This window comes from Mycobacterium sp. 2-64, from assembly GCF_035918375.1.
In the GTDB taxonomy this organism is placed as follows: Bacteria; Actinomycetota; Actinomycetes; order Mycobacteriales; family Mycobacteriaceae; genus Mycobacterium; species Mycobacterium intracellulare.
In genome coordinates, this window is record NZ_CP142361.1 from 5064071 (window position 1) to 5292372 (window position 228302).

Genomic DNA, 228302 nt, shown 5'->3' on the forward strand with positions numbered 1-228302 from the left:
CCGAGGAGTATCTGGCCCCGGTGTGGCCGCTGGAGCGGGTGAAGCAGCGGGTCGACGCTTCGGAGGAGGACAGCGGCGTCACCAGCATCGCCGCGACCGTCAAGATCAACGGGGTGGAGACCGAGATCAGTGGGTCCGGCAACGGCCCGCTGGCCGCGTTCGTCCACGCGCTGGGCGATGTCGGATTCGACGTGGCCGTGCTGGATTACTCCGAGCACGCGATGAGTTCCGGTGACGACGCGCAGGCCGCGGCCTACGTGGAGGCGTCGGTGTCGATCGCGAGCGCGGCGGAGCCGGGCGAAGCGGGTCGGCACCCATCGGATCCGGTGTCGATCGCGAGCGCGGCGGAGCCGGGCGAAGCGGGTCGGCACCCATCAGGCCCGGTGTCGATCGCGAGCGCGGCGGAGCCGGGCGAAGCGGGTCGGCACCCATCGGGTCCGGTGGGCGCTCGCACGGTGTGGGGTGTCGGCATCGCGCCGTCGATCACCACAGCGTCGCTGCGTGCGGTCGTGTCGGCGGTCAACCGCGCGGCTCGCGCCTGATCAGACTCGCGCCTGATCAGAAGAGCGCGAGCTGCGGGTCGGAGTTGGTGGTGTCGGCGAATTCATCCATGCTGGTGCCGCCGATGACGGCTCGGACGCAGTCCATGAAGGTCGCGTCGGAGATCACCGGCACCCCCAACTTCCGGGCCAGATAGCCCTTGCCCTGCTCGGGCGCGGGGTCGTTGCAGACCACCAGCGAGGTCTCCCGGTCGACGGCCTCGCTGTAGGCCAGACCGGCGTGCAGGATCCGCTCGACGAGTTCCTCGTGGGTGCGGCCGACCTCGGCGGCCAGCGCCACCCGCATGCCCTGGACGAGGGGCCGCCCGCCCACGTAGGGGCCGGGGTTGAGATACGGGCAGGGCATCCGGGAGGCCAGCACCTTCAGCGGCCGCAGCTCGTCGTGGGTCACCCGGCCGTTCGGCCAGCGGCGCCGGGTCACCGGATGCACCGGCAGCCAGACGTCGCCGTCGCGGGCCAGCTTGAGCGCCGAGGCCAGCACTCCGGTCAGCACCATGGCGTCGTCGAAGGCGTCGTGGGGGCGCTCCTGGGTCACGCTCCAATGCGCCGCCAGCGTCTCCAGCCGCAGGTTGTCGACGCCGAGGTCCAGCCGCCGGGCCAGCTCGACCGTGCACATCACCGAGTCGACGGGAAGTTCGATGTCGGCGAGTTCGGCCTCGGCCGCAAGAAAGGCGTAGTCGAACGCCACGTTGTGGGCCACCAGCGTGCGGCCGCGCAGCACGTCGATCACGTCTGGAGCGATGTCGGCGAACTGCGGTTGGTCTTCCAGCATGGCGGCGGTCAGACCGTGCACGTGAGTGGGCCCCGGATCGACGCCGGGGTTGAGCAGGCTCACCACCGACTGTTCGACCTCGCCGTCGGCGTCCAGACCGAGCACCGCGAGGCTGATGATCCGCGCCTGACCTGGCCGGAAACCCGAGGTTTCGACGTCGATCACGGCCCAGCCCGCGTCCGGCTCGCTGGCAGGCCGCCCCCAGCACACCGCGCTCATGCACTGAGGATGGCACGGCCGACCGACATCATCGGTGTCACGCGGCGCCGTGTCGGGTGGGAAATCGGTGCGGGAATCCAACGCGGGCCGCACACATTTAAACTTCCCGGGTGGTCACCACCCGCGCCCGCCTGGCCCTCGCCGCGGGAGCGAGCGCGCGCTGGGCGTCGCGGGTGACCGGCCGCGGGGCCGGCGCGATGATCGGCGGGCTGATCGCGATGACGCTGGACCGCTCGGTTCTCCGGCAGCTCGCCGCCGGGCGGCGCACGGTCGTCGTTACCGGCACCAACGGCAAATCGACCACCACCCGGATGACGTCGGCCGCGCTGGCGACGCTGGGCCCGGTCGCCACCAACGCCGAGGGCGCCAACATGGACGCCGGCCTGGTGGCGGCGCTGGCCGCCAACCGGCAGGCGTCCCTGGCCGCGCTGGAAGTCGACGAAATGCACGTCCCCCACGTTTCCGACGCCGTCGAGCCCAGCGTCGTCGTGCTGCTCAACCTGTCGCGCGACCAGCTGGACCGGGTCGGCGAGATCAACGTCATCGAACGAACCCTGCGCGCGGGCCTGGCCCGACACCCGAACGCGGTGGTGGTGGCCAACTGCGACGACGTGCTGATGACGTCGGCCGCCTACGACAGCCCCAACGTGGTGTGGGTGGCCGCCGGGGGTTCGTGGTCGAACGACTCGGTGAGCTGCCCGCGCAGCGGCGAGGTCATCGTCCGCGAGCGCGGCCACTGGTTCTCCACCGGCGCCGACTTCAAGCGGCCCAGCCCGCAGTGGTGGTTCGACGATCACACGCTGCACGGCCCGGACGGGTTGTCCCTGCCGATGCGGTTGACGCTGCCGGGCGCGGTGAACCGGGGCAACGCCGCCCAGGCCGTGGCCGCCGCGGTCGCCCTGGGCGCGGATCCGGCGGCGGCGGTCGCGGCCGTCTCGTCCGTCGACGAGGTCGCGGGGCGCTACCGGACCGTCCGCGTCGGCGAGCACGAGGTGCGGATGCTGCTGGCCAAGAATCCGGCAGGCTGGCAGGAGGCGCTGTCGATGGTGGACAAGCGCGCCGCCGGGGTCGTCATCTCCGTCAACGGCCAGGTGCCTGACGGGGAGGACCTGTCGTGGTTGTGGGACGTGCGTTTCGAACACTTCGAGCAGACGGAAGTCGTGGCCGCCGGCGAGCGCGGCACCGACCTCGCGGTGCGCCTCGGCTACGCGGGGGTCGAGCACACCTTGGTGCACGACACCGTCGCCGCGATCGCGTCGTGCCCACCCGGGCGGGTTGAGGTTGTCGCCAATTACACCGCGTTCCTCCAGCTGCAACGAGCGTTGGCGCGCCGTGGCTGACTCGACGGTGCGGATCGGGCTGGTCCTGCCCGACGTGATGGGCACCTACGGCGACGGCGGCAACGCCCTGGTGTTGCGCCAGCGGCTACTGCTGCGCGGCATCCCCGCCGAGATCGTCGAGATCACCCTGGCCGACCCGGTGCCGGAGTCGTTGGACCTCTACACGCTGGGCGGGGCCGAGGATTATGCGCAACGGCTGGCCACCCGTCACCTGATCAAGCACCCGGGCCTGCAGCGCGCCGCGGAACGCGGCGCGCCGGTGCTGGCGATCTGCGCGGCCGTCCAGGTGCTCGGGCACTGGTACGAGACCTCGGCCGGGGAACGCGTGGACGGCGTGGGCATGCTGGACGCGACGACGTCGCCGCAAGCGGCGCGCACCATCGGCGAGCTGGCGACCAGGCCGCTGTTGGCGGGCCTGACCGAGCGCCTCACCGGGTTCGAGAACCACCGCGGGGGCACCGTGCTGGGCCCGTCGGCGTCGCCGCTGGGCGCGGTGGTCAAGGGCGCCGGCAACCGGTCCGGGGACGGATTCGACGGCGCGGTGCAGGGCAGCGTGATCGCGACGTACATGCACGGGCCGTGCCTGGCCCGCAACCCGCAGCTGGCCGACCTGCTGCTGGGTTCGGTGGTCGGTGAGCTGCCGCCGCTGCCGATGCCGGAAGTGGACCTGCTGCGCCGCGAGCGGTTAGCGGCGCGCTAGGGGGTTGCCGAGATGACGAAGATCCGCCCGAGACTGGCCGCCGGTGCCGCACTGGTCGCCGCGTTCGTCGCGTCGTCGGCGCCGTCGCACGCCAGCCCGGAAGTGCTCAACGGCCGGTACAACGTGCTCTACGCGGACAACGACAAGCCGACCGCCTGGCTGTTCGTCCCGTGCGGGTCGGACTGCACCCTGGCGACCTCCCAGGATGGCGGGACGTTCGTCATCAGCTGGGAGTTCCACCTCGCCGACGGGCGGTGGACGCACAGCGGCACGTCCCAGGCGCCGTGCCCGAACGGCGCGTCCGCTCCGGTGACCGTCAACTACAGCTTCGACGCCGTGTCGCTCGCCGGCGAGGGCCAGCAGACGACGACGGACGCGTGCGGCCCGGAGGTGGGCAGGACCTTTACCAGGTCGTTCCAATTGAGCAAGGCCTGACGAACGTCAGACCATGGCCCGGCGGCCGGCCAGCGCGCGGCCGAGCGTCAGCTCGTCGGCGAACTCCAGGTCACCGCCCATCGGCAGCCCGGAGGCGATCCGCGTCACGGTCAGGCCGGGGATGTCACGCAGCATCCGCACCAGGTAGGTGGCCGTCGCCTCGCCCTCGGTGTTCGGGTCGGTGGCGATGATCACCTCGGTGATGTCGACGTCGTCGACCCGCTCCCCGATCCGGCTCAGCAGCTCGCGGATCCGCAGCTGGTCGGGCCCCACCCCGGACAGCGGATCGAGCGCCCCGCCCAGCACGTGATAGCGGCCGCGGAATTCGCGGGTGCGCTCGACGGCCTGCACGTCCTTCGGTTCCTCGACGACGCAAACCTGCGACCCGTCCCGCCGCGGATCGGCGCAGATCCGGCACCGCTCGTTGTCGGAGACGTTGCCGCACACCGCACAGAACCGCACGCCGTCGCGCACCTTGGCCAGCACCGCGGTCAGCCGGTCGATGTCCGGCGGCTCAACCGACAGCAGGTGGAAGGCGATGCGCTGGGCGCTCTTGGGCCCGATACCGGGCAGCTTGCCCAGCTCGTCGATCAAATCCTGAACGGGTCCTTCGAACATGTCAGGGCGGGATCTAAATCCCCGGCGCCGGCGCGGGCGGTTGCCCCGGCGGCGGCCCGAACCCACCGGCCAGCGACCCGAGCCGCTCCTGCGCCATCCGGGTGACCTGCTTGGACGCGTCGGCCATGGCGCCGACGATCAAGTCCTGCAGGGTCTCGACGTCCGACGGGTCGACGACGGAGGGATCGATCTTCACGGCGACCACCTCGCCGCTGCCCTTGACGACGACGCTGACCAAACCCCCACCGGCTTGACCATGCACCTCAGCGTTCGCCAGCTGCTGCTGGGCCTCCATGAGCTTTTGCTGCATCTGCTGCGCCTGGGCCAGCAGCGCCGACATATCGCCTCCGGGTTGCATGACAGTCCCCTCGCATCTTGGTCTCGACTTGATTTCGCTCGTGAGTCTCCGGCGATTCGGAACACCCAGCGTAAACCGCGCGCCGTTACCTTTGCGCCGTGGACCTACGACTGAGCAGACGTGTCGGGATCAAATTGGCGGTCGGCGCGCTCGTTGCCGCCTCGACGGCGACCACCCCGGCCGCGTGGGGGGTTCCCTCCAACATCGCCGGCATGGTGGTTTTCATCGATCCGGGTCACAACGGCTCCAATGACGCGTCGATCAGCCGGCAGGTGCCCACCGGCCGCGGCGGCACCAAGGACTGCCAGGCCAGCGGGACGGCGTCCGCCGCCGGCTATCAGGAGCACACCTTCACCTGGGACACCGCGCTGCGGGTCCGCGCCGAGTTGACCGCGCTGGGAGTGCGGACCGCCCTGGCACGCGCCAACGACACCGGGCTGGGGCCGTGCGTCGACGAGCGCGCCAGCATGGCCAACGCGCTGCACCCCAACGCGATCCTGTCCATCCACGCCGACGGCGGCCCGCCGTCCGGGCGCGGGTTCCACGTCAACTATTCGGCGCCGCCGCTCAACCAGGCGCAGGCCGGGCCCTCGGTGCAGTACGCCCGCATCATGCGCGACCAGATGCAGGCGTCGGGCATCCCGCCGGCCAACTACATCGGGCAGAACGGGCTGTACGGACGCTCGGACCTCGCCGGCCTGAACCTCGCGCAGTACCCGTCGGTTCTGGTCGAGTGCGGCAACATGAAGAACCCCGCGGACTCGGCGCTGATGCAGTCCGCGGAAGGCCGGCAGAAATACGCCGACGCGATGGTCCGCGGCGTCGCGGGTTTCCTGGCCTCGCAGGGCCAGGCGCGCTGATCGCCCGCCCGGCGCTAGCCTTCGAGTTCCTTCTTCAGGTTGGCCAGCACCTCGCCCTGAATCCTCTTCAGCCCCAAGGGCGCAAAGGTCTTTTCGAAGAAGCCCTTGACGCCGCCCGCGCCGGTCCAGGTGGTCTTCACGGTGACGCTGGAGCCCGGCCCGGCGGGCGCCACCGTCCAGTTGATCACCATGGTCGAGTTGGCGTCCTTCTCGATGACGGTGTGCCCGGCCACGTCCACGTTGACCTGCACGTCGCGGACGCGTGATTTGGTGGCCTGCAGCCTCCACTTGGCGACCGTGCCCGCCCCCTGCCCGCCCTGCAGCACCTGGTAGTCGCTGTACTGCGGCGAGAGAATTTTCGGACGCACCGTCTGATAATCCGCGACGGCGGCCAGGGTCGCCGCAGGCTCGGCATTGATCAAGATGGTGCTGTCGGCGCTCACCTGTCCCAAGGCGACCCCTCCTCGTGATGAATTCCCCGGCGCCGCCGCTCGCGGCGGATGCACGGGCTGTTGTCGAAGACTAGGGTATATGTGGTGCCTGTCCTTGGATCTGCACTCTCGGCCCACAAGTCGGGCGTTGACCGGCTGCTGGCAAGCTATCGATCCATTCCCGCAACGTCCGCGGTCCGGCTGGCCAAACCGACGTCAAACCTGTTCCGCGCCCGCACCAAACGTGACGCGCCCGGCTTGGACACCTCGGGGCTGACCGGCGTCCTGAGCGTGGATCCCGAAACCCGCACCGCGGACGTCGCCGGCATGTGCACCTACGCGGACCTGGTGGCCGCAACGCTGCCCTACGGCCTGTCGCCGCTGGTCGTCCCGCAGCTGAAGACCATCACCCTCGGCGGGGCGGTCAGCGGCCTGGGGATCGAGTCGGCGTCGTTTCGCAACGGGCTGCCGCACGAATCGGTGCTGGAGATGGATATCCTCACCGGCGCTGGCGATTTGCTCACCGCATCACGTACCCAGCACCCGGACCTGTTCCGCGCCTTCCCGAATTCCTATGGGACACTGGGGTATTCGACCCGGCTTCGGATCGAGCTGGAACCCGTCGCACCGTTCGTCGCGCTGCGCCACATCCGCTTCCGCTCGCTGCCCGCGCTGATCGCCGCGGCCGAACGCATCGTCGACACCGGCGGGCAGGGCGGAACCCCGGTCGACTACCTCGACGGGGTGGTCTTCAGCGCCGACGAAAGCTACCTGTGCGTGGGCCGGCGGACCACCACCCCCGGCCCGGTCAGCGACTACACCGGCAAGGACATCTACTACCAGTCCATCCGGCACGACGCCCCGGGCCTGGAGGCGACCAAGGATGACCGGCTGACCATGCACGACTACTTCTGGCGCTGGGACACCGATTGGTTCTGGTGCTCGCGCGCGTTCGGCGTGCAGGACCCGCGGGTGCGACGCTTCTGGCCGCGCCGTTATCGGCGCAGCAGCTTCTACTGGAAGCTGATTTCCCTGGACCGGCGCTTCGGGATCTCCGACCGCATCGAGGCGCGCAACGGGCGGCCCCCACGCGAACGGGTGGTGCAAGACATCGAGATTCCAATCGAACGGACCTGCGACTTCCTGGAGTGGTTCCTGGACAACGTGCCAATCACGCCGATCTGGTTGTGCCCGTTGCGCCTTCGCGACCGCGACGGCTGGCCGTTGTACCCGATGCGGCCGGATCACACGTACGTCAACGTCGGCTTCTGGTCGTCGGTGCCGGGGGGCGCGACCGAGGGCGCCGCCAACCGGATGATCGAAGAAAAGGTGAGCGAACTCGACGGGCACAAGTCCCTGTACTCCGATTCCTTCTACTCCCGCGAGGACTTCGACGAGCTGTACGGCGGCGAGACCTACAACACCGTCAAGAAAACCTACGACCCCGATTCTCGTTTACTCGACCTCTACGCAAAGGCGGTGCAACGGCGATGACGACTACCAAGGAACCCCACCGCACGTCGCACGGGAAACTGAGCATGGCCGAGATCCTGGAGGTCTTCGCCGCCACCGGCCGACATCCGCTGAAGTTCACCGCCTACGACGGCAGCATCGCCGGCAACGAGGACGCCGAACTGGGCCTGGACCTTCGCAGCCCCCGCGGCGCCACCTATCTGGCGACCGCCCCCGGCGAACTCGGCCTCGCCCGCGCCTACGTGTCGGGCGACCTGCAGGCCTACGGCGTCCATCCCGGCGACCCGTACCAACTGCTCAAGACGCTCACCGATCGGGTGGAATTCAAGCGGCCCCCGGTGCGGGTGCTGGCCAACGTCGTGCGGTCGCTGGGGTTCGAGCGGTTGCTGCCGGTCGCGCCGCCCCCGCAGGAGGCGCTGCCCCGGTGGCGGCGCATCGCCGACGGGCTGATGCACACGAGGACCCGCGACGCCGAGGCCATCCACCACCACTACGACGTGTCCAACACCTTCTACGAATTGGTGTTGGGGCCGTCGATGACCTACACCTGCGCGGTGTATCCCGATGCCGACGCGACACTCGAACAGGCGCAGGAGAACAAGTACCGGCTGATCTTCGAGAAGCTGCGGCTGAAGGCGGGCGACCGGCTGCTCGACGTCGGCTGCGGCTGGGGCGGCATGGTGCGCTACGCGGCCCGGCGCGGCGTCCGGGCCACCGGCGCCACCCTGTCGGCCGAACAGGCGAAGTGGGCGCAGAAGGCGATCGCCGAGGAAGGCCTTGCGGACCTGGCCGAGGTGCGCCACACCGACTATCGGGACGTGGGCGAGGCGGCGTTCGACGCCGTGTCCTCGATCGGGCTGACCGAGCACATCGGCGTCAAGAATTACCCCGCCTACTTCGGCTTCTTGAAGTCGAAGCTGCGCACCGGCGGCCTGCTGCTCAATCACTGCATCACCCGCCACGACAACACGTCGACGTCGTTCGCGGGCGGATTCACCGATCGCTATGTCTTCCCGGACGGGGAGCTGACCGGCTCGGGCCGCATCACCTGCGACGTCCAGGACTGCGGCTTCGAGGTGCTGCACGCGGAGAACTTCCGCCACCACTACGCGATGACGCTGCGCGACTGGTGCCGCAATCTGGTCGAGAACTGGGACGCCGCGGTCAGCGAGGTCGGCCTACCGACCGCGAAGGTCTGGGGCCTGTACATGGCGGCGTCACGGGTTGCGTTCGAGCAGAACAACCTTCAGCTGCATCACGTGCTGGCGGCCAAGACCGACGCGCGGGGCGACGACGACCTGCCGCTGCGGCCGTGGTGGACGGCCTGACGGTCTGACGCTCAGCCGTTGTCGATGCGGCGCGCGCCGAGCTCGTTCTGGAGCAGTTCGAGCGCGACCTCTTCCGGGTCGCGGCGCGGGCCCGACGGCTGGTCGCGGACGGCCTCGGCGAGCAGGTGTTCTTCCTCGGCCCGCCGGGCCGAATCCGGTTCGGGGGCAGGCTCTTCGGGCTGCGGTGTCAGCGGGTTGGCCGCGGCCTGCGCCGGCGTGCCGGCCTCGCACCGCACCCGCCAGTTGACTCCCAGCGCGTCCTTGAGCGCCTCGGCGATGACGTCGGCGTTGCGCTGTTCGCACAGCCGCTTGGCCAGCGGCGCCGATTCGTGGCTCAGCACCAACGTGTTGTCCTCGATCGCCCGGACGGTGGCGCCGGCCAGCATCACCTCGGTGGTGCGGCTGCGCTGACGGACCTTGTCGCGCACGGTCGACCACATGCTGCGCACCGCTGCGGCGTTGAGTTCGCCGGGCGCAGAGGATGTTTCGGCCGCCGGCGAGGGGGCAGTGGCGGGCGCCGGAGGAGGCTCGGGTGCCGGCGCGGGCTCGGCCTTCGGCTCGGGCTTTGGCTCGGGCTTCGGCTCGAGCTTTGGCTCGGGCTTCGGCTCGGGCTTGGGGGCAGCCGCGGACGGCCGGGTGAAGCGGACCGGCCGGTCGGCGGGCTCGGCCGGCCGGCCCGCGGTGGCCTCCGAGCCGGGAATGGACATGTCCAGCCGGGTCTCGATCCGCTCGACGCGTTGCAGCAGCGCGGCTTCGGTGTCGCTGGCCGAGGGCAACAGCAGCCGCGCGCACACGACCTCGAGCAACAGGCGCGGCGCCGTCGCGCCCCGCATCTCCCCCAGCCCCGCCTGCACCACCTCGGCGTAGCGGGTCAGGGTCGCCGTCCCGAGCCGGGTCGACTGGTCGCGCATCCGCTCCAGCACGTCCTCCGGTCCGTCCACCACGCCGCGGGCCGCCGCGTCCGGGACGGCCTGCAGCAGGATCAGATCGCGGAACCGCTCCAGCAGATCGGTGGCGAAACGCCGGGGGTCGTGGCCCGCGTCGATCACCGACTCCACCGCCCCGAACAGCGCCGCGGCATCGGCGGCGGCCAGTGCGTCCACGGCGTCGTCGATCAACGCCATGTCGGTGGCCCCCAGCAGGCCCAGGGCCCGCTGGTAGGTCACGTGGGCGCCCTCGGCGCCGGCCACCAGCTGGTCGAGCACCGACAGGGTGTCGCGGGGCGAGCCGCCGCCGGCGCGGATCACCAGCGGGTAGACCGCGTCGTCGACGACGACGCCCTCCTGCTCGCAGATCCGGCCGATCAACGCCCGCATGGTCTTCGGCGGCAACAGCCGGAACGGGTAGTGATGGGTGCGCGACCGGATCGTCGGCAGCACCTTCTCCGGCTCGGTGGTGGCGAAGATGAAGATGAGGTGCTCGGGGGGTTCCTCCACGATCTTGAGCAGCGCGTTGAACCCCGCGGTGGTCACCATGTGCGCCTCGTCGACGATGAACACCCGGTAGCGCGACTGCGCCGGCGCGTAGAACGCGCGGTCGCGTAGCTCGCGGGTGTCGTCGACACCGCCGTGGCTGGCGGCGTCGAGCTCGACGACGTCGATGCTGCCGGGCGCGTTGGGCGCCAGGGCCTGGCACGAGTCGCAGACCCCGCAGGGGGTGGCCGTAGGCCCCTGGGCGCAGTTCAGCGACCGGGCGAGGATGCGCGCCGAGGAGGTCTTGCCGCAGCCGCGCGGACCCGAGAACAGGTACGCGTGGTTGATCCGGCCGGCCTCCAGCGCGATCGACAGCGGCTCGGTGACGTGCTCCTGCCCCACCACTTCGGCGAAGGTTGCCGGACGGTACTTGCGGTAGAGGGCCACGGTCAGCAGGCTACCGGCGTCGTCCGACGACGATGCGGGCGCGGCAGGGTCGTCGGTTCACACTCGATCGCGGGCCAGCAACGACTCCGAGGCGGCCAGCAGCGCGCAGGTGGCCAGGCCGTCGACCGCGTCGCGCAGATCCGGAAGCGACGGGAAGGTCGGCGCGATCCGGATGTTCGTGTCGTTCGGATCCTTGCGGTACGGGAACGACGCGCCCGCCTCGGTCACCGCGATCCCCGCGTCCTTGGCCAGCGCGACGGTCCGCTTCGCCGTGCCGGGCAACACGTCGAGGCTGATGAAGTAGCCGCCCTTGGGGTCGGTCCACGAGGCGATCTTGGAATCGCTGAGCCGCTGATCCAGGATCTCGGCCGCCAGCGCGAACTTCGGCGCCAGGATCTGCTGGTGCCGCAGCATGTGTAGGCGCACCCCGTCGGCGTCGCGGAAGAAGCGCAGGTGCCGCAGCTGGTTGATCTTGTCCGGTCCGATCGACTTCTTCCCCGCGTACTGCAGATACCAGGCGATGTTGCCCAGCGATCCGCCCAAAAAGCTGACGCCGGCGCCGGCGAAGGTGATCTTGGACGTCGACGCGAACACGTACGGGCGGTTGGGATTGCCGGCCGCCGCCGCCAGGCCGAGGACGTCGACCTGCCGGACGAAGTCGTGGGTCAGGGTGTGCACGGCGTACGCGTTGTCCCAGAACAACCGGAAATCGGGTGCGGCGGTCCGCATCTGGACGAGCCGCAGCACCGTGTCCCAGGAGTAGGTGACCCCGGTGGGGTTGCCGAACACCGGCACCGTCCACATGCCCTTGATGGCGGGGTCCGCGGCGACCAGTTCCTCGATCAGGTCGACGTCGGGCCCGTCGGACAGCATCGGGACACCGATCATCTCGATGCCCATCGTCTCGGTGATGGCGAAGTGCCGATCATAGCCGGGGACGGGGCATAGGAACTTGACGCCGGCCTCGTCCTTCCAGGGCCGCTGCGAATCCACGCCGCCGTAGAGCATCGAGAACGCGACGAGGTCGTGCATCAGTTCCAGGCTGGAGTTGTTTGCCGCGATCAGGTTCTGCACCGGGATGCCGAGCAGCTCCCCGAAGATGGCTCGCAGCTCCGGCAGGCCGTGCAGGCCGCCGTAGTTGCGGGTGTCGGTGCCCTCGCCGTCGCGGTAGTCGTCGCCGGGCAGGCTCAGCAGCTGGTTGGACAGGTCGAGCTGGGCGGGCGCCGGCTTGCCGCGGGTCAGGTCCAGGGCCAGCTTTTTGGCCTGCAAATCCGCGTAATCCTGCTGGTGGCGAGCGTGTGCGGCGGCAAGCTCGGCAGGGCCGAGGGACTCCAGCGACACCATGGACCCTTTCGCTATCAAGGCGTGGGAGGTGGCGATCGCAAGCGCGGCCAGCCGGGCGCAGCGGGTCGCCACTCAATCTATCCTGTGGCGATCGCAAGCGCGGCGGAGCCGGGCGCAGCGGGTCGGCACCCGTTTAACCTAGGGGACCCCGCGCACCCGACAGAGCCCATTGACCCTTGCTGCCTTCCGGCCCTGGGGGAGTTCACAGGATAGACGCCGCGCGGGGTCCACCGAGAGTCTAGTACCTTCCCCGGAGCAACCGGCGAACGCGGTCTGGCCCTCGGTTACCATGGCCACGGAGGATTCGCCTAGTGGCCTATGGCGCTCGCCTGGAACGCGGGTTGGGTTAACAGCCCTCGCGGGTTCAAATCCCGCATCCTCCGCCATCGGTCCGCCCCGCGGACACGCACAAAGCGGTTTGGTGTCGAGTCGGTCCCCTCAGGCCGGCTCGAACCAACCCAGCATGAGGAGGCTTATGGGGCGCAAGGTCGCCATCCTGTGGCACGCGTCATTCACGATCGCCGCCGGCTTCCTCTACTTCTTCTTCGTCTTGCCCCGCTGGCCTGAGTTGATGGGTGACACCGCGCATTCGCTGGGGACGGCGCTGCGCATCGTGACGGGCGCGCTTGTCGCGCTCGCGGCGCTGCCGGTGGTGTTCACCCTGCTGCGCACCCGCAAGCCGGAATTGGGCACCCCGCAGATGGCGCTGTCCATCCGGGTCGCCTCGATCGTGGCCCACGTGCTGGCCGGTGTGCTCATCGTCGGGACGGCGATCAGCGAGATCTGGCTGAGCCTGGACGTCGCCGGACGGTGGTTGTTCGGGATTTACGGGGCGGCCGCCGCGATCGCGTTGCTCGGTTTCTTTGCCTTCTATCTCTCCTTTGTCGCCGAGTTGCCGCCGCCGCCGCCGAAACCGATCAAGGCGAAAAAGCCCAAGAAGGCCAAGAAGGGGGGCCTCCGCCGCAAGAAGGGCGAGGAGGCCGACGAAGCAGGCGAAGCCGAAGAGGCCGACGCGGCCACAGAGACCGAAGCGAGCGAGCCGGACGAGACGGACGCGGCCACCGAAGCAGCAGCCGAAGCGGCCCCCGACGAGCCCGCCGAGACCGAGGTAGCGCCGGTAGCCGACGCGACCGAGGAGAGCGAAGAGCCGCGGACCAAGTTGCAGAACCGCCGCCCGACGGGCAAGGGGTCGCACCGGATGCGGCGCAGGCGCACTCGGGCCGGCACCGCGGTCGACGACACCGTCGACCAAACCGCCGACGAGGACTAGCGGCCTCGGTCGACCCCACCCTCCCGCGGAAACGTCGGCTGCCGAATCTTCCTATTAGGCCTACTAAGAACCCCCGCGATTCCCTATGCTGAGCGAGTGCCAAACAACTATCGAGTGGTTCAGTGGAACACCGGCAACGTCGGCAAGAGCTCGCTGAAGTCGATCGTCACCAACCCCACGCTGGAATTGGTCGGGTGCTTCGCCTGGTCGAAGGACAAGGTCGGGCGCGATGCCGGTGAGCTCGTCGGGATCGCGCCGGTGGGCGTCGCGGCCACCAACGACGTCGACGAGCTCCTGGCCCTCAAGCCGGACTGCGTGGTCTACAACCCGATGTGGTTCGACGTCGACGAGCTGGTCCGCATCCTGTCCGCGGGCGTCAACGTGGTGACCACCGCGTCGTTCATCACCGGCGGGAACCTCGGCAACGACCGCGAGCGCATCGCGGAGGCCTGCCAGAAGGGCGGCTCCACGATCTTCGGGTCCGGCGTCAGCCCGGGTTTCGCCGAGCTGCTGGCCATCGTGTCGGCGATGGTGTGCAACCGGATCGACAAGGTCACGGTCAACGAGGCCGCCGACACCACGTTCTATGACTCGCCCGAGACAGAGAAGCCGGTGGGCTTCGGCCAGCCGATCGACCATCCGGACCTGCCGGCGATGGCGGCGAAGGGGACGGCGATCTTCGGCGAGGCCGTCCGGCTGGTGGGCGACGCCCTCGGCGTCGAGCTCGACGAGGTGCGCTGCGTCGCCGAGTTCGCCCAGACCACCGAGGACCTCGTGATGGCGTCCTGGACCATCCCCGCGGGACACGTCGCGGGCACGTACATCAGCTGGCAGGGAATCGTCAACGGACAGACCCTGATCGACCTGAACGTGCGGTGGCGCAAGGGGCAGACGCTCGATCCGGACTGGAAGATCGAGCAGGACGGCTGGGTCATCCAGATCGACGGGCAGCCCACGGTGACCACCAAGGTGGGGTTCCTGCCGCCGCCCTACTTCGAAGCCACCACCATCGAAGAGTTCATGGACCTCGGCCACATCATGACCGCGATGCCGGCCATCAACGCGATCCCCGCCGTCGTCGCCGCGGCACCCGGCATCGCCACCTACGCAGACCTCCCGCTGACGCTGCCCCGCGGCAACGCGCACATCGGGTCATAGCGCCGCGCTGCGCCGCCGGGCGGGTTTGGCGTAGCGCGCGCCCAGCGGCGGCACCGCGAGCGGCTCCTGATCGCGGACCGCCTCGATGGCGTTGCGCAGCGGACGCGCAAGGCCCGCAAAGGATCCCATGTCGAACAGCAGCGGCGTCAGCAGCCGGTTGTGCACGAAGCCGAAGGAGCTGCCGGTCTCGGGGTCGGCCCAGCCGAGCGTTCCGCCCAGCCCGACGTGGCCGAAGCCGCGGAGCAGGCCGGGAACCGGCGACTCGTGGTACCCGAGGTGAAAAGGCATGGGCACCACCATGTTTGCGTCGGGCCACTTCCGCCGCGCCTGCCCGGCGAGCCCCCGTGCCAGCTCGTCGGACAGGAACTTCTTGCCGTCGATGCGGCCGTCGTTGGCCAGCGCGGCGAACATCTTGGCCAGTCCCCGCCCGGTCACCACGCCGTTGGCGGCCGGGACCTCGCCGTCCAGGAACGGGGTGTCTCCCTTGATCAGCGAGATGACGCCCGGGAAGTACATCGCGCCGAGCGCCCCGGAGAAGGGCAGGCCGGCCAGTCGCGGCGCGATGAAGTTGAACACCGGGGCACGTAGCCGCCCCTGCGGTATCAGGATTTCGGCGGCCGTCGTCGGTGAACCTTGCGGGGGGCGGCCCAGGTGCAGCCCGTCGGTGTCCAGCGGACGGGCGACCTCCTGGCGGATCAGCTCGCGCATCCCCTTACCGGTCACCGCCCGGGCCAGACCCGACAACAGCCACCCGTAGGTGAGCGCGTGGTAGGCCTGCACACCGCGGAGATGATCGACGGGCGCGGCCGCCAGCCGCTCCTCCATCAGCAGGTGGTCCATCAACTCGGTTTTGGTGACGCCCCGCAGGTGCGACAACCCGGATCGGTGCCGCAAGACGTCGCGGACCGTGATCTCGGCCTTCCCGTTGGCGCCGAACTCGGGCCAGTATTGCGCGACGGGCGCGTCGTAGGACAGCAGGCCGCGGTCGGCGAGCCGGTGTATCACGGTCGACGCGATGCCCTTGGTAGCCGAGAACACCATCGCGCCGGTGTCGGCGGTCCAGCGCTGGGTGCCGGCCCGGTCCGACCACCCGGTCCAGACGTCCACGACGGACACGCCGTCGACATAGACGCTCAGGGCTCCCCCGCCGAACCGGCGGCCGGGGAACAGCTGGGAGAACAGCTTGACGACGTTGGCGAAGCGCGGGTCGGCGGCGCCGGACACACCGCGTGGCAAACCATCGCCGGTGATCAGCAGGGTCGACGGTGTCACTGCGCCGCGACGTCTGGAGCGGTCATCCGAATGAAGCTATCAGTCGGGTTGTCGCGGGGGCTCGGGATTCTCACCGGGGATTTGATCGGGCGGCGCCTCCCTCAGATAGCGGCGCAGCCGCAGCAGCTGATTGACCACCATGCCGATGCCCAGCAACATCAGGCCCGCCACTACTGCCACCACGATCGCGGTGCTCACAGCGTCCATGATGACAGGGCCGGTGTTTCGATATCTGCTGCTCCCGGGTAGCCAGCACGCCATGAGCGCCGAAGACAAGTTGAAGAATAAGATCGAGGACCTCGGCGGCCGCGCCAAGGAAGCCCTCGGCAAAGCCACGGGCGATGCCCAAACCCGGGACGAAGGGCGGGCCGATCAAGCGAAGTCCGCGTTGAAAGACGCCGGCGAAAAGGTGAAGGACGCGTTCAAAAAGTAATGACAATCCGGAATGTGTTGGCCGTCCGGTCGATGCGCCGCCTGCCGCTGCCCTTGTTGGCAGCGGCAGCCGTATTCGGCTCACCGGTCGCGAGCGCGCCCTCGGCGACGGCCGAACCGTGTCCCGACGTCGAGGTGGTGTTCGCCCGGGGATCCGGCGAGCCGCCCGGCATCGGCGGCATCGGCCGGCCGTTCGTGGACGCGCTGCGCTCGGAGATCGGCGCCAAGTCGCTGACGGTGTATGCGGTGAACTACCCCGCCAGCACCGACTTCGACAATCCCGCGTTCCCGGGGACCGTCATCGACGGAATCCGCGACGCCAGTTCGCACATCGAGTCCATGGTGGCGAGTTGCCCCAACACCCGCGAGGTGCTCGGCGGCTACTCGCAGGGCGCCGCGGTGGCGGGCTACACCACCTCGGCCACCGTGCCGCCGGGCGTTCCCGCTGACAAGGTGCCGCCTCCGATGCCGCCGGCCATCGCGCAACACGTCGCCGCCGTCACGCTGTTCGGCACGCCGACGGGGCAGTTCCTGCAGAAGTACAACGCGCCGCCGCTCACCATCGGGCCGCTGTATGCGCCCAAGACGATCCAACTGTGCGCGCCGGGCGATCCGGTCTGTGCCAGCGGCGGCGACGGGGGCCTGGCCGCCCACACCTCCTACCCGGGAAACGGCATGACCAGCCAGGCCGCCGATTTCGTCGCCGGCCGCCTGTAGGCCGGCATGCGGGTCCTCATCACGGGCGGTACGGGCTTTGTCGGCGGGTGGACCGCCAAGGCCGTTTTCGACGCGGGACACTCGGTGCGGTTCCTGGTCCGCAACCCGGCGAAGCTGCAGACCACCGTCGCGAAGCTGGGTGTGGACACCTCGGACTTCGCCGTCGCCGACATCACCGACCGCGTCGCGGTGCGAGACGCGTTGCAGGGATGCGACGCCGTCGTGCACAGCGCCGCCCTGGTGGCCACGGATCCGCGCCAGACGCCGCAGATGCTCGCCACCAACATGCAGGGCGCCCAGAACGTGCTCGGCCAGTCCGTCGAGCTCGGTCTGGATCCGATCGTGCATGTGTCGAGTTTCACCGCGCTGTTCCGTCCGGACCTGGAGACGCTGACGGCGGACCTGCCGGTGGTGGGTGGGGCCGACGGCTACGGAACGTCCAAGGCGCAGGTCGAGATCTATGCCCGCGGCCTGCAGGATGCGGGCGCGCCAGTCAGCATCACCTATCCGGGGATGGTGCTCGGGCCGCCGGTCGGCGACCAGTTCGGTGAGGCCGGCGAGGGCGTGCGAGCGGCCGTGCAGATGCATGCGATCCCGGGGCGCAGCGCGGCATGGCTGATCGTCGACGTCCGCGACCTGGCCGCCCTGCACGCGGCGTTGCTCGAACCCGGGCGCGGGCCGCGGCGCTACACCGCGGGCGGCCACCGGGTGCCCGCCGCGGACCTCGCGAACCTGCTCGGCCAGGTGGCCGGGACGCCGATGGTGGCGGTCCCGATCCCGGACACCGCGCTGCGGGTGGCCGGGGCGGTGCTTGATCGGGCGAATCGCTTCCTGCCCTTCGAGACCCCGTTCACCTCGGCGGGAATGCAGTACTACACCCAGATGCCGGCGTCCGACGATTCCCCGAGCGAACGAGAACTGGGCATCAACTATCGCGATCCGCAGCAAACGGTGGCGGACACGTTCGCGGCGATGCGCGCGGAAAGCGAATAGCCGCAACGCCGTTCAGGGCCGTTCAGGCGGGTGTGATCTCCAGGCCGACGTGCACCTTGTCGATGCCGCCGCGGACGATCGTGTGCGCGTAGAACCACCACGCGTGGTACCAGTACCGCTTGAGGACGGCGTTGTACACGCGCCGCGTCTCGGACTTCGGCAGTACCCGGGCGACGGCCTCGACCTCGTCGCTCTTGGGCTTGCCCAGCGCCGCGCTCTTGGCGATCGTCACCCTAGGCGTGTTGTTGATCCGCTTGGTTTTCCACGAACCGTCGTCGGTGATCACCAACAGCTTGCCGTCGCCGTCGGGCGCCCCCCAGACCGGGGTCGGCTTGGGCCGGCCGTCCTTGGTGAACGTGGTCAACAGCAGGTACTTGGATCGGATGACGTCGCTGAAACTGGGGGCCATGACACCTCCATTGCCCCGTCGCGCCAGTTCCTAATCATGGTCGGCACGACCCTGGGCTAAGCTTTTGGGCGATTGCCCAAAAGGCTACGCATCCCTGCGGGAAAGACGTACACCATGACCGCCCCCCGACGGCCGAAGGCGCGCGACTCCACCACTCGCGACATGCTGATCGACGCGACGATCCAGATCATGGTCGAGGACGGCTACGCCGCGGCCACCTCGCGGCGGGTGGCGAACGAGGCCGGCGTCAAACCCGCGCTGGTCCACTATTACTTCCCCACCATGGACGAGCTGTACCTCGACGTCTTCCGGCGCGGGGCCGCCGCCTATCTGGAGCGCCAAAAGCAGGCGCTGGCCTCCGACCGCCCACTGCATGCCTTCTGGCAAACCCTCATCGAGCCGAAGGACACCCGGCTGCTGTTGGAGTTCATGGGGCTGGCCAACCATCGCAAGGAGATCGGGGCAGAGATCGCGGCGTGGTCGGAGCGATGGCGCGAAACGCAAACCACCGCATTGAATTTCATCGTCCGCGAACACGGATTGGACCGGAGCGAATTTCCGCCCGCGGGGATCGCGGTCATCATCGCGGCGATCGGCCGCATGCTGATCCTGGAACAGGCGCTCGGCACCACGGCGGGCCATGACGAAGCCGTCGCCCTCGTCAACCGGCTCATCGACCGTTTCGAGTTGCCCTCTTAGCGCCCGTTAAGGCAGCACGACCCGCAGCCGCTCCCAGCCGCGCACCGTGGACGTCGACGCCAATTGTGCGGTGTCGTAGTCGATGTCCCATTCCGGCCAACGGTTGAGGATCTCGTCGAGCGCGACGCGGCCTTCCAGGCGGGCCAGGTTGGCGCCCAGGCAGTAGTGCACGCCCTTGCCGAACGTGATGTGCGAGATGTTGTCGCGTCGGATGTTGTAGGTGTCCGGATCGGTGTAGCGGCGGGGGTCGCGGTTGGCGGCGCCGAAGAGCAGCAGCATGGCGCTGCCGGCCGGCACCGTCGTGCCGTAGCACTCGAAATCCCGTGCCATCCAACGGGCGACGTGGGGGCCGGTGGGTTCGAAGCGCAGCGTCTCGTCGACGGTGCGGGTCAACAGGGACCGGTCCCGGTACACCTCGCGGCGCTGATCCGGGTGCTCCGCGAGTACCTTGGCCAGCCAGCCGATCAGCCGGCCGGTCGTCTCGTTACCCGCCCCGGCGACAACCTGGGTGTAATGCAGCACCTCTTTACGGGTCAGCTTGCGGTGCACGCCCTGGTCGTCGTCGAACTCGACGTTGAGCAGCGTCGTCATCAGGTCGTCGGACGGATTCTTCGAACGCCATTCGACGTAGTCGGCGTAGATCCGGCCGTCGGCGATGGAGTCGGCGTTGGCGACCTTCAGGGGGGCGCCGGGCTTGGTGCGCAGGTTGGCGTCGTTGGCGTCGCGCACCGAGACCTGCTCGGATTCCGGGATTCCCAACAGCATCCCGATCACCCGCATCGGCATCATCGATGCCAGCTCGGCGATGATGTCGAATCCCCCGGACCCGACGAGTGGGTCCAGGCACCGAACGCAGTACTGCCGAATCTGGTCCTCGAGGGCGGCCATCCGGCGCGGCGTGAAGACGCGGGACATCAGGCCGCGCAGCCTCGTGTGTTCGGGGGGGTCCTGGAACATCATCACGCCGCCGGGCATCTCGAACTTCGACTGGACCAGCTCGAGGATGTCGCTTCGCTTGTTGGAGAAGGTTTCCCAGTTGGCCAATCCGCGCTCGACGTCGGAATGCCGTGACAGCGCCCAGAAGTCGTACTTTTCGTTGTAGTAGATCGGGGCTTCATCGCGCAGCCGCGCATAGGTCGGATACGGGTCGGCGTTGATGCCCACGTCGTAGGGGTCGTAGTAGACGTCGGTGTCATTGGTGACGGTCATCGATTTCCTCACTTCGGGCAGCCGCCGGCATCCCTGCGCCCGTCGATTTTGGGCGATCGCCCAAAATCGTGGCGCAGGCCATGTCTAGCAGCATCTCCGCGAATCCGTCAAGGTCGCCAAGCCGTGCGCGATGATGATCCGGTGGCATACGACAAGGCGGCGACCGGGCTCCTGGTGATCGACCCCTACAACGACTTCATTTCCCCGGACGGGAAGGTGTGGGACCGGCTGAAAGGCGTCATCGAAGGCAATGGCTGCGTCACCCACATGCAGCAGGTGCTCGACGCGGCGCGCGGCGCGAACCTCCGCGTCTTTTATGCCCTGCATCGCCGTTACCGGCCGGGCGACTACGAAACGTGGAAGTACATCGCGCCGGTGCAGCGGGCCGCCTGGTCGCGCAAGACGTTCGAATACGGCACCTGGGGCGGCGAGATCCGTCCCGGGTTCGAACCGCAACCCGGTGACGTCGTCGCTCACGAGCACTGGTGTTCCAGCGGTTTCGCCAACACCGATTTGGATCTGCAACTCAAGCGCCACGGCATCGAGCAGGTCATCGTCATGGGCTTGATCGCGCATACCTGCGTGGAGGCGACGGTGCGGTTCGCCGCCGAGCTCGGCTACGACGTCACCGTGGTCCGCGACGCCACGGCCGACTATTCGGACACCGAGATGCGCGCCGCCCTCGAGGTCAATCTGCCCAACTACGCCCTCGGCCATCGTGACCGCCGACGAGGCCGTCGCCGCGATCGCCGCTCTCTAGGCCGGGCCCGTGAGGGCGTCGACGTGGTAGCGGCTGGCAGTCCAGGGCGGCGAATCAGCCGCGGGCGTGAGGGTGATGGTCAGCTGCGCTTTGCCCGCGGTGACCGACTGCGGCACCAGGTAGGTGTCGTCCAGCCAGCGGTGAAAGGTGTTGCTGCGCGGCTGAAGCCACGTGCCCGCGGGCACGCCGTCCACCGCGACGTCCGCCGATTGGAAGCCCGTCGCCTGGTCCGACGTGCGGCGCAGCAGGACACCGTGGTTGCCCGGATCAACCTGGACATGGAACGTGATCGCGCCCTGGGTGCTGCGGACCGAGCCGACGAGGGGCAGGGTGTCCTCGGTGCCCTCGTATTCGCTGACCAGCAGCTGATCGGTGGCGTCGGCATCGGTGTAGCCGTGCAGGACGCGATCGACGGGGTCGGCGGGGCGGACGTCGTCGCTGCCGGTGAGGACCGCGTCCGGCTGTGTGTAGAGGAATGCCGTTGAGCTGTAGTCGGGTTGGACCATGTTGCGCTTGCCGTGCTCGATGCCGAAGCGGAGCGCGGAGTGATACCCGATCGCGTCGGCGAGCATGATCCGGTAGACGGCGACGCAGTAGTCCGCGCACCCGCCGGTCGCCGTGCGCTGGTCGGGCTGGCCGTTGAGCGGGTCGCTGAAGTGGGTGCCGTCTTTGAAGTACCAGCCACCCTCGTAGAGGTCCTCGGTGCCGGTGCCGTACCACTGCGGGGATGCGGCGCCGTCGGTGTAGACCCGCTCGGCGCCTTCGAGAAAGTAAGGGGCGCCGTCGCTGAACGCCGTTTTGGTCCGCTGGCCCCGTATGGTGTGGCTGACGCCGACGAATTTGCCGTGGCCCTGTTCGTCGGCGAACACCCAGTCCTGGCCCTGGATGGTCGGGCCGGCATGGGCGCGGGCGGTGAAGTAGCCGGCGCGGCCGCTGGCCAGCGCCGCCGCCCATTGCGCGTCGGGCGTCGTCGTGACGTCGCCGGCGATCCCCGGCACCGTGGCGGCGGTGGTGTTGACGAGGGTGACGCGGGTCGAGTTCGCGAAAGGCATTGGCCACCAATCCCACAAGACCAGCGACCCGTCGGGCTTTGGATCGGCGGCGAACATCAGCGATCGCACGGGGTTGGCGCCGAGTCCCGCGCCGAAGAACTCCCCCAGGGGCGCGTCGACCAAGGTCCGGCCGTCGAATTCGATCCGCAGGCGCAATCCGGCCAGGAGTTGATCCGCCGCGGCGGGCAGCCGCAGCCGCAGCGCCGAGATGCTGCCCGGACCGCTCGCCTCGGCGACGGTTTGTTCGGTCCCGGCAGGGAGATCGATGACCCGATTGCTCTGCGTTGCAGTGCCTGTCGCCGGTTTGGGGTCGGCGGTGCCCGCGGCGCGCAGGGTTTCCAGCACATCGAGCGCGGGATCGGCGGGCGAAAAGGTAGTTATCCCATCGGCATTCGGGAACTGTCGATAGTCGACGTGGTAGTACTCCAGATGGGACGCGACGCTGATCCGCATCGACCGCCGATAGGGCATCGGCACCTTGATATAAACCCCGCCCGGCGACCGGGCGGCGTTGGCCACCAGCGGCCACGCGAACGGGGCGCCCAGTTCGCCGTCGACCAGCGCTTGCAGCGGTGTGTCCACGACGGTCTGCCCATCCAGCTCGATGCGGATGTGCCCGATGGCACGCACATCGCCCCCGTCACGGGTAAACCAGATCGAATCAACTTCCCCGGCACCGTGATCCTCCGCGATGACGCAGCCCGCGCCGCCCGGCGCCAAACACCCGGCGGTGCCGTTGCGGTTACCGGTCGAAATGTCGAAATCGCCGCCGCTGCGATCGAAACTCGACACCTGCAGGGTCTGCGATTCGGCGTCCAGATAGGGCAGCCGATCCAACCGGCGGTAGGTGTCCCAGCCGACCATCTTCTCGCCGAGACCGGCGGCCGGCGGCTCGGCCGCTGCGGGCGCGGTGACGCAGGCGGCGGCCCACAGCATCAGCGCGCAGGCCGCAGTCCACGCCCGAGAAGCCACCGGCATAACAACGGAGCTTACTTTTCTTCGGGCCTGATGCCGTCTTCGCCTCCGCCGCACGAAACACCTTCGCGGTGTTGCCAGTTCGCACCATGCGACCGGCATCAGTGCGGCGGAAACGCGCCATTCCAGTCTAAAAATTGGGCCGCCGCGATGGACTTCAATCAGTTGACGTAAATCGACGCTATTTCACTGAATCCCATGGCATTCCGCATTGTACTCACGTACTATAACGCTTCTCGGGCGTACATTTCTCCTACGGAGGGAGTGGTTATGTCTGGATTGAAGTACAAGGTTGTCCTCGGTCTTCTCCTCACCTTCACCGCACTGACGGCCTCGGGTTGCACGGTTCCGCTGACCATCGACTGTGGACCCGGCCTGACCTGCGTGCCGTAGGCCTACCGACAGGATCGTGATGACGGGCACCCTTTCGCCCCTTTGATGGCATTGGGTGCCAGTTCCCAGCACGGCCGAAGCCGATACCATCCCCTCGCGCATCGGACGACGCCGTGACTACGCCGTCGCGGCAGCTGATCGCGAAAGCGACTGTGTATCAATGCTTTAACGCTGCGCATTGAACGCTGTTTGTCAGCCCTCGGCGCGGCCGGCATCTCAGCGACGCGAGGGCGTGCGCACCCTTCGGGCCGTGCGTACGCCCTCGCGAAATTACTTGCTGCCCGTTGCCCGGGTTCGCGGTAAACTGATCGCCTCAGCGAAACAACGCTCGAAACGGTCGGCCCCGAAGCCCTGGCAGTTCGGGTAGGGGAATTCGTGTGGTTCGGATCCGCATCTCCTAAGCCCCTGGGGCACAGAAGGATCGCTTCCGCTCGTCCACCGCGAGCGCGCAGCCCATCGCCCTCAGGCTGATCGCGCAATGGGTTTCGGGCTACTTCTTCCCGTTCCTGCGATCCGTATCCCGGCTGGGCTGAACGCGTTTGGGCTCCCCGGGCATCTTCGGATAGTTCGGCGGATACGGCATGTCACCCAAGCCACGCTCTTCGTCGGCCTCGGCCATTTCCAGCAGCGACGCGATCGACTGGGCAACATCATCCATTGCGGCCCAAGGGTCTTCCCGGCGCGCGACCAGCTCGGGCACGGTCGCCATGGTGTAGTCGTCCGGCTCGGCACCGGCCAATTCGTCCCAAGTCAGCGGCATCGACACCGTCGCGATCGGCGTGCGTCGCACCGAATAGGCCGACGCCATGGTCCGGTCCCGGGCGTTCTGGTTGAAGTCGACGAAGATGCGCTCGCCCCGTTCTTCCTTCCACCATGCGGTGGTGACGGCGTCGGGCGCACGGCGCTCCACTTCACGGGCCAGCGCGATGCCCGCGCGGCGCACCTCGACGAAATCCCAGTCGGTGGCGATCCGCAGGAAGACGTGGATCCCGCGACCCCCGGATGTCTTCGGGTAGCCCACCAGACCGAGCTCGTCGAGCAGCGGCCGCAACACGTCGACCGCGACGGTGCGCGCCTGTTCGAATGCGACGCCGGGCTGCGGATCCAGATCGATGCGCAGCTCGTCGGGGTGGTCGGTGTCGGGGCAGCGCACCTGCCACGGGTGCAGGGTGATCGTGCCCATCTGCGCCGCCCACACGATCGCGGCGGGATGGGTGACCTTCAGCGCGTCGGCGGTCCGCCCCGACGGGAACGTCACCTGGCACGTCTCCACGTAGTCCGGGTGGTGCTGGGGAATCCGCTTCTGATAAATCTCCTCGCCGTCGATGCCGTCCGGGAACCGCTGCAGGTGGCTGGGCCGGTCGCGCAGCGTGTCGAGCATCGGGCCGCCGGCGACGGCGCGGTAGTACTCGACCAGGTGCCGCTTGGTGCCCTTCGATCCCAGCTTGGGGAAATACACCTTGTCGGGATTGGTCAGGCGGACCGCGACACCGTCGACGTCGATCTCTTCTGCAGCAGCCATACCACCGATTCCAGCACAATCAGGCTATGGACCTCCCTGTCATGCCGCCGGTGTCGCCGATGCTGGCCAAGTCGGTTCGCGCTATCCCGCCCCACGCGTCGTACGAGCCCAAGTGGGACGGATTCAGGTCGATCTGTTTCCGCGACGGCGACGACGTCGAGCTGGGCAGCCGCAACGAGCGGCCGATGACCCGCTACTTTCCGGAGTTGGTCGCCGCGGTCAGGGCCGAGCTGCCGGAGCGCTGCGTGATCGACGGGGAGATCGTCATCGCCACCGACCACGGCCTGGACTTCGAGGCGCTGCAGCAACGCATTCACCCGGCCGACTCGCGGGTGCGGATGCTCGCCGAGGCGACGCCCGCGTCCTTCATCGCGTTCGACCTGCTGGCGCTCGGCGGCGACGACTACACCCGGCGGCCGTTCAGCGAGCGGCGGGCGGCCCTGGTCGATGCGGTGGGCGGATCGGGTCGCTCGATCCATGTCACGCCCGCGACGACCGATCTGGGCACCGCGCAGCGATGGTTCGACGAGTTCGAGGGCGCCGGCCTCGATGGCGTGATCGCCAAGCCCCTGGACGTCACCTACCAGCCGGACAAGCGGGTGATGTTCAAGATCAAGCACGAACGGACCGCGGACTGTGTGGTCGCCGGCTATCGGGTCCACAAGTCCGGCGCCGACGCGATCGGGTCGCTGCTGCTGGGGCTCTACCAGGACGACGGGCAGCTGGCCTCGGTCGGCGTCATCGGCGCCTTCCCGATGGCCGAGCGGCGCCGCCTGTTCGCCGAACTGCAGCCGCTCGTCACCGACTTCGCGGACCATCCGTGGAACTGGGCCGCCCACGAGGCCGGCGAGCGAACGCCCCGCAAAAACGAATACTCGCGGTGGAACGCCGGCAAGGACCTCTCGTTCGTGCCGCTGCGGCCCGAGCGCGTGGTCGAGGTCCGCTACGACCACATGGAGGGTCGGCGCTTTCGTCATACCGCGCAGTTCAATCGGTGGCGTCCGGACCGCGACCCGCGCTCGTGCACCTACGAACAGCTGGAACAGCCGGTGACGTTCAGCCTCGGCGAGATCGTGCCGGGCCTCGGCCCGGGCTGAAAGGGAGGGTTTCTTCCGCGACGCTGCGGCCATCACGACCCGCGATTACCGCGGATCTGAAACGCCTTGCGGCACTGGTTAGTTTGCCTCCGCCGGGCATACCTTCGGACACAAGAGCCAAGTGCCCGGGCGGCTGTTCAACGTCAGTTTGGGGTCAGATCCACACCGTGGTGCCGTCAGACCACTGTCAGTCGTACAAGTGAAAGGTCGCGTTAAGTGGTCACCCCATGTCGATCCTGATAGTCAGGGCCAGGGTCAAGACGGCGACAACCGCGAGCAGAATTGTGTCCGTCCTGCCAAGGCGTGGCACGTCGGCTGTGCGCAGGCGCAATTCGCGCGCGATCAGGAAGAGCGGGAACATCACGCTGACGGCGATGAAGAACGATCCCACAATGTACAGCCAGACGAATCGCAGGTTGTATTTCCTGGCTTCGATCACCATCAGAATGACGGCACTCAGGGCCAGCATCAGGGCGTCGGCTGTGATATTGCGCGAGGCCGCAGTCGTTTTGGTGTCGCGCCAGAAATTAACGAAAAAGTCGGTCGGGCTGTGAACGTACGTGATTGTCTGGCTCCACGTCGCGATGAGCGCGGCGACCGCGATAGCGCCGTAGACGATGCAAAGAATTTTGCGGGACGTAGGGACCGATGATGCTTGGTCCGCTCGGTCGGTTGTAGTCATGCCTCAAGGTAGAACGAACCAAACGGGCGATGGCACAAAATGGCCCATTCACTCGTAGCCCGGAGCCTGCGTTGCCAATGGTGTATGCGGCGCAAGGCAATCGACTCGGCAAAGAAGACTTCGCTCTAGCACGGTGGACATTGCCGATATGCCGATGGTGGCCTTGTCCAAGGGCGTGGTTAATGCTCCATGCCAATTCGGTGATCCTGTCCAAAACACCGGGCTTGATTCGCATTGGTGCGCGCGTCGGCGTGGTCGCGAAAGAACGAATCCGTTGATGCCCCAGTCCCGTAGGAGGATTGATTCCGCCAGCTAGTTGGTTGTCGGTGGTGGTTGGGGTTGGAAGGGGTCATACCACCACCAGTCGGCCCGCTCACCGGTAGGTCCCGGACACGGCGGCACCGCGGGCGGGGGTCGGGTGGGTGGGTGTGCCAGTGATCCCGGGCTCAGGATTTGGCCGGCCTCGTCGGTCACGGTCAGGGCGTCTGCGGGTCCGGTGAGGGTGATAACGCCCCGGTGATGCAACCGGTGGTGATAGGGGCAGACCAGCACCAGGTTGGCCAACTCCGTGGGGCCACCGTCTTCCCAATGCCACAGGTGATGGGCATGCAAACCACGGGTGGCCCCACAACCGGGCACCACACACGCGCGGTCGCGGTACTCCAGCGCGCGGCGCAGCCGCCGATTGATCACCCGCGTGGTCCGGCCCGCCCCAATGACCTCACCCTCGCGTTCAAACCACACCTCACAGGCGGCATCACAGGTCAACAAGCGACGCTCGGCATCCGAGAGCAGCGGACCCAAATGCAGGGTTGCCGCGCGCTGCCCCACATCGAGGTGGGCCACCACCGTGGTGTGCTGCCCATGCGGGCGTCGAGCCGCCTCGACATCCCAACCCGCCTCGACCAGACGCATCAACGCATCGACCGTACTCGGCAACGGCGGCCGCTGACCGGAAACGCCCGCGCCGTTTGCGTGGTCGTGTTTCCACTCGGCGATCAGCGCCTCACGATGAGACGCCAACGCGGCGTCGAACTTCGCGGCATCCAAGTGGCCCAGCATGATCCGATAACAGGCGCCCCACTCATCGCAGGTCTTGGCGAACGAGGGCTCGGGCTCGGGCCGCGGGCCGGGGTCGGGTCGCGGTTCCAGCTTGACCGCGGTACGCAGCTGATTGACCGTTGCCACCGCGGCCAGCTCCGCATAATGCGCATCAGACCCCTCGCCCGCGCGGGCGGCGATCACCCCGACCTGATCGGCCGACAACCGGCCCTCGCGCATGCCCGCCGCGCAACGGGGAAACTCCTCGAGCCGGCCCGCAATCGCGGCCAGCGTGTGCGCGTTGGCCGACGAACACCCCAGCTTCCAGGCCACCAACGCCGGCACCGAGCGCGCCCCGGTCACACCACACAACCCGTCACGATCGATCTCGGCGACGATCTCCACAATGCGCCCATCAATCGCATTGCGCTGGCCCGCCAACTCCGCCAACTCCCCGAACAGCACCTCAAGGCGGTCACTCGCAGTGACCACCACAGCGTCAGCGGACGCGATCGACGACATGACCACATCATCACAACCACCACCGACAAAACGCGGTCACCCAAACAACGCCCGCCCACCCGAAGCTCAACCCAAAAGCCAACCTGTGGAAGAACTTCCAACTGTGGATAACTTCGAATGCACACGTTTAACGCCCGCCGAAGCGGGCACGCGGCCCGTATGTCAGTCACAGCGTTTCAAGACCTGCCGTTGGCCGACCGCGACCGGAAATGGGACGGTGGCGCCGCGGAGAAACGGGTCCGCAAGTGGGCCGGCGCCGAGGAGGCCCCGAACCAGAAGTACCGCGACGCCCACGTCTGGTACGACGGCGACAAAAAGGACAATTTCACCGGTTACAAGCTGCTGATCGCCGACGTCATCGGAGGAACCCTCAAGGCGGTGCCGCGCGGGGTGATGGCCGCCGGCGCGATCATGGACGGCGCGCGCGGCGGCATCGACGTGCCGCACTCCGATGTCGATCGGGTCAAAAGCCACCTGGCGAAGTACTACAGGAAGATGGACGAAAGCCCTCCCTGGGAGCGCTGAACCCTGGGAGCGCCGATCAGATCGCGAGCGTCAGCTGCGACAGTCCGCGCAGCGTGACGTTGGTCTTGTACTGCGGTTCGCCGTCCAACCGTGCGTTCGGGAAACGCGCGGCGACCGCCGCCAGCGCCACGCTGGCCTCCAGCCGGGCCAGCGGCGCGCCCAGGCAGTAATGCGCCCCGCGGCCGAACCCCAAGTGCCGCAGGTTCTTCCGATCCGGATCGAACACATCGGGCCGGTCGTATTCGGCGGGGTCACGGTTGGCGCCGGCGAGCAGCAGCATCATGACATCACCCGCCGGCACCTCGACGCCCCCAATCACCATGTCGGCGAGCGCAATTCGACCAGCCAGCTGCACGGGCGGGTCGTAGCGCAGGGTCTCCTCCACGATCGCGGGCGCTCGGTCGGCGTCGGCGCCCAGGGCTGCCCACTGACCTGGGTTGCGCAGCATGGCCAACACGGCGTTCCCGATGAGGTTCACCGTGGTCTCGTGACCCGCGATGAGCAGCAGGTTGCAGGTCGAGACGATCTCTTCCTCGGTCAGTTGATCCCCCGACTCCTCCACGGCGATCAACCCCGACAGCAGGTCCTCACCGGGTCGTGACCGGCGCTTGTCGATCAGGCCGTGGAAGTAATCACGCAGCCACGTACCGGCCTGTTGTCGCTCATTGGCGACGTCCGCCGGCACGCCGGTGATCGTCGAAAACGGGTCCAGCGCCTGGGCGAGCAACGCCGACGCGCGGCTGAACTGCGGCTCGTCCTCGAGGGGCACACCGAGCAACCGGCAGATGACCGCGACCGGCAGGGGATAGGCGAAATCCTCGACGACTTCGAACTGGCCCTTCTCGGCGACCCGGTCGAGCAATCCGTCGACCAGCGAGCGGATGTCGGGTTGCAGCGCGCTCACCACCCTCGGCGCGAACGCCTTGCTGACCAGCTTGCGCAGCCGGGTGTGATCGGGCGGGTCGAGGAACAAGAATCCCGGCGGGCCCTGCCTGGGCGGCGCGGTGCCGGCCTCGGCCTGCTGCTTCGCGACCGTCGAGTTGGCGTTCTCGCTGCTCGACGACGGGTGCCGCAACACCTCGTCGCAGTCGCGGTAGCTCAAGAAGACCGCCAGGTTGGCGTCGGGCAGCTGCAACGGCCCGCGGTCGCGGAACTGCGCGCACAGCCGATACGGGTCGGCCCGGTTGGCGGGGTCCAGCAGCTGCAGCAATAGCCCCTGGGATTCGGTGGCTTCGGTGGGCGCGGTCGTCATCCTGACATTGTGCCCGCCCCCGATCCGCCGGGCCGCGCCCGTTCAGCGGCGCAGGAACGCCACAATATGGCGGGCCAGTTCTTCGCCGGCGTCCTCCTGCAGGAAATGTCCGGCGCCGCGGATCACCGGGTGGTCGATCCCCTGCGCGCCGCGCATCTCGCGCTGAAAGATCGCGGCCATCGGCCCGGTGATGGGGTCGCTGTCACTGAAGGCGACCAGCATCGGCGTCGTACTCACCGACAGCTTTGCCCACGCGGCCTTGTTGGCCGCCGCGGCGGGATCGTCCGGAGAGGTGGGCACCAGCCCGGGCATGGCCCGGGGGCCCATGCAGTACTCGTCAGCGGGAAACGGCGCGTCGTAGCCCGCGCGTTCGGCATCGCTCATCGGCCGGCGACAGCCGCCCTGCACAAACGCGCCGATGTCGAGCGCCGGCGCCGACGTGATGGCCTCCCGGAAGCGCCACCAGATGTCGGCCATCGGCTGGTCCCCGTTCGGAAGCCCGGTGTTGGCGACGACGATCCGGGCAAACCGCTCGGGATGCTCTGCGGCGAGCCGCAATCCGATCAGCCCGCCCCAGTCCTGACCGACCAGGGTGACGTTGCGGAGGTCGAGGACATCGAACGCCAGCGCGCGCATCCATTCGACGTGGCGCGCATAGCTGTGGTCGTCGAGCCGGGTCGGCTTGTCCGAACGGCCGAAACCCACCAGGTCCGGGCAGACGACGCGGTGACCGTCGGCCACCAGTATCGGAATCATCTTGCGGTACAGGTACGACCACGACGGCTCGCCGTGCAGCATGAGAACCGGATCCGCATCTCCTGGTCCGTCTTCGATCCAGGCCACGCGCAACGCACCGCCGTCATCGTCGGGCAGTTCGCAATACCTTGGCGCATAGGGGAAACCAGGAACCTCGTTGAACCGCTCGTCGGGTGTGCGCAGTGTCTGCATGTCAGGTCCCTTCAGATAGTCCGGCCACAGCAGGATCCGCCATCAAGCGGTCGAGAAAACCGTGCTGGCCCTTCAGCAGCTTGGTGCGCGCCGCCCCCACCGCGAACCAGCCCACCCGATCGACCTCGGGAAACTCCCGCAGCGTGCCCGACCCCTTTGGCCACTCCAGTTCGAACGTGTTGCTGCGCGCGTCGGTGATGTCGAGGTCGCTGTGCACGGCGAAGGCGGTCACCACCTTGGCGCCGGATTGTTTCAGCTGACCGAGGTCGACGCGCGGCCCGGCCGGCACCGGCAACCCCAGCTCCTCGACGAACTCGCGCTGCGCGGCCGCCCAGGGATCCTCCCCGTCGACGTACTCGCCTTTCGGGATCGACCACGCGCCGTCGTCCTTGCGGGCCCAGAACGGCCCACCCGGGTGTGCGAGCAAGACCTCGACGACGCCGTCGCAGGTCCGGTACAGCATCACACCCGCGCTCAGCTTTGCCATCGACTTCTATTCTCCCACAGCGCGTTCCAGATCCTTGAGCGATGATTCCAGATGCGCGAGCAGGCGCTGCAGGTGCGGCACGCTGCGCCGGCACCCCACCAGACCGAAGTCCAGATTGCCGGCGTTGCTGGCCAGGGTGATGTTCAGCGCCTGGCCGTCCAGCGCGATGGACAGCGGATAGTTGCCGTCGAGCCGCGCTCCCCCGTAGTAGATCGGCTGCGTGGGCCCCGGCACGTTCGAAATGATGATGTTGAAAGGCGGCGACGTCGACGCCACCCAGCCGGGCACCGCCGCCAACGCCAGCGCCGACGTGTTGACGGCGGACAGCGCCAGCGCCTGAAGCCGCGGCAACTGCGAGAAGACCTTCTTGTTGCTGCACATCGAATCGCTGATGGTCAGCAGACGCTGCGCGGGATCGTCGGTGTCGGTCGCGAGGTTGCACAGGATGGCTCCGACCATGTTGCCACCGGCGTCGGCCTCTTCCTCGGTGCGCAGGCTCACCGGGACCATCGCGATCAGCGGCGTGTCCGGCAGCGCGTTCTGCTCGAGCAGGTAATAGCGCAGGGCCCCCGAACACATCGCCAAGACGACGTCGTTCACCGTGACGCCGGCGGCCCGCTTCACGCTTTTGATGCGGTCCAGCGACCAGGACTGCGCGGCGCAGCGGCGAGCGCCGCCGATCTTGACGTTCAGCATGGTCTTCGGCGCGCCGAACGGCAACGTCAGCTGCTGCTCGAGTAGCGCGGCGCGCGCCAGTCCTACCGTCGAGGGAGCAAGTGCCGCAACGGATCCCGCCGCACGGGCCAATGAACCCAAGCGAGACGACGGGCTGGATCTGCGCTTGGGTTTGCTCAGGCTCCACGGGGCGCGGATCTCGGGGTCGTCGGGGTCGGTGGACAGCGCGCGCTGCATCAGCTTCTGCGCTGAGACGCCGTCGATCAGTGCATGGTGCACCTTGGTGTAGATGGCGAACCGGCCGTCCTTGAGGCCTTCGACGATGTGCGTCTCCCACAACGGGCGATGACGGTCCAGCAGGGTGCTGTGCCACCGCGACGTCAGCTCGAGCAGTTCGCGGACCCGTTTGGGTGACGGCAGCGCCGAACGCCGGACGTGATAGTCGACATCGATGTCGTCGTCATACGACCACCCCAGGTTCGCGATGCCGCCGACGAACTTCGCGGGATGCTTGCGAAACGTGGGTTGGAACTCCCGCTGAGCGGTCAGTTGCTTGTGCAGCTCACGGGCGAAGCCTCGCCCGGCGCCCGGCGGGGGCTCGAACAACTGCAAGCCTCCGACGTGCATGGGATGTTCGCGAGACTCTCCCAGGAGAAAGATCGCGTCGGTGGGCATCATCAGTTCCATCCACCCATTAGACCGCGACTGACGCCGCTGTGTGCATGTCTGCCCAGATCGGCGACGAGCCGACTCGCCGCCGGTCGGTCGCGGTGACCGCGACCGCGGCAGTGGGGCGGACGGTGATCGCGCGAGTCCCGTTGTCCCAGAAGGGTTCCAGCTACCAGCCGGTCACAACAGGTCGGTGATCGTCTTCAGCCCCGCGTCATAGAGCACACCGGGCAGCATCCCGCCGTCACATTCGATGGTGGTGCCGTTGACGAAGTCGGCCTGCCCGCCCGCGAGAAACACGCACAGCCGCCCCACCTCCGCGGGCTCGCCGGCGCGGCGCAGCGGAACGGCGGCGAAGTACCTCTCGCCGGTCGGATCGTCCTTGGGCAGCACAAACGACCGGAAGTTTTCCGTCATCGTCGGGCCCAACGCCACGCAGTTGACGCGGACCTTCGGCCCCCACTCCTCGGCCAGGGATCGGGTGAGGTGGTTGAGGCCGCTTTTGGCCGCGCCGTAGGAGACCAGCGTCGGCGATCCCGCCGGATGTCCCGCGCCGCTGGAGATGTTGATGATGCAACCGACGCCGTCCTGGGTCTGCATCTGCCGATAGGCGCGGATGGCGAACCACAGCGGGCTGATCAGGTTCATCTGCACCGCAAACGCATGGAACAGGGCGGTGCGCGCGTACTCGTCGTCGCTGGCGGGCGCGCCCTGAATGCGTTGCACCAGTTCGGGAATGCTCTCGACGTGCGGCGCCGGAACGGTGCCGCCGGCGTTGTTCACCAGGATGTCGACCCGGCCGTGGGCGGCCACGACGTCCGCGACGAACGAGTCGATCGACCGATAGTCACCCTGATCGCAGACCCTCTGGAAAGCGCGCGGCGCCCAGTCTTTTTCGATGCCGGGAAGGCCATCGAGCGGCGAACGCGAGCAGCCGATGACCGTCGCGCCCGCCCGCAGCAGCTCGTGGGCGATGCCGACGCCCACGCCGCGGCTGGTGCCGGTCACGATCGCGATCTTCCCGTCGAGGACGCTCATCAACAGACCCTTCCCGAAGTAGGCGATCATTGACAGTCACTGTCAGCAAGTCATAGCCTGCCATTTTGTTCGCCGATGTGTAAAGGTCGCGCACCGCAGTCCGGGAGGTCAATGATGAGTAGCCCGTCCAAACTTCGTGTCATCCAGTGGGCGACCGGCGGTGTGGGTAAGGCGGCGATCCAGTGCGTCCTCAATCACCCACAGCTGGAACTCGTCGGGTGCTGGGTGCACAGCGCGGACAAGAACGGTGTCGACGTCGGGCGGATCATCGGCACCCAGGATCTCGGTGTCACGGCCACCACGAGCGCCGACGAGGTGCTGGCGCTGGACGCCGACTGCGTCATGTACAGCCCGCTGATCCCCAACGACGACGAGGTCATCGCGATCCTGCGATCCGGCAAGAACGTCGTCACACCGGTCGGCTGGGTCTACCCCGACCCGGCCAACCCGCGCCACCGGGCCGTCGCCGACGCCGCGGCGGAAAGCGGTGTCACGCTGCATGGTTCGGGGATCCACCCCGGGGGCATCACGGAGCGATTCCCGCTCATGGTGTCCTCGTTGTCGTCGGCGATCACGCACGTGCGCGCCGAGGAGTTCTCCGACATCCGCACCTACAACGCACCCGACGTGGTCCGCCACATCATGGGATTCGGCGGCACGCCCGAGGAGGCCACCCAGGGGCCGATGGCCGGACTGCTCGACGGGGGCTTCAAGCAGTCGGTGCGGATGATCGCCGATCACATGGGTTTTCGCATCGACCCCAACATCAGGACCATCCAAGATGTCGCCGTGGCGACCGCGGAGATCGACTACGACCCCTTCCCGATCGCCGTCGGCACCGTGGCGGCGCGCCGCTTCCGCTGGCAAGCGCTGGTCGATGGCGAGCCGGTCATCACCGCGGCGGTCAACTGGCTGATGGGCGAGGAAAACCTCGATCCCGCCTGGGATTTCGGTGGGCGCGGCGAACGCTTCGAGGTCGACATCACCGGCGACCCCGACGTGAGCCTCACCTTCAAGGGGCTGCAGCCGGAGACGATCGCCGAAGGGCTGATCAAGAATCCCGGCGTCGTGGTCACTGCCAACCACTGCATCAACGCCGTTCCCGACGTCTGCGCCGCCGAACCGGGCATCAAGACCTACCTCGATCTGCCGTTGTTCGCCGGCCGCCCGGCCCCGAATCTCGCGGCGGGCAGGCCATGACCCTCGACGACGTGTCGTTCTGTCACCTCGTCGTCGGCGTCACCGACATGGACCGCGCACTGGCGTTCTACCGCGACGTCCTGGGCATGGACGTGGTCTTCGAAACGCTCATCTCCGGAGAGCCTTTCGATGCGGTGTTGCACGCGACCCGCAAGCAGGAGGGGCGGGTCGTCGGCGGGCTGCTGGGCGGGTTGATGATCGAGCTGCTGTCGATCGGCAGCAAGCCGACCGAACACAAACCGCGACGGGGCATCACCGGGATCCACAACGTCTCGCTGTCGGTGCCCGACCTCGACGACACCCATCGCCGCATCGTCTCCGCCGGTTACACCCCCGACCAGGATCCCTTCGAGATCGGCGGTGTCCGAATGTTTTTCGTCAAGGATCCGGACGGGACGCCGGTGGAGTTCATCGAACTGCCCAACGGCGCGCGGAGCACCTACGAACTGCACCGGGGCGTGGCGCTACAGATGGGACCCGCCGAATGAGCTACAGCCACCCCGATTCGATGCGCGGGCACGTCGCGATCGTCACCGGCGCCGCCCAGGGCGTCGGCAAGGGCGTGGCCACCGCGTTGCTCGAACGCGGCGCGGCGGTGCTGCTGGTCGACATCCAGGAGGAGGCCCTCGAGGCGACCACCACCGAACTCAGGGCGATCGGACGGGTCGAACGGCTCGTCGCAGACCTGCGCGACCCCGACAGTGCGCCGCGGATCGAGACCGCCGCGATCGACGCCTTCGGTACCGTGCACGGCCTGGTGAACAACGCGATCGCCACCAACGAGCCCAAGGCGTTCGTCGACATCACCACCGAAGACCTCGCGCTCGGCTACGACGTCGGGCCCCGGGCGACCTTCCTGCTCATGCAGGCCGTGCACCCGCTGATGGTCAGGGAGGGCGGCGGGTCGATCGTCAACCTCGGCTCCGGGACGGGTACCGGCGGCGAGCCCAAGTGGGGTGGGTACGCGGCCGCCAAGGAAGGCATCCGCGGACTGTCCAAGGTCGCGGCGCTCGAATGGGGACGCGACAACATCCGCGTCAACGTCATCTGCCCATTCGCCGAGTCGGACGGCGTCAAGTACTGGAAGTCGTTCGCGCCCAAGGAATACGAGAAGGCCGTGGGCCGCGTCCCGATGAAGCGCATCGGCGACGTCCGCACCGACGTGGGCGCGCTGGTGGCGTTCCTGCTCGGCAGTGACGCGACGTTCATCACCGGGCAGACCATCCACGTCGACGGCGGGATCGGCTGCTTCCGGTGACCTCGCCCACCCGACCAGAGTCGCTCCGCGATCGGCAGCGCGCGCAGATCCGCGCCGACATCCGGCGCGCGGCGTTCCGGCTGTTCGTGGAGCGCGGGTATGACGCGGTGACGACGGAGGAAATCGCCACGGCCGCAGGCGTTTCCCCGCGCACCTTCTTCCGCCACGTGCCGGCGAAGGAGGAGCTGCTGCTTGCGCCGGTGCGCTATGGCGGCGCCGCGATAGTCAACCTCCTCGAAGGCCGCCCGGCCGCCGAACCACCCGACATCGCGCTGATCAACGCCATCGTCACCCGCACCCGCTCGTTCGAGCAGGCCGACACCGAGGAATGGCGCGAAGCCCTGCTGGTGGCCCCCGACCTGCTCGACAAGGTCACGGTGCACCGGCCCGCCGACAAGGACCGGGCGACCAAACTCATCGCCGAACGAATGGGCGTCAACGCCGACGCCGATCTGCGTCCGGGCTTGCTGGTCCAACTGGCCTTCGCGGCGGCGGATTTCGCTTTCCAGCAATGGGTACGACAATCGGGAAAGCCGCGGCCGCTCGACCGCTACGTCACCGAGGCTCTCGACGCGGTCAAAAGCCCGCACTGGAAACGGAAGTGAGCGGTCAGCGTCGGTGCAACACCTCGGGATTGGCGATCCGAACGGGCGTCCCGTCCAGCCATGCCACCACTGACTCCACGGTGTCGGAGTAGAAGGCGCCGAGCATCTCGCGGGTGACGTACCCCAGGTGGGGAGACAGCGTCACATTCGGCAGCCGCCGCAAACGGTGATCGCCGGGCAGCGGTTCGACGTCGTACACGTCCAGCCCGGCACCGGCGATGCGCCCCGACTCCAACGCGGCGAGCAGCGCAGCCTCGTCGACGATCGGACCCCGCGACGTGTTGATCAGGTAGGCGTGCGGCTGCATCAAGGCCAGCTCGGACGCGGCGACCAGCCCCCGGGTGCGCTCCGAGAGCACCACATGGATGGAGACCACGTCGGAGGCAGCGAACAGCTCCGACTTCTGCACGCGCCGGGCCCCCACGCTCGCGGCGGTGTCCGCGGTGAGATTTTGGCTCCATGCGATCACGTCCATGCCGAACGCCTTGGCATACTCGGCCATTCGTTTGCCGACCCTGCCCAGACCGAGCAGGCCGAGCGTCTTGCCCGCCAGCGTCATACCCGCGGCGCTCTGCCAGCCGCCGTCGCGCATGTTGCGATGCTCTTCGGCGAGATTGCGCACCGTCGCGATCATCAGGCCCCACGCGAGTTCCGGCGTCGCATCGCGCATTGCCCTGAATCGGGGGTGCGCGAAATCGGAGTGAGCGACCAGGATCCCGTGCTCGGTGGCGGCGGCCAGGTCCAGGTTCGGCAGGCTCTTGCCGACGATGGTGATCAGTTTCAGGTTCGGCAGCCGCGCGATGAGCGTCGACGGAAACGCCATCCGCTCGCGCAGGGTGCACACCACGTCGAACGGCCGCAGCGCTTCGGCGGCCGCGTCCTCGGAGAGGTGGCGATCGAAAACGGTTACCTCCGAGCGTGTCTGCACGGGTGACCAGTCGGCGACCCGCAACGCCACTCCCGCGTAGTCGTCGAGTACCGCGACCTTGGGCATGGCTCACTCGATCATCGCGTTGCCGTGCCCGTCAAGACCGGGCACTGTGGACCCATGGGCGTTGTCGTGATCGGCCAGATCGCACGCGATCTGGTGCTGCGTACCGATGGGCCGCCGACGACCGACGATTCCACCACGGTCGTGCAGCGCAAGGAGCTGCTGGGCGGCAAGGGCGCCAATCAGGCGGTCGGCCTGGCGCAGCTGGGCGTGCCGGTCGCCCTCATCGCGGTGGCCGGTGACGACGACGCGGGGACGTCGGTCCTGGCGCAGGCCCAACGGGACGGCATCGACGTCGGCGGCGTCGCGCGTCGCGGCACCACGGCGCTGTTGATCGATGTGGTCCCAAAACCGCCGGAACGCATGCTCCTCGAAGACGTGCCCGAAAGCTCGCTGATCCAAGTCGCCGACCTCGATCGGTCCGTGTTCGACACCGCCGACACCGTTTCCATTCAGCTGCAGCAGCCGCCGGCCACCGCGTTGGAAGCCGCGCAACGCGCTCGGCGGCGGGGTCTGCGCGTCGTGGCCGACGGCGCGCCCGCCGAGCACATTCGGGCCGACCTGCTCGCGGCGGTCGACGTGATCCGCGCCGACGCCACGGAAGCCTCGCTCATCGCGGGCCGGGAGATCGGCACGGCGGCGCAGGCGCGCGAGCTGGCCGACCGCCTGTTGGCCTGCGGTCCGGGACTGGTCGCCCTCGCGGTTCCGAAGGTCGGTGACCTGGTGGCGTGGGACGGTGGCAGCCGGCTCTTCGAATTCGCCGACGTCGACGTGGTGGATCCGACCGGCGCGGGCGACGCGTTCGTGGCCGGGCTGATCGCCGCGCTGCGTGATGGCGCCGCACCACCGGAGGCCGGCGAGCTTGCGGCCGCGGCCGCCAGCGCTACCGTTCAGCGCCTCGGCGGCCGGCCCGACCTGACCGCGCTCAAGGCGTGATCGCCGGCGGATACGGCAGATCGGTGCTGCTGTGGGGGTCGACGTACACCGGATGGCCGAGGTATGGGAACGCGCGTTGCGGGCACGCGGGCCGGTCGCAGATCTTGCAGCCGGCGCCGATCGGCACGATCGACTCGGCGTCGCCCAAATCGATGCCGACGGAGTAGATCAGCTTCTCCGCGTGCGCGACGTCGCACCCCAGTCCGATGGCGAAACTCTTGTCCGGGCCGAGGTATCGGCTCGGCTCCGTCGTGGTGGTTCGCGCGACCCAGAAGTAGGTGCGCTCGTCGGGCATCTGCGCGACTTGGGTCAGAAACTGGCCGGGCCGCGAGAACGCGTGGTGGACCACCCACAGCGGACAGTTGCCGCCGACGCGTGAGAAGTGAAAAGCGGTGGCGGATTGGCGTTTAGAGATGTTGCCGGCGCTGTCGGTGCGGACGAAGATGAACGGCACGCCCCGCGCGTTCGGGCGCTGCAGGGTGGACAGCCGGTGGCAGATGGTTTCGAATCCCACCTCGAATCGCCTTGCCAGCTGGTCGATGTCGTAGCGGACGTCCTCGGCGGCCTCGAGGAATCTCAGGTAGGGAAGCAGCAGGGCGCCGGCGAAATAGTTGGCCAGCCCGATGCGCGCCACACTGCGGGCGTCGTCGCTGAGCTGGTCGTCGCCGGCGATGATCCCGGTGATCAACTTGGCCTGGGTGAGCAGGGCGATCTGGGTGGCGAGTTGAAAGGCACGCTGGCCCGGATGCAGCCACCGAGCCAGGTACAGGGTTTTCGATTCGGGCGCAAACCGGCGTTTGGAGTTGGGATCCAACACCTGACCGTCGTCGATCACCACCGAGACGCCGAGCTGTTCGGCGAGCAGCTCTGCGAGCTGGCCGTCGAGTCCGCCGATTCGCAAGTGGTTCTTGGTGAACAGCTCTTCGGCCGCGAGATCCAGTTCGCCGATGTAGTTCTTGCGGTCGTAGAAGAAATCGCGAACCTCTTCGAACGGCATCGGCTGCTGGGACAGCGACGACGCGTCCGAGACTTCCGAATTCGCGCGGCTGTGCAGGGCCTCCAGGTCGGCCGTCGTGTCGTGCAGCCGCCTGTGCAGGTTGACCAGGGTCTGACCGATCGCGGGCATGCGGGCGACGAGCTCCTCGACCTGCCCGGCCGTCGCGGGCGCCTCGGCGAGCACCTCCCGCAGGTCGGAGATCAGGCGGGCGTCGGACTCCGGCGCGAAGTACTGACTCGGCAGGTCGAATCGTTCGGTGAGGGTGAGCAGTACCGGAACGGTGATCGGGCGCTGGTCGTTTTCCAGCTGGTTGACGTAGCTGGTCGACAGCCCCAGGACGCGGGCCAGCGCCACCTGGGTCAGCCCCTGTTCCTCGCGCAATCGCCGTAGCCGCGCGCCGGCGAACGTCTTCGCCACGGAACCCACCGTACGCCCAACTCCTTTCACAACATTCGCAAACTGCCGCGGACAAGGACACAAGATTACGCTTTTACAGGGGATTTACGCCGACTTCAGCCCTGCGTACTGTGCGAGTTATGCGCATTCATGATGTTCGGACTCGTCGTAGCGCCGACGACTTCCCCCGCAGTGAACACCTCGCGTGGAAGATCGCCGAGGTCGCGGCCGACCCGGTCGCCGTGCCCGCCGACGTCGAGGCGATGGTGATCAACCGCATCATCGACAACGCCGCCGTCTCGGCCGCCTCGCTGCTCCGCCGGCCGGTGGCGGTCGCGCGGGCTCAGGCGCGGGCGCACCCCGCCGCGGCCAAGGGCGCCAAGGTTTTCGGGATCGAGGGCGACTACTCCCCGGAGTGGGCGGCCTGGGCCAACGGCGTCGCGGTGCGCGAATTGGATTTCCACGACACGTTTCTGGCCGCCGAGTACTCGCATCCCGGTGACAACATTCCCGCCCTGGTGGCGGTGGCGCAGCACCTGGGGATCGGCGGCGCCGACCTGATCCGGGGCATCGCGACCGGCTACGAGATCCAGATCGACCTGGTCAAGGGAATCTGCCTGCACGAGCACAAGATTGACCACGTCGCGCACCTGGGCCCGTCGGTGGCAGCCGGCCTGGGCACGATGTTGGGCCTGGACAAAGAGACCATCTATCAGGCGATCGGCCAGGCGCTGCACCTGACGACGTCGACCCGGCAGTCGCGCAAGGGCCTGATCTCGAGCTGGAAGGCGTACGCGCCCGCCTGGGCGGGCAAGGTCGCCATCGAGGCCGTCGACCGCGCCATGCGCGGTGAGGGCGCGCCGGCCCCGATCTGGGAGGGCGAGGACGGCGTGATCGGCTGGCTGCTTTCGGGGCCCGAGCACACCTATCACGTCCCGCTGCCCGAGCCCGGCGAGCCGAAGCGCGCCATCCTCGACAGCTACACCAAGGAACACTCGGCGGAGTATCAGAGTCAGGCGCTGATCGACCTCGCGCGCCGGATGCGCGAACGGATCGGCGATCTGAACCAGGTCGCGACCATCGTGCTGCACACCAGCCATCACACCCACTACGTGATCGGCACCGGGTCGGGCGATCCGCAGAAGTTCGATCCCGACGCTTCGCGCGAGACGCTGGATCACTCGGTGATGTACATCTTCGCGGTCGCGCTGCAGGACGGCACCTGGCATCACGAGCGCTCGTATGCGCCGCAGCGGGCGCGTCGCCCCGACACCGTCGAGCTGTGGCACAAGATCTCGACGGTCGAGGATCCCGAATGGACCCGGCGCTACCACTCGACCGATCCGGCGGAGAAGGCGTTCGGCGCGCGCGCGGAGGTCACCCTCAAGAACGGCGAGGTCATCGTCGACGAGCTCGCCGTCGCCGACGCTCATCCGCTGGGGGCGCGGCCATTCGAGCGCAAGCAGTACGTCGGGAAGTTCACCGAGCTGGCCGAGGGCGTGGTCGGCGAGGGCGAGCAGCAGCGGTTCCTGTCGGCGGCCGAAGCCCTGGCGGACCTGCAGGCGGGCGCTTTGGGCGCGCTCAACATCACGGTCGCTCCGCTGATTCTCGACAAGGCGCCCGCGATCGGGCCGGGGATTTTCTGATGGGCGGGCTGATCGGCGGGGCCGTTCCGGCGACCGACAAGCGGGCGCGGTTCCGCGACGCGCTGGAAAGCGGTCGGCTGCAACGGTTCCCGGGCGCCTTCTCACCACTGGTGGCCAAGCTCGTCGCCGAGCTCGGGTTCGACGGCGTGTACGTGTCGGGCGCGGCGCTTTCGGCCGACCTCGGCCTGCCCGACATCGGCCTGACCACCCTGACCGAGGTCAGCGGGCGAGGCGCCCAGATCGCGGGGGTGAGCGACCTGCCCACCCTGATCGACGCCGACACCGGCTTCGGTGAGCCGATGAGCGCGGCGCGTACCGTGACGGTGCTCGAGGACGCCGGCCTGGCGGGCTGCCACCTGGAGGACCAGGAAAACCCCAAGCGCTGCGGGCATCTCGACGGCAAGGCCGTGGTGCCGGCCGGCGAGATGATCAAACGGCTGCGGGCCGCCGTCTCCGCGCGCCGCGACCCGAATTTCATCGTCTGCGCCCGCACCGATGCCGCCGGCATCGAGGGGGTGGGGGCGGCGATCGAGCGCGCCAAGGCCTACGCCGACGCGGGTGCGGACCTGATCTTCACCGAAGCCTTGGGCAGCCCAACGGAATTCGAGCGGTTCCGCGCCGCGGTGGACACACCCTTGCTGGCCAACATGACCGAGTTCGGCAAGTCGCCGCTGCTGACCACCCAACAGCTGTCCGACATCGGCTACAACGTGGTGATCTACCCCGTCACCACGCTGCGGCTGGCCATGCACGCCGTCGAGGCGGGCCTTCGCGAAATCGCCGAGACCGGAACACAATCCGGCCTGACCGAGCGGATGCAGCACCGCAGCCGCCTCTACGAACTGCTGCGCTACGCCGATTACACCCAATTCGATTCCGACCTCTACAACTTTTCCGTCCAAGGAGTCGCGCCATGAGCACCGTCGAAGACAACAAGCCCCGCATTTACAAAGGCCTGGCCGGCGTCGTCGTCGACACCACCGCCATCTCCAAGGTCGTCCCGGAGACCAACTCGCTGACCTACCGCGGGTACGCCGTGCAGGACCTCGCGGCCACGTGCAGCTTCGAGCAGGTCGCCTACCTGCTGTGGCACGGCGAGTTGCCCGACGAGCAGCAGCTGGCGCTGTTCACCCAGCGGGAACGAGCGGCGCGTCGGCTGAACCGGTCCCAGTTGTCGCTGCTGACCAAGTTGCCCGACACCTGCCACCCCATGGACGTCGTGCGCACCTTCGTCAGCTCGATGGGCGCCGAAGATCCCGATGAGGACGACAACAGCCCGGGGGCCAACTACGCCAAGGCCTTGCGGATGTTCGCGGTGCTGCCCACCGTCGTCGCGGCCGACATGCGCCGCCGGCGCGGACTGGAACCCATCGCGCCCCACAGCCACATGAGCTACGCCCAGAATTTCTTGCACATGTGCTTCGGCGACGTCCCCGAGCAGGTGATCGTCGACGCGTTCGAACAGTCGATGGTGCTCTACGCCGAGCACAGCTTCAACGCCTCCACCTTCGCCGCGCGCGTGGTCACCTCGACCCAGTCCGACATCTACAGCGCGGTCACGGCCGCCATCGGTGCGCTCAAGGGCTCGCTGCACGGCGGGGCCAACGAAGCGGTCATGCACGACATGATCGAAATCGGAAGCGCCGAACGGGCTTCGGAGTGGTTGTCTGGCAAGCTGGATCGCAAAGACAAGATCATGGGCTTCGGTCACCGCGTCTACAAGAACGGCGACTCCCGGGTGCCGACCATGAAGGCGGCGCTCACGCGCGTCGCCGCGGCGCGCGACGGTCAGAGGTGGCTTGACATCTACGAGGTCCTGGAAAAGGGGATGGCCCAAGCCAATGGCATCAAGCCGAACCTGGACTTTCCCACCGGCCCGGCCTATTACCTGATGGGCTTCGACATCGGGGCTTTCACCCCGATTTTCGTGATGAGCCGGATCACCGGATGGACGGCGCACATCATCGAGCAGACCGCGTCGAACGCGTTGATCCGTCCGCTGAGCGAGTATGTCGGACCGCCGCAACGCGCTCTATCGTAAGTACCGTGTTGACGAAAGTCCTGGTCGCCAATCGCGGTGAGATCGCGATCCGCGCCTTCCGCGCCGCCTACGAACTGGAAATGGCCACCGTGGCGGTCTACCCCTACGAGGACCGCAATTCGGTGCACCGGCTCAAGGCCGACGAGTCGTACCAGATCGGTGAGGAGGGCCACCCGGTCCGCGCCTACCTGTCGGTCGACGACATCGTCGCCACGGCGCAGGCGTGCGGGGCGGACGCCATCTACCCGGGCTACGGGTTCCTGTCCGAGAACCCGGACCTGGCGGCGGCGTGCGCGGCCGCGGGCATCACGTTCGTCGGCCCGAGCGCCGAGGTGCTCGAGCTCACCGGCAACAAAGCGCGCGCGATCGCGGCGGCGCGGGCGGCGGGCCTGCCGGTGCTGGCGTCCTCGGCGCCCTCGACATCGGTGGACGAGCTGGTGACAGCCGCCGAGTCGATGACATTTCCGCTGTTCGTCAAGGCGGTCGCCGGTGGTGGCGGCCGCGGGATGCGCCGGGTCACCGACCCCGCGGCGCTGCCGGAGGCGATCGAGGCGGCCAGCCGGGAGGCCGAATCCGCCTTCGGGGATGCCTCGGTGTTTCTCGAACAGGCGGTGATCAACCCGCGCCACATCGAGGTCCAGATCCTGGCGGACAACCACGGCAACGTGATCCACCTCTACGAACGGGACTGCAGCGTGCAGCGGCGGCACCAGAAGGTGATCGAGATCGCCCCGGCGCCGAACCTGGATCCACAACTGCGCGAACGTATTTGCGCCGACGCGGTGGCGTTCGCGCGAAGCATCGGCTACACCTGCGCGGGCACGGTCGAGTTCTTGCTCGACGAACGCGGCGATCACGTGTTCATCGAGATGAATCCCCGCATCCAGGTGGAGCACACGGTGACCGAGGAGATCACCGACGTCGACCTGGTGTCCGCCCAGCTGCGCATCGCGTCCGGTCAAACGCTGGAAGAGATTGGCCTGCACCAGGGTTCGATCGTCCCGCACGGCGCGGCGCTGCAATGCCGCATCACCACCGAAGACCCGGCGAACGGTTTCCGCCCGGACACCGGCCGCATCACCGCCTACCGCACCCCGGGCGGCGCGGGAATACGACTGGACGGCGGCACCACCCTGGGCGCGGAGATCAGCGCGCATTTCGACTCGATGCTGATCAAGCTCAGTTGCCGGGGCCGCGACTTCCCCACCGCGGTGCGCCGCGCCCGGCGGGCGGTCGCGGAGTTCCGCATCCGCGGTGTGTCGACGAATATCCCCTTCCTGCAAGCGGTCCTGGACGACCCCGACTTCCAGGCCGGGCGCATCACCACGTCGTTCATCGAGGAACGCCCGCAGCTGCTCACCGCGCGCAGCTCGGCCGACCGCGGCACCAAGATCCTCAACTACCTGGCCGACGTCACCGTCAACAAGCCCCACGGTGAGCGCCCGTCAACGGTGTACCCGCACGACAAGCTGCCCGACATCGACCTGTCGACCGACCCACCCGCGGGCTCCAAGCAGCGTCTGACCGAACTCGGACCCCAGCGATTCGCGGCCTGGCTCCGCGAGTCGCGCGGCGTCGCCGTCACGGACACCACGTTCCGCGACGCGCACCAGTCGCTGCTGGCGACCCGCGTCCGCACCAGCGGCCTGATCAAGGTCGCACCCTACCTCGCGCGGACCATGCCGCAACTGTTGTCGGTGGAGTGCTGGGGCGGCGCGACTTACGATGTGGCGCTGCGGTTCTTGAAGGAGGACCCGTGGGAGCGGCTGGCGGCGCTGCGGGAGGCGATGCCCAACATCTGCCTGCAGATGCTGCTGCGCGGACGCAACACCGTCGGCTACACGCCCTATCCGGAGACGGTGACGACGGCGTTCGTCGAGGAGGCGACGGCCACCGGCATCGACATCTTCCGGATCTTCGACGCGTTGAACAACGTCGACTCGATGCGCCCGGCCATCGACGCGGTGCGCGACACCGGGGCGGCGGTGGCCGAGGTGGCGATGTCCTACACCGGGGATCTCAGCGATCCGGCCGAAAAGCTTTACACGCTCGACTATTACCTCAAGTTGGCCGAACAGATCGTCGAAGCGGGCGCGCACGTCCTGGCGATCAAGGACATGGCCGGGTTGTTACGCGCGCCGGCCGCCGCGACGCTGGTCTCGGCGCTCAAATCCCGGTTCGACCTGCCGGTGCACGTGCATACCCACGACACCCCGGGCGGACAACTCGCGAGCTACGTGGCGGCCTGGCACGCGGGGGCCGACGCCGTCGACGGTGCCGCTGCCCCGCTCGCGGGGACCACCAGCCAGCCCGCGCTGTCATCGATCGTGGCCGCCGCCGCCAACACCGACTACGACACCGGGTTGTCGCTGCGGGCGGTGTGCGACCTGGAACCGTACTGGGAGGCGCTGCGGAAGGTGTACGCGCCGTTCGAATCCGGGCTGCCGTCCCCGACGGGCCGCGTCTACCACCACGAGATCCCCGGTGGCCAACTGTCGAACTTGCGCCAGCAGGCCATTGCGCTGGGTCTCGGCGACCGGTTCGAGGACATCGAAAACGCCTACGCCGGCGCCGACGCCATCCTCGGGCACCTCGTCAAGGTCACGCCGTCGAGCAAGGTGGTCGGCGACCTGGCGCTGGCGCTGGTCGGGGCGGGCGTCAGCGCGCAAGACTTCGCCGAAGATCCCGCGCGCTATGACATCCCGGATTCGGTGATCGGGTTCCTGCGCGGCGAACTCGGCGATCCGCCCGGCGGCTGGCCGGAGCCGTTGCGTACCAAGGCGTTAGACGGCCGCGGCCCGGTCAAGCCCGAGCAGCCGCTGACGGCCGACGATGAAAAGGCGTTGGCCACACCGGGCGCCGAACGGCAGGCGGCGCTGAACCGGCTGCTGTTCCCCGGGCCGGCCAAAGAGCTCGAGGACCACCGCGAGGCCTACGGCGACACCTCCGGATTGAGCGCCAACCAGTTCTTCTACGGGCTGCGCCAGGGGGACGAGCATCGCGTGGAGCTGGAGCGCGGTGTGGAGCTGCTGATCGGGTTGGAGGCCATCTCCGACCCCGACGAACGCGGCATGCGCACCGTGATGTGCATCCTCAACGGTCAGCTGCGGCCCGTCGTGGTGCGCGACCGCAGCATCGCCACCGACGTCCCGGCCGCCGAGAAGGCCGACCGCGCCAATCCCGATCACGTCGCCGCCCCCTTTGCGGGCGTCGTCACGGTCACCGCCGAGGTCGGCGAGGAGGTCGAGGCCGGCCAGACGATCGCGACGATCGAGGCCATGAAGATGGAGGCCGCCGTCACCACCCCCAAGGCCGGCAAGGTCGCGCGAATCGCGGTGTCGCGCACCGCACAAGTCGAGGGCGGCGACCTCCTGGTGGTGATCGACTAGCGGCGATCGCAAGCGCGGCCGCGGCGATCGCAAGCGCGGCGTAGCCGGGCGCAGCGGGTCGCCGCTATAGGCCGTAGCCGGGCGCAGCGGGTCGCCGCCATCAAACGTGCCTGGCCTTGATCAGGGCCGCGCGCGCCAGCGTCTGCTCCGCCTGCTTGACGTGGGCGGCGTCGACCAGGACGCCGTTCACCCCGACGGCTCCCCGGCCTTTGGCCTCGGCCTCCCGATAGGCGGCGACGTTGGCTTCGGCGCGGGCGATCTCGTCGGCGGTCGGGGCGTAGACCTCGTTGGCGACCGGAACCTGGTCGGGGTGGATGGCCCACTTCCCGGTGTAGCCGAGCAGCGACGCGCGCCGGGCGTCGCGCTCATACCCGGCGAGGTCGCGGTAGTCGGGGTACGGCGCGTCGATCGCGTCGATGCCCGCGATGCGCGCGGCGACGATCACCTTGTTGCGCGCGTAGGCCCAGAACTCGCCCGGATACTCGCCCAGCGGGACGAAGTTGGTGTCCACCCGCGCGCCCTGTGACAGCGAGAAGTCGCCCACCCCGAAGATCAGGGCGTCGAGGCGATCGCTGGCCGCCGCGATCTCTTCGGCGTTGGCCAAACCTTCGACCTCTTCGATCAGCACCTCGAGCCGGATCCGCTTGTCCAGGTTCAGTTTTGATTCCAGCTGGGTGAGCAGGACGTCCACCCACCACACGTCGCGGGCGGTGCGGGCCTTGGGGATGATGATGGTGTCGAGGTTGCGGCCGGCCCTGGTCACCACCTCGATGACGTCGTCGTGGCACCACCGGGTGTCCAGGCCGTTGATCCGCACCGCCCGCACGGTGCGGCCCCAGTCCAGGTCGTTGAGCGCGCTGATCGCCTTGCCGCGCGATTCCTCCTTGAACGCGGCGGGCGTGGCGTCCTCGAGGTCGAGGAACACCAGGTCGGCACCGCACCCGGCCGCCTTGTCGAACATGTTGTCGCTGCAGGCGGGCACCGCGAGCTCGGAGCGGCGGAGAAGATTCGTCATCGTTTCAATTTCCTTCTGTCACAACACGCCACGGGCGCGCAGGTCGTCGATTTCGTCGTGGCTCATGCCGAGCAGATCCCCGTATACCTCGGTGTTGTGCTCGCCGAGGCGCGGCCCCAGATGCCCGACCGTGCCGGGGGCTGACGAGAACCGCGGCACGGGGGCCTGCACCGTCATGGGTCCGAGTTGTGGGTCGTCGACGGAGATGAACACCCCACGATGCGCCAGCTGTTCGTCGGCGACCAGGTCGCTGATGTCATAGACCGGCGCGGCGGCCACCTCGTGCGCTTCGAAGGCGTCCATCGCCTCCGAAAGTGTTTTGGTGGCAACCCAATCGGCGACCACGGCGTCGACCTCGCGGGCCCGCGCCAACCGTCGCTGCGGGTCGGAGAAGTCGGCGTCGTCCAGCAGATCGTGGCGGCCGATCGCCCGGAACACCCGCAGCGCCAACGCCGGCGAACTGCCGGACATGGCCAGCCACTTGCCGTCCGCGGTGCGATAGGTGTTGCGCGGCGCCGAAATGTCCCACCGGTTGCCGGCCCGCTCGGGCACCAGGCCCAACTGGTCATAGCCCAGCAGCGTCTGTTCCAGCAGCCGGGCCAGCGGGTCGATCAGGTTGACGTCGATCAGTTGTCCGGGCCCGCCGTGCACGTCGCGGTGATACAGCGCCATCATCACCGCGTACGCGGCGTTCAGCGACGCGACGCCGTCGGCCAACATGAACGGCGGCAGCGTCGGCGGCGCGCCGGCCTGACCCGTGATGTGCGCGAACCCGCTCATCGCCTCGCCCAGCGTGCCGAACCCGGGGCGCTCGCTCTTCGGCCCGCTCAGCCCGTACCCGGTGATGTGCAGCATCACGATCCGCTCGTTGACCGCGCGCAGGCTCTCGTAGTCGAGGCCCCACTTGCGCAAGGTCTGGGGGCGGGTGTTGAAGATGGCGACATCGGCGTGCTCCACCAGGCGGCGCACCAGCTCCTGCCCTTCGGCGCACCGCAAGTCGAGCGTGATCGACCGCTTGTTGCGCGCGATCGACTTCCACATCAGGCCGACACCGTCGCGCTGGTTGCCCCAGCCGCGGATCGGGTCGCCGTGGCGCGGTTCTTCGACCTTGATCACGTCGGCGCCGAACTCCCCGAGATAGGTGGCCACCAGCGGCGCGGCGGCCAACGTGGCGAGGTCGAGCACCCGCAGCCCGTCAAGCATGGGCACCGGCGGCCACCCGGCTGTTCGACGGACGCTGCAGCCCGAGATGGCCGCGCAGCGTGGAGGATTCGTATTCCGTGCGGAACAGGCCGCGGCGCTGCAGCTCCGGCACCACCATGCGCACGACGTCCTCGAATGCACCGGGCAGATGCGTTGCGGCCAAGACGAATCCGTCACACGCGCCGCTTTCGAACCAGTCGGCCATCTGATCGGCGACCTGTTCGCCGGTGCCGACGAAGCGCGGCCCCTGCAGCAGTGTGGCGCGATGGTTGGCGAGGTCGCGCAAGGTGACCGTGTCCCCGCCGATATGGGTGCGCAGGTTCTGCACCAGGCCGCGGATGCCGGAGACCGAGGCGAGCAGTTCGTCGGTCACCGGGTCGTCGAGATCGTGTTGCGCGAAGTCGTAGTTCATCAGCTCGGACAGCAGCGTCAGCGACGCCATCGGATGCACGAGGTCGTTGAGGAACATGGCCTCGCGATCCTTGGCGTGGGCCTCGGATTCGCCCACCACCGCGTAGGCCATGGGGCAGATGCGCACGGCGGCCGGATCGCGGCCCGCGTCGGCGATGCGGTCCTTTTGATCGGCGTAGTGGTTGCGTGCGACCTCGATGCCCGGGTCGCCGGTGAAGATCAATTCGGCCCACCGAGAAGCGAATTCGCGGCCGCGGCCCGACGATCCGGCCTGGATGATGACCGGGCGGCCCTGCGGGGTCCGCGGCACCGTCAACGGTCCACGGGCGGAGAAGAACTGGCCGACGTGTCCCAGCTCGTGCACCTTGTTGGGGTCGGCGAACTGCCCGGAAGCCCGGTCGTGCAGGACGGCTTCGTCCTCCCAGGTGTCCCACAGGCCGGTCACCACGTCCATGAATTCGTCGGCGCGGTCGTACCGTTCGTCGTGACCGAGGTGGGCGTCGACCCCGAAGTTCTGCGCCTCGCTGTCGTTGACGGAGGTGACCACGTTCCACGCCGCGCGGCCGCCCGACAGGTGGTCGAGCGAGGCGAACGTGCGCGCCACGTGGAACGGCTGGTAGTAGGTGGTCGAGTAGGTGGCGCCCAGCCCGATCTTCGACGTGGCCTGCGCCAGCACCCCGAGAATCACACTGAGGTCCAGCTTGACCGGGCGGGCGCCGTAATGCACGGCCTCGCCTACCGATCCGCCGTAGACGCCGGGCATGGCCAAGCGGTCGTCGAAGAACATCAGGTCGAAGCAACCCTCTTCGAGCTGGCGGCCGATCTTCGCGTAGTAGGACGCGTCCAGGTACCGGTGTTCGGTCGCGGGGTGCCGCCATGAGCCCGCGTAGACCGAGGTGCTGCCGGCCTGCATGAAGGCCACGAGGGCCATTTTGTCGGTGCGCATGCTTGAAACGTAACATCTGATATTTCAGATATCAAATGCTAGATCTGTCGTTTGGTATTATGCCCAGGTGGCTTCGACCTCAGGGATCGACATCTCCGGGACGGTCCGAGAGCGCGCCGCCCGGGAGCTTCGCGACCGCATTCTGACCGGCGTGCTGCCGGCCGGCTCCCGGGTCGATCTCGACGCCATCACCGAGGAATTCGCGACCAGCCGCACGCCGGTGCGCGAGGCGTTGCTGGAGCTGTCGTTCGAGGGCCTGGTTCAGGTCGCCCCGCGCAGCGGGGTGACGGTGGTCGGCATCAGCCCGGGCGACGTCCTGGACAGCTTCACGATTCTCGGCGTGCTGACCGGGCAGGCCGCGGCGTGGGCCGCCGAGCGGATCGAGCCCGCCGAACTCGCCACGCTCAGGGAACTCGCCGCCGACGTGGTCGCGCGATCCGGTGACGACTCCATCGGAGAGGCCAACTGGCATTTCCATCAGATGATCCATCGCGCGGCGCACTCCCCTCGCCTGCTGAACCAGATCAAGCAGGTCGCGCGCGTGGTGCCGAGCAACTTCCTCACGCTTTTCCCCGAGCACGAAAAGCATTCGCTCGACGAACATCAACAGCTCCTCGATGCGCTGGGCGACAAGGACGCCGAACGCGCCCGTGCGATCGCCGAACGGCACGTCTTGGATGCCGGCCGCTCGCTGGCCGACTGGCTCGAGCAGCGCCGCGACGTCTAGCCCGCCAGCGCGGGCAGCACCTTGTCGGTGAGCAATTGCACCGATTTCCACGCTTCGTCGACCGGCATGCCACCGACCAGGGGGTGCATGACGAGCGGCCCGTAGTTCTGCGCCTCGCGCACCTCCGAGATCAGCTGATCTGGAGTCAGGAAGCGGTATCGCCCCGATGCCCTGACCTGATCCAGGGTCTGCACACCCGGAAGGTGCATGAGCGAGCGTTGATCGGTGGACCATCCGCCGTAAGTGACTGCCTCCCACAGGATGTGGTCGCCCAGTTCCGCCCACGCCCGCTCGGGGTCCTCGTGCAGGTAGATCATTCCGCGGTTGATCGGTCCCGGCATGAGAATGAACGGCGCCATGCCGGCCTCGGCGCACAGCTCGCGGTAGTAGGCGGCGATCTCGGGCAGGTGATCGGCCAGGCTGAGCGGCAGCCGGAACCGGGCGGCGCGGCGCGCGGTGGCACGCGCGCCACCGCCGACGTACAGCGGTGGATGCGGCCGGGTCCACGTGCCAATGTCGGACCACACCGCCAGCATCCGCTCGAGCAGGCCGTCCATCAGCGCGCCACGTCGCGTGAAATCGGCTCCCAGCGCATCGTATTCGACCGTGCGGTATCCCAGGCCCACCGTGGTGTGCAGCCGGCCGCGGCTCATGTTGTCGACGAGCGCGATGTCTTCGGCAAGGCGGACGGGGTTCCACAGCGGGCCCAACGCGCAATCGACGCTGGCGATCAGTGTCGAGGTGCGGGCCAAGAACATCGCCGCGGCCATGATCGGGTTGCAGCTCCACCCGTGCCCGGTCGCGTGATGCTCGTCGACACTGATCGACGTGATGCCGTGCGACTCACCCCACTGCGCCAGTTCGAGCGCTGCGGACAGCAGTTCGCCCTGCACGCGCGGATCCCCCTGCGGCGAGGCGAAATTGAAGCGCAGGACCGTCAGCAACATGCTATGAGTTCCTCGCAATCTGGTTGCGCAGCCACGCGCTTTCCCAGAAGTTCGTGCTGCTTGCGAGAAGCTTTTCATGCGCCTGCCGGAGCACATCGCGAGCCCCCGAATGCTCGGCGGGCACGAGCTGGGCGAGGTGGATGGCGTGCAGTGCCCGATCGGCGGCCAGGTGCGCCCGGGCGCGATCCAGGAGCGCATCGGCGCCGGCCAACTCGACCACGTCGGCCGCGACGGCGTCGAATCCGACCGGGTACAGCTCGGTGGTCGACTCGTGGTGGAACCAGCCCGAGTAGTTCTCCCAGACGGCCCGCACGTCCCAGGCGACCTTCCCATAGCCCTGGCCCACTTCGTATTCCGCGGGCAACGTGATCTCGCGCATCAGGGTGCGGACATCCTTTCCGGCATTCATTCCGGCGACCGTCTGATCGTGGATGTACTGGATGGCGTTGCGCAGCCGGGTCAGCTCGGCGTTGATGCGCTCGGCCCCCGCGACGGGCGCGAAGTGACCCGTCACGAGCAGCTCGGGGTGCAGGTCGCGGACCCGTTCCACCGAGGCAATGGCCGTCAACGCGTCCCGGTAGCGGTCGCCCCGCATGGTGACGAGGTTGGGGATGTGCCCGAACAGGGGGCCGAAGGTGTTTCCGCACAGGCAGATTCGTTCGTCGGGGAGCCAGACCACCAGCGAGTCGGTGGTCTCCCCACCTTGCACCGAGATCAGTTCCATCCGCCGGCCGCCGAGCTCCAGCGTCAGCGTGTCCTCGAAGTCGAGGTCGACGACGGGCACGCTCTGGCCCGCCAGCTGCGCGGTCCCCAGGCGCCGTTGGATGGCTTGGATGCCGTCGGCCAGCGTGTCTTTGAACGCGAACGCGCTGCGGCTGGCGCGGTAGGGGATCAGTCGTTCGTTGTCGTCTCGCCACGCCGTCCAGTTCGCTTGCGCGACAACGGTCGTGTCGGGGTCGCGCACGCTGTCCAGGCCGCCGACATGGTCGACGTGGCCCTGGGTGAAGATGATGTAGCGCACCGGCGAGGAGTCCACGGCGTCGAAGTTGGCGCGATGCACCGGCCCCTCGAAACCCATGCCGGTGTTGACGATCACCCGGCCCTGCGCGGTGGTGAGCAGGTACGAGTTGGACAGCCCGGGCGAGCACCACAATCCCGGGGCGATCTCATCCGCCTTCTCCGCGGACGCCGGGCGCATCGCGTCGGCTCCGGGCCTGCCGCGATAGACGGGTTCGGTCATCGCTGCTGACTCCTTTATTCGGGTCGGACGTCGAACTTGTCGAAATAGAAGCCGAACCGGCCGCGGAGTTCGTCGGCGGAGACGCCGAAGTGCCGTTGCAGTTCGTAATGGATGCGGCCGTGCTTGCCTCGTGGATTGCCGTCCAGGTAGCGCTGGAAGCCGTCGCGCACTTGCTGCGGCAATTCGACACCGCCGCAGTGATACAGCCGCTCGAGCACCGGCATCTCGTTGCCACCCAGCTGATGAAAGTTGACGTCGATGCTGCGTTCGGTGTCCACCAGGTCGCGGTCACGCACGCATGCGCTCAGCAGACGATGCACGCGATCGCTCCAATATTCCAGCAGCCACTGCGGATCAATGCTGTTGCGGCGCAGCCGATCCGAGTAGGCCATCATCGTGATCGCCGATTGGATCACCGCGACCGGGTCGCGGTGCGTGAAAGCCACCGTCGCGTCGGGGAACGTCGCCATCAACGGGCCGAGCTGCTCGCAGTGCTGCGGACTCTTGAGGACCCAGGTGCGCGGACCCCGCAGAAAGGTGAGCGCCTGCAGCACCTTGCGCATGTAGGCATAGTGGCGGGTTTGGTCGAGGCTCAGGTAGTAGTCGCGCCAATCCGGCACCCGCGCATGCCATTCCAGGACATAGGAGGCCAGATCGAGGTCGAGGAGTTCCACCTCCTCCTCGATCGCCTCGGGGAAGCGGTCATGCATGGCGGCCACCACGGGCGCGCTGGCCATCAGCGCTTCGTGTTCTGCTTTGGCTCGCGCGTAACGGGGGTCCACGCCGAACACGTCGGGCCCCTGCCCACGAGCGGGGATGGGATCCTGGCTCTCCCAGTACGGCAGCGCGCGCCTGCGCGGGTCGGCGGCAATGAGATTCACCAGGTGCGTGGTGCCCGACCGCGGCATCCCGACCACGATGAAAGGCCTCTCGATCGGGATGGATTCGATCTCGGGGTACCGCGTGATCAGCTCGGTGAGCGACAACCGGTTACGCAGCAGGCGGACGATCCGCTGCCGCAGCGAACCGCGGGTGAGCTGGCGCAGGCCATCGTCGGCTTCGATCGCCGCGACGTGCGCGCGCAGCCGGTCAGCGAAGCCGTCGGCGTCGTCAAGATCGGCGGCTGCGGTCTTTAGGCCGGTCTGTTCGACGGCCTCCGCGAGCATCCGGTCGACGTCGAGGTCGACGCGCTTGGCCTCGGTGAACTCCAGGATCTGGCGCTGGACGTCGGTCAGCCGGGGCGCGGTCAGGTCGTCGAAGTCGATGTCGTCAACCGCAGAACCCACCGCAACCCCTCTTCGACGCGTCAGGTGAGAAAGATGACACCGAGGCTAGACGCGGCGCTATTCCGTGGTTCACCCACCATCCCGGCCAGCGGTCACCCAGCTACAGGTTGGCCAGATCGTCGGGCACGTCGATCTTGTGCGCCTGCAGCGCCTCCAGGGGGACCACCTCGAGGGTGCTCTCGTGCGTGGATGCCAGCACCACCGGCGCCGCACACCCGTCGTGGTGAGCCCGCAGCCAATTCAGCGCGGTCACGCACCAGCGGTCGCCGGGCAGCAGGCCCGGGAACCGATACTCGGGAACCGGCGTCAACAGGTCGTTGCCAATGGAGCGCTGGTGCTCCAGGAACTCGGCGGTCATCACCGCGCAAATGGTGTGCCGTCCAAGGTCCTGAGGCCCGGTTGAGCAACAGCCGTCGCGGTAGAAACCGGTCAGCGGGTCTGTGCCGCACGGTTCCAGCGGACCGCCCAGCACATTTCGATCAGGCACCCGTCCAGTATTGCTCTCGCGGTGAAGTTTGAAGCAATTTGCCGACTGCGCCCAAGGATTTTCCGCGCCGGCGCCTTGGAGCCCGATGTGGACGGCCGAACGGCGGGCGTGTTAACTCGAATCGATGTCGACGCCGCCCAACCCGCCCGGAAATCCCGCCGATGAACCACCGTGGGGATGGCAGCCGCCCGGTTACGGTCCGCAGCCGAATCCGCAGGGCCCGCCTCCGCCACCGCCGGGGTATCCGTCGCCGCAGGGTTACCCCGGGTACCCGGGCTATCCGGGCTATGGCGGGTACCCGGGCTACGTCGACCCGCAGGCGCCGTTCGGCCGTGATCCCGTTACCGGGCTGCCCCTGTCGGATAAGTCCGCCACCACCGCCGGCTTACTTCAGCTCTTCCTCGGCCTGTTCGGTGTCGGCCGCTTTTACATCGACTCGACTCAGATCGCCGTGGCCCAGCTGTGCGTGGGGCTGTTCGGAATTGTCTTCAGCCTGTTCTGTTTTCTGGGATTCCCGGTCCTGCTCGGCGGGATCATCTGGGCGATCGTCGACGCGATCCTGATCTTCACCGGCAGCGTCAAAGACAACCACGGCCGCAAGCTGCGCTAGGCCCTCCATATAAGAGGGCTATCGGGTTCGGTTGGCCTGCAACGGTTTTGGCGCACAGTCGGGGACATTTTAACCCGGCCGGCATGCACGACGGCCCGGGGCGCGCCGGAGTCGATGGTTACGGATTGGTCACGATGGCGGGTGGGTGCCGACTTTCGGCGACCCCGATTACGGTGCGGGAACAATTGTTATCTCAAGCTCTCGCGACGCGCTGAGCAAATCCCAGGGAAATCGCCCCGGAAACTTATCGTCACATCGTGGAACGACGAACGGCCCTGAAACTCCCTCTGCTGTTGGCGGCGGGCGCCGCAGTTACCCGGGTACCCAGGGCCTCCGCGGAGGAGGCGGGCCGGTGGTCCCCCGATCGCGCCAACCGGTGGTATCAGGCGCAGGGCTGGCTCGTCGGAGCAAACTACATTCCCGCGAGCGCCATCAACCAGTTCGAGATGTTTCAGGCCGATACCTTCGACCCGCGGCGCATCGACACCGAGCTCGGCTGGGCTCAGTTCTATGGCCACAACACCGCGCGGGTCTTCCTCCATGATCAGCTGTGGGCCGCCGACCAGCGCGGGTTCCAAACGCGCCTAGGGCAATTCGTCGACATCGCGGCCCGTCATCACATCAAACCGCTGTTTGTCTTCTTCGACTCCTGCTGGGATCCGCAACCCCGCGCGGGTCGACAGCGCGCGCCGCGCCCCGGTGTGCACAACTCGGGCTGGGCGCAGAGCCCGGGTGCCGAGCGCCTCGGCGACCCCCGCTACGTCCCGGTGATGCGCGACTACGTCACCGCGGTGATGACCCAATTCCGTAACGACAACCGGGTTTTGGGCTGGGACCTCTGGAATGAACCCGACAACCCGGCACGCCAATACCGCAACACCGAAAGAAGCGATAAGGAGCAACTCGTCGCCGACCTGCTCCCCCAGGTGTTTCGGTGGGCGCGCGCGGTGGATCCGAGCCAGCCGCTCACGAGTGGAGTGTGGCGGGGCGACTGGGGACAACCCCAGGGCCGCAGCGCAATCAGCGACATCCAGCTCGCCAACTCCGACGTGGTCACCTTCCATTCCTACGCTGAGCCCGCCGGGTTCGAGTCGCGCATCAACGAGCTGACGCCGATGGGCCGGCCGATCCTGTGCACGGAATACATGGCTCGGCCCCGGGGCAGCACCGTACAGAGCATCCTGCCCGTCGCCAAACGCCTCAACGTCGGCGCGATCAACTGGGGCCTGGTTGCCGGCAAGACCCAGACCTACTTCCCCTGGGAAACGTGGGATCACCCGGCCACGACGGTTCCGAAGGTGTGGTTCCACGACTTGATCCGGCCCGAGGGACGTCCGTTCCAAGACATCGAGGTTTTGACCGTCCGGAAGCTGGCCGGAAGCCAGGCCTGACAAGCAGAGGCGGGCCAACCGGCCCGCCTGGGCTTTGACCATTCAACGATCGCCGTCGCGCTGCCAGTAGTAGCGTTTATGCCAGCTCAGAAGGGGGCGGCGATGATCGTCGGTGTTGGCCATCTGCCCGCGACGCCATGACGCTGGCGAACCTGAGCGAAGCGGAACTGATCGCGTCGGCCGGCGGCGATCCGTGGGCGATCAATCAGAACTTGCAGGCGGGTAGCCCGTTACAGATTTCGCAGTTGGCGGAGGCCTTTCATGGCGCGGGTCGACACACCGCCGAAGCCGACCATGCATTCGAGCAAGCGCGAAAACGGTTCGCCGCCGCCTGGAACCATCAGGATGGTGGCCACCCCATCAACGATTCTGACGAAGTGCAGCGGGTGACCAAAATGCTCGGTGCGCAGTCCGAGCAGCTGCCGAAGATCGGTGCTGAATTGGAAACGATCGCCGCCGCGTTGGCCGACGCGCAGAAACAAGGAGCTCGAGAGATCGCCCTGCTGGACAGTGAGCTCCGAGGCCTCGACAGCCTCATGACCGCGATCAAGAAGGAATTGGCCTCCCATCTGCCCGAGTCGGAACGCCAGAAGCTGTTGAGACTGTACGACGACGCGCACGCCGATGCCGTGGACGACGTCCGCGATGCCGTCAAACAAATGACGTCAATTCGCAACGGGTACTCCGACACTCTCCGTAGAGCCATGGGTGCCCTGCATACCGACGGTTACGACCCACCGAAAGCTGTAGACGAGTGGATCGAAAGCCCGCTGAAACCGGGTGAGGTGAGAGACCTCGGGCCGATCGCCGGTACCGGCGGCATTCCCGGCATCCCGGGTATCGGGGCGGCGGACTTAGGAGAAGTGGTCGAGATCCCCGGACAGCCGGGAAAATATCTCGCGATTTTTGGGGATTCGTTCTCCGGCAACAAAGTCGGTGAGGACGAACACTATCGATCTGTGGCCGTACCGGTGACCTTCGACGCCGACGGACGTCCGCATTTTGGTGCGCCACTAACGGGCCCCGAGAATAGTGGCCGCGAGCTCTTCACAATGCCGTCGGAGGCGGTCAAGGCCGGAATCAGCGACACGTTGCCAGCCGGAACGGTCACCCTGGGCGACAAAACGTACATGATGGTGACCGGCACGACGGGGAACCTTAAGCCGGCGGCTTCGTGGCTGGTCGAAGTCAACGGTGACCCGGGCAAAGGGTGGACAATGGTGCCAGGCTCGTATCGCGCCGCGGGAGAGGCGCCCACCCAGATCAGCGGCTATAAGGGCTCGGACGGCAAAGTCTACATCGCCGCTGATTCCTTCGACCGCAGCCGAGGCATCACCATGTACCGCGCGGATCCTGACAAAGTGTTCAATCGCGGCAGTTGGCAGCCCTGGAACGGAACCGGCTGGGGCCAAGCCGGCGGAGTCGCCACCGCTCCGATAAGCCGCACACCCTTCGGCGAACTCAGTTTCAGGGAGGTCGACGGCAAGGCGGTGCTGTCGGGTTTCAATCAGGGCACTGGAAATGTCGAAGTTCGGGTGGTGGATGAACCCACTAAAGTGTTGAGCGTCGGGCCGACAGTTGTTGCACAGCAGAGCAATCCGCAGGGGCCAAACTTTGTACCCCAGAACTACGGTGGGTATATCCTGCCTGGATCCACGCTGGATAAGCTGAATCTGTTCGTAAGTCAATGGAACACAACGACCAACACCCCGTACAACACTCGGCAATTCCAGGTAAACGCAAACCGCTAATCTACCCGCCGATAGGACCAGAAATGATCAGTAGGACGCTCGCTGTCGCTGCCGGGGTTCTCACCGCGTTTATGACTAGTTGCAACGCTCGCGCCGACGCGCCTGCATTTCCGGACATCAGCGGGTATTCACCCGTGACGGTTGCGGACTACACGATTGGGCTTCCCAACACGGGGCGTGCACCGCTCAACATGGTCTATTTCCTTACCCCGGATGGAATCACGTGCGATTTCTTCTCCGGGGAAGCACAATGCACAGGCAATAATTTTCCCGCGGTCCCGCCAGCCAGCGGGGCCGGCACGGTGAACGCGATTGGGACCGCCTCTGGACTGGCTCAATCCGGCGACCCGATCGCGCCTAACGGCCAGGTCTATGGCCATCCACTCAAGACGTTGCCCCCACTGCATTCCATCACCGTCGACGGCATCATTTGCGGGGTCGATAACTCAGGCACGACCGCATGCAAAGACCCCCAAGGCCGTGGCTTCGTCCTGTCGCCACATGGTTCTGGTTGGCTGCCTCACGTGTGACTGTCAATCAGGCGGTAGGCGACCGCTTCAGCGTCCGACCATGATTCGGAGGAGGTTTCGAATGCCTACCGTCGCACGCCTGACTACTCGATCGTTTGCCTTAATCTTCGTCTTGGTGTCCGTGTCCTGTACGTCGCCGTCGCAACACGCCGTCGCACAGCCGCCCGGCTTCCCTAAGCTCGACGAGTTCACCCCGGTATCAATCGATAACTACATCGAAATTCCGCCGAAAGGATTGCGGTACGCCTACTTTTCGACCCCTTACAACATCCAATGTTGGTTTGAGGCCGGCGAGCCCGTACCGGTGTGGCAATCGCAAGACATCAATTGCCTAGGGGACATGCCGGACGCGAATCCCTGCATGGTCGGCAAAGCAACGGGCGTACGATCAGCACCCACATATGCGATCAGCATGACAGGTAACAAATGTGGTGTGCCGTATACCCACGGGACATTGTTAAACATCGGACAGAAGGTGAACTTCCGCGACGCGACGTGCGTAGTGGGTCCTGACCGCCTCGTCGCCTGCCTGGACACCAGCAGCGGCGAGCACGGATTTGTGCTCAAACCCTCTGGCAGCGTGGCTTTTTAGGGCACAACTAAACCGGTTTGCCCACGGCGGCGATCCGAAACCGCTTGACCCAAAAGGGTTTACGAAGCCGCGAAGTCGCCGACGACGGTCATTTTGTTGCCGTCCCGTGCGGTGGCGAAGCCGCCTGCGTTGAATGCGCAATTCAGGATGATCGCCCGGTGCGGGGGACTTTGCATCCACATGTCCAGGGCCTCACGGGGATTCGCGGCGGATCCGGTGCCCCAGAAGACGATTTCACCCGTGGAGCGGCTCCGATAGCCCGCCTGCGCGATCCGTGCCTGCGGCGACGAGCCGTCCGAGCCGATGTGTCCGCTGACCCCGCTGCGCAGCATGTCGTCGGCATGCCGCTGGGCGGCTTCCGTCAGACGCGGGTCGTCGGTGATCGGTCCGCATCCCTGGCGAAGCTGGTTGACGCCGCTGTACACCGCGCTCCCCGCATCGTCGGCGTGCGCAACGAACCCGTCTGCACCGGAAACAGTAATGAAGGCAGTGCAGATCGAGAAGATTGCGTAGAACGCAACTTTCCTCGTCATGTTTGCCTCGTACCGCATACTGGCTTTATCTGTTTCAGATAACAAAATGTTACCCACTTGCAACCATCGGCGGTCGCGAATAACAGATCCGTTCGGCAGCCGCCGACGGCGAGGCTAAGCCAAAGGCCCTGCTAGTGGCCGGTGTTGTGGGCCAGATCGATGGCGTACTGATTCACGAAGTGGCCCGCCGGCGGATCACCCTTGCCGCACGTCCCGTCGGATTCGCCGGGACGTTTGATCCACAGGTAGGCGTCGGCGTGCGCACCCGCGGTCGAGGCGGTGGGCGGGGTGCCCAACGCTCGGCCGCTGGGATTGCACCAGTTGAGCTCGGAATCAGGCGCCGGTCCGGCACCGTTGCGCGACGTGTCGATCACGTAGTGCGAACCGTTGGTGAGTCCCGAAATCGCTTCGCCGTAACCGATTTCGTCCTCGGTGGTGAAGAAGTTCGCGGTGTTGACGCTGAAGCCCCGCGCGTGACCGACGCCGGCCTGATTCAGCCTGGCGGCCATGTCCTCGGCACTGTGCCAACGCAGGTGACCCGCATCGATGTACACGGCCGCGTTCGGATCCTTCGTCAGCGTGTCGACGGCGTAATGAACCAGATCGAACCGTTCTTGGCGCTGATCACCCGAGAGGCAGTCGGCCATGGCGAGCGCATCGGGCTCGACGATGATCGCCACCCGCGAGGTGCCCACGCCGCCGGCGATCCCATCGATCCAGCTCCGGTAGTCGGCGCCCGACCCCATGCCGCCCGCGGCGAAGCTGCCGCAGTCGCGATGGGGGATTCCGTAGATCGCCAGCACCGGGATGGCGCCGGCGGCGGCCGCGTCGCCGACGTACTTCCCGACCGTTGCTGCGGAACCGCCCGGGACGATCCAGTACGCCTGCGGCGTATTGGCGATCGCGGTCAACTCGGCACTCGGCGGATCGGCGCTCTGGGCGGCGCGCATGGCCGCCGACGTGGGGTTGACGTAGAACGGCGCCCCGTCCAGTGGGTTGCCATCGGAGGCCAAACGCACCGTCGGGGCGGGACGGACCGGCACCGGGTCGCAGACAAGGCCGATGCCGGCGACGGCGGTGATCGTCAGGAACGGGGTGATCCATCGTGCGACTGCACGAGCAGCTGAGAACGTCACCTCAGGAAAATTAGTGGGTCGAACCATCGAGCGCCAACGAGGGTGGCGACCGGTCGGCGCGCGCACGATCGGTGCATCGTGAGAGCACGATCTACCTGCGACGGGGCGCCGGTAGTTTGTGGCGGTGGCGGAGGGATTTGAACCCTCGGACGGTTTTAGCCGTCACACGCTTTCGAGGCGTGCTCCTTAGGCCGCTCGGACACGCCACCGCCGAGCAGCTTACCGAACGGCATGCCTCTCACCCCAATCGCTGGCGGGCGAAGAACGCCTCCAGCGGCGCCGCGCACTCCTGTGCCAGGACACCGCCGCGCACTTCCGGCCGGTGATTGAGCCGCCGGTCGCGGACCACGTCCCACAGCGATCCGACCGCGCCCGTCTTGGGTTCCCAGGCGCCGAACACCAGCCGCCCGATGCGCGACAGCACCAGCGCACCCGCGCACATGGTGCACGGTTCGACAGTCACGGCCAACGTGGCGCCCTCGAGCCGCCACCCGTCGCCGAGCACCTCGGCGGCCGCGCGCAGCGCGAGGATCTCGGCGTGGGCGGTCGGGTCGCCCAGGGCCTCGCGGGCATTCACGGCGCGGGCCAACTCGGTGCCGTCGGCGCTGATCACGACCGCGCCGATGGGCACATCGCGGGGACCCGCCGTCGCGGCGACCGACAGCGCGGAGCGGATCAGCTGTTCGTCAGGAATCACCGACCGATCCTGATGGCGGCGACCCGCTGCGCCCGGCTCCATCAGTGGTGGCGACCCGCTGCGCCCGGCTCCGCCGCGCTTGCGATCACCGACCGAGGCGGTCGATCACCGCCGACAGCTGATCGGCGAAGCCCATCTCGCGGGCGATGCGGCCCAGCTGCTCGTCGGCATACAGGTCGGTCTCGTCGAGGATGACCCCCAAGACCGCCTCGGGCAGCCCGATATCGGACAGCAGCCCCAGGTCGCCTTCTTCGAAGGGATCGGAATCCTCGAGGTCGTCGGGATCGATGTCGGCGTCGAGCTTGTCGAGCACTTCCGCGGCGATGTCGTAGTCCAACGCTGCGGTGGCGTCCGAGAGCAGCAGCCGCGTCCCCGACGGCGCGGGCCGCACGATGACGAAGAATTCGTCATCGACGTCGAGCAGGCCGAAGACAGCCCCGGCGCTGCGCAGTTCACGCAGCTCCGTCTCGGCGGCCGCCAGGCTCGTCAGCGACTTGCGGGCCATTGGAGCACAGCGCCACTGTCCCTCTTCACGCACGACCGCGACGCCGAAGCCGTCCGGCACATCTGCGGACAGGCCCTGGGCGGAGGCCCGTTGTTGTGCTCCCATGGCCGCTTACGGTAGTCCCTGACCAGGCCCCTGACCAGATGGAGCCTGGTAGCGGCGACATCTGACAGCGACCTATCCGAACGGATGTGCCAACCTTGGAATGTGGCAAGCCCTCCTTCTAAGACACCGGTGTGTGTGCTCGGGCTGGGGCTGATCGGTGGCTCGATCATGCGGGCCGCCACGGCGGCGGGCCGTGAAGTCTTCGGCTACAACCGCTCCGTGGAGGGCGCGCAGGCCGCGGCCGCCGACGGCTTTGACGCCTCCACGGAGCTCACCGAGACCCTGACCCGCGCCGCCGGCTCCGGCGCGTTGATCGTGCTCGCCGTACCGATGCCGGCGATGGCGGGCATGCTCGCGCACATCAAGGACACGGCCCCGGCGTGCCCGTTGACCGACGTCACCAGCGTCAAAAAGGCGGTGCTCGACGAGGTCGTCGCGGCGGGTCTGCAGGAACGCTTCGTCGGGGGCCACCCCATGGCGGGCACCGCGCATTCGGGTTGGACCGCCGGCTACGCCGGGTTGTTCGCCGGGGCGCCGTGGGTGGTCAGCGTCGACGACCATGTCGACCCGACGGTCTGGTCGATGGTGATGACGTTGGCGCTGGACTGCGGCGCGGTGGTGGTGCCCGCCAGATCCGACGAACACGACGCCGCCGCGGCCGCCATCTCGCATCTGCCCCACCTGCTCGCCGAGGCGCTGGCGGTCGTCGCCGGGGACGTCCCGTTGGCGTTCGCGCTGGCCGCCGGGTCATTCCGCGACGGGACCCGGGTGGCGGCCAGCGCCCCGGATCTGGTGCGGGCGATGTGCGAGGGCAACTGCGACCAACTGGTGCCCGCGGTCGACCGCGTCATCGAACTGCTGAGTCGCGCCCGCGATTCGCTGGCCCACCACAACTCGGTCGCCGACCTCATCGAAGCCGGCCACGCCGCGCGAACGCGTTACGACAGCTTCCCGCGCAGCGACATCTTCCACGTCGTCGTGGGCGCGGAGAACTGGCGCCAGGAACTGGCCGCCGCGGGCCGCGCGGGCGCGGTGATCAGATCCGCTCTGCCAAGCCTGGATAGTCGACGATGAATCCTTCGTCGTCGACGCTCACCGTGGTGTCGGCGATCGGCGTGTGCACCTTGATCTCGCCGCGACTGCCCGCGCTGCTGTAGCTCACCGTGTCCGCGATGATGGACATCTCGGGCACGTTGACGTAGACGACGGGCAGCGTGACCGACGCCGCCTGCTCGTGCAGGCCGAGCCGCCGGATCGGCAACGCGTTGAAGAAGGGGCTGAACTCCACGTCGACGTCCAGGGCGCCGTTGTAGGCCGCGCGGTGCTCGCCCTGATGGTCGGTGACCAACCACATGTTCTCTTCGTCGCGTGCGAAGGAGAAGACGCGTTCGCGCTCGGCCAGGGTGACGGTCATCCCGAGCCGCTTGGTGGCGCCGGTTTCATCGGTCAACAGGTCGTAGTAGGCGCCGAACGCCGGGTTGGCCTCGGTGGCGGCCGCGACGATGCGGCCGTTGGCCTTGATTCTCTTGCCGGACACCTGGAGTCGTACCGATTCCATCCGGGAGACGTCCTGTGCGCGCCAGGTGAGCATCGCCTGCCAAACGCGGCGAGACGGGTCGGAGGGGGCTGCGTTCACTCATCTACCGTAAGACGTCCCCGCGAACCGCTGCGGAAGTGTCCGGTAAGTGCGTCGCAGGCGGCCGGTGCCCGGCACCGATGCCCACACCAGCAACGCCAGCAGTCCGTCGAGCACCAGCGCCAATGCGGCCACCATCAGCGCCCCGACCAGGGCCAGGTGAAACTCGCGTTCCTTGATCCCATCGATCAGGTATCGCCCCAAACCGCCGAGGCTGGCATAGGCGGCCACCGTTGCGGTGGCGACCACCTGCAGCGTCGCGTTGCGCAGCCCACCGAGCATCAACGGCAGCGCATTGGGCACCTCGACGCGCAGCAGCACCTGGGCCTCGGTCATGCCCATCGCCCGGGCGGCGTCGACGACCGTCGGGTCGACATTGGCGATCCCCGCGTACGTGCCGGCCAGCAGCGCGGGCACACCCAGCAGCATCAGGGCCACCAGCGACGGTCCCAGGCCCAACCCGAACAGCAGCGTCCCGAACAGCAGCACGCCCAGCGTCGGCAGGGAGCGCAGCCCGTTGACGGCGCCCACCACGAACAGGGTGCCGCGGCCGGTGTGCCCGATGACGAGCCCGACGGGAACGGCGATCAGCGCCGAGGCGCCCACCGCGATGGCGGTGTATTCGAGGTGCTCGAGGATGCGGGCCGCGAGTCCGACCGGCCCGGTCCAGTTGTCGACGGTCAACACATACGAGATAGCCCGATCGACGAAGTTCATCGCGCGCCACCCACGACGGGCGCGACGACCGAGCGGCGGCCGGCGGTATCTACGGCGCGGACCCAGGGTGTGGCCAGCCGGCCGGCGCACACGATGAGCACATCGATGACGACCGCCAGCGCGAACAGCGCGATGATGCCCGCCAGGATCTGATCGCTCTTGTCGGTTTGATACCCCTGCGTGAACCAGCTGCCCAGCCCGCCGATCCCGATGACCGAGCCGACCGAGACCATCGCGATGTTGGTCACCACCACTACCCTCAGGCCGGCGATGAGGACCGGAACCGCAAGCGGGAGGTCGACTTTCACGATCCGCGTGATGGGCGGGTAGCCGACCGCGACGGCGGCGTCGCGGGTCTGGGCGGGGACCGCGTCCAGCGCCTCGAGCACCGCGCGCACCAGCAGCGCGGCGGTGTAGGCGGTCAGCGCGACGATCACGTTCGCCTCGTCGAGGATGCGCGTTCCGATGATCATCGGCAACACCACGAACAGCGCCAGCGACGGGATGGTGAACACGACGCTGGCGGCCGCGGTCGTGAGCGTGCGGGCGATCCGCGTGCGCTGCACGGCCAGGCCCAGCGGCAGCGCGATCGCCAACCCGATCACCACCGGCACCAACGACAGCCGCAGGTGCACGATCGTCAGCCACCACGCGTCGTCGAGATGGGTGAGCAGATAGTGCATTACCGGTTCCCCCGTTGGGATTCCACCGCGGCCAGCACGTCGGCGGCCAGCACCCCGCCGATCACCTTGCCGCCGTCGTCGACGGCGATGCCGACCCCCGACGGCGACGACAACGCGGCGTCGAGCGCCTGGCTCAGATTGCCCCGCGGCCGAAACAGCGATCCCGCCCCGCTCATGCAGTCCGACAACGGTGCGCCGTCGCGGTGCCGCCGCGCGCCTTCGGCGTCGATCCAGCCCAGCGGCGCTCCCCCGCCGTCGACCACCACCGCCCAGCCGTCGGAAAGCCCTGCCCCGGAAAGCGTCTCGGGCGTGATCCGCGCGACGTCGTGCAGCGGCAGTCCGGCCGCGTCGAGGCGTTGCAGCCAGCGATAGCCGCGGCCCAGACCGATGAACCTCGACACGAAGTCGTTCGCGGGTCGCGACAGCAGCCGAGCCGGCTCGTCGTACTGCTGTAACGATCCGCCCTTGAACACCGCCACCCGTTCGCCGAGCCGCAGCGCCTCGTCGATGTCGTGCGTGACGAAAACGATCGTCTTGTGCAGATCGCTTTGCAGGCGCAGTATTTCGTTCTGCAGCTCGTGACGTACCACCGGGTCGACCGCGGAGAACGGCTCGTCCATCAGCAGGATCGGCGGGTCGGCGGCCAGGGCACGCGCCACGCCCACCCGTTGCTGTTCACCACCCGAGAGCTGCGCGGGATAGCGGCGGGCGAGCTTGACGTCCAGCCCGACCCGCTCGAGCACCTCGTAGCCGGCTTTGCGGGCGGCGCGGCGGGACTGCCCCCGCAACACCGGAACCGTTGCCACGTTGTCGATCACCCGCTGGTGGGGCATCAGGCCCGCGTGCTGGATGACGTAGCCGATCCCGAGCCGCAGTTTCACCGGGTCTCGGGTGGCGACGTCGACGCCGTCGATCGCGATGGTGCCCGACGTCGGTTCGATCATCCGGTTGATCATGCGCAGGGCCGTCGTCTTGCCGCTGCCGGAGGACCCGACGAACACGGTCAGCTTTCCACTGGGCACCTCCAGGTTGAGGCAGTCCACCGCGGTGGTCCCGTCGCCGAAGACCTTGCTGACCTCATCGAAGGTGATCACGTCATCCGCCGATCGGGTGGTTGAAGCCGTTGTCCCGTATCCAGTTTCGGGCCGCCTCGTCGGGATCGATACCCGAGTTTCCCGACACCGCAGCGTTGAGCCCGGCAACCCCGGAGGTCGTCAGCTTCGCCGACACCGCGTCCAGTACATCTTTGAGCAGGCCGGAGTTCTTTTGCGAATTGACCAGCGGCACAATGTTTCCCGCCACAAAATTGTGCTCCGGGTCGTCGAGCACCACCAGGTGGCCCTGCGGTATGGCCGGTGAGGTGGTGAAAACGTTGGCGGCGTTCACCCTTCCGTCGAGCAAGGCGCGCACGGTGACCGCGCCGCCGCCGTCGTCGATGGCGACGAAGTTGCCCGGCCGGATGTCGAGCCCGTATTTCTGTCGCAGGCCGGGCAGCCCGGCCGGCCTGGTCGCGAACGCCGACGGCGCCCCGAATCGCACCTCGGCCGAATGCGCGGCCAAGTCGGCGATGGTCTTCAGGTTCCACGCGTTCGCCGTTTGACTGGTCACGGTGACGGTGTCGGTGTCGGTCGCGGGCGCGGGCGTCAGGATCGACAAATCGCCCGGGAGGCGGCGGCGGAGCTCCAGCTCGACGACATCGAGAGTGGTCGCCTCCGAGTCCGGGGCGAAATACAGCAGCAGATTTCCGATGTATTCGGGCACCAGATCGATGGAATGGTCCTTGAGCGCAGGGATATACGTCTCCCGGCTGCCGATCCCCATCCGCCTTCCGATGTCAAACCCGTTGGCTTGCAGGGCTTGTGCGTAGATCTCGGCGATGATCTGTGATTCCGGAAAGTCCCCGGAACCGACAACGATGGACGAGGGGCTTTTGACCTGCGCCCCCAGCGGGTCGGAATTGCTGCAGGCCGCTACAACGCACATCGCCGTCAGCAGCGCTGCCGCGCGCACGATCACGCCGTGCGGGCGCGGCGCTAGCGTCATACCGCCGACCCTAACGCCCCAACCGGGCGCACGCTGGCCTGCGAGGATCGGTTGCCCGAATCGGTTTCATTCTGGCCCGGATCGGGCAAAGATGACATTATGAGCAGCCCCAACCCTGCGTCGCCCGGACAGCCGTCCCCCAAGCCCACCCACGGGGACAAGACCGGCGCATCCACCAAGGAACCCGCTATCGGGTTCACTCGCGCCGGTGCGCTGTGGTCGTCGCTGTTCGCCGGCTTCGTGATCCTGATTCTGTTGCTGATTTTCATCACCCAGAACACGGCGCCGACGGACTTTCGGTTCTTGGGCTGGCACTGGACCCTGCCCCTGGGTGTGGCGATCTTGCTGGCCGCCGTCGTCGGCGGTCTGATCACGGTGGCGGTCGGCACCGCTCGGATCTTGCAGCTGCGCCGCGTGGCGAAAAAGCACCACACGGCCCCACCGCGCTAGCCGGGCAGCTTGGCCAGTTCGGCCAGGCCGCGGGAGATCAGCGGCGCCACCACCTCGGGCGTGTGCTCGGCGGCGTCGCCCGCGCCACGAGCCTGATCCGACATCCGGCGCCGGAAGTCGATGCCGGCGGCGATGATCGCGAGTTTGAAATACGCCAGCGCCATGTAGAACTCCCAGTGCGCCAGCGGTAAACCGGCCACCAGCGAATAGCGGTCGGCCAGCTCGTCGGCCGTCGGCAGCAGCGGTGAGGTCCACGCGGCCTGCGCATTGACGATCAGGTCCAGCGCGGGGTCGCGGTACACGCACATCAGGGCCGCGTCGGACAGCGGATCCCCCAGTGTCGAGAGCTCCCAGTCCACCACGGCCCGAACCTTTGTCGGGTCGTCGGCATCCAGGATCGTGTTGTCGATCCGGTAGTCGCCGTGCACGATCGACGTGCGGCTCTGCTGCGGAATCGCCTCGCCCAGACCGGAATGCAGCCGCTGCACATCGGAGTCGCGACGGTCCTCGGGCAGCCGCACCAGATCCCATTGCGAGCCCCACCGCCGCACCTGTCGCTCCAGATACCCGCTGGGCTTGCCGAAGTCGGCAAGGCCGACGGCGTTGGGATCGACATTGTGGAGGTCGACGAGCACCCGGATCAGCGAGTCCACGCAGCCGCCGATGACGGTGTGGCTGAACGACTCGAGTTGGGCGCGGCGGCGCACCACCTGGCCGGCAACGAATTCGACGATCTGGAACGGGGCGCCCAGCACCGAATCGTCTTCGCACAGCCCGATCGTGCGCGCCACCGGAACAGGCGTGTCCTGCAGCGCAGCGACTACCCGGTACTCGCGGGCCATGTCGTGGGCCGACGGCGTCAACCCGTGCAGCGGCGGTCGGCGCACCAGCCAGCTGGTCGCGTCGTCGTAGACGCGGAACGTCAGGTTGGAGCGGCCACCGGAAATGAACTCCGCCCGTAACTCCCCGTCGCGCCCGATCCCGAGTGAACGCAGGTAGGAGTCCAGCGAGGCCAGGTCAAGCCCCTCGAGTTGGTCAGCTGAAGTCACCGAACTTGTCTACCATCGCGGGCCACGACCCGGTTCACCACCTGCGATTTGCCGGCGTCCCGGTCAGGCCGTCCCGCGGTTCGCGTCATCGTCGAGCAGCCGCTGGTTTCGCGGCAACAGATCCCAGACGTGCTCGGTGGTGTTGACCGCGGCGACGGTCGCCTGACCGGACCGGGAGAACAACAGTCGCGTGACCGACGCGTAGTCGACGGGAAAGGACAGCAGTCGCGCCGTCCCGAGGATCTCGTGCAGCAGCACGTTGATCACCCCGCCGTGGCTGAACACCGCGACGGTGTCTTCGGGTTCGGCGCTCGCGACGAGGCCGTCGACCGCGGCGCGCACCCGGGCACGAAACGCATCCTCGTCGACCGCGCTGGGCAAATGCCCCTGGGCCAGGCGCGCCCACTCCTCGGGCATCTCCGCGCGGATCTGCTCGACGGGGATGTACACGGGAAGGTCGCGGTCATACTCGGCGAAGCGGTCGTCGATCTCGACGGTCAGCCCCCGATCCGCCGCGACCGGTTCGGCGGTCTGGATGGCCCGGCGCTGCGGGCTGCTCACCACCCGCGAGATGGGGAACCTGGCGAGCGCCTTGGGCAGTCGCTCGATTTGGGCCAACCCCTCCGCCGACAGGTCCGGATCGGAACCTTGGCCGTGTTCGCTGCGCAGCGGCAGGGCGTGCCGGACCAGAAGCACTTGCATATTTCTTCCTGTCGTTCGAAGGTGGCAGCGCCAGTTTCTCATCGCGTCCGTGCCGCCGATCCCCAGGAGGATTCTTTATGACGCAACCGGATCGGGATTGGGACGCCGCCTACCGGCAGGCGGCGCCGCCCCCGTGGAGCATCGGCCGGCCCCAACCGGAGCTGGCGCGCCTCATCGATCAGGGCCTTGTCCGCAGCGAGGTGCTGGACTCCGGCTGCGGCCATGCCGCACTTTCGCTGGCGCTCGCGGCGCGCGGCTACACCGTCGTCGGCCTCGACGCGAGCGCGACCGCGGTCCAGGCGGCGGCCGCCGCGGCCGCCGAGCAGGGTCTGAGCACCGCGAGCTTCGCACAGGCCGACGTCACCACCTTTCGTGGCTATGACGGCCGCTTCTCCACCATCCTGGACAGCGGCCTTTTCCACGCGCTGGCGCCGGAACGGCGCCAGGATTACGTGCAGTCCATCTTTCGGGCCGCGGCGCCCGGGGCGGCGTTGTACATCCTGGCCTTCGCCGCGGGGGCGTTGGACCAGGCCCACCCGGACCGGCCGGGCCCGCCGGGCTTCACCGAAACCGAATTGCACGACGCCGTCTCGACGCTGTGGCGGGTCGATGACATTCGCGTGGCCAAGGTCTACGGCAAGGACGAGTCTTCGGACGGCTCGCTGGCACATCTCGAACACGACGACGAGGGCCACTTCATGGCGCCCGGCTTCCTGCTGAGCGCTCACAAACCCGGCTGAGCCTTGCCGCCACCGCGGAGAATGCTATTCTCCCTACGGAGATTGGGGTGTGCAGCGATGGCCGAGCGCGTGACTGAATCGGGGCTGGATGCGGACGTCCTCGCCCGCTGGCTGGACGCGAAAGACGCACCCGGTGGTGGCGAACGGCCGCTTCTGACCCAGCTGAAGGGCGGCTCGCAGAACACCCTCTATCTGGTGGAGCGGGGCGGGCAGCGGATGGTGTTGCGGATGCCCGGCGCCCGGGCCGACGCCGCGCGCATCGACGGCCTGCTGCGCGAGATCCGGCTGGTGCGGGCGCTGTCCGGTACCGATGTGCCGCACGCGGCGCTGATCGCCGCCGACGACACCGGCAGCGTGCTCGGCATGCCCTTCTACGTCATGCAGGCGATCGAGGGGTGGAGCCCGATGGACGGCGGCTGGGCCCCGCCGTTCGACACCGATCTCGCCGCCCGTCGCGGCCTGGCGTTCCAACTCGTCGAGGGCGCCGCCAGGTTGGGCCGGGTGGACTGGCGCGCGCAGGGGCTCGAGGGCTTCGGCCGCCCCGACGGATTCCACGAGCGGCAGGTCGATCGCTGGCTGGCGTTCCTCGACGCTTACAAGGTGCGCGAGCTGCCGGGCCTCGACGAGGCCTCGGACTGGTTGCGCCGCAACCGCCCGGCGCATTACCGCGCGGGCATCATGCACGGCGACTACCAGTTCGCCAACGTGATGTTCGCCCACGGTTCGCCGGCCCGCCTGGCGGCGATCGTGGACTGGGAGATGACGACCGTGGGCGACCCGCTGCTCGACCTGGCGTGGTGCCTGCTGGGTTATGACGGTGAAAAGCCGCGCGAGGACGGGTTTTATCTCGACATGCGCGGCATGCCCTCGCGCAGCGAGCTGTTGGAGCGCTACGAAACCGTCAGCGGGTTGTCGACCGAGAACATCGACTACTACCTGGTGCTGGCCAACTGGAAGCTCGGCATCGTGCTAGAGAAGACGTATGCGGCCGGCGTGCGCACCGGGCCCCAAAAAGGAGGGGTCGACCCCAAGATCACCGACGCGTTCGGGCCGATGATCCTTTCGCTCATCGCCACCGCGGCCGACCTCGCCCGATCGCTGACTACCTAGGGGATGCTGAGATGGGTTATGCCGACCAGCTTTTCGATCTGACCGGCCGGGTCGTCCTTATCACCGGTGGCAGCCGCGGGCTGGGACGTGAGATGGCGTTCGGCGCGGCCCGCTGCGGCGCGGACGTGGTGATCGCCAGCCGCAACATCGACAACTGTGTCGCCACGGCCAAGGAGATCGAGGCCGAGACCGGCCGTTCCGCGATGCCGTATCAGGTGCACGTGGGCCGCTGGGACCAGCTCGACGGGTTGGTCGACGCGACCTACGAGCGGTTCGGCAAGGTCGACACGCTGATCAACAACGCGGGCATGTCGCCGCTGTACGACAAGCTCACCGACGTGACCGAGAAGCTGTTCGACGCCGTGGTCAACCTGAATCTCAAGGGCCCATTCCGCTTGTCCGCGTTGGTCGGTGAGCGCATGGTGGCGGCAGGCCGGGGGTCGATCATCAACGTGAGCACGGCCGGATCGCTGCGTCCGACGCCGGACATCATTCCCTACGCCGCGTCCAAGGCCGGGCTCAACGCCATGACCGAGGCGCTGGCGAAGGGTTTCGGCCCGGCGGTGCGGGTCAACACGCTGATGGCCGGGCCGTTTCTCACCGACGTGAGCAAGGCGTGGAATCTCGACCAGGCGACGGAGAAGCCCTTCAGGCATCTCGCGTTGGAGCGCGCCGGCGATCCGCGCGAAATCGTCGGTGCCGCGGTGTTTCTCGCCTCGGACGCCTCGAGCTTCACCACCGGATCGATATTGCGCGCCGACGGCGGCATTCCTTAACACGTGGCGATCACAAGCGCGGCGAGGCCGGGCGCAGTGGGTCGCCACCAATGAACGAGTAGGAGCATTCGATGTCTTGGGACTTTTCCACCGAACCGGAATTCGAAAAGAAGCTGGAGTGGATCCGCGAGTTCGTGCGCGAGGAAGTGGAGCCGCTGGAGGTGTTGTTCCCCGGCTGCGAATTCCTGCCGCTGAACGACGAGCGGCGCAAGATCGTCGACCCGCTCAAGCAGCAGGTCCGCGACAAGGGTCTGTGGGCGCCGCATCTGGGGCCCGAGCTCGGCGGGCAGGGCTTCGGCGCGGTCAAGCTGACGTTGATCAACGAGATCCTAGGCCGCAGCCCGTGGGCCCCGATCGTGTTCGGAACGCAGGCCCCCGACACCGGCAACGCCGAAATCATCGCCCGCTTCGGAACCCAGGAGCAGAAGGACCGCTACCTGTCGGGGCTGCTGTCGGGTGAGATCTTCTCCTGCTTCTCGATGACCGAGCCGCAAGGCGGTGCCGACCCGCGGGTCTTCACCACCCGCGCGGTCCGAGACGGTGACGACTGGGTGATCACCGGCCGGAAGTACTTCTCCTCCAACGCCTCCGTCGCCTCCTTCTTCATCGTCGTCGCGATCACCGATCCCGACGTGCCGGTGCACACCGGCGCATCGACGTTCCTGATCCCGGCCGGCACCGAGGGACTGGTCCTGGAAGCCAACCACCACCTGGTCGGCGCGGATCCGCACGAGCCCGGGCATTCCCTGGTGCACTACAACGACGTGCGCGTGCCCGCCGACGCCCTGCTGGGCGAGCCCGGTCAGGGCGTCCTGATCCTGCAGACCCGGCTGGCCGGCGGGAGGCTGCATCACGCGATGCGGTCCATCGGGATGGCCCAGCGTGCTGTCGAGATCATGTCGCGGCGGGCGAAAAGCCGCTTCACGCAAGGCAGTCTGCTGGCCGACAAGCAACTCGTGCAGGAGTTCGTCGCCGATTCCTACACCGAGTTGATCCCGTTCCGGCTGACGGTGTTGCACGCCGCCTGGCTGATCGACCAGGGCGACGAGCGCGGCGCGCGAGCGGAGATCGCCGCCTGCAAGATCCTGGCCTCCCAGGTGCTCAAATCGATTGCCCTGCGCGCCATCCAGGTGCACGGCGCGCTGGGGCTCACCGACCAGCTGCCCCTGGTCAACGTGTTGCTCGGCGGCATCGCGCTCGGCCTGGCGGACGGCCCTACCGAGGCGCACAAGGTCAACCTGGCGCGGATGCTGCTCAAGGGGTACGAGGCCGAAGAAGGCGACTGGCCCAGCGAGATGCTCGACGTGCGGCGCGCAGCCGCCCGCTCCAAATACGGTGACCTCGTTGACCTCTAACCGGGTCGCCGCGGCCGTCGAGCGGGCGCTGGACGACCGCCAGCGGGAAGCCACCGAGGAGGTGGAACGCATCCTGGCGGCGGCGGTGCGCGTCATGGAACGCGTGGCGCCCGAGCCGCCCCGGGTCAGCGACATCGTCGCCGAGGCGGGTTCGTCGAACAAGGCGTTCTACCGCTATTTCGCCGGCAAGGACGATCTCATCCTGGCCGTCATGGAACGCGGGGTGGCCATCGTCGTGTCTTACCTCGAACATCAGATGGCCAAGGAGTCCGAGCCCCGCGACAAGGTCGCGCGGTGGATCGAGGGCACGCTGGCGCAGGTGGCCGACCCGCATCTGATCAGCATGACCCGAGCGGCGGCCGGACAGATGTCGGCCGGCACGAGTTGGCGCGCGGCCGACCAGGAAATGATGCGGCCGCTTCGCGCGCTGCTCGTCGAACCCGTTGCGGCGCTGGGTAGTAGCGACGTCGAACGCGACGTTGAGGCGGTGTTCAGCTGCACGGCGGCGACCCTGCGCCGCTACGTGGGCTCGGCCGAGGAGCCGGGGCCCGACGACATCGCACATGTGGTGCGGTTCTGTTTGCGTGGACTGGGGGCCAATTGATGCGCGCCGTGATCTGCCGTTCCTACGGCACGCCCGAGGACCTGGTGATCGACGAGGTGCCCGACCCCGCCCCCGGGCCGGGCCAGCTGCTGGTGCGGGTGCGCGCGGCCGCGGTCAACTTCCCCGACGTGCTGTTCATCGCCGGCAAGTACCAGGTGAAGATCCCACCGCCGTTCATCCCCGGCAACGAGATCGCCGGCGAAGTCATCGCCGCCGGAGAGGGTGCGCCGTTCCGTCCGGGACAGCGCGTGTCCGGGACCACCTTCGGGGCGTTCGCCGAGCTGGCGCTACTCGATGCGAGCCAGGCCGAGCCAGTTCCGGACGACGCCGACTTCGCGTCGGCCGCCGCCTTCGGGGTGACCTACCGCACCGCCTATCACGCACTGCGCTCGACCGCCGCTGTCGCGGAAGGAGATTGGGTCGTCGTGCTCGGCGCCGCGGGCGGCGTGGGCCTGGCCGCCGTCGATCTGGCCGTGGCGATGAAGGCGCGGGTGCTGGCCGCGGCGTCGAGTCCGGAAAAGCTGGAGCTGTGCCGGCAGCGCGGCGCCGAGGCGACCGTCGACTACGACCGGGAGGACCTGAAGTCGCGGATCCGTGAACTCACCGGCGACAGCGCGCGGGTCGTCCTGGACCCGGTCGGTGGATCGTATTCGGAACCGGCGCTGCGCGGGCTCGCGCGTGGCGGCACCTTCGTCACGCTGGGATACGCGGCGGGCGCGATCCCGGCCATACCGCTCAATCTCATTCTGCTCAAAGACATCTGCGTGCGGGGCATGGAGATCCGCACCTTCATGAGCGATTACCCCGACAATGCCGTCCGCGACATCAAGGAGCTGTCGCGGATGTTCGCCGCCGGCACGGTCCGGCCCTACATCGGCGCGCGATTCCCGCTGTCCGAGACCGCCGCCGCGCTGCGGCACGTCGCCGACCGCAAGGTGCTGGGCAAGGTGGTGATCGACGTCGGGTGACGCCGTGTCACGGTGTGACGATGTTGAAACTCGGGTCCGGCCCGTCGAGCACATCCACCAAGGCCTGCAGTGCGCCCCGGTTGCCGGATAGCTCCAGACCGGCTGAGGCGAAGTCACCCGTCGCCAGGCTCAGGAGCCGAATCTTGCCCGCCAGCTTGACCGTAACGGATGCCGTCGCGGGGTCGGGCGCCGCCTTGCGGTGGACGAGCACCCCGTTGCGCAGCGCGAGCCGATAGTTGACCGCCGTGTCGGCCAAGGTGACGTCGACGGCGACGTCGAGATCCCAGCTGCGCGGGCCGTTGACCCGGATGGACAGGCTGTCGAAGATCTGCTCCGGGGTCAGCTGGGTCAGCATGGACGACGACGTTGTGGTGGTGGCCGTGCCGACGTTGCCGTCGCGCAGCTCCATCGCCCCGCTCAGGAAGAAATTGCGCCAGGTCGCGTTTTCGGCACCGTAGGCGAGTTGCTCGAGCGTGTCCGAGTACAGCGCACGGGCGCCGGCATGCGCGCTGTCGGTGAAGACCGCATGATCCAACAATGTTGCGGCCCAACGGTAGTCACCGGAGTCGAATGCCTTTTGCGCAAGGTCGACGACCCGGTCGATGCCGCCCATCGCCTCGACATACCGGGGCGCGAGCGCCTCGGGAGGGTGGGGCCACAGCCGGGCCGGGTTGCCGTCGAACCAGCCCATGTAGCGCTGATAGACGGCCCTGACGTTGTGGCTCACCGAACCGTAGTAGCCGTGCGTGTGCCAGGCCCGCTCGAGTGCCGGTGGCATCTGGAACATTTCGGCGATCTCGACGCCGGTGTAACCCTGGTTCAGCAACCTCAGCGTCTGATCGTGCAGATATGCATACAGATCGCGCTGTAAGGACAGGAACTCGACGATGCTGTCGCGCCCCCAGGTCGGCCAGTGGTGGGAGGCGAATACGACGTCGGCGCGGTCGGCGAAGGCGTCGATCGCCTCGGTGAGATAACCGGACCAGGCGTGCGGGTCGCGCACCACCGCGCCGCGCAGGGTCAGCAGGTTGTGCAGGTTGTGGGTCGCGTTCTCGGCCATGCACAGCGCGCGGAAACGCGGGAAATAGAAGTGCATTTCGGCGGGCGCCTCGGTGCCGGGCGCCATCTGGAACTCGATCTCCACGCCGTCGATCGTGTGGGTTTCACCGGTGGTTTCGATGTGGACGGTGGGGACGATGACGGCGACCTCGCCGGTGGACGGCGCCTGGCCGAGCCCGCAGCCGACCTGACCCATTGGCCCGCGCGGCAGCAGGGTGCCGTACATGTAGGTTGCCCGCCGCGTCATTGCCGGTCCGGCGTAGACGTTTTCGGAGACCGCGTGCTCGATGAAGCCTTCCGGCGCCAGCACCGCCACCGTGCCCGCATCCACGTCGGCCTGCGAGGTGACGCCCAGGACGCCGCCGAAGTGATCGACATGGCTGTGGGTGTAGATCACCGCGACGACGGGCCGGGCGCCGCCGCGATGCTCGCGGTACAGCGCCAGTGCCGCCGCGGCGACCTCGGTGGAAATCAGGGGGTCGATGACGATGATGCCGTTGTCGGTTTCCACGAACGTCACGTTGGAGATGTCCAACCCGCGGACCTGGTAGATGCCCGGCACCACTTCGTAGAGGCCTTGTTTGGCGGCCAGCGTCGACTGCCGCCACAGGCTGGGATGCACCGACGTCGGCGCGGGTCCGTCCAGGAAGGCGTAGGCATCGTTGTCCCAGACGATTCGGCCGTCTGCCGCCCGAATCACGCACGGCGACAAGGCCGCAATGAATCCGCGGTCCGCGGCGCGGAAATCGGCGTCGTCCTGGAAAGGCAGGACCTGTCCGCGGTGGGCGGACTCGATGACGGGAGTGGGAGGCTTGTGATCCACCTTCTCCACCTTGCCATTGATGCTGCAGGCCCCGAAAGCATTTCACCGACGAATAATGAATACAGCAACAATTTCTCGGGGTTCTGGATTCTCGGTCCAGTTAACCCGCATACTGCCCAGACGGCCCTCAATGCCGAGGACCGCAACTATCGGGCAAAAAGGAGAACAGGTGAAGCGTCAATTGACGGTCGCGGTGGCCGGGGCGGCGATTCTCGCCGCGGGCATTTCCGGATGTTCGGGTGGTAACAAGTCGGGAACGAGCGCGAGCAGTTCCGCCAGTAGCTCGGGTACGAGCGCGTCGGCTAGCACCGGCGGCGCCGCCGGCACGAAGGTCACGATCGACGGCAAGGACCAGAACGTGTCCGGTTCGGTCGTGTGCACAAATGCGGGTGGCACCATCAACATCGCGATCGGTGGCGCAGCGACCGGCATCGCCGCCGTGCTCAGCGACGGCAACCCCCCGCAGGTGAAATCCGTTGGGCTGGGCAATGTCAACGGCGTGACGCTGGGCTATACCTCGGGCACCGGGCAGGGCAATGCAACCGCCAGCAAGGATGGCAACAGCTACAAGATCAGCGGCACCGCCACCGGGGTGGACATGGCCAACCCCATGCAGCCGGTGAACAAGCCGTTCGAAATCAATGTGACCTGTAACAGCTAGCTAGGCCGATGCGGGCGGTTGCCATCCGTTGGGTGGCAACCGCACCGTGAACTCGGTGCGGCCCGGTGAGCTGTCGACCGCGATCGTCCCGTTGTGCGCCCTCACCACGGCCGAGACGATCGCCAGTCCAAGCCCGGTGCTGCCTCCCTTGCGCGAGCGCGAGGAATCACCGCGGGCGAACCGTTCGAAGACCTCCGACTGCAGCGCCGCCGGAATGCCGGGCCCGTTGTCGATGACCTGTAGCACGGTGTGCGACGGCTCGGTGCTCAACCGCGTCGTCACCACGGTGCCCGCGCCGGTGTGGACGCGGGCGTTGGCAAGCAGATTCGTCAGGACCTGGTGGAGCCGCGCCGCGTCGCCCGTGACGACCACCGGTTCTTCGGGCAGGTCGAGTTCCCACTGATGATCCGGTCCCGCGACGTGCGCGTCGTTGACCGCATCCACCGCCAACCGCGACAGATCGACCGATTCGCGTTCCAGCGGCCGGCCGGAATCCAGCCGGGCCAGCAGCAGCAGGTCCTCGACGAGCCGCGTCATCCGCTCGGTCTCGGACGCCACCCGGCTCATCGCCTGCGCCACCGCCTCGCGGTCGTCGCCCATCCGTTGCGTCAGTTCGGTATAACCGCGGATCGCGGCGAGGGGCGTGCGCAGTTCATGGCTGGCGTCGGCGACGAACTGGCGAACGCGAGTCTCGCTGGCCTGGCGCGCCGACAGCGCTTCCGCGATGTGGTCGAGCATCCGGTTGAGCGAGGCACCGAGCTGTCCCACCTCGGTGGAGGGGTTCGCGTCGGATTCGCGTACGCGCACAGGCAATTCGACCTCGCCGCGCGACAGCGGCAGATCGGCGACCTGGCCCGCGGTTTGGGCGACGCGGCGCAACGGCGCCAGCGCCCGCCGGATGATCACGACCCCGGCGATCGTCGCGGCCGCCAGCGCGACCGCGGTGACGATCCCGAAGATGACGAGCATCCGGATCAGGGTGGCGTCGATGTTGGACATCGACAGGCCGGTGACGATAATGTCGCTGCCGTTTCGGCTCGGCGCCGCGACGACGCGGTAGCGGCCGAGGCCGTCCAGGTTCAGCGTGACCGGCGCGCGGTTGCCGGCGATCTGTTCCAGTTGGGTCTGGGCGGTCGGGGTCAGGTCATCCCTGGTGCCGCTGCTGGTCAGGTAGCCGGCGTCAACCGTCTTGCCGTGGCTGACCACCGCCGCCACCATGCCGGCCGGCTGACCCGGGGCGTCCAGGAACCGCGGGCCGGGGCCCGGCCTCGGATAGTAGGAGTGCTGGTGGTGGTGCCATCCCGGGTGGTTCGGCTCGGGGTACATCAGCGCCGAGCGGAACGAGGTCCCGGCGAGTTGGCCGTCGAGCTGCTTGACCAGGTGATGGTTGAGCGCCAGTTCGGTCACCGCGGTGATGCCGACGCAGACGATCGCCAGGACGACGATCTGGCCGACCAGCAGCCGCAGCCGAAGGGACCAGACCCTTCGCGGGTCAGCGGGCCGGCTTGAGGACATAACCCGCGCCGCGCAGCGTGTGGATCATCGGATCGCGACCGTTGTCGATCTTCTTGCGCAGGTAGGAAATGTAGAGCTCGACGATGTTGGACCGGCCGCCGAAGTCGTAACTCCATACCCTGTCCAGGATCTGGGCCTTGCTCAACACCCGCTTGGAGTTGCGCATCATGAACCGCAACAGCTCAAATTCGGTCGAGGTCAACGAGATTGGCTCCCCGGCGCGGGTGACCTCGTGGCTGTCCTCGTCGAGCACCAGATCCCCGACCACCAGCTGTGCGCCGCTGTCCACGGTCGTCACCCCGGTGCGGCGCAACAGCGCCCGCAACCGCAGCACGACCTCTTCGATGCTGAACGGCTTGGTGACGTAGTCGTCGCCGCCGGCGGTCAGGCCGGCGATGCGATCCTCCACCGCATCCTTGGCCGTCAACAGCAGCACCGGCAGCTGTGGGATCTCCCCGCGCAGTTTGTGCAGGACGTCGAGGCCGCTCATGTCGGGCAGCATCACGTCGAGGACGACGACGTCCGGACGCTGGTTGCGGGCGGCCGCGATGGCCGATTCCCCGTCCCCGGCGGTGGAGATGTTCCAGCCCTCGTACCGCAGCGCCATCGACACCATTTCGGCCAGGACGGGTTCGTCGTCTACGACCAGCACGTTGATGGGGTTGCCGTCCGCTCGGCACATGACAACCCGCTCTACAGAGGCTCGGGGCTGCGTCACAAGCTCCAGTATCCGTCACCGACTGAGCCCAGACTATGACGAACCTATGCGCGCCCTGTGAAACGAAACGCGCGACTGCCGGAGCAGTCGCGCGATCGTGGTGTTCGGCCGTAGCGGTTAATACCAGTAGCGCCGGCCGGCGACCGGACGGCCGATCGAGCCCAGAATCCAGAGGATCGCGCCGATCACCAGCAGCACGATTCCCAGCGTGGTCAGCACGGGTACGTGGAAGAAATACCCGAGAACAAGCAGGACAATTCCTAAGATAACCATTTCGACTTCCTTCGGGTGAGGGTTAGAGGTTGACCGATTGCATTGAACTTGGTTGCGGCAGATGGCAATCCGTGACTTTCGGGTTGACCCCGAAGTAATTCAGGGGTCCGGCGATCACGGTCACCGCAACCGTGCCCGCGGAGGCGCATGTCGTCTGGTCGTTTTTGAAGTAATCCCGTTGCCACGCCGCGAAGGCTCCGATCAGCAACCACACCAAAGCAACCGTTCCGATGATCCCGCTGCCACGCATCGTGACCTCCATTGTGAGCGAGAAGAAGTTTTCTCGTGGTGCTGAAGTTACCCATTCGACTTATGCCTAAACATGCAATGGGTTATGCGGCAGCGCTTGTCGGCACATCCCGGCACGTCAGAGGCGGTCGACGCGGCGGCCGGCGGCCCGCGCTCCCACGGCCGGGAGGGGCGTGCCCGCTGGATTAGCTCAGCTAACTCGAGGACCCGCCCCGATTTGAGGCGTTCCTATCGAAATGGCGTGCCTGAGCCGCTAAATTAGCAGCGGCACTTTCGATCTCGGCGTCCGGTCAGCCCGGCCGCCGCTGTGCGGACACATAGAGGGTGGGCGGCATCGAATCCTCCGCACCCTGCGGGATCGGGCGGTCATACCGGGCCATCAACTCGGCGAACGTCGCGGTCGTGACGTCCCAGCCGCGGCCGCGCAGCCAGCCGTCGACGGGCGTGCGCTCCTCCGGGTACCACAGGTCGTCGAAGTCCGTGATCTCGGCGTTGACCAGCTTGGCTGCCGCCGCCCGCATGCGCCGCATGTCCTCGCGCTGGCGTTGCACACGGTCGGGGTCGGTGAAACCCGATTCGGGCACGTTGGACGCCAGCCAGCTGCCCTCGGCGCTCAGCGAATCGATCCGCTCGAACAGCAAGTCCTGGGCCTGCGCCGGTAGATAGCGAACGAGCCCTTCGGCCGACCACACCGCAGGTCGCGAAGCATCAAACCCCGCTTCCCGCAACGCTTTCGGCCAATCCTGGCGCAGGTCGATCGGCACGTTGACCAGCTGCGCGGTCGGCTCCGCGCCGTGTTCGCGCAGCGTGTTGGATTTGAATTCCAGCACCTTGGGCTGGTCGAGCTCGTAGACGACCGTGCCGTCGGGCCACGGCAGCCGCCAGCTGCGCGCGTCCAGTCCGGCCGCCAGGATCACCACCTGGCGCACGCCGGCGTCGGCCGCGCCCAGGAAGAACTCGTCGAAGAATGCCGTCCGGGTGGCCATGAAGTCGACCATCAGCTGCAGCCGCGCCCGCAGATCGGGCTCGATGTCGGCCGCCTTGGCCAGCAACGCCGGGTTGGCATAGATGCTCCACATCCCCTCGCCCGCGGCGTCGACGAACACCCGCGCGAACGGGTCGTTGATCAGCGGGTTCTCACTCTCGGTCTCCGCGGCGCGAGCTGCGGCGACGCCGAGCGCGGTGGCGCCGACGCTTTGGGTGATTTCCCAGGAATCGTTGTCGGTCCGCGGCATCGCCAGTTCCCTTCCCCAGAAAGTAAGTTATGCACACTATTCTTCCAGCCGCCGCCACCGGCCGCCTCCCGTCGCCCCTGCCCTAGTCTTTTTCCCAGACGGTCCACAGGTTGCAAGGGAGTGCCATGACGCCCACCCCGTCGCGTACGCCGCAGGAAGTGTTCGCCCACCACGGCGCCGCGCTGGCCGCGGGCGACCTTGACGAAATCCTCACCGACTACGCCGAGGACTCCGTGCTGATCACGCCCGCCGGCGTCGCGCGCGGCAGGCAGGCCATCCGCCGGGTCTTCGCGCAACTGCTCGCCGATATCCCGGATGCCAACTGGGACTTGAAGACCCAGCTCTTCGACGGCGATGTGCTGTTCCTGGAATGGGCCGCCGATTCGGCGGCCAGCCGGGTCGACGACGGCGTTGACACCTTCGTGTTCCGCGACGGCGTGATCGCGGCGCAGACCGTCCGATACACGCCACACCCGAAGGGCTGAGCAGTGGACTCCGTGAATCTTCAAGCCGTAGCGGAATGGATGTCCGGGCAGGGGCTCGGCGAGGGCCCGCTGGAAGGCGTCTCCAACGTCACCGGCGGAACGCAGAACGTCATGCTGCGGTTCAGCAGGGCCGGGCGGCCCTATGTGCTGCGGCGCGGGCCCCGGCACCTGCGTCCGCGCAGCAACAGCGTGATCCTGCGGGAAACGAAAGTCCTTGCGGCGCTGGCGGGTTCCGATGTGCCGCATCCGCACCTGATCGCCGTCTGCGAGGACCCCGCCGTGCTGGGCGACGCGGTCTTCTACCTGATGGATCCCGTCGACGGATTCAACGCCGGCGAGGGCCTGCCGCCTTTGCACGCGGGCGACGCGAAGGTGCGCCACGGCATGGGGTTGTCGATGGCCGACGCGTTGGCCAAGCTCGGTGCCGTCGACCATGTCGCCGTCGGCCTCACCGAATTCGGTAAGCCGGAGGGCTTTTTGGAGCGCCAGGTGCCGCGCTGGCTTTCCGAGCTCGAGTCCTACAACGACTACGAGGGTTATCCCGGGCCGCAGATCCCCGGCATCGAGGAGGTGTCGACCTGGTTGGACCGGCACCGGCCGGCGCACTGGACGCCGGGCATCATGCACGGCGACTACCACGCGGCCAACGTGATGTTCTCGCGCACGGGGCCGGAGGTGGTCGCGATCGTCGACTGGGAGATGTGCACGATCGGCGATCCGCTGCTGGACCTGGGCTGGCTGCTGGCCACCTGGCGCCAGCCCGACGGCTCCAGCGTGTTCAGCCACGCCCTGGGCGGCCAGGACGGATTGGCCAGTACCGACGAGCTTTTCCAGCGCTACGCCGCCAACACCACCCGCGACCTGTCACACATCACCTGGTACACCGTGCTGGCCTGCTTCAAGCTCGGGATCGTGATCGAGGGGACGCTGGCCCGGGCCTGCGCGGGAAAGGCGGAGAGGGAGGTAGGCGACCAATTGCACGCCGCCACCGTGCATCTGTTCGAGCGGGCGCTGCGCCTCATCGACAACGAAGGCTGACCTACTAGCATTCGTCTCGTGCCGCCCTATCCCGAGGAACCGGATTACTACTCCGAGCCCACCGCGGCCGCGCGGTACGGCGGCGGCTATTACGACGCCGCGCCGGAGCCGCCCGAGCCCCCGACGCCGTGGTATCGCCGCCCGGCGGCGCTGGTCGCAGCAGGCGCCATAGGGGCGCTCCTGCTCGGCGCGGTCGTCTTCGCGGCGGTCAAGCTCGCGAGCAATTCGCCGGCGCCCAGCCCGGCAACCACGACGACGCCGGCGCCGTCCACCACCGCGCCGGTGACCACCACGACGACGGAGCCACCCCGGCACCACGGCGGCGGCGGTGGCGGCCCGACCGAGACGGTCACCGAGACCGTCCCACCACCGAGCACCGACACTCCCACGACGACCGTCTCGCCCAGCACGGTCACCGTGACGCCGAGCACCGAGACCAGCACCGTCACCCAAACGGTGACCGAGCCGCCCCGTCGGGGGCCGTTCGGCGGACCGTTCGGCGGACGCTAGCGGTCGGCGCGGGTGTGCCCGGGTTCCGTCAAACCCGAGGGCACAACATAATTCGGTCGCTTACAACAAGGTGCAAGTGGTGACACCTGCTGCGCTTGTACTGCAACCGCATGCAGACGTCAGCAGGGCGCTGGAGGCGATTACCAGGGCGGCGAGGATTTTGGTGACACGGGACATGACTCAACTCCGATGTTCGCACGGAACTGAACTGAGGCCCGAGGCCGATGATATTACGCGCAGACCGCGCTGCCTGTGACACGTTTGACGCACGAAATGGCTGAGCGCGCCCGAAGGGATTCGAACCCCTAACCTTCTGATCCGTAGTCAGATGCTCTATCCGTTGAGCTACGGGCGCCTGTTCTTCAGTTGTCGTTCCGTGCTCCGTTCAAGGACCCAGCGGAGGCGAGAGGATTTGAACCTCCGGTCCCCTTTGAGGGGGACAACTCATTAGCAGTGAGCCCCATTCGGCCGCTCTGGCACGCCTCCCTTTTGGACTTTCTGAGGGTACCGACCCCTTTCCGGTCTCGCGGAACCGGCCATACTGTACACAGTTGAGACATAAACTGTCGAAGTGACCGCCCGTCTACGCTCCGAACTGGCCGGACTGCCAGTGTATGTGCCCGGCAAGAACGTGCCGGGCTCGATCAAGCTGGCCAGCAACGAGACCGTTTACGGCCCGCTACCCAGCGTGCACGCGGCGATCGAGCGGGCCATCGCCGTCGTCAACCGCTATCCGGACAACGCCAGCGTGGACCTCAAGGCGGCGCTGGCCATGCACCTGGGTTCCGACGTCGCCCCCGAGCAGATCGCGGTCGGCAGCGGTTCGGTCACCTTGTGCCAGCAGCTCGTTCAGATCACCGCCGCGGCCGGCGACGAGGTGATGATCGGCTGGCGCAGCTTCGAGTGCTACCTGCCCATCATTCAGGTGTCCGGCGCGACGACCGTGCGGGTGCCGCTGACCGATCACACGCATGACCTCGACGCGATGCTCGCGGCGATCACCGACCGCACCCGGCTGATCTTCGTCTGCAACCCCAACAACCCGACGTCCACGGTCGTCGACCCGGACGCGCTGGCCCGTTTCGTGGACGCCGTTCCGTCGCACATCCTCGTCGCCCTCGACGAGGCCTATGTCGAGTACGTCCGCGACGGCATGCTGCCCAACAGCCTCGAGCTGGCCCTCACCCGCAGCAATGTCGTTGTGCTGCGGACCTTTTCGAAGGCGTACGGGTTGGCGGGCCTGCGGGTCGGCTATGCGGTCGCCCACCCCGACCTGATCACCGCCCTGGACAAGGTCGTCATGCCGTTTGCGGTGACGAACGTCGCGCAGGCGGCCGCCATCGCGTCGCTGGACGCCTCGGCCGAGTTGATGGCCCGCACCGACGCACTGGTCGGCGAGCGCACCCGCGTGAGTGACGCCCTGCGCGACGCCGGGTTCGAGCTGCCGCCGTCGCAGTCGAACTTCGTCTGGCTACCACTGGGGTCGCGCACCATGGACTTCACCGAGCAGGCCGCCGAAGCGCACCTGGTGGTGCGGCCGTTCGCGGACGAAGGCGTTCGTGTCACCATTGGTGCTCCGGACGAAAATGACGCTCTGCTGCGTTTCGCCCGCGATTGGATAGCCCGCACCGAATCCTGAGGAGAGCCGTGGACCTCGCCCGAAAGAAGTTCACCGAGTTCAAAGAGCGCAGCGGCGACATCGCGGATTCCGAGCTCGACGAATTCTGGGCCGAGCTTTCGCCCGCGACCCTCGACGGGATGCTCGGCGAGTGGAAGGGCGGCGAGTTCCAGACCGGCCACAAGATGAACGGCCAACTGGAAAAAGCCGGGTGGTACGGCAAGACCTTCAAATCCGTCAGCGACGTGCAGCCGCTCGTCTGCCTGGACGCCGACGGCAACAAGTTCTCGAACGTGGAAATGGGCAAGGGCGAGGCCAGCCTGTGGCTGGAGGACTTCCGCGGGGAGGTCACCGCCACCATGGTCTACGACGGCCAGCCCGTGCACGATCACTTCAAGAAGATCGACGACAACGCCGTGATGGGGATCATGAACGGCAAGGGCGTTCGGGACAACGGCAAGTACTACTACTTCTACCTCGAGCGCGTCTAGCGTCTCGACCTGCGAGCCGTCCAGTGTGAACTGGCGGCTTTGATTGTGCGTCCACGCCGACGACACGCCGCGCGGACCCGACGCGGCTTCACACCCAAAAGCCCAGGCTTCACACTCGACGGGCGAGAGCTGAAGGGCGGGCTATCGCGCCGGGTTGCGGCCGGTGAACGCGACCAGCTGCTCGAGGGCGCCGGCGTCCGCGGGCACGTCGACCGGGTCGTCGAATCCGGCGCCGCCGCGTAGCTCCGGCCTGATGATGTGGCGGGCGAGGCCCAGCACGTATTCGGACAGCGGCTCGGGGGCGTCGACCTCGCGGTTCGTCGCGGCCGCGTAATCCCAGGCGTGCACCAGGAATTCGATCGACAGGACGGCGCACGCGCTCTTGGCGGGCATCTCGCCCTTGCCGAACGGCACCGTCCCGCCCAGCCCGTGCCGGTGCCAGGCGTCCAGCGCCGGCCGCGCCGCGGCCACCACCTGGCGCTCCACCGAATCGCCTTCGGCGGGTTCGGGAACGTCGGCGCCCACCATGCCCCCGAGGGCTTTGATCGAATTCAGCAGGTGCCCGGTCAGTTGCGCGACGTCGAAATCCGCGCAGGGCGTCGGTCGCGACAGGTCGTCGTCGGCGATGGTGTGCAGGACCCGCTGCAGCACCCCCAGGGTGTCCTCGGCGCTGTGCAGCTCGTCGGTCGGCGGTGAATGCGGGCCGGGTCGCAAGTCAGGAGCCATATTCGCCACGCTACGGTCTCGATATGGCGCAAGCATACGAATCCGTCACCGTGGAGAAGAAAGACCACGTCGCGCAGGTGACGCTGATCGGGCCCGGCAAGGGCAATGCGATGGGGCCCGCCTTCTGGTCCGAGCTGCCCGAGCTGTTTCCGGAGTTGGACGCCGACCCCGAGGTGCGGGCCATCGTGCTCACCGGTTCGGGCCGCAACTTCAGCTACGGCCTGGACCTGGCCGCGATGGGCGGGACGCTGTCCGGGGTGCTGGGTGAGGGCGCCTCGGCGCGGCCGCGGGCCGAATTTCACCGAACGGTGCTGCGCATGCAGGGCGCGATCAACGCGGTCGCCGACTGCCGCACCCCCACCATCGCCGCGGTGCACGGCTGGTGCATCGGCGGCGGCGTCGACCTGATCTCGGCGGTGGACATCCGCTACGCCAGCGCCGACGCCAAGTTCTCGGTGCGCGAGGTCAAACTCGCCATCGTCGCCGACGTCGGCAGCCTGGCCCGCCTCCCGCTGATCCTCAGCGACGGGCACCTGCGTGAGCTGGCGCTCACCGGCAAGGACATCGACGCGGCCCGCGCCGAGAAGATCGGGCTGGTCAACGATGTGTACGCCGACGCCGAGGCCACGCTGGCCGCGGCCCACGCCACCGCCACGGAGATCGCCGCCAATCCCCCGCTGACCGTCCACGGCGTCAAGGACGTCCTCGACCAGCAGCGCATCGCGGCGGTCTCCGAAAGCCTGCGGTACGTGGCTGCCTGGAACGCGGCGTTCCTGCCGTCCAAGGACCTGACCGAGGGCATCACGGCGACCTTCGAGAAGCGCCCACCGCAGTTCACCGGGGAGTAGTCCGGCGGCACGTACCCTCGCTGAAGTGACTCCTGACGGCAAGATCCGCGTCCCGGCCGACCTGGACGCGGTGACGACGATCGGTGCGGAAGACCACTCCGAAATCGACAGCGCCGCCATCGACCGGATCTGGCAGGCGGCGCGGCATTGGTACCGGGCCGGGTTCCATCCGGCGATCCAGTTGTGCCTGCGGCAGCACGGGCGCGTGGTGCTCAACCGCGCGATCGGCCACGGCTGGGGCAACGCCCCGAGCGACCCACCGGACGCCGAGCGGATCCCCGTCACGCCCGATACCCCGTTTTGCGTGTACTCGGCGGCCAAGGGGATGGCGGCGACCGTGGTACACATGCTCGCCGAGCGCGGCGTCTTCTCACTCGACGACCGGGTCTGCGACTACATCCCCACCTTCACCAGCCACGGCAAGCACCGGATCACCATCCGGCACGTGATGACGCACAGCGCCGGGCTGCCGTTCCCGACCGGCCCGCGGCCGGACGTCACGCGCGCCGACGACCACGAGTACGCGCAACGCAAGCTCGGCGAATTGCGGCCCCTGTACCGTCCCGGGCTGTTCCACATGTACCACGCGCTGACCTGGGGTCCGCTGGTGCGCGAGATCGTGTATGCGGCCACCGGCAAGGAAATTCGCGAAATCCTGGGCACCGAGATCCTCGACCCGCTCGGCTTCCGCTGGACCAACTTCGGCGTCGCCGAGAAGGACGTGGCGCTGGTGGCGCCGAGCCACGCCACCGGGCGGACGCTACCGCCGGTGGTCGCCCAGATCTTCCGCAAGGCGATCGGCGGAACCGTGCACGAGATCATTCCGTACACGAACTCCAAGTTGTTCTTGACCACCATCATCCCGTCGTCCAACACGGTGTCGAACGCCCAGGAGATGTCGCGGTTCGCCGAGATCTGGCGTCGCGGAGGCGAACTCGACGGTGTGCGGGTGATCAGACCGGAGACCATGTACGGCGCGATAGCCGAATGCCGAAGGCTGCGACCGGATTTCGCGGTCGGGCTGCAACCGGCCCGCTGGGGCACCGGCTACATCCTCGGCACCAACCGGTGGGGACCCTTCGGGCGCAACGCGCCGCACGCCTTCGGCAACCTCGGCCTGGTCAACATCGCGATCTGGGCCGACCCCGCGCGCGGGCTGGCGGCCGGGGTGGTGAGCAGCGGCAAACCCGGGCGGGATCCCGAAGCCCGCCGGTACACGGCCCTGATGGACACGATCGCCGCCGAAATCCCCACCGGTTAACGGCCACGGCAGTGGGAACCCTGCCGGCATGGCTACCTATCGAGTGCTCAATCCGAAAGGCGACGTCGTCGCGACGAAAGACATCGACAGCGCCGACGACGCACACGCATGGTTCGTCGACAACAAGGCCGACAACAGCGAGCTCGGCTGGCGCATGGAAGTCGAGCACGACGGCGATTGGCATTTCTTCGACGACAGCGAGGGCGATCGAAGCTGACGGTGTTTGTGCTCCGGCTCGCGGGGCAACCAACAAGGCATGGACTCGCAACGCTTCCGCAAGCTGCTGGACGCACCGGGGCCGTTCGTTTCGGTGTATTTCGACGACTCGCACGACACCCATGACGCCGAGGCTCAACTCGAGCTCAAGTGGCGGGCGATCAAAGAAGACCTCGAACGCGCACACGCCGACGCCGCGGTGATCGCCGCGATCGAGGACGCGGCCATGAACCTGCGTCCCCCGATCGGCCGAAGTGGACGGGCGGTGATCGCCAGCGCCGACGGTGTGGTGATCAACGAGCACCTGGCTCGCGGCCCCGCCGCGAGCGTGGTCCGGGTGTCCGAATTGCCTTACCTGGTACCGATTCTGGAGCAGAGCTTCGATCACCCGGACTATGTCCTGGTGGTCGTCGACCACAGCGGCGCCGACATCATGACCCACCTCGGCGGGACGCTGCGCACCGAGACGGTCGACGGCGGTGGCTACCCCGTGCACAAGGCCGCGGGGGCCGAGACCGCCGGATACGGCGACCCCCAGCTGCGCACCGACGAGGCCGCCCGCAAGAACGTGCGTGCGGTCGCCGATCGCGTCGCCGAACTCGCCGACGACAAGGCGATCGAGGTGATCTTCGTGGTCGGTGAGGTGCGGTCGCGCTCCGACCTGCTGGCCGCGCTGCCGGAGCGACTGCACGACCGCGCGGTGGCCCTCGAGGTTGGGGCGCGGCACAGCGGGCATGACTTCGGCGAGATCGAGCAGGCCATCGAGGACGAGTTCGTCAAACGCCAGCTGCGCACGATCGACGATGCGGCACAACGGTTTACCGCCGAGATCGGGCGGCAGTCCGGGCTGGCGGCCGAGGGACTCGGTCCGGTGTGCTCGGCGCTGCGCCAGGGCGCGGTGGAGACATTGATCATCGGTGACATCGGCGACGCCACCGTGGTGGCCGACGAGGGCCTGACGACCGTCGCCCCCGATGAGAACGTGTTGTCGGAGCAGGGCGCCGCTCCCGCCAAGACGCTGCGGGCCGACGAGGCGTTGCCGGTATCGGCGATTTCGGTGGGCGCGGCCCTGGTGCGCACCGACGAGCGGATCTCGCCGGCCGACGGGATCGGTGCGGTGCTGCGCTACGCGCCGACGCTGCACCAGAGCGTCGAGTAACTTCAGGGCGGTGGCGGAGGGATTTGAACCCCCGGACGGTTTTAGCCGTCTCTCGCTTTCAAGGCGAGTGCATTAGGCCGCTCTGCCACGCCACCACGGACAAGGGTAACGGGGGCCGGTAGCGTGGCCGCCATGCGAGCCATCGTCGCCGAATCCTCCGGTCAACTGTCCTGGCAAGAAGTGGCCGACGTGTCCGCTCGGCCCGGCGAGGTCGTGGTCAAGGTGGCCGCCGCCGGTGTGAATCGCGCCGACGTGCTGCAGGCCGCCGGCAAGTACCCGCCGCCGCCCGGCGCGAGCGAAATCATCGGCATGGAGGTGTCCGGTGTCATCACCGAAGTCGGCGACGGTGTCACGGAATGGTCTGCGGGGCAAGAGGTTTGCGCGTTGCTGGCGGGCGGGGGGTACGCCGAGTACGTCGCCGTTCCCGCCGGCCAGGTGCTGCCGATTCCGTCCGGTGTGGACCTCGTCGACGCGGCCGGGCTGCCCGAAGTGGCCTGCACGGTGTGGTCGAACGTGGTGCTCATCGCGGGCCTGAGCCGGGGCCAGCTACTGCTCGCGCACGGCGGGGCCAGCGGCATCGGCAGCCACGCGATCCAGATCGCGCGGGCGCTCGGGGCCCGGGTGGCGGTCACCGCCGGCTCGGCGGAGAAGCTCGACTTCTGCCGCGAGCTGGGCGCCGACATCACCATCAACTACCACGACGAAGACTTCGTCGCGCGGCTACAGGAGTCCGGCGGTGCCGACGTGATCCTCGACATCATGGGCGCGGCCTACCTGGATCGCAACATCGACGCCCTGGCCAGCGACGGGCAGCTCGTCATCATCGGCATGCAGGGCGGCGTCAAGGGCGAGCTCAACATCGGCAAACTGCTCGCCAAGCGGGCGCGGGTCATCGGCACCACGCTGCGGGGCCGTCCGGCCACCGGGGCGAACAGCAAAAGCGACATCGTGCAGGCGGTGACGGCCTCGGTGTGGCCCATGGTGGCCGACGGACGGGTGCGGCCGATCATCGGCGCCCGCTTGCCCATTCAGCAGGCCGGCGACGCGCACCAGCGACTGGTGGACGGCAAGGTGACCGGGAAGATCGTCCTGACGGTCTAGCCCAGGGAGGCCAGCGCGCGCACCAACTGGTCGACCTCGGCCGTCGTCGAATAGTGCGCCAGCCCGACGGTGACCGCGCCGCCGATGTCGTTGACGCCCAGCACGTCGAGCGCGCGGGAGCTTTCGTTGGTGACGGCCAGAATCCCGTTGTCCGCCAACCGCTGCACCACTCGTTCGGCGGGCACGCCGTTCAAAACGAAGCTGACCACCGGGATCCGCACCTCCGGGCGGCCGATGACCATCACCAACGGCAACGAGCGCAACGACACCATCAGGTAGTCATAGATCCGATTCAGGTACGAGGTGGCGGACTGCATCGACACCGCCAGGCGTTCGCGCCGGGTGCCGCGGGCGGATTCGTCGAGCGACGCCAGGTACTCGATGCTGGCGACCAGCCCGGCCAGCAGCCCGAACTGGTGCGCACCGATCTCCAGCCGCGCCGCGCCCGTGGCCTTGGGGTCGGCCGAGATGGAATGGAACGAGTTGAGTAGCAGCGGATCGCGGAACACGATCGCGCCGATCGGCGGGCCGCCCCACGCGGCGGCGTTCACCGCCACCACGTCGGCGTCGGTTTCCCTCATGTCGAGCAGCCGGTAGGGCGCCGCGGCGGAATGGTCGACCACCACCAGGCCGCCGACGTCGTGCACCAGCTTGGTCATCGCCCGCAGGTCGGTGACCGTGCCCATCGTCGCGGACGCCGAGGCGACGGCGACCAGCCGAGTCGACTTCCCGATCAGGCCCTCCCACTGCCACGTCGGCAGCTCGCCCGTCTCGATGTCGATCTCGGCCCACTTGACCTTCGCCCCGTACCGGTGCGCCGCCCGCAGCCACGGGGCGATGTTGGCTTCCTCGTCCAGGCGGCTGACGATGACCTCGTAGCCCAGGCCGGCGCGCGACGACGACGCCTCGGCCAGCGCGGACAGCAGGATCGCGCGATCGGCGCCCAGCACGACGCCGGCGGGTTCGACGTTGAACAGATCGGCCACGGCCGCCCGGGCCGCCTCCAAGATGGCGGCGCTGCGCTGCGCCGAGGGGTGCGCCCCCACGGTGGTGGGCGCAGACCTGCGGAAAGCCGTCGACACCGTCGTCGCGACGGAGTCGGGAATCAGCATCCCGGCGGGAGCGTCGAAGTGCACCCACCCGTCACCCAGCGACGGATGCAGTCCGCGCACCCGGGCGACGTCGTATGCCATGTGGGCCACCTTAAAGCTTTCGCGTTTTTGCGAAACTGCGACGGTAGCGGGTGCCTTGAAAGGGTCCAAGCCGTTCCGGCCAGTCGGTGGCCTCCCGAGCCAGGGCACCCGGCCAGCCATACTAGTCGAGTGGGGCTCTGGTTCGGAACGCTCATTGCATTGTTTTTGCTGATAGCGCCCGGGGCGATCATCGCACGTATCAGTCAGTTGTCTTGGCCGGTCGCTGTTGCGGTGGGCCCGGCGCTGACCTACGGCGTGGTTGCGCTCGCCATTATTCCGTTTGGTGCCATCGGAATACCGTGGAACGGCTGGACCGCGCTGGCCGCGTTGGTCGTCATGTGCCTGGTGATGACCGGTTTCCAACTGCTGCTCGGCCGCTACCGCGACCGCGACGCCGAGACCCGCAGGATCGGCCGCTGGCCGGCGATCACGGTGGCGGCCGGGGTGGCGCTGGGGGCCCTGCTCATCATGTGGGCCGCCTACCGCGGCCTGGACGGTCATTGGCAGACCATCCCGAGCACCTGGGATGCGGTGTGGCACGCCAACGAGGTGCGGTTCATCCTCGACACCGGCCAGGCGTCCTCCACCCACATGGGCGAGCTGCGCAACGTCGAGACGCACCACACGCTGTATTACCCGTCGGTGTTCCACGCGCTGACCGCGGTGTTCTGCCAGCTGACCGGGGCGGCGCCGACCACGGGCTACACGTTGAGCTCGGTCGCCGCATCGGTGTGGCTGTTTCCGACCGGCGCGGCGATGCTCACCTGGCGGGTGCTGCGCCCGACCTGGGACGAATGGCGCAGCGCGGGGGCCGCGGCGACCGCAGCCACGCTGGCCGCGTCGTTCACGGCGGTCCCCTATGTCGAGTTCGCCGTCGCCGCGATGCCCAACCTGGCCGCCTACGGCGCCGCGGTGCCGGCGTTCGTGCTGATCACCTCCACGTTGCGGCACCGCGACCGCATCCCCGCGGCCGTGCTGGCGCTGGTGGGTGTCATGTCGGTGCACATCACCGGCGGTGTGATCGTGCTGCTGTTGCTGCTGGCCTGGTGGCTCCTGGATGCGCTGTGGCGTCCCGTGCGCGGCAGGCTGGCCGATGTGGCGGCCCTGGCGTGCGTCGCGGTGGTGTCGGGGTTGATCCTGTTGCCGCAGTTCATCAGCGTGCAGGAACAGGAAGACATCATCGCCGGGCACTCGTTCCTCACCTACCTCAGCAAGAAGCGGGGGCTGTTCGACGCCGTCTTCCAGCACTCCCGCCACCTCAACGACTTCCCGGTCCAATACGGGCTGATCGCGCTGGCCGCCATCGGCGGTGTCATCCTGCTGGTCAAGCGGATCTGGTGGCCGCTGGCCCTGTGGCTGCTGCTGATCGTGGTGAACGTCGACGCAGGAAATCCGATCGGTGGCCCCGTCGGCGCGGTGGCCGGGATGTTCGGCGAGTTCTTCTACAAGGATCCGCGCCGGATCGCGGCCGCCACCACCCTGCTGCTGGAGCCGATGGCCGGCATCGCGTTGTTCGCGATCGTGATCGGCGTCGTGGCCGGGGCCCGACGGCTGTCGGACCGGTTCAAACCGCTGCCCGCCCCGGTCTGGGTGTCGGTCACCGCGGTGCTGCTGGTGGCGACCACGGTGCTCAGCGCGCGCCACTACCTCTATCGGCACCTGTGGTTGTTCGGCGACAAATACGACTCGGTGATGATCGACCAACGCGATCTGATGGCCATGGCGTATCTGGCCAAGCTCCCCGGGGCCCGCGAGACCCTGATCGGCAACGCCAACACCGACGGTACCGCGTGGATGTACGCCGTCGCCGATCTGCACCCGCTCTGGACGCACTACGACTACCCGCAACAGATGGGGCCCGGTCCCAACCGCTACATCTTCTGGACCTCGGCGCGGCGGGGCGATTCCGATCCGAGGGTCCTCGAAGCGATCAAGGCGCTAAATATCCGGTACATCTACACGAGTGCGCCGACTGTCCGGGGGTTCGCCGTACCCGACGGACTAGTGTCATTGGATAAGTCGAAGTCGTGGGCGTTGATCTACGACAATGGCGGCGCCCGAATTTATGAATGGCGACCAAGCGGCACGACGCCACACCCATAGTCCACGAAGGATGGTGAAGTTTTGAGTACCCGCAACGATGACGACGACGTCGAAATCATCGGCGGCGTCGACCCGCGGATGATGGCGATCACCGACGATGACTCCGACGAGCGCTCCCTGACCGATCTGGTCGAGCAGCCGGCAAAGGTGATGCGGATCGGGACCATGATCAAGCAACTGCTCGAGGAAGTGCGCGCAGCGCCGCTGGATGACGCCAGCCGCAACCGGCTGCGTGAGATCCACGCCACCAGCATCCGGGAACTGGAAGAGGGCCTGGCGCCGGAACTGCGTGAGGAACTCGACCGCCTCACCCTGCCCTTCAACGAGGACGCCGCGCCGTCGGACGCCGAATTGCGCATCGCCCAAGCGCAGTTGGTGGGCTGGCTGGAGGGGCTGTTCCACGGCATCCAGACCGCGCTGTTCGCCCAGCAGATGGCCGCCCGCGCCCAGCTGGAAAAGATGCGCCAGGGCGCGCTCCCCCCGGGCGTCGGCAAGGCGGGCGGCGCGCCCGGGCACGGCCAGTACCTGTAAGCGACCTCGAGTAGTTCACGGTGTCGGGTCCTCACATCAAGACGCACAACGCGTGGGTCGAATTTCCCATCTTCGACGCCAAGTCGCGTTCGTTGAAGAAGGCCTTCTTGGGCAAGGCGGGCGGCACGATCGGACGCAACAACTCCAACGTGGTCGTCGTCGAAGCGTTGCGGGACATCACCATGTCCCTCGAGCTGGGCGACCGGGTCGGCCTGGTCGGCCACAATGGAGCGGGGAAATCGACTCTGCTGCGCCTACTTTCGGGCATCTATGAGCCCACCCGGGGCTGGGCGCAGGTCACCGGGCGGGTAGCGCCGATCTTCGATCTCGGCGTCGGGATGGACCCCGAGATCTCCGGCTACGAGAACATCATCATCCGCGGCCTGTTCCTCGGGCAGACCCGAAAGCAGATGCAGTCCAAGGTCGACGAGATCGCCGAGTTCACCGAGCTGGGTGACTACCTGTCGATGCCGCTGCGCACGTATTCCACCGGCATGCGGGTCCGGCTGGCGATGGGCGTGGTCACCAGCATCGATCCCGAGATCCTGTTGCTCGACGAGGGATTGGGCGCGGTGGACGCCGACTTCATGAAGAAGGCGCAGTCGCGGTTGCAGGGGCTGGTGGAGCGGTCCGGAATCCTGGTGTTCGCCAGCCACTCCAACGAATTCCTGGCCCGGCTGTGCAAGACGGCGATGTGGATCGACCACGGTGTGATCCGCATGACCGGCGGCATCGAGGACGTCGTGCGGGCGTACGAGGGGGAGGATGCGGCCCGGCACGTGCGCGAGGTGCTGGCCGAGACGGCCGGACAGCCATGAGCGACACCGTCGTCGCCGTCGTCGTCACCCACCGGCGCCCCGACGAGCTGGCCAAGTCCCTCGATGTGCTGAGCACGCAAACGCGGCTGCCCGACCACCTCATCGTCGTGGACAACGATTTCTCCGGTGACGGCCGTGTCCGCGAACTGGTTGCGGGAAAACCCATTCCGACGACCTATCTGGGATCGCGACGCAACCTCGGCGGAGCCGGCGGTTTCGCGTTGGGCATGCTGCACGCGTTGGCCCTGGGCGCCGATTGGGTGTGGCTGGCCGACGACGACGGGCGCCCGCAGGATTCGCATGTCCTTGCCACCCTGCTGGCGTGCGCGGACAAGCACGGCCTGGCCGAGGTGTCACCCATGGTGTGCAACATGGACGATGCCGAGCGGTTGGCGTTTCCGTTGCGCCGCGGCCTGGTATGGCGCAGGCGCGCAAGCGAATTGCGCACCGAAACTGGGCAGGACCTGTTGCGCGGCATCGCGTCGTTGTTCAACGGCGCGCTGTTCCGGGCGGCCACGCTGGAATCGGTCGGTGTCCCGGATCTGCGGCTGTTCATCCGGGGCGACGAGGTCGAAATACACCGGCGGCTGGTGCGTTCCGGCCTGCCGTTCGGAACCTGCCTGGACGCGGTCTACCTGCACCCGTGCGGATCCGACGAGTTCCGCCCGATTCTCGGCGGCCGGATGCACACCCAATATCCCGACAACCCCACCAAGCGGTTCTTCACCTACCGCAACCGCGGCTACCTGCAGTCACAGCCGGGGCTGCGCAAGCTGGTGGTTCAGGAATGGGTCCGGTTCGGCTGGTTCTTTCTGGTGACCCGTCGCGACCCCCGTGGCCTGGCCGAGTGGATCCGGTTGCGGCGCTTGGGGCGTCGTGAACAGTTCGGGCGGCCTAGTGGGGATCGCGAGCGCGGCGGAGCCGGGCGAAGCGGGTCGCCACCATCCAGACCGGGAGGAGCCCGATGACGTTCCTTGACGCGGCGGCGCAGTCGCGGACATTCACCCGGGCCCGCCGCGACCTGGTCGACGGTTTCCGTCGTCACGAGCTCTGGCTGCATCTGGGCTGGCAGGACATCAAGCAGCGTTACCGGCGCTCGGTGCTGGGGCCGTTCTGGATCACCATCGCGACGGGCACCACCGCCGTGGCCATGGGTGGCCTGTACTCCAAGCTGTTTCACCTCGAGCTGTCCGTGCATCTGCCGTACGTGACGCTGGGCCTGATCATCTGGAACCTGATCAACGCCGCCATCCTGGAGGGCGCCGACGTGTTCGTCGCCAACGAGGGGTTGATCAAGCAGCTGCCCACCCCGCTGAGCGTGCATGTCTACCGACTGGTGTGGCGGCAGGTCATCCTGTTCGCGCACAACATCGTCATCTACGCGGTGATCGCGATGATCTATCCCAAGCCATGGTCGTGGGCCGACCTCGCGGTGCTCCCGGCGCTGGCGCTGATCGTGCTCAATTGCATTTGGGTGTCACTGTGTTTCGGCATCCTCGCGACCCGCTACCGCGACATCGGTCCGCTGCTGTTCTCCGTCGTGCAGTTGCTGTTCTTCATGACGCCGATCATCTGGAACGACGACACCTTGCGCCAGCAGGGCGCCGGGCGGTGGTCCCGCATCGTCGAACTCAACCCGCTGCTGCACTACCTCGACATCGTTCGCGCGCCGCTACTCGGGGCGCACCAGGAGCTGCGGCACTGGGCCGTGGTGCTGGTGTTGACGGCCGTCGGTTGGGTGTTCGCGGCCTTCGCGATGCGCCAGTACCGCGCCCGGGTGCCCTACTGGGTTTAGCGTTTCCCTGACTTGTCACAGGGCGGCGCTATCATCGAACGTATGTTCGAAGCAGTGCCGCGTGACCTGGCGTTTCAGGGCGTCGACGACGCCGGTGTGCTGGACCGCGTCACCGCGGCGGCCCGGGCGCAGAACGCGCACTGCGCGCGCGAGTTGGCGGCGATCGGCGAGCTGTATGCGCGTCGGGCGCCGGACGACGACGCCGACCGTTTCAATTGGGCGGTCGACGGACACGAGAACGTGGTCGCCGAGGTGGCGGCCGCGCTGGGCATCAGTCGGGGCCGCGCGTCCGGGCGCTTGCACTATGCGATCGCGTTGCGCGAGCGGCTGCCCCGGGTCGCTGAGGTCTTCGCCCAGGGCCACATCGATTTCCGGTTGATGGCGGCGGTGGTGTACCGCACCGAGCTGATCGAGGACCCCGAGTTGATCGCCCGGCTAGACGCCGCGGTCGCCCGGCACGCGCCGAAATGGATGCGGCTGTCGGGGCCGAAAATGGCCGAGCGCATTGACATGTGGGTGGCGCGCATCGATCCCGCAGGGGTGCGCGTGCCGGGGATGCGCAGTCAAGATCGCCGTGTCGAGATCGGGCCCATCAGCCCGGGGCTGGCCGAGATCTCGGCGAGGGTGCGTCCCACCGATGCCGCCGCGGTGGACCGCGCGCTCGACGCGTTGGCCGATTCGGTGTGCCGGAACGATTCCCGCACCAAGGCCCAGCGTCGCGCCGATGCGATGGGCGCGATGGCCGCCGGGCAGACGGTCTTGCGCTGCGACTGTGGCTGCCCGGATTGCCCTGCGGCGCAGCGGCCCCCGGGAACCAATGTCGTGGTCCATGTGCTGGCCGAGCCGGCCGCGGTCGGCGGCGAGGCGCGCGCGCCGGCGCTGCTGCCGGGGTTCGGTCCGTTGCCGACGGGCTCGCTGCGCGAGTTGGCTGGTGTCGCGAAGACCAAGCCGCTCTCGCCGCCGCCGGACCGGGCGGAGCCCGGGTACCGGCCGTCGACCGCGCTGGCCGAATTCGTCCGCTTCCGCGACCTGACATGCCGATTCCCCGGCTGCGACGCCCCGGCCGACGTCTGCGACATCGACCACACGGTGCCGTTTCCGCTCGGCCCCACCCATCCGTCCAACCTCAAGCTGCTCTGCCGCCACCATCACCTGCTCAAGACGTTCTATACGGGCCCCGACGGCTGGCGGGATCGCCAGCTGCCCGACGGCACCGTGGTGTGGACGTCGCCGACGGGACATACGTACATCACCAAACCTGGTGGCAGCCTGTACTTTCCGGCGCTGGCGGTCCCGACCGGGACGCTGTCACTGCCGGCCGTCGCGCCCGCACCCTCGCAGAACCGGGGGGTCATGATGCCCGTCCGGCAGCGAACCCGCGCCGAGGATCGCGCCGCCCGGGTCCGCTGGGAGCGCGGCATCAACGAGGCCCGCTTCAGCGCCGAGGCGGCGCGTCACGCCGAGCGGTCGGCGCCCCACAACAACGACCCGCCGCCCTTCTGATGTCCGGTTCTCCCGCAGATGGTGGCGGGTCGCTCATCGTGGTGTCACACTGGTACGCCACCTGAGCACACCGGGCGAAAGGTCCACGGACGTGAGCAAGAAAGCCCCATCGGCAGCGGACGCCGCGCGGAACAACCTCGAAGCCGAGCTGGACCGGCTGCGGCAGCGGCGCGACCGCCTCGAGGCCGAAGTCAAGAACGACCGCGGGATGGTGGGCGATCACGGCGACGCGGCCGAGGCGATCCAGCGCGCCGACGAACTCGTGGTGCTTTCCGACCGGATCAACGAACTGGACCGGCGTCTGCGGGCCGGGCCGCCGGACTCCGACTCCTCGGCGACGCTGCCCGGCGGCACCGAGGTGACACTGCGGTTCGCCGACGGCGAAGTGGTCACCATGCACGTGATCTCGATCGTCGAGGAGACGCCCGTCGGCCGGGAGGCCGAGACGCTGACCGCGCGCAGCCCGCTGGCCCAGGCCCTGGCCGGGCGCAAGCCGGGCGACACGGTGACGTACTCGACGCCCCAGGGCGAGAACCAGGTCGAGTTGATCGCGGTCAAACTGCCCCGCTGACGCTGCCCGCCGGTGCCCGGCGGTCCCGTTAGACTCCCCCAATGCTTCCCCCCGAGTCCCCGGCCGCGCCGGCGCGCCTGAGTCTGACGACACAGGTCACGCGCTTCGTCGTCACCGGCGGCCTGGCGGGGATCGTGGACTTCGGGCTCTACGTGCTGCTGTTCAAAGCGGCGCACGTACAGGTCGACGTGGCCAAGTCCATCAGCTTCATCGTCGGCACCATCACCGCCTACCTGATCAACCGCCGGTGGACCTTCCAGGCGCCCCCCAGCACCGCCCGGTTCGTCGCGGTCATGGTCCTCTACGCCATCACCTTCGCCGTGCAGGTCGGGCTGAACCACCTGTGCCTGGCGTTTCTGCACTACCAAGCGTGGGCGATCCCTGTCGCGTTCGTGATCGCGCAGGGCACCGCGACGGTGATCAACTTCGTCGTGCAGCGGGCCGTGATCTTCCGCATCCACTGAGCCGCCTCCGGCCCAGCCCGGATCGCCCGCCTCCTCAGCGGGGCGCCTGCGTCCCGCATCGCCGCCGGAGCAGGCGGTACCCTCTTTGACGATGTCGAGCACCGATCCCGTGACCAAGCCCACCCGGCTGATGGGCTTTGGGCGCACCGCACCGTCGGTGGCCCAGGTGCTGTCCACCCGTGATCCGGAGGTGATCGCCAAGGCGGTGGCCCGGGCGGCCGGCTCGGGCGGCCGGGGCGTGATCGCCCGCGGGCTGGGCCGCTCCTACGGCGACAACGCGCAAAACGGCGGCGGCCTGGTGATCGACATGACCGCGCTCAACCGCATTCACTCGATCAGCGCCGACACCCGGCTGGTCGATGTCGACGCCGGGGTCAGCCTGGACCAATTGATGAAGGCGGCGCTGCCGTTCGGGCTCTGGGTCCCGGTGCTGCCGGGCACCCGCCAGGTCACCGTCGGCGGGGCGATCGCCTGCGACATCCACGGCAAGAACCATCACAGCGCGGGCAGCTTCGGCAACCACGTGCGGTCGATGGACCTGCTCATGGCCGACGGCTCCGTGCGCACCATCACCCCCGACGGCGACGACGCCGAGCTGTTCTGGGCCACCGTCGGGGGCAACGGCCTGACCGGGATCGTGCTGCGCGCCACCATCGCCATGACGCCCACGGAGACGGCCTATTTCATCGCCGACGGCGTGGCCACCAAGGATCTCGACGAGACGGTGGCCGTGCACCTGGACGGCAGCGAAGCCAACTACACCTACTCCAGCGCGTGGTTCGACCTGATCAGTCCGCCCCCGAAGCTCGGCCGGGCCGCGGTCAGCCGCGGCAGCCTGGCGAAGCTGGACCAATTGCCGAAGAAGCTCGCCAAGAACCCGCTGAAATTCGATGCGCCGCAGCTGCTGACGGTGCCGAACGTGTTTCCGGTGAGCGCGATGAACAAGCTGTCGTTCATGGCCATCGGCGAGACGTATTACCGGCTGGGCGGAACCTACTCGGGCAAGATCCAGAACCTGTCGCAGTTCTACCACATGCTGGATCTGGTCAGCGGCTGGAATAACGCCTACGGCCCAAGGGGTTTCGCCCAGCATCAGTTCCTGGTCCCGCCGAACGCGATGGACGAATTCAAGGACATCATCCGCTGGATCCAAACCACGGGCCACTACTCGGCGCTGAACGTGTTCAAGCTTTTCGGCCCGGGCAACCGCGCACCACTGAGTTTCCCGATGGCCGGTTGGAACGTCGCGATGGACTTCCCCAACAAGCCCGGGATCAACGAGTTCCTCAACGAACTCGACCGGCGCGCACTGGAATTCGGCGGACGGGTCTACACCGCCAAGGACTCCCGTGTCAGCGCAGAAACCTTCCACGCCATGTATCCGCGCATCGACGAATGGATCGCGGTACGCCGCAAGGTCGACCCCTTACGGGTGTTCGCCTCGGACATGGCCCGACGTTTGGAGCTGCTCTAGATGGTGCGCCAATGGTTTTAGACGCCGTGGGGAATCCGCAGACGATCCTGCTGCTCGGCGGCACCTCCGAGATCGGGCTGGCCATTTGCGAGCGCTACCTGCAGAACGCGCACGCGCGAATCGTGCTGGCCGCCATGCCCAACGACCCGGGCCGCGACGCCGCCGTGGCGCAGATGAAGGCCGCCGGTGCGCGGTCGGTGGAGCTGATCGATTTCGAGGCCACCGACCCCGACACCCACCCGAAGATGATCGATCAGGCGTTCGCCAACGGTGATGTCGATGTGGCCATCGTCGCCTTCGGCATCCTCGGTGACGCCGAGGAGCTGTGGCAAAACCAGCACAAGGCCGTGCTGGCCGCCGAAATCAACTACACCGCAGCGGTTTCGGTGGGCGTGCTGTTAGCCGAGAAGATGCGGGCGCAGGGCTTCGGCCAGATCATCGCGATGAGTTCGGCGGCCGGTGAGCGGGTGCGACGGTCCAACTTCGTCTACGGCTCCACCAAGGCGGGCCTGGACGGCTTCTACCTGGGGCTAGGAGAAGCGTTGCGCGAGTTCGGGGTTCGTGTCCTGGTGATTCGCCCCGGCCAGGTGCGTACCCGGATGAGCGCGCACGTCAAGGAAGCGCCGCTGACCGTCGACAAGGAGTACGTCGCCAACCTCGCGGTCACCGCGGCCGCAAAGGGTAAGGAATTGGTTTGGGCACCAGCAGCATTCCGTTACGTGATGATGGTGTTGCGACACGTCCCGCGTCCCATCTTCCGCAAGCTGCCAATCTGATCATGCGCAACGCGCTGGCCACCCTCGGCCAGATGGCCTTGGCGGCGCTGGTTGCGGTGGCCGTCGCGGTGGTGTCGCTGATCGCCATCTCTGGCGTGCAGTGGCCGGCCTTTCCGTCGTCCAACCAACTGCACGCGCTGACCACCGTCGGGCAGGTCGGCTGCCTGGCCGGCCTGGTCGCCACCGGATGGGTGTGGCGGCGCGGGCACCGGCTGATCGCCCAGCTGGGCGGGCTGGTGTTCGTGTCCGCGTTCACTGTCGTCACCCTGGGCATGCCGCTGGGGGCCACCAAGCTGTATCTGTTCGGCATCTCCGTCGACCAGCAGTTCCGCACCGAATACGTCACCCGGCTCGCCGACAGCCCCGCCCTGCGCGACATGACCTACCTTGGGCTGCCGCCGTTCTACCCGCCCGGCTGGTTCTGGATCGGCGGGCGCGCGGCGGCGCTGTCCGGGACGCCGGCGTGGGAGGTCTTCAAACCGTGGGCCATCACCTCGATCGCCGTCGCGGTCGCGGTCGCGCTGGTGCTGTGGTGGCGGATGGTCCGGTTCGAGTACGCGCTGATCGTCACCGCCGCGACGGCCGCGGTCACGCTGGCGTACGGCTCGCCCGAGCCCTACTCGGCAATGATCACCGTGCTGTTGCCGCCGGTGCTGGTGCTGACCTGGTCGGGGCTGCGGGCCGCGGACCGTCCGGACGCGGGCCGGCGCGCGGGCTGGGGCGCGGTGATCGGCGCAGGGATTTTCCTGGGGTGGACGGCCACCTGGTACACGCTGCTGTTCGGGTTCAGCGCGTTCGCGATCGGGCTGATGGCGCTGTGGCTGGCCGGGGTGCGGTGGCACCGGGACGGCGTGAAGGCCGCGCTCGATCCGCTGCGACGCCTGGCGGTCATCGCCGGCATCGCCGTGGTGATCGGCTGCACGACCTGGTTGCCGTTCCTGGTGCGAGCGGCGCGCAGTCCGATCAGCAACACCGGGGGCGCCGCCCACTACCTGCCGGCCGACGGGGCCGAGCTCACCTTCCCGATGCTGCAGTTCACGCTGCTCGGTGTGGTCGCCATGATCGGCACCCTGTGGCTGGTGGTGCGGGCGCGCTCCTCGGTGCGGGCCGGTGCGCTGGCCATCGGCGTGGTGGCGATCTACCTGTGGTCGCTGTTGTCGATGCTCACCACGCTGGCGCGCGTCACTCTGTTGTCGTTCCGGCTGCAGCCGACGCTGAGCGTGCTGCTGGTGGCCGCCGGGGCCTTCGGTTTCCTCGAGGCGACGCTGGCCCTCAAGCCGCGCGGCCGCGCGATCGTCCCGGTGGCCGGCGCCATCGGCCTAACCGCCGCGATCGCGTTCAGCCAGGACATCCCCGACGTGCTACGCCCCGACCTCACCATCGCCTACACCGACACCGACGGCAACGGGCAGCGCGGCGACCGGCGGCCGCCCAGCGCCGAAAAGTTCTATGCGACAATCGATCACGACATCACGCAGGTGACCGGCAAGCCGCGCGACCAGACCGTGGTGATGACGGCCGATTACAGCTTCCTGTCGTTCTACCCCTACTGGGGATTCCAGGGGCTCACCTCGCACTACGCCAACCCGCTCGCGCAATTCGACCTGCGGGCCGCGCAGATCGACAAGTGGTCCAAACTCAAGACCGCCGACGAGCTGATCCACGCCCTGGATGCCTGCCCCTGGCCACCTCCGACGGTCTTTTTGATGCGCCGCGGTGCTAACGGCAACTACACCCTGCGGCTGGCCGAGGACGTCTACCCCAACCAGCCCAACGTGCGCCGCTACACCGTCGATCTGCGCGGCGCCCTGTTCGACAGCCCGCGCTTCGACGTCCGCAGCGTCGGCCCCTTCGTGCTGGCCATCCGCAAACCGGGGGCGTAACCACCGATGAGCACCGAGACCACGCCTCAAACGGGGCCGCACACCGCGGAAGAACTAGCATCTAGCACCGTGTCAGCCACGGAAACCAATCACCGGATCGCCCGGCTGGTTGCTTCCGTCGCCGGGCTGCTCGGCGTGCTGCTGGCGATCGCCACCCCGCTGCTGCCGGTCGACCAGACCACCGCCCAGCTGAACTGGCCACAGAACGGGACCTTCGGCAGCGTCGAGGCGCCCCTGATCGGTTACGTGGCCACCGATTTGAACATCACCGTCCCGTGTCAGGCCGCCGCCGGGCTGACCGGCGGGGGTAACGCCGGCAAGACGGTGTTGCTGTCGACGGTGCCCAAGCAGGCGCCCAAGGCCGTCGACCGGGGCCTGCTGATCGTGCGGGCCAACGACGAGCTGGTGCTGGTGGTGCGCAACGTCCCGGTGGTGAGCGCGCCGCTGAGCCAGGTGCTCGGCCCGGCCTGCCAGCGGCTGACGTTCACCGCGCACGCCGACCGGGTGACCGCCGAGTTCGTCGGGCTGACCCAGGGACGCAATTCCGAGCATCCCGGCTCGCCGCTGCGGGGGGAGAAGAGCGGCTACGACTTCCGGCCGCAGATCGTCGGCGTCTTCACCGATCTCAGCGGGCCGACGCCGCCCGGGCTGAGCTTCGCGGCGACCGTCGACACCCGCTACAGCAGCAGCCCCACCCCGCTGAAGATGGCGGCGATGATCCTGGGGCTGGTGCTGACCGCCGCCTCCCTGGTCGCGCTGCACCGGCTCGACACCGCCGACGGAACCCGGCACCGCCGCTTCCTGCCGGCGCGGTGGTGGTCCATCGGCGCGCTGGACGCCCTGGTGATCGCGGTGCTGGTGTGGTGGCATTTCGTCGGCGCCAACACCTCCGACGACGGCTACATCCTGACCATGGCCCGGGTGTCCGAGCACGCCGGCTACATGGCCAACTACTACCGCTGGTTCGGCACGCCCGAGGCACCGTTCGGCTGGTACTACGACCTGCTGGCGCTGTGGGCCCACGTGAGCACCACCAGCATCTGGATGCGGTTGCCGACCCTGGTGATGGCGCTGACGTGCTGGTGGGTGATCAGCCGGGAGGTCATGCCCCGCCTGGGCCATGCGGTCAAGCAGAACCGCGCGGCGGCCTGGACCGCGGCGGGCACGTTCCTGGCGGTCTGGCTCCCGCTCGACAACGGGCTGCGCCCCGAGCCGATCATCGCCCTGGGCATCCTGCTGACGTGGTGTTCGGTGGAGCGCGCGGTGGCCACCAGCCGGCTGCTGCCGGTGGCGATCGCGTGCATCATCGGCGCGCTGACCCTCTTTTCCGGACCGACGGGCATCGCCTCGATCGGCGCCCTGCTGGTCGCCATCGGGCCGCTGCGCACCATCCTGCACCGCAGGATCACCCGGTTCGGTGCGCTGCCGCTGGTGCTGCCGTTGCTGGCGGCGGTCACCGTCACCGGCATCCTGATCTTCCGCGACCAGACGCTGGCCGGCGAGGTCCAGGCCACCATGCTCAAGCGGGCCGTCGGCCCCAGCCTGAGTTGGTTCGACGAACACATCCGCTACGAGCGGCTGTTCATGGCCAGCCCCGACGGGTCGGTCGCCCGCCGCTTCGCCGTGCTGGCGCTGGTGCTCGCGCTCGGGGTCACGGTCGCAATGTCGTTGCGCAAGGGCCGGATTCCGGGCACCGCCGCCGGGCCGAGCCGCCGCATCGTCGGGATCACCATCATCTCGTTCGTCGCGATGATGTTCACCCCCACCAAGTGGACCCACCACTTCGGCGTGTTCGCCGGGCTCGCCGGGCCGCTGGGCGCGCTCGCCGCGGTCGCGGTGACCGCGGTGGCCATGCGGTCACGGCGCAACCGCACCGTGTACGCCGCCGTGGTGCTGTTCCTGGTGGCGCTGTCGTTCGCCAGCGTCAACGGCTGGTGGTACGTCTCGAATTTCGGTGTGCCCTGGTCGAATGCGTTCCCGGCGTGGCATTACGCGTTCGCCACCGCCCTGCTCGGGCTGACCGTGGTGGTGCTGCTGGCGGCGGCGTGGTTCCACTTCGTCGCCCCCGAGAACGGGCCACCCAAGACCCGTCTGGGCGCACGCGTGGCGGGAATCATCCAGTCCCCGTTGGCAATTGCGACGTGGGTGCTAGTGGTGTTCGAGGTGGCGTCGCTGACCCTGGCGATGACCGACCAGTATCCGGCCTGGTCGGTCGGCCGCTCCAACCTGCAGGCGCTGACCGGCAAGACGTGCGGGCTGGCCGAGGACGTGCTGGTGGAGCAGGACCCGAACGCGGGCATGCTCTCGCCGGTGGGCGCCTCGGCGGCGGACGCCCTCGGCGCCGGCCTGTCGGAAGCCTTCACGCCCAACGGAATTCCCGCCGACGTCCGCGCCGACCCGGTGATGGAACGGCCGGGTGACCGCAGCTTCGTCAACGACGAGGAGAAGACCGGCAGCAACCAGGCGGGAACCGAGGGCGGCACCACCCCCGCGCCGGGGATCAACGGATCGTCGGCCCAGCTGCCCTTCAACCTCGACCCCGCGCGCACACCGGTGCTCGGCAGCTGGCGCTCGGGCATCCAGATTCCCGCGCACCTGCGGTCCGGGTGGTATCGCCTGCCCGCGCGCGACAAGGCGGGACCGCTGCTGGTGGTGAGCGCGGCCGGGCGTTTCGACCCCCGTGAGGTCCAGGTGCAGTGGGCCACCGACGAGCAGGCGGCCGGCGGGCACCCCGGCGGCTCGTTCCAATTCGCCGACGTGGGCGCGTCCCCGGCCTGGCGCAACCTGCGCCTGGCGCTGTCGGCGATCCCCGACTCCGCCACCCAGATTCGGTTGGTCGCCGACGACGAAGACCTGGCGCCGCAGCACTGGATCGCCCTGACACCGCCGCGCATTCCGCGGCTGCGCACCCTGCAGGACGTGGTGGGCTCCGCCGACCCCGTGTTCCTGGACTGGCTCGTCGGGCTGGCCTTCCCGTGTCAGCGACCGTTCGGCCATCAGAACGGCGTCGACGAGACACCGAAGTGGCGCATCCTGCCCGACCGGTTCGGCGCCGAGGCCAACTCGCCCGTGATGGACAACAACGGCGGCGGCCCGTTGGGCGTCACCGAACTCCTGGTGAAAGCCATTACGATGGCCACCTATCTCAAGGACGACTGGTCCCGCGACTGGGGCTCGCTGCAGCGGCTGACGCCGTATTACCCCGGCGCGCAACCCGCCGACCTACTGCTGGGAACGGCGACGCGCAGCGGTCTGTGGAACCCGGCGCCGCTGCGCAAGACGTAGGCGCCGTCGCGGGCCCTTGAACGCGGATATCCGTAAGCCTATGCTTACGGTTCGTGACCACTTACCAAACCGCTGACGCGTGGCTGGCGTTGGCGGACGGGACGCGGCGGGCCATCGTGGAACGGCTCGCGCACGGCCCGTCGGCGGTCGGTGAGTTGGCGCGCGACCTGCCGGTCAGCAGACCCGCCGTGTCGCAACACCTCAAGGTGCTCAAGTCCGCCGGGCTGGTGCGCGACCGGGCCGCGGGAACCCGTCGCGTCTATCAGCTCGACCCCACCGGTCTCGAGGCGCTCCGCGCCGACCTCGACCGGTTCTGGACCCAGGCGCTCGCCGGCTATGCGCGGGCCATCGACGAGACCAACGAAGGATCGACATGACATCCCAGCGGACGCCCAACGTCACCCACCACGTCGTCGTCAACGCCCCCATCGAGCGCGCGTTCACGGTCTTCACGCAGCAGTTCGGCGCGTTCAAGCCGCGCGAGCACAATCTCTTGGCGGTCCCCATCGCCGAGACCGTGTTCGAGCCCCGCGTCGGCGGCCACATCTACGACCGCGGCGTCGACGGAAGCGTGTGCCGGTGGGCGCGGATCCTGGTCTACGAGCCGCCGCATCGCGTGGTGTTCAGCTGGGACATCGGCCCGACGTGGCAGCTGGAAGCCGACCCGGCCAAGACCAGCGAGGTCGACGTCCGCTTCACCGCCCAGGCCGACCGACGCACCCGGGTGGACCTCGAACACCGCCATCTCGACCGCCACGGGCCGGGCTGGCCCTCGGTGGCCGACGGGGTCGACGGCGATGCGGGATGGCCCCTCTACCTGGCCCGCTACGCCGACGTGCTGAGGGGCGGTGACCCGCGATGACCGCCGACCTGATGCCCATGGCCCGCGCCGAACGGGCCGACCTGGCGGACTTTTTGGCCACCCTGGCGCCGCGGGACTGGGAGGCGCCCAGCCTGTGCGCGCGATGGAGCGTGAAAGACGTTGTCGCGCATGTGATCAGCTACGAGGAGCTCGGCGCCCTGGGGCTGGTGAAGCGATTCGCGAAGGGCCTGGTGGTGCGGGCCAACCAGGTGGGCGTCGATGAATTCTCGCACCTGACCCCGCAACAATTGCTGGAGTTTCTGCGCAACCACCTCGAACCACGCGGATTGACAGCGGGTTTCGGGGGAATGATCGCCCTCGTCGACGGCACGATCCATCACCAGGACATCCGCCGCGCGCTGGACCGGCCGCGCGAGATCCCGCCCGACCGCCTGGAGCGGGTCCTCTCCCTGGTGCCCGGCAACCCCAGGATCGGCGCGGGACGGCGGATCAGGGGTCTGCGCCTGCGCGCCACCGACGTCGAGTGGACGCACGGCGACGGGCCCGAGGTGACCGGCCCCGGCGAGGCGCTGCTCATGGCGATGTCCGGGCGCCCGGCCGCGCTCGCCGACCTCGACGGTCCCGGGCACGCGACCCTGGCGGCCCGGCTCGGCGGATAGCAGCGCCCCGCTGCGCGGCCCCGCGTCCAGATGGCACAAAGCCGCGTCGCTTACGATCGAGCCTCGTGCCCCACGACCGTAATGAGCGATCGCAGCGCATCCCACGATCGGTGGCCGCGGTCGCGGGAATCGCGGGGCTGTTGTTGTGCCTCCTCGTCCCGGTGCTTCCGGCGAAACAGACCACGGCGACGGTGCTGTGGCCGCAGGGCACGGTGGACGGGCACGTCAGCCAGATCACCGCGCCCCTGGTGTCGGGGGCGCCCCGCGCGCTGGACATCTCCATTCCCTGCCCGGACATCGCGACCCTGCCCGCCAGCGGGGGTTTGGTGGTCTCGACGCTGCCGCCCGGCGGGATGGACGCCGGGAAGAACGGGCTGTTCGTGCGCGCGAACAAGGACGTCGTCGTCGTGGCGTTCCGCGACACCGTCGCGGCGGTGGCGCAGCGCTCGGCCATCGCCGCCGGGGCCTGCAGCGTGCTGCACGCCTGGGCCGGCGTCGGGGCGGCCGGCGCCGAGTTCGTCGGCATACCCGGCGCCACCGGCGTCCTGCCGGCCGAAAAGAAGCCCCAGGTCGGCGGGATCTTCACCGATCTGAAGGTGCCCGCGGGGCCGGGGCTTTCGGCCCGGGTCGACATCGACACCCGATTCATCACCGCGCCCACCGCGGTCAAGAAGATTGTGATGGCGCTGGGCGTCCTGTCCGTGCTGACGGCCATCGTGGCGCTCGCGGTGCTGGACCGCCGCAGCCGGGGCGGCGGCACGCTGCTCAACTGGCGCTCCCCCATCGCCTGGCTGTCCCGGTACCGGCCCGGCACGCACCTGGCGAACTGGCGGCGCGTCGGGCTGGCGACGTGGATCGCCGACGCCGGGGTGATCGCAACCCTGTTGCTGTGGCACATCATTGGCGCCACCACATCGGACGACGGCTACAACCTGACCGTCGCCCGCGTCGCTCCGCGCGCCGGTTACGTCGCCAACTACTACCGCTACTTCGGTACCACCGACGCCCCCTTCGACTGGTATCTCGGGGTGCTGTCGAAGCTCGCCTCGGTGAGCACGGCGGGCGTCTGGATGCGGCTGCCCGCCACGCTGGCCGGGATCGGCTGCTGGCTGATCATCGGCCATTGGATGCTGCGCCGGCTGGGCCCCGGCAGGGATGGACTGGCGGCCAACCGCGTCGCGGTCTTCACCGCGGGCGCGGTTTTCGTCGCGGCCTGGCTGCCGTTCAACAACGGGCTGCGGCCCGAACCACTGATCGCCCTCGGCGTGCTGGTCACCTGGATGCTGGTGGAACGCGCGATCGCCCTGCGGCGGCTCGCCCCGGCCGCGGTGGCCATCATCGTGGCGCTGCTGAGCGCGACGCTGGCGCCGCAGGGTCTGATCGCCGTGGCCGCGCTGCTGACCGGGGCGCGGGCCGTCGCCCAGACGATCCGGCGCCGCCGGGCGACCGACGGGCTGCTGGCGCCGCTGGCGGTGCTGGGCGCGTCGCTCTCGGTGATCCTCGTGGTGGTGTTCCGCAGCCAGACGCTGGCCACGGTGCTGGAGTCCGCCCGCATCAAATACAAGGTCGGGCCGACGATCGCCTGGTACCAGGACTGGCTGCGCTACTACTTCCTCACGGTCGAGTCCAACCCCGACGGATCGATGGCGCGGCGGTTCGCGGTGCTGATCCTGCTGCTGTGCCTGTTCGGGATGCTCGTCATCCTGCTGCGCCGCGGCCACGTTCCCGGCGTGGCCAGCGGCCCGGCCTGGCGGCTGATCGGCACCACCGCGATCGGCCTGCTGCTCGTCACGTTCACCCCGACGAAGTGGGCGATCCAGTTCGGTGCCTTCGCGGGACTGGCCGGGGCGCTGGGCGCGGTCACCGCGTTCGCCTGCTCGCGGATCGGCCTGCACAACCGCCGCAACCTGACCCTGTACGTCACCGCGCTGCTGTTCGTGCTGGCGTGGGCCACCTCCGGCATCAACGGCTGGTTCTACGTCGGCAACTACGGGGTGCCGTGGTACGACATCCAACCGGTCGTCGCCAGCCACCCGGTGACGTCGATGTTCCTGACGTTGTCGATCATCACCGGACTGCTGGCCGCCTGGCAGCACTTCCGGATGGACTACGCCGGCCACACCGAGGTCAAGGACAACCGGCGCAACCGCGTCCTGGCGTCGACCCCGCTGCTGGTGGTCGCGACCATCATGGTCGTCGGCGAGGTCGCCTCGCTGACCAAGGGCGCGGTGTTCCGCTACCCGCTCTACACCACCGGCAAGGCCAACCTCGCCGCGATCACTTCGGGCCTGTCCGCCACCAGCTGCGCCATGGCCGACGACGTGCTGGCCGAGCCCGACCCCAACGCGGGCATGCTGGCCCCGGCACCGGGCCAGACCTTCGGGCCCGACGGGCCGCTCGGGGGCGTCAATCCGGTGGGCTTCAAACCCGAAGGCGTGGGCGAGGACCTGCAATCCGACCCGGTGGTGACCAAGCCGGGACTGGTCAACTCCGACGCCTCCCCGAACAAGCCGAACGTCGCCTACAGCGACTCGGCGGGCACCGCCGGCGGCAAGGGCCCGGTCGGGGTCAACGGCTCCCACGCGGCGCTGCCGTTCGGGCTGGACCCGGCCCGCACCCCGGTGATGGGCAGCTACGGCGAGAACACGCTGGCCGCCACCGCCACCTCGGCCTGGTACCAGCTGCCCGCGCGCACCCCCGACCGGCCCCTGGTGGTCGTCTCCGCCGCCGGCGCGATCTGGTCCTACAAGGAGGACGGCACCTTCACCTACGGGCAATCGCTGAAGCTGCAATGGGGCGTCACCCGCCCGGACGGCACCACCCAGCCGCTGGCCGAGGTGCAGCCGATCGACATCGGCCCGCAGCCGGCGTGGCGCAACCTGCGTTTCCCGCTGGCGTGGGCGCCGCCGGAGGCGAACGTGGCGCGCATCGTCGCCTACGACCCGAACCTGAGCTCCGAGCAGTGGTTCGCGTTCACGCCGCCGCGGGTGCCGGTGCTGGAAACCCTGCAGCAACTGGTCGGGTCGCAGACGCCGGTGCTGATGGACATCGCGACCGCCGCCAACTTCCCGTGCCAGCGGCCGTTCTCCGAACACCTTGGCGTTGCCGAACTTCCGGGGTACCGCATCCTTCCCGACCGCAAGCAGACGGCGGCGTCGTCGAACCTGTGGCAGTCCAGCGAGGCCGGCGGGCCCTTCCTGTTCGCCCAGGCGCTGCTGCGCACGTCGACGATCTCGACGTATCTGCGCGGCGATTGGTATCGCGACTGGGGATCCGTGGAGCAGTACTTCCGGTTGGTGCCGGCTGATTTGGCGCCGGACGCCGCGATTGAACAGGGTGTGATGACAGTGCACGGCTGGAGCCGGCAGGGACCGATTCGGGCGTTGCCATGAGCGCGCCGAGGATGCGCGACGACGTGCGAACGACGCGTTGGGTGGCGACCATCGCCGGCCTGATCGGGTTCGTGCTGTCCGTCGCCACCCCGCTGCTGCCCGTCGTGCAGACGACCGCGACGCTGAACTGGCCCCAGAACGGACAGCTGAACAGCGTTACGGCACCGTTGATTTCGCTGACCCCGGTCGACATGACCGCCACCGTTCCCTGCTCGCTGGTGCGCGACCTGCCACCGGAGGGCGGGGTGGTGGTCGGCACCGGGCCCAAGAAGGGCAAGGACGCCGCGCTCAACGCGCTGTTCGTCGTCGTCAACGGCAAGCGCGTCGACGTCACCGACCGCAATGTGGTGATCGCCAGCGTGTCCCGGGACCAGGCGATGTCGCCACAGTGCCAGCGCATCGAGATCACCTCGACGAAGGCCGGCACGTTCGCCACCTTTGTCGGGCTCAATGATTCGGCGGGCAAACCGATCGGTGGCGGATTCCCCGACCCGAACCTGCGACCGCAGATCGTCGGTGTGTTCACCGACCTGACCGGTCCGGCCCCGGCCGGCTTGACGCTGTCGGCGACCATCGACACCCGGTTCTCCACCACCCCAACCACTTTGAAACTGGTCGCGATGGTGTTGGCGATCGTGGCGACCATCGTTGCGCTGGTCGCGTTGTGGCGACTCGACCAGCTGGACGGGCGGCGGATGCGCCGGCTCATTCCGGCGAATTGGCGCACGTTCACCCTCGCCGACGTCGCGGTGATCTTCGGGTTCGTGCTCTGGCACGTGATCGGGGCGAACTCGTCCGACGACGGCTACATCCTCGGCATGGCGCGGGTGGCCGATCGCGCCGGCTACATGTCGAACTACTTCCGCTGGTTCGGCAGCCCCGAGGACCCCTTCGGCTGGTACTACAACCTGCTGGCGCTGATGACCCACGTCAGCGACGCCAGCCTGTGGATGCGACTGCCGGACCTGTTCGCCGGAATCGTGTGCTGGCTGTTGCTGTCTCGCGAGGTGCTGCCCCGGCTGGGGCCTGCGGTGGCCGCCAGCAAGCCGGCGAACTGGGCGGCGGGCATGGTGTTGCTGACGGCGTGGATGCCGTTCGACAACGGTCTGCGCCCCGAGCCGATCATCGCGCTCGGTTCGCTAGTCACCTACGTGCTGATCGAACGTTCCATGCGGTACAGCCGGCTGACTCCCGCGGCGCTGGCGGTCATCACCGCCGCGTTCACGCTCGGTGTGCAGCCCACCGGCCTGATCGCCGTGGCCGCCTTGGTCGCCGGTGGCCGTCCGATCCTGCGCATCCTGGTCCGCCGTCATCGCCTGGTGGGCACGTGGCCGCTGGTGGCGCCCATGCTGGCCGCCGGCACGGTCATCCTGACCGTGGTGTTCGCCGACCAGACGCTGCGGGCGGTGTTGGAAGCCACCAGGATTCGGACCGCGATCGGGCCGAGCCAGGCGTGGTACACCGAGAACCTGCGCTACTACTACCTGATCCTGCCCACCGTCGACGGTTCGCTGTCGCGCCGGTTCGGGTTCTTCATCACCGCGCTGTGCCTGTTCACCGCCGTGTTCATCATGTTGCGGCGCAAGCGGGTTCCGGGTGTGGCCCGCGGCCCGGCGTGGCGGCTGATGGGCGTCATCTTCGGCACCATGTTCTTCCTGATGTTCACGCCCACCAAGTGGGTGCACCACTTCGGCCTGTTCGCCGCGGTGGGGGCGGCGATGGCCGCGCTGACCACGGTGCTGGTGTCGCCCGCGGTGCTGCGGTGGTCGCGGAACAGGATGGCGTTCCTGGCGGCGGTGCTGTTCCTGATGGCGCTGTGCTTCGCCACCACCAACGGCTGGTGGTACGTCTCCAGCTACGGCGTCCCGTTCAACAGCACCATGCCGAAGATCGGCGGAATCTCGGTCAGCACAATCTTTTTCGCGCTGTTCGTGCTGGCCGTGCTGTACGCGATCTGGTTGCACTTCGCGTCCCGCGACCGCGGCGAAGGCCGGGTCGCGCGGGCGCTGACGGCCGCACCGGTGCCCATCGCGGCGGGATTCATGGCGCTGGTGTTCATCGCGTCGATGGTGGCCGGCATCGTGCGCCAGTACCCCACCTACTCCAACGCCTGGGACAACCTGCGCGAGTTCAGCGGGGGCTGCGGCCTGGCCGACGACGTGCTCGTCGAGCCGGACAGCAACGTCGGCTACATGGCGCCGCTACCGGGCAACTACGGGCCGCTGGGGCCGCTGGGCGGGGAGCACCCGGTGGGATTCAGTCCCAACGGTGTGCCCGAACACATTGTCGCCGAAGCCATTCGGATCACCCCGAATCAACCCGGAACCGACTACGACTGGGACGCGCCGACCAAGCTGAGCGCGCCGGGCATCAACGGCTCGACGGTGCCGCTGCCCTACGGCCTGGATCCCGATCGGGTTCCGCTGGCCGGCAGCTACACCACCGCGGCGCAGCAGCAGAGCAGGCTCACCTCGGCGTGGTACCGGTTGCCCAAACCCGATGCCGGCCATCCGCTCGTGGTGGTGTCCGCCGCCGGCAAGATCGACGGCAACAGCGTGCTGCACCACCACACCGACGGCCAGAAGGTGGTGCTCGAGTACGGGCGGCCCGGGCCCGCGGGTGACACCGGGGCCGGCATCGTGCCCGCCGGGCGGCTGGTGCCCTACGACCTGAACGGCGAGCAGCCAAAGGCCTGGCGCAACCTGCGTTTCGCCCGCTCCGACATGCCGGCGGACGCGGTCGCCGTGCGGGTGGTGGCCGAGGACCTGTCCCTGACGCCTGAGGACTGGATCGCGGTGACCCCGCCGCGGGTGCCGGAGATGCGTTCGCTGCAGGAGTACGTGGGCTCGACGCAGCCGGTGCTGATGGACTGGGCGGTCGGGTTGGCCTTCCCCTGCCAGCAGCCGATGCTGCACGTCAACGGCGTCACCGAGATCCCCAAATTCCGCATCACCCCGGACTACACGGCCAAGAAGATGGACACCGACACCTGGGAAGACGGAACCAACGGGGGGCTGCTGGGCATCACCGACCTGCTGCTGCGGGCCCACGTGATGTCGACGTACCTGTCCCACGACTGGGGCCGCGACTGGGGGTCGCTGCGCAAATTCGACACCATCGCCGACGCGCATCCCGCGCAGCTCGATCTCGGAACCGCCACCCGCACCGGGTGGTGGTCGCCGGGCCCGATCCGCATCAAGCCGTAACCGCGGCGGAAAAGCGTGAATTATCGGCGTGTCTAAATGGCGTGCCGCGGCCACAATTCCTCCGCGGAATAACGCACCGAATTAACGCCTGAGTAATTGCTGGGCGAGGGTTTGAATCGGCCAATCGCGGGACAATACTCATTCCGATGTGATCCAGTTCACACGACGGGAAGGGGTAGTCCCGATGCGCACGCAGTCACGCCTGAAAACCCCCGCGGCCGCGCTCACGGTGCTGGTTTTGCCGGCCACGACATTCGCCATCGGCACGGCGGGGGCCGAGGGCGCCGGCACCACCGTCGTTTTCGACGCCAAACTTCGGCGTTGCGATTTCAGCCTGGTGAGTTTTGCGGTGCAGATGCCGCACCCCTCGCTGGGGACGGGGTACGCCGTCGTGCGCACGGCAGGGTCGAGGGTGGTCGCGGACGTCCATTTGGTGAACCCGCCGGAGCCCGGCACCCATTTCGACGTGGGACTGATCCAGGTGCCCCGCCCCTCCTCCGCGCCGTGCGGGCCCGGCGACCCCGGGACCGCCTTCGCCGGCCTGGACACCGACGGGGCGGGCAGCGGGAACACGACCGTCCAGGACAGCATCCGGCCCGGCACGACCGGCGTGTGGGTGATCATCGAGCAACCGAACGCCCACGCGCAGAGCCCGGCGGAGTTCTACACCTCCGAGTTCGTCGTGCCGGTGAGGGCGTAGGGCAGATGAGAGGCGAAAGTGTCCGCATCCCAACGGGACACACGACAGCAGCGAATCGCGGCCGATGACGCCACCGGCGACCTGTCCGCGGTCCGGGGCTCCGCGTTGCCTGCGGACGGTGTCCCCGAGGAGATCGACACGTCGTCGGCGGCGGCCGAGGCGGCGGCGCTGGAGCGCGGCTCGGCCATGCTCGTGGTCAAACGGGGACCCAACGTCGGATCGCACTTCGTCCTGAACCAGCCCGTCATGACCGCCGGACGCCACCCGGCCAGCGACATCTATCTCGACGACATCACGGTCAGCCGACGGCATGCCGAATTCCGCAGCGAGAACGGCGAATTCCGCGTCGTCGACCTCGGCAGCCTCAACGGCACCTATCGCAACCGCGAAGCCGTCGACTCCGCGGCGCTGGCCAACGGCGACGTGCTGCAGATCGGCAATTTCCGGCTGGTGTTCCTCGCCGCCCAGACGCCGTGATGCGACGATGTACACCTGCGAATTCCGGCCCGGCCAAACGATCTTCGCCCAGGGCGACCCGGGTGACCGGCTCTATCTGATCGCCGAAGGCACGGTGACGATCAGCCTCCGCGACCCCGCGGGCCGCACCGGCGTGCGGGCCATCCTGGGACCCGCGGACATCTTCGGCGAGCTGGCGGTGTTCGACCCCGCCCCTCGCGCGTGCACCGCCACCGCACTCACCGAGGTGCGAGCCCTGTGGCTGGACCGCGCCTCCCTGCGCGCGTCGATGGCGCGGGATCCGGCGCTCGCCGAACAGCTGCTGCGGGCGCTGACCCGGCGAGTGCGGGCCGCCGAACGACAACTCGTCGAAATGGTTTCCAGCGATGTGAACGCCCGCGTCGCCCGCCAGCTGTTGGCGCTGGGCAGGCGGTTCGGCACCCGCGAGGGCGGCGCGCTGCGGGTCGCGCATGAACTCAGCCAGGACGAGCTGGCCCAGCTGGTGGGCGCCGACCGGGTGTCGGTGAACAAGGCATTGGGCAGCTTCACGACACGCGGCTGGATCTCGTTGAGAGGCAAGACCGTTGTGATCATCAACCCCGACGCGCTGGCAAGACGCGCCGGGGACGTCGGGGGCGCCGACGGCACCCGCTACGCCCTACCCCACGACGATCGGCTCGGCGCGTAGCGTCTGTCCCATGAGCGACTACGCCGTGGAGGCGGTGGACAGGCTGCCGTTCTCCACCGAGGAAAAATCGCAGCGCTACGCGACGGAGAACTACGGCGGGGCCGTCGGTCTCAATTGGTACAGCACCGATCCCACGCTGCAGTTCACCATGGCCTACTACCTGCAGCCCGACGAGCTGAGGCTGGCCGAGCGCCATCTGACGCGCATCGGCGAGCTGATGGGGGGCCCGGTGGCGCGGTGGGCCGAGGAGACCGACCGCAACCCGCCGCGGCTTCAGCGCTACGACCGGTGGGGCCACGACGTCAGCGAGGTGGTCATGCCGACGTCGTTCACCCAGTCCAAGCGGGCCGTCCTGGATGCCCAGCGGGCGCTGCGGACCGAGGCGCACGAGGCGAAGATGAGCTCGTCGCTGACGCTGTTCGCGTCGAATTATCTGCTCAATCAAGCCGATATCGGCATGGGCTGCGCGCTGGGCACCGGCGGCGGCATGGTGCAGTCGCTGGTGGCGGCCTACGCGCCGGCCGACGTGGCCGAACACGTGCTGGCCAAATTCGCCTCCGGCGAGTGGGCCGGGGAGACGGCCCAGCTGCTCACCGAGCGCACCGGCGGCTCCGACCTGGGCGCCCTCGAGACGACCGCCACCCGTCACGGCGACTCGTGGCTGCTGAACGGGTTCAAGTGGTTTGCGTCCAACTGCGCCGGGGAGGCGTTCGTCGTCCTGGCCAAACCCGAAGGCGCACCGGACTCTTCGCGGGGCGTCGCCAATTTCCTGGTGCTGCGCACCCGCCGCGACGGCTCCCGCAACGGGGTGCGGGTCCGGCGCCTGAAGGACAAGCTCGGCACCCGTTCGGTGGCCTCGGGCGAGGTCGAGTTCGTCGACGCCGAGGCGTTCCTGCTGTCGGGCGAACCCACCGCCGAGTCCGGCCCCGCCGACGGCAAGGGGCTGGGCCGCATGATGGAGCTGACCAACGCCGCGCGGCTGGGCATCGCGTTGTTCGGGCTCGGCAATGCGCGGCGCGCCCTGGTGGAGTCGCTGTGCTACGCGCGGCAGCGGCGCGCCTTCGGCGGGGCGCTGATCGACAAGCCGTTGATGCGGCGCAAGCTCGCCGAGATGATCGTCGATGTCGAGGCCGCCCAGGCGCTGGTGTTCGACGGCACCGGCGCCACCAACCATCGCCAGCCGCGCAGCCTGCGACAGCGCATCGCGGTGCCGGTCACCAAGCTGAAGGTGTGCCGGCTGGGGATCACCGCGGCGTCGGACGCGATCGAGATCCACGGCGGCAACGGCTACATCGAGACCTGGCCGGTGGCAAGGCTTTTGCGTGACGCGCAGGTCAACACCATTTGGGAGGGCCCGGACAACATCCTGTGCCTGGACGTGCGCCGCGGGATCGAGCAGACCCGCGCGCACGAGACGCTGCTGGCCCGGCTGCGCGACGCCGTGTCGGTCGCCGACGACGACGAAGCCACTAGGCTGGTCGCCGGCCGGATCGAGGATCTCGACGCGGCGATCACCGCGTGGTCCAAACTTGACCGGGAGCTGGCCGAGGCGCGGCTGTTCGGACTGGCGCAATTCATGGGCGACGTCTACGGCGGCGCGTTGCTCATCGAGCAGGCCGCCTGGGAGCGCGCCACCCGCGGCGGCGGGCGCAAGGCGCTGGTCGCGCGGCTCTACGCGCAGCGGTATCTGGCCGATCGCGGGGCGCTGCGCGGTATCGACGCCGACTCCGACGAGGCGCTGGAGCGCTTCGACGAACTTCTGGACGGTGCGCTGCGGCTCGAGGGCTAGGGGTTTCGGACGGGCCGGTAGACAAGGATCGCCAGGCCGTCACCCACTCTGCGGGTCGCGACGAGGCGCATGTCTTTCTTGCCGCTGGTGGCGCCGAAGAGGCGATCGCCGGCGCCGAGCACGAACGGGAAGACCATCATCCGCAACTCGTCGACGAGGTCGTGTTCTACCAGCGTGTGCACCAACCGGGAGCTCCCGTAGACGACTATGCGCCCGTTGACCTTTCGGCGCAAAGTGGTTATCTCGCGTACTACATCTCCCGCCAGTACAGTCGTGTTGTTCCAATCCGGGTCGTGCAGGGTCGTCGATACCACGTACTTGGGCAAGCTGTTCAATCGGTCCGCCCACCGGCCGCTGCGGAACGGCCACCGGGCCGCGAAGAATTCGTAGGTCCGCCGCCCCAGCAGCAGGGCCTCCGCGCCCAGCGCCTCGTCGAGCCCGACCGCCGCCCAATCTTCATGGTCCCTAGTCCCTATCTGGCCGAACCAGCCACCGACCCTGAACCCCTCGTCCCCGGTCGGGTCCTGCACGACTCCGTCGAGCGAGACATTCTCGCTGATAATGATCGTTCCCATCCGTGCTCTCCTTACGGTGGCGTTGTCAGCACCTACCACTAATGGAGACACCGCCCCGTGTGCCCATGGGCCGGTGTCCATACGGGAAGGAGGTGACGAGGGTGACAGCGGGCGATCTGATGTGCCGGGCGCGCGCCGGGGACGGCGAAGCCTTCCGGGAGTTGGTCGAACCGTACCGCCGGGAGCTCCAGGTGCACTGCTACCGGATGCTCGGATCCTTGCAGGACGCCGAAGACACCTTGCAAGACGCGATGCTGGCCGCGTGGCAAGGGCTCGAGGGGTTCGAGGGACGCGCCTCACTGCGCACCTGGCTCTACCGCATCGCCACGAATCGCTGCCTGAACGCCCGTCGCTCAGCAAGCCGACGCGCGGGCAAGGAGTGGGACGTGCCTGATGTCGAACCGCCCCACCCCACCCGACTCGGTGAAGTGGTTTGGCTCGAGCCCTTTCCGGACTCCCTCATGCCGGAAGCTCGCTACGAGCGGACCGAATCCATCGCACTGGCTTTCGTTGCCGCCCTTCAGGTTCTGCCGCCTCGGCAGATCGCAGTACTCGTGCTGCGCGACGTCCTCGGATTCCGCACCGACGAGGTGGCCGACATGCTCGACTCGACAGTCGAATCGGTCAGGAGCGCCCTCAAACGGGCGCGCAACGGCCTGCGGCGTCACCGCGCCACTGTCGACGACCGGGAACCCCCACCGGCGCGCGACTCGCCTGCCGAAGTGGCGATCGTGGCGAAGTTCGTGCAGGCGTGGGAGTCCGCCGATCTCGATGCGCTGGTGGCCCTGTTGACCGACGACATCTTCATGTCGATGCCACCGATGCCGTTCGAATACGAGGGCCGCGAAGTTGTGGCCCGCTTCTGCCGGTCTCTCTTCCGTGCGGGCCGCAGGTTCGACCTCGTGGCGACCCGCGCCAATGGTCAGCCGGCATTCGGCGCCTATCTGCGCACGCCCACCGGCGTCAGCCACGGGGTCGGCCTGTATGTCCTCGACCTCAGTGGCGACCGCATCTGCGCCATGACCCGCTTCGACAACAGCGTGCTGTCGTGGTTCGGGCTCCCACGGTCGCTGGCGCCCGGCTAGATCGGGATGAGCCCGTGCTTGCGGGCCGTGCGGAACCACAACTGCTTGTCCCGCAACAGCTTCATCGACTTGCGCAGCAGCAGCCTGGTCTGGTGCGGGTCGATGACCGCGTCGATGAAGCCGCGTTCGGCGGCGGTCCACGGGATCGCCATGTTGAGGTTGTAGCCCTCGATGAAGTCCTTCTTGATCTGCTGCGCCTCGGGGGTGGTCGGGTCGGGGAACCGCTTCATCAGCAGCTGCGCGGCCCCTTCGGCGCCGATCACCGCGATCCGCGCGGTGGGCCAGGCGAAGTTGAAGTCGGCGGTCAGCTGCCGCGAGCCCATCACCGCGTAGGCGCCGCCGTAGGACTTGCGCACGGTGATCGTCACCTTGGGCACGTCGGCCTCGACCACGGAGTAGAGGAATCGCCCGCCGCGCTTGATGATTCCCCGCTTCTCCTCCTCGGCGCCCGGGAGGAACCCGGGGGTGTCCACCACGAAAACCAGCGGGATGTTGAACGCGTCGCAGAACCGGATGAACCGCGCCGCCTTGTCGGAGGCCTCGTTGTCGATCGACCCGGACATGTACATGGGCTGGTTGGCGATCACGCCCACGGGGTGGCCGTCGACCCGGGCGTAGCCGGTGATGATGGCCGGCCCGTGCTGCGCGGCGACGTCGAGGAAGTCGCCGTCGTCGAAGATCCGCAGCAGGATCTCGTGCATGTCGTAGGCCATGTTGTCCGAGTCGGGCACGATCGAGTCGAGCTCGAGGTCGGTCGGGGTGATCTCCGGCTCCAGGCCGGGGTTGACCACCGGCGGCTTGCCGAAGGTGCTCGACGGCAGGAACGACAGGAAGTCGCGCACGTACTGAAACGCCTCGGCCTCGGAGTTCACCACCTGGTGGATGTTGCCGTAGCGGGCCTGCGCGTCGGAGCCACCCAGCTCGTCGAGGGTGACCTCCTCGCCGGTGACCTCGCGGATCACGTCGGGGCCGGTGACGAAGAAGTAGCCCTGGTCGCGCACCGAGACCAGCAGGTCGTCCTGGATCGGCGAATACACCGCTCCCCCAGCGCATTTGCCGAAGATCAGGGAGATCTGGGGCACCAGGCCGGACAGCGCCTCGTGCCGGCGGCCCAGCTCGGCGTACCACGCCAGCGAGGTGACCGCGTCCTGGATCCGGGCGCCACCGGAGTCCTGGATGCCGATGATCGGGCACCCGATCATCGCGCACCACTCCATCAACCGGGCGACCTTGCGGCCGAACATCTCGCCGACGGTGCCCTGGAAGACCGTCTGGTCGTGGGAGAACACCCCGACCGGGCGGCCGTCGATCATGGCGTGCCCGGTGACGCACCCGTCGCCGTAGAGCGCGTTCGGGTCGTTCGGCGTCTTGGCCAGCGCCCCGGTCTCCAGGAAGGTGCCCGGGTCGACCAGCGCGTGCACGCGGGCGCGGGCGCTGGGGATGCCCTTCTTGTCGCGCTTGGCGACGGCCTTCTCACCGCCGGGCTCCTGGGCCAGTTCCAGGCGGCGATGGAGCTCGGCCAGCTTCTCGGCGGTGGTGTGCTGGATGGGGGCCGGCGCCATCTCCGTCACTACTTGCCTACCTCACTTGTCTGGGTGCTTTCCGCGTCCACCTTATTCAGCACCTCGGTCAGGTGTGCGCCTACCTTGCCGATGATCGGCTCGTCGATGGCCTGGATGTGCTCGCCGCCGATGGGGACCACCTCCAGGTCCGCCACGTACTCACCCCAGCCGCCGTCGGGCTGGCGGATCGCATAGCGCGGCTCGAACTCGATGACGTCGTCGTGGTAGCGATCGGCCATGTAGAGGGTCACGTGGCCGTCGTAGGGCTCGATCACGACGGTCTCGAGCGCCCGGTTGTCCAGGTACGAGGTCCGCTGGTGCTCGACGATGCCGCCCGGGATCTGCACGCCGCTCTGCTGGACGATGTCGAGGACGAACTTGACCTGCCCCTCGTCGTCGAGCTCTTCGAGCTGCTCGTAGGGGATCGCGGGGATCTCGACGTTGAAGGTGCGCTCCGCGAATCTGGCGTAGCGGTCCCAGCGCTTGCGGGTCTCCTCCTTGGTCTGGGGGATCTCCTCGCCGGGGCGCACCGTGTCGATCATCCCGACGAACCGCACGTCGGCGCCGGCCCGCTTCAGCCCGATCGCGCACGCGTACGCCAGGGCGCCGCCGAGCGACCAGCCGGCCAGGATGAACGGCTTGCCGTCGTTCATCTCCAGCAGCTTGGGCACATACTGGGCGGCCCGCTCCTGGATGGTGCCCTCCACGCGCTCGAGCCCGTACATCGGGGTGCCCGCCGGCAGCCGGTTGAGCAGCGGCTCGTAGACCACGGTCGACCCGCCGGCCGGGTGGAACACGAACACCGGTATCTGCGAGTCGTTCTCCGGGGCCCGGATGGTGCGGACGAAGCCGTCGATCTGACCGGCCTCCAGGTACTGGCGGACCTTTTCGGCCAGCTCCTCAATGGTCTCCGACGTCAGCACGTCCTCGGCGGTGATCGTGCCGTCGGCACGCTCCGAGAGGCGCTGCGCCATCTTGGCCGCGGTGTCCTCGTCGAGCTTGGGCAGCGGGTTGAAGATGCCGCCCGGCGACTTGCCGGTGACGATCGCCCAGGTGGCGAAGGTGACCCGCTCGGCGGCGTCACGCGGGGGCACATCGGAATTGAGCGCCTTGGACACCGCTTCCTGGCTGAGCGCTCCCGCCAGGTTCGCCGTGGCGCCGTTGCCCGAAGGTCCCGACGGATCCGTCGGCGGCGGCGGAATCGGCGCGTCCGACGACGGCGGTGCCGGCTGGGTCTGCGGCTCGGCCTGCGGGTCGGGCGCCGGCGCGGTCACCGAGTCGACCGTCGCGCCGCTGAGCAACCGCGCCTGTTCCTGCGCGATCTCGTCGGCGGTCAGCGTCTTCTGGTGCTCGTGCAGCTGCTCGACCTCGTCGCGGTGCTCTACCGCGTACTGGATCAGCGTCTCGATGTTGTACAGGTTGGCGTCGCGCACCGCGGTCAACTGGATGGGCGGCAGGTCGAAGTCGTATTCGACGCGGTTCTTGATCCGCACCGCCATCAGCGAGTCCAGGCCGAGCTCGATCAGCGGCACCTCCCACGGCAGGTCCTCGGGCTCGTAGCCCATGGCCGCCGAGACGATCAGGCCCAGCCGCTCGCCGATGGTCTCGCCGGAGTCCGGCGACCACCTGCCGACGCTCGACGGCAGGTAGCGGTTGGTCAGGCTGTCCGACAGCGTCTCGGCGTCGGTCTCCTCGGCGGGGGCTTCCGCCACCGGCCCGTCGGTCACCGGGGCCGCAATCGCCGCGCCGGCGCCCACCGCGGTCGGCAGCGCGGCCACGCTCTGGCCGGCCCGCGACACCAGCGCGTCGTAGACCAGGGTGAAGGACTCGTCGATGCGGGCGTGCACCTGAACCGAGGCGCCACCCGGGTGCCGGGTCATGGTCGTCACCAACCGGGCGCCGGCGCCGGGCACCGCACGCTGCTCGGACGCCACCAACTGGGCATCCGAAAGCACCTGTGTCGCGGCCGATCTCACCAACGCGGCCAGGTCGGTCTCGCCGTTGCGCGGCGCGTACTCCCAGACGTGCCGGCCGTCCGGCAGTGCGACGTGGGTGCCGGGCATGATCACCGAGCCGTCGCCGGAGAAGTGCACGTCCAGCCAGTGCTCTTTGCGCTTGAACCTCGTCGGCGGGATGTTCGCGTAGTCCTCGGGGCCTTGCGCGCGGGTGAACAGCGTCCGGATGTCCAGCTCGTGGCCGTGCACGTAGAGCTGGGCCATCGCCGAGATCATCGACTCGACGTCGTCCTGCTTTTTGGCCAGCGTCGGAATCAGTTGGGCGTCATGCAAACCCGCGGCCGCGGTGGTCAAACCGATCTGCATCAGCGCCACCGGGTTGGGCGCCAGCTCCAGGAACGTGGTGTGGCCGCTGTCGACGGCGTTGCGCACGCCGTGGGTGAAGTAGACCGAATGCCGCATTCCCTTGACCCAGTAAGCGACGTCGTGGATCGGCTCGCCGCCGGGCTTGATGTAGCTGCCCTCGTGCACCGTCGAGAAGATCCCGACGGTGGGGCTCATCGGCTTGATGCCCTGCAGTTCCGCGGAGAACTCACCGAGCAGCGGATCCATCTGCGAGGTGTGGCCGGCGCCCTTGGTCTGCAGCTTTCGAGCGAAGCGACCCTCGGACTCGGCGCGGGCGACGATGGCGTCGATCTGCTCGGGCGGACCGCCGATCACGGTCTGGCTGGGCGCGGCGTAGACGCACACCTCCAGGCCGGGGAAGTCGGCGAACACCGTCTTGAGCTCGTCGGCGGAGTACTCGACGAGCGCCATGAACCGGATGTACTCGCCGAACAGCATGGCCTCGCCCTCACCCATCAGGTGCGAGCGCGAGGCGATCACGCGGGCGGCGTCGCGCAGCGACAGCCCGCCGGCGAAGTACGCCGACGCGGGCTCACCCAGCGACTGACCCACCACCGCAGCGGGTTTCGCGCCGTGATGCTTGAGCAGCTCGCCCAGCGCGATCTGGATGGCGAAGATGACGACGTTGGAGGTTTCGATGCCGTACTCGTGGGAGTCGTCGAGGATCAGCTCGAGCACCGAGTAGCCGCGCTCGTCCTGAATCAGCGCGTCGACCTTCTCGATCCACTCGGCGAAGACCGCGTTGCGCAGGTACAGGTTTTTGCCCATCTTGCGGTGCTGCGCACCGAAACCGGCCATCGCCCAGACCGGGCCGCTGGTCACCGGGCCGTCGACGCTGAACACGTTCGGCCGCTGCTTGCCCTCGGCGACCGCCCGCAGGCCCTTGACGGCCTCCTCGTGATCGTGGGCCAGCACCACCGCGCGCGAGCGGCCGTGGTTGCGCCGCGACAGCGCCCGGCCGATCGATTCCAGCGACGACGCCTGCCCCTCCGGGCTTTCCATCCAGTCCGCGAGCTCGGCGGCCGCGGCCTTCTTGCGCGAGGTCAAAAAGCCCGACACCGCGAGCGGGATCAGCGGCCTGGTCGGCTCCGCCTCCTCTTGCGCGGCAAGCTCTTCCAGCGCGATCGCCTTGAGGCGCAGCGCCTCTTCGGTCACGCCCGGCAGCTCGTAGTCTTCCTCTTCGTCCGGCGCCTCGGCGTCGGGGATGATGTTGCCGAAGTCATCGAACCGCAGCGAGTGGGCCTCGAGCGTGGGGGCCTCGGCGGCTGCGGCGGCCTCTGCTTGGGGGGCGGGCTCGGGCTCGCGCTCCACCACGTCGCGCGGCAAGACCTCGCGCACCACCAGGTGCGCGTTGGCCCCGCCGAAGCCAAAGCTGGACACCCCGGCCAGCGCGTAACCGCCGTAGCGCGGCCAATCAGTCGCGCTGTCAACGACTTTCAGGCGCATGCCGTCGAAGTCGATGTAGGGGCTGGGGCCGGCGAAGTTGATCGACGGCGGCAGCTTGTCGTGCTGCAGCGCCAGCACCACCTTGGCCAGGCTCGCCGCGCCGGCGGCCGACTCCAGGTGTCCCACATTGGTTTTCACCGCACCCAGCAGCGCAGGGCGGTCGGCGGGGCGGCCGCGGCCGACGATGCGGCCCAGCGCCTCGGCCTCGATCGGGTCACCCAGGACGGTGCCGGTGCCGTGCGCCTCGATGTAGTCCACGGTGCGCGGGTCGATCCCGGCGTCCTTGTAGGCCCGTCGCAACACCTCGGCCTGGGCGTCCTGGTTGGGGGCGATCAAGCCGTTGGAGCGGCCGTCGTGGTTGACCGCGCTGCCGGCGATCACGGCCAGGATCTGGTCGCCGTCGCGGCGGGCATCGTCGACCCGCTTGAGCACGAACATGCCGCCACCCTCGGAGCGGGTGTAGCCGTCGGCGTCCGACGAGAACGACTTGATCCGGCCGTCGGGGGAAAGCACCTGACCGATCTCGTCGAAACCGAGTGTGACCAACGGCGTCAGCAGCGCGTTGACGCCACCGGCGACCGCGACGTCGCACTCGCCGTTGCGCAGCGCCTGCACCGCCTGGTGCGTCGCCACCAGCGAGCTCGAGCAGGCGGTGTCCAGCGCGACCGACGGGCCGCGGAAGTCGTAGAAGTAGGACACCCGGTTGGCGATGATCGAGCTGGCGGTGCCGGTGATCGCGTACGGGTGGGCGACGGTCGGGTCGGAGACCGCCAGGAATTGGTAGTCGTTGTTGGAGAAGCCGACGTACACGCCGACGGCCTCGCCGCGCAGGCTCGACGCCGGGATGCGAGCGTGCTCGAGCGCCTCCCAGGTCAGCTCCAGCGCCATCCGCTGCTGCGGGTCGATGTTGTCGGCCTCGGTCTTGGCGACCGCGAAGAACTCCGAGTCGAAGCCCTTGATGTCCTTCAGGTAGCCGCCGCGGGTGCGGGCGGCGCCGACGCGCGCCGCGATGCGCGGTTCGTCGAGGAACTCCGACCAGCGGCCCTCGGGCAGGTCGGTGATGGCGTCGCGGCCCTCCATGAGCGCTTGCCAGGTTTCGTCGGGGCTGTTCATGTCGCCGGGTAGCCGGGTGGACAGCCCCACGATCGCGATGTCGACGCGCTCGGCCGGGCCGGTGCGGGTCCAGTCCATAGCGTCGTCGGCGGCGGTGTCTATTTCGGGCTCGCCCTCGACGATGCGGGTGGCCAGCGACTCGATCGTCGGATGCTGGAAGGCCACCGCGACCGACAGCGTGACTCCGGTCATGTCCTCGATGTCGGCGGCCATCGCCACCGCGTCGCGCGACGACAGGCCCAGCTCGACCATCGGCACCGACTCGTCGATGTCGTCCGGTGACCGGCCGACCGCCTTGCCCACCCAATTGCGCAGCCACTGGCGCATCTCGGGGACGGTCATGTCGGTCCCCTTGGCGGCGGGCGGGTGATCGGTGCTTTCGGGGTGCTCGGTGTCAGCCATGGTCCTGTAGCTCAGTCGGTGGAATTGGCGAACGCGGTCGGGGATCCGACGCCGCTTCGCAGACTGCCGTCGAGGTAGGCGGCGCGGCACGCGCGGTGCCCGATCTTGCCGCTGGAGGTCCGCGGGATCGTGCCCGACTGCACCAGCAGCAGGTCGCGGACCGTGACGCCGTGGCGCACGGCGATCGCCGCCCGGATGTCGTCGGCGATGGGCTGGTAGTCCAGCTTGTGCGAGCCCGCGGCCCGCTCGGCGACGATCACCAGCTGCTCGGAGCTGTCATCCGGGTCGTACTTGAGGCCGGTGTGCGGGTTGTCGAACACTTCCTTCGGCAGCTGGTTCGCCGGCACCGAGAAGGCGGCGACGTAGCCGGTGCGCAGCGCCTTGCTGGCTTCCTGCGCCGAGTACTCGAGGTCCTGCGGGTAGTGGTTGCGGCCGTCGATGATGACCAGGTCCTTGATGCGGCCCGCGATATAGAGGTGGCCCTTGTAGTAGGTGCCGTAGTCGCCGGTCTTGACCCACATGCCGTCGTCGGGGGCGCCCTCGGCGTGCGACTGGCTGATCCGCGACTTGAGGATGTTGCGGAAGATGTCGTTGGTCTCCTGCTCGCGGCCCCAGTAGCCGGTGCCCAGGTTGTTGCCGTGCAGCCAGATCTCGCCGATCTGACCGTCCGGCAGCTCGCTCGCCGTCTCGGGATCGACGATGACGGCCCACTCGTCGACACCGATGGTGCCGGCCGAGACCTGCGGAACGGCCTTCGGCGAATCGGCGGGCACCTCGACGAAGCGCTGCTTGTTCAGCTCGTCACGGTCGACGTGGATGACCGTGGGCGCCTGGTCCATCGGCGTGGTGGAGACGAACAGCGTCGCCTCGGCCAGGCCGTAGGACGGCTTGATCGCGGTCTCCCGCAGACCGTAGGGCGAAAACGCCTCGTAGAACTTGCGCATCGACGCCGGGGACACCGGTTCGCTGCCGTTGAGGATCGCCTTGACGTTGCTCAGGTCCAGCGGCGGCTCACCCTCCTTGGGCACCCCGCGTACCGCCGCGTGCTCGAAGGCGAAGTTCGGGGCGACGGTGAAGACCTCGCTGTCGGGAGCGTCCTCGGGCTTGCGCGCCATCTCGCGGATCCACCGGCCCGGCCGGCGTACGAAGGCGGCCGGCGTCATGAAGGTGAAGTTGTGGCCGAGCACCGGCGACAGCAGCGCCGTGATCAGCCCCATGTCGTGGAAGAACGGCAACCAGCTCAGCCCGCGGTCGCCCTCCTTGCCCTCCAGGCCGTTGAGCACCTGCAGCACGTTGGTGGGCAGGTTGAGGTGGGTGATCTGCACGCCCGTCGGGGTCCGGGTGGAGCCGGACGTGTACTGCAGGTAGGCGATGGTGTTCTCGTCGGCCTCGGGCGGCTCCCAGGTGGACGCGACCTCGTTGGGGACCGCGTCGACGGCGATGACGCGGGGCCGCTCCTTGGCCGAACGGGCGCGGATGAACTTGCGGACGCCTTCGGCGGCGTCGGTGGTGGTCAGGATCGTCGAGGGGGAGCAGTCGTCGAGGACGGCGTGCAGGCGGCCGACGTGACCCGGCTCGGCCGGGTCGAACAGCGGCACCGCGATCCGGCCGGCGTACAGCGCGCCGAAGAACGCGATGAGGTAGTCGAGGTTCTGCGGGCACAGCACGGCGATGCGGTCGCCCGGCTGGGTGACCTGCTGCAGGCGGGCGCCCACGGCCCGGTTGCGGGCGCTGAAGTCGCTCCACACGATGTCGCGGTACTCGCCGTCGCGTTCGGTGGAGAAGTCGACAAACCGGTAGGCGAGCTTGTCGCCACGCACCCGCGCCCACTTCTCAACGTGCTTGACCAAGTTCGTGTTGTCGGGGAACTTGATCTTTCCATTCACGATGAACGGGTTGTGGTACGCCATGCCGCTCTCCTGTCACACCTGTATCTAGGTCGGCTCCGCCGACGTTTGTTATCTCGGTCGGCTCCGCCGACGTCTCGGTCCTAGCTCTGGCCGGCTACCGCCGACCGTTACATGTCTACGCGCGGGCCAGAACGGCGGTCACGTGCCAGTCCCAGCCGGCATCGACCCCGACCCGGGTCCGCGACAAAGTCTGGTAGCTCTTAAATTCCTCTTAATGTTACGGGCCTGCCCACGGCAGACCAAATCACAAGGTACCGCTGATAGCCACCGGCAACCGCTACCTAAAGCCTGTGTCCCACCGCCCCGGTCATCCGTGTTTCGGTTGTGGCGCATTTGCAATCAGCCCGTGAGCCCAGTTCAACGTCCAGTCGGTCGCCGGGGCCCCGTCGACGCTCCAGCACTGGGTCGTCGCGTACAACGCGTGGACCGGTTGGGCGGCCCCGCCGGCCAACGTGTTCAGCGTGCTCGGCAGGTTGGCGATGCTGAAGGCCTCTTCCGGTGCGGCGCAGATGAGGTCGCCCGGGGCGCAGATCTCGTTGGTCCTGCCGTTGAGGTCACCGAAGCCGCCCGGGCGGGCGCCGGTCATGGTGAGACCCAGCCCGGACAAGATCGGCACCTCGTGCAGCGTGACCTCGGCGCCCTGGCCCGGCGGGTTGGGCCCGATGTCATTACCCACCCCGAGCTGACGACGCCCGTCGGCGATCAACGTCACACCCAGCACCAGGTCTTCGTCGACGGGCCCGCGGCCGTTGCCGATATCGCTGGCGATGTCGCCCATGATCACCGCGCCCTGCGAAAAGCCCATCAGCACATAGCTGGTCAGCGGGCACTTGGTGTTCATGTCGGTCATCGCCGCCACGGTGGCGCGGGTGCCTTCGGCGCGGCTGGCGTTGTAGGACATCTGCGTGTCGCCGCTCAGCGGATTGTGGAACTGAGCGGTGTACGGGGTGGTGTACGCCTGCACCCGCGACGCGGGGAAGTCCTGGGTGAGGCTCGCGGTCACCTTGTGCAGCAACGCGTTCGGGAACTGCAGCGGGTTGGCGGGGTCGTCCTGGGGGGCGGACTCCCACGTGCCGGGAACGTTGACCAGCAGCACGTCGGGACACGAGGCGTCCTGGGATGCGGGTCGCGGCTTGTGCGGGTGCGATGTCGTCGACGACGGCGGCAAGACCCCGGGCGGCACCGCGCTGGGCTGCGACTCGCGCCCGCGCAGCACGGTGACGACGGCCACGATGACCAACAGGACGACACCGGCGACCGAAAGGGCGGCAACCCAGGCGAGGGTGCGGCGACGCTTACGCCGGGCGCTGTTAGCCATGTTCTCCTGCCAGCAGAGTCGGTGGATTCGCAGCTCGGATCCGGGCAAGCGGCCCTCGCGACCCCTGCTGCACTCCTACACGGTACCGGCTCTGCGGCTAGGCGAATCCGGGCCGCGACCCGCCGCGGCTGCTAGCGGATGGCGCCGACGATGTCGCCCGACATGGCCCCCAGTTGCCCCGACCACGAGCCCCAGCCGTTGTCGCCGCCGCCCGGGAAGTCGAAGTGGCCGTTGTGCCCGCCGTTGCTGCGGTACTGCTGGTAGAACTCCCGGGAACTGCCCATCGCCGCGGACGCCTGGCCGATCATGGCCGCGTCGTCGCCGCCCATATTGGTCGGGCTGTAGACCCAGACCCGCGTGTTGTTCTGCGCCAGCAGCGCCGAGTGCACGTACGGGTCGTGCCACTTCCACCGGCCCAGCTGCGGCGCACCCCACATGCCGTTGCCGTCCACGCCGCCGAACTGCTGCAGCCCGGCCAGGATCGCGCCGTTGTAGTTGGTGCTCGACGGGTACAGGAAGCCCGACAGCGAGCCGGCGAAGCCGAAGCGGTCGGGGTGGAAGGCGGCCAGCGCCATCGCGCCGTAGCCGCCCTGGGAGGCGCCGACGGCGGCGTGGCCACCGGGCGCGAGGCCCTTGTTGGCGGCCAGCCAATCGGGCAGCTCGCTGGACAGGAACGTGTCCCACTGCTTGCTGCCGTCCTGCTCCCAGTTGGTGTACATGCTCCACGCGCCGCCGGCCGGGGCCACCACCGAGATGCCCTTGCCGCTCAGCGTGTTCATCGCGTTGCCGGCGGTGACCCAGTTGCTCACGTCGGGCGCCGCGTTGAAGGCGTCCAACAGGTACACCGCGTGCGGGCCGCCGGCGAGGAAGGCCACCGGGATGTCCCGGCCCATGGCCGCCGACGGAACCATCAGGCTTTCGTAGCCCGCGGCCCTGGCCTTGCCGACGGCCCCGACCGCCGGTGAGACAAAGGCCAGCCCGACCGCTAGCGCGGCCAGGCAGAACGCCCGAAGAAGCGCTGGCACACCCCGCACGACCGTCATGTCCACCCTCCATCGTCTAGTCGCTGAATGCACATTAGCCAGCGGGCCGGCCCCCGCGCTCGCCGGGTAGTGAAACACGTCACACGTGCCGCGAACGACTAACGGCGGAAACCCCGAAGGGTTCCCGCCGCGAGTCGTGGTGCTTGGCGTGTTTTAGGTGCCCTGGCCGGTTCCGTTACCGGCAGCCGAGGCCGTGGCCGGGCCCGCGCCCGGGGTGGCGCCCAGAACCGACTGCATGTCAGGCTTCATCGCCTGCAGCTGCGCGCCCCAGTAGGGCCAGTCGTGGGTGCCGTTGGCGTCGAAGTTCCAGAACGCGTTGTGGCCACCGGCGGCGTTGTAGGCGTCTTGGAACTTCAGGTTGCTGGTCCGCACGAAGCCCTCGAGGAACTTCGCGGGCAGGTTGTCGCCACCGAGGTCGGACGGCTTGCCGTTACCGCAGTACACCCAGATGCGGGTGTTGTTGGCGACGAGCTTGCCCACCTGAAGCGACGGGTCGTTGCGCGCCCAGGCCGGGTCTTCCTTCGGGCCCCACATGTCGGCGGCCTTGTAGCCACCGGCGTCACCCATGGCCAGACCGATCAGCGACGGGCCCATGCCCTGAGACGGGTCCAGCAGCGCCGACAGCGATCCGGCGTAGACGAACTGCTCGGGGTGGTAGGCGGCCAGGATCAGCGCCGACGATCCGGCCATCGACAGGCCGACGACGGCGCTGCCGGTCGGCTTGACCTGCCTCTGGCTCTGCAGGTACGCGGGGAGCTCGCTGGTCAGGAAGGTCTCCCACTTGTAGGTGGTGCAGCCGGCCTTGCCGCAGGCGGGCTTGTACCAGTCGGAGTAGAAGCTGGACTGGCCACCCACCGGCATGGCGACCGAGATGCCCGACTGGTTGTACCACTCGAACGCCGGGGTATTGATGTCCCAGCCGTTGAAGTCGTCCTGCGCACGCATGCCGTCGAGCAGGTACAGAGCCGGCGAGTTCGCGCCGCCGCTTTGGAACTGAACCTTGATGTCGCGGCCCATCCCGGCGGACGGAACCTGCAGGTACTCCACCGGCAGACCCGGGCGCGAGAAGGCACCGGCGGTCGCCGAGCCCCCGACGGCGCCAATCAGGCCCGTCAGCAGCGCCGCACTGGCGGCCCCCACCACGAGCCGGCGCGGCATACTCGCCACGGCGCCGCGCAATCTGTCGACAAGCGTCATCCTTGCTTCCTCATCCTTCTTGCGGCCTCCCGGCGCATTCGTCCGTTTGGGCGCTTTCCTGATTGGGTCGAACTGCCTGCGCGTACCCACTTGCACGGCTCCTCGTCGAACCGGTCGGCCCGCATCGTCACCGCGCGAAGCGCAGGAGTGCCCGTGTAGTCAACCACACCTTGCCCCATTCGTTCGCATCGAGGCGGGCCCCCGAACCGGCGAGCGGCCCACCTACCCAGCGGTTTTCATGTCAAACACGTGTAGAAAAGGCGAGTATTGCGCATGTGCTTGACCGCCATTGCCAGCTGGTGAGAGGCCAAATGTGATGTTGCTGCCATTTTTTCGTGACGGGCCGGCCGTAATCGTGGTGAAATCTGCCGAAATTTCTTCTGCGCAGCGCTTACTCGCGAGGCGGCGGGGGCGATTGTTCGGGTATCGGAAGCCCGCACCGCGCCAGCTCGTAGAGCGGGACCCGGTCGATGCGGTACTTGGTGAACTGGAAGGAGTGCAGCACGTTGGACAGGAACCGATGCGGGTTCATCGGCGCGCGCACCGAGCCGAGCACCGCCTGGGTGTCGGGGCATTTCAGCGCCGCGACCGCGTCGGCGACCCACTGCGCGTCCAGGTAGCCCGGGATTCCCGGGTACACCTTCACCCAGGGGCCGTCGGCGATCACCCAGTCCGGGAAGAGGTTCTTGTCATGCCCGATGCGGCCGTGCTTGAGCCGCTCGGTGTGTTGCGCCAGTGGATTCGCCAGCCCGATCTGGTCGATGACCCGGACGTCGAGCCCGACGTTCATGCCGACCATGCCGAGGTTGGTGAAAAACACCGCGTGCTGCGGCTTTTGCGGTTTGTCGCCCGGCGCGGGCTGGGCCTGCGGCACCAGGTCCCATTGGATGTAGTTGCCCGACGGCAGCAGCAGCGCGCCGTCGGGGGTGTCGTTCAGGGCCGTCAGGATGGCGGCCATCCGCGGGTAGCCCAGGTAGTCCGCGGCGGTCAGCGGATGTGCGTGACCGGTGGCCTGGGCGTAGAAGCGCCGTTCGTCGACGATGCCGGAGTACGTGACGTGGGTGGCGTCGTCGCCCATGCCGGGTGAATTCGCGGCCCACAGCGACCAGCCGGCCACCCCCAGCCACAGCGCGGCGGCCGCGCCGGCCACCCAGTTACCGGTCTCGCGCGAATAGTCCTGGCCGTCGGGGATGGCGACCGGGACGACGGCCACGGGGGCCAGCAGGCAGAACACGGGCGCCAGCAGCACCCGCGCGTGCATGAAGTCGCCGCCCTGCCGAATCCAGTACAGGGCCTGCAGCAGGCCGCTGATCAGGACCCACGCGACCACCGCCGGCGGGCTGTGCACGGCCCGGGCCACCCGCCCGTAGTCGGGCGCCAGCGCGGGCCGCAGGAACGAGGGCCGGCGCCGGGCTGCGAACAGCAGCACGCCCAGCGGCACGAGCAGGACCACGGGTATCCACACCGCGTACGGGGCGTCGAAGTTCGAGAGGTAGATCATGCCCTGGGACCACTTGTCCCCGGCCGCATCCTTGGCCAGGGCGGTGCCCGGCACCAGCAGGCCGTAGTAGCCCATCCGGAAGATCTCGTAGCCGACCGGCAGGAGACCGCCGGCCGCCACGATCAGCGCGCGGCGCCGCCAGGTCCGGGCGGCGATCATCATCATGATCAGCGCCAGCCCACCCATGAGCGCCAGCTCGGGCCGGACCAGGACGCTGAACCCGGCGACGAACGCCAGCGCGCCGACGAACACGTTCTTGTCCGGGCGGTTGCGAACGGGCTGCGCCCAGCAGACCATCATCCACCACAGCAGCCCGAGGTAGGCCAGCGCCAAACCGCTTTCCAGGCCCGAGGTGGCGAAGTCGCGCGCCGGCGGCAGCGCGATGTACACCAGTGCGCCGGCGGGCAACATGATCGCTTTGCGCCCGCGCAGGCTGGGCGCGTACAGCCGCGCGGCGCCCAGCATCAGCAGCGCCACACCGAGCACCGAAAGCACCAGCGCCAGAGCCAAAGCCACGTACTCCATGCGCAGCGGGCCGCCGACCCAGCTGCCGGCGTACATCAGGTACGTCCAGGCGGTGGAGGTGTTGGCCTCCACCCGCTCGCCCTGGTTGAAGACCGGCCCGTTGCCGGCGAGCAGGTTGCGCACGGTGCGCAACACGATGAGCCCGTCGTCGGCGATCCACCGCCGCTGCCAGGCGCCCCAACCGAACAGGACGGCGACGACCGCGACGCCGATCCACAGGCTGGTCCGCACCATGGTCGTGTATGGGAACACCGGCCAGCCGGGCCGCCTGATCACCGGCCGGCTGCGCATCATGCGCGCCTTGAGCGCCTGCAGCTCGGGGCTAACCGAAGGCAACGGCGGCTCCAATGGTCGCGATCCACGCCACCGCCAGCAGCTGCAACACCCGGTCCCGCAACGCGATGTCTTCGGGCTCCCCGGCCAGACCGCCGTCCACGTCGACCGCGTAGCGCAGGATCGCGATGGTGAACGGGACCATGGAGACCGCGAACCAGGACCCCGAATGGTGGTCGCGCTCGAACGCCCACAAGCCGTAACAGACCACCACCGCGGTGGCGGACATGGTCCAGACGAACCTCAGGTACGTGCTGGTGTAGCTCTCCAGCGACTTGCGGATCTTGGCGCCGGTGCGTTCGGCCAATTGCAGTTCGGCGTAACGCTTGCCGGCCACCATGAACAGCGACGCGAACGCCGCCGAGAGCAAAAACCATTGTGACAGCGGGATTTCGGTGGCCACGCCGCCGGCGATGGCGCGCAGCAGGTACGCCGATGACACGATGCAGATGTCAAGCACCGCTTGGTGTTTGAGTCCGAAGCAGTACGCCAGCTGCATGCCGAGGTAGACGGCCATCACCAAGGCCAGGTTCGGCGTCACCATCCAGGCGATGCCCAGCGAGGCCGCACCCAGCAGCACCGCCAGGGCGTAGGCCAGCCACTCGGGCACGACGCCCGCCGCGATCGGGCGGAACCTCTTGGTGGGGTGTTCGCGGTCGGCCTCGACGTCGCGCACGTCGTTGACCAGATAGATCGACGACGCCGCCAGGCTGAACACCACGAACGCCAACCCGACCTGAGTGAGCATCTGCCCGTAGTCGTATCGAATCCCGCTGCCCAGCCCGGCCACCGGCGCGGCCAGCACCAAGACGTTCTTCACCCACTGGCGCGGGCGGAGCGCCTTGATCACCCCGGCGACCAGGTTGCTGGGCGGCCCGGCCACCACTTCCTCGGTTTCCTCGGTCATGCGTTACCTCTTACAACCTCTTGCACCTGTCCGGCGCGGCGCGCGATCGCCGCGATGACGGCACCCAGGGCGATGCCGCAGGCCACGTCGCTGGGGTAGTGCACGCCCAGCAACATTCGCGACAACGCCATCGGCGGCACCAGGACCGCGGGTAGCGGCAGGCCGGTGGTCCGGCCCATCAGGATGGCGGCGGCGGTGGTGGAAGTGGCATGCGCGGAGGGAAAACTCAACTGGCTGGGCGTGCCGACGTTCACCACGACGGCGGGATCGTGCGGCCGCTTGCGCCGCACGATCCGCTTGACGACCACGGCGGCGGCGTGGGCGACGAAGGCGCCGGCCCCGGCGATCAGCCAGTCCCCGCGCCGCTTCGGCGACAGGACCGCGCCGAGCAGGGCGACGGCCACCCACCCGACGCTGTGCTCGCCGAAGTGGGACAGCGCGCGCGCCACCGATAGCACCCCGGGCCGACCGCCCAGCGCCGCCTGGACGGCGACCAGCGCGGCCACCTCACCGCGCGGGGCCTGCGCAGCAGAGGCCTCAGGCATGTTCCGCAGCTGGCAGCAACGCCGTCTCCCACTTCTGCTTGCTGGACAACACCGGCAGTGCGTCGCGATAGACCCTGCGCATCTCGTCGAACCGGCTGAGCAGCTGACGCTGCCGGCGCAACGATTTGAACAACAGCGAGAACATCTTTCGGCGGTCCCGCTGTCGGTAGACCACGCCGCATCCGTCGGCCGTCGTGACCGTCACGCCGTCGACGGTGCACAAGCGGAACCAGCGCGCGTCCTGGGTCGGCACGTTGTACTCCGGGGTCCGGTGCGCCTCGGTGTCGGCCTTGGTCGCGTTGTGCAGGATCCCGCGGGCCAGCCGGTAACCGATCGACACCGGGTTGACCGGCGGGTTCATCACCCTGCTCTGGTAGCGCGGTTGCGGTAGCTCGCTGGCCGCCGGCAGCACCACCGCGTCCGGGTATTCCTTGCGCAGGCGATGCACCTCCGGCAGCGCGGATTCCAGGATCGAGAAGATGTGCTCGGGCCCGGCGAGGAAGTCGTCGATGGCCCTGTTCTGGATCGCCACCGTCGAATACTCAAGGCAGGCAAGGTGTTTCAGCGTCGCCTTGAGGTGGCTGCGGACCAGCCCGGTGATGTCACCGTCCCAGTGCAGCGCCGCGACCACCAGCCGGTTGCGCAGGTGGAAGTAGGCCTGCCAGTCGATGGCGTCGTCCTTGTCGCTCCAGGCCATGTGCCAGATGGCGGCGCCGGGCAGGGTGACGGTCGGATAGCCGTGCTCGCCGGCGCGCAGGCCGTATTCGGCGTCGTCCCATTTGATGAACAGCGGCAGCGGCTGGCCCAGTTCCTCGGCGACCTGCCGGGGGATCATGCACGTCCACCAGCCGTTGAAGTCGACGTCGATGCGCCGGTGCAGCAGTGCGCTGCGAGGGTTCTTGTCGTTCAACGGAAATTGCGCGAAGTCGTGGTCGTATTCGGCGTGCGGCGCGGCGGTCCACATGAAGTTCGACTGGTCGACGACCTCGCCCATGATGTGCAGGTGGGACGGCTCCTGCAGGTTCAGCATCTGGCCGCCGATGAGCATCGGTGTCTTGGCGAAGCGGTGCAGAGCCAGCACCCGCAGGATCGTGTCCGGCTCGATGCGGATGTCGTCGTCCATGAACAGGATCTGTTGGCAGTCGGTGTTTTTCAGCGCCTCGTACATCACCCGGCTGTAGCCGCCGGAGCCGCCGAGGTTGGGCTGGTCGTGGATGGACAACCGATCGCCCAGGCCGGCGGCCGCCGCCGGGAAGTCCGGGTGTTCGCGCACCTTGCGGGTGCCCTGGTCCGGAACGATCACCGCGCCGATCACCTTGTCCACCAACGGGTCTGCGGTGAGGTCGGCCAGCGCGTTGACGCAGTCGGCGGGGCGGTTGAAGGTGGGGATGCCGACGGCGATGTTGGCCGTGCCCGGGGCCGGCTCGGTCGCATACCAGCCGCCGCTGATCAGGTTGACCTCGGTGTCGGTGGTGATGTCGAACCAGATCCAGCCGCCGTCCTCGAACGGCCGCAGGGCCACCTCGATCTCGACGACGGCCGGCTGCTCGTCGGTGCCGACGAATTGGCGGCCCTCCACCGAGATTCGCACCCCGGTGGCCTTGGTCCGGTAGACGTCGACGCGTCCGGTCCCGGTCAGCTCGACGCGCAACACGACCGAACTGCAGATCGACCAGCGCCGCCAGTAGCTCGCGGGGAACGCGTTGAAGTAGGTGGCGAACGACACCTCGGACTCTTTGCCGATCTCCAGCGAGGTGCGGCTGGTGGCATGCGCACGCCGGGCGTTGGTCGTCGACTCCTCCAGGTACAGCTTGCGCACGTCGAGCGGCTCGCCGGGACGCGGCAGGATGATTCGGGACAACAGGCTTACGGCAGTCATCAGGCGCCACTCCTCCTCATCGCTTCGCTCTGCATCGTCGTAGCACGCATCAGGCGCCACTCCTCCTCATCGCTTCGCTCTGCATCGTCGTGGCACGCATCAGTCGCTCTCCCCCACTAGAGCTTTGCCGTCGCGCAGGTGCGGCGCGAGGACGTTGTCGTACATGTTCAGTGCGCTGGCGATGGCCATGTGCATGTCCAGATACTGGTAGGTGCCCAACCGCCCGCCGAAAAGCACCTTCGCCGAAGCGGTTTCGGACTTCGCCCTGGCCCGGTAGGCGGCCAGCACGGCGCGGTCGGCCTCGGTGTTGATCGGGTAGTAGGGCTCGTCGTCGTCCTCGGCGAACCGCGAATATTCGCGCATGATCACGGTCTTGTCGGCCGGATAGTCGCGCTCGGTGTGGAAGTGCCGGAACTCGTGGATGCGGGTGTAGGGCACGTCGGCGTCGTTGTAGTTCATCACCGGTGTGCCCTGGAAATCCCCGATCGGAAGCACTTCCAGCTCGAAGTCCAGCGTGCGCCAGCCCAGCCGGCCCTCGGCGTAGTCGAAGTAGCGGTCCAGCGGGCCGGTGTAGACGACCGGCGCGTCGGGGCTGTCCGCGCGCAGTTGGTCGCGCACGTCGAACCAGTCGGTGTCCAGCCGGACCTCGATGCGGTCGTCGGCGGCCATGTTCTGCAGCCACGCCGTGTACCCGTCGACCGGCAGGCCCTCGTAGGTGTCGGAAAAGTAGCGGTTGTCGAACGTGTAGCGCACCGGCAGCCGGGTGATGTTCGACGCCGGCAGCTCCTTGGGGTCGGTCTGCCACTGCTTGGCGGTGTAGTTCTTGAGGAAGGCCTCATAGAGCGGCCGGCCGACCAGGGAGATGGCCTTCTCCTCGAAGTTCTGCGCGTCCTCGGTTTTGATCTCGGCGGCCTGCTCGGCGATGAGCTTGCGCGCCTCGTCGGGGGTGAAGTACTTGCCGAAGAACTGCGACACCAGGCCCAGCCCCATCGGGAACTGGTAGGCCTGCCCGTTGTGCATGGCGAAGACCCGGTGCCGGTAGTCGGTGAACTCGGTGAACTGCCGCACGTAGTCCCAGACCCTCTTGTTAGAGGTGTGGAACAGGTGGGCGCCGTACTTGTGCACCTCGATGCCGGTGTGCGGCTCGGCTTCCGAATAGGCGTTGCCACCGATGTGCGGACGGCGGTCCACCACGAGTACACGCTTCTGAAGCTGGGTAGCCACGCGCTCGGCAATGGTCAGTCCGAAGAATCCAGAGCCGACGACGAAAAGATCGAAACGAGCTGTCATCGGTTGCTTAGGGTATCCGACCGCGGGGCCCTAACCCATTTGGCGAGGCCACGGAGAGGGCCGGCCGTTTGACGGGCGCCGCCGCGGGGGCCTTCGCGGCGGCCGGTGGGAGGTCCCGGGCTCGCGATCACAGTCCTGGTCGCAATTGCCTCACGATTCAATATCACCACTCTAGTAACAGGGTCCCCACTCGTACCATCGACTGTGTGTGATTCCAGCCAGATAGGACCGGCGGGACCGCCAACACAACACATAGTCAGATAGAGGAGACTTCCGTGCCGAACCGACGCCGACGCAAGCTCTCGACAGCCATGAGCGCGGTTGCCGCCCTGGCAGTGGCGAGTCCGTGCGCATACTTCCTTGTTTACGAATCGACGGCCGACCACAAGGCGCCCGAGCATCACGAGTTCAAGCAGGCCGCGGTGATGAGCGACCTGCCCGGCGAGCTGATGGGCGCGCTGTCCCAGGGGCTGTCGCAATTCGGGATCAACATGCCTCCGGTTCCCGCCCTGAGCGGGGGCGCGACCACACCCGGTCTCGCCAGTCCCGGCCTGGGCACTCCGGGCCTCGGGACCCCCGGGCTGGGGACGCCGGGCCTGACCAATCCCGGCCTGACGAGCCCCGGTTTGACCAGCCCCGGCCTGACGAGCCCCGGTTTGACCAGCCCCGGGCTGGCGAGCCCGGGCCTCACGAACCCCGGCGCGGCTCCTACGACGCCCGGGCTCACCGCGCCCGGTGCGCTGCCGGCCACCCCGGGCGCGGGGATCGCGACCCCGGGCGCCGGGCTCAACCCCGCGCTGTCCAACCCCGGGCTGACCAGCCCGGCCGGGGTGGCGCCGGGGCTCGGCAGCCCGACCCTGTCGCCGAGCGAGGTACCCATCGACTCCGGGGCCGGCCTGGACCCGGGCGTCGGCGGCACCTACCCGATCCTCGGCGACCCGTCGACGTTCGGTAACGCTTCGCCCATCGGTGGCGGCACCGGCCTGGGCGGTGGCTCCGGATCCGGCGCCAGCGGCGGCCTGGTCAACGACGTCATGCAGGCGGCCAACCAGTTGGGCGCCGGTCAGGCGATCGACCTGCTCAAGGGCTTGGTGATGCCGGCCATCACGCAGGGCATGCAGGGCGGCGGGGCCGCGGGCGCCCTCCCGGGTGCCGCCGCGGGCGCTCTGCCGGGCGCCGCGGGTGCCTTGCCGGGCGCCGCGGGCGCCCTGCCCGGTGCCGCGGCGGGAGCACTCCCGGCCGCCGCGGGTGCCGCCGGTGCGCTTCCGGCGGCCGCGGGCGCGGTGCCGGCACTGCCCCCGGTCTGACCTTTACCCGAACCCTCCACCAGACGGCACCGCAGAATCATCTGCGGTGCCGTCGATTTTGGTCGAGATTCGGCCACGCCCAACCTCGTGTCGTCTCATAGATAACATTAGAAACACACGTAACATCGGCTGGTGTCTCGCAGTCGCGCGCCGACGATGATGCTCACCGCCATCGCGGCGACCGTCGTCATCGTCTCGTGGGTGGGGGACGCGACGCGCGGTCGCGTTGCCGCCGGCCCAGCGCCGGCGCGCGGCACCCAACTCGTCGAGCAACCGCTCATCGGACTGGGCGCCGGAGTCACGGTTCGCGAAATCGGTCAGGACACTCCGTTCTCGTTGGTGGCGCTGACCGGCGACCTGGCCGGCACGTCGACCCGGGTGCGCGCCAGACACCCCGACGGCTCGTGGGGCCCCTGGTATCAGACGGAGTACGAAACCGCGGCGCCCGACCCCGCGGGGGCCGCCCATCCGGCCGGCGTTGCGGAGGGGCCGCGCGGCACGGACCCGGTCTTCGTCGGCACCACGACCACCGTCCAGATCGCGGTGACCCGGCCGCTCGACGCGAAGGCGACCCAGCCGCCCCCGGCGTCCCCGACTGAAGCGAAGGATCTGGGGTACAAACCGGCGTCGAGGGAACAGCCCTTCGGGCAGAACATCTCCGCCGTCCTCATCTCCCCGCCCCAAGCGCCGACCCAAACCCAGTGGACACCTCCGTCCGGGGTGGTGATGCCCGGGCAGGCGCCCCCCATCATCAGCCGCGCGGAATGGGGTGCCGACGAATCGCTGCGATGCGGTAGCCCGCAGTACGACAACGGGATTCGCGCCGCGGTCATCCACCACACCGCGGGCAGTAACGACTATTCGCCGCTGGAATCGGCCGGGATCGTCAAGGCCATTTACACCTACCACAGCAAGACGCTGGGCTGGTGCGACATCGCCTACAACGCGCTGGTCGACAAGTACGGACAGGTGTTCGAGGGCAGCGCAGGCGGGCTCACCAAGGCGGTCGAGGCCTTCCACACCGGCGGGTTCAACCGCAACACCTGGGGCGTGTCGATGATCGGCAACTTCGACGACGTGCCCCCGACACCGATCCAACTGCGCACCGTCGGCCGCCTGCTCGGTTGGCGGCTGGGCATCGACGGCGTCGACCCCAAGGGCACGGTGCAACTGGAGTCGGCCGGCAGCCACTACACCACCTTCCCGGCGGGTTCGGTCGCGACGCTGCCGACCATCTTCACCCACCGTGACGTCGGCAACACCGACTGCCCGGGCAACGCCGCCTACGCGCTGATGGACGAGATACGGGACATCGCAGCGCATTTCAACGACCCACCGGAGGAACTTATCAAGGCGCTGCAGGGCGGCGCGATCTACGATCACTGGCAGGCGATCGGCGGGATGAACAGCGTGCTGGGTGCGCCGACCGCGCCCGAGGACAGCGCGGCCGGTGACGCCCGCTTTGTCACCTTCGCCCGGGGCGCCATGTATTGGTCACCCGAGACCGGCCCCCAGCCGGTCACCGGCGCCATCTACGACGCCTGGGGATCGCAGAGCTACGAGCGCGGCCCACTCGGGTTGCCGACCAGCGCGGAAATACAAGAGCCGCTGCAGATTACGCAGAACTTCCAGCACGGGACGCTGAACTTCGAGCGGCTGACCGGAAACGTCACCGAGGTGGTGGACGGCATCACGACGCCGCTGGCCACCCAATTGCCAAGCGGCCCAACGGTGCCCGCCGAACACTTCTCGCTACCGGCGCACCCCGGCGCCACCTGAGGCGCGTTAAAGCCACCAACGTTCCAGCACCCGCCCCACGCCGTCGTCGTTGTTGGCGGCGGTCACCTCGTCGGCGGCGGCCTGCACGTCGGGATGGGCGTTGCCCATCGCCACGCCATGGCCCGCCCAGCGCAGGATCGGCAGGTCGTTGGGCATGTCGCCGAACGCCACCACCTCCTCACGGGCGATCTGCAGCGGCCTGGCGATCTCGTCCACCCCGGTGGCCTTGCTGATCCCCAGCGGCACGATCTCGACCAGGCCGTTGTCGGTGGAGTAGGTGATGTCGCCCTCGATGCCGACGTGCTTGGCCAGCTCGGCGGCCATGTCGGAGCTACGGGCCCCGGCCCGGCGAATGAGCAGCTTGATCGCCGGGGCGCTGAGCAGGTCCTCGATCGACACCTCGGTGTTGTCGGGGTTGAGCCAGGCATGCTCGTAGCCCGGCGAGCTGATGAACTGCGGGGTCGCCGTGTCGTGGGCGCGTTCGCCGATCCGCTCGACGGCCAGACCCGCGCCGGGTATGACGCGAGTCGCCAGCTCCGCCAACTCGGCCAGGGTGTCGACGGACAGCGTGCGCGTCGACATCACCCGGTCGGTGGCGGAGTCATAGATCACGGCGCCGTTGGCGCACACCGCAATTGGGGCGAAGCCCAGCGCGTCGACGACGGGACGTATCCACCGGGGCGGGCGCCCGGTCGCCACGACGAACTGCGCACCGGAGTCCACCGCGGCGCGAATGGCGTCGCGGGTGCGCGGGGTGATCTTTTCGTCGTCGTCGAACAGGGTGCCGTCGACGTCGCAGGCGATGAGCGTCGGCTTCATCGTCCTCGGGCCCGACCGCTCAATGCAATCCGCTTTGCGTCTGCCCCGGGCGCGTGACGCCGTCGGTCCCGTACTTCTGCATCCGCTCCTGCAATTCCGACAACCGGATGGCCCGGGAATCCTCCTGGGTGGGCGCGCCGCCCCCCAATCGGCGCGGCACCCAGAATTCGTCCTTCGGGTGCGGATATTCCTCCTGCACCCGATACAGCAGGGCATTCATCGCCTCACGCAACACCGCGTTGAGCTGCTCGGGCGTGCCCCGCGGTGGCAGCGGGCGCCCGGCGACCACGGTGATCGGAACCTTGTTGCGCAGCACCTTTTTCGGATGGTCCTTGGGCCAGATCCGGTGGGCGCCCCACACGATCACCGGGACGATCGGCACCTGCGCTTCCAGCGCCATGCGCGCGGCCCCGGTCTTGAATTCCCGCAGCTCGAAACTGCGGCTGATGGTGGCCTCGGGGTGCGTCCCGATCAGCTCGCCCTCGCGCATGCGTTGCACCGCCGCGTCGAAGGCGTCGTGACCCGACCTGCGATCCACCGGGATCAGCCGGGCGTGCTTGATGACGTAGTTGACCGCCTTCACGTCGGCCATCTCGGCCTTGATCATGAAATACGCGCGCCGCCGGCGCTCCCGGACGGCCATCAGCGTGGGAAGCCAGTCCAAGTAACTGGTGTGGTTTTGGGCCAGCAGGGCGCCGCCGCGCTCGGGGATGTTCTCGAGGCCCTCATAGGTGAACTTGGTTCCCTGCATGGCGACCATCGGCGGGACGATCCACTCCGCCAGCCGGTAGAACCCCTCGGGCATGTTGTCTCCTTCGCCTACTGCGACGGGCGGTCGGCCCGGTTGGCCGCCTTCTTGGCCGATCGGGCCGCCGCCTCGTCGGCCTCGATGCGCGCGGCCTCCGCGCGGGTCGGGGCCGTCCCGCCCAGCCGGTGCGGCACCCAGTACGCCCCGGGCTCGTGCGGATAGTCCCGTTGCGCCTCGTGCAGCAACGTCGTCATCGAGTCGCGCAGGGCAGCGTCGGTCTGCGCAATGTCTTCGCGCACCTGCAACGGCGCGCCCACCTGCACGGTGACAGGAATTTTGGCCCGACCGAGTTTACGCGGGTGGTCCTTGGTCCAGATGCGCTGCGCCCCCCACACGATCACCGGGACGATCGGGACGTTCGCCTCCAGCGCCATCCGCGCGGCGCCCGTCTTGAACTCCTTGAGCTCGAAGCTGCGACTGATCGTCGCTTCGGGGTACACGCCCACCAGCTCACCCTCACGGAGCCGCTGCACGGCCACCGCGTAGGCGCCCGCGCCGGCGCCCCGGTCCACCGGGATCGTGCGGGTGTGCTTGATCAGGAAGTTGACCACCCTGACCTGCTGCATCTCCGCCTTGATCATGAACCGCAGGCGCCGCCCCCGGCGGTACACGGCCAGGCCAGCGGGCAAAAAGTCGACGTAGCTGGTGTGGTTGATCGCCACCACGGCCCCACCCCGCTCAGGGATGTGCTGCTCGCCGCGATAGGTGATTTTGGTGCCGGTGGCCGCCACCGCCAGTTGGGCCAGGAGCTCCAGCGCGCGGAAGGTCGGCTCCACCATCGATCACTGCTCCGGCGCCCCTGCGGGGCGCGCCCGGCGCGCCGCCCGGGCGGCCGCCTCCTCGGCTTCCAGCCGGGCCGCTTCCGCCAGCGACGGGGCGCCCCCGCCCAACCGGTGCGGCACCCAGAACTCCCCGGCGGGATGGGCGCCGTAGAGTTCCTGCGCGCGTTCGAGCAGGTGCTGCATCCGGGAATGCAGGAGGCCCTTCAATTCCTCGATGCCCAGCGTCGGCTCGATCGGTTCCCCGACCACCACGACGATCGGCACCTTCGGCCGCCAGAGCTTCTTCGGGTGGTCCTTGGTCCAGATGCGCTGGGCGCCCCAGACGATGTGCGGGACGATCGGCACCCCGGCCTCGACCGCCATGCGGGCCGCGCCCGATTTGAACTCCTTGATCTCGAAGCTGCGGCTGATGGTGGCCTCGGGGTAAACCCCGACCAGCTCACCGTCTTTCAGGTGCCGGACGGCGGCCTCGTAGGAGGCGGCGCCGTCCTGCCGATTCACCGAGATGTGGCGCAGGCTGCGCATGATGGGCCCGGTGACCTTGTGGTCGAAGACCTCCTGCTTGGCCATGAACCGCACCTTGCGGCCCAGGCCCTGCTTGTAGGCGGGCAACCCCGCGAACGTGAAGTCCAAATAGCCGGTGTGGTTGATCGCGATGACCGCACCGCCGCTCGTCGGGAGGTTCTCCACACCCGTGACCGTGATCTTCAGCCCCTGCGCGCGCCATACCAAGCGGGCTAGCTGGATGACAGTCCCGTAAACCGGTTCCACAGCTCATCAGCCTAGTGCTCCGGGCTGCGCGGCGCCCCCGGATGGCGCCTCGCGCTAAGCTCGGGGGCGCAAAAACCGTCACCGCCGGCCGACCCCGACTCGGTCCCCCAGCGCCCCCCGGAAAGGTATTAGTGCAGGTCACCAGCGTAGGCCACGCCGGATTTCTGATCGAGACCCAAGCGGGCAGCATCCTTTGCGACCCCTGGGTCAATCCGGCCTACTTCGCCTCCTGGTTCCCGTTCCCGGACAACAGCACGCTGGACTGGGACAAGCTGGGCGCCTGCGACTACCTGTACGTGTCGCACCTGCACAAGGACCACTTCGACGCGAAGAACCTGGCCGAGCACGTCAACAAGGACGCGACGGTCCTGCTGCCGGACTTTCCCGTGCCTGACCTGCGAAACGCGTTGCAGGAGTTGGGCTTTCACCGATTCTTCGAGACCAGCGATTCGGTGAAGCATCGGATCGACGGTCCCCGTGGCGGCCTGGACGTCATGATCATCGCCCTGCGGGCGCCCGCCGACGGCCCGATCGGCGATTCGGCGCTGCTGGTCTCCGACGGCGCCACAACGGTTTTCAACATGAACGACGCCCGGCCCGTCGACCTGGACGTGCTGGCCGCCGAGTTCGGGCACATCGATGTGCACCTGCTGCAGTACTCCGGGGCGATCTGGTACCCGATGGTCTACGACATGCCGGCGCGCGCCAAGGAGTCCTTCGGCGTCCAGAAGCGGCAACGGCAGATGGACCGCGCCTGCCAGTACCTCGCCCAGGTCGGGGCTACGTGGGTGGTCCCGTCCGCGGGGCCGCCGTGCTTCCTGGATCCCGAGTTGCGCCACCTCAACGACGACCACGCGGATCCGGCCAACATCTTTCCGGACCAGATGGTGTTCCTGGACCAGATGCGCACGCACGGCCACGACGGCGGCCTGCTGATGATGCCCGGGTCGACCGCCGACTTCACCGGGTCCACCCTGAATTCGCTGCGCCACCCGCTGCCCACCGACGAGGTCGAGGCCATCTTCACCACGGGCAAGGCCGACTACATCGCCGCGTACGCCGAGCGGATGGCGCCCGTCGTCGCCGCCGAGCGGGCGAGCTGGGCCCCCGCGGCCGGGGAACCCCTCCTGGAATCGCTGCGCGCGTTGTTCGAGCCGATCATGTCCCAAAGCGACGAGATCTGCGACGGGATCGGCTACCCCGTCGAACTGGTGCTCGGTCCCGAGACGGTGATCCTGGACTTCCCGAAACGCGCCGTGCGGGAACGGATTCCGGACGAGAAAGTCCGCTACGGATTCGAGATCGCACCGGAGCTGGTGCGCACCGTGCTGCGCGACCGCGAACCCGACTGGGTCAACACCATCTTCTTGTCCACCCGCTTTCGGGCGTGGCGGGTCGGCGGCTACAACGAGTACCTCTACACCTTCTTCAAGTGCCTGACCGACGAACGCATCGCCTACGCCGACGGCTGGTTCGCAGAAACCCACGACGACTCGGCGTCGGTCACGCTGGACGGCTGGGAGATCCAGCGCCGCTGTCCCCACCTCAAGGCCGATCTGTCGAAATTCGGTGTGGTAGAAGGGAACACGTTGACCTGCAACCTGCACGGGTGGCAGTGGCGATTGGACGACGGGCGGTGCCTGACCGCGCGGGGCCACCAGCTGCGGAGTCGCCGCGCGTGAACGACTCCCACCGCTCCTACGACTCCTACGACGATGGGCTGGTTCAGCTGGATCGCGCGGCGATCACGTTGCGCCGCTACCACTTTCCGTCGGGCACATCGAAGGTCATCGCGCTCGGCTCGATCCGCGGTTACAAAGCCGAAAGCCTGGGCCTGTTCACGCAGCGGCTCCGAATCTGGGGCAGCTCCGATTTCCGCCGCTGGCTTCCCCTGGACATCCGACGGCCGCTGCGGTCGACGCTGATCACCCTGGACGTACCAGGCACCTGGCCCAGCCCCGCGTTCACGCCGGCGCGTCCCGACGAGTTCACCGCGCTGCTCGACGAACTGCTGGCCGCCCGCGGCTAGCGTCCCCGGCCGGCGAGCGCCCGGCGTCGGGCCGCTGAACGTGCACTGATGGCGAATTCCGGCGTGATTTCTCGCACTGGTTACACGCTGGGTGAGGGTCAGCGCGCATCCAATGCCGCACGCGCCGCGTTGTAGCCGGGGATGAACGTGATGCCGGGTCCGCCGTGGCATCCCGCGCTGCCCAGGTACAGCCCCTCGATCGGGATCGGCTGGCCCAGAAACCCCCTGGGGCCCGGCCGGTTGGGGCCGACCTGATTCGCGTTCAACAGACCGTGGCAGTAGTCGCCGCCCGGGGCGCCGAACATCACCCCCATGTGCTTGGGCGTGAAGGTGGTGTGCCGGATGATGCTGCGTTCGAAATTCGGCGCGAGCCGGGTGATCTTGTCGATCACCCGCTGACCCATTTCGACCTTCGCCTGCCCATAATCCACGTCCCCCTCGATCGGGAAGAACAACGCGAACGCCGACGCGGCGTGCTTGCCCGCCGGGGCGAGGTCCGGGTCGTTCTGCGAGGGGATCTGCAGCACCACCGTGGGATCGGCCGGAACGACCCCGCGCCGCGCGTCCTCCCACTGCTGCTGGACCTCTTCCGGCGTGCAGAACAGGCCGATGGAGGCCTGCATGGCCGGTGCGTTGAGGGCCTCATACGGCGCGGCGAAGGCGGGGGCCTCGTCCAGCGCGAAGTGCATCTGCAGGTAGCTGCCGCGGTGGTCGATGCGCGCGTAGCGCGCCCGGATGTCGGCGGGCAGCGCGGCGGGATCGATCAGGTCGTTGAGCGTGGTGTCCGGGGCGATGCCCGAAACGACGATCGGGGCGTGCAGCGTCTCCCCCGCCTCGGTGCGCACGCCGGTCACCCGCCCGTCCGCGACGAGGATCTCGGTCACCTTGGTGCGCAGCCGAACCTCGCCGCCGTGGCTTTCCAGCACGTCGCACAGGTGCGAGGTGAGCGCGCCGATGCCGCCGCGCAGCTTCTTCATCTGCATCGTGTCGCCCTCGGGAACGCCGAGGCCGAAGGCGAGCGCGGCCGCGCTGCCGGGGGTGGCCGGGCCCCGGTACAGCGTGTTGACGGCCAGCACGGTCATCGAACCGCGCAGCGCGCCGTGTTTCTCGCGGTCGGGCAGGTAGCGGTCCAGCACGTCGGTGACCGAGCCGAACAGCATGTCGTCGATGGCCGCGCGCTCGAATTCGTTTGTGGCGCAGGCATACATCTCGTCGATGCTCTTGGGCGGGGTGCCGGCTTCGAAGCGGCCCAGCGCGCGGGTCGGGCCCTGGCTCCACGCCATCAGCCCCGCCATCCCGTTGACGGCGTCGGCCCCGTGCACCTCGTTGAGGTGGGTGAACAGCTTGACCGGGTCGCTGTATTGAACCAGCGGATCGTCGCCGACCCCGCGCACCGCCACCGACATCACGTCCAGGTCGATCGTCGGCAGGGTGTCCAGGCCCAGCTCGTCGACCACCACCTGTGATGTCGGGAACTGCACCGAGCCGGCGATCTCGAACTGATACCCGTCGAAAAGCTCGACGGTGGAAGCCATCCCGCCGGCGTAGAGCTTGGGATCCAGGCACACCGTCCGCAGCCCGGCCTTGGCCAGCAGCACCGCCGCGGTCAGACCGTTGTGCCCCGCACCGATGACGATCGCGTCATATCCAGTCATGTTCTTGCCCTCCGCAAAGGAGGCTCGCACGGCCCCAAAGTTTTGTCAATTATGACGAAACTTGCCCGGAGGTCGCGGTGAGCCAGGAGTCGGTGATCCCCGCCCGCAGCGACTCCAACGCCGCGTGGCACAGCCGCGCGAGTTCGCCCAAAGACCGCTCGTCGCCGACCATCCAGACCTCCATCGCGCCGAAGACGGCCGCCGCGATGCACCGCGCGGTCACCGCGGTGCGCACCCGCTGGTCGGCCGTCGGCTCCGCGTTACCGCGGCCACGCCGTTGCAGCTGTGCCGCAATGGCGTCGGCGAAGTCGGCCTGGACCTCCCGGATGTGGCGGACGATGCGGCCGGGGTCGAGCTCGTCCTGGCGCAGCGCGGCGATCTTGGTGACGGCGTCGACGTCGTACGGGAACGAGAAGATGGCCGACTGCACCGAGTCGATGATCGGTTCGTCGGCCGGCCTGGCGTCCAGGGCCGCGCGAAACCAGTGCAGCCCCGTGTAATCGGCGAACAACAGGTCGTGCTTCGAGCTGAAGTGGCGATAGAACGTCCTCAGCGACACCCCGGCGTCGGCGGCGATCTGTTCGGCCGACGTGTCCTCGACACCCTGGGCGAGGAAGCGCACCAGGGCGGCCTGGCGCAACGCTTCGCGGGTGCGCTCGCTGCGCGCCGTCTGAGCGGGCCTGACCATTGCAGCAAGATACCAACACTTCGGTTTGGCCATTCGGTTTGTTGTGTCAATATTGACAAAACTTTGCGGCGCGGGTGAGACTGCGCCCATGGTCTCGCTACTCACTCACGCGGTGCTCGGACTGGCGGTCATCGGTTGGATCGTCACGTCGAACTCGAAGGTCTTCGCCCGGCCGGCCAACGGCCCACTGTTTTCGCCGATGGAAATCGTCTACTACGTCGTCGGCATCGCGTCCGTGGCGCTCGGCTGGTATTTCAACATCACGTTCGTGCACGAGTACTCGCAGGGCTCCACCAATCCCCTGTGGGGCGAACACGGGAGCTGGGCCGAATACATCAAGCTGATGTTCACCAACCCCGCCGCGAGCTCGGCCAGCCAGGACTACACGATCGCGAATGTGATTCTGCTGCCGATCTTTACGATCGTGGACGGCTACCGGCGCGGGCTGCGCCACCCCTGGCTGTACTTCGTGTCCAGCCTGTTCACCAGCTTCGCGTTCGCGTTCGCCTTCTACTTCGCGACGATGGAACGGCAGCGCCGGCACGCGCAGGTCACCGGCGAGGCCGCGCCGAAGATCAGCGCCTAGCCCGGTTTGGTGGCCCGCCATCGCTGCCGGCCACGCTTGACCTCGGTGTCGATGTCGGTGAATCCCGCGGCGCGAAGCCGGCCGGGCAGGTCCTTCGGCGCGATGGGGTTGTAGGTGTCGGCAACGTGGATCAGTCGGAACGCCAGCGACGGGACGCCGTCGCTACCGGCGAACACCCCGCCGGGCCGCAGCAGCCTGAACGCCTCGGCGAAGAGCTGATCCTGCAACGCGGCGGTGGGAACGTGGTGCAGCATCGTGAAGCACACCACCGACGTGAAATCGGCTGCGGGCAGGCCGGTTTCGGTGCCGCTCGCCTGGATGATCCGGGCCCGCTCGCCGTAGCGGCGCTGCAGGCGATCGGCCATCGCGCCGTCGAGTTCAACGGCCGTGAGTGATTCCGTGCGATCGAGCAGGGCGCGCAGCGTCGCGCCGTATCCGGGGCCGATTTCCACAGTGCGCGTGCCCAGTTCGACGCCGTGGAGCGCCCACGGCAGCAGCTGATCGGCCACCGCCCTTTCCCATGACGGGGAGCTGCAGCGCCGTCGGTGGATCAGATTCATCGCCATACCGCCCACGCTAGGCCGCGACGGCGGGTGCGTGCTTCCGATATCCTGCCGAGATATGTCGGAAATCAGCCACCACGGACTGGTCACGTCGGCGCAGACGCTGCCGCCGGGCGCGCGGATCGAACGGCACCGCCATCCGCAACACCAGATCGTGTACCCGTCCTCGGGCGCGGTGTCGGTGACCACCCCGGCCGGAACGTGGATCACGCCGGCCAATCGCGCCATCTGGATACCGGCCGGATGCTGGCACGAGCACAAGTTCCACGGCACGACGCAATTTCACGGCGTCGCACTGGATCCCGGCCGCTACCGCCGCGGCCCGCGGGCGCCGGCCGTGCTGGCGGTCAGCCCGCTGATGCGCGAACTGATCATCGCGTGTTCGCAGGCCGACGGCACCGAGACCGCCGAGCATCACCGGATGCTGGCCGTCCTGCACGACCAGGTGCGGGCGACCGGCGTCGCGGAGCCGCTGTGGATCCCCACGCCCGTCGACCCCCGGCTGCGCCGGGCGTGCGCACTGATCGCCGACAACCTGCGCGAGCCGTTGACGCTGCAGCAGATCGGCGATCGGGTCGGCGTCGGACAACGCACGCTGAGCCGATTGTTCAGCGACGAGCTGGCCATGACGTTCCCGCAATGGCGCACCCAGGTCCGGCTGCAGCATGCCCTCGTGTTGCTCGCCGATCGGCGCGATGTCACGTCGGTGGCGGCCGAATGTGGTTGGGCCACGGCGAGTGCGTTCATCGACACCTACCGGCGGGCGTTCGGCCACACCCCGGGGCAGCTGGCCGGCGGGCGCTAGCTACCCACCCGGCTCGAGCACCTCGGCGCCGACGAACGGCACCAGCGCCTCGGGAACCCGCACACTGCCATCGGGCCGCTGGTGGTTCTCCAGGATCGCCACCAGCCAGCGGGTGGTGCCCAGCGTGCCGTTGAGCGTGGCCGCGGTCTGGGGCTTGCCGTTCTCGTCGCGGTAGCGGGTCGACAGCCGGCGCGCCTGGAACGTGGTGCAGTTCGACGTCGACGTCAGCTCGCGATAGGTGCCCTGCGTGGGAACCCACGCCTCGCAGTCGAACTTGCGGGCGGCCGACGAGCCGAGATCGCCTGCGGCCACGTCGATCACCCGATACGGCACCTCGATGCGGGCCAGCATCTCGCGCTGCCAACCCAGCAGCCGCTGGTGTTCGGCCTCGGCGTCGGCGGGCGTGCAGTAGACGAAGCCTTCGACCTTGTCGAACTGATGCACCCGGATGATGCCGCGGGTGTCCTTGCCGTGGCTGCCGGCCTCGCGCCGGAAGCACGACGACCAGCCCGCATAGCGCAGCGGTCCGCCGGACAGGTCGAGGATCTCGTTGGCGTGGTAGCCGGCAAGCGGCACCTCGGACGTGCCGACGAGGTAAAGATCATCGGCGTCGAGGTGATACACCTCTTCTGCGTGGGCGCCGAGGAATCCGGTGCCCGACATCACTTCTGGGCGCACCAGCACCGGCGGGATGATCAGGGTGAAACCGTTGCTGACTGCCAGCTGCGCCGCCAGCTGCAGCAGGCCGAGCTGCAGCAGCGCGCCCTGGCCGGTCAAAAAGTAGAACCGCGAGCCGGACACCTTGGCGCCGCGCTGCATGTCGATCAGGCCCAGCGACTCGCCCAGCTCGAGGTGGTCCTTGGGGTCGTCGAGCGCGGGGGGTTCGCCGACGGTGTCGAGGACGGCGAAGTCGTCCTCCCCGCCGGCCGGGACGCCGTCGATGACGACGTTCGAGATGGCCATGTGCGCCGCGGTGAACGCCGCCTCCGCCTCGGCCTGGGCGGCCTCGGCGGCCTTCACCTGCTCGGCCAGTTCCTTGGCGCGCGCGAGCAACGCGGGCCGCTCGTCGGGCGACGCGGCGCCGACGCTCTTGCTCGCGGACTTCTGGTCTGCGCGCAGCGCGTCGGCGGAGGAGATGGCGGCCCGGCGTGCGGCGTCGGCCGACAGCAGCGTGTCCACCAGCGTCGGGTCTTCACCGCGGCTGAGCTGGGAGCGGCGCACGGCGTCGGGGTCTTCCCGGAGCAGCTTCAGGTCGATCACGGCCCTGACACTACTTTCACCGGCACCGCCCGACCGGCACAGCGTCCCCGCCGGCCCGGCTCAGGACTCACATCAGTAACTTTTGTCACGCGCCTCAGGTCGTCCTGTCAGAATGGACCCGATGTCGCAAGCGCCCGAGAAGCAACGTTCGGAAGGCCCCGCCGTCGAGACGCCCGCCGCCTCGACCGGTGAGCCGTCCGGACAGCAGCCGTCGGCCTTCTTGTGGCCGCGCAGCCTGCAGGCCCGGGCCACCCGGCGGGCGCTGCTGCTGACCGCGCTCGGCGGCCTCTTGATCGCCGGGCTGGTGACCGCGATCCCGGTCAGCACCGAATCCGGGCGACTCCTCGACAGCAGCCCCGTGCGCAGCACCGGGGCCAAGAGCGACGCCGCCCTCAACCGCGCCTCTCGCGGCGAATGCCTGATGTGGCCCGACGCCACGCCGGAGTCGGCGAAGATCGTCAACTGCGGCGACGACCACAAGTTCGAAGTGGCCGAATCCATTGACATGCGGACGTTCCCGGGCTCGGAGTACGGCCCCAACGCCGCGCCCCCGACGCCCGCCCGCATCCAGCAGATCACCCAGGAGCAGTGCGAGGCGTCCGTCCGTAACTACCTCGGACTCAAGTTCGATCCGAACAGCAAGTTCACCGTCAGCCTGCTGTGGCCCGGCGACCGCGCGTGGCGTCAGTCCGGCGATCGCCGCATGCTGTGCGGCCTGCAACTGCCCGCCACGAACAACCAGCAGCAGGCGTTCAAGGGCAAGGTCGCCGACGTCGACCAGTCCAAGATCTGGCCGGCCGGCACCTGCCTGGGCATCGATCCGGCGACCAACCAGCCGACCGATGTGCCGGTGGACTGCACGGCCCCGCACGCGATGGAGGTCACCGGCACGGTCAACCTGGCCGAGAGGTTCCCCGACGCCCTGCCCGCCGAGCCGGACCAGGACAGCTTCATCAAGGATTCGTGCACCAAGATGACCGACGCCTACCTGGCGCCGGTCAAGCTGCGCACCACCACGCTGACCCTGATCTACCCCACCGTGCCGCTGGCGAGCTGGACGGCCGGCAGCCGCGAGGTGGCCTGCAGCATCGGCGCGACGCTGGGCAACGGGGGCTGGGCCACCCTGCTGAACAGCGCCAAGGGTCAGCTGCTGATCAACGGCCAGCCCCCGGTGCCGCCGCCCGACATCCCCGAAGAGCGCCTGACCATGCCGCCGATTCCGCTGCAGGTCCCGGCGCAGGCGCCGTCCAACCAGTCCACCACGGCGCCGGAGATGCCGCCGAACAATCAGCACCTGCCCGGCCAGCAACCCGTGGTGACACAGCCCCAGCAGCCACCGCAACCCCAGCAGGCCCCCCAGCAGCAGCCTCCCGCGCCGCAAGCACCGCCCCCGCCGGCGGACAACGGCGCACCGCCCGCGAACCCGGCACCCGAGGCGCCCCCGCCGCCGCCGGCCCCGCCCGCCGAGCCCCCACCGGGGGGCTAGCCGGGTGCCCGTGCGGATGGACCCGCGGCGCTTCGACGAACTGGTCTCCGACGCGCTCGATCTGATACCGCCCGAGCTGGCCGCCGCGATGGACAACGTCGTCGTGCTGGTCGAGGACCGCCATCCCGAGGACGACGAACTGCTCGGGCTGTACGAAGGAGTGGCGCTGACCGAGCGCGACTCCGACTACGCCGGCGCGCTGCCCGACGCCATCACCATCTACCGCGAGGCGCTGCTGGACGTGTGCGAGTCCGAGGCCGAGGTCGTCGAGGAGGTGGCCATCACGGTGATCCACGAAATCGCGCACCACTTCGGCATCGACGACGACCGGCTGCACGAACTGGGCTGGGCCTGACTGGCGCGGCGTCCCGGATTTGTCCCCCGCGGGTGCTATGAACGCGTTATGAGCACTGACTGCCGCGACTGCCGGGCAGGCTTAGATCACTGTCACGGCACCATCATTCACCACGCGCTGCACCGGTCGGAGTGCACCGAGCCGGACTGCTTCAGCCCGGAACTGTTGCCGCACGCCTTCGTCATCGACTGCGACGCCGTGGGCTGTGCCTGCACCGAAGTGATCGCGCTGGCCGTCTGATCGACGTCTCAACCCATCGGGTCGGTGCTTGACCGCACCGCGTCCGCGACCGGGGTGGCCTCGGCCTCCGGATAAAACGGCGGGGTCAACGTCCCCCAGCGCACGCAACTCCACCGGCCGTCGGTGATCGGGGTCAGGGCCACCGATTGGGCGTTCTCGAGATGGTTGTCGAGCGCGAAGTCGGCCTCCACGCCGGCCAGGACCGCGGCGGCCAGCCGGATCGCGGCGCCGTGGCTGACGACCACGATGTCGCCGTGGAAGTCGTGGTTGTCGAGGTAGCGCAGGCGCAGGTCGGTGAGCACCGGCACGTAGCGGTCCAGCACGTCGTTGCCGGTCTCGCCGCCGGGCAGCGGCACGTCGAGCTCGCCGCGATGCCAGCGGTCGTAGATGGCGTTGAACTCCGCGACCGCCTCGTCGTCGTTGCGGTCTTCGAGCCGGCCGACCTGCACCTCGTGGATGCCGGGCACCTCGATGGCCGACATGGCGAGCTGGTCCGCGATCACCGCCGCGGTCTGCGATGCCCGGGTGGCGACCGAGTGCGCGAGCATCGCCGGGCGGCCCGAGCCGCGGGCGAACGCCCGGGCCTGGTCGCGGCCCAAGGGCGTCAGCTCCGCCCCGGGCGGGCGGGTGTCGAGCCGGCGCTCGACGTTGCCGTAGGACTGGCCGTGGCGCACCAGGATCAAGCGACCGCTCACCGCTGCGACCCCCCGGCAGGGTCTTCGGGCTTTCCGTCGCGGACCCGCGCCAGCCAGCGCAACGCCTCGTCGGCGGACGGCGGCAGGGCCCCGGCGGGCGAACCGGTGGGCCAAGATCCGAGATATCGCACATCGGCACAACGACGGTGCAGCGCCTTGAGTGCCTCGGCCACGGCGTCGTCGTCGATGTGTCCGACGCAATCGGCGAAAAACCGGTAGGTGCCGAGTCCGGTTCTGGTCGGCCGGGATTCGATCCGGGTCAGATCGATGCCGCGGACGGCGAACTCGGCGAGCGCCGCCAGCAGGGCGCCCGGCGCGTTGTCGATGCGCAGCACCACCGAGGTCCGATCGGCTCCGGTGCGGGCCGGCGGGCGGCCCGGCAGTCCGACCAAAACGAAGCGGGTGCGGGCGTTGGGCTCGTCGACCACGCCGTCGGCCAGGGTGTCCAGGCCCCAGTGGGTGGCCGCCAGCGGCGAGGTCACCGCGGCGTCGACCCGCCCCTCGGCGACCTGCTGGGCGGCGTCGGCGTTGGAGTACGCCGGCCGCAGTTCGGCATCGGCCAGGTTCGCGGCCACCCACTGCCGCACCTGTGCCGCGGCCACCCCGAAGGCGGCCAACGTGCGCACGTCGGCGGCGCGGCATCCCCGTTTGACGACGATGCTGAACGCGACGTCCAGCGTCGTCTCGGCGAAGACCTGCAGCGGTGAGCCCATGGCCAAGCTGTCCAGGGTCGGCGTCACCGAACCGTCGATCGAGTTCTCGATCGGGACGCACGCGTAGTCCGCGGCGCCGTCGCGCACCGCGGCCAACGCCGCGGAGGTGCTGTCGAACGGCACCGACTGCACCCCGTCGGAGTGCGGGGCGGGAACCATGCCGGCGGCCGTGATCTGCCGCAGCGCCGCCTCGGTGAAGGTCCCTTCCGGACCGAGGTAAGCGATGCGGGCCACGTCCCAACCCTAGCGGCGCGCCGCACAGAAAACCCTTGCGACGCCAACCCCCGTAAGTTAACTTAGGCTTACCTAAGCATAAGGATGAGAATGGTATTACCGCTGAGCTGCCACGCCCCGACCACCGCCGAACGGATCCGCAGCGCGTGCGTGCGCGCCGGCGGCGCGCTCCTGGCGATCGAGCACGACGACCCGGTCCCCACGCCCGTGCACCACCTGATGGACGACGGCTCCTTCGCGCTGGCGCTGCCCGTCGAACAGCAACGCGGGCGGCCCATCGCGGGATCGCAAGCGCTGCTGGAGCTGACCGATTACGCGCCGCTTCCCCTGCGCGAACCGGTCCGTTCGCTGGTGTGGGTGCGCGGGCGCCTGCAGCAGGTGCCCCCGGCGGAGATCCTCTCCACGCTCGACGTGATCGCCGCCGAATGCCCGAATCCGGCGTTGCTCGGCGTCGACACGCCGAGGTGTGCGCCCCCCGGCGGGCAGGAGCAGCGATACACGCTGCTGCGGCTCGAGATCGCCTCGGTTGTGGTCACCGACGCGACCGGCGCGGAGCCGGTGGCGGTCGACGACCTTCTCGCCGCCCGGCCCGACCCGTTCTGCGCGCTCGAGTCGAGCCTGCTGCGGCACCTGGACGCCGCCCACGGCGACGTCCTGGCGCGGTTGGTGTCCCGCCTGCCGGCTCCCCTGCGCCGCGGGCACGTGCGACCGCTGGGGCTCGACCGCTACGGCGTGCGGTTCCGCGTCGAGGGCACCGACCAGGACCACGACGTCCGGCTTCCGTTCCACAAACCGGTGGACGACATGACCGGCCTGCGCCAGGCCATTCGGGTGCTGATGGGGTGCCCGTTCATCAATGGGCTGCGGGCGCGCGGCTAGCCAGTCCTGATCGCGGTGCGCCGCCGGGCACGTACGTTAGCCAGGTGAACCGCGACCGCGCACCGCAGCGTCGGCGGCCCGCACGGCCTGGCCCGCCCGTCCCGCCGCGCCCCGAGCCGCCGCAGGTGATCCCCCGCGAGGGCGCCCCGCCGCCGTCGCCGACCGCGGAGACCCAACCCTTGCACCGCCCGGCGCCACCGGCTCCGGCGGCCGTCGCCCCGGCGCAGCGACCGCGCCCGCCCCGACCACGCGCGCCCCGCAAGCGGCGCCGCTGGATCCGAACCATGGTGTCGTTCTTGGTCGTGACCGTGCTGCTGATCGGCGCGGGCCTGGTCGCCGGCGCCGTGTGGTTCGACACCAAACTGCACCGCGAGCAGGTACTCGCCGACTATCCCGAACGCCCCGCGCCCGGCCGCGGCACCAACTGGCTCATCGTTGGCTCGGACAGCCGCCAGAGCCTGAGCGCCGCGCAGCAACAGGACTTGGCCACCGGCGGCGACATCGGGGACGGCCGCACCGACACGATCCTGCTGGTTCACGTGCCGGGCGTCGGGTCCAGCGTTCCGACGGCGCTGGTGTCGATACCCCGCGATTCTTTGGTGCCGATCCCGGATCACGGGAAGGACAAGGTCAACGCGGCGTTCTCGATGGGTGGCGCGCGGTTGCTGGTCCGCACCCTGGAACAGGCGACCGGATTGCGCATCGATCACTATGCCGAGATCGGATTCGGCGGGTTCGCCGCGCTGGTCGACGCGCTCGGCGGGGTGACGGTGTGCCCGACGACCCCGATCGATGACCCGCTGGCCGGCATCGACCTGCCGGCCGGCTGCCAGAGGCTCGACGGCCGGCAGGCACTCGGATACGTCCGGACGCGCGACACCCCGCGGGCCGATCTGGACCGTATGGTCAATCAGCGTCAGTTCGTGGCCGAACTGCTGCATCGCGCCGGCAGCCCGGCGGTGTGGCTCGATCCCCGGCGCTGGTATTCGGTCCCGCGCGCGGCCGCCGACGCCCTGACCGTCGACCAGGACGACCACGCCTGGGACCTGGCCCGGCTGGGCTGGGCGTTGCACGGGCCCACCGCCACCATGACCGTCCCGATCGGGGAGTTCACCAGCGGTGACGCCGGCGCGGTGGTGGTGTGGAACCACGACGCGGCCGGCCGGTTGTTCGACGCGTTGGCCGCCGACGCGCCGCTGCCGCCCACCACGGCGGAGGGCCAGCAGTAGCGGACCGACCTAGATGCTGACCTGGCCGGCGGGATTGCCGCGGAGCCACGCCTTGGTGCGGCCCGGGTGGTGGGTGGCCAGCCACGCCACGCCGACGTCGCGGCAGAAGTCGATGTCGTCGTACTCGTCGACGTTCCAGCAGTAGACCGCCCTGCCCTGGGCGATGGCGCGGTCCGCCAGTTGGGGATATTCCTTCAACGTCAGCAGCGAGGGCCCGACGGCGGTGGCGCCGACGGCAGTGGGCGCGCCGCTGGTCAGGTAGCGCGCCGTTTTGCCCAGCAGCACGGTGGGCAGCAGCGGCGCCGCCCGCCGGATCCGCCAGATCGCGGACGCCGAGAACGACATCACCACGGCGCGGGACCGATCGGCCGAGGCGGGCGCGGCGATGCCGAAACGGTGCAGCAACGCCAGGAGCTTGGTCTCCACCAGCGAGCCGTACCGGACGGGGTGCTTGGTTTCGATGAAGAGCTTCACCGGCCGATGCCAATCCAGCACCAGCGAAACCAGCGCGTCCAGGGTCAGCAGACTGGTGTCGCCGTGCGTGCCGTCCTCGCGCCAGCTGTCGTGCCACGCGCCGTACTCGAGCTCGCGCAGCTGCGCCAGCGTCATCGTGCTGACCAGGCCGGCTCCGGTCGAGGTGCGGTCCAGCCGGCGGTCGTGCACGCACACGAGATGGCCGTCGCGGGTCAACCGCACATCACATTCGACGCCGTCGGCGCCCTCTTTGAGCGCGAGATCGTAGGCGGCCAGCGTGTGTTCGGGACGCGCCGCCGAAGCACCGCGGTGGGCGACGACATACGGATGCCCGGCGAGCACCTCGTCGGCCCACGTCATATCCCTATGCTGCCGGTTCCTGCCCCTCTAACTCAACTGGGCCGGCCGAAGCCGGTGTGGGGGCGCCGTCGTCGGGAACCATGACCCAGCGGTGCGCGGGACGCGCGACGGGTTTGCGATGGAAGCCCTCGAAAATGCGGGTCGCGGCCGCCAGGGTGGCGGCCGCGAGCAGGTAGGCGACGACCATCAGGACGGTGTTGTTGGCGATGCCCTGCGCGTCGGTGGCGAAGCTGGTCACGATGGCAGCGATGGAGACGGCGTAGCTGCAGACCCACGCGATCCACCACTGCAGGACGGGTCCGCGTAGCCGCGCCCAATGGTCTTCGAGCATCGCCAGCTCGATCACGTAGACCGGGGCCCACAAGAGATTGGCCAGCGGCACGACGCAGCCGGCCCACAGTGCCCGCGGCGAGCGCGGCTCCGGCAGCCCGTGATGGGCGAACGCGGCGGCGCGCCGCGCGATCAGCCAACGGATCAGGAGCACGCCCGACGCGATCACCGCCGCGCCCGCGCCCACGCTGGCGAGCACGCCCAGCCAGTCGGCCGCGAGGGCCACCCACGAATTCAGCAGGGTGTTCCGGTTGATGACCAGCAGCACATAGCGGACGACGTAAACCAGGGCGGCGATGCTGAGGACCAGCACGCTCACGAATGAGGTGGTGCGGATGACCTGCCCCGTCGGCCCCGCCGCCGCGGGCGCTGCGCCGGTGGCGGGCGCCTGCTCGACGCGGTCCGCCAAACTCCAACGCGGTATCACCGTGTAGCGCGGCGTGGGCCCGAGGGGGCGCCGGGCGTGTCGGGCCGGCGGCGCGGCGCCGGGACGCACCGCGATCCAGCGATAGCCGGGCGGCAGCCGTGGCGGGGTGCGCTGCCACCCCGGAGACCGCTGGGGTCCGGCCGGGGGCGGGGCGCCCGCGGAGGCCCACCGCGGGTCGGCGGGCGGCGACTGGGGCGCCATGAGGGCGCCGCGGCAGCGGGGACACCACTCGCGTTGCCGGTCGCGCACGTTCCAGCGGGTGCCGCACTGGGAGCACACCTGGATCACCGGACCAGACTAGCGCCGCGACGATGCGCGCAGCGGAACGCGGGGCGCTGAGGAGCGGCGCTCGAGGGGGCATGGGCAACGTAATCGGCCGCCGCGGACTATCCACAGTTTCCACAGGTTTATCCACATAGGCCCCCGGGGTATAGAGAACCATCGCTACTGCCTCTGGCGCCGAACTGTGGTGTAACTGTGGATAACATCGCGGTGTTGCACGCATGTCTTAAACAGTCCAAGCCGCCCGTGTGAGCGAAATGGATTGCCCCACTAAGCATCGGCGCGGCGGCGCCCGCGCCGCCCCGGCTCCCGTCCCGACGTCTTGTAACCACCCACGTCCCGGTCCTCGCTAACCCGCAGCTCAGGGCGCTATTTTTTCAACTTCGCCGCAAAGCGCTATGATCGCGTTCTCGTAAGTGTTTGTGACTCACCTCACTCACCGTGAGGTGAACCGGGGGGTGGAAGGCGATTGATGGCCACGCATTCGTTCGGTCCGGGTTCACCGGCCGCGTCGAAGTCGTATTGCGGCTCGCCCGCGTGGAATCACAGCTACACCATCGCGGCGCTGCGCGCCGGACTGATCGCACTGGCCTTACTGGCCGTGCTCGCGGTCATCGTCTTGTTCTGAACTGACCCCGAGCGGGTATCCGCCCTGCGGCTCAGAGGGGTCATTCTTGCGGTGCGCGCGCTCATGGAGCAGGGTTGATAACGGTCGGCCGCCGCAAGGCGCCCCGTGACTGAGCGTCAAGACGATAATCGAAGAAAGGAACGCCGTGGCTGAATACACCCTGCCCGACTTGGACTGGGACTACGCAGCGTTGGAACCGCACATCTCAGGTCAGATCAACGAGATCCACCACAGTAAGCACCACGCCACCTACGTCAAAGGCGTGAACGACGCTCTGTCCAAGCTCGAAGAGGCCCGTGCCAACGAAGATCACGCTGCGATCTTCCTGAACGAAAAGAACCTGGCCTTTCACCTGGGCGGCCACGTCAACCACTCCATCTGGTGGAAGAACCTGTCGCCGGACGGCGGCGACAAGCCGACCGGCGAATTGGCCGCCGCGATCGACGACGCCTTCGGATCCTTCGACCGGTTCCGCGCGCAGTTCAGCGCGGCCGCCAACGGCCTGCAGGGGTCGGGCTGGGCGGTGCTGGGCTACGACACCCTCGGCAACCGGCTGCTGACCTTCCAGCTCTACGACCAGCAGGCCAACGTGCCGCTGGGCATCATTCCGCTGCTGCAGGTCGACATGTGGGAGCACGCTTTCTACCTGCAGTACAAGAACGTCAAGGCGGACTACGTCAAGGCGTTCTGGAACGTCGTCAACTGGGCCGACGTGCAGAAGCGTTACGCCGCGGCGACCTCGAAAACCCAGGGCCTGATTTTCGGCTGACTTTTATTTCGATCGGCGGGGGCGTCGCGCGGATTGCGCGGCGCCCCAGTCGTTTGTGTGGCCCCGCAGCGGGTCGATCTGAAGATCCGCGACGCTGACCGTGTCGTGTTGCACGGCGCCTAATCCGCAGGCATTCTTAATTATTCGGACTACCAGTGTGGTTATTCCCAACGGAGGCGTCGCGCGGAGGTCGGAGATGGAAACTGGGTCGGATCGACCGATCGGGGTCTCCCCGTTCCATTCTCGTGGGTCCCTGAAGGGGTTCCTGATCTCTGGCCGTTGGCCCGATTCGACGAAAGAATGGGCCCAGCTGCTCATGGTCGCGGTCCGGATCGCGTCGTTGCCCGGGTTGCTCTCCACCACAACGGTGTTCGGCGCCCGCGAAGAACTGCCCGACGAACCCGAACCGGACACGGTCGGCCTGGTGCTGGCCGAGGGCACGGTCTTTGGTGAATCGGCAATCCAGCCAGGCTATTTCGCCGACCATCAGCCCCCCGCGCTACTCATGCTGCATCCGCCGTCGGAAACCACGCCGTCGCTGCCCGAATGCACGGGGGCGGCATCGGGATGCGTCTTGCTGCCCGGGTTGCCCTATCTCGGCCTGGAACACCGGGCGGCCTGGGTGGAGGCAGAAGCCGACGGCACCATCACGTCGATGGTGAGCCGGGTCGGTGTCGATCCGATCAGCCATCCCGACACGGCGATTTTGGCGATGCTGCTCGCCGCCTAGCGAGAACACGGCGGCGCGAATGGCGATTCGCCTTCCCGGCCGCGAGGAGGCGCTTCGCGCCCGCGGGGATCACGCGACCGGACCGCTCTGGCGACCGTCACGTCGGGCGGCGGTCAGCGGTGGACCGGTCGTGGATGAGCGCGACCCCGACGGCGCCCACTAAGTTAACGGCCCCTCGACCATCGGTGTCCACCATGCGGCCGGCGGGTTGCGGCGCGCCCTCGATGGCCAGGTTTCGGGCCCGGCAGCAAATGGCGTACCGGATCGGGCCAGCTTGCCGGTCCGTTGCGGTGCAATCGCCCAGCACGGCGCGGGCCCTCGCAACGGCCCCCACGAGGCGCCCGGCCCGCCACTTCGGGACGGGTGTCCGATTCTGCGGATAACCTGTGAGTTCCATGGATTTTGTGGACACCTCAGCGAATCAGTTAGACGCTCGTCAAGTGGGGAGTTGGTGGGCGTCGGCTGTGCCGCTCGGGAATCCTTCGGGGTTTGCACCTGGTTACCCTTACCAAGCCTCGCTACCATGATCAGCAAATACACCTAGGTAATAGTTCGCTTCTACAGCCCAGTGGAGGTCATATCAATGAGCACGACGTTCGCTGCTCGCCTGAACCGCCTGTTCGACACGGTGTATCCGCCTGGACGCGGTGCGCACACCTCCGCGGAAGTGATCGCGGCGCTCAAGGCGGAGGGCATAACGATGTCGGCTCCCTACTTGTCGCAGTTGCGTTCCGGCAACCGCACCAACCCGTCCTCGGCGACGATGGCCGCCCTGGCCAACTTCTTCCGCATCAAGCCGGCTTACTTCACCGACGACGAGTACTACGAGAAGCTCGACAAGGAATTGTCGTGGCTGGCCACGGCGCGCGACGACAACGTGCGCCGCATCGCGATGCGCACGGCCGAGCTCTCCCCCGAGGCCCAGCGCGAGGTCATGGAGCGCGTCAACGAGCTGCGCCGCGCGGAGCACCTGGACGCCTAGCGGCCTCGGCCAGCCCTGGGGGGCTGGCGCCCGCCCATTCCGATTAGGGTTGGCAAACGGATCGCGAACGCGAGAGCGTTAGACGACGATTGCCAGCGAGATACCGGGAGGCGGCCGGGAATGGCCCTGTTCGGCAAGCGAAAGAGCCGCGCGACGCGTCGCGCTGAAGCCCGCGCCATCAAGGCCCGCGCGAAGCTCGAGGCCAAGCTGGCCGCGAAAAACGAGGTGCGGCGCGCCAAGTCCGCCCAACGGGCGGAGAACAAGGCGCTCAGGGCCCAGATCAAGGCGCAGCGCGACAGTGACCGCAACGCGCTCAAAGTCGCTGAGGCCCAACTCAAGGCGGCGCGGGAGGGCAAGATCTTCTCCCCGACCCGGATCCGCCGCGTGCTGACGGTCTCGCGGCTGCTCGCACCGATCCTCACCCCGGTGATCTACCGGTTGGCCGTCTCGGCGCGCGCGCTGATCGATCAGCGCCGCGCGGACCGGCTCGGAATCCCGCTGGCTCAGATCGGCCAGTTCTCCGGCCCCGGCGCCCAGCTGTCGGCCCGCATCGCGGGGGCCGAGAGGTCGTTGCGGTCGGTGCAGGACAAGAAGCCCAAGGACGCCGAGACGAAGGCGTTCGTGGTCGCCATCACCGAGCGGCTCACCGATCTGTCGGCGGCCGTCACCGCCGCGGAGAATCTGCCCGCCGCGCGTCGCCGGGCCGCCCACGCCGCGATCTCGTCGCAGCTCGAAGGCATCGAGGCCGATCTGATGGCCCGCCTCGGGTTGAGCTGACCGACCCCACGAAAGGCAATCTCCTCCCATGTCAATCCACGGCAGGTGGATCCCGCGCATCCTGTTCGCGGCCGGCGCGGTCGTCGTCCTGGCCCTCGGGTCGGCGCTGCAGTCGCCGACGGCGTCGGCGCACGTCCACGCCAGCAGCGACAATCCGGTGCGCGGCGCCATGGCCCTGGTCACCTTCCAGGTGCCCAACGAATCGAACGTCGGGGCCGCCACCACCGCCTTGACCGTCGCCCTGCCCGGCGTCGCCTCGGCGCGCACCGAAAGCATGCCGGGCTGGACGGCCAGGCTCGACCGCGACGCGGCGTCCGGTGCCGTCCGCTCGGTGACATGGACGGCCGCCCCCGGCGGGGGGATCGCCGCTGACCAATTCGCGCTGTTCCGGTTGTCCGTGAAGTTGCCCGACACCGACACCGTCAGCTTCCCGGCCACGCAGTCCTACGCCGACGGGACCGTCGTGAAGTGGGATCAGGCGCCGCTGCCCGACGGCGGCGAGCCCGAACACCCGGCGCCCATGCTCACCCTTGCCACCGGGCCGGCGGGGTCACACCACCACCATGGGACGCCCGACCAAGCGACCGAACCGGCGCGGCCCTACGCGGCCGACAACACCGCGCGATTGTTGGGCGGCGCCGCTCTGGTGGTCGCCGCGCTGGGCGTCGCGATCGCGTTGATCCGCCGCCGCCCGTGAAACGGCTGGCGTTCGGCGCGTGCGTGAGCGCCATGTTCGCGATGGCCACGCTCACCGCGCCGGTGTCGTCGGCGCACGCCACGCGGATCGCCACCGACCCCGCGGCCAACGCGGTGCTGGCCTCCGGCCCGCAGCGGGTCAGCGCGACCTTCAACGAGCAGTTGCAGACCACGTTCGCCGCGATGACGGTGGTCGGCCCGGACGGCAACGTGTGGTCCGCCGGCGAGCCCACCGTGGCCGGCGCGATGGTCAGCATCGCCCTGCGTCGACTGGGACCGTCCGGCACGTACACGGTGAACTACCGGGTGACCTCCGCGGACGGCCACGTGGTGTCCGGGTCCTGGTCGTTCCAGCTCACGGTGTCCGGCACCGGCACGCCCGGGCCGCCGGTTGCCGGCGGCGGGGGCGGCGGCGGTGACGTCCCCGTCTGGCCGTTCGTGGCGGCCGCGTTGGCGCTCGTCGCCGGCGGCGCCTGGTGGGCGGTGCGGCACAGGCGGTGATCGAGGCGCCGTCACGCGTGCTGGCATGATGGGGTCGAGATCCCTGAGCTAGGGAAACGACGACAGAGGAAGCTCAAGGAGCGGCCGCATGGCAGACCCGCAGGACCCCACCAACAGCGCGCCCGACGGCGCCGGCACTCCGCCGGAGAAGAAACCGCCCGCCAAGGCGGCGAAAAAGACCGCGAAGGCGCCCGCCAAGAAGGCACCTGCGAAAAAGGCGCCCGCCAAAAAGGCGCCCGCCAAGAAAGCGCCCGCGAAGAAGGCGCCGGCCAAGAACGCCGAACCCGCACCCCCGCGGCCGCCCGAGCCGCCGGCCGGCGTGCAGCAGCGGGCCGAAACCAATGGCGACCTCACGGCCGCCGCCAAAGACGCTGCCGCACAGGCGAAGTCCACCGTGGAAGCCGCCAACAACCCGGTCTCTCCCGCCGTCCCGGGCCCCGCGGTGGGCCAATCCCCGGTGCCGCTGATCGTCGCCGTGGCCGTCAGCCTGCTGGCCATCCTGCTCATCCGCCAGCTGCGCCGTCGCTGAGGGCGCGGGCGTTTACATGTCAGAAGTGACGGTGCCATTCCGGCCGACCGCCGACCTGGTCGACAGCATCGGCCCCGACGTGCGCAGCTGCGACACCCAATTCCGCCAGCTCGGCGGGCGCGCCGAGTTCGCCGGCCCGATCAGTACCGTGCGCTGCTTTCAGGACAACGCGCTGCTGAAGTCGGTGCTCTCGGAGCCCGGTGACGGCGGGATATTGGTGATCGACGGCGCCGGCTCGCTGCACACCGCGCTGGTGGGCGACGTCATCGCCGAGCTCGCGCGGTCCAACGGCTGGGCCGGGCTCATCATCAACGGCGCGGTGCGGGACTCCGCCGCGTTGCGGGGCATGGACATCGGCATCAAGGCGCTGGGCACCAATCCGCGCAAGAGCACCAAGACCGGCGCCGGCGAACGCGATGTCGAAATCACCCTGGGCGGTGTGACGTTCGTGCCCGGCGAGATCGCCTACAGCGACGACGACGGGATCGTCGTCGTCGCCACAGACTCCTAAACCGCCACCGGCGCAGGCTTTTTCGCGAACTTCAAGCCCTCGTCGTCGACCTTGCCGCGCCGGATCGTGCGCATGTCGAAGAAGTAGTTCTGCTTGAGCCGCCACGGCGCCCGCGATCCCGACTTGGGCAGCAGGTGCATCGACCGCCGGAAGTAGCCGGGAGTGAAGTCCATGAACGGCAACTCGTCCACGTCGTTGCCCGGATGCTGCGGCTCCACGAAGTCAAAACCCTTGGCGTCCATGTAGTTCAGCAGTCGGCAGACGAATTCGGAGACCAGGTCGGCCTTCAGCGTCCAGGACGCGTTGGTGTAGCCGAAGGTGATGGCGAAGTTCGGCACGCCGGAGAACATCAGGCCCTTGTAGGTCATCAGCGAGGTCAGGTCGATGTCCTCGCCGTTGCGGGTCGGCTTCACCCCGCCCAGCAACTGCATGTTCAATCCCGTTGCGGTGATGATGATGTCGGCCGCCAACTCCTCACCCGAGGTGAGCTTGATGCCGGTCTTGGTGAACCGGTCGATCGTGTCGGTGACGACGTCGGCCTTGCCGTGCCGGATGGTCCGGAAGAAGTCGCCGTCCGGCGCCAGGCACAGCCGCTCGTCCCAGACGTTATAGCGCGGCCCGAAGTGCTTCTCGACGTCGTAGCCCTGCGGCAGCCGTCGCTGCGCCATCGTCATCAAGGTCTTGCGCATGTAGGCCGGGGCCTTGCGGGACAGCTGGTACTGGAAAGTGCTGAACGCGATGGCTTTCCAGCGGTTGGCCATGTGCGCGAGGCGCTCGGGCAGCAGCCGGTTGGCCTTCTCGGCGAAGGGGTCGACGCCGGGCAGCGACCCGATGTAGGTCGGCGAGCGCTGCAGCATCGTGACGTGACCGGCACCGGAGTTCACCAGGGCGGGGATCAGGGTGATCGCGGTCGCGCCGGATCCGATGACGACGATCCGCTTGCCCGCGTAGTCCAGGTCCTCCGGCCAGTGCTGCGGATGCACGATGGTGCCCCCGAAGTCGTCGGAGCCTTCGAAGGTGGGCGAGAACCCCTCGTCGTAGTTGTAGTAACCGGTGCAGGCGAATAGGAACGAACAGGTCATCTCGCTGGTGCGGCCGTCGTCCTCGACCGTCAGCGTCCAGCGGTTGTCGACGTCGGACCAGTCGGCGGCCACCACCCGGTGGTTGTAGCGGATGTGCGGCTCGATCCGGTTCTCGACCGCGGCCTCCCTGATGTAGGCCTTGATCGACGCGCCGTCGGCGATCGACTTCGCCGAACGCCAGGGCTTGAACCGGAAGCCGAGGGTGAACATGTCCGAGTCCGATCGGATGCCCGGGTACTTGAAGAGGTCCCAGGTGCCGCCGAGGTCGGCGCGGCGCTCGAGGATGGCGTAGCTCTTGGTCGGGCAGCGTTCCTGCAGGTGCCAGGCCGCGCTCACACCGGAGATGCCGGCGCCCACGATGAGGACGTCAAGGTGCTCAGTCATACGGCCACGCTATCAACACGGTGTTGAATCGGTCAACACCGTGTCGAAAATCTCGACGCCGTGTAAAGTAGCGGCCGTGACTACCGTCGGTTCCGCCCGCACCCACCGGGGCAGGCGCTCGGCGCGCCCGTCCGGCGACGACCGCGAACTGGCCATTTTGACCACCGCCGAACGGTTGCTGCAGGAACGCCCGCTCGCCGACATCTCCGTCGACGACCTCGCCAAGGGGGCCGGGCTGTCCCGGCCGACGTTCTACTTCTATTTCCCGTCCAAGGACGCGGTGCTGTTCACCCTGTTCGAGCGGGTGATCATGGAGGCAGACTCCGCGCTGGAGTCGCTGGTCGCCAGCCCGCCCGCCGACCTGAAAGCGTTGTGGCGCATCGGGATCAACGTGTTTGTCGAGACCTTCGGCACGCATCGCGCGGTGTCGCTGGCCGCCGATGCCGCGCGCACCAACAAAGACGTCGGCGGGCTGTGGTCACGCTTCATGCAGAAATGGGTCGACCACATCACCACCGTGATCGAAGCCGAGCGCGCGCGCGGCGCCGCGCCGGTGACACTGCCGGCGCGCAACCTGTCCGCGGCACTGAACCTGCTCAACGAAAAGGTCATGCTCAGTGCGTTCGCCGGCGGGCGACCGTCGGTGCCCAGCGAGCAACTGCTCGACACGCTGGTGCACATCTGGGTCAGCAGCGTGTACGGCGAGGCCTGCTGAAACGCGTTTGTCGGCGCCCCGTGCGAACATATGTTCGTGCGGTGTGACCCGTCCATTCTGCACGCGGACCTGGACTCCTTCTACGCGTCCGTCGAACAGCGCGATGACCCGGCCCTGCGCGGGCGCCCGGTGATCGTCGGCGGCGGCGTGGTGCTGGCCGCGAGCTACGAGGCCAAGGCCTACGGCGTGCGCACGGCCATGGGCGGGGCGCAGGCGCGGCGGTTGTGCCCGGCCGCCGTGGTGGTGCCGCCGCGGATGAGCGCCTACAGCCGCGCCAGCGACGCCGTCTTCGAGGTGTTCCGTGATTGCACCCCGATCGTGGAAGCGCTGTCGGTCGACGAGGCCTTCCTCGACGTCGGTGGGCTGCGCCGGGTCAGCGGCACGCCGGTGGCGATCGCCGAGCGGTTGCGCGCCGACGTGCGCGAGCGGGTCGGGCTGCCGATCACCGTCGGGATCGCCCGGACCAAGTTCCTTGCCAAGGTCGCCAGCCAGGAGGCCAAGCCCGACGGGCTGCTGCTGGTGCCCCCCGATCAGGAGTTGACGTTTTTGCGGCCGCTGCCGGTGCGCCGGCTGTGGGGCGTGGGCGCGGTGACCGCCGAGAAGCTGCATGCACACGGCATCGTCACCGTGGCCGACGTCGCCGAGCTCAGCGAGTCGGCGCTGGGCTCGATGGTCGGTGGCGCGATGGGTCGTCAGCTCTATGCGCTGTCGCGCAACATCGACCGCCGGCGGGTCACCGCCGGCGTTGGTCGCCGCTCCGTCGGGGCGCAGCGAGCGCTGGGCCGCTCTGGCAATGCCATGTCGCCTAACGAGATCGACGCCGTGGTGGTGAACTTGATCGACCGCATCACCGGCCGCATGCGCGCCGCCGGGCGGACGGGCCGCACGGTGGTGCTGCGGCTGCGCTTCGACGACTTCTCCAGGGCCACGCGCTCGCACACCCTGCCGTGGGCCACGTCGGCCACGGCGCCCATCCTGGCCGCCGCGCGGCGCCTGGTCGCGGGCGCGGCGCGGCTGATCGCGCAGCGCGGCCTGACGCTGGTCGGGTTCGCGGTATCGGGCATCGACCGCAGCGGCGCCCAGCAGCTGATGCTGCCGTTCGGCGAATCGCGCCGGCGCGCTGCCGGCGACGACATCGACGCCGCCATCGACCGGGTGCGCCGGCGCTATGGCAAGTCGGCGCTCACGCCCGCGGTGCTATTGGGGCGCGATCCGGGCTTCGAGATGCCGCACCTGCCCGACTGACGGGTCGTCGGTGTTTTCACTAATTATTCAATTACTCTTTGCCACATGCCTTTTCGATGATTTGAGGTTGATTTGAATCAGCCTCGCGACCCCGCTTGTGCGGCGGCCCGCTTGTTAGGTTGGCGTAAACCCGACCTCGAAAGTGAGCAACTGAATCCGATGCCGCCGCACCAATCCCGCGACACCGGCCTGCCCCGCGAAGGTCTCCTGCTCGGTTACAGCGCGTTACTCGCCTTATCCGCGGGCTTCGTCAATGCCGTGGCGCTGCTGATCTTGGCGGTGCCCGTCGGCAATCTGACCGGGATCACCACCCAGCTGGGCATGCACACGGCCAACCCGTGGCTGTACGAAGGCCACGTGCTCGGCGCAATCTTTCTGGGCTTCCTGATGGGAGCGGCCATAGCCGGGGCGATCCTCGCACCCACCGATGCCCTTGCGGGCCCACGCCACGCCGCCGTGCTGTACCTCGAGGCAGGCTTGCTCGTGCTCGCCGCGGCCGGGGGAGCGGAGACCGTCGTCAGGGCACAGATCAACGCCCTGGGCGTCGAGCAGACCGCGGTGCAGGCGCTGTTCGCCGCCGCGGCGCTCGGCCTGCAAAACGGGATGACATCGAGCTTTCGCGGGATGGCGATCCGCACCACGCACTTCACCGGAACCATCACCGACCTCGGGCTGATCCTCGGCCGCAGCCGGATACACGGCATCAAGAACTGGAAAACGGCGATACTGGCCGCCACCCTGGTGTTATTCCTCGGCGGCGGCGTGGCCGGGATCATGTTCGGGGCTCAGTTGGGGGGTTACGCGCTGCTCATCCCGGCCGCGATCTGCGCGACCGTCGGCGCCGCCAACCTGCTGCAGGGCACCGTCCGCAGCGCCGCACCGGTTCCCGAGCGCGCCGAACGGGTGCGGGTCTGAGCGGCGTCTCAATTCGACCCGGTCCACTCCAGCAGCCGGCCGGCCGGCCAGGTGTTCACGATCCGGTCGGGGGGAACGCCCGCGTCCAGGGCGCGCTGCGCGCCGTAACCGAGGAAGTCCAGCTGGCCCGGGGCGTGGGCGTCGGTGTCGATGCTGAACACGCAACCGATCTCCAGCGCCAGGTTGAGCAGGCGGGTCGGCGGGTCGCGCCGCTCCGGCCGGGAGTTGATCTCCACCGCGGTGCCGGACTCGCGGCACGCCGTGAACACCGCCTCGGCGTCGAACTTGGATTCCGGCCGGATGCCACGGTTGCCGGACACCAGCCGGCCGGTGCAGTGGCCGAGCACGTCGGCGTGCGGGTTTTGGACCGCGCGCAGCATGCGCCGGGTCATCGCGGCGGAATCCATCGACAACTTGGAGTGCACGCTGGCCACCACGACGTCGAGGCGTTCCAGCAGTTCGGGTTCCTGGTCCAGGCTGCCGTCGTCGAGGATGTCGACCTCGATCCCGGTGAGGATGCGCATGGGCGCGAACGTCTCCTGCAGCCGGTCGATCACGTCGAGCTGCTTGCGTAACCGCTCCGGCGACAGGCCGTTGGCGATGGTCAGCCGCGGCGAATGGTCGGTCAGCGCGCAGTATTCGTGGCCCAGCGCCGCCGCCGCGGCCATCATCTCCTCGATCGGAGCGGAGCCGTCCGACCAGTTGGAGTGCAGGTGCAGGTCGCCGCGCAGCGCGGCACGAATGTCACCGCCACCGAGATCTTCTGCGGTGGAACGCAATTCGACCAGCAGGTCGGGTTCTCGGCCGGACCACGCCTGGTCGATGACCTTGGCGGTTTTGGGGCCGATTCCCGGCAGCGACTGCCAGCTGTTGGCCTGGCCGTGGCGTTCGCGCGCCGCGTCGTCGAGGCCCTCGATGATGTCGGCCGCGTTGCGGTAGGCCATCACGCGTCTCGGGTCGTGACGGCTCCGGTCCTTGTAGTAGGCGATCTGCCGCAGGGCCGCTACCGGATCCATTACTCCAGTGTGCCCGCCAGACCTCGGCGAGTTACAGCAGTTGGCCGACCACGAACCCGGCGAGCAGCACGCCGAACCCGCCGATTTCCCCGACGATCAGCGCGGCCATCGCCAATTCGGTGCTGCGGTCGGCGTTTTCGAATTGGTTGACGGTGTCGCGCCGTGCCCCGTGGGTGATGTAGGCGGCGATGGCCGCCACGAAGAAGAAGACGACGACGCCGGCGGCCGTCAGGTTCACCCACACCGGCCAGGCGCTCAGTTGTACGAAAACCGCGAGCAGCAGCGTCGCGAACGAATACAGCAGCGCCGCGCGATGCGCGATGTCGACGTAGGGATGCGCGAGATGATTCTCGGCGGTCATCATCCCGCGGTATTTCCAGATCCCGAGAACGAGCGCGAGCAGGAAGATCAGGCCCGCCGCCAGCAGCGTGAGCTTGGTGTCGATTCCCAGGGAGCAACAAGGGCAAGTCATAGCGCGGTCGAGTTTAGTTGCCCTTCATAAACGCCGACTAACGTCGTTGACATGCGATTCGCCTTCAAGACTTCTCCGCAGAACACCACCTGGGCCCAGATGCTGGCCGTCTGGCAGGCCGCAGACGACATCGACGTCTACGAATCCGGGTGGACCTTCGACCACTTCTACCCGATCTTCTCCGACAGCAGCGGGCCCTGTCTGGAGGGGTGGACGACGCTGACGGCGCTGGCACAGGCCACCACGCGATTGCGGCTGGGCACCCTGGTCACCGGGATCCACTACCGCCACCCCGCGGTGCTGGCCAACATGGCGGCCGCCCTCGACATCATCTCCAACGGGCGCCTCGAGCTGGGGATCGGCGCCGGCTGGAACGAGGAGGAATCCGGCGCCTACGGCATCGAGCTGGGCAGCATCAAGGAACGCTTCGACCGCTTCGAGGAAGCCTGCGAGGTGTTGACCAGCCTTTTGACCACGGACTGCTCCGATTTTCAAGGCAGGTTCTATCAGCTCAAGGGTGCCCGCAACGAGCCCAAGGGGCCGCAGCGTCCGCACCCCCCGATCTGCATCGGCGGCAGCGGCGAGAAGCGCACGCTGCGGATCACCGCCCGCTACGCCCAGCACTGGAACTTCGTCGGCGGCCCGCCCGACGTTTTCGCCCACAAGCGTGACGTCCTCGCCGCACACTGCGCGGACATCGGCCGCGATCCGAAGGAGATCACCCTCTCGGCGCACCTGCGCCTCGAGCCGGACCTCGACTACGGGAAGGTCGTCGCGGACGCCGCCGGACTCGCCGCCGAAGGGCTCGACCTCGGGATCGTCTACCTACCCCCGCCACACGACCCCGCCGTGCTGGAACCGCTCGCCGAGGCGATCCGCGATTCGGGATTACTCGACGGATAGCACCGATTTTCGGGCCCCGCCCCTGGCGCTCAGGCGAAAATCCCGCCCGCCGGCCGCGGAGCAAACCCGCCGGGCGCCCGCAGGCGCGGCGGCAGAGTGGTCACGCGCCGAAGAGCAGTAGATCCTGGGCGGTGACCAACCGCTCGTGCTTGGCGGGGAACTCGCGACTTTTTACCGGGTGACGCAACCATGACCAGGCCATTCGCCCCATCCGCGTCCGGGGTACTGGGTGGATATGCACAAAAACCACTCCTGCAATCGGTCCGTCCATCCGGGAAACAGTGTGACCCCCCTGTGAGCGGGCTCACAGGGGATTATTAGACACCCACCGTCTGGCAAACTGCGGAAGACGCGCCGAACGAACCAGCGCGTGTTTCTGGTGTGACTGGTGTTACTACTGAAGCGGTACCGCGGTGGGCTTGATCGGCGCCGGCAGCGCGGTGGAACCCATCATGAACCGGTCCGCCGCCGCGGCGGCCGCCCGGCCCTCAGCAATCGCCCAAACGATCAATGACTGGCCGCGACCCATGTCCCCGGCTACGAAGACGCCCGGAACCGACGTCTCGAAGTCGGCGCCGCGCGCGACGTTGCCGCGCTCGGTGAGCTTGACTCCGAGCTCGGTGAGCAGGCCCTCCTTCTCGGGCCCGACGAATCCCATCGCCAGCAACACCAGGTCGGCCTCGAGTTCGAAATCGGAGCCGTCGACCTTGACGAACTTGCCGCCCTCCATGGTGACCTCGTGCGCCTTGAGCGCCGTGACGCGACCGTCCCGGCCGACGAACTGCTCGGTGTTGACGGAGAACACCCGCTCGCCGCCCTCTTCGTGCGCCGCGGAGACCCGGTACATCAGCGGGTAGGTCGGCCACGGGGTGGACGGGGCGCGCGTCTCCGGTGGGCGCGGCATGATCTCGAACTGGTGCACCTCGGTGGCGCCCTGCCGGTGCACGGTGCCCAGGCAGTCGGCGCCGGTGTCACCGCCGCCGATGATGATGACCTTCTTGCCTTTGGCGGTGAGCGGCGGTTGCCCGTCGGCGTCCACCTCGCCTTCGCCCAGATCACCCAACGCTTGCCGGTTGCCCCAGGGCAGGAATTCCATCGCCTGATGGATGCCGTCCAATTCCCGGCCGGGAACGGGCAGATCGCGCCAGGCGGTCGCACCGCCGGCCAGCACCACCGCGTCGAAGTCGGAGCGCAGCTGCTCGGCGCTGATGTCGACCCCGACGTTGACGCCCGCCCGGAACTCGGTTCCCTCGGCGCGCATCTGGTCCAACCGGCGGTCGAGCACGCGCTTTTCCATCTTGAATTCCGGGATGCCGTAGCGCAGCAAGCCGCCGATGCGGTCGGCCCGCTCGAAGACGGTGACGCTGTGGCCGGCGCGGGTCAGCTGCTGAGCGGCGGCCAGGCCCGCGGGTCCGGAACCGACCACGGCGACCTTTTTCCCGGTCAGCTTCTCCGGCGGAAGCGGCCGCACCCAGCCCTCGTCGAAGGCCTTGTCGATGATCTCCAGCTCGATCTGCTTGATCGTCACCGGATCCTGGTTGATGCCGAGCACACAGGCCGGCTCACACGGCGCCGGGCACAGCCGGCCGGTGAAGTCCGGGAAGTTGTTGGTGGCGTGCAGCCGTTCGATCGCGGCCTGCCACTGGTCCCTGCGGACCAGGTCATTCCACTCCGGAATCAGGTTGCCCAGCGGACAACCGTTGTGACAGAACGGAATACCGCAGTCCATGCAGCGGGTCGCCTGCTCGCGCAGGGTCTCGTTGTCGAAATCCTCGTAGACCTCGCGCCAGTCGCGCAACCGCAGCGGGACCGGCCGGCGCTTCGGCAATTCCCGGTGCGTGTATTTCAGGAAGCCGCTCGGATCAGCCATGGGCGGCCGCCATGATCGCCTTGTCGACATCGGCGCCGTCGCGTTCCGCATCGGCGATGGCCTGCAGCACCCGCTTGAAGTCGCGCGGCATCACCTTGGCGAAATGCCGGCGCTCCTCCGGCCAGTCACCCAGAATGCGCTGACCCACAGCGGAATCGGTGGCATCAACGTGTGCCTGGATCATGCCGTGCAACCACTCGTCGTCATCCTCATCCAAGCTCTCGAGCTCGACCATCTCCGTGTTGAGATTTCCTGGCAATTCGCCGTGCGGGTCGTAGATGTACGCCACCCCGCCGGACATGCCGGCCGCGAAGTTGCGGCCGGTGCGACCGAGGACGACGACCTTGCCGCCGGTCATGTATTCACACCCGTGGTCCCCGACACCCTCGACGACGGCGTGCGCCCCGGAGTTGCGGACCGCGAACCGCTCGCCGACGACACCGCGCAGGTACGCCTCACCGCTGGTCGCGCCGAACAGGATCACGTTGCCGCCGATGATGTTGTCCTCGGCCACGTAGTCCTGCGGGGCGTCGTCCGACGGCCGAACCACGATCCGGCCACCGGACAGACCCTTGCCGACGTAGTCGTTGGCGTCGCCGTAGACGCGCAGGGTGATGCCGCGCGGCACGAACGCGCCGAAGCTGTTGCCCGCCGAGCCGTCGAAGGTGATGTCGATGGTCCCGTCCGGCAACCCTTGACCGCCATAGGCTTTGGTGACCTCGTGGCCGAGCATGGTGCCCACCGTGCGGTTGACGTTGCTGATCGTGGTCGAGAAACGCACCGGCGTACCGGAATCCAGTGCCTCGCGGCTCATCACGATCAACTGCTGGTCGAGCGCCTTGTCCAGGCCGTGGTCCTGACGCGAGGTGCAGTACAGGTCCTGGTTCATAAACGCCGATTCCGGCTCGTGCAGGACCGGGTCCAGGTCGAGCCGGTGCGCCTTCCAGTGGGCGCGCGCCAACGTGGTGTCGAGCGCCTTGACCTGCCCGATCGCCTCGTTGAGGGTGCGGAATCCCAACTGCGCCATGTATTCGCGGACCTCTTCGGCGATGAACATGAAGAAGTTCTCGACGAACTCGGGCTTGCCGGTGAAACGTTCGCGCAGCACCGGGTTCTGGGTGGCCACCCCGACGGGGCAGGTGTCGAGGTGGCAGACCCGCATCATGATGCAGCCGGACACCACCAGCGGCGCGGTGGCGAAGCCAAATTCCTCGGCGCCGAGCAGCGCCGCGATCATCACGTCGCGACCCGTCTTGAGCTGGCCGTCGACCTGGACCACGATCCGGTCGCGTAACCCGTTGAGCAGCAACGTCTGCTGCGTCTCGGCCAGCCCCAGCTCCCACGGCGCCCCGGCGTGCTTCATCGAGGTCATCGGCGTCGCGCCGGTGCCGCCGTCGTGCCCGGAGATCAGGACCACGTCGGCGTGGGCCTTGGACACGCCCGCCGCCACCGTGCCGACGCCGTTCTCGGAGACCAGCTTGACGTGCACGCGCGCCGCCGGGTTGGCGTTCTTCAGGTCGTGGATCAGCTGTGCCAGGTCCTCGATGGAGTAGATGTCGTGGTGCGGCGGCGGTGAGATCAGGCCGACGCCGGGGGTGGAGTGGCGGACTTCGGCCACCCACGGGTACACCTTGTGCCCCGGAAGCTGGCCTCCCTCACCGGGTTTCGCGCCCTGGGCCATCTTGATCTGGATGTCGGTGCAGTTCGTCAGGTAGTGCGAGGTGACACCGAACCGGCCCGAGGCGACCTGTTTGATCGCGCTGCGCCGCCAGGCCCCGTCGGGGTCGCGGTCGAAGCGCTTGACGTCCTCGCCGCCCTCGCCGCTGTTGGACCGGCCGCCCAGCCGGTTCATCGCGATGGCCAGCGTCTCGTGGGCCTCCGCCGAGATCGAGCCGTAGCTCATCGCCCCGGTGGAGAAGCGTTTGACGATTTCGCTTGCGGGCTCGACCTCTTCGAGCGGGATCGGTTCCCGCACACCGGCGCGGAACTTGAGCAGGCCGCGCAGGGACGCCATGCGCTCGCTCTGGTCGTCGACCAGGCGGGTGTAGTCCTTGAACACCTTGTACTGGCCGGTGCGCGTGGCGTGCTGCAGCTTGAAGACGGTCTCGGGGTTGAACAGGTGGTACTCGCCCTCGCGGCGCCACTGGTATTCCCCGCCCACCTCGAGCTCGCGGTGGGCGCGTTCGCCCGGCCGGTCCAGGTAGGCCAGGGCGTGGCGGGCGGCGACGTCGGCGGCGATGTCGTCCAGGGTGATCCCGCCGATGGGACAGCTCAACCCGGTGAAGTATTCGTTGAGCACATCCTCGGAGATGCCGACCGCCTGGAACAACTGCGCACCGGTGTAGGAGGCGAGCGTCGAAATGCCCATCTTGGACATCACTTTCAGCACACCCTTGCCGGCCGCCTTGATGTAGTTGTTCAGCGCCGTCTTGCGGTCGATGCCCTCGATCACGCCCCGGTCGAGCATGTCCTCGATCGACTCGAACGCCAGGTACGGGTTGATCGCCGCGGCGCCGAAGCTGACCAGCGCCGCCATGTGGTGCACCTCGCGGGCGTCACCGGTCTCCACCACCAGACCCACGTGGGTGCGTGTCCGGTCGCGCACCAGGTGGTGGTGCACCCCCGCCACCGCGAGCAGCGACGGAATGGGCGCCATCCGTTCGTCGGATTCGCGGTCGGACAGGATGATCACCCGCGCGCCGTCGGCGATCGCCGCCGATGCCTGCGCGCGCACGTCCTCGAGGGCGGCGGCCAGCCCGGCGCCACCTTCGGCCACCGGGTAAAGGCAGCGAATCACCTTGGAACGCATGCCATGCGGGCGTCCGTTGACCTCGTCGTCCGGGTTGAGGTTGATCAGCTTCGCCAGCTCCCGGTTGCGCAGGATCGGCTGCGGCAGCGCGATCTGGTGACACGAGAGCTCGGTCGGGGTGAGCAGGTCACGCTCGCCGCCGGTGGTGCCCTGCAGGCTGGTCACCACCTCCTCACGGATGGCGTCCAGCGGCGGGTTGGTCACCTGCGCGAACAGCTGCTGGAAGTAGTCGTAGAGCATCCGGGGCCGCTGGGAGAGCACCGCGACCGGGGTGTCGGTGCCCATCGACCCGATCGGCTCGGCGCCGCTGCGCACCATCGGCGCCACCAACAGGTTGAGTTCCTCGTAGGTGTAGCCAAATGTCTGCTGGCGCTTGACCAGTCGGTCATGCGGCATCCGCTTGTAGTGGCCCTGCGGCAGGTCGTCGAGGGGGACCAGGTTCTTGTCCAGCCACTCCTGGTAGGGGTGCTCGGCGGCCAGCTCCGCTTTGATCTCCTCGTCGGAGACGATGCGGCCCTGCGCGGTGTCCACCAGGAACATGCGGCCGGGCTGCAGCCGCATCCGACGCACCACCTTGGCCGGGTCCAGGTCCAGCACGCCGGCCTCGGACGCCATCACCACCAAACCGTCTTCGGTGACCCAGATCCGCGAGGGGCGCAAGCCATTACGGTCGAGCACCGCGCCGATGATCGTGCCGTCGGTGAAGGTGATCGACGCCGGCCCGTCCCACGGCTCCATCAGCGAGGCGTGGTAGCGGTAGAACGCGCGGCGCGCGGGGTCCATCGACTCGTTGCGCTCCCACGCCTCGGGAATCATCATCAGCACGGCGTGGGCCAGGCTGCGCCCGCCGAGGTGCAGCAGCTCGAGCGCCTCGTCGAAGCGCGCGGTGTCGGACGCGCCGGGCGTGCAGATCGGGAACAACTTCTCGACGTCGGCTTCCGAGCCGAACACGTCGGTCTTGATCAACGCCTCGCGGGCCCGCATCCAGTTCTCGTTGCCGGTGACGGTGTTGATCTCACCGTTGTGGGCGACGCGGCGGAACGGATGCGCCAGCGGCCACGACGGAAAAGTGTTGGTGGAGAACCGCGAGTGCACGATTCCCAGGGCGCTGGTCAACCGATTGTCTTGCAGGTCAAGGTAAAACGCCTTGAGCTGCGGGGTGGTCAGCATGCCCTTGTAGACCAGGGTCTGACCCGAAAGGCTCGGGAAGTAAACGGTTTCGCGGCCGGGGCCGTCTTGGCCCGGGCCCTTGGTGCCCAGTTCGTGCTCGGCGCGCTTGCGCACCACGTAGGCCCGGCGCTCCAGCGTCATACCGGACGCCCCCGCCATGAACACCTGCCGGAAGGTGGGCATCGCGTCGCGCGACAGCGCGCCCAGCGACGAGTCGTCGGTGGGGACGTTGCGCCAGCCCAGCACGGTCAGGCCCTCGGCTTCGGCGATCTTCTCCACCGCGGCGCACGCGGTCGCGGCGTCCTTGGACGATTGCGGCAGGAAGGCGATGCCGGTGGCGTAGCTGCCCGCCGGCGGCAACTCGAAGTCCACGACTTCGCGCAGGAAGGCATCGGGAACCTGAAGCATGATGCCGGCACCGTCGCCGCTGCGCGGCTCGGCGCCCTGGGCACCCCGGTGTTCGAGGTTGAGCAGCGCGGTGATTGCCTTATCGACGATGTCGCGGCTGCGGCGGCCGTGCATATCGACGACCATGGCTACCCCGCACGCGTCGTGCTCGAACGCGGGGTTGTATAACCCGACGCGCTTGGGCGTCATATGCACCTGACCCTTCACCTGAACGTTCTGCGCGGCCGTTACCAGCGGCCCCGATGAGATCGCACCCCGGACGTTGCGGGCGAATATCCCTTCGGTCTTGTCTCGATAGGCTGTGCCCCAGGCGGAGATGATCCTGTTCGGGATGTCCGTGCAGCTCTGAACGGTGGCCTGGAACCGGTCTCGACAAGTCGTAAAACGATATGACAATACCCGCCTGACATGCCAACTTCGTCAAGTCTAAACCGTCGGCGGGCACCCTCGTAAATTTCGCGGTTGCCGCTGATCGGCACTCGTGCGGTGCCGGGGTGCGGGCCGGTGATTTCCACCACGGCCGGCCTTCCACCGCGCGCTCGCGGCCTCGATCGACGGGCCGCGATAAGTTTGCTGCTGGCGCTTTGCGGTCCCGGTGGTAACGGCGCCTACGCCGGGGATCGACGTGCTCAGTGCCGCGATCGCGGCGGCGCGCCGATCCCGCAGCGAACCGGGCCGGGTTTGCGGGTTCCCACGCCGCCCGCGTGAGGAGATACTGGACCGGTATTGGTCACGTCCGGCGTCGCACGCCGGACCGTGGCGCTTATCACGTAACACGGCGCGACGACCGACCGCCCGGCACCTGAGGAGCCCATGAACGAGCGCGACGAATTCCTGCGGGACCGTCTGCAGCCCGCGCAGAAAACTGCGGCGGCCCGCCCGCCTGGCCCCCCTGCGCACGGGCCCCACGCCGCCCCGCGGCCACCGGCCCCGGCCCCGGCCCCCGCCCCGCCCCGGCCGTCCGCTCCGCCGCAGGGCTGGGCACCGGCGCCCCCGTCTCCCGCCGCCGCCCCGTCCTTGCGGCCACCACCCGCCGTGGCGCCGCAGCAACCCGCCCCTGCGCCGCCGCCCTCGCAGGACCTCCCCGACCGCGGTTGGCGACGCGTCCTGCGGATCGCCACCTTCGGCCTGATCACCCTGGGCCCTTCCCCGGCCCAGCGGCAGGAGGCTCAGTTCGAGGCGACCATCCAGACCCGCCTGCACGGCAACTACAAGGTCGGTGTGCTGGGCAAGGGCGGCGTGGGCAAGACCTCGGTGGCCGCCAGTGTCGGCTCGCTGTTCGCCCAACTCCGCCGGCAAGACCACGTCGTGGCGATCGACGCCGACACCGCCTTCGGGCGCCTCAGCAGCCGCATCGATCCGGGATCGACGCGCTCGTTCTGGGAGCTCACCGCCGACAAGAACCTGCGGTCCTTCGACGATGTGGTGGCGCGCCTGGGCCGCAATTCCGCGGGCCTGCACGTGCTCGGCGGCGAACCGGCGTCCGGACCGCGCCGCGTGCTCGATCCCGCGATCTACCGGGAGGCCGCGCTGCGGCTGGATCGCCATTTCACGATCTCGGTCATCGACTGCGGTTCGACGATGGACGCGCCGCTGACCCAGGAGGTGCTGCGCGATCTGGACGCGCTGATCGTGGTGTCCTCGCCCTGGGCCGACGGCGCGTCCGCCGCCGCGCGGACCATGGAATGGCTCGCGGATCAGGGCCTGACGACGCTGCTGCAGCACAGCATCGTGGTGCTCAACGATTCGGACGGCCACGCGGACAAACGCACCCGGGCGTTGCTGGCCCGCGAGTTCACCGATCACGGGCGGCCGGTCATCGAGGTGCCGTTCGACCCGCACCTGCGACCGGGCGGGGTCATCGACGTGGCCCGGGAAATGGCCCCGGCCACGCGGCGCAAGTTCCTCGAGATCACCGCGACCATCGCCGGCTATTTCGCGGCGCGCCCCCACCGCCCGGGCGAGCGCGGGCCGAAAGACCAATAGGCCTAGGCGTTCTCGGCAGCGTTGCCCGCCCGCGCCGACGGGTCGGCGATCGCCTCGATTTTGGTCACGCGCGCGCCGCGGATCGTCAGCACGATAACGGCGAACAATCGACGATCGCTGAAGGCCAGCAACACCGGCGCCCCGACCGGACCGCCGACCAGCGTCACGTCCGGCCACAGGTAGCGCAGCAGGTTGGTCGCCACCGCGTCGGGCCCGTGGTTGACCTGTGGTGGCGGCGCCGGGTCGGCGAGAATCGTGCCCACACCCCAGACCGTCGGATCCAGGACGGCGGCCAGCGCGGCGAGATCGCCGTTGGCGCACGCGGTGATGAACTTCTCCGTGACGAGCTGATGCTCGGCCACGGCCACGTCATTCATATTCGGTTGCGCGGCAACGAATTTGGCCCGCGCCCGACGCGCCAGCTGGCGGCAGGTGCCGACGGGACGGCCCACGGTTTCCGCGATCGAGTCGAAGGGAACGCCGAACACGTCGTGCAGCACGAAGCTCACCCGCTCACCGGGGCTGAGCCTCCGCAGGACCTCCAACAGCGCGCTGCGGACCTCGTCGTCGAGGGTGATCCGGTCGGCCGGGTCGGACCGGCGTGGTGCCGGCCGCTCCTCGACGTCGCCGGGGCGTTCGTAACGGGCGCGCGCGGAGCGCACCTGGTCGAGGCAGAGCCGGCTCGCGACTACGGTCAGCCAGCCCCGGACATCCTCGATGTCGCCGACCTCGGCGCGTGAGAGCCGCAGGAATGCCTCCTGCGCAACGTCTTCCGCGTCGCCGATGTCGCCCAGCATCTGGTAGGCCAGGTTGACCAGATACGGGCGGTGACGGCGCCAGGCCTCGGCGACCTGGTCGCCCGTTGACTGCGACTGGTTCATGACTCTTCGACGATCCGCCGCCCCGAAAAGTTACAGGTTCTGTCGTGTAACTTTCCCACCTTTTGCCCCGTCCTTGCAGCAGTGCACAAATCCACGAAAGGAACCGTCCCATGACAATCGTCGTCACCGGTGCGACCGGTAACGTCGGGCGCCCGCTCGTCGCGGACCTGCTTGCCGCAGGCGCGCGCGTGCGCGCGATCACCCGACAGCCGGGGCCGGCCGGATTTCCCCCCGAGGTCGAGGTGTTCGCTTCGGCCACCGAGGCGCTGCCGGGCGCGTCGGCGGTCTTCCTGAACTCCCGCGCGCTGCGCGGGCAACTCGAAGAAGTGGTGGCCGAATGCGGGCGCGCCGGCGTCGGGAAACTGGTCGCCCTGTCGGCGATCAACGCCGACGACGACTTGTCCCGCCAGCCGTCCCGATTTCGCGGCGACCGCAACAAGGAGGTCGAACGGCTCGCCGTCGACTCCGGGCTGGCCTGGGTGAGCCTGCGGCCCAGCGTGTTCGCGTCGAACTTCGCCGGCATGTGGTCCGCGCAGCTCCGCGCCGGCGACGTGGTCGCGGGGCCGTACGCCGCGGCGTCGACGGCGCCGATCGTCGAGACGGACATCGCGGCGGTAGGGGCGCGCGCGTTGCTCACCGACGAGCTTGCCGGACAGCGCATTCCGTTGACGGGCCCACAGGCTTTCACCAACTCGGAGCTGGTGCAGGTCATCGGCGCCGTGCTGGGCCGGCCGCTCCAATACCTGGAGGTTCCCACAGACGCTGTGCGGCAACGCTTCCTGGGCTTGGGATTCAGCGCCGGATTCGCCGACGCCTACATCGCCATGCTCGCCGAATCGCTCGACAAGCCCGCGCTGGTCACCCACGACGTCGAGAAGATCCTCGGCCGCCCGGCACTTCCGTTCGGCCACTGGGTCGCCGAGCACCGCGACGTCTTCACCAACGAGAACCACGGAGCCTGACATGACCGAACCGCGTCCCCCGCGCTACCTCAAGCCCATGAACAAGTTCATGATGGCGGTGCAACGACTGGGCATCCCGACCGGGCCGGCCATGGTGCTCACCGTGCCCGGGCGCAAGACGGGTCAACCGCGCAGCACGCCGATGACGCCGTTCGACTTCCAGGGCGGCCTCTATGTGGTGGCCGGCTATCCCGGGGCCGACTGGGCGGCAAACGCCCGGGCGGCGGGCACCGGCACGTTGCGCCGCGGCCGTCGCTCACGCCGGGTCCGGATCGTCGAACTGTCCGCCGGCGAGGCCCGGCCGGTGCTGCGGGAGTTCCCCGCCAAAGTGCCGGTCGGCGTGGCGTTCGCGAAACGTTCCGGGATGGTGCGCGACGGGACCGCGGACGAATTCGAAGCCCTGGCGGGCCGACTCGCCGTCTTCCGCTTCGAACCGGCGTGACGCGCCGGGTCACCAGACGATGGCGGCCATGTCGCGGTTGTCCGAACACACGCTGCGCACCGCCGCCTCGATATCGTCGGCGGAGATGATCTGCAGGTCCTCGACCGTCACCGGTTGGCCCGCCCGCTTTTGCGCGACCACCCGGGTGTCGCGGAAGCCCTCGGCACGTTCGACGACATTGCGGGCGAACCGGCCGTTCTGCATGGCGTCGATGCCGTGGCGCCCACCGGGAGTGGTGTAGTTGCGGATGGTCGTGGCCGCGTCCAGGAACTTCTCGCGCGCGGCGTCGTCGAGCAGGCTGGCGCGCGGCGTCGCATAACGGTGCGCGATCTCGACGATCTCCGCCGGTGAGTAGGACTCGAAGCGCAGCTTGCGGTTGAACCGGCCGGCCAAACCCGGGTTCACGGTGAGGAATTGGTCCACCTGGTCTTCGTAGCCCGCGCCGATGAAACAAAAATCGAAGCGGTGCGTTTCCAGCGCGACGAGGAGCTGGTTGACGGCCTCCATGCCGATCATGTCGGGCGTGCCGTCCTGGTGGCGCTCGATCAGGGAGTAGAACTCGTCCATGAAAATGATTCGGCCGAGCGACTTTTCGATCAGTTCGTTGGTCTTGGGTCCCGACTCCCCGATGAAGTGACCGCAGAAATCCGAACGGCGCACCTCCCGGATCTCGGGGTGGCGCACGATCCCCATGCCCGCGTAGATCTTGCCCAGCGCCTCGGCGGTGGTCGTCTTACCGGTACCCGGCGGACCGACCAGCAGCATGTGGTTGGTCTGCCCTTCCACCGGCAGGCCGTGCTCGAGACGCATCATCCGCACCTCGAGCTGGTCTTCCAGCGCCGCGACGGCCTGCTTGACGGCGGCCAGCCCCACCTGCTTGGCCAGCAGCTTGCGCCCCTCGGCCAGCAGCTCGGCCCGCCGGTCGGCGGTGGCGTCGTCGTCGAGTTCGTCGCGGCTCTTGGCCGTCGAGGCGTCCCAACGGTCGGTGCGGCTGTCGATGGTCTCTTCGTCCGTGACCACCAGGTGCAGGTTCGGGTCGGCCAGCGCTTCTTTGGCCGCCGCGGTCAGGACCCCGTTGATGGTGGCCTTGGACAGCCAGATCTGGGCCTTGTCCTCCTCACGCAGCTGGCGGTGCACCATCCCGCGCACGTACGCCAGATCCGCCACGAGCAGCGGAATGTCGGCCGGGCCGATCGACGCGGTCAGCACGTCGGCGTCGAAGCGCGACGACGACTGGGTGTGCCCGATCACGTCCACGCGGTCCAGCCAGTCGAGGGCGACCCGGCCCTGCCCGAGGTGGGCGGCGGCGTGCGCGGCCAGCGCGCAGATCGACGCCGTCACCGCCGACATCACGATCGCCTGCGGGGGCAACTCCTCGGCGGCCGCGAGCAGGACGTCGGGCCAGCGTTGTGTCCGGTACATCAGGAAGGTGCGGGCCAGCTGGTGCCACTGGTAGTTGGTCCAGGAGTCCAGCAGGTCGCGGTTGGCCAGCAGCCGGTCGGCCTCGGCGTACTCCCCGGCGATCGTCAACGCGGACGAGAGCGCCAGCCCGACCTGCGATGCGTCGGTGACGGTGATGCCGATGTAGGGGCCCAGCTGAATCTCCGCGGCCAGCGTCTGCCCGATCCGCGTGGTCTCCCGGTGCAGCCATTCGCTGGTGGCATAGAGACGCCGCAACGAGTCCAGGTCGCTGTCGCCGCAGGCGATGCGCCCCAGCCACGCATCGGCCATCGACGCGTCGGCGTCGGTCGCGGCGACGAACTCCGGCAGGGCCGCCGCCCGACCCTGGCGGCCCATGATCCCCATGGCCCGGTCGAAATGCCTTCGGGCCGTTTGTAAATCACCCATCACATCCCCCATCGCGAGCGCCGCGACCGTGGTCATCGGGGTTGCGGGTAGCCGCCCTTGGCCGGAGCGAGCTGCCGCCGCGTGCGCTCATCAAACTATGCCTCAAACTCGCGTTGCCGAACTTCTACGTGCCGACCGACATGGTGACCGGATCCAGGCTGACGTAGCGGTGCTCGGCGCGGAACATGTCCATCTCGGCAAGCCAATTCTTCCCCGCGGCACTGACATTCACCACCGAGGGCCCTACTTGCTCGATGATCACCTCGAACCCGTGGCGCTGCCCCTCGGAGAGCCTGACGCCCGCGGGCGCGATGGTGATCACCGTCGCCGGCCGGGGGGTGGGCGAAATCGCGGCGTCCCGAATGTCGGTGCCCCCGCCGTCGGAAGCACCGTTGCCGTCCCTGCCCCGCCGCGCGGCGTATTCCACCACACTGACGGTGGTGCGCGGTGCCGGGCGCGAGCCGTTGACGACGCTGATCTCCGGCATCCGCACGCTGACCCAGCGCGCCATGTCACGGGTGTGCACGCAGACTCGTTCCCCGGCGCCCGCGGTGCGGATCACGATCCGCTTGGCGATCGGGTCATCGGCGGCGACGAATACGCGCGACAGTTCACCGGCGTCGGTGACCGGCACCAGCAGCCGGTCGCCGTTGCTGAGTTTCCCGATCAGCACGCCCGAGGGCCCGATCTCGGTGACCAGCTCGGCGGGCAGCGGGCTGCGCCGGATTCCGCGCAGGTGCGGCCGGGGTCCGCACATGTTGGCCGACGCCGCCGCGGCCTGCTCGCCGTTGAGCCGGCGCAGGATCACGCTGGGCGGGGTGGGCGCGGGTGTCGGCGTGCGCACCGTGATGGTCGCGGTGCACTGCCCGTCGGGATACACCGTGATGTTCTGGATGACCTCGTCGGCGCGCAGCGTCCACGCCTGCGACAGGTGGCGCGACGTGATCGCCTCGGGCGGATACGCATAGGTGGTCAGCCAGCCCGCTTCCCCGCGGATGGCTTTCCATCGCTGCGCCGGTCCCGACACCGCGTCCCAGCCGAGCCGGCGATCGAGCTCGATCAAATCGGTGGCGTTGGCCACCTTGGCCCGCAGGCCTTCACAGCGCAGCAGGCCCGCGATGCGCTGCGCAACCGAAATCGCCGCCGCGCCAACGGTCGTGCGCCACACCAACGCGTGCGCGTTGTCGAGCACCGCCAGCCGCATGATCAGCCACGTCTCGCGCCGGCCCGCGTACGGCGGGGTGCCGATCTCGGAGTCGTACACCCGCGGATAGTCGCCGACGGTGCCGTGCCGGGAACCGATGCTGACGACGCTGATCGAGTCGAGCTGCAGGCCGAGGGCCTGGCGCAGCATCGGCACCAGTTCGACGACGTCGAGCACGTTTTCGGTCTCGACGGTCACCGACCCGGTCACCATGGTGGCCCGATGCGCTCTGCCCAGCAGCTGCACCGCGACCACGGCGACGCCGTCCTGCACGCGCACGCCGCCACCGGATCGGTTGTTGGCCACGGTGATTGGGGCCGACCAGTCGATCGGGCGCCGACCGCGCCGCCACAGCACGGCCCACGACCACGCCGGCTGGCCCCACCAGCGCACGAACACCAGCGCGATGCCCACCACCACGGCGACCGCGGCGCCGATGTAGCCGGCCAGCAGCCAACTCGCGAGCGCGAGCACGAACACCACCCACACCCCGACGACCCGGCGATTGCTGCCGCGGCTGAACCCGGTGAGGTTGGGCCTCATCGCGCCCTCCGCAACCGCGCGGCGATCGCGAACACGAGCACGCCGGCGGCCACCACCCCCAGAAATCCGATGGCGATGTTGCGCGCCCGGTGGTCCGGCGGTGGGGGCGGCGCCGCCGGGGTGATGACCCGGCTCTGCGCGCCCGGCGGCATCCGGTCACCCGGCGGGATGTTGAAGGTCAACGCGGCGACCGGGTCCACCAGCCCGTAGCCGACCTTGTTGTCGACCCCGGCGGGCGGATTGTGGGCCGACTGCACGATCCGGTTGATCACCTGGTGCGCGGACAGGTCGGGGTACTTCGCGCGCACCAGCGCCGCGACCCCGCTGACGTAGGCCGCCGAGAAGCTGGTTCCCCAGAACGGCATGTTCTTCTCGCCCGGCCTCGACGGCGGGTAGGCGTTGACCGGCCCGCCGCCCTGGGGCGAGAGACCCATGATGTGCGTCCCCGGGGCGGCGACGCCGACCCACGGCCCCGACATGCTCTTGTCCAGGGCGGCGCCACTGGCATCGACGGCGCCCACCGACAGGACGTAATCGGAGAACCACGACGGCGCCGAGACGACCTTGACCTGATGCCAGTCCCGCGGATCCGACGGGTCCAGCGGGTCGTACATCGGGTTGTTGTTGCAACCGGCTTCCCCGTCGTTGCCGGCCGCCGCCACGATCACCGCGTCCTTCGCTGTGGCCGCGTACCACAGCGCCGCGCCCAGGGCCCGTTGATCGGCCGGGGCCGCCGCGGGCAGGCACGCAGTGACCGAGATGTTGATCACCTTCGCACCCATGTTGGCGGCGTGAACCACCGCGCGCGCAACCGAATTCAGCGTGCCGGCCTTGACCTTCTCGTCGGAGTTGGGATCCCCCGGCGGCGGGTTGACCGGTTCGAAGGCCCGCGAGGACTGCCGGATCGAGATGATCGTCGCGTGCGGGGCCACACCCACCACCCCGTCGGGTGCCCCCGGGGGAAGCGGCGGCACCGCGGGTTCTTCCTCGGTCTGCGGATCGGGTGGCCCGTTCGATGCGGCGGTGGCGCCGCCGCCCTCCGGCGGCGGGGGCGGCGGTGGCGGCGGCGGAAGAACCTGGGTGATCGTCACCGGCGGCGGCGGGGGCGGCGGCGCCATCGGGGGCGGCACCTCAACCGGTGGCGGAGGCGCCCCGGCGACCGGTGGCGGCCCGGCCGGCGGCGGGAACGCGGGAGTGGCCGGCATGGGCCGCGGCATCGGCAAAATCCCTTGCGGCGCAGCGCCGATGATCGAGCTGACAATGGTGCCATGGGCGTCGCAGTCCATCAGGCCGTCCTCGCCCATGATGTAGTCGCCACCGGGTACCACCGGCAGCCGCGGGTTCGGCGTCACCCCGGTGTCGATCACCGCGACGGGCACCCCGTTGCCGGTGCTGTATTGCCACGCCTTGGCGATGTTGAGCAGGTTGAACCCCGGAGCCAGCTGCGCCACGTCGGGGTTTCGCACGACGATCGGCGACGAACAGCTGTTGGCCCGGCGCATCGGCTGTTCGGGCCGCGGCGGTCCGTCGGGAGGCACCATCCCCGGATCCACCGAGGGCGGTGTGATCGCTTGGGCGGCAGGGATATTGGCGGATAACGCGACCAGGGTCAGGGCGGCGGTCAGCGCCGCAACGGTTCTCAGTGGCGAATCCACGTGAAGAGCCCTCCCAGGGCCGCCGCCGCCGGCAGCAGAACGATGAATGCGAGCACTTCCACCCATTCCACGGTCAGCCGGATGAACGGTCTGAACCGCATGGCCGGAACCAAAAGCGCTGCGGCCAAACCCAATCCGGCGAACGTCGCCACCGCCACCACCGGCCACAGCAATCCCGCCATGGCGTCGTGGGCCCCGGCGACGGCGTATTTGACCACCCCCGCGCACACCGCGGCCGACGCCCCGCACACCAGCGCGACGGCCTGGTATTTGGCGGCGAATCCGCGGCCCTGGGTGATGAAGATCCCCACCACCAGGCCGGCGACCACCAGCGCCAACCACGCCCACGGGCGGCCCGGCGTCAACACCCCCCAGACCGCGGCGGGCAGCACGATCGAGACCCCGACGCACAGTCCCACCTGGACCGCGTTGACCAAGCGCGCCGAGGCGGCGATCGCGGCGCCGCGCGCGGTGATGTCGGTGAGTTCGTTGTCCTCGTCCTCGGATTCGTCCTCGCTGACCGGGGACACGGTGTCGACCGGCATCCCCTCGCGCCGCGCGAACAGGTCCCGTCCGGTGATCGACCCGAAGTGCGGCGGCCTGACCCGGGCCACCCACAACGCGATCAGCGGGGTCATCCGGACGAGGACCAGCAATCCGACCAACACGCACACCGCCAATACCTGCGCCGAGGCGGGGCGGAACATCCGGACGGCGGCAACGACGGCCAGGACGCCGCACACCGTCACCACGGCGGTGACCACCGCGGTCTGCCACCGGTTGCGTGCCGTCACCCCGATGGCGACGGCACCCAGGATCACCACCACGGCGCCGATCAGCCCGTGCGCCGCGCCCAGCACACCCGGCGGCGCGCAGGCGCCGGCGGTGGCCAGCGAGACCACCGCGAGCCAGGCGAACCCGCTGAACAGATCGCGCCGCTCCCGCCATCCGCTTCGCACCACCAGGGTCGCGATGACCAACAGGACGCCGACCCCGCCCGCCACCGCCGCCGGGATCGGGCCGTCGGTGAAGGTCCGTGCCCGCAGCGTCAGGGCCACCACCACCGAGACCGCCATCGCGATGACCGCGACCGCCGTGTGCGCGGCCGTCAGCGGCGTCACCGGCGCGAACATCCGATCCCCGCCGTCGCGGCCCAGCCACTTGCCCATCGCGGCCAGGCCCGTCGACAGGGACTCGTACTGCGGTTCGAACGACTCCCCGTCGACCCTGGGCACCAGCACCAGGGTGTCGCCGTCCTGGACGCCGAGCTCGTCGAGGCTCTTATTGATATCGAGCCGGACCCCATTGATCTTGTGGAGTTCGTAGCTGCCGGCCGGCAACGAAATGCCGTCAAAACCTTTGCGCTTCAGGTCCGCGTCGAACAGCTCGACCATTCCCTCGAAGAATCCCTCCATCGGAATTCCGGCGGGGAAGACTTGGGAACACAGATGCTTCTCGTAAGAAATGTTGACCGCACAACGCGCCGGAAAAGCGACCTTATGCGGCGAGGTCACGGTACCGCCCGCTCAGCGTCTGGAATGTATTTGTCGGCCAGCCCCGCGGTGATTTCAAAGAGGCGCAACCGCGTCTTTTTCTTCAACTCGTGAACCGTATCGATGATGCCGCCTTTGGCAAGATGCGGATCAAACGGCAGCGCCTCGACGGTCGCGCCGACCTTGGTGAACCGCTCGGTCAGGTACGCCAGCGCGTCCTTGTCGGTGATCTGGTCGGTGTGGTTCACGATCACGGTGCTGCGCGAGACCAACTCGTGGTAGCCCTGCGACCGCAGGTAATCCACCGCCCGCAGCACCGGACGCGAGCGGTCCGCGGTGATCCCCGAAACGAACACGAGGGTGTCGGTGTTCTCCAATACCGGCTTCATCACTTCGTGTTCGAGATCGGGGGAGGTGTCGACGATCATCACCGTGTGGGTGCGCCGCAGCCGCGACAGCACCCCGGAGAACATCGCCGGCACCAGCGGCCTGGGTTGGTCCGAGGTCCGGTTGCCGGCCAGCACGTCGAGCCCGATTGCGTTCTGCCCCAGATGTTCTCGGATATCAGCGTAGCCCTGGACATCGGTGTCGTTGATGATCGCGGTGTAGTCGCCCGGCGGGGAGTCGTCGATGCGGTCGGCCAGGGTGCCGAATCCGGGGACGGCGTCGATCGCAATCACGTTCTGCGGGCGGCATTCCCGGAACACGCCACCGAGGCAGGCCGTGAGCGTCGTGACCCCGACGCCACCCTTGCCGGAGACCACGGTGATCACATACTGCCGTCGAATATGCCGGCGGATGCGGTTTTGTAAGTCACGGTAGTGCCGTTCTCGGGGCGATTCACCGAGATTTATTTGTCGAAATGAGATGGCGTAAATGAATTTACGCCATCCTGACCCCGGTGGAATCTTTCGTGGTGCGGCCAGATCGGTAATTCGCATCGTGTCGGATACCGAATCCGGGAAGTTGCTGCCCCCTGACGGATCCCCCCGTCTGAGCGCTCCTTCGTCCGACATATTCGGGTCATTCCAAGGGCTCGTCACGACGAGATGCTAACACGGTTCGCGATACCGCGTTTACCCGTTGAGAAACCACCCATCAAGCGCGACACGCGTTGTTATTACAAGACTTTGGTTAACTAAGTTACTTCGGCATCCGATAACACCGTCACACCACCCGCCGATACGAGTGCCACTCGTCGCCGGCGGGCAGCCGGCGGATGAGCCGTTGCACCGCTCCGCCGATGTCGCTGCGCGAGCCGGGCGAAATAATCTGGTACCGGCGCTGCCCCGAGATGACGCTTTCGATGCACACGCGGCCCCCGGGGGTGTCGACGATCGACACCGTCGCATCGCCGACGGCCACGCGCGCCAGTTCGTCGGGCCCGACGCCCGCCTGCAGCGCGACGATGTTCGCGTGCGCCGAGCGCGCGGGATCGGCGGCGGTGAGAACCACCTGCAGCTGGTCGGCGTCGAGGCGCTGTTCGAGCAGGAATGCGCGCAGGCTGGCGGTGTCGCGCACCGAGTTCAGCAATTGCTCGGTGTCCAGGGTGATCGGCCGCAGCGGCGCCGCCTCGGCCACGCCGCACAGCCGCTCGATCTGACCCACCACGAGCTCGCTGGCCGAGGATTCGTTGCTGGCCGTGCCGGCCGGGTACAGACGCACCATCTCACCGTGCCGCTCCAAGACCACCCACCAGGTGGCGAAGCGGTTGATCGACGCGCGCGTGGGCTCGCGACCCGGCACGCCCATCATCACGACCAGACCCAGGTCGCGCCGCAGCAGGACGGTGAGCCATTCACGGATCATCGGGTCGACGTTGCCGGCCTCATCGAGTGCGCCGGCGGCTATCAGGTCGGCGGCCGCGGGGTGGCCCAGCGCGCGTTCGGGGGTGTCCAGCCGCGGCAGCATCGGCCGCAACCCCAGCTCAGGGCACGTTTGCTCGACACCGGTGATCGCCTGCAACACCCATAGGCCATCGACCGTCGTCGTCAGCATGTCGCCCCGCCCCTAATCAGCGACTCCCTCGAATCGGCGTAGCAGAGACCGAAGGTGGGGCACATACGCTCGGCGCATCTGCCCCACCTTCGCTGGTCCCGGTGGTCGAGCGGGCTCAGAACAGGCCGGCGATGTGCTGGTCGGTGCTGAGCGCGCTGTCGAGCACGTGCGAGGTCGTCTGGCCGTGCTGGCGGATGGTGTCGATGAGGCCCTGCAACCCCGACAGCATCTGCGCCTGCGCCTCGAAGAAGCCCGACGCGCCGTGGCCGGCGAAGAATTCCTGCAGCGCGTGCGTCCGGTTGGAGGTGTCGTCGAAAATGGACTGCAACTGGCCGGCGCGGGAGGCGACGTCGGTGGCGAAGTCGGCTACGGCACCCGGGTTGTAAGTGATCGGGTCGGACATGGTGAATTTCCTTTCAAAAGACCTTTATGAATTGACGAATGGGTGGGCGGGTCAGGAGCCGTGGCCGCCGAATAGGGCGGTAAAGGCGTGCGAGGAATCCGCCTCGTGGCCTTCCATCAGTGCCGCCGCCTTCGTGAGGCCCTCGGCCAGGCGGGTGCCGCCGGTCAACACTTTGTTCAAGTCGTTTTGAACCTCGATGGCCGTCGCGTGCGACGCGGCGACCGCGTCACCGGACCAGGTGGCCGGGTTCATCACATTTTCCTGATTTGCGACGTATCCCTGACCGATCCCGATCGCATGTTCCATGTTTGCCTGAATCGCGTTTGAAGTATCGCGAAGCATTTGCGGGGTCACCTTGATTGTCACGGAATTCTCCTTCTGCGGTTGGCCGCCCCCCGTAAGGGCATGAAGCGAAGTGTATGGCGGCTATTCGGACCTGTCGATTCACCTTTCACCAGGGGGTGTGCTTCAGACTCTGGCGTCGACAACCCGCACGGTCGCCGGCTGTTCGGCTTTGTCACGGGATCCGCGGTCGCCTCCCGCCGCATGCCCCACGGGCATGCCGCCCATCGGGGCGCCGCCCGTCGTCGTGGTCTGCGGTCGCATGGCCTCGGCGCCCAACGCACCGGCCGGGCGCAACCCCACCGGCCGGCCACTGGTGGCGGGCTCGAATGCGCTGACCGGACGGGTGAAAGTGCTCGCGGGGACGCCCGCACTGCCCAGGGACGCGCCCCCGCCGGCCTCCGCCGCCGAAAGCCCGGTGGCCGAGACCGCGGAAACCGCGGGCGTCGCCCCGCCCATGCCCATGGCGCCGGGATTGGCGAACATGCCCATCAGCGGCTGCATCATCTGCATCGGGGCCTGCATCGCCTGCATGGGAGCCTGCATCATCTGCGGGGCCGCCCCCATCATCTGCTGCACGGGCTGCATGAACGTGCCGGCCTGACCCATGAAGTCCTGGGCGCCCGAGGTCGCCTGCCCCGCGCCCTGCGTACCGGTCTGGGCGCCCTGCATGGCGGCGCGCATGCCGTCGCCCGCGCCCATTTGCGCCGCGGACTCCCCCACCGCCGCCGCGGCCTGCGCCGGCGCCGCCGGCGAGGCGCCCATGGTCGCGATCGGCGGCGGAATGGTCAGGCTCGAGGACAAGGCCGTGAGGATCGATCCGTAGCTGGCCCCGACCGCGGAGTTGTTCGGCCACATCGACCCGAAGTACTCGAGCTCCAGCGACGTGATCCGTGGGGTGAGGGCGCCGAGCACCAGCGGGTTGATGCCGTAGTCGGTGGCGGTCTCGGTGCGGTTTTCGATGCATTCGGGCGCGGGCCGCATCGAGCCGTACGCCATCTGATACGCCGAGACCGCCGTCGAAACCACCGCCGGCTTCACGTCGACCCAGCCGGCGAGCCCGTGCAGCGACGCGTTGAGCGCGGTGGCGTTGGCCGCCGAGGCCAACGAACCGGCGCCGGTCCAGCTGGCCGACGTCGCGACGGTGTTGATCGTCGAGGCGATGCTGGAGCCGTGATGGGTGGCCGCCAGCGCGGTCCAGGCTGCCTGGTTGGCCAGATGAGTGACGACGCCCGCGCCGGCCTTGAGCAGCAGGTCGTTTTCCTCAGGTGTACGCGCAGCCCACCCAGGATCGGCCATGCGCACCTCCCCCTTTAAACGTTGCTAGCGACTAAGCGCCAATAGCCAGCGTCAGGCTGCGCATGAGCTCGGTGACCACATAGGTCCCCGAGGCGAGGGTCTGCGTGCCGGAGAACAAGCCGCGTTGGGCGGCGTGCTCGGAAACCACGCCCAGGTAGCTCGCGCCGCACGCGTTCAGCGCCGCCGCGAACATCGCCGAGTCGGGGTCGCCGCCCATCGGCAGCACTCCCAGCAGGACCGGCGACGCCGCCGAGGCCGCGGCCTCGGTCTCCGCGCTGATCGCCGACTCGGCGGCTGCAGACGCCAGCACCGCCTCCGACTGCACCGAAACAACCATGATTCCCTCCGAACCCTCAACGCCAAAGCCACGTGCTCGGGGCCTTCTTGGGGCCTTAGTGTAGTGCGGATTGGTTGATCTTGTATTCACTGCCAATCGGCCGGATGCGTGGCCCCTGATTTCGGTAATTCAGGCTGGTCCCAAGCGCGAAACTGGTGATTTCCCACAAAGAGTCGTTAATAAACCTCAATCGCCACTCGAGACTCGGCAGTCACAAAATCCCCGTCTTTTCTCGCCGGGGCGTCGAGTTTGATGCCGAATGGCAGGTTCCGAACGGCGGCGTAATGGTGTCGGGGATATTTGCGGGAAATGGCGGGCGGGTGAGTGCGCGCCGGCTGTCGAGGTTATCGGAGTAAACATTTCGCGGCGCGTTAAGAACGGCTCCGTCGGTCCAGGCAGGCGGCTAGGCCGGGCCACGCCCGTCGCCGGCGAGCCGCAACAGAAGTCGGGTGCCACCGAGTGGGCTGGTCTGCAATGCCGCTGTGCCGCCGTGCAATTCGGCCTGCTGGGCGACCAGCGCCAGGCCCAGCCCCGATCCCGAACGTGAGGCCGTCGATCCGCGGGCGAAGCGCTCGAACACCGTGGCACGTTCGGATTCCGGGACGCCGGTGCCGTCGTCGTCGATCGCGATCTCCACGCCCTCGCCGGAACTGCTGACGGTCAGCTGGATCTTGCCGGCGTTGCCGTGCTTGACGGCGTTGGCGATCGCGTTGTCGATCACCAGCCGCAGGCCGGTGGGCAGCCCGACCATCAGCACCGTCGGCGAGGGCACCAGGGAGACCTCGACGGCGGGGTAGCTGCGCAGCGCGTCGTGCGCGGCGCGGTCCAGCAGCTCGGTGATGTCGAAGGGGACGAAATCGTCGACGGTGGTCAGTTCGCCCTGCGCCAGCCGCTCCAGCGCCGTGAGCGTCCCTTCGATGCGGCTCTGGGTGCGGATGACGTCGCCGATGACCTCGTGCCGCTGCTCGGGCGGCAGGTCCAGGGTGGACAACACCTCGAGATTGGTGCGCATGGCCGTCAACGGCGTGCGCAGCTCGTGGGAGGCGACCGCCGCGAAGTCGCGCGCCGACTCGAGCGCCGCCTTGGTGCGCTGCTGTTCCTTGCCGATGCGGGCCAGCATCCCCTCCACCGCCTCGGCGATCTCCACCGCCTCGCGCACGCCGCGCACCTGGACCTCGTCCGGGCTGGACTGGGCGTTGATCGCACGGGCCTGCTGGGCCAGCAGCAGGAAGGGATTGACCATGATCAACGAGATCACCCAGCCCACCACGACCGTGCCACCGATGACGCTGGCGCAGATCAGCAACACCCGCAGGTGCAGTTCGTTGATCCGATGCTGGGCCTCGGCCAGCGGCGCGGCCAACGCTATCGAGGCGGGACCCGCGGTGAAGGTGCGAACGCGGTACTGCACCCCGTTGATGGTCGTGTTGGCGTAGCCGTCGGGCAGTTGGGGCAACACGATGCTGCTGGGCGCCGACACGGTCACCCCGCCGATGCGCGCGGTGCGCACCAGGTTGCCGTCCGGCATGTGCCGATCGGGGGTGGCGGGCGGCGCGGTGTTGAGCAGGCTGCTGATGTCGCCCAGGCTGCTGACCGAATCGAGCCGGCGATCGAGCTGGCTGTACTGGTCGTTGGTGACGCCCACCCACACCCAGGTGCCCAGCAGGACGACCAGCGTCATCACCGAGATGGCGGCGACGATGAGGATGGTGCGCAGCGACAGCACCCGCATCGGCAGCTGTACACGCGGGAAGACGCGGATGTCGGGCTCCTTTGTGGGTTCGTGACGACCAGCCTGAGTACAACCCTCACAGCCGCGGGGGTTCGGCACGTTCAAGCGCGATGGCGTTTCGCAAGAATTTACCGTCAACCGCGCCGCACCCGTGCCCGCCGCCGCCCGGGGACCGGACGCCGTTTGCTCGCCCGCATGGTGAGTGAGTACTCTCTCACCATGCTCACCGGGCCCGGCCGCGGACGTGACCGCCTGCTTTCCGCGGCGTTACGCCTGTTCGCCGCGAAGGGGTACGCGGCCACGTCGGTGGCCGACATCCAGCGCGAATCGGGCCTGGCGCCCGGCTCGGGCGCGCTCTACAAGCACTTCGGTTCCAAACGCGAGTTGCTCGAGGCCGCGGTCGCGCACCGGATCGACAGCATCGTGGCGGCCCGCGAGCAGTACGACGCGGGACAACCGGGCAGCGTCGAGCACGCGGTGCGCACCGCCGGGCAGCTGATCTGGAGCAACCTCAAACACAGCGAGGATCTGCTCAAGGTCATGCTGCGCGAGCCCGACGAGCTCGGCGATCTCGACGAGAAGACGTGGCAGGTCATCACCGACAACGCCTACCAACGCTTCGCCGACGAACTGGCCGCGTCGAATCGCTCCGGGCGCACCAGCATTCCCGACCCCGAAGCGGCCGCGGCGGTCGCGATCGGCTCGCTGTCCTACGCCGCGACCCTGCAAGCGCTCACCGGCCGCCTGCCCGGCAACACCGACGAAGAACGGTATTTCGAGGCGTGGGTCAACCAGACCGTCAGCGTCCTGGCCCAGCACGCGAATCCCCGAAACCCTTTGAACACCAACAATTCAGGAGACCAGCAGTGACGTTTTCACTACAACTGTCCGATGACGTGATCGAAGTCCGCGACTGGGTGCACAAATTCGCGGCCGACGTCGTGCGGCCCGCCGCCGCGGAATGGGACGAGCGCGAGGAAACACCGTGGCCGGTGATCCAGGAGGCCGCGAAGGTGGGGCTGTACTCCCCCGACCTGTTCGCCCAGCAGGCGGCCGAGCCGACGGGCCTGGGCATGCTGACGGTGTTCGAGGAATTGTTCTGGGGCGACGCGGGTATCGCGCTGTCCATCATGGGGACGGGACTCGCCGCGGCGGCGCTGGCGGGCAACGGAACCCCCGAACAGCTGGGCCGCTGGCTGCCCGAGATGTTCGGCACCGCCGACGAACCCAAGCTGGGCGCGTTCTGCTCGTCGGAGCCCGACGCGGGTTCCGACGTCGGCGCCATCCGCACCCGCGCGCGCTACGACGAGGCGACCTCCGAGTGGGTCCTCAACGGCACCAAGACGTGGGCGACCAACGGCGGCATCGCCAACGTGCACATCGTGGTGGCGTCGGTCTACCCAGAGCTCGGCACGCGCGGCCAGGCGACGTTCGTCATCCCGGCGGGCGTCAAGGGCCTGGCGCAGGGCCAGAAATTCAAAAAGCACGGGATCCGCGCCTCCCACACCGCCGAGGTGGTGCTCGACGACGTCCGGCTGCCCGAGGACCACATCCTCGGGGGCCGGGAGAAGTTCGAGGCGCGCATCGCCCGCGTCAAGTCCGGGGCCTCCGCGCGCGGGCAGGCCGCGATGAAGACCTTCGAGCGCACCCGGCCCACCGTCGGCGCGATGGCCGTCGGCGTGGCCCGGGCCGCCTACGAGTACGCGCTCGACTATGCCTGCCAGCGTGAGCAATTCGGCCGCAAGATCGGCGAATTTCAGGCGGTGGCCTTCAAACTGGCGGACATGAAGTGCCGCATCGACGCCGCCCGCCTGCTGGTGTGGCGCGCGGGATGGATGGCCCGCAACAACCAATCCTTCGACTCCGCGGAGGGGTCGATGGCCAAGCTGGTGGCCAGCGAAACCGCGGTCTATGTCACCGACGAGGCGATCCAGATCCTGGGCGGCAACGGGTACACCCGCGACTACCCCGTCGAGCGGATGCACCGCGACGCGAAGATCTTCACGATCTTCGAGGGCACCAGCGAGATCCAGCGCCTGGTGGTCTCCCGGGCGCTGACGGGTTTGCCTATCCGGTGACGATCGCCGCTTGACGCGTCGCGCGGCCCGCGGCCCGCGCCGGCCGGGGAACGCGACATGATGGCGGGATGGCTACCGAGATCCGGGTGCTCGACAGCGAGGACGATCTGATCGCCGCCGCGAACGTGTTTCGCACGGCCATGGTCGGGTTTCCGCCGCTTACGGGGCTCGCCCCCGGCCAGATCACGACGCTGCTCGAGCCGGGCCGGACCGTGGGGGCATTCGCCGACGGTCAACTCGTCGGCACCGCCGATGCCGTGACGAGCCGGTTGACGCTGCCCGGCCCCGTGATCGTGGGTCACGCCGCCGTCACCCATATCGGGGTGCTGCCGTCGTTCACCCGGCGAGGCATCGCCACCGAGCTGATCCGTCACCAGCTGCGCGACTTCGCCGCACGCGGTGAGGTGGTGGCGACGCTGCGGGCCTCGGAGGCGACGATCTATGGGCGCTACGGCTACGGCGTCGCGAGCTCGTCGCAATCCGTCGAGGTCCACACCGCGCGGGCGGGGCTGCGGCGCGACGTCGGGACCGGCGGTCGGGTGCGCCTGCTCGACACCGCGCAGGCGTGGGAGTTGCTGCCGCGCATCTATGCCGAGAACCGTCCCGCCCGCCCGGGCACCATCGACCGCCCACAGTCGTGGTGGCAGGGCGTGCGGCTGCGCGCCGAATCCGACCCGGGGGCCGCGTATGTCGCCGTGCACGGCGAGCCGGGATCCGAATCCGGCTTCGTCCGATACCGCCCGATCGACACCGAGCGGTGGTTCGTCAGCGACCAGCGCACCATCGTGGTGGAGGATTTCTTCGGGCCCACCGCCGAGGCCTATCTGGGGTTGCTGCGCTTTCTGCTCGGACTGGATCTTGTTGACCGCGTGCTGTTTTGGATGCTGCCGCTCGACGATCCGCTGCCCTGGCTGGTTGCCGACCGGCGCGCCGTGCGGGTCACCGCCGTGCACGACGAAACCTGGCTGCGCATCATCGATGTGGCGGCGGCGCTGTCCGCCCGCGGCTACGGTGGCGACGGTGCCGTCACCATCGCGGTCAATGACCCTGCGCTGCCGGCCAATTCGGCACGGTTCGCCATCGCGGCCGACGGCGTCACGGTCACCGACCGGCAACCCGACGTCACCGTCGACGTCGAGGGGCTGGGCGCCGTCCTGTTGGGCGGCACCACGTGGCGCGATCTCGCCGTGGCCGGGCTGGCCCGTGCCGACGATCCCGAAGCGCTAACGGCGGCCGATCGATTGTTCGCCGTGCCCGAGGCGCCCCACGCCGGGTTTTACTTCTGAGGGCGGGGGTGATGCGGATGATCGTCGTCATCGGCGCGGGAATATGTGGCCTCGCGGCGGCCTACGAGCTTTCGCGGCGCGGCCACGACGTCGTCGTGCTGGAGCGCGGGCGGCCATTCGGGGAGCAATCCGCCGGGCTGGCGCGGATATTCCGGGTCGCGCATCGGCGCCCGGCGCTGTGCCGGTTGGCGCTGACGGCGCGAACGGGCTGGCAACGGTGGGAATCCGAGTTCGGCGCGGGGCGACTGCTGGGCTCCGAGGGCTTCATCGCCGCCGGCGCCTGCGACGACGTCGCGGCGGCCATGAGCTCCGCCGGCGCGCAGTTCTCCCGGCTCGGGCGTTCCGAAATCGCGGCACGGATTCCGTTCGCGGTCGTGCCTTGGGAGACAGGAGTTTTCGATCCCCTCGGCGGCAGCCTGCGCATCCGCCGCGCCCTGAGCGCGTTGGCGCGCCGCGTCGCCATCCGCAACGCACACGTGCTGTCGGTGGCAGACGACGGCGCGACGACGCTCGCCGACGGCACCGTGCTGCGCGGCGACCGCGTGCTGATCTGTGCGGGTGCGCACACCCCAGACCTGTTCGGTCCGCTCGGGGTTGACTTCGTTCCGCACACCCGCTTCACCTACCGCGGCGCGGACGCGGTCGGCGCGCCGTGCCTGTCCGCGCCCGAGGGCTACGGATTGCCGCTCGGCAGTACCGGCCGGTGGGCGTTCGGCCAGGAGGTGGCGGACCCCGCGACCGTGCGCACGCTGTTCCCAGCACTTTCGCCGGTGGACCAGGTGGACTGCGTCAGTGTCCGCGCCCCGTGGCTCGATCCGGGCGGCGACGGCTGGACGGTGGCGCAGCGTGGGCGCGTGCTGGCGTTCGTCGGTAGCAATCTCATGAAATTCGGGCCGCTGCTCGGTGAACTGCTGGCGCGGGCCGTGCTGGACGACGAGGTGCCCGCGCAGTTGCTCCTGGACTAGGCGCTAAACCGCAAGGGCGGCAACGTAACCCACGTCACCGACCGAGTGCGTCAGCCGTGCGGCGCCTCGGAGATCTTCGTGTCCGGCTTTCCGAGCGTCTGGCAGTACGTCGTCACCGAGAGCCGCGTCGCCGAGATCTCGACGTTGCTCGGGTCTGCGCCGCTCTTGTCCTTGAGCATCTTGCTGACTTCGTCGTTCTGCTTCTTCTCGTCCTGCGTGGTGAAGTCTTTGCACTTTGTGTCGCCGCCGGTGTTGATGACCTGTGAGGCCGAACACGCGCTGGACAACAAGACGGAGATCGCGATCGTGGCTGCCGCAATGTACTTCATCGTGTGCCTTCCTGGGTGCGAGTAGTGGTATCAGTACACCAAATCCGCTGATTTCAAACCCCTTCACACCGCGAAGTCCGCGCCCGCAGCGGCGGCGCGATCACGTCCACGGGAATAACCACCCGGGTGGCGTCGCGTTCTACGATCGTCGGCCGCGCGTTGGAGGGGGAGAAGACCAGTGATCTCGTCGAGCGTGCGCAGCGGCCGCAACCGCCGAGCGCGTAACGGCCGGGCCGCCACCCGGGCCCTGTTCGTCAGCGTGCTGGCGTTGCTGCTGGCGACGGGATGGGTCGCCAACCACTTCGTCGCGTTGATGCCGGTGATCAGCGGCCGCGAACACCTCAGCACCGCGACCCTCGATGGCATCTTCGGCATCTACGCGCTCGGGCTGCTCCCCGGGTTGCTGATCGGCGGCCGCGCGTCGGACGCGTTGGGCCGGCGGCCAATGGCGCTGGCGGGCGCGGCCGCCACCGTGGCGGGGACGGTGGCGATGCTGCTGTCCCAGCACACCGGCGCGCTGCTGGTGGGCCGCCTCGTCGTCGGGGTCGGTGTGGGCCTTGCCATCAGCTCCGGCACCGCGTGGGCGTCCGACCTGAGGGGCCCGGCCGGCGCCGCGACCGCCGGCGCGGTACTCACCGCCGGCTTCGCCATCGGGCCGTTCGCCGGCGGGGGATTCGCGTGGGCCGGGCAGTCCGGCATCCAGGTGTCGTTCGCCGTCGCCGCCGCGATCGTCGTGCTGGCATCGCTTGCCGTCGCCGTCGCGGCCACACCCGGCGCACACGTGGCCCGGCCGGCGCCGCCCCCCGACGCGGGCCCGACGGGACCGGCGGCACAGGGAGTGTCGCGGGCCCTGAGTTGGGCCATGCCGCTCGCACCGTGGGTATACGCCTCGGCGACACTGGGTTTCGTCACCATCCCCACGCGGTTGCACACCGCGCTGGCGGCCCCGATCGCGGCGGGCACGGCCACCCTGATCGTCAACGGGGTCAGCGGTGTCGTTCAGGTCCTGGCCCGCACGCGCCGGTGGGGGCCACAGACCGGGACCGCCGGCGCGGCTTTGGCCGCGGTCGGCTACGTGGTGGCCGCGACGACGCCACCGGCCCTGACGCCCGCGGTCGGGATACCGCTGTTGTTGATCCTGGGCTGCGCTTCGGGCCTGTGCCTGCGGGAGGGCTTGATCGATCTGGAGGCCGCGGCGCCGCAACACCTGCGGGGCGCTCTGACCGGGGTGTTCTACGTCGTCACGTACATCGGCTTCGCGCTGCCACTGTTGTTGGCGACCGCCGAGCCTGGCGTCTCGGCGGCGATCCTGTCGGCCATGGCGGCGCTGGCGTCGGTGAGCGCGGTCGGCAGGGCGATGCGGCTACGACGAGATAGTCACCGCCAGAACTGATTTGGCTCCACAGCGGCCGTCACACCAGTTCGCGCAGCGTTTCGATGAGCTTGATCCGCTCGGCCGTGGTCGACGCGATGGGCGCCACGTTCAGCGTGGTTACCCCCGCCTCGCGGTAGGCCGCCAGACGTTCCTTGACGAACGCTCGGGAGCCGATCAGGTTGACGTCGCGCACCAGATCGTCGGGCACCACCTTGGCGGCGCCGTCCTTGTCGCCGGCAAGGTAGAGCTCCTGGATCCGGTCGGCCTGCGGGCCGTACCCGTACTTGGTGGCCAGGGTGTGGTAGAAGTTCTTGCCCTTGGCGCCCATCCCGCCGATGTAGAGCGCCAGGTGCGGTTTGACGAATTCCCTTAGCGGCTCGACGTTTTCGCCGATGGCCAGGACGGGTCCGGCGTAGACGTCGAGCTCGCCCAGCGCGGGGTCCCGCTTGGCCCGCCCGGTGGCCAGCGCCTCCCCCCAGACGTCCTGCGCCTTTTCGGGCAGGTAGAAGATCGGTTGCCAACCCTCGGCGATCTCGGCCGCCAGTTCGACGTTCTTCGGCCCCAGCGCGGCTACCAGTATCGGGATGCGTTCACGCACTGGGGAATTGATGAGCTTGAGGGGCTTACCCAGCCCGGTCCCCCGGTCGGGCGGCAGCGGGATCGTGTAGTGCTTGCCCTGGTGGCGCACGGTCTCGCGCCGCCACACCTGGCGGCAGATGTCGATGACTTCACGCGTCCGGCCGATCGGGGCGTCGTAGGGCACACCGTGGAAGCCCTCGATGACCTGCGGGCCGGACGCGCCCAGGCCGAGGGTGAACCGGCCGTCGGAGACGTAATCCAGGCCCGCCGCGGTCATCGCGGTCAGGGTGGGCGTGCGGGTGTAGAGCTGCAGGATGCCCGACGCCAGCCCGACCCGCTGTGTGCTTGCCGCCAGGTAGCCGAGCGCGCTCACCGCGTCGAACGAATACGCCTCGGGGACAAAAACAATATCCAACCCGGCGCGTTCCAGGTCGGCCACTTCGGCGGCCACGTCCTTGAAACCGCCCGCATAATTGACGCTCAAACCAATCCGCATGGTCCCTACTTCTACGCGGTGCCGGATTGATTGGCCAACTCCAGCGCCTCCCGCTGGATGCGGTCGAACTGGGCGCCCATCGCCTCCGACAATGCCGTCGCGCCCGACAGCGGCCGCACCATCACCACGAAGTCGTCGATCAGCCCGTCGTCGTCGAAATGCAAGAAGTCGCAGCCGGTGATCTTCAACCCGGGCGCCCCGACGATCCCGGTCTCGAAAACGAAGGCGTGGTCGCGGCCGCCTGCGTCGTGAATCTCCCGGATGTAGCGGAAGTCCTCGAAGACGCGCAACACACCGCGCAGGATGGGCGCGGTGATCGGCTTGCCGACATACGGCTTGAACGCCACCGGGCTGGTGAACACCACCGTGTCGGCCAGCATCGCCTGGATGGCCTGTTCATCGCGCTCTTCGACGGCCGTGCGGAACGGGTGCATCAGCGACCTCGCATAGTCAACTTGTTGAGTAATGAGGTCGACGCTAAGGCCGCCGTCGGGAATTGTCCAGGGTGCGGTTGGTCACTTTGTTGACTAGTCGCATCGCTGTACGATCGGCCGGTGTCGCTGCGTGACGCGGTGTTGGCGGCCCTCCTCGAGGGCGAGTCGTCGGGATACGACCTGGCCAAGGGTTTCGACGCCTCGGTCGCGAACTTCTGGCCGGCCACCCCGCAGCAGCTGTATCGCGAACTGGATCGACTGGCCGAGCAGGGCCTCATCCGGGCACGGGTCGTGCGTCAAGAACGGCGGCCCAACAAGCGGATGTTCTCGCTGACCGAGGCCGGGCGCGAGGCGATCCGGCAGTTCACCGCGAAGGCGCCGAAACCCTCGGTGATCCGCGACGAGCTGTTGGTCAAGGTCCAGGCCGCCGACGCCGGCGACATGCCGGCTGTGCGCGAGTCCATCCTCGAGCGGATGCAATGGGCGCGGGCCAAACTGCAACGCTACGAACGGTTGCGGGCGCGCATGATGGACGGTCGCACCGAGAAGGAGTACCTGGCCCACACCGACCGGGTCGGCCCCTACCTGACGTTGGTCCGCGGAATCTCGTTCGAGGAGGAGAACATTCGATGGGCCGAGCAAGCCCTGGCTGTCATCGAACGACGCCTGTCGGCGATTCGCGGACCGCGGTGAAGAACTTGGTGCGCATCAACCGGTCGAAGACCGCCGGCAATTCGTGGAAGGGCCGACCATACTCGGTGGCCGCCTTGTCGACCAGGTTCACGGCCGTGACACGCCAATGCCGCTGGGCCAGAAACTCTTTGGTGTCGATGCGCGCATCGTCGTACCACAGCTCGGCCACCGGAGGCTGACCGGTGTCTTGGCTGATCGTGGGGACATTGTCGGCGAATTCGCGCACTTCGCCCGGGGCGGGACCGAGTTCGGCGGCAATATGGCTACCGGTCGCCGACAACTCGTGCAGCCTTTCGAACAGCGCATCCTGGGCCGGCCCGGGCAAATACGGCAGCAGTCCCTCGAGCGCCCACGCCGTCGGCCGGTCGGGGTCGAAGCCGGCCGCGATCAGCGCGCCGGCCCAGTCATCCCGTAAATCCGTGGCGACGGTGATGCGCCTCGTCGAGGGCACGGCGCCCTGCCGGTCGAGGACCTGTTGCTTGAACGCGAGCACCCGAGGCTGATCCACTTCGTAAACCGTGTGGCCCGCGGGCCAGTCCAGCCGGTACGCCCGCGAATCCAATCCGGCCGCCAAGATGACCGCCTGGCGCGTCCCCGATCGGGTGGCATCAGCGAAAAACTCGTCGAAGAATCGCGTCCGCACCCCTACCCACTGCGCGTTGAAGGCCGCGGCACTGCTCATGTCGGCGTTGTCCACGGCCGCAATCAGATTCGGTTCACCGGCGGCGGCGACGAAGCCGGCGGCGAAGTCGTCGTTCGCCAACGGCGGCTGCAGACCCGCGTCGAGGGCCCGCGCCGCACACACCGCCAAGGCGGTGAAGCCGACGCTCGTCACGATATCCCAGGTATCGCCGGCGCTTCGGGCCACAACGGCCTCCCTTCGGTCATCAATCGGGAAGTCAAAGATTCGTTCGCACAGCTAACGATAGCGTACGCCGTGCACCGCCGGGCGCATCGCAGGTGACGAGCGCAGCGTTAGCCTGAGGCATGACCGACTACCGCTCACCGTCGACCGGTCGGGTAGTGCGTGCAGTTCTGTTCGATACGTTCGGAACGGTCGTCGACTGGCGCTCGGGGATCGCCGCCTCGGTACGGCGTTTCGCGCAGCGCCAACACATCGACGTCGACCCCGACGCGTTCGCGCTGGAGTGGCGCAGTCGATACCTGCCCTCCATGTCCGAGATTCGCTCGGGCCGACGGGAATTCGTGTCGCTGGACGTTCTGCATCGAGAGAACCTCGTCGCATCGCTCGCGAAGTTCGGCGTCAGTGCCGACGCGCTGCCCTGCGACGAGGTGCAGGCACTCGCCCGGTCGTGGCGCTGGCTGCCACCGTGGCCGGACAGCGTCGACGGCATCGCGGTCATGAAGCGGCACGTCATCGTCGGGCCCTTGTCCAACGGCAACACCGGGCTGCTGGTCGAGATGGCGAAGTACGCGGGCCTGCCCTGGGATGTGGTCCTGGGTTCCGACGTCAGTCAGGCCTACAAGCCCGACCCGCGGGCCTACCAGACTCCCGCGCGATTGCTGGGCCTGGAGCCCGGTGAGGTGATGCTGGTGGCGGCGCACACCGCCGACCTCGAGGCGGCCCGCGATAGCGGCCTGGCGACCGGTTTCGTCGCGCGCCCGCAGGAGTACGGGCCGGACCCGGTGCCCGCCCCCGCGCCCCCGGGCCCCTGGGACGTCTCAGGCACCTCACTGGTCGAACTGGCGGGCTCACTGTTCGGTGCGCAGGGCCGACCTTGAGTGCCCCGACTTTCGAAGAGGTTGCGCGAAAGCTACTTCCAGGCGAAAACGGGTTGTTCCAGCCCGTCGACCGGGTCGTGGCGGCCTTCCAGTCCCAGCCACCGCAGCTGCAGGAGCACCGCCCCGGTGGGCGCGTGGATCAGGTCGCCCCCCAACGGAATCTGGACAACCGGTCGCGGGCTCTCCGGGATGGCGATGAATCGCGGCGAATCGTCACGTTGCAGTTGGTGCAGGCCCACCCGGTACACCGCGACGACCTCGTCGGGCGATGGGCGCGGATCCAGGCGGCCGCCTCCCCAAATCACCACCGGCGTAATGACATATCCGGACCGGGTCGGGTAATCGTCGAGCAGTCCCAGCACGGTCGCCTCGGGGAGTTCGATGCCGACCTCCTCGCGCAATTCCCGCAGCGCGGCCTCGACGGCGGTCTCGCCCGGGTCGAGGCGGCCACCGGGTAACGCCCACTGCGCGGCGTGCGAAGTGAGTCGAGAAGCCCTGCGGCACAGCAGGAAAGCCGCCCCGCCCGACACGTCGACCATGCGCCCGTCGAGGCCGGCCGCGGGCAGCCCTCGATCGACGTTCCAGTCGTCCACCGGCGCCGGATCCACCCGGTCCTCCCCGACATCGGAGTCGACGAGCACCACCGCCACGGCGGCGTGCCGCTTGGCCGGATCGGCCACGCTTCGACGCTCGTGGCCGGCGAGATTGCTCCGGATCCGCTCGTGTAGTACCTGGTCATAGGGGATGGTCACCGCTCGAGCCTAGGCGGGGTCGTCCGGGCCGCGTGCTTGGTCCCCACCCGTCACCGGTGGTTAACTGCCAGCATGCGACGACAACCCGAGTTGGCCCGACGCTTCTTCGATCGCTACGAGCCGGTGCACGCGGTGACGTATTTCGCGCCCGAGGCCCGGGCGGCGTTGGACGCGTTGGGTTACCGGGGTTTCTGGATGGGCTATTTCGCGGCCCGCTCCGCGCCGCTGGGCATGGTGCCGCGGGAGGTCGTGACCTCGGTCTTCTACAACTTCGCGCCCGAACGGGTTGCCAAGGCGTTGCCGGCGGCGTGGGAGATCGCGGGTCCGGAGGCCGCATTGCGGGCGCGCCAGGAGTCCGCGGTGGCGGCGCTGCGCCGCTACGGCCTCGGGTCGGACGAAAACGTCCGCGTGGCAGCCGAACTCGCCGGGAAGGCGGCGCGCCACGCGCCGCTCGATGCCCGCCCGCTGTTCGCCGCTAATCTGGCCCTGCCCTGGCCCGACGATCCCCTGGCCGCGCTGTGGCACGCCACGACGCTGCTGCGCGAACAGCGCGGTGACGGGCACGTGGCGGTGCTGGCGGCGGCGGGCATCTCCGGACGTGAATCCAACGTCTTACACGCCGCGGCGGGCAACGTCGCGCGCGACTACATCGCCCGCACCCGCGATTACGACGAGGCGGCATGGCGCCATCACGAACAGCGCCTCGCCGAGCGCGGGTTGCTACGCGATGACGGGACGCTGACCGCCGCGGGGCGCGAACTGAAGGACCACATCGAGTCGAGCACCGACGCCCTTTGCCTGTCGGTGCTCGACGTGCTCAGCGACGACGAGGTCGAAACGCTGTTTCGGGCGCTGTCCCCCATCACGCGCGCCGTGGTCGCCGCCGGCGATATCCCCGCCGCGACCCCGATGGCGTTACGCCGCGACGAATTGCAGGATGACAACGCACATTTGGTGGACCGATGAGCGCCCGGCGAGTGCCCGGCGGGGTGGTGCACAAGCTGCCCGCCGACCTGCGCGAGTCGTTGCTCGCCAACCCCACGGCCCTGGCCGCCTGGAACGACATCACGCCGCTGGCCCGAAACGAGTTCATCTGCTGGGTCGAGGATGCCAAGCAGGAGGCCACCCGGGCGCGCCGCATCCGCCGCACCGAGGAGGAGCTGGAGGAAGGCAAACGCAGGCCGTGCTGCTGGCCGGGCTGCAAACACCGCGAACGCACCGGAAGGTAGGCGCCCTAGCGTCCCAGCGGTTTGTAGAAGACCAGGCCGTTGCCCTTGTTGTCATAGACCACGGCGCGTCGTTCGTGGGCGTCGTCGTAGGGGCCCTTGACGATGCCACCACCGCTGGCCTCGACAGCCTTCGCCGCGGCGTCGACGTCCGCGGTCTTGATGCCGACGACGACCTGGCCGGGGATGGGATGGTCCACGGCGGTTGCCAGCGCCAACGTGACCGGGCCCGCATCCAGGGCCGCGAAGTGCGCCCCGTCGCGAAACTTCAACGGCATGCCCAGGGTCTCGCTGTAGAACCGGATCGACTCGTCCAGGTCGTCGGTGGACAGGATGATCATCTTTGCTTCGTGCTCGGTCATGGCGCCTCCGTGTGGCTGGATCGCTATCAGCCTAGGCGGACGGGCATCCCGGGGAGCGGCTCAGGCGGCGTCGGTCGGAACCGGTTGCCCCTCAAGGTAATCCATCGGCGGCGCCTCCCCATGTCCCGCGCCGCGGTAGGCCACCGCGGTTGCCAGCGCCGAGCCACCTTCGATGGTGCCCACCACAACCACCCGGTCGTTGACGGTGAATTGCGGTGCCGCGACGGCGGGTTGGCTGCCGCGATGGGTGATGACGGTGGTGTCCGGGGTGAAGCGATAGGTCTGGGTGTACCCGTCGGGGCTGCGCATGGTGACCGAGTCCACCGTCACGGCGATCACGGTGCCCTCCTGCTTCACCGGCTGCGAGACGGAAGGCGGACTGACCTCGGCGGTCACGGTTCGTTTGTCGGCGCGAACCCCGTTGAGCACCAACGCCGTCAGGCACGCCGCGCATATCAGGGCAGCACAGACGATCTCGCACACCTTCGCCGCACCGGACAGACGCTGACCTCGATCGGTCGGCGTCTGGGTTTGCTCCAGCGACTCCGGCATGCGGTGTTTGGCGGCCACGATCCGTCCTTCCTGCGGCTTGCGCCGAAGGACATCGACACCCACCGAATCAGGTTGTTGCCGTGGAACTACCCGCCGTGCTATGCCGGTAAACCGGGCGCCCCCCGGGATGGGGGCACAGGACGGGCGTCAGCCTTTGGTCAGGGTGAACTGCGCGACGTCGGTGTAGCCCTCACGGAACAGGTCCGCGCAGCCGGTCAGGTACTTCATGTACCGGTCGTAGACCTCTTCGGACTGAATCTCGATGGCCTCGTCGCGGCGCGCCTCGAGTGCGGCCGCCCAGGTGTCGAGGGTGCGCGCGTAGTGCAGGCGCAGCGGCTGCACCAGCTTCACCCCGAAGCCGGCACGCTGGGCGTGCTCCACGACGCCCTTGGCCTGGGGTAGATCCCCGCCCGGGAAGATCTCGTCCATGATGAATTTCATGAAGCGCAGCTTGGTCATGGTGATGGGCAGCCCGCGCTCGGCGAACTCCTCGTCGCTGGGCTTGATGATTGTGTGCAGCATCATCACGCCGTCCGCCGGAAGAGCCTCATAGGCGGTCTTGAAGAAATCGTCGTAGCGGTCACGCCCGAAGTGCTCGAAGGCGCCGATCGACACGATGCGGTCGACCTTGTCGTCGAACTGCTCCCAGCCCTGCAGCAGCACCCGCTTGGACCGCGCGGACGGATGCGCGTCGAGGCGGCGCTGCACGTGCGCCTGCTGATTGCGGCTCAGCGTGAGCCCGACGACGTTGACGTCATAGCGCTCGAGCGCGCGGACGATCGTGGTGCCCCAGCCGCACCCGACGTCGAGCAACGTCATGCCCGGCTGCAATCCCAGCTTGCCCAGCGAGAGGTCGACCTTGGCGATCTGCGCCTCTTCCAGCGTCATGTCCTCGCGCTCGAAATACGCGCAGCTGTAGGTCCGCGTCGGATCCAGGAAAAGCGCGAAGAACTCGTCGGACAGGTCGTAGTGCGCTTGTACGTCCTCGAAATGCGGTTCCAAGCTGACGGCATCGCCGGGATTTTCGGACAAGGCACAACCTCTGACTTATTCATATCGGGTTCAACGGCGCGATCGAATCGATCGCCGCACGGACGCCCCAGTGTATCCGGCCGGCACACCGTGCCCCTCCGCCGAGTTCCCGACCAGCCTAGTGCCGCCGAAATGGCTCTCAGCCTGCCAGAACACTTACGTCGGCGCAAATTTGCTAATCCCCTGCGGCGCAGAGCAACTCGGGCACGCACATCCAGGCGGTGCCGGCGGGGTCGTTACATCGACCCCGCAAGCGGGTAAGACGAGGCTGGCGTTCTTCAATGATGTCGAACGCGATAACCCAGCCGGCTGACCGGCGTCACAGGGGCGGAGGAGCACCGATGGCCGACATCACCATGTTGATCCTCGCCGACCACGATTGGTTCCGCGAACAGTTCGCCCAGCTGGATTACCTCCAGGCACAGCAGCCGGCCGACCACACCGGGCTCGAACGGGTGTGGCGGCCGCTCGCCGACAAGCTCGACGTGCACGCCTACATCGAGGAAAAGATCTTCTACCCCCAACTGCTCAAACGGGGTGGCGAGGACGCCGAGGGCGAAACCCTCGACGCCATCGGTGACCACAACGACATCCGCGACGGGGTCCGCGACGCCGACGCGGCCGAACTCGGCAGCGAGCAGTGGTGGGCGGCGGTCGGGCGCACCCGCGAGGCCAACGACGATCACATGGGCGAGGAGGAACGCGAAGGGCTCTCGGACTTCCGCCGCAACGCCCCGATCGGCCTTCGCGAAGCGCTCGGGCGCCAATACAGCGAGTTCATGGCCGAGCACCCCACCACCGAGGGGCTGCCCATCACGGACCGGGACCCGCGTCGCTATGTCGAGCAGGTGGAGGCCCCCCGCCCCGAGCCCGCGGACTTCTCGTTGCGCATCGGCAGCCTGAAAGGCCAGTGACGCGCGCCCGTGACCGGGCGAACGTGACAGGGATAACCGCGCGTCGGCTCCGGTGGCGCAGCGATGCCGCCGACGTCAATGCCGGCGACCCGTTCTAGCTGGCGTTTGTCGCACGCGATCGTGGCCGAGCGGGATCGCGGCGATCGCCGCCGGTCGTCCCACGTCAGGCCCGTGAAGCCCACCCCGCCGGTTGTCCCTGAGAAAGTTGTGGGTAAGTCTTGATTCGATGGTTATTCGACGCCGCCGGAGGAAATGGGCACGTAGAGAAATCAGGGTCGCCGACCCCGCGATGCGCCGAACCATCATGGGCACCGCGATCGGGAACTTCATGGAGTGGTACGACTTCGGGGTCTACGGGTACATCGCGACCACGATCGCCCAGGTGTTCTATCCCGGCAAGAACGTCAGCGGAGTCCACCTCATCGCGACCTTCGGAACGCTCGCGGCGGCGTTCGTCGTGCGTCCGCTCGGCGGGTTCATCTTCGGTCCGCTGGGCGACCGGATCGGGCGCCACCGCGTCCTGGTGGTCACCATCCTGATGATGACGGTGAGCACGACCGTGACCGGCCTGCTGCCCACCTACAGCACCATCGGCATCTGGGCGCCGATCCTGCTCGTCCTCGCGCGAATATTCCAGGGCCTGTCGACCGGTGGTGAATACGTCGGCGCCATGACCTATCTCGTCGAGCAGGCCCCCGATCACAAACGCGGCATGATGGTCGGGTTCCTGCCGATGGGCAATCTAGTGGGGTTCGTCCTGGCGGGGTTGCTGGTGACCGGGCTGCAGACCTGGCTGCCCGAGGACGCCATGCTGACCTACGGCTGGCGGATTCCGCTGCTGTTGGGCTTGCCTTTCGGGCTGGTCGCGCTGTTCCTGCGGCTGCGGCTCGAGGAGTCCTCGGCCTACCAGAGCGCCCACGACGACGCGCACGCGGGCGACCAGGGCCGTCAACAGATTCACCGCACCATCGTCGAGCAGTGGCGACCCATGCTGATCTGCGCGGCGCTGGTGCTGACCTCCCAGGTCGCCGACTTCATGCTCACCGGATACCTGCCGACGTACCTGCGGCTGTTCGTGCGCGTGGGCCACACCGCCGGACTCGTCATGATCGTGACCACGTTGGCGATCCTGATGGGCACGGTGGTGCTAGTCGCGGCCTTGTCCGATCGCATCGGCGTCAAACCCATCATGTGGACGGGGTGCGGCCTGCTGATCGTCGCCTCCATCCCGGCGTTCCTGCTCATCCGCTTCGGCGGCATCTACCCGGTGATCTTCATCGGCGTGCTGCTGATCGGCCTGATGGAGCTGTGCTTCGACAGCACCGGGCCGGCCATGCTGCCGGCGCTGTTCCCCACCAACGTGCGCTACGGCGCGCTGGCCATCTCCTACAACATCTCGATTTCACTCGTCGGCGGCATCACGCCGCTGATCGCCCAGGCTCTGGTTTCGGGCACCGGCAACGTGATGGTGCCGGCCTACATGCTGATCTTCGGGGGCGTGGTGGGCGCGATCACGCTGCTGTTCACCCCCGAGGTCGCCGGCAAGCCGTTGCCGGGCTCCGGGCCCGCGGTCGAAACCGAGCGGGAGGCTCGCGCGCTCGCCGACGACGTCCGCTAGCGACCGTCCCGCGGCGGATGGCCGTTTGGGCCGCCACCCGCTGTGGCTATTAGGAGGTAGGCCGTCCCTCCGGTGGGCGGCGCGACGGCAACAGTTGGGGGCGACACGCATGGAACCGATATCACCGACGGATGCGCTGTTCCTCATCGGCGAATCACGCGAACATCCGATGCACGTGGGCGCGCTACAGCTCTTCGAGCCGCCCGAGGATGCCGGCCCGCATTTCGTCCGCGAGTCCTATCAGGCGATGCTCGAATGCACCGACGTGCAACCGGCCTTCAGCAAGCGTCCGGCCTTCTTCGGCGGCGTCACCAACGTCGCGTGGTCCTTCGACAAGGAGGTCGAGCTCGACTACCACCTTCGCCGTTCCGCGCTTCCGGAACCGGGACGGGTGCGAGACCTCCTGGAGCTGGTTTCCCGGCTGCACGGCAGCCTGCTCGACCGGCACCGCCCGATGTGGGAGGCGCACCTGGTCGAGGGCCTGCAGGACGGGCGGTACGCCGTGTACACGAAGTACCACCACTCCCTGATGGACGGCGTCTCGGCGCTTCGCCTGATGCAGCGGGCCTTCACCTCCGATCCCGACGACGACGAGGTGCGGGTCCCATGGAGCATGGCGCCGCGCAAGCGCGGCGGACGCAGAAGTCCGTCCCTGTTCGGGCGGGTGGGCCGCACCGCGGGGTCGGCGCTGGCGCTGGCGCCGTCCACGCTGAAGCTCGCGCGGGCCGCGCTGCTCGAACAACAACTCACGCTCCCGTTCCAGGCGCCGCGGTCGATGTTCAACGTCCGGATCGGCGGTGCGCGGCGGGTGGCGGCCCAGTCCTGGGCGTTGGAGCGCATCAACGCGGTCAAGGCGGCCGCCGGCGTCACGGTCAACGACGTCATTCTCGCCATGTCGGCCGGGGCCCTGCGCGCCTACCTGCTGGATCAGAACGCGCTGCCGGACGCCCCACTGACCGCGATGGTCCCGGTGAATCTGCGCAAGGACGACGACGACCGCGGCGGGAACATGGTCGGTACCTTCCTGTGCAACCTCGCCACCGATCTCGACGATTCGGCGAGACGGCTCGAGGTCATCAGCGCATCCATTCGCGACACCAAAGAGGTGTTCTGGCAGCTGCCGCCGGTTCAGCAGTTGGCCCTGTCCGCCTTCAACATCGGAGGCCTGTTCCTCGGGTTGGTCCCCGGCTACCTTTCCGCGGCCTCGCCGCCGTTCAACATCGTCATCTCGAACGTGTCGACGGGTCGCTCGGAGCAGCTGTACTGGCGCGGGGCCCGCCTGGACGGAAACTATCCGCTGTCCATCCCCCTCGACGGCCAGGCGGTCAACATCACGGTGACCAACAACGCCGACAACCTCGACTTCGGCCTGGTCGGCTGCCGGCGCAGCGTCCCGCACCTGCAGCGGATGCTCGGTCATCTAGAGGAGTCGTTGAAGGACCTGGAGATCGCCACGGGTGCCTGAGATGCCGTGCGCCACAGTCCTTTTCGGATCGGCGGTCAGGGCAGCTTGATCACCGACACGTACATCTCGACGATCGGGCGGAAGAGGTCCACGTCATCGAGTTGACTGCCCAACACCACCGAGTCGCTGGTGGCGACGAGGACCTGGGCGAACGTCGACGCGGGGATCAGCAACGTCCCGCCGAGCCGGTCGATGCCCGCCACAATGAACTTGGCCAGCGCCTCGACGGCCTCTGATCGCTTGGCGGCCACGCGTTCCCGCGCCTCGGGGTTGCGCAGCAGGTACAGCATGAACTCGTGACCCAGCGCGGCGTGCTCCGCCCCGCGATCGCGGCTGAGCTGGCTCCAGCGCTTGGCGATCTCGTCGAGTTCGCGCGCACCGACCTGCGTCGCCGGCGCCATCACCTCGGTGAAGTTGACGAAGTACCGGCGCCAGTAGCGGTCGCTGACCGCCAGAAACAGGTCTTCCTTCGTCGAGAAGTGTTTGTAGATCGCGCCTTTCGTGTATCCGGCGGCGTGGGCGATATCGTCGAGCGTCGCGGCGACGAACCCCTTCTCGCCGAAGACTTCCTCGGCGGCATCGACCAATAGCGAGCGAGTGTGCTCGAGGCGGCGCTCTCGCGTCCAACGCTCAACCATGCGCCAGATTCTGCCAGAGCTTGCGAGAAGCTATTCCGTTTCTCAGATACTCGTGAGTATATTGCTCGGAGCGTGGAATGCCGACCCCGGAGGACACCAGCGTCATGAGCGATCTCGCGAACAGGAACCAGCCGTCGTCCGTCACCGAGCCACTGCCCGGCGCGGGCGAACTCGGCGCGCAGGCCGCGTCGCCGGTGCGACCGATCAAGATTTGGGCCGCCGCCGGTGGCGCGCTGCTGGTGCTCCAGCTCTACGTGTGGATCCGGTGGATCACAGGACCGTATTTCGAGCGGGTGCCGTCGGGGCCGAGCGAGCCGCCGATGTACATGAAGGTGCCGCTGATGGCGAACGCGGTGGTGCTGTGGATCGCGCTGCCGGTCGTCGTGTGGTGGTTCTTCATCAGGCCGTGGCGGCGCGAGCGGCGGATCACGCTGGACGGCATGCTCGTGCTGTCGATGGGCCTGATGTTCTTCCAGGATCCGCTGCTGAACTACTTCAACACGTGGTGCACCTACAACACCTGGCTGTTCAACCGCGGCTCCTGGTCGTCGAACATTCCGGGTTGGGTCTCCCCGGAGGAGCCGGGCCGTCAGGTGTCCGAGCCGTTGTTGACCAACGCTCCGGGTTACGCCTACGGCGTCCTGCTGATCACGATCGTCGGGTGTTGGATCATGCGCAAGATCAAGACGCGCTGGCCGAACATCAGCAATCTTCGGTTGGTCCTCGTCACCTACGCGCTCGCGTTTGTCTTCGATTTCGTCATGGAGGGTCTGGTCCTGCTACCGATCGGCTTCTACACCTACCCCGGCGCCATCAGGTCCGTGTCGATCAATGCCGACACCTACTACCAATGGCCGGTCTACGAAGGCCTGATGTGGGGTGGTGTGCAGGCCGCGCTGTGCTGTCTGCGCTTCTTCACCGACGATCGCGGCCGCACCGTCGTCGAACGCGGATTGGACCACGTGCGAGGCGGATTCGCCAGACAGCAGTTCACGCGCTTCCTGGCGATCTTCGCCGGCGTCAGCTCGTGCTTCTTTTTCTTCTACAACGTGCCCGCGCAATGGATCGGGATGCACTCCGACCCGTGGCCCCAAGACCACCAGAAGCGTTCGTACTTCAACGGCGGCATCTGCGGCGACGGCACGGACACGCCATGCCCGAATCCCGCCCTGCCCATACCCACCAAGCGTTCCGGGTACGTCGACCTGCACGGCCATCTCGTCCTCCCGCCGGGCGGCCAGCTGCCGGAGGTCATCCCCTTCGAGCGCGCGCGAGGGCGCTAGGTGCTGACGAATTCCCAGCCCACCGTGCGCCCGGCGTCGGAGGCACCGTTCTATCGGCCCGCCGGCGATGAGGTGGAGGTGTTCCGCGCCGCCGCGCGCCGCGGCCTGCCGGTGCTGCTGAAGGGCCCGACGGGATGTGGCAAGACCCGGTTCGTGGAGGCGATGGCCCACGCGTTCGGCCGCAACCTGATCACCGTCGCGGCGCACGAAGACATGACGTCGGCCGACTTGGTCGGGCGTTTCCTTCTCAAAGGGGGAGAAACGGTCTGGGTGGATGGGCCGTTGACGCGGGCCGTTCGCGAGGGCGCGATCTGCTACCTGGACGAGATCGTCGAGGCGCGCCAGGACACCACGGTGGTCATCCATCCGCTCGCCGATCATCGCCGCGAGCTTCTGGTCGATCGCCTGGGAACGACGGTGCCCGCGGCACCGGGATTTCAACTGGTCATTTCCTACAATCCCGGCTACCAGAGCGTGCTGAAGAACATCAAAGAGTCGACCCGGCAGCGATTCGTGGCCATCGAACTCGACTTCCCGCCCGTCGAGGCCGAGACGGAAGTCGTTGCCCACGAAGCGGGAATCGACGATGCGACGGCGCGCGCCCTGGTCACCGTGGGCAACGCGATCCGAAAGCTCGATGGCTCACCGCTGCGCGAAGTGTCATCCACCCGCACGCTGATCCTGGCCGGCAGCCTGGTCGCCGAAGGACTCAGCCTGCGCAGCGCCGTCCAGGCGGCGATCGTGCGGATCCTCTCCGATGACCGGGAGGTCGTCACGGCGCTCGGCGAGCTCGTCGATTCCCTGCTGCCGCCAAGGTGATGAAAACCGTTGGCACGCAACGGTATCGGTTCCTCGCCGCCCACCTGGCCGGCCGGGCCGTCGACGTCGCCCAGGCGGCGCCCGGCCAGGACGCCTACACGAACGGCGACGTCATCTTCGTCCCGGCCGCCGACTCCGGGCAGCAGCGCCGGCAGGTGCTGGTCCAGGCCGCGCTGCTCGGCGCGGGCAGCCTGGATCGGCGGCTGGTGAAGCGGCTGCGGGGCCGGCCGGCGATCGCGCGCCGCTACCTCGCGCTGGAAGGCCACCGGGTGCTCGCCGAACTCGCCCCCACCGTTGCGCTGGCGGCGGCGCTTTGCCCCGACGGTGAGCCCCGCACCACGACCGCGGACGGGTCCCTCGAAATGGCCAGGGGCACAAGCCGAATCGCGGACCCTCCGGCGTGGTTCGGTGTCATCCGGCCGGCCCAACTCCTGGCGTCGTCCGACAGCGGGGCCGCGCCGGCCACGGATACGAACCTGCGGACGGCGATCGAGCTCGTCGCCGAGCGGGAGCCCGACGACGAGGACGACGCCGCCTCCGAGGAAAGCAAGGTCCTCAAGCTGTTCGAGAACCCGCTGTTCAGTTCGCGGGCACTGATGGACTTTCTGCGAAAGCTGTTGGGCGAGGCGCCGTCGCGCGGCGACGACCCGTCGGGCGGGGAGTTTGAGGCGCGCTCGATTCGGCCGGCACGAGCGGTTGGCGCGTCAGCCCGTCCACTTCCGACGCGCATCAATTTCGTCGGCGACCGGCCCGGCGCTGCGCTGGGAATCGGCGGTGCACTGCATCCGGAATGGGACGTCTTCAACAACCGCTATCGGGCGGACTGGTGCCGCGTCATCGATTTTCCGCTCACCGAGCCCACCCACATCTCGGCCGCGCAGGTCTCGCACGACGACGAGCTGCGGCGGCGATTGGCGCGCGTCGGTCTCGGCCCCAAGCTCCTACGCGCGCGCCCCGACGGTGACGAGATCGACATCGAGGCGCTCGTCGATCTCTTCGTCGACCTGCGCTCCGGTTGTTTACCCACGGAGGCCGTCTACACCCAGCGCCGCAACGTCGTTCGGAACCTCGGCGTCCTCATCCTGCTCGACGCGTCCGGATCGGCCACCGACGCCGACCTGCGGGGGAACAGGGTCCACGACCACCAGCGGCGCGCGGCGGCAACCGTGGCGATGACCCTGGAGGAACTCGGCGACCGCGTGGCCATCTACGCGTTTCGATCCCACGGACGGCACGCCGTGCACCTGCCGGCGATCAAAACGTTCGGACAGCGCTTTGGCGCCCCGCAACGCGCGCGGCTCAATCAGCTTGAGCCGTCGGGGTATACGCGCCTGGGTGCGGCGATCCGCGGCGCGGGCGAGATACTCAACACCGAAGCCGGCACACCCAACCGGCTGCTTCTTGTCCTGTCCGACGGGTGCCCCTACGACGACGGCTACGACGGTCGCTACGCGGAGGCCGACGCGAACAAGGCGCTCGAGGAACTCCGTGGCGACGGCGTGGCCTGCCTGTGCCTGTCCATCGGGAGCGCCACCGCCGCCGAAGAGCTCGAGCGCGTCTTCGGCTCCGCGCGCTACGTCAGCGCCGCGACCCTGGCCGAGGTGAGTCCGCGGATGGACGAGATGTTCCTGGCGGCGCTACGCGAGCGCGCCGCACCGGGGCCGGCGTGAGGGTGGGATCGCTACCACGGCACCTACTGTAAGGTCCACGGTAAGACCGAGCATGCCCGCTTCGGGGAAGGGTGAGCCATGCCAAGCACTGTTGACGCGCGAAATCGGCCACGGCCCGACGTCGATCTGACCGACGGCGCCTTCTACGCGGGCGACTCGCGCCCGGTCTATCGGTGGATGCGCGAGAACGAGCCGGTCTTTCGGGACCGCAACGGGTTGGCCGCCGCGGCGACGTATCAGGCCGTGATCGACGCCGAGCGGGCGCCCGAGCTGTTCTCCAACGCCGGCGGTATCCGGCCGGACCAGGACGCGCCGCCCATGATGATCGCGATAAATGACCCCGCCCACCTGCTGCGGCGCAAACTCGTCAACGCGGGCTTCACCCGGAAACGCGTCAAGGACCGGGAGGCCTCGATCGGCGCGCTGTGCGACGCCCTGATCGACAACGTCTGCGAACGCGGCGAGTGCGACTTCGTCTGGGACCTTGCGGCCCCGCTTCCCATGGCGGTCATCGGCGACATGCTCGGGGTGCTGCCCGAGGAGCGGCAGATGTTTCTGCGCTGGTCCGACGACATGGTCACCATGCTCAGCAGCACGACCGCGCAAGAGGACTTCCAGGTGTCCATCGACGCCTTCGCCGCCTACACCGAATACATGACGAGCATGATCGCGGCGCGCAAGGCCGAGCCGACCGATGACTTGGTCAGCGTGCTGGTGCACGCGGAGGTCGACGGCGAGAAGCTCGCCGACCACGAGATCGTGACCGAGGTGTTGTTGTTGCTCATCGGCGGCGACGAGACCACCCGGCACACGCTGTCCGGCGGCACCGCGCAGATCCTGCGCCACCCGCGACAGCACCGGCAACTGGTCGACGACGTGGCGCTGCTGCCCAACGCGATCGAAGAGATGCTCAGGTGGACCGCGCCGGTCAAGAACATGGCCCGCACCATGACCGCCGATCTCGAGTTCCACGGCACCCAGCTCGCGCGGGGCGAGAAGATCATCCTGCTCTTCGAATCGGCGAACTTCGACGAGGCCGTGTTCGGGGATCCCGAGAGCTTCCGGATCGACCGCTACCCCAACAACCATCTGGCGTTCGGCTTCGGAACCCATTTCTGCCTGGGCAACCAGCTGGCGCGTCTGGAGCTCTCGATGATGCTCGAGCGACTACTCAAACGCCTGCCCGACATGGAGCTGGCGTCTCAGGACCCGCTGCCGCTGCGGCCGGCCAACTTCGTCAGCGGCCTCGAGCGCATGCCGGTCACGTTCACGCCCTCGGCGCCGTCGGGCCGCTGAGCTGGAATCCAGCGTGAAAGTTATTGTTGGACAGCGCTATCCGCGTCGGTGGTGTAGTCCAAGTAGACGCTGGTGCCGTTGGGGCGGGCGTGGATCGTGCAGTGATCGGCGAGGCGGTGCATCAGCGTGATGCCACGCGAGGCGCGGGGATCGGTGGTCTGCCTCGACGAGGGCTTGCGCCAGCTTCCGCGATCGCTGACGCATACCCGGATTGACTCGGCGCCGGGATCGTAGCTGGCCTGCAATTTCATTGCGCCGGCCTCGCGACGGGAGCGGTAGGCGTGCTCGACGCAATTGGCCAACGCCTCGTTCACCCCCAGAACGACGTCCTCACGAATGTCCTCCGGCGCGCGCACCTCGTGCCGCAGCCAGTGTTGCAAAACATGGCGCCACTTCGCCGCCGTATCGGGGCGCGCTGTGCCGGCGAGCGTCAAGCGCACCGGCGCGGCTGTCTCCTGCAGTAGCGGACTCATGAGAGCCGGATACCCAGATGCGGTTGCGGCGATAACCTTCTCGCGGTATCGCTTCGGCCACAGACCGGTTTCCATCCAGGATCGCCTGGTCACGGCGCCGGGAGGCGGTCAGCGCCGACGGCGCGGCGTCAGCACCGGCGTCACGAGTTCGCCGGTGTCGAGGTAGCTGTCGAGGTTGCGGATCGCCAGCAGCGCCATCGCCCGGCGGGTCCGGGCCGTGGCGCTGCCGATGTGCGGGAGAAGGACCACGTTGTCCAGGTCGCACAGTTCGGCCGGCACATGCGGCTCGTCGGCGTAGACGTCCAGGCCGGCCCCCGCCAGCCCGCCGCCGACGAGCAGCTCCACCAGCGCGTCCTGATCGACGACGCTGCCCCGGGCGATGTTGATCAGATACCCCTCGGGACCCAAGGCCGCCAGCACGGAGCGGTCGACCAGCTTGTGGGACTCGTGGTCGCCCGTGGTGGCGACGACCAGCACGTCGACCGACTCGGCGAGCTCCACAGCCGACGCGGCGTAGCGGTAGGGCGACCCGTCGATGCGACGCCGGTTGTGATACGCGATGGCGCAATCGAATCCGAGCAGCCGGGTGGCGATCGCCGAACCGATGCGGCCCAGGCCGAGGATGCCCACCTGGAGGCCGCTGACGTCCCTGGCGTACGGGAACCGGCCCTCGCGCGCCCAGCGGCCCGCCCGCACGTAGCGGTCGGCGGCGCCGAAGCGGCGCAGGGTCATCAGCATCAGGCCCAGCGCCGTGTCGGCGACCGTGTCCGACAGCACGTCCGGGGTGTTGCTCACGCCGATGCCGCGGCGCTTCGCCGCCGCCAGGTCGATCAGGTCCACCCCGGCCCCGTCGTTGACGATGGCCTCGAGGTTGGGCAGCGCGGCGATGGTGTCGGCGTCGACGCCCGGCGGTCCCCACGTCAGCAGCACGCGCACGTCGGCTCCGTGCTCGGCCAGGAATCGGGCTCGCGCCGGGCCGTCGGGAAGCTTCGCAATGTCGTAGCGCGCCGCCAGTTCTGCTGCCAGCGTCGGCTCCAGCTCGCCGACCCTCAGCACGCCGCTCAGTTCCTTGGCCGTCACGTCCCCATCATGCGTGAAGCCCGCGCGGTATCCAGCGACGGGCCGCGTGGGAAGCAATCGCGATGCGGGACGGTTGAACCGCGAATGCGCATCGGAGTCGTCTTCCCGCAGACCGAGCTCGGACCGGACCCCGCCGTCCTACGCGCCTACGCCGAGCGCGTCGAAGAACTCGGGTTCGCCCACATCCTGGCCTACGACCATGTCGTCGGCGCCGACACGACCGTGCACCGGGGCTTCGAGGGCCCCTACGACATCGACTCGACGTTTCACGAGCCGTTCGTCATGATGGGCTACCTGGCCGCGGTCACCAGCCTGGAACTCGTCACGGGCGTCATCATTTTGCCGCAGCGGCAGTCGGTGCTGGTGGCCAAGCAGGCCGCCGAGGTCGACCTGCTCACCGGCGGGCGCTTGCGGCTCGGTGTCGGATTGGGCTGGAACGCCGTGGAGTACGAAGCGCTCGGGGAGACGTTCACCAACCGCGGAAAACGTTCCGAAGAACAGGTCGAGCTCATGCGCATGCTGTGGACGCAGCGATCGGTCACCTTCAAGGGCAAGTACCACACCGTGACCGGCGCGGGCCTGGCCCCCCTGCCCACCCAGCGGCCGATCCCGGTGTGGTTCGGGGCGGCCTCCGATCGGGCCTACGAACGCGCCGGTCGCCTCGGCGACGGGTGGTTTCCGATGACCGCGCCGGGCCCCGACCTGGACCACGCGCTCGCGCAGGTGAACCGGGCGGCCGAGGCGGCGGGCCGGGACCCGCGGAGCATCGGCATGGAAGGCCGGGTCAGCTGGACCGGTGACCCCGACAAGCTCGCCGCCGACATCGCCGCGTGGAAAGCCGCCGGGGCCAGCCATCTGTCGGTGAACACCATGAAGGCCGGCTTCGCGCACGTCGACGACCACCTCGCCGCATTGGAACGAGTGGCCGCCGACCTGAGCTAGCGTCCCGCGTCAGGCGCGCGCGTCCGCGGAGAGCTGAGCGACCAGGCTCAGGTGCGCGTTGCGGCGGTGGGGTTTTGACGGCTTGCCCTCGTCCCCAACGGATTCCGTCTCGAACGTTTCGCGGAGATGAACCTCCCCGCCCATGGCGGTATGCCGCCGCTCCCAGTCGCTGATCGCCTGATGGGCCGCATGGTCGAGATAGGTCGTGAGCAGGTGCAGCGTCACCGACGTGCGTTCCGGGATGGACGCCAGGACACCGGTCAGCCTCGGCAACGACAGGAACGTGCACGCCCCCTCGACGACGACGTGCCATCCATCCCCCACGGGCTTGGCCTCGATCCGGGCGCGCACCACCCGCCAACCGGTCACGATGACGGCCAAGGCGAGTCCGATCATGACGCCGTGCAGCAGGTTGAGAAAGACGACGCTGGTGATGGTCACCAGGTAGACGGCGAGATCACCGTTGCGCAAGGCGGTTTCGATGTGCGCCGGTTTGAGCAGTTCGATCCCGATGACGATGAGTAGGCCGGCAAGCGCAGCGGTCGGGATCTTTTCGACCAGCCCGGCGAAGGGCACGGCGAAGAGCAGGATCCAGAACCCGTGCATGATCGTCGAGGCACGCGTTCTCGCACCGGCGTTCACGTTGGCCGCACTGCGCACGATGACACCGGCGATGGGCAGCCCACCGATCGCCCCCGATGCGATGTTCGCGGCGCCCTGCCCGATCAGCTCGCGGTTGAAGTCGGTTCGCGGTCCGTTGTGCATGCGATCGATCGATACCGCAGTCAGCAGGCTCTGAACGCTGGTGATCAGGGTGACCGTGATGACGGCGATCACGACGGCGCCCCAATTCCCGTGCGGCAGCGTCGGTAATTGCAGCGCGTCGAGCACCGAGCCGTTCAGCACGATCCGGGATACGTGGAAGGGGAACACCACCGAGATCGCCGTGACCACCACGATGGCGACCAGTGGCCCGGGGATGCCGGCCACCCGCGCCGGAGCCCAGCGCCAGGCGACGAGGATGGCGATCACCAGCAGCCCCAGCACCAGCCCCGGCCGGTGGGCGCCGACGATCTGCGCGGGCAGCCCGGTGACATTGCTCCATGCCGAGCTTTCCGAGGCGCCGCCCAGCAGCACGTGCACTTGCTGTAGCGCAATCGTGATCCCGATGCCGGCCAGCATGGCGTGCACGACGACCGGCGAGATCGCCAGTGCGGCGCGTGCAATTCGGCTGAATCCCAACACAACTTGCAGGATTCCGGCGACGACCGTGATGAAACATGTGATGCCCCAGCCGAACTGATGGACGACATCGGCGACGATGACGGTCAGTCCGGCGGCGGGCCCACTGACCTGCAGCGGCGATCCGCCGATCCATCCTCCGACGATGCCCCCGACGATCGCCGCGATCAAGCCGGCGAGAACGGGCGCATCCGAAGCGATTGCGATCCCGAGGGACAACGGGAGCGCCACCAGGAAAACCACCAGCGATGCGGGCAGGTCGTATTGGGCGATCTCGCGGAACCGGTCAATGCGGGACGATACGCCCTGCTCCACGCCTTGCCGACCCGACGATTCAGCGTGTTGCAAGAGCTTCTCCTGAATTCGTCAATGACGGTGGACTTTTGGGGTATCCATCCGACAACGGCAACCGGAACACTTCGTAAAGCCGTGCGGCCCAGGCGATTCAAATTCACTGAACATCATTGTTCAGCGGGGCGTGCCTGGCCTCTGCGTACGAAAGTAGGTGGGCAACCAAGACCGGTCAACCGGACGGGCCGGGCGCATATCGAATGCAAATGTTTGCGCGGGCCCGTCAGCGGTGCCGCAAATCTCTCATTCCAGAACGAAGACCGGGATCTGTCGTGCCGTCTTGGTTTGGTATTCCGCGTAGGGAGGAAAGGCCTCAACGGCCCGCTGCCACCACTCGTCGCGCTCGGGCCCCTCGAGTTCGCGAGCCGTGAGCGTGGCGACCTTGTCGCCGTCTTGCAGCGTCACCGTCGGGTTCGCCTTGACGTTGGCGTACCACGCGGGATGCTCGGGGGCGCCACCGTGGGACGCGACGATGACGTAGCGGCCGTCCTTCTCGACCCGCATCAGCGGTACATAACGCCGTTTGCCGGACTTCGCCCCCGTGACGGTCAGCAGGACGATGGGCCGGTCGAAGACCTCGACCCCGTCGGTGGTGCCGCGGCCCAGGATTTGTTCGGTCTGCTCGCGGACCCAGCCCCTGGGGCTCAGCTCGATGTGGTCGCCCATAACGACAGTGAACACCACCGCCTGCTCCGGCGGAGCGGGTACAGTCGAGTCGACACTTACATACGCTAACTAATCAGGCGTTCGTGGCCGAGAGGAGATTGGCGTGGCCCGCACCGAGAACGACACGTGGGATCTGGCGTCCAGCGTCGGAGCCACCGCGACAGCGGTCGCCGCACAGCGCGCGATCGCCTCCCAAGGCCCGGACGCCCTGCTGAACGACCCCTGGGCCGACCCGCTCGTGCGCGCCGTCGGCACCGAGACCTTCATCAAGCTCCTCGACAGCCCGCTCGACCGCAGCGACGATCCGCTGCTGAACCGCCAGGCCGTCAAGGAACAGATCACGGTGCGCACCCGGTTCTTCGACGACTTCTTCCTGCAAGCGACGGGCTCGGGCATCCGGCAAGCCGTCATCCTGGCGTCCGGACTGGACACCAGGGCCTACCGGCTGGCCTGGCCCGCGGGCACGATCGTCTACGAGATCGACCAACCCGAGGTCATCGAGTTCAAGACGCGGACGCTGGCCGGCCTGGGTGCCGCGCCGGGCGCGGAGCGGCGGACGGTTCCGA

215 protein-coding genes, 5 tRNA genes, 1 other RNA gene and 3 pseudogenes (2 of these 224 running past the window's edge) are annotated in these 228302 nt (G+C 68.4%); 118 read left to right on the plus strand and 106 right to left on the minus strand.

Going from position 1 to position 228302, the window contains the following annotated elements:
* On the plus strand, positions 1 to 542 hold the end of the coding sequence (leuA, locus tag QGN31_RS23755; RefSeq protein ID WP_043955581.1) for a 2-isopropylmalate synthase. It extends 1474 nt beyond the left edge of the window; 542 of the gene's 2016 nt are visible here — the last part of the coding sequence; its start codon lies beyond the left edge, outside the window; it ends in the stop codon at positions 540 to 542.
* Between the two features lie 16 nt (positions 543 to 558).
* Here the strand turns inward: leuA and QGN31_RS23760 are convergent, their stop codons facing one another.
* The gene (locus tag QGN31_RS23760) at positions 559 to 1551 is read right to left on the minus strand and encodes a DEDDh family exonuclease (RefSeq protein WP_008263256.1); all 993 of its coding nucleotides are present in this window, start codon (positions 1549 to 1551) and stop codon (positions 559 to 561) included.
* A 110-nt stretch (positions 1552 to 1661) separates the two neighbouring features.
* Here QGN31_RS23760 and QGN31_RS23765 point away from each other — a divergent pair, with 110 nt between their 5' ends.
* The 3 genes from QGN31_RS23765 to QGN31_RS23775 are packed head-to-tail and all read left to right on the plus strand — an operon-like array spanning position 1662 to position 4026.
* On the plus strand, positions 1662 to 2891 hold the full coding sequence (locus QGN31_RS23765; protein WP_009952031.1) for a Mur ligase family protein: 1230 nt from the start codon (positions 1662 to 1664) through the stop codon (positions 2889 to 2891).
* Between the two features lie 37 nt (positions 2892 to 2928).
* Positions 2929 to 3591, plus strand: coding sequence for a type 1 glutamine amidotransferase (locus tag QGN31_RS23770; protein ID WP_231119542.1), 663 nt, complete (start codon positions 2929 to 2931; stop codon positions 3589 to 3591).
* A 12-nt stretch (positions 3592 to 3603) separates the two neighbouring features.
* A complete protein-coding gene (locus QGN31_RS23775; protein ID WP_009952028.1) occupies positions 3604 to 4026 on the plus strand; it encodes a hypothetical protein in 423 nt (140 codons plus the stop codon).
* Positions 4027 to 4032: 6 nt separating this feature from the next.
* On the opposite strand, the gene recR is transcribed toward QGN31_RS23775, so the two are convergent.
* Positions 4033 to 4644 carry a recombination mediator RecR gene (gene recR / locus QGN31_RS23780; protein ID WP_008263246.1) on the minus strand — a complete coding sequence of 204 codons (612 nt, stop codon included), beginning with the start codon at positions 4642 to 4644 and terminating at the stop codon, positions 4033 to 4035.
* Between the two features lie 13 nt (positions 4645 to 4657).
* Entirely contained in the window at positions 4658 to 5002 is a 345-nt protein-coding gene (locus QGN31_RS23785; RefSeq protein WP_026071056.1) for a YbaB/EbfC family nucleoid-associated protein, read from the minus strand.
* Positions 5003 to 5100: 98 nt separating this feature from the next.
* Here QGN31_RS23785 and QGN31_RS23790 point away from each other — a divergent pair, with 98 nt between their 5' ends.
* Positions 5101 to 5862, plus strand: a complete 762-nt coding sequence (locus QGN31_RS23790) for an Rv3717 family N-acetylmuramoyl-L-alanine amidase (protein WP_201409376.1) — start codon at positions 5101 to 5103, stop codon at positions 5860 to 5862.
* Positions 5863 to 5876: 14 nt separating this feature from the next.
* On the opposite strand, the gene QGN31_RS23795 is transcribed toward QGN31_RS23790, so the two are convergent.
* Positions 5877 to 6314, minus strand: coding sequence for an SRPBCC family protein (locus QGN31_RS23795; protein ID WP_026071057.1), 438 nt, complete (start codon positions 6312 to 6314; stop codon positions 5877 to 5879).
* An 81-nt stretch (positions 6315 to 6395) separates the two neighbouring features.
* On the opposite strand from QGN31_RS23795, the gene QGN31_RS23800 reads away from it, so the two are divergent.
* Both QGN31_RS23800 and QGN31_RS23805 read left to right on the plus strand, forming a co-directional pair.
* Positions 6396 to 7787, plus strand: coding sequence for an FAD-binding oxidoreductase (locus tag QGN31_RS23800; protein WP_193375530.1), 1392 nt, complete (start codon positions 6396 to 6398; stop codon positions 7785 to 7787).
* Complete coding sequence (locus QGN31_RS23805) at positions 7784 to 9094, plus strand: class I SAM-dependent methyltransferase (RefSeq protein WP_020188345.1); 1311 nt, start codon at positions 7784 to 7786, stop codon at positions 9092 to 9094. Before QGN31_RS23800 ends, QGN31_RS23805 begins: the two co-directional genes overlap by 4 nt.
* Positions 9095 to 9105: 11 nt before the next feature.
* On the opposite strand, the gene QGN31_RS23810 is transcribed toward QGN31_RS23805, so the two are convergent.
* From QGN31_RS23810 to ffs, 3 genes are all read right to left on the minus strand, one after another.
* Entirely contained in the window at positions 9106 to 10953 is a 1848-nt protein-coding gene (locus tag QGN31_RS23810; RefSeq protein WP_014941163.1) for a DNA polymerase III subunits gamma/tau, read from the minus strand.
* 57 nt (positions 10954 to 11010) lie between these two features.
* Positions 11011 to 12294: an aminotransferase class I/II-fold pyridoxal phosphate-dependent enzyme gene (locus QGN31_RS23815; protein WP_085978359.1), complete on the minus strand. Its 1284-nt coding sequence runs from the start codon at positions 12292 to 12294 to the stop codon at positions 11011 to 11013.
* A 139-nt stretch (positions 12295 to 12433) separates the two neighbouring features.
* Positions 12434 to 12530, minus strand: an RNA gene (gene ffs, locus QGN31_RS23820) — signal recognition particle sRNA small type.
* Between the two features lie 64 nt (positions 12531 to 12594).
* On the opposite strand from ffs, the gene QGN31_RS23825 reads away from it, so the two are divergent.
* The 3 genes from QGN31_RS23825 to QGN31_RS23835 all read left to right on the plus strand — a co-directional run bounded on the left by QGN31_RS23825 (position 12595) and on the right by QGN31_RS23835 (position 14725).
* A tRNA-Ser gene (locus QGN31_RS23825) sits at positions 12595 to 12683 on the plus strand.
* Between the two features lie 89 nt (positions 12684 to 12772).
* Positions 12773 to 13567 (plus strand): hypothetical protein, encoded by a 795-nt coding sequence (locus QGN31_RS23830; RefSeq protein WP_014941161.1) that lies wholly within the window; start codon positions 12773 to 12775, stop codon positions 13565 to 13567.
* Between the two features lie 96 nt (positions 13568 to 13663).
* Entirely contained in the window at positions 13664 to 14725 is a 1062-nt protein-coding gene (locus QGN31_RS23835; protein WP_009952020.1) for an NAD(P)H-dependent amine dehydrogenase family protein, read from the plus strand.
* On the opposite strand, the gene QGN31_RS23840 is transcribed toward QGN31_RS23835, so the two are convergent.
* Together QGN31_RS23840 and QGN31_RS23845 are read right to left on the minus strand one after the other, a co-directional pair.
* Positions 14720 to 15997, minus strand: a complete 1278-nt coding sequence (locus QGN31_RS23840) for a serine hydrolase domain-containing protein (RefSeq protein ID WP_014381669.1) — start codon at positions 15995 to 15997, stop codon at positions 14720 to 14722. The genes QGN31_RS23835 and QGN31_RS23840 overlap by 6 nt on opposite strands.
* Positions 15998 to 16036: 39 nt before the next feature.
* Positions 16037 to 16195 (minus strand): hypothetical protein, encoded by a 159-nt coding sequence (locus QGN31_RS23845; protein WP_014378906.1) that lies wholly within the window; start codon positions 16193 to 16195, stop codon positions 16037 to 16039.
* Between the two features lie 61 nt (positions 16196 to 16256).
* On the opposite strand from QGN31_RS23845, the gene QGN31_RS23850 reads away from it, so the two are divergent.
* Genes QGN31_RS23850 through QGN31_RS23860 form a run of 3 tightly spaced genes read left to right on the plus strand, consistent with a single transcriptional unit; the run spans position 16257 to position 18139 of the window.
* Entirely contained in the window at positions 16257 to 16430 is a 174-nt protein-coding gene (locus QGN31_RS23850) for a CsbD family protein (protein ID WP_008263222.1), read from the plus strand.
* On the plus strand, positions 16430 to 17146 hold the full coding sequence (locus QGN31_RS23855; RefSeq protein ID WP_008263220.1) for a cutinase family protein: 717 nt from the start codon (positions 16430 to 16432) through the stop codon (positions 17144 to 17146). The genes QGN31_RS23850 and QGN31_RS23855 overlap by 1 nt, the downstream gene beginning before the upstream one ends.
* Before the next feature lie 6 nt (positions 17147 to 17152).
* Entirely contained in the window at positions 17153 to 18139 is a 987-nt protein-coding gene (locus tag QGN31_RS23860; RefSeq protein WP_008263218.1) for an SDR family NAD(P)-dependent oxidoreductase, read from the plus strand.
* A gap of 22 nt (positions 18140 to 18161) precedes the next feature.
* Here the strand turns inward: QGN31_RS23860 and QGN31_RS23865 are convergent, their stop codons facing one another.
* The gene (locus QGN31_RS23865; RefSeq protein WP_008263216.1) at positions 18162 to 18548 is read right to left on the minus strand and encodes a PPOX class F420-dependent oxidoreductase; all 387 of its coding nucleotides are present in this window, start codon (positions 18546 to 18548) and stop codon (positions 18162 to 18164) included.
* 114 nt (positions 18549 to 18662) lie between these two features.
* On the opposite strand from QGN31_RS23865, the gene QGN31_RS23870 reads away from it, so the two are divergent.
* Positions 18663 to 19247, plus strand: coding sequence for a TetR/AcrR family transcriptional regulator (locus QGN31_RS23870; RefSeq protein ID WP_043954334.1), 585 nt, complete (start codon positions 18663 to 18665; stop codon positions 19245 to 19247).
* Between the two features lie 6 nt (positions 19248 to 19253).
* Here QGN31_RS23870 and QGN31_RS23875 read toward each other — a convergent pair whose 3' ends face one another.
* Positions 19254 to 20456 (minus strand): cytochrome P450, encoded by a 1203-nt coding sequence (locus QGN31_RS23875; protein WP_008263209.1) that lies wholly within the window; start codon positions 20454 to 20456, stop codon positions 19254 to 19256.
* A gap of 216 nt (positions 20457 to 20672) precedes the next feature.
* Between QGN31_RS23875 and QGN31_RS23880 the strand changes: the two are divergent.
* A pseudogene (locus QGN31_RS23880) lies at positions 20673 to 21083 on the plus strand (cysteine hydrolase family protein); the annotation flags it as partial.
* A 129-nt stretch (positions 21084 to 21212) separates the two neighbouring features.
* Here QGN31_RS23880 and QGN31_RS23885 read toward each other — a convergent pair.
* Positions 21213 to 23204 (minus strand): glycoside hydrolase family 172 protein, encoded by a 1992-nt coding sequence (locus QGN31_RS23885; RefSeq protein ID WP_201407430.1) that lies wholly within the window; start codon positions 23202 to 23204, stop codon positions 21213 to 21215.
* A 309-nt stretch (positions 23205 to 23513) separates the two neighbouring features.
* Here QGN31_RS23885 and QGN31_RS23890 point away from each other — a divergent pair, with 309 nt between their 5' ends.
* On the plus strand, positions 23514 to 23636 hold the full coding sequence (locus QGN31_RS23890) for a hypothetical protein (RefSeq protein WP_014941157.1): 123 nt from the start codon (positions 23514 to 23516) through the stop codon (positions 23634 to 23636).
* 490 nt (positions 23637 to 24126) lie between these two features.
* Here the strand turns inward: QGN31_RS23890 and ligD are convergent, their stop codons facing one another.
* Positions 24127 to 25158 (minus strand): non-homologous end-joining DNA ligase, encoded by a 1032-nt coding sequence (ligD, locus tag QGN31_RS23895; RefSeq protein WP_014941156.1) that lies wholly within the window; start codon positions 25156 to 25158, stop codon positions 24127 to 24129.
* A 26-nt stretch (positions 25159 to 25184) separates the two neighbouring features.
* On the opposite strand from ligD, the gene QGN31_RS23900 reads away from it, so the two are divergent.
* Complete coding sequence (locus QGN31_RS23900) at positions 25185 to 26255, plus strand: ATP-dependent DNA ligase (RefSeq protein ID WP_008263203.1); 1071 nt, start codon at positions 25185 to 25187, stop codon at positions 26253 to 26255.
* Between the two features lie 220 nt (positions 26256 to 26475).
* Here the strand turns inward: QGN31_RS23900 and QGN31_RS23905 are convergent, their stop codons facing one another.
* Positions 26476 to 26937: a DUF2834 domain-containing protein gene (locus tag QGN31_RS23905; RefSeq protein ID WP_008263202.1), complete on the minus strand. Its 462-nt coding sequence runs from the start codon at positions 26935 to 26937 to the stop codon at positions 26476 to 26478.
* Between the two features lie 312 nt (positions 26938 to 27249).
* Positions 27250 to 28500, minus strand: coding sequence for an HNH endonuclease signature motif containing protein (locus tag QGN31_RS23910; RefSeq protein ID WP_043955577.1), 1251 nt, complete (start codon positions 28498 to 28500; stop codon positions 27250 to 27252).
* A gap of 159 nt (positions 28501 to 28659) precedes the next feature.
* On the opposite strand from QGN31_RS23910, the gene QGN31_RS23915 reads away from it, so the two are divergent.
* Positions 28660 to 29025 carry a hypothetical protein gene (locus QGN31_RS23915; RefSeq protein ID WP_009956696.1) on the plus strand — a complete coding sequence of 122 codons (366 nt, stop codon included), beginning with the start codon at positions 28660 to 28662 and terminating at the stop codon, positions 29023 to 29025.
* A gap of 16 nt (positions 29026 to 29041) precedes the next feature.
* Here the strand turns inward: QGN31_RS23915 and QGN31_RS23920 are convergent, their stop codons facing one another.
* The 5 genes from QGN31_RS23920 to QGN31_RS23940 all read right to left on the minus strand — a co-directional run bounded on the left by QGN31_RS23920 (position 29042) and on the right by QGN31_RS23940 (position 34094).
* On the minus strand, positions 29042 to 30277 hold the full coding sequence (locus QGN31_RS23920) for a cytochrome P450 (protein WP_014941154.1): 1236 nt from the start codon (positions 30275 to 30277) through the stop codon (positions 29042 to 29044).
* A gap of 42 nt (positions 30278 to 30319) precedes the next feature.
* Entirely contained in the window at positions 30320 to 31225 is a 906-nt protein-coding gene (locus QGN31_RS23925; RefSeq protein WP_014941153.1) for a haloalkane dehalogenase, read from the minus strand.
* Position 31226: 1 nt separating this feature from the next.
* Positions 31227 to 31712, minus strand: coding sequence for an NUDIX domain-containing protein (locus tag QGN31_RS23930; RefSeq protein WP_014941152.1), 486 nt, complete (start codon positions 31710 to 31712; stop codon positions 31227 to 31229).
* 6 nt (positions 31713 to 31718) lie between these two features.
* Positions 31719 to 33074, minus strand: a complete 1356-nt coding sequence (locus QGN31_RS23935) for a WS/DGAT/MGAT family O-acyltransferase (protein ID WP_008263192.1) — start codon at positions 33072 to 33074, stop codon at positions 31719 to 31721.
* A 162-nt stretch (positions 33075 to 33236) separates the two neighbouring features.
* Complete coding sequence (locus QGN31_RS23940; protein ID WP_043955575.1) at positions 33237 to 34094, minus strand: SDR family NAD(P)-dependent oxidoreductase; 858 nt, start codon at positions 34092 to 34094, stop codon at positions 33237 to 33239.
* Between the two features lie 114 nt (positions 34095 to 34208).
* On the opposite strand from QGN31_RS23940, the gene QGN31_RS23945 reads away from it, so the two are divergent.
* From QGN31_RS23945 to QGN31_RS23960, 4 genes are read left to right on the plus strand one after another with little or no spacing between them, the layout of a single operon-like run.
* Positions 34209 to 35294 (plus strand): NAD(P)H-dependent amine dehydrogenase family protein, encoded by a 1086-nt coding sequence (locus tag QGN31_RS23945; RefSeq protein ID WP_029385323.1) that lies wholly within the window; start codon positions 34209 to 34211, stop codon positions 35292 to 35294.
* Complete coding sequence (locus QGN31_RS23950) at positions 35291 to 35782, plus strand: VOC family protein (protein WP_014381658.1); 492 nt, start codon at positions 35291 to 35293, stop codon at positions 35780 to 35782. The genes QGN31_RS23945 and QGN31_RS23950 overlap by 4 nt, the downstream gene beginning before the upstream one ends.
* Positions 35779 to 36552, plus strand: a complete 774-nt coding sequence (locus QGN31_RS23955; RefSeq protein WP_014941149.1) for an SDR family NAD(P)-dependent oxidoreductase — start codon at positions 35779 to 35781, stop codon at positions 36550 to 36552. Before QGN31_RS23950 ends, QGN31_RS23955 begins: the two co-directional genes overlap by 4 nt.
* Positions 36549 to 37157 carry a TetR/AcrR family transcriptional regulator gene (locus QGN31_RS23960; protein WP_009956709.1) on the plus strand — a complete coding sequence of 203 codons (609 nt, stop codon included), beginning with the start codon at positions 36549 to 36551 and terminating at the stop codon, positions 37155 to 37157. The genes QGN31_RS23955 and QGN31_RS23960 overlap by 4 nt, the downstream gene beginning before the upstream one ends.
* A 4-nt stretch (positions 37158 to 37161) precedes the next feature.
* On the opposite strand, the gene QGN31_RS23965 is transcribed toward QGN31_RS23960, so the two are convergent.
* Positions 37162 to 38151 carry a D-2-hydroxyacid dehydrogenase family protein gene (locus tag QGN31_RS23965; RefSeq protein ID WP_014710820.1) on the minus strand — a complete coding sequence of 330 codons (990 nt, stop codon included), beginning with the start codon at positions 38149 to 38151 and terminating at the stop codon, positions 37162 to 37164.
* 54 nt (positions 38152 to 38205) lie between these two features.
* Here QGN31_RS23965 and QGN31_RS23970 point away from each other — a divergent pair, with 54 nt between their 5' ends.
* On the plus strand, positions 38206 to 39084 hold the full coding sequence (locus QGN31_RS23970) for a PfkB family carbohydrate kinase (protein WP_014710819.1): 879 nt from the start codon (positions 38206 to 38208) through the stop codon (positions 39082 to 39084).
* Here QGN31_RS23970 and QGN31_RS23975 read toward each other — a convergent pair.
* Positions 39074 to 40507: a short-chain fatty acyl-CoA regulator family protein gene (locus tag QGN31_RS23975; protein ID WP_008263181.1), complete on the minus strand. Its 1434-nt coding sequence runs from the start codon at positions 40505 to 40507 to the stop codon at positions 39074 to 39076. The two genes, QGN31_RS23970 and QGN31_RS23975, sit on opposite strands and share 11 nt — an antisense overlap.
* A 110-nt stretch (positions 40508 to 40617) precedes the next feature.
* On the opposite strand from QGN31_RS23975, the gene prpD reads away from it, so the two are divergent.
* The 4 genes from prpD to QGN31_RS23995 are packed head-to-tail and all read left to right on the plus strand — an operon-like array spanning position 40618 to position 47553.
* Positions 40618 to 42123, plus strand: a complete 1506-nt coding sequence (gene prpD / locus QGN31_RS23980; RefSeq protein ID WP_014710818.1) for a 2-methylcitrate dehydratase PrpD — start codon at positions 40618 to 40620, stop codon at positions 42121 to 42123.
* Positions 42123 to 43040, plus strand: coding sequence for a methylisocitrate lyase (gene prpB, locus QGN31_RS23985; RefSeq protein ID WP_014710817.1), 918 nt, complete (start codon positions 42123 to 42125; stop codon positions 43038 to 43040). The genes prpD and prpB overlap by 1 nt, the downstream gene beginning before the upstream one ends.
* Positions 43037 to 44164 carry a bifunctional 2-methylcitrate synthase/citrate synthase gene (locus QGN31_RS23990; RefSeq protein ID WP_009956716.1) on the plus strand — a complete coding sequence of 376 codons (1128 nt, stop codon included), beginning with the start codon at positions 43037 to 43039 and terminating at the stop codon, positions 44162 to 44164. The genes prpB and QGN31_RS23990 overlap by 4 nt, the downstream gene beginning before the upstream one ends.
* 5 nt (positions 44165 to 44169) lie before the next feature.
* Positions 44170 to 47553, plus strand: a complete 3384-nt coding sequence (locus QGN31_RS23995) for a pyruvate carboxylase (protein ID WP_014941148.1) — start codon at positions 44170 to 44172, stop codon at positions 47551 to 47553.
* 100 nt (positions 47554 to 47653) lie between these two features.
* Here the strand turns inward: QGN31_RS23995 and QGN31_RS24000 are convergent, their stop codons facing one another.
* Genes QGN31_RS24000 through QGN31_RS24010 form a run of 3 tightly spaced genes read right to left on the minus strand, consistent with a single transcriptional unit; the run spans position 47654 to position 51128 of the window.
* A complete protein-coding gene (locus tag QGN31_RS24000) occupies positions 47654 to 48568 on the minus strand; it encodes an HpcH/HpaI aldolase/citrate lyase family protein (RefSeq protein ID WP_009956718.1) in 915 nt (304 codons plus the stop codon).
* Between the two features lie 18 nt (positions 48569 to 48586).
* Positions 48587 to 49771: a CaiB/BaiF CoA transferase family protein gene (locus tag QGN31_RS24005; protein WP_014378888.1), complete on the minus strand. Its 1185-nt coding sequence runs from the start codon at positions 49769 to 49771 to the stop codon at positions 48587 to 48589.
* Positions 49764 to 51128 (minus strand): LLM class flavin-dependent oxidoreductase, encoded by a 1365-nt coding sequence (locus QGN31_RS24010; protein WP_008263166.1) that lies wholly within the window; start codon positions 51126 to 51128, stop codon positions 49764 to 49766. Before QGN31_RS24010 ends, QGN31_RS24005 begins: the two co-directional genes overlap by 8 nt.
* 67 nt (positions 51129 to 51195) lie before the next feature.
* Between QGN31_RS24010 and QGN31_RS24015 the strand changes: the two genes are divergently transcribed.
* Positions 51196 to 51855 carry a GntR family transcriptional regulator gene (locus tag QGN31_RS24015; RefSeq protein ID WP_008263165.1) on the plus strand — a complete coding sequence of 220 codons (660 nt, stop codon included), beginning with the start codon at positions 51196 to 51198 and terminating at the stop codon, positions 51853 to 51855.
* Here QGN31_RS24015 and QGN31_RS24020 read toward each other — a convergent pair.
* The 4 genes from QGN31_RS24020 to QGN31_RS24035 form a co-directional block, all read right to left on the minus strand.
* Entirely contained in the window at positions 51852 to 52802 is a 951-nt protein-coding gene (locus QGN31_RS24020) for an LLM class flavin-dependent oxidoreductase (protein WP_008263164.1), read from the minus strand. The genes QGN31_RS24015 and QGN31_RS24020 overlap by 4 nt on opposite strands.
* Position 52803: 1 nt before the next feature.
* Positions 52804 to 54042 carry an MBL fold metallo-hydrolase gene (locus tag QGN31_RS24025; protein WP_008263162.1) on the minus strand — a complete coding sequence of 413 codons (1239 nt, stop codon included), beginning with the start codon at positions 54040 to 54042 and terminating at the stop codon, positions 52804 to 52806.
* Positions 54043 to 54056: 14 nt separating this feature from the next.
* On the minus strand, positions 54057 to 55328 hold the full coding sequence (locus QGN31_RS24030; RefSeq protein ID WP_014383659.1) for a sulfotransferase family protein: 1272 nt from the start codon (positions 55326 to 55328) through the stop codon (positions 54057 to 54059).
* A 100-nt stretch (positions 55329 to 55428) separates the two neighbouring features.
* The gene (locus QGN31_RS24035) at positions 55429 to 55815 is read right to left on the minus strand and encodes a DUF2237 family protein (protein ID WP_008263157.1); all 387 of its coding nucleotides are present in this window, start codon (positions 55813 to 55815) and stop codon (positions 55429 to 55431) included.
* Between the two features lie 124 nt (positions 55816 to 55939).
* Between QGN31_RS24035 and QGN31_RS24040 the strand changes: the two genes are divergently transcribed.
* The 4 genes from QGN31_RS24040 to QGN31_RS24055 all read left to right on the plus strand — a co-directional run bounded on the left by QGN31_RS24040 (position 55940) and on the right by QGN31_RS24055 (position 60689).
* Positions 55940 to 56425 carry an NINE protein gene (locus tag QGN31_RS24040; RefSeq protein ID WP_008263155.1) on the plus strand — a complete coding sequence of 162 codons (486 nt, stop codon included), beginning with the start codon at positions 55940 to 55942 and terminating at the stop codon, positions 56423 to 56425.
* Between the two features lie 257 nt (positions 56426 to 56682).
* Positions 56683 to 57816 carry a cellulase family glycosylhydrolase gene (locus QGN31_RS24045; RefSeq protein ID WP_008263154.1) on the plus strand — a complete coding sequence of 378 codons (1134 nt, stop codon included), beginning with the start codon at positions 56683 to 56685 and terminating at the stop codon, positions 57814 to 57816.
* A gap of 137 nt (positions 57817 to 57953) precedes the next feature.
* Positions 57954 to 59567: a putative alpha/beta hydrolase gene (locus QGN31_RS24050; protein WP_008263153.1), complete on the plus strand. Its 1614-nt coding sequence runs from the start codon at positions 57954 to 57956 to the stop codon at positions 59565 to 59567.
* 591 nt (positions 59568 to 60158) lie between these two features.
* A complete protein-coding gene (locus tag QGN31_RS24055; protein WP_225330913.1) occupies positions 60159 to 60689 on the plus strand; it encodes a hypothetical protein in 531 nt (176 codons plus the stop codon).
* A 59-nt stretch (positions 60690 to 60748) separates the two neighbouring features.
* Here QGN31_RS24055 and QGN31_RS24060 read toward each other — a convergent pair whose 3' ends face one another.
* The 5 genes from QGN31_RS24060 to QGN31_RS24080 all read right to left on the minus strand — a co-directional run bounded on the left by QGN31_RS24060 (position 60749) and on the right by QGN31_RS24080 (position 63665).
* On the minus strand, positions 60749 to 61222 hold the full coding sequence (locus tag QGN31_RS24060) for a CAP domain-containing protein (protein WP_026071064.1): 474 nt from the start codon (positions 61220 to 61222) through the stop codon (positions 60749 to 60751).
* A 131-nt stretch (positions 61223 to 61353) separates the two neighbouring features.
* Positions 61354 to 62358: a glycoside hydrolase family 6 protein gene (locus QGN31_RS24065; RefSeq protein WP_014378884.1), complete on the minus strand. Its 1005-nt coding sequence runs from the start codon at positions 62356 to 62358 to the stop codon at positions 61354 to 61356.
* A 119-nt stretch (positions 62359 to 62477) separates the two neighbouring features.
* Positions 62478 to 62567, minus strand: a tRNA-Ser gene (locus tag QGN31_RS24070).
* A 29-nt stretch (positions 62568 to 62596) separates the two neighbouring features.
* Positions 62597 to 63055, minus strand: a complete 459-nt coding sequence (locus QGN31_RS24075; RefSeq protein WP_008263147.1) for a nucleoside deaminase — start codon at positions 63053 to 63055, stop codon at positions 62597 to 62599.
* Between the two features lie 85 nt (positions 63056 to 63140).
* Positions 63141 to 63665 carry a tRNA adenosine deaminase-associated protein gene (locus QGN31_RS24080; protein ID WP_026071065.1) on the minus strand — a complete coding sequence of 175 codons (525 nt, stop codon included), beginning with the start codon at positions 63663 to 63665 and terminating at the stop codon, positions 63141 to 63143.
* 129 nt (positions 63666 to 63794) lie between these two features.
* On the opposite strand from QGN31_RS24080, the gene QGN31_RS24085 reads away from it, so the two are divergent.
* On the plus strand, positions 63795 to 64739 hold the full coding sequence (locus QGN31_RS24085; RefSeq protein WP_162130203.1) for a prephenate dehydrogenase: 945 nt from the start codon (positions 63795 to 63797) through the stop codon (positions 64737 to 64739).
* Here QGN31_RS24085 and QGN31_RS24090 read toward each other — a convergent pair.
* From QGN31_RS24090 to QGN31_RS24110, 5 genes are read right to left on the minus strand one after another with little or no spacing between them, the layout of a single operon-like run.
* On the minus strand, positions 64702 to 65301 hold the full coding sequence (locus QGN31_RS24090) for a putative glycolipid-binding domain-containing protein (protein ID WP_008263137.1): 600 nt from the start codon (positions 65299 to 65301) through the stop codon (positions 64702 to 64704). The two genes, QGN31_RS24085 and QGN31_RS24090, sit on opposite strands and share 38 nt — an antisense overlap.
* Positions 65302 to 66018, minus strand: coding sequence for an ABC transporter permease (locus QGN31_RS24095; protein WP_009956728.1), 717 nt, complete (start codon positions 66016 to 66018; stop codon positions 65302 to 65304).
* Entirely contained in the window at positions 66015 to 66701 is a 687-nt protein-coding gene (locus QGN31_RS24100; RefSeq protein WP_008263134.1) for an ABC transporter permease, read from the minus strand. The genes QGN31_RS24095 and QGN31_RS24100 overlap by 4 nt, the downstream gene beginning before the upstream one ends.
* Positions 66701 to 67795, minus strand: a complete 1095-nt coding sequence (locus QGN31_RS24105; RefSeq protein WP_014941147.1) for an ABC transporter ATP-binding protein — start codon at positions 67793 to 67795, stop codon at positions 66701 to 66703. The genes QGN31_RS24100 and QGN31_RS24105 overlap by 1 nt, the downstream gene beginning before the upstream one ends.
* A gap of 1 nt (position 67796) precedes the next feature.
* Positions 67797 to 68744, minus strand: coding sequence for an ABC transporter substrate-binding protein (locus tag QGN31_RS24110; protein WP_014383657.1), 948 nt, complete (start codon positions 68742 to 68744; stop codon positions 67797 to 67799).
* 99 nt (positions 68745 to 68843) lie between these two features.
* Here QGN31_RS24110 and QGN31_RS24115 point away from each other — a divergent pair, with 99 nt between their 5' ends.
* Positions 68844 to 69194: a LapA family protein gene (locus QGN31_RS24115; protein ID WP_008263131.1), complete on the plus strand. Its 351-nt coding sequence runs from the start codon at positions 68844 to 68846 to the stop codon at positions 69192 to 69194.
* Here the strand turns inward: QGN31_RS24115 and QGN31_RS24120 are convergent.
* On the minus strand, positions 69191 to 70243 hold the full coding sequence (locus QGN31_RS24120; protein WP_009956732.1) for a phosphotransferase family protein: 1053 nt from the start codon (positions 70241 to 70243) through the stop codon (positions 69191 to 69193). The two genes, QGN31_RS24115 and QGN31_RS24120, sit on opposite strands and share 4 nt — an antisense overlap.
* 63 nt (positions 70244 to 70306) lie before the next feature.
* Complete coding sequence (locus QGN31_RS24125; RefSeq protein ID WP_014381638.1) at positions 70307 to 70945, minus strand: histidine phosphatase family protein; 639 nt, start codon at positions 70943 to 70945, stop codon at positions 70307 to 70309.
* Positions 70946 to 71022: 77 nt separating this feature from the next.
* Here QGN31_RS24125 and QGN31_RS24130 point away from each other — a divergent pair, with 77 nt between their 5' ends.
* The 6 genes from QGN31_RS24130 (at position 71023) to QGN31_RS24155 (ending at position 76498) form a co-directional block, all read left to right on the plus strand.
* Positions 71023 to 71685 (plus strand): class I SAM-dependent methyltransferase, encoded by a 663-nt coding sequence (locus tag QGN31_RS24130; protein WP_009956735.1) that lies wholly within the window; start codon positions 71023 to 71025, stop codon positions 71683 to 71685.
* A 57-nt stretch (positions 71686 to 71742) separates the two neighbouring features.
* Complete coding sequence (locus tag QGN31_RS24135; protein ID WP_014941146.1) at positions 71743 to 72795, plus strand: phosphotransferase family protein; 1053 nt, start codon at positions 71743 to 71745, stop codon at positions 72793 to 72795.
* An 11-nt stretch (positions 72796 to 72806) separates the two neighbouring features.
* A complete protein-coding gene (locus QGN31_RS24140; protein ID WP_014381636.1) occupies positions 72807 to 73571 on the plus strand; it encodes an SDR family NAD(P)-dependent oxidoreductase in 765 nt (254 codons plus the stop codon).
* A 71-nt stretch (positions 73572 to 73642) separates the two neighbouring features.
* Positions 73643 to 74926, plus strand: coding sequence for an acyl-CoA dehydrogenase family protein (locus QGN31_RS24145; RefSeq protein ID WP_014941145.1), 1284 nt, complete (start codon positions 73643 to 73645; stop codon positions 74924 to 74926).
* Positions 74907 to 75530, plus strand: coding sequence for a TetR/AcrR family transcriptional regulator (locus QGN31_RS24150; protein ID WP_014383654.1), 624 nt, complete (start codon positions 74907 to 74909; stop codon positions 75528 to 75530). The genes QGN31_RS24145 and QGN31_RS24150 overlap by 20 nt, the downstream gene beginning before the upstream one ends.
* Complete coding sequence (locus tag QGN31_RS24155; RefSeq protein ID WP_014383653.1) at positions 75530 to 76498, plus strand: NADPH:quinone oxidoreductase family protein; 969 nt, start codon at positions 75530 to 75532, stop codon at positions 76496 to 76498. Before QGN31_RS24150 ends, QGN31_RS24155 begins: the two co-directional genes overlap by 1 nt.
* Positions 76499 to 76505: 7 nt before the next feature.
* Here the strand turns inward: QGN31_RS24155 and QGN31_RS24160 are convergent, their stop codons facing one another.
* On the minus strand, positions 76506 to 78380 hold the full coding sequence (locus QGN31_RS24160) for an alkyl/aryl-sulfatase (RefSeq protein ID WP_193375529.1): 1875 nt from the start codon (positions 78378 to 78380) through the stop codon (positions 76506 to 76508).
* Positions 78381 to 78549: 169 nt separating this feature from the next.
* Here QGN31_RS24160 and QGN31_RS24165 point away from each other — a divergent pair, with 169 nt between their 5' ends.
* Positions 78550 to 79041 carry a lipoprotein LpqH gene (locus tag QGN31_RS24165; protein WP_008263112.1) on the plus strand — a complete coding sequence of 164 codons (492 nt, stop codon included), beginning with the start codon at positions 78550 to 78552 and terminating at the stop codon, positions 79039 to 79041.
* Here QGN31_RS24165 and QGN31_RS24170 read toward each other — a convergent pair whose 3' ends face one another.
* From QGN31_RS24170 to QGN31_RS24190, 5 genes are all read right to left on the minus strand, one after another.
* Complete coding sequence (locus tag QGN31_RS24170) at positions 79042 to 80556, minus strand: sensor histidine kinase (protein ID WP_014383651.1); 1515 nt, start codon at positions 80554 to 80556, stop codon at positions 79042 to 79044. It abuts the gene before it with no gap.
* The gene (tcrX, locus tag QGN31_RS24175; RefSeq protein WP_008263107.1) at positions 80534 to 81238 is read right to left on the minus strand and encodes a two-component system response regulator TcrX; all 705 of its coding nucleotides are present in this window, start codon (positions 81236 to 81238) and stop codon (positions 80534 to 80536) included. Before tcrX ends, QGN31_RS24170 begins: the two co-directional genes overlap by 23 nt.
* Before the next feature lie 153 nt (positions 81239 to 81391).
* Entirely contained in the window at positions 81392 to 81547 is a 156-nt protein-coding gene (locus tag QGN31_RS24180; RefSeq protein WP_008263106.1) for a DUF6131 family protein, read from the minus strand.
* A gap of 22 nt (positions 81548 to 81569) precedes the next feature.
* Complete coding sequence (locus QGN31_RS24185; RefSeq protein WP_008263104.1) at positions 81570 to 81809, minus strand: hypothetical protein; 240 nt, start codon at positions 81807 to 81809, stop codon at positions 81570 to 81572.
* 277 nt (positions 81810 to 82086) lie between these two features.
* The gene (locus QGN31_RS24190; RefSeq protein ID WP_014941143.1) at positions 82087 to 83031 is read right to left on the minus strand and encodes a class I SAM-dependent methyltransferase; all 945 of its coding nucleotides are present in this window, start codon (positions 83029 to 83031) and stop codon (positions 82087 to 82089) included.
* A gap of 125 nt (positions 83032 to 83156) precedes the next feature.
* Here QGN31_RS24190 and QGN31_RS24195 point away from each other — a divergent pair, with 125 nt between their 5' ends.
* The 3 genes from QGN31_RS24195 to QGN31_RS24205 are packed head-to-tail and all read left to right on the plus strand — an operon-like array spanning position 83157 to position 85064.
* Positions 83157 to 83516: a nuclear transport factor 2 family protein gene (locus tag QGN31_RS24195; protein ID WP_009956748.1), complete on the plus strand. Its 360-nt coding sequence runs from the start codon at positions 83157 to 83159 to the stop codon at positions 83514 to 83516.
* A 39-nt stretch (positions 83517 to 83555) separates the two neighbouring features.
* Positions 83556 to 84554 (plus strand): phosphotransferase family protein, encoded by a 999-nt coding sequence (locus QGN31_RS24200; protein WP_233425346.1) that lies wholly within the window; start codon positions 83556 to 83558, stop codon positions 84552 to 84554.
* An 18-nt stretch (positions 84555 to 84572) separates the two neighbouring features.
* On the plus strand, positions 84573 to 85064 hold the full coding sequence (locus QGN31_RS24205; RefSeq protein ID WP_008263097.1) for a hypothetical protein: 492 nt from the start codon (positions 84573 to 84575) through the stop codon (positions 85062 to 85064).
* Positions 85065 to 85346: 282 nt separating this feature from the next.
* Here QGN31_RS24205 and QGN31_RS24210 read toward each other — a convergent pair.
* Positions 85347 to 85419 (minus strand) — tRNA-Arg (locus QGN31_RS24210).
* Positions 85420 to 85461: 42 nt separating this feature from the next.
* A tRNA-Ser gene (locus tag QGN31_RS24215) sits at positions 85462 to 85550 on the minus strand.
* Positions 85551 to 85635: 85 nt separating this feature from the next.
* Here QGN31_RS24215 and hisC point away from each other — a divergent pair.
* Positions 85636 to 86703 carry a histidinol-phosphate transaminase gene (gene hisC / locus QGN31_RS24220; RefSeq protein WP_014941141.1) on the plus strand — a complete coding sequence of 356 codons (1068 nt, stop codon included), beginning with the start codon at positions 85636 to 85638 and terminating at the stop codon, positions 86701 to 86703.
* An 8-nt stretch (positions 86704 to 86711) separates the two neighbouring features.
* Positions 86712 to 87173 carry a DUF4334 domain-containing protein gene (locus tag QGN31_RS24225; protein ID WP_008263093.1) on the plus strand — a complete coding sequence of 154 codons (462 nt, stop codon included), beginning with the start codon at positions 86712 to 86714 and terminating at the stop codon, positions 87171 to 87173.
* A gap of 141 nt (positions 87174 to 87314) precedes the next feature.
* Here the strand turns inward: QGN31_RS24225 and QGN31_RS24230 are convergent, their stop codons facing one another.
* Complete coding sequence (locus tag QGN31_RS24230; RefSeq protein WP_083862982.1) at positions 87315 to 87899, minus strand: TIGR03086 family metal-binding protein; 585 nt, start codon at positions 87897 to 87899, stop codon at positions 87315 to 87317.
* Between the two features lie 23 nt (positions 87900 to 87922).
* On the opposite strand from QGN31_RS24230, the gene QGN31_RS24235 reads away from it, so the two are divergent.
* From QGN31_RS24235 to QGN31_RS24250, 4 genes are read left to right on the plus strand one after another with little or no spacing between them, the layout of a single operon-like run.
* Positions 87923 to 88747 carry a crotonase/enoyl-CoA hydratase family protein gene (locus QGN31_RS24235; RefSeq protein ID WP_014941139.1) on the plus strand — a complete coding sequence of 275 codons (825 nt, stop codon included), beginning with the start codon at positions 87923 to 87925 and terminating at the stop codon, positions 88745 to 88747.
* A 25-nt stretch (positions 88748 to 88772) separates the two neighbouring features.
* Entirely contained in the window at positions 88773 to 90008 is a 1236-nt protein-coding gene (gene lipE, locus QGN31_RS24240; protein ID WP_008263090.1) for a lipase LipE, read from the plus strand.
* A 28-nt stretch (positions 90009 to 90036) separates the two neighbouring features.
* A complete protein-coding gene (locus tag QGN31_RS24245; protein WP_008263089.1) occupies positions 90037 to 90225 on the plus strand; it encodes a hypothetical protein in 189 nt (62 codons plus the stop codon).
* Positions 90226 to 90264: 39 nt separating this feature from the next.
* Positions 90265 to 91383, plus strand: coding sequence for an Rv2629 family ribosome hibernation factor (locus tag QGN31_RS24250; RefSeq protein ID WP_008263086.1), 1119 nt, complete (start codon positions 90265 to 90267; stop codon positions 91381 to 91383).
* A gap of 8 nt (positions 91384 to 91391) precedes the next feature.
* On the opposite strand, the gene QGN31_RS24255 is transcribed toward QGN31_RS24250, so the two are convergent.
* Positions 91392 to 91478, minus strand: a tRNA-Ser gene (locus tag QGN31_RS24255).
* A gap of 37 nt (positions 91479 to 91515) precedes the next feature.
* On the opposite strand from QGN31_RS24255, the gene QGN31_RS24260 reads away from it, so the two are divergent.
* Positions 91516 to 92484, plus strand: a complete 969-nt coding sequence (locus tag QGN31_RS24260) for an NAD(P)H-quinone oxidoreductase (RefSeq protein ID WP_008263084.1) — start codon at positions 91516 to 91518, stop codon at positions 92482 to 92484.
* On the opposite strand, the gene QGN31_RS24265 is transcribed toward QGN31_RS24260, so the two are convergent.
* Positions 92481 to 93677 (minus strand): cysteine desulfurase-like protein, encoded by a 1197-nt coding sequence (locus QGN31_RS24265; protein WP_008263081.1) that lies wholly within the window; start codon positions 93675 to 93677, stop codon positions 92481 to 92483. The genes QGN31_RS24260 and QGN31_RS24265 overlap by 4 nt on opposite strands.
* 129 nt (positions 93678 to 93806) lie before the next feature.
* Between QGN31_RS24265 and QGN31_RS24270 the strand changes: the two genes are divergently transcribed.
* From QGN31_RS24270 to QGN31_RS24370, 21 genes are all read left to right on the plus strand, one after another.
* A complete protein-coding gene (locus tag QGN31_RS24270) occupies positions 93807 to 95780 on the plus strand; it encodes a DUF6541 family protein (RefSeq protein WP_008263079.1) in 1974 nt (657 codons plus the stop codon).
* Between the two features lie 78 nt (positions 95781 to 95858).
* A complete protein-coding gene (locus QGN31_RS24275; protein WP_225323837.1) occupies positions 95859 to 96311 on the plus strand; it encodes a bacterial proteasome activator family protein in 453 nt (150 codons plus the stop codon).
* Positions 96312 to 96331: 20 nt separating this feature from the next.
* Positions 96332 to 97129, plus strand: coding sequence for a galactan export ABC transporter ATP-binding subunit Wzt/RfbE (gene wzt, locus QGN31_RS24280; RefSeq protein WP_008263074.1), 798 nt, complete (start codon positions 96332 to 96334; stop codon positions 97127 to 97129).
* Positions 97126 to 98097 carry a galactofuranosyltransferase GlfT1 gene (glfT1, locus tag QGN31_RS24285; protein ID WP_008263072.1) on the plus strand — a complete coding sequence of 324 codons (972 nt, stop codon included), beginning with the start codon at positions 97126 to 97128 and terminating at the stop codon, positions 98095 to 98097. Before wzt ends, glfT1 begins: the two co-directional genes overlap by 4 nt.
* Positions 98094 to 98924, plus strand: a complete 831-nt coding sequence (gene wzm, locus QGN31_RS24290; protein WP_008263070.1) for a galactan export ABC transporter permease subunit Wzm/RfbD — start codon at positions 98094 to 98096, stop codon at positions 98922 to 98924. The genes glfT1 and wzm overlap by 4 nt, the downstream gene beginning before the upstream one ends.
* A 42-nt stretch (positions 98925 to 98966) precedes the next feature.
* A complete protein-coding gene (locus tag QGN31_RS24295; RefSeq protein ID WP_008263069.1) occupies positions 98967 to 100427 on the plus strand; it encodes an HNH endonuclease signature motif containing protein in 1461 nt (486 codons plus the stop codon).
* 91 nt (positions 100428 to 100518) lie between these two features.
* Positions 100519 to 100998 carry a GreA/GreB family elongation factor gene (locus QGN31_RS24300; RefSeq protein WP_008263067.1) on the plus strand — a complete coding sequence of 160 codons (480 nt, stop codon included), beginning with the start codon at positions 100519 to 100521 and terminating at the stop codon, positions 100996 to 100998.
* A 41-nt stretch (positions 100999 to 101039) separates the two neighbouring features.
* Positions 101040 to 101462 carry a GtrA family protein gene (locus QGN31_RS24305; protein WP_008263066.1) on the plus strand — a complete coding sequence of 141 codons (423 nt, stop codon included), beginning with the start codon at positions 101040 to 101042 and terminating at the stop codon, positions 101460 to 101462.
* A gap of 91 nt (positions 101463 to 101553) precedes the next feature.
* Positions 101554 to 102936 carry an FAD-binding oxidoreductase gene (locus QGN31_RS24310; RefSeq protein WP_014378866.1) on the plus strand — a complete coding sequence of 461 codons (1383 nt, stop codon included), beginning with the start codon at positions 101554 to 101556 and terminating at the stop codon, positions 102934 to 102936.
* An 11-nt stretch (positions 102937 to 102947) separates the two neighbouring features.
* Positions 102948 to 103712, plus strand: a complete 765-nt coding sequence (locus QGN31_RS24315; protein WP_008263064.1) for a decaprenylphospho-beta-D-erythro-pentofuranosid-2-ulose 2-reductase — start codon at positions 102948 to 102950, stop codon at positions 103710 to 103712.
* A gap of 2 nt (positions 103713 to 103714) precedes the next feature.
* Positions 103715 to 105595, plus strand: a complete 1881-nt coding sequence (locus QGN31_RS24320; protein WP_008263063.1) for a galactan 5-O-arabinofuranosyltransferase — start codon at positions 103715 to 103717, stop codon at positions 105593 to 105595.
* A 6-nt stretch (positions 105596 to 105601) separates the two neighbouring features.
* Positions 105602 to 108880, plus strand: coding sequence for an arabinosyltransferase domain-containing protein (locus tag QGN31_RS24325; RefSeq protein ID WP_326544666.1), 3279 nt, complete (start codon positions 105602 to 105604; stop codon positions 108878 to 108880).
* A 53-nt stretch (positions 108881 to 108933) separates the two neighbouring features.
* The gene (locus QGN31_RS24330; protein ID WP_009956770.1) at positions 108934 to 109257 is read left to right on the plus strand and encodes an ArsR/SmtB family transcription factor; all 324 of its coding nucleotides are present in this window, start codon (positions 108934 to 108936) and stop codon (positions 109255 to 109257) included.
* Positions 109254 to 109742 (plus strand): SRPBCC family protein, encoded by a 489-nt coding sequence (locus QGN31_RS24335; protein ID WP_014378862.1) that lies wholly within the window; start codon positions 109254 to 109256, stop codon positions 109740 to 109742. The genes QGN31_RS24330 and QGN31_RS24335 overlap by 4 nt, the downstream gene beginning before the upstream one ends.
* Positions 109739 to 110362, plus strand: coding sequence for a maleylpyruvate isomerase family mycothiol-dependent enzyme (locus QGN31_RS24340; RefSeq protein ID WP_014378861.1), 624 nt, complete (start codon positions 109739 to 109741; stop codon positions 110360 to 110362). Before QGN31_RS24335 ends, QGN31_RS24340 begins: the two co-directional genes overlap by 4 nt.
* Positions 110363 to 110427: 65 nt before the next feature.
* Positions 110428 to 113754 (plus strand): arabinosyltransferase domain-containing protein, encoded by a 3327-nt coding sequence (locus QGN31_RS24345; RefSeq protein WP_009956772.1) that lies wholly within the window; start codon positions 110428 to 110430, stop codon positions 113752 to 113754.
* Positions 113751 to 116960 carry an arabinosyltransferase EmbB gene (embB, locus tag QGN31_RS24350; protein WP_233425316.1) on the plus strand — a complete coding sequence of 1070 codons (3210 nt, stop codon included), beginning with the start codon at positions 113751 to 113753 and terminating at the stop codon, positions 116958 to 116960. The genes QGN31_RS24345 and embB overlap by 4 nt, the downstream gene beginning before the upstream one ends.
* Positions 116961 to 117144: 184 nt before the next feature.
* The gene (locus QGN31_RS24355) at positions 117145 to 117660 is read left to right on the plus strand and encodes a hypothetical protein (RefSeq protein ID WP_014378858.1); all 516 of its coding nucleotides are present in this window, start codon (positions 117145 to 117147) and stop codon (positions 117658 to 117660) included.
* 18 nt (positions 117661 to 117678) lie between these two features.
* Positions 117679 to 118137, plus strand: a complete 459-nt coding sequence (locus QGN31_RS24360) for an FHA domain-containing protein (protein ID WP_008263040.1) — start codon at positions 117679 to 117681, stop codon at positions 118135 to 118137.
* 7 nt (positions 118138 to 118144) lie between these two features.
* Complete coding sequence (locus QGN31_RS24365) at positions 118145 to 118804, plus strand: Crp/Fnr family transcriptional regulator (protein WP_009956775.1); 660 nt, start codon at positions 118145 to 118147, stop codon at positions 118802 to 118804.
* 10 nt (positions 118805 to 118814) lie between these two features.
* Complete coding sequence (locus QGN31_RS24370; protein ID WP_014383642.1) at positions 118815 to 120593, plus strand: acyl-CoA dehydrogenase family protein; 1779 nt, start codon at positions 118815 to 118817, stop codon at positions 120591 to 120593.
* Here QGN31_RS24370 and QGN31_RS24375 read toward each other — a convergent pair.
* Entirely contained in the window at positions 120590 to 121168 is a 579-nt protein-coding gene (locus QGN31_RS24375) for a dihydrofolate reductase family protein (RefSeq protein ID WP_014378856.1), read from the minus strand. The two genes, QGN31_RS24370 and QGN31_RS24375, sit on opposite strands and share 4 nt — an antisense overlap.
* Positions 121169 to 121269: 101 nt before the next feature.
* Here QGN31_RS24375 and QGN31_RS24380 point away from each other — a divergent pair, with 101 nt between their 5' ends.
* Positions 121270 to 122253: a sigma-70 family RNA polymerase sigma factor gene (locus QGN31_RS24380; RefSeq protein WP_014378855.1), complete on the plus strand. Its 984-nt coding sequence runs from the start codon at positions 121270 to 121272 to the stop codon at positions 122251 to 122253.
* On the opposite strand, the gene QGN31_RS24385 is transcribed toward QGN31_RS24380, so the two are convergent.
* From QGN31_RS24385 to glf, 11 genes are all read right to left on the minus strand, one after another.
* A complete protein-coding gene (locus tag QGN31_RS24385) occupies positions 122250 to 123815 on the minus strand; it encodes an acyl-CoA carboxylase subunit beta (protein ID WP_014378854.1) in 1566 nt (521 codons plus the stop codon). The two genes, QGN31_RS24380 and QGN31_RS24385, sit on opposite strands and share 4 nt — an antisense overlap.
* Positions 123816 to 123823: 8 nt before the next feature.
* A complete protein-coding gene (gene pks13 / locus QGN31_RS24390) occupies positions 123824 to 129136 on the minus strand; it encodes a polyketide synthase Pks13 (protein WP_009956781.1) in 5313 nt (1770 codons plus the stop codon).
* An 11-nt stretch (positions 129137 to 129147) separates the two neighbouring features.
* On the minus strand, positions 129148 to 131046 hold the full coding sequence (gene fadD32, locus QGN31_RS24395; protein WP_009956782.1) for a long-chain-fatty-acid--AMP ligase FadD32: 1899 nt from the start codon (positions 131044 to 131046) through the stop codon (positions 129148 to 129150).
* A 307-nt stretch (positions 131047 to 131353) separates the two neighbouring features.
* The gene (culp6, locus tag QGN31_RS24400; protein ID WP_009956783.1) at positions 131354 to 132364 is read right to left on the minus strand and encodes a carboxylesterase Culp6; all 1011 of its coding nucleotides are present in this window, start codon (positions 132362 to 132364) and stop codon (positions 131354 to 131356) included.
* Positions 132365 to 132495: 131 nt separating this feature from the next.
* Positions 132496 to 133398: an esterase family protein gene (locus QGN31_RS24405; RefSeq protein WP_008263024.1), complete on the minus strand. Its 903-nt coding sequence runs from the start codon at positions 133396 to 133398 to the stop codon at positions 132496 to 132498.
* A 162-nt stretch (positions 133399 to 133560) separates the two neighbouring features.
* Positions 133561 to 134604, minus strand: a complete 1044-nt coding sequence (gene ag85A, locus QGN31_RS24410; RefSeq protein ID WP_008263023.1) for a diacylglycerol acyltransferase/mycolyltransferase Ag85A — start codon at positions 134602 to 134604, stop codon at positions 133561 to 133563.
* A gap of 391 nt (positions 134605 to 134995) precedes the next feature.
* The gene (gene aftB / locus QGN31_RS24415) at positions 134996 to 136966 is read right to left on the minus strand and encodes a terminal beta-(1->2)-arabinofuranosyltransferase (protein WP_269147568.1); all 1971 of its coding nucleotides are present in this window, start codon (positions 136964 to 136966) and stop codon (positions 134996 to 134998) included.
* Positions 136953 to 137870 carry a decaprenyl-phosphate phosphoribosyltransferase gene (locus QGN31_RS24420; protein WP_008263021.1) on the minus strand — a complete coding sequence of 306 codons (918 nt, stop codon included), beginning with the start codon at positions 137868 to 137870 and terminating at the stop codon, positions 136953 to 136955. The genes aftB and QGN31_RS24420 overlap by 14 nt, the downstream gene beginning before the upstream one ends.
* On the minus strand, positions 137867 to 138415 hold the full coding sequence (locus QGN31_RS24425) for a phosphatase PAP2 family protein (RefSeq protein WP_179960096.1): 549 nt from the start codon (positions 138413 to 138415) through the stop codon (positions 137867 to 137869). Before QGN31_RS24425 ends, QGN31_RS24420 begins: the two co-directional genes overlap by 4 nt.
* On the minus strand, positions 138408 to 140294 hold the full coding sequence (locus QGN31_RS24430; RefSeq protein WP_008263006.1) for a glycosyltransferase: 1887 nt from the start codon (positions 140292 to 140294) through the stop codon (positions 138408 to 138410). Before QGN31_RS24430 ends, QGN31_RS24425 begins: the two co-directional genes overlap by 8 nt.
* A gap of 99 nt (positions 140295 to 140393) precedes the next feature.
* Positions 140394 to 141584, minus strand: a complete 1191-nt coding sequence (glf, locus tag QGN31_RS24435; protein ID WP_008263005.1) for a UDP-galactopyranose mutase — start codon at positions 141582 to 141584, stop codon at positions 140394 to 140396.
* Positions 141585 to 141859: 275 nt separating this feature from the next.
* Here glf and QGN31_RS24440 point away from each other — a divergent pair, with 275 nt between their 5' ends.
* Together QGN31_RS24440 and QGN31_RS24445 are read left to right on the plus strand one after the other, a co-directional pair.
* Positions 141860 to 142891, plus strand: coding sequence for a PirG (locus QGN31_RS24440; RefSeq protein ID WP_173662725.1), 1032 nt, complete (start codon positions 141860 to 141862; stop codon positions 142889 to 142891).
* 132 nt (positions 142892 to 143023) lie between these two features.
* Positions 143024 to 144670, plus strand: a complete 1647-nt coding sequence (locus QGN31_RS24445; protein WP_179293376.1) for an LGFP repeat-containing protein — start codon at positions 143024 to 143026, stop codon at positions 144668 to 144670.
* 6 nt (positions 144671 to 144676) lie between these two features.
* Here the strand turns inward: QGN31_RS24445 and QGN31_RS24450 are convergent, their stop codons facing one another.
* Genes QGN31_RS24450 through QGN31_RS24465 form a run of 4 tightly spaced genes read right to left on the minus strand, consistent with a single transcriptional unit; the run spans position 144677 to position 147850 of the window.
* Positions 144677 to 145489 carry a Cof-type HAD-IIB family hydrolase gene (locus tag QGN31_RS24450; RefSeq protein WP_008263000.1) on the minus strand — a complete coding sequence of 271 codons (813 nt, stop codon included), beginning with the start codon at positions 145487 to 145489 and terminating at the stop codon, positions 144677 to 144679.
* 19 nt (positions 145490 to 145508) lie between these two features.
* The gene (locus tag QGN31_RS24455) at positions 145509 to 146294 is read right to left on the minus strand and encodes a lysophospholipid acyltransferase family protein (RefSeq protein WP_014378849.1); all 786 of its coding nucleotides are present in this window, start codon (positions 146292 to 146294) and stop codon (positions 145509 to 145511) included.
* Between the two features lie 14 nt (positions 146295 to 146308).
* On the minus strand, positions 146309 to 147076 hold the full coding sequence (locus QGN31_RS24460; RefSeq protein WP_014378848.1) for a lysophospholipid acyltransferase family protein: 768 nt from the start codon (positions 147074 to 147076) through the stop codon (positions 146309 to 146311).
* Positions 147077 to 147079: 3 nt separating this feature from the next.
* Complete coding sequence (locus tag QGN31_RS24465) at positions 147080 to 147850, minus strand: lysophospholipid acyltransferase family protein (RefSeq protein ID WP_026071075.1); 771 nt, start codon at positions 147848 to 147850, stop codon at positions 147080 to 147082.
* 131 nt (positions 147851 to 147981) lie between these two features.
* Between QGN31_RS24465 and QGN31_RS24470 the strand changes: the two genes are divergently transcribed.
* Positions 147982 to 149532, plus strand: a complete 1551-nt coding sequence (locus QGN31_RS24470) for an MBL fold metallo-hydrolase (protein WP_014941134.1) — start codon at positions 147982 to 147984, stop codon at positions 149530 to 149532.
* Positions 149529 to 149879, plus strand: coding sequence for a hypothetical protein (locus QGN31_RS24475; protein WP_009956952.1), 351 nt, complete (start codon positions 149529 to 149531; stop codon positions 149877 to 149879). Before QGN31_RS24470 ends, QGN31_RS24475 begins: the two co-directional genes overlap by 4 nt.
* A gap of 98 nt (positions 149880 to 149977) precedes the next feature.
* Here QGN31_RS24475 and QGN31_RS24480 read toward each other — a convergent pair whose 3' ends face one another.
* On the minus strand, positions 149978 to 151534 hold the full coding sequence (locus tag QGN31_RS24480; protein WP_014381612.1) for a phytoene desaturase family protein: 1557 nt from the start codon (positions 151532 to 151534) through the stop codon (positions 149978 to 149980).
* Between the two features lie 49 nt (positions 151535 to 151583).
* Positions 151584 to 152222, minus strand: coding sequence for a TetR/AcrR family transcriptional regulator (locus tag QGN31_RS24485; protein ID WP_014381611.1), 639 nt, complete (start codon positions 152220 to 152222; stop codon positions 151584 to 151586).
* An 88-nt stretch (positions 152223 to 152310) separates the two neighbouring features.
* On the opposite strand from QGN31_RS24485, the gene QGN31_RS24490 reads away from it, so the two are divergent.
* Entirely contained in the window at positions 152311 to 152808 is a 498-nt protein-coding gene (locus QGN31_RS24490) for a DUF2834 domain-containing protein (RefSeq protein ID WP_008262978.1), read from the plus strand.
* On the opposite strand, the gene QGN31_RS24495 is transcribed toward QGN31_RS24490, so the two are convergent.
* On the minus strand, positions 152805 to 153374 hold the full coding sequence (locus QGN31_RS24495; RefSeq protein ID WP_014941133.1) for a class I SAM-dependent methyltransferase: 570 nt from the start codon (positions 153372 to 153374) through the stop codon (positions 152805 to 152807). The genes QGN31_RS24490 and QGN31_RS24495 overlap by 4 nt on opposite strands.
* Positions 153375 to 153429: 55 nt before the next feature.
* On the opposite strand from QGN31_RS24495, the gene QGN31_RS24500 reads away from it, so the two are divergent.
* Positions 153430 to 154176: an AraC family transcriptional regulator gene (locus QGN31_RS24500; RefSeq protein WP_014383635.1), complete on the plus strand. Its 747-nt coding sequence runs from the start codon at positions 153430 to 153432 to the stop codon at positions 154174 to 154176.
* On the opposite strand, the gene serS is transcribed toward QGN31_RS24500, so the two are convergent.
* Positions 154177 to 155436 (minus strand): serine--tRNA ligase, encoded by a 1260-nt coding sequence (serS, locus tag QGN31_RS24505; protein WP_008262975.1) that lies wholly within the window; start codon positions 155434 to 155436, stop codon positions 154177 to 154179.
* Positions 155437 to 155548: 112 nt separating this feature from the next.
* Between serS and QGN31_RS24510 the strand changes: the two genes are divergently transcribed.
* The 3 genes and pseudogenes from QGN31_RS24510 (at position 155549) to QGN31_RS24520 (ending at position 157517) form a co-directional block, all read left to right on the plus strand.
* Complete coding sequence (locus QGN31_RS24510; RefSeq protein ID WP_008262974.1) at positions 155549 to 156922, plus strand: septum formation family protein; 1374 nt, start codon at positions 155549 to 155551, stop codon at positions 156920 to 156922.
* A gap of 4 nt (positions 156923 to 156926) precedes the next feature.
* Positions 156927 to 157329: pseudogene (locus QGN31_RS24515) on the plus strand (metallopeptidase family protein).
* Entirely contained in the window at positions 157326 to 157517 is a 192-nt protein-coding gene (locus tag QGN31_RS24520) for a hypothetical protein (RefSeq protein WP_008262971.1), read from the plus strand. The pseudogene QGN31_RS24515 and the gene QGN31_RS24520 overlap by 4 nt, the downstream one beginning before the upstream one ends.
* Before the next feature lie 8 nt (positions 157518 to 157525).
* Here the strand turns inward: QGN31_RS24520 and QGN31_RS24525 are convergent, their stop codons facing one another.
* Both QGN31_RS24525 and pheA read right to left on the minus strand, forming a co-directional pair.
* The gene (locus QGN31_RS24525; RefSeq protein WP_008262970.1) at positions 157526 to 158212 is read right to left on the minus strand and encodes a histidine phosphatase family protein; all 687 of its coding nucleotides are present in this window, start codon (positions 158210 to 158212) and stop codon (positions 157526 to 157528) included.
* Positions 158209 to 159159 carry a prephenate dehydratase gene (gene pheA, locus QGN31_RS24530; protein ID WP_009956965.1) on the minus strand — a complete coding sequence of 317 codons (951 nt, stop codon included), beginning with the start codon at positions 159157 to 159159 and terminating at the stop codon, positions 158209 to 158211. The genes QGN31_RS24525 and pheA overlap by 4 nt, the downstream gene beginning before the upstream one ends.
* A gap of 90 nt (positions 159160 to 159249) precedes the next feature.
* Here pheA and QGN31_RS24535 point away from each other — a divergent pair, with 90 nt between their 5' ends.
* Together QGN31_RS24535 and QGN31_RS24540 are read left to right on the plus strand one after the other, a co-directional pair.
* Positions 159250 to 160038 (plus strand): DUF2470 domain-containing protein, encoded by a 789-nt coding sequence (locus QGN31_RS24535; protein ID WP_008262966.1) that lies wholly within the window; start codon positions 159250 to 159252, stop codon positions 160036 to 160038.
* A gap of 44 nt (positions 160039 to 160082) precedes the next feature.
* Positions 160083 to 161267, plus strand: coding sequence for an LCP family protein (locus tag QGN31_RS24540; RefSeq protein ID WP_036429748.1), 1185 nt, complete (start codon positions 160083 to 160085; stop codon positions 161265 to 161267).
* 9 nt (positions 161268 to 161276) lie between these two features.
* Here the strand turns inward: QGN31_RS24540 and QGN31_RS24545 are convergent, their stop codons facing one another.
* Positions 161277 to 162101: a glycerophosphodiester phosphodiesterase gene (locus tag QGN31_RS24545; protein WP_008262958.1), complete on the minus strand. Its 825-nt coding sequence runs from the start codon at positions 162099 to 162101 to the stop codon at positions 161277 to 161279.
* 4 nt (positions 162102 to 162105) lie between these two features.
* Complete coding sequence (locus QGN31_RS24550; RefSeq protein ID WP_042909830.1) at positions 162106 to 163146, minus strand: DUF4328 domain-containing protein; 1041 nt, start codon at positions 163144 to 163146, stop codon at positions 162106 to 162108.
* A gap of 466 nt (positions 163147 to 163612) precedes the next feature.
* On the opposite strand from QGN31_RS24550, the gene QGN31_RS24555 reads away from it, so the two are divergent.
* The 9 genes from QGN31_RS24555 (at position 163613) to rraA (ending at position 169263) form a co-directional block, all read left to right on the plus strand.
* Positions 163613 to 163768, plus strand: coding sequence for a hypothetical protein (locus QGN31_RS24555; protein ID WP_008262955.1), 156 nt, complete (start codon positions 163613 to 163615; stop codon positions 163766 to 163768).
* A 145-nt stretch (positions 163769 to 163913) separates the two neighbouring features.
* Complete coding sequence (locus QGN31_RS24560) at positions 163914 to 164537, plus strand: superoxide dismutase (protein WP_007771867.1); 624 nt, start codon at positions 163914 to 163916, stop codon at positions 164535 to 164537.
* A gap of 196 nt (positions 164538 to 164733) precedes the next feature.
* Positions 164734 to 165267, plus strand: a complete 534-nt coding sequence (locus QGN31_RS24565; protein WP_008262953.1) for a hypothetical protein — start codon at positions 164734 to 164736, stop codon at positions 165265 to 165267.
* 583 nt (positions 165268 to 165850) lie between these two features.
* Positions 165851 to 166249, plus strand: a complete 399-nt coding sequence (locus tag QGN31_RS24570; RefSeq protein ID WP_008262950.1) for a secretion protein EspR — start codon at positions 165851 to 165853, stop codon at positions 166247 to 166249.
* A 120-nt stretch (positions 166250 to 166369) separates the two neighbouring features.
* Complete coding sequence (locus QGN31_RS24575; protein WP_014378840.1) at positions 166370 to 167026, plus strand: DUF6474 family protein; 657 nt, start codon at positions 166370 to 166372, stop codon at positions 167024 to 167026.
* Between the two features lie 28 nt (positions 167027 to 167054).
* Positions 167055 to 167723: a YcnI family copper-binding membrane protein gene (locus QGN31_RS24580; RefSeq protein WP_014941130.1), complete on the plus strand. Its 669-nt coding sequence runs from the start codon at positions 167055 to 167057 to the stop codon at positions 167721 to 167723.
* A complete protein-coding gene (locus QGN31_RS24585; RefSeq protein ID WP_014383629.1) occupies positions 167720 to 168223 on the plus strand; it encodes a copper resistance CopC family protein in 504 nt (167 codons plus the stop codon). Before QGN31_RS24580 ends, QGN31_RS24585 begins: the two co-directional genes overlap by 4 nt.
* An 88-nt stretch (positions 168224 to 168311) precedes the next feature.
* Positions 168312 to 168752 carry an Rv3852 family protein gene (locus QGN31_RS24590; RefSeq protein ID WP_014383628.1) on the plus strand — a complete coding sequence of 147 codons (441 nt, stop codon included), beginning with the start codon at positions 168312 to 168314 and terminating at the stop codon, positions 168750 to 168752.
* 25 nt (positions 168753 to 168777) lie between these two features.
* Entirely contained in the window at positions 168778 to 169263 is a 486-nt protein-coding gene (rraA, locus tag QGN31_RS24595) for a ribonuclease E activity regulator RraA (protein ID WP_014383627.1), read from the plus strand.
* Here rraA and QGN31_RS24600 read toward each other — a convergent pair.
* Positions 169260 to 170729 carry a flavin-containing monooxygenase gene (locus QGN31_RS24600; protein WP_008262936.1) on the minus strand — a complete coding sequence of 490 codons (1470 nt, stop codon included), beginning with the start codon at positions 170727 to 170729 and terminating at the stop codon, positions 169260 to 169262. The two genes, rraA and QGN31_RS24600, sit on opposite strands and share 4 nt — an antisense overlap.
* A 76-nt stretch (positions 170730 to 170805) precedes the next feature.
* Between QGN31_RS24600 and QGN31_RS24605 the strand changes: the two genes are divergently transcribed.
* The 3 genes from QGN31_RS24605 to QGN31_RS24615 all read left to right on the plus strand — a co-directional run bounded on the left by QGN31_RS24605 (position 170806) and on the right by QGN31_RS24615 (position 173604).
* Positions 170806 to 171444: a TetR/AcrR family transcriptional regulator gene (locus QGN31_RS24605; protein WP_008262935.1), complete on the plus strand. Its 639-nt coding sequence runs from the start codon at positions 170806 to 170808 to the stop codon at positions 171442 to 171444.
* Positions 171445 to 171474: 30 nt separating this feature from the next.
* Positions 171475 to 172689, plus strand: a complete 1215-nt coding sequence (dinB, locus tag QGN31_RS24610) for a DNA polymerase IV (RefSeq protein ID WP_008262934.1) — start codon at positions 171475 to 171477, stop codon at positions 172687 to 172689.
* A 159-nt stretch (positions 172690 to 172848) separates the two neighbouring features.
* On the plus strand, positions 172849 to 173604 hold the full coding sequence (locus QGN31_RS24615) for a YoaK family protein (RefSeq protein ID WP_008262924.1): 756 nt from the start codon (positions 172849 to 172851) through the stop codon (positions 173602 to 173604).
* A gap of 8 nt (positions 173605 to 173612) precedes the next feature.
* On the opposite strand, the gene QGN31_RS24620 is transcribed toward QGN31_RS24615, so the two are convergent.
* Both QGN31_RS24620 and QGN31_RS24625 read right to left on the minus strand, forming a co-directional pair.
* Positions 173613 to 174620 carry a PHP domain-containing protein gene (locus QGN31_RS24620; RefSeq protein ID WP_008262918.1) on the minus strand — a complete coding sequence of 336 codons (1008 nt, stop codon included), beginning with the start codon at positions 174618 to 174620 and terminating at the stop codon, positions 173613 to 173615.
* A 31-nt stretch (positions 174621 to 174651) separates the two neighbouring features.
* A complete protein-coding gene (locus tag QGN31_RS24625; RefSeq protein WP_014941126.1) occupies positions 174652 to 175092 on the minus strand; it encodes a hypothetical protein in 441 nt (146 codons plus the stop codon).
* A gap of 51 nt (positions 175093 to 175143) precedes the next feature.
* On the opposite strand from QGN31_RS24625, the gene QGN31_RS24630 reads away from it, so the two are divergent.
* On the plus strand, positions 175144 to 175995 hold the full coding sequence (locus tag QGN31_RS24630; protein WP_014383623.1) for an LLM class F420-dependent oxidoreductase: 852 nt from the start codon (positions 175144 to 175146) through the stop codon (positions 175993 to 175995).
* Positions 175996 to 176389: 394 nt separating this feature from the next.
* On the opposite strand, the gene QGN31_RS24635 is transcribed toward QGN31_RS24630, so the two are convergent.
* Together QGN31_RS24635 and gltB are read right to left on the minus strand one after the other, a co-directional pair.
* Positions 176390 to 177865: a glutamate synthase subunit beta gene (locus tag QGN31_RS24635; RefSeq protein ID WP_008262914.1), complete on the minus strand. Its 1476-nt coding sequence runs from the start codon at positions 177863 to 177865 to the stop codon at positions 176390 to 176392.
* On the minus strand, positions 177858 to 182441 hold the full coding sequence (gene gltB, locus QGN31_RS24640; RefSeq protein ID WP_008262912.1) for a glutamate synthase large subunit: 4584 nt from the start codon (positions 182439 to 182441) through the stop codon (positions 177858 to 177860). Before gltB ends, QGN31_RS24635 begins: the two co-directional genes overlap by 8 nt.
* Positions 182442 to 183065: 624 nt before the next feature.
* Between gltB and QGN31_RS24645 the strand changes: the two genes are divergently transcribed.
* On the plus strand, positions 183066 to 184238 hold the full coding sequence (locus QGN31_RS24645) for a MinD/ParA family ATP-binding protein (protein ID WP_231504820.1): 1173 nt from the start codon (positions 183066 to 183068) through the stop codon (positions 184236 to 184238).
* Positions 184239 to 184240: 2 nt separating this feature from the next.
* Here the strand turns inward: QGN31_RS24645 and sigI are convergent, their stop codons facing one another.
* A complete protein-coding gene (gene sigI / locus QGN31_RS24650) occupies positions 184241 to 185119 on the minus strand; it encodes an RNA polymerase sigma factor SigI (protein WP_014941125.1) in 879 nt (292 codons plus the stop codon).
* Positions 185120 to 185229: 110 nt separating this feature from the next.
* Here sigI and QGN31_RS24655 point away from each other — a divergent pair, with 110 nt between their 5' ends.
* Together QGN31_RS24655 and QGN31_RS24660 are read left to right on the plus strand one after the other, a co-directional pair.
* Positions 185230 to 186081, plus strand: a complete 852-nt coding sequence (locus tag QGN31_RS24655; RefSeq protein ID WP_008262901.1) for an NAD(P)H-binding protein — start codon at positions 185230 to 185232, stop codon at positions 186079 to 186081.
* 1 nt (position 186082) lies between these two features.
* Positions 186083 to 186523 carry a nitroreductase family deazaflavin-dependent oxidoreductase gene (locus tag QGN31_RS24660; RefSeq protein WP_008262900.1) on the plus strand — a complete coding sequence of 147 codons (441 nt, stop codon included), beginning with the start codon at positions 186083 to 186085 and terminating at the stop codon, positions 186521 to 186523.
* 9 nt (positions 186524 to 186532) lie between these two features.
* Here QGN31_RS24660 and eccA2 read toward each other — a convergent pair whose 3' ends face one another.
* From eccA2 to QGN31_RS24715, 11 genes and pseudogenes are all read right to left on the minus strand, one after another.
* Positions 186533 to 188383 carry a type VII secretion system ESX-2 AAA family ATPase EccA2 gene (eccA2, locus tag QGN31_RS24665; protein ID WP_170320649.1) on the minus strand — a complete coding sequence of 617 codons (1851 nt, stop codon included), beginning with the start codon at positions 188381 to 188383 and terminating at the stop codon, positions 186533 to 186535.
* A gap of 112 nt (positions 188384 to 188495) precedes the next feature.
* Positions 188496 to 190118, minus strand: coding sequence for a type VII secretion protein EccE (gene eccE, locus QGN31_RS24670; RefSeq protein ID WP_014941124.1), 1623 nt, complete (start codon positions 190116 to 190118; stop codon positions 188496 to 188498).
* Entirely contained in the window at positions 190115 to 191773 is a 1659-nt protein-coding gene (mycP2, locus tag QGN31_RS24675; RefSeq protein ID WP_014381603.1) for a type VII secretion system ESX-2 serine protease mycosin MycP2, read from the minus strand. The genes eccE and mycP2 overlap by 4 nt, the downstream gene beginning before the upstream one ends.
* Positions 191758 to 193287 (minus strand): type VII secretion integral membrane protein EccD, encoded by a 1530-nt coding sequence (eccD, locus tag QGN31_RS24680; protein ID WP_008262892.1) that lies wholly within the window; start codon positions 193285 to 193287, stop codon positions 191758 to 191760. The genes mycP2 and eccD overlap by 16 nt, the downstream gene beginning before the upstream one ends.
* Positions 193284 to 194309, minus strand: a complete 1026-nt coding sequence (locus QGN31_RS24685; RefSeq protein WP_008262890.1) for a MinD/ParA family ATP-binding protein — start codon at positions 194307 to 194309, stop codon at positions 193284 to 193286. The genes eccD and QGN31_RS24685 overlap by 4 nt, the downstream gene beginning before the upstream one ends.
* Before the next feature lie 124 nt (positions 194310 to 194433).
* Positions 194434 to 195264, minus strand: coding sequence for an ESX secretion-associated protein EspG (locus QGN31_RS24690; protein ID WP_014941122.1), 831 nt, complete (start codon positions 195262 to 195264; stop codon positions 194434 to 194436).
* 115 nt (positions 195265 to 195379) lie between these two features.
* Entirely contained in the window at positions 195380 to 195667 is a 288-nt protein-coding gene (locus QGN31_RS24695) for a WXG100 family type VII secretion target (RefSeq protein ID WP_008262888.1), read from the minus strand.
* A 51-nt stretch (positions 195668 to 195718) separates the two neighbouring features.
* Positions 195719 to 196009 carry a WXG100 family type VII secretion target gene (locus tag QGN31_RS24700; RefSeq protein WP_136244239.1) on the minus strand — a complete coding sequence of 97 codons (291 nt, stop codon included), beginning with the start codon at positions 196007 to 196009 and terminating at the stop codon, positions 195719 to 195721.
* A gap of 126 nt (positions 196010 to 196135) precedes the next feature.
* On the minus strand, positions 196136 to 197308 hold the full coding sequence (locus QGN31_RS24705; protein WP_014381602.1) for a PPE family protein: 1173 nt from the start codon (positions 197306 to 197308) through the stop codon (positions 196136 to 196138).
* A gap of 106 nt (positions 197309 to 197414) precedes the next feature.
* Positions 197415 to 197645: pseudogene (locus QGN31_RS24710) on the minus strand (PE domain-containing protein); the annotation flags it as partial.
* Positions 197646 to 198048: 403 nt separating this feature from the next.
* Entirely contained in the window at positions 198049 to 199377 is a 1329-nt protein-coding gene (locus tag QGN31_RS24715) for a sensor histidine kinase (protein WP_009956853.1), read from the minus strand.
* A 219-nt stretch (positions 199378 to 199596) separates the two neighbouring features.
* Here QGN31_RS24715 and QGN31_RS24720 point away from each other — a divergent pair, with 219 nt between their 5' ends.
* The 4 genes from QGN31_RS24720 to QGN31_RS24735 all read left to right on the plus strand — a co-directional run bounded on the left by QGN31_RS24720 (position 199597) and on the right by QGN31_RS24735 (position 203706).
* On the plus strand, positions 199597 to 200247 hold the full coding sequence (locus QGN31_RS24720) for a TetR/AcrR family transcriptional regulator (protein WP_014383620.1): 651 nt from the start codon (positions 199597 to 199599) through the stop codon (positions 200245 to 200247).
* On the plus strand, positions 200244 to 201455 hold the full coding sequence (locus tag QGN31_RS24725; protein ID WP_008262881.1) for an acyl-CoA dehydrogenase family protein: 1212 nt from the start codon (positions 200244 to 200246) through the stop codon (positions 201453 to 201455). The genes QGN31_RS24720 and QGN31_RS24725 overlap by 4 nt, the downstream gene beginning before the upstream one ends.
* Positions 201456 to 201523: 68 nt before the next feature.
* On the plus strand, positions 201524 to 202741 hold the full coding sequence (locus QGN31_RS24730; RefSeq protein ID WP_014383619.1) for a GNAT family N-acetyltransferase: 1218 nt from the start codon (positions 201524 to 201526) through the stop codon (positions 202739 to 202741).
* Between the two features lie 17 nt (positions 202742 to 202758).
* Complete coding sequence (locus QGN31_RS24735) at positions 202759 to 203706, plus strand: NAD(P)/FAD-dependent oxidoreductase (protein ID WP_043954311.1); 948 nt, start codon at positions 202759 to 202761, stop codon at positions 203704 to 203706.
* 50 nt (positions 203707 to 203756) lie between these two features.
* Here the strand turns inward: QGN31_RS24735 and QGN31_RS24740 are convergent, their stop codons facing one another.
* The gene (locus tag QGN31_RS24740; protein ID WP_008262877.1) at positions 203757 to 204035 is read right to left on the minus strand and encodes a hypothetical protein; all 279 of its coding nucleotides are present in this window, start codon (positions 204033 to 204035) and stop codon (positions 203757 to 203759) included.
* Between the two features lie 178 nt (positions 204036 to 204213).
* Here QGN31_RS24740 and QGN31_RS24745 point away from each other — a divergent pair, with 178 nt between their 5' ends.
* Positions 204214 to 205428 carry an MFS transporter gene (locus tag QGN31_RS24745; RefSeq protein WP_014378823.1) on the plus strand — a complete coding sequence of 405 codons (1215 nt, stop codon included), beginning with the start codon at positions 204214 to 204216 and terminating at the stop codon, positions 205426 to 205428.
* A 19-nt stretch (positions 205429 to 205447) separates the two neighbouring features.
* On the opposite strand, the gene QGN31_RS24750 is transcribed toward QGN31_RS24745, so the two are convergent.
* Together QGN31_RS24750 and QGN31_RS24755 are read right to left on the minus strand one after the other, a co-directional pair.
* On the minus strand, positions 205448 to 206485 hold the full coding sequence (locus QGN31_RS24750) for an LLM class F420-dependent oxidoreductase (protein WP_014378822.1): 1038 nt from the start codon (positions 206483 to 206485) through the stop codon (positions 205448 to 205450).
* Between the two features lie 11 nt (positions 206486 to 206496).
* Complete coding sequence (locus tag QGN31_RS24755; RefSeq protein ID WP_014941120.1) at positions 206497 to 206919, minus strand: nuclear transport factor 2 family protein; 423 nt, start codon at positions 206917 to 206919, stop codon at positions 206497 to 206499.
* A 120-nt stretch (positions 206920 to 207039) separates the two neighbouring features.
* On the opposite strand from QGN31_RS24755, the gene QGN31_RS24760 reads away from it, so the two are divergent.
* The gene (locus tag QGN31_RS24760; protein ID WP_009956861.1) at positions 207040 to 207612 is read left to right on the plus strand and encodes a PadR family transcriptional regulator; all 573 of its coding nucleotides are present in this window, start codon (positions 207040 to 207042) and stop codon (positions 207610 to 207612) included.
* Here the strand turns inward: QGN31_RS24760 and QGN31_RS24765 are convergent.
* Positions 207572 to 208480, minus strand: coding sequence for an SAM-dependent methyltransferase (locus QGN31_RS24765; RefSeq protein WP_014381601.1), 909 nt, complete (start codon positions 208478 to 208480; stop codon positions 207572 to 207574). The two genes, QGN31_RS24760 and QGN31_RS24765, sit on opposite strands and share 41 nt — an antisense overlap.
* Before the next feature lie 119 nt (positions 208481 to 208599).
* On the opposite strand from QGN31_RS24765, the gene QGN31_RS24770 reads away from it, so the two are divergent.
* Complete coding sequence (locus QGN31_RS24770) at positions 208600 to 209355, plus strand: haloacid dehalogenase type II (RefSeq protein WP_014378819.1); 756 nt, start codon at positions 208600 to 208602, stop codon at positions 209353 to 209355.
* A 32-nt stretch (positions 209356 to 209387) separates the two neighbouring features.
* Here the strand turns inward: QGN31_RS24770 and QGN31_RS24775 are convergent, their stop codons facing one another.
* Positions 209388 to 210107, minus strand: a complete 720-nt coding sequence (locus QGN31_RS24775) for an NUDIX hydrolase (protein WP_014378818.1) — start codon at positions 210105 to 210107, stop codon at positions 209388 to 209390.
* A gap of 72 nt (positions 210108 to 210179) precedes the next feature.
* On the opposite strand from QGN31_RS24775, the gene QGN31_RS24780 reads away from it, so the two are divergent.
* Both QGN31_RS24780 and QGN31_RS24785 read left to right on the plus strand, forming a co-directional pair.
* Positions 210180 to 211073 (plus strand): SCO6745 family protein, encoded by an 894-nt coding sequence (locus QGN31_RS24780; RefSeq protein ID WP_014383617.1) that lies wholly within the window; start codon positions 210180 to 210182, stop codon positions 211071 to 211073.
* Positions 211070 to 211336: a YdeI/OmpD-associated family protein gene (locus tag QGN31_RS24785; RefSeq protein ID WP_014710794.1), complete on the plus strand. Its 267-nt coding sequence runs from the start codon at positions 211070 to 211072 to the stop codon at positions 211334 to 211336. The genes QGN31_RS24780 and QGN31_RS24785 overlap by 4 nt, the downstream gene beginning before the upstream one ends.
* 5 nt (positions 211337 to 211341) lie before the next feature.
* Here QGN31_RS24785 and QGN31_RS24790 read toward each other — a convergent pair whose 3' ends face one another.
* From QGN31_RS24790 to QGN31_RS24800, 3 genes are all read right to left on the minus strand, one after another.
* Positions 211342 to 211695 carry a VOC family protein gene (locus tag QGN31_RS24790; protein WP_009956869.1) on the minus strand — a complete coding sequence of 118 codons (354 nt, stop codon included), beginning with the start codon at positions 211693 to 211695 and terminating at the stop codon, positions 211342 to 211344.
* A 60-nt stretch (positions 211696 to 211755) separates the two neighbouring features.
* The gene (locus tag QGN31_RS24795) at positions 211756 to 212310 is read right to left on the minus strand and encodes a hypothetical protein (protein WP_009956871.1); all 555 of its coding nucleotides are present in this window, start codon (positions 212308 to 212310) and stop codon (positions 211756 to 211758) included.
* Positions 212311 to 212394: 84 nt separating this feature from the next.
* Positions 212395 to 213279, minus strand: a complete 885-nt coding sequence (locus tag QGN31_RS24800) for a cyclopropane mycolic acid synthase family methyltransferase (protein ID WP_009956872.1) — start codon at positions 213277 to 213279, stop codon at positions 212395 to 212397.
* Between the two features lie 341 nt (positions 213280 to 213620).
* Here QGN31_RS24800 and QGN31_RS24805 point away from each other — a divergent pair, with 341 nt between their 5' ends.
* The 3 genes from QGN31_RS24805 to QGN31_RS24815 all read left to right on the plus strand — a co-directional run bounded on the left by QGN31_RS24805 (position 213621) and on the right by QGN31_RS24815 (position 217276).
* The gene (locus tag QGN31_RS24805) at positions 213621 to 214193 is read left to right on the plus strand and encodes a hemerythrin domain-containing protein (RefSeq protein WP_009956873.1); all 573 of its coding nucleotides are present in this window, start codon (positions 213621 to 213623) and stop codon (positions 214191 to 214193) included.
* A 289-nt stretch (positions 214194 to 214482) separates the two neighbouring features.
* On the plus strand, positions 214483 to 215811 hold the full coding sequence (locus tag QGN31_RS24810) for an MFS transporter (protein WP_009956874.1): 1329 nt from the start codon (positions 214483 to 214485) through the stop codon (positions 215809 to 215811).
* Between the two features lie 109 nt (positions 215812 to 215920).
* Entirely contained in the window at positions 215921 to 217276 is a 1356-nt protein-coding gene (locus QGN31_RS24815) for a WS/DGAT/MGAT family O-acyltransferase (RefSeq protein WP_009956875.1), read from the plus strand.
* Positions 217277 to 217311: 35 nt separating this feature from the next.
* On the opposite strand, the gene QGN31_RS24820 is transcribed toward QGN31_RS24815, so the two are convergent.
* Entirely contained in the window at positions 217312 to 217914 is a 603-nt protein-coding gene (locus QGN31_RS24820; RefSeq protein WP_008262849.1) for a TetR/AcrR family transcriptional regulator, read from the minus strand.
* 104 nt (positions 217915 to 218018) lie between these two features.
* On the opposite strand from QGN31_RS24820, the gene QGN31_RS24825 reads away from it, so the two are divergent.
* The 4 genes from QGN31_RS24825 (at position 218019) to QGN31_RS24840 (ending at position 222982) form a co-directional block, all read left to right on the plus strand.
* The gene (locus tag QGN31_RS24825) at positions 218019 to 219197 is read left to right on the plus strand and encodes a spirocyclase AveC family protein (RefSeq protein ID WP_158020475.1); all 1179 of its coding nucleotides are present in this window, start codon (positions 218019 to 218021) and stop codon (positions 219195 to 219197) included.
* Entirely contained in the window at positions 219198 to 220016 is an 819-nt protein-coding gene (locus tag QGN31_RS24830; protein ID WP_014941118.1) for a CbbQ/NirQ/NorQ/GpvN family protein, read from the plus strand. It begins immediately after the preceding gene.
* Positions 220016 to 221686: a nitric oxide reductase activation protein NorD gene (locus QGN31_RS24835; protein ID WP_043954305.1), complete on the plus strand. Its 1671-nt coding sequence runs from the start codon at positions 220016 to 220018 to the stop codon at positions 221684 to 221686. The genes QGN31_RS24830 and QGN31_RS24835 overlap by 1 nt, the downstream gene beginning before the upstream one ends.
* 78 nt (positions 221687 to 221764) lie before the next feature.
* The gene (locus tag QGN31_RS24840; protein WP_014941116.1) at positions 221765 to 222982 is read left to right on the plus strand and encodes a cytochrome P450; all 1218 of its coding nucleotides are present in this window, start codon (positions 221765 to 221767) and stop codon (positions 222980 to 222982) included.
* A gap of 20 nt (positions 222983 to 223002) precedes the next feature.
* Here the strand turns inward: QGN31_RS24840 and QGN31_RS24845 are convergent, their stop codons facing one another.
* Positions 223003 to 223422, minus strand: a complete 420-nt coding sequence (locus QGN31_RS24845; RefSeq protein WP_052322844.1) for an ATP-binding protein — start codon at positions 223420 to 223422, stop codon at positions 223003 to 223005.
* A 141-nt stretch (positions 223423 to 223563) separates the two neighbouring features.
* Positions 223564 to 224535 (minus strand): 2-hydroxyacid dehydrogenase, encoded by a 972-nt coding sequence (locus QGN31_RS24850; protein WP_014378808.1) that lies wholly within the window; start codon positions 224533 to 224535, stop codon positions 223564 to 223566.
* Between the two features lie 84 nt (positions 224536 to 224619).
* Here QGN31_RS24850 and QGN31_RS24855 point away from each other — a divergent pair, with 84 nt between their 5' ends.
* Positions 224620 to 225477, plus strand: a complete 858-nt coding sequence (locus tag QGN31_RS24855) for an LLM class F420-dependent oxidoreductase (RefSeq protein ID WP_014378807.1) — start codon at positions 224620 to 224622, stop codon at positions 225475 to 225477.
* Between the two features lie 9 nt (positions 225478 to 225486).
* Here QGN31_RS24855 and QGN31_RS24860 read toward each other — a convergent pair whose 3' ends face one another.
* Together QGN31_RS24860 and QGN31_RS24865 are read right to left on the minus strand one after the other, a co-directional pair.
* Positions 225487 to 227034, minus strand: a complete 1548-nt coding sequence (locus tag QGN31_RS24860; protein WP_009956885.1) for a SulP family inorganic anion transporter — start codon at positions 227032 to 227034, stop codon at positions 225487 to 225489.
* Positions 227035 to 227313: 279 nt separating this feature from the next.
* Complete coding sequence (locus tag QGN31_RS24865) at positions 227314 to 227736, minus strand: nitroreductase family deazaflavin-dependent oxidoreductase (RefSeq protein WP_014378805.1); 423 nt, start codon at positions 227734 to 227736, stop codon at positions 227314 to 227316.
* Between the two features lie 103 nt (positions 227737 to 227839).
* Between QGN31_RS24865 and QGN31_RS24870 the strand changes: the two genes are divergently transcribed.
* Positions 227840 to 228302, plus strand: partial view of a class I SAM-dependent methyltransferase gene (locus QGN31_RS24870; protein ID WP_014941114.1) — the 5' portion only. Its footprint extends 437 nt past the window's final position; the window shows 463 of its 900 coding nt (coding positions 1–463); it begins with the start codon at positions 227840 to 227842; the stop codon falls past the right edge of the window.

Bases quoted from the DNA above. Each gene is read 5' to 3' on its own strand.
- prpD (WP_014710818.1), top strand. From the start codon at position 40,618: ATGCGCATTCATGATGTTCGGACTCGTCGTAGCGCCGACGACTTCCCC.
- QGN31_RS24840 (WP_014941116.1), top strand. From the start codon at position 221,765: ATGCCAAGCACTGTTGACGCGCGAAATCGGCCACGGCCCGACGTCGAT.
- QGN31_RS23945 (WP_029385323.1), top strand. From the start codon at position 34,209: ATGAGTAGCCCGTCCAAACTTCGTGTCATCCAGTGGGCGACCGGCGGT.
- fadD32 (WP_009956782.1), bottom strand. From the start codon at position 131,046: ATGGCGTACCACAACCCGTTCATCGTGAATGGAAAGATCAAGTTCCCC.
- QGN31_RS24720 (WP_014383620.1), top strand. From the start codon at position 199,597: ATGCTCACCGGGCCCGGCCGCGGACGTGACCGCCTGCTTTCCGCGGCG.
- QGN31_RS24655 (WP_008262901.1), top strand. From the start codon at position 185,230: ATGACAATCGTCGTCACCGGTGCGACCGGTAACGTCGGGCGCCCGCTC.
- QGN31_RS24050 (WP_008263153.1), top strand. From the start codon at position 57,954: ATGACGCTGGCGAACCTGAGCGAAGCGGAACTGATCGCGTCGGCCGGC.
- glf (WP_008263005.1), bottom strand. From the start codon at position 141,584: ATGACAGCTCGTTTCGATCTTTTCGTCGTCGGCTCTGGATTCTTCGGA.
- QGN31_RS24615 (WP_008262924.1), top strand. From the start codon at position 172,849: ATGCCGCCGCACCAATCCCGCGACACCGGCCTGCCCCGCGAAGGTCTC.
- QGN31_RS24645 (WP_231504820.1), top strand. From the start codon at position 183,066: ATGAACGAGCGCGACGAATTCCTGCGGGACCGTCTGCAGCCCGCGCAG.
- QGN31_RS24115 (WP_008263131.1), top strand. From the start codon at position 68,844: ATGAGCAGCCCCAACCCTGCGTCGCCCGGACAGCCGTCCCCCAAGCCC.
- eccE (WP_014941124.1), bottom strand. From the start codon at position 190,118: ATGAGGCCCAACCTCACCGGGTTCAGCCGCGGCAGCAATCGCCGGGTC.
- QGN31_RS24480 (WP_014381612.1), bottom strand. From the start codon at position 151,534: ATGACTGGATATGACGCGATCGTCATCGGTGCGGGGCACAACGGTCTG.
- QGN31_RS24700 (WP_136244239.1), bottom strand. From the start codon at position 196,009: ATGCTTCGCGATACTTCAAACGCGATTCAGGCAAACATGGAACATGCG.
- embB (WP_233425316.1), top strand. From the start codon at position 113,751: ATGAGCGCGCCGAGGATGCGCGACGACGTGCGAACGACGCGTTGGGTG.
- QGN31_RS24690 (WP_014941122.1), bottom strand. From the start codon at position 195,264: ATGCTGACGACGACGGTCGATGGCCTATGGGTGTTGCAGGCGATCACC.
- QGN31_RS24575 (WP_014378840.1), top strand. From the start codon at position 166,370: ATGGCCCTGTTCGGCAAGCGAAAGAGCCGCGCGACGCGTCGCGCTGAA.
- QGN31_RS24260 (WP_008263084.1), top strand. From the start codon at position 91,516: ATGCGAGCCATCGTCGCCGAATCCTCCGGTCAACTGTCCTGGCAAGAA.
- QGN31_RS24145 (WP_014941145.1), top strand. From the start codon at position 73,643: ATGTCTTGGGACTTTTCCACCGAACCGGAATTCGAAAAGAAGCTGGAG.
- QGN31_RS24000 (WP_009956718.1), bottom strand. From the start codon at position 48,568: ATGACGAATCTTCTCCGCCGCTCCGAGCTCGCGGTGCCCGCCTGCAGC.
- QGN31_RS24450 (WP_008263000.1), bottom strand. From the start codon at position 145,489: ATGAAGCCGACGCTCATCGCCTGCGACGTCGACGGCACCCTGTTCGAC.
- QGN31_RS23910 (WP_043955577.1), bottom strand. From the start codon at position 28,500: ATGTCGTCGATCGCGTCCGCTGACGCTGTGGTGGTCACTGCGAGTGAC.
- prpB (WP_014710817.1), top strand. From the start codon at position 42,123: ATGGGCGGGCTGATCGGCGGGGCCGTTCCGGCGACCGACAAGCGGGCG.
- QGN31_RS23950 (WP_014381658.1), top strand. From the start codon at position 35,291: ATGACCCTCGACGACGTGTCGTTCTGTCACCTCGTCGTCGGCGTCACC.
- ligD (WP_014941156.1), bottom strand. From the start codon at position 25,158: ATGGCTGCTGCAGAAGAGATCGACGTCGACGGTGTCGCGGTCCGCCTG.
- QGN31_RS24230 (WP_083862982.1), bottom strand. From the start codon at position 87,899: ATGGCTCCTGACTTGCGACCCGGCCCGCATTCACCGCCGACCGACGAG.
- QGN31_RS24810 (WP_009956874.1), top strand. From the start codon at position 214,483: ATGCGCCGAACCATCATGGGCACCGCGATCGGGAACTTCATGGAGTGG.
- wzm (WP_008263070.1), top strand. From the start codon at position 98,094: ATGACGTTCCTTGACGCGGCGGCGCAGTCGCGGACATTCACCCGGGCC.
- QGN31_RS23965 (WP_014710820.1), bottom strand. From the start codon at position 38,151: ATGCCCAAGGTCGCGGTACTCGACGACTACGCGGGAGTGGCGTTGCGG.
- pks13 (WP_009956781.1), bottom strand. From the start codon at position 129,136: ATGGCTGACACCGAGCACCCCGAAAGCACCGATCACCCGCCCGCCGCC.
- QGN31_RS23830 (WP_014941161.1), top strand. From the start codon at position 12,773: ATGGGGCGCAAGGTCGCCATCCTGTGGCACGCGTCATTCACGATCGCC.
- QGN31_RS24135 (WP_014941146.1), top strand. From the start codon at position 71,743: ATGGCCGAGCGCGTGACTGAATCGGGGCTGGATGCGGACGTCCTCGCC.
- QGN31_RS24295 (WP_008263069.1), top strand. From the start codon at position 98,967: ATGTTCGAAGCAGTGCCGCGTGACCTGGCGTTTCAGGGCGTCGACGAC.
- QGN31_RS23885 (WP_201407430.1), bottom strand. From the start codon at position 23,204: ATGCTGTGGGCCGCCGCCTGCGTCACCGCGCCCGCAGCGGCCGAGCCG.
- QGN31_RS23875 (WP_008263209.1), bottom strand. From the start codon at position 20,456: ATGACCGTCACCAATGACACCGACGTCTACTACGACCCCTACGACGTG.
- QGN31_RS24805 (WP_009956873.1), top strand. From the start codon at position 213,621: ATGGCCGACATCACCATGTTGATCCTCGCCGACCACGATTGGTTCCGC.
- QGN31_RS24245 (WP_008263089.1), top strand. From the start codon at position 90,037: ATGGCTACCTATCGAGTGCTCAATCCGAAAGGCGACGTCGTCGCGACG.
- QGN31_RS24195 (WP_009956748.1), top strand. From the start codon at position 83,157: ATGACGCCCACCCCGTCGCGTACGCCGCAGGAAGTGTTCGCCCACCAC.
- QGN31_RS24025 (WP_008263162.1), bottom strand. From the start codon at position 54,042: ATGACCGAACCCGTCTATCGCGGCAGGCCCGGAGCCGACGCGATGCGC.
- QGN31_RS24265 (WP_008263081.1), bottom strand. From the start codon at position 93,677: ATGGCATACGACGTCGCCCGGGTGCGCGGACTGCATCCGTCGCTGGGT.
- QGN31_RS24130 (WP_009956735.1), top strand. From the start codon at position 71,023: ATGACGCAACCGGATCGGGATTGGGACGCCGCCTACCGGCAGGCGGCG.
- QGN31_RS24040 (WP_008263155.1), top strand. From the start codon at position 55,940: ATGTCGACGCCGCCCAACCCGCCCGGAAATCCCGCCGATGAACCACCG.
- QGN31_RS24200 (WP_233425346.1), top strand. From the start codon at position 83,556: ATGTCCGGGCAGGGGCTCGGCGAGGGCCCGCTGGAAGGCGTCTCCAAC.
- QGN31_RS23770 (WP_231119542.1), top strand. From the start codon at position 2,929: ATGGGCACCTACGGCGACGGCGGCAACGCCCTGGTGTTGCGCCAGCGG.
- QGN31_RS24100 (WP_008263134.1), bottom strand. From the start codon at position 66,701: ATGCACTATCTGCTCACCCATCTCGACGACGCGTGGTGGCTGACGATC.
- QGN31_RS24425 (WP_179960096.1), bottom strand. From the start codon at position 138,415: ATGCCTGAGGCCTCTGCTGCGCAGGCCCCGCGCGGTGAGGTGGCCGCG.
- QGN31_RS24190 (WP_014941143.1), bottom strand. From the start codon at position 83,031: ATGCCGCGGACCGACAACGATTCCTGGGAAATCACCCAAAGCGTCGGC.
- QGN31_RS24730 (WP_014383619.1), top strand. From the start codon at position 201,524: ATGGCTACCGAGATCCGGGTGCTCGACAGCGAGGACGATCTGATCGCC.
- QGN31_RS24055 (WP_225330913.1), top strand. From the start codon at position 60,159: ATGCCTACCGTCGCACGCCTGACTACTCGATCGTTTGCCTTAATCTTC.
- gltB (WP_008262912.1), bottom strand. From the start codon at position 182,441: ATGACGCCCAAGCGCGTCGGGTTATACAACCCCGCGTTCGAGCACGAC.
- QGN31_RS24180 (WP_008263106.1), bottom strand. From the start codon at position 81,547: ATGGTTATCTTAGGAATTGTCCTGCTTGTTCTCGGGTATTTCTTCCAC.
- QGN31_RS24460 (WP_014378848.1), bottom strand. From the start codon at position 147,076: ATGGTGGAGCCGACCTTCCGCGCGCTGGAGCTCCTGGCCCAACTGGCG.
- QGN31_RS23855 (WP_008263220.1), top strand. From the start codon at position 16,430: ATGACAATCCGGAATGTGTTGGCCGTCCGGTCGATGCGCCGCCTGCCG.
- QGN31_RS23870 (WP_043954334.1), top strand. From the start codon at position 18,663: ATGACCGCCCCCCGACGGCCGAAGGCGCGCGACTCCACCACTCGCGAC.
- QGN31_RS24385 (WP_014378854.1), bottom strand. From the start codon at position 123,815: ATGGCGCCGGCCCCCATCCAGCACACCACCGCCGAGAAGCTGGCCGAG.
- QGN31_RS24365 (WP_009956775.1), top strand. From the start codon at position 118,145: ATGTACACCTGCGAATTCCGGCCCGGCCAAACGATCTTCGCCCAGGGC.
- QGN31_RS23930 (WP_014941152.1), bottom strand. From the start codon at position 31,712: ATGGCAAAGCTGAGCGCGGGTGTGATGCTGTACCGGACCTGCGACGGC.
- QGN31_RS24275 (WP_225323837.1), top strand. From the start codon at position 95,859: ATGATGGCGATCACCGACGATGACTCCGACGAGCGCTCCCTGACCGAT.
- QGN31_RS23785 (WP_026071056.1), bottom strand. From the start codon at position 5,002: ATGCAACCCGGAGGCGATATGTCGGCGCTGCTGGCCCAGGCGCAGCAG.
- QGN31_RS23925 (WP_014941153.1), bottom strand. From the start codon at position 31,225: ATGCAGACACTGCGCACACCCGACGAGCGGTTCAACGAGGTTCCTGGT.
- QGN31_RS24010 (WP_008263166.1), bottom strand. From the start codon at position 51,128: ATGCGCACCGACAAAATGGCCCTCGTGGCCTTCATGCAGGCCGGCAGC.
- QGN31_RS24355 (WP_014378858.1), top strand. From the start codon at position 117,145: ATGCGCACGCAGTCACGCCTGAAAACCCCCGCGGCCGCGCTCACGGTG.
- QGN31_RS23905 (WP_008263202.1), bottom strand. From the start codon at position 26,937: ATGACTACAACCGACCGAGCGGACCAAGCATCATCGGTCCCTACGTCC.
- QGN31_RS24565 (WP_008262953.1), top strand. From the start codon at position 164,734: ATGGAAACTGGGTCGGATCGACCGATCGGGGTCTCCCCGTTCCATTCT.
- QGN31_RS24305 (WP_008263066.1), top strand. From the start codon at position 101,040: ATGCTTCCCCCCGAGTCCCCGGCCGCGCCGGCGCGCCTGAGTCTGACG.
- QGN31_RS24600 (WP_008262936.1), bottom strand. From the start codon at position 170,729: ATGACTGAGCACCTTGACGTCCTCATCGTGGGCGCCGGCATCTCCGGT.
- QGN31_RS24635 (WP_008262914.1), bottom strand. From the start codon at position 177,865: ATGGCTGATCCGAGCGGCTTCCTGAAATACACGCACCGGGAATTGCCG.
- QGN31_RS24020 (WP_008263164.1), bottom strand. From the start codon at position 52,802: ATGTTGCTGACGGTCCTGCGCTTCAATTTCGCCTCGCCGCAGGGGGAT.
- QGN31_RS24325 (WP_326544666.1), top strand. From the start codon at position 105,602: ATGAGCACCGAGACCACGCCTCAAACGGGGCCGCACACCGCGGAAGAA.
- QGN31_RS24235 (WP_014941139.1), top strand. From the start codon at position 87,923: ATGGCGCAAGCATACGAATCCGTCACCGTGGAGAAGAAAGACCACGTC.
- QGN31_RS24510 (WP_008262974.1), top strand. From the start codon at position 155,549: ATGGACCCGATGTCGCAAGCGCCCGAGAAGCAACGTTCGGAAGGCCCC.
- QGN31_RS24095 (WP_009956728.1), bottom strand. From the start codon at position 66,018: ATGAACTTCGTCGATCGGGCTATCTCGTATGTGTTGACCGTCGACAAC.
- QGN31_RS23940 (WP_043955575.1), bottom strand. From the start codon at position 34,094: ATGAGCGTCCTCGACGGGAAGATCGCGATCGTGACCGGCACCAGCCGC.
- sigI (WP_014941125.1), bottom strand. From the start codon at position 185,119: ATGAACCAGTCGCAGTCAACGGGCGACCAGGTCGCCGAGGCCTGGCGC.
- QGN31_RS24310 (WP_014378866.1), top strand. From the start codon at position 101,554: ATGTCGAGCACCGATCCCGTGACCAAGCCCACCCGGCTGATGGGCTTT.
- QGN31_RS24820 (WP_008262849.1), bottom strand. From the start codon at position 217,914: ATGGTTGAGCGTTGGACGCGAGAGCGCCGCCTCGAGCACACTCGCTCG.
- QGN31_RS24705 (WP_014381602.1), bottom strand. From the start codon at position 197,308: ATGGCCGATCCTGGGTGGGCTGCGCGTACACCTGAGGAAAACGACCTG.
- QGN31_RS23890 (WP_014941157.1), top strand. From the start codon at position 23,514: ATGTCTGGATTGAAGTACAAGGTTGTCCTCGGTCTTCTCCTCACCTTC.
- glfT1 (WP_008263072.1), top strand. From the start codon at position 97,126: ATGAGCGACACCGTCGTCGCCGTCGTCGTCACCCACCGGCGCCCCGAC.
- QGN31_RS24125 (WP_014381638.1), bottom strand. From the start codon at position 70,945: ATGCAAGTGCTTCTGGTCCGGCACGCCCTGCCGCTGCGCAGCGAACAC.
- QGN31_RS24750 (WP_014378822.1), bottom strand. From the start codon at position 206,485: ATGCGGATTGGTTTGAGCGTCAATTATGCGGGCGGTTTCAAGGACGTG.
- QGN31_RS24815 (WP_009956875.1), top strand. From the start codon at position 215,921: ATGGAACCGATATCACCGACGGATGCGCTGTTCCTCATCGGCGAATCA.
- QGN31_RS24340 (WP_014378861.1), top strand. From the start codon at position 109,739: ATGACCGCCGACCTGATGCCCATGGCCCGCGCCGAACGGGCCGACCTG.
- QGN31_RS23920 (WP_014941154.1), bottom strand. From the start codon at position 30,277: ATGACGACCGCGCCCACCGAAGCCACCGAATCCCAGGGGCTATTGCTG.
- ag85A (WP_008263023.1), bottom strand. From the start codon at position 134,604: ATGACGCTTGTCGACAGATTGCGCGGCGCCGTGGCGAGTATGCCGCGC.
- QGN31_RS24770 (WP_014378819.1), top strand. From the start codon at position 208,600: ATGACCGACTACCGCTCACCGTCGACCGGTCGGGTAGTGCGTGCAGTT.
- QGN31_RS24590 (WP_014383628.1), top strand. From the start codon at position 168,312: ATGGCAGACCCGCAGGACCCCACCAACAGCGCGCCCGACGGCGCCGGC.
- eccA2 (WP_170320649.1), bottom strand. From the start codon at position 188,383: ATGGGGGATGTGATGGGTGATTTACAAACGGCCCGAAGGCATTTCGAC.
- QGN31_RS24630 (WP_014383623.1), top strand. From the start codon at position 175,144: ATGCGATTCGCCTTCAAGACTTCTCCGCAGAACACCACCTGGGCCCAG.
- QGN31_RS24370 (WP_014383642.1), top strand. From the start codon at position 118,815: ATGAGCGACTACGCCGTGGAGGCGGTGGACAGGCTGCCGTTCTCCACC.
- QGN31_RS24755 (WP_014941120.1), bottom strand. From the start codon at position 206,919: ATGCACCCGTTCCGCACGGCCGTCGAAGAGCGCGATGAACAGGCCATC.
- QGN31_RS24520 (WP_008262971.1), top strand. From the start codon at position 157,326: ATGAGCACTGACTGCCGCGACTGCCGGGCAGGCTTAGATCACTGTCAC.
- QGN31_RS24580 (WP_014941130.1), top strand. From the start codon at position 167,055: ATGTCAATCCACGGCAGGTGGATCCCGCGCATCCTGTTCGCGGCCGGC.
- QGN31_RS24485 (WP_014381611.1), bottom strand. From the start codon at position 152,222: ATGGTCAGGCCCGCTCAGACGGCGCGCAGCGAGCGCACCCGCGAAGCG.
- QGN31_RS23805 (WP_020188345.1), top strand. From the start codon at position 7,784: ATGACGACTACCAAGGAACCCCACCGCACGTCGCACGGGAAACTGAGC.
- QGN31_RS23850 (WP_008263222.1), top strand. From the start codon at position 16,257: ATGAGCGCCGAAGACAAGTTGAAGAATAAGATCGAGGACCTCGGCGGC.
- QGN31_RS24545 (WP_008262958.1), bottom strand. From the start codon at position 162,101: ATGACGTGGGCCGACGAGGTGCTCGCCGGGCATCCGTATGTCGTCGCC.
- QGN31_RS24420 (WP_008263021.1), bottom strand. From the start codon at position 137,870: ATGACCGAGGAAACCGAGGAAGTGGTGGCCGGGCCGCCCAGCAACCTG.
- QGN31_RS24660 (WP_008262900.1), top strand. From the start codon at position 186,083: ATGACCGAACCGCGTCCCCCGCGCTACCTCAAGCCCATGAACAAGTTC.
- QGN31_RS23990 (WP_009956716.1), top strand. From the start codon at position 43,037: ATGAGCACCGTCGAAGACAACAAGCCCCGCATTTACAAAGGCCTGGCC.
- QGN31_RS24780 (WP_014383617.1), top strand. From the start codon at position 210,180: ATGCGACGACAACCCGAGTTGGCCCGACGCTTCTTCGATCGCTACGAG.
- QGN31_RS24555 (WP_008262955.1), top strand. From the start codon at position 163,613: ATGGCCACGCATTCGTTCGGTCCGGGTTCACCGGCCGCGTCGAAGTCG.
- QGN31_RS24835 (WP_043954305.1), top strand. From the start codon at position 220,016: ATGAAAACCGTTGGCACGCAACGGTATCGGTTCCTCGCCGCCCACCTG.
- QGN31_RS24315 (WP_008263064.1), top strand. From the start codon at position 102,948: ATGGTTTTAGACGCCGTGGGGAATCCGCAGACGATCCTGCTGCTCGGC.
- QGN31_RS24865 (WP_014378805.1), bottom strand. From the start codon at position 227,736: ATGGGCGACCACATCGAGCTGAGCCCCAGGGGCTGGGTCCGCGAGCAG.
- QGN31_RS24140 (WP_014381636.1), top strand. From the start codon at position 72,807: ATGGGTTATGCCGACCAGCTTTTCGATCTGACCGGCCGGGTCGTCCTT.
- QGN31_RS23935 (WP_008263192.1), bottom strand. From the start codon at position 33,074: ATGGAACTGATGATGCCCACCGACGCGATCTTTCTCCTGGGAGAGTCT.
- QGN31_RS23915 (WP_009956696.1), top strand. From the start codon at position 28,660: ATGTCAGTCACAGCGTTTCAAGACCTGCCGTTGGCCGACCGCGACCGG.
- QGN31_RS24375 (WP_014378856.1), bottom strand. From the start codon at position 121,168: ATGGGAACGATCATTATCAGCGAGAATGTCTCGCTCGACGGAGTCGTG.
- QGN31_RS24495 (WP_014941133.1), bottom strand. From the start codon at position 153,374: ATGGCGATGAATCTGATCCACCGACGGCGCTGCAGCTCCCCGTCATGG.
- QGN31_RS24570 (WP_008262950.1), top strand. From the start codon at position 165,851: ATGAGCACGACGTTCGCTGCTCGCCTGAACCGCCTGTTCGACACGGTG.
- QGN31_RS24490 (WP_008262978.1), top strand. From the start codon at position 152,311: ATGGTCTCGCTACTCACTCACGCGGTGCTCGGACTGGCGGTCATCGGT.
- QGN31_RS24430 (WP_008263006.1), bottom strand. From the start codon at position 140,294: ATGACTGCCGTAAGCCTGTTGTCCCGAATCATCCTGCCGCGTCCCGGC.
- QGN31_RS24455 (WP_014378849.1), bottom strand. From the start codon at position 146,294: ATGCCCGAGGGGTTCTACCGGCTGGCGGAGTGGATCGTCCCGCCGATG.
- QGN31_RS24695 (WP_008262888.1), bottom strand. From the start codon at position 195,667: ATGTCCGACCCGATCACTTACAACCCGGGTGCCGTAGCCGACTTCGCC.
- QGN31_RS24790 (WP_009956869.1), bottom strand. From the start codon at position 211,695: ATGACCGAGCACGAAGCAAAGATGATCATCCTGTCCACCGACGACCTG.
- QGN31_RS24110 (WP_014383657.1), bottom strand. From the start codon at position 68,744: ATGACGCTAGCGCCGCGCCCGCACGGCGTGATCGTGCGCGCGGCAGCG.
- QGN31_RS24500 (WP_014383635.1), top strand. From the start codon at position 153,430: ATGTCGGAAATCAGCCACCACGGACTGGTCACGTCGGCGCAGACGCTG.
- QGN31_RS24715 (WP_009956853.1), bottom strand. From the start codon at position 199,377: ATGCGGGTGCTGTCGCTGCGCACCATCCTCATCGTCGCCGCCATCTCG.
- QGN31_RS23955 (WP_014941149.1), top strand. From the start codon at position 35,779: ATGAGCTACAGCCACCCCGATTCGATGCGCGGGCACGTCGCGATCGTC.
- QGN31_RS24335 (WP_014378862.1), top strand. From the start codon at position 109,254: ATGACATCCCAGCGGACGCCCAACGTCACCCACCACGTCGTCGTCAAC.
- QGN31_RS24785 (WP_014710794.1), top strand. From the start codon at position 211,070: ATGAGCGCCCGGCGAGTGCCCGGCGGGGTGGTGCACAAGCTGCCCGCC.
- QGN31_RS24185 (WP_008263104.1), bottom strand. From the start codon at position 81,809: ATGGAGGTCACGATGCGTGGCAGCGGGATCATCGGAACGGTTGCTTTG.
- QGN31_RS23760 (WP_008263256.1), bottom strand. From the start codon at position 1,551: ATGAGCGCGGTGTGCTGGGGGCGGCCTGCCAGCGAGCCGGACGCGGGC.
- QGN31_RS23865 (WP_008263216.1), bottom strand. From the start codon at position 18,548: ATGGCCCCCAGTTTCAGCGACGTCATCCGATCCAAGTACCTGCTGTTG.
- QGN31_RS24080 (WP_026071065.1), bottom strand. From the start codon at position 63,665: ATGGGAGCACAACAACGGGCCTCCGCCCAGGGCCTGTCCGCAGATGTG.
- QGN31_RS24740 (WP_008262877.1), bottom strand. From the start codon at position 204,035: ATGAAGTACATTGCGGCAGCCACGATCGCGATCTCCGTCTTGTTGTCC.
- QGN31_RS24855 (WP_014378807.1), top strand. From the start codon at position 224,620: ATGCGCATCGGAGTCGTCTTCCCGCAGACCGAGCTCGGACCGGACCCC.
- QGN31_RS24170 (WP_014383651.1), bottom strand. From the start codon at position 80,556: ATGTCCTCAAGCCGGCCCGCTGACCCGCGAAGGGTCTGGTCCCTTCGG.
- QGN31_RS24320 (WP_008263063.1), top strand. From the start codon at position 103,715: ATGCGCAACGCGCTGGCCACCCTCGGCCAGATGGCCTTGGCGGCGCTG.
- QGN31_RS23860 (WP_008263218.1), top strand. From the start codon at position 17,153: ATGCGGGTCCTCATCACGGGCGGTACGGGCTTTGTCGGCGGGTGGACC.
- QGN31_RS24825 (WP_158020475.1), top strand. From the start codon at position 218,019: ATGAGCGATCTCGCGAACAGGAACCAGCCGTCGTCCGTCACCGAGCCA.
- QGN31_RS24625 (WP_014941126.1), bottom strand. From the start codon at position 175,092: ATGACTTGCCCTTGTTGCTCCCTGGGAATCGACACCAAGCTCACGCTG.
- dinB (WP_008262934.1), top strand. From the start codon at position 171,475: ATGTTCGTGCGGTGTGACCCGTCCATTCTGCACGCGGACCTGGACTCC.
- recR (WP_008263246.1), bottom strand. From the start codon at position 4,644: ATGTTCGAAGGACCCGTTCAGGATTTGATCGACGAGCTGGGCAAGCTG.
- tcrX (WP_008263107.1), bottom strand. From the start codon at position 81,238: ATGTGCCGAGCGGACGGCAACCCCATCAACGTGCTGGTCGTAGACGAC.
- QGN31_RS23970 (WP_014710819.1), top strand. From the start codon at position 38,206: ATGGGCGTTGTCGTGATCGGCCAGATCGCACGCGATCTGGTGCTGCGT.
- QGN31_RS24155 (WP_014383653.1), top strand. From the start codon at position 75,530: ATGCGCGCCGTGATCTGCCGTTCCTACGGCACGCCCGAGGACCTGGTG.
- QGN31_RS24250 (WP_008263086.1), top strand. From the start codon at position 90,265: ATGGACTCGCAACGCTTCCGCAAGCTGCTGGACGCACCGGGGCCGTTC.
- culp6 (WP_009956783.1), bottom strand. From the start codon at position 132,364: ATGGCTAACAGCGCCCGGCGTAAGCGTCGCCGCACCCTCGCCTGGGTT.
- QGN31_RS24620 (WP_008262918.1), bottom strand. From the start codon at position 174,620: ATGGATCCGGTAGCGGCCCTGCGGCAGATCGCCTACTACAAGGACCGG.
- QGN31_RS23900 (WP_008263203.1), top strand. From the start codon at position 25,185: ATGGACCTCCCTGTCATGCCGCCGGTGTCGCCGATGCTGGCCAAGTCG.
- QGN31_RS24735 (WP_043954311.1), top strand. From the start codon at position 202,759: ATGATCGTCGTCATCGGCGCGGGAATATGTGGCCTCGCGGCGGCCTAC.
- QGN31_RS24535 (WP_008262966.1), top strand. From the start codon at position 159,250: ATGGTATTACCGCTGAGCTGCCACGCCCCGACCACCGCCGAACGGATC.
- QGN31_RS23775 (WP_009952028.1), top strand. From the start codon at position 3,604: ATGACGAAGATCCGCCCGAGACTGGCCGCCGGTGCCGCACTGGTCGCC.
- QGN31_RS24005 (WP_014378888.1), bottom strand. From the start codon at position 49,771: ATGCTTGACGGGCTGCGGGTGCTCGACCTCGCCACGTTGGCCGCCGCG.
- QGN31_RS24060 (WP_026071064.1), bottom strand. From the start codon at position 61,222: ATGACGAGGAAAGTTGCGTTCTACGCAATCTTCTCGATCTGCACTGCC.